At 66.1% G+C, this 226,429-nt stretch carries 220 protein-coding genes, 3 tRNA genes and 2 pseudogenes (2 of these 225 cut by a window edge); 105 read left to right on the top strand and 120 right to left on the bottom strand.

The window, feature by feature from the left end:
- The 3 genes from ASG75_RS02210 to ASG75_RS02200 all read right to left on the bottom strand — a co-directional run.
- On the bottom strand, positions 1–401 hold the 5' portion of the coding sequence (locus tag ASG75_RS02210) for a GNAT family N-acetyltransferase (RefSeq protein ID WP_056385306.1). Its footprint begins 277 nt before the window's first position; only the first 401 of its 678 coding nucleotides appear in the window; it begins with the start codon at positions 399–401; the stop codon falls past the left edge of the window.
- A gap of 226 nt (positions 402–627) precedes the next feature.
- Entirely contained in the window at positions 628–2,124 is a 1,497-nt protein-coding gene (locus ASG75_RS02205) for an amidohydrolase family protein (RefSeq protein WP_056385304.1), read from the bottom strand.
- Between the two features lie 81 nt (positions 2,125–2,205).
- Positions 2,206–3,312, bottom strand: a complete 1,107-nt coding sequence (locus ASG75_RS02200; protein WP_235580132.1) for a hypothetical protein — start codon at positions 3,310–3,312, stop codon at positions 2,206–2,208.
- Positions 3,313–3,801: 489 nt separating this feature from the next.
- On the opposite strand from ASG75_RS02200, the gene ASG75_RS02195 reads away from it, so the two are divergent.
- On the top strand, positions 3,802–4,626 hold the full coding sequence (locus ASG75_RS02195; protein WP_056385299.1) for an NAD-dependent protein deacetylase: 825 nt from the start codon (positions 3,802–3,804) through the stop codon (positions 4,624–4,626).
- Positions 4,627–4,634: 8 nt separating this feature from the next.
- Here ASG75_RS02195 and ASG75_RS02190 read toward each other — a convergent pair whose 3' ends face one another.
- On the bottom strand, positions 4,635–5,114 hold the full coding sequence (locus ASG75_RS02190) for a nuclear transport factor 2 family protein (RefSeq protein WP_056385297.1): 480 nt from the start codon (positions 5,112–5,114) through the stop codon (positions 4,635–4,637).
- A 314-nt stretch (positions 5,115–5,428) separates the two neighbouring features.
- Between ASG75_RS02190 and ASG75_RS02185 the strand changes: the two genes are divergently transcribed.
- Together ASG75_RS02185 and ASG75_RS02180 are read left to right on the top strand one after the other, a co-directional pair.
- Positions 5,429–7,237 carry a DUF885 domain-containing protein gene (locus ASG75_RS02185; protein WP_056385295.1) on the top strand — a complete coding sequence of 603 codons (1,809 nt, stop codon included), beginning with the start codon at positions 5,429–5,431 and terminating at the stop codon, positions 7,235–7,237.
- A gap of 118 nt (positions 7,238–7,355) precedes the next feature.
- Entirely contained in the window at positions 7,356–7,802 is a 447-nt protein-coding gene (locus tag ASG75_RS02180; RefSeq protein WP_056385294.1) for an SRPBCC family protein, read from the top strand.
- Between the two features lie 6 nt (positions 7,803–7,808).
- Here the strand turns inward: ASG75_RS02180 and ASG75_RS02175 are convergent, their stop codons facing one another.
- The gene (locus tag ASG75_RS02175) at positions 7,809–8,264 is read right to left on the bottom strand and encodes a nuclear transport factor 2 family protein (RefSeq protein ID WP_157616877.1); all 456 of its coding nucleotides are present in this window, start codon (positions 8,262–8,264) and stop codon (positions 7,809–7,811) included.
- Positions 8,265–8,381: 117 nt separating this feature from the next.
- Here ASG75_RS02175 and ASG75_RS02170 point away from each other — a divergent pair, with 117 nt between their 5' ends.
- Together ASG75_RS02170 and ASG75_RS02165 are read left to right on the top strand one after the other, a co-directional pair.
- Entirely contained in the window at positions 8,382–8,837 is a 456-nt protein-coding gene (locus ASG75_RS02170; protein ID WP_056385292.1) for a GFA family protein, read from the top strand.
- Between the two features lie 193 nt (positions 8,838–9,030).
- Positions 9,031–9,876 carry a diguanylate cyclase gene (locus ASG75_RS02165; protein WP_056385290.1) on the top strand — a complete coding sequence of 282 codons (846 nt, stop codon included), beginning with the start codon at positions 9,031–9,033 and terminating at the stop codon, positions 9,874–9,876.
- A 231-nt stretch (positions 9,877–10,107) separates the two neighbouring features.
- Here ASG75_RS02165 and ASG75_RS02160 read toward each other — a convergent pair whose 3' ends face one another.
- Positions 10,108–13,020, bottom strand: a complete 2,913-nt coding sequence (locus ASG75_RS02160) for a two-component regulator propeller domain-containing protein (RefSeq protein ID WP_056385288.1) — start codon at positions 13,018–13,020, stop codon at positions 10,108–10,110.
- Positions 13,021–13,332: 312 nt separating this feature from the next.
- Here ASG75_RS02160 and ASG75_RS02155 point away from each other — a divergent pair, with 312 nt between their 5' ends.
- Positions 13,333–13,689: a DUF1428 domain-containing protein gene (locus ASG75_RS02155; RefSeq protein WP_056385285.1), complete on the top strand. Its 357-nt coding sequence runs from the start codon at positions 13,333–13,335 to the stop codon at positions 13,687–13,689.
- Between the two features lie 89 nt (positions 13,690–13,778).
- Here the strand turns inward: ASG75_RS02155 and ASG75_RS02150 are convergent, their stop codons facing one another.
- Positions 13,779–15,098: a diguanylate cyclase gene (locus ASG75_RS02150; RefSeq protein ID WP_082547471.1), complete on the bottom strand. Its 1,320-nt coding sequence runs from the start codon at positions 15,096–15,098 to the stop codon at positions 13,779–13,781.
- Between the two features lie 214 nt (positions 15,099–15,312).
- On the opposite strand from ASG75_RS02150, the gene ASG75_RS02145 reads away from it, so the two are divergent.
- Positions 15,313–15,792 (top strand): VOC family protein, encoded by a 480-nt coding sequence (locus tag ASG75_RS02145; RefSeq protein WP_056385281.1) that lies wholly within the window; start codon positions 15,313–15,315, stop codon positions 15,790–15,792.
- Between the two features lie 183 nt (positions 15,793–15,975).
- Entirely contained in the window at positions 15,976–16,632 is a 657-nt protein-coding gene (locus ASG75_RS02140) for a glutathione S-transferase family protein (protein ID WP_056385279.1), read from the top strand.
- A 139-nt stretch (positions 16,633–16,771) separates the two neighbouring features.
- Here the strand turns inward: ASG75_RS02140 and ASG75_RS02135 are convergent, their stop codons facing one another.
- The 5 genes from ASG75_RS02135 to ASG75_RS02115 form a co-directional block, all read right to left on the bottom strand.
- Entirely contained in the window at positions 16,772–17,179 is a 408-nt protein-coding gene (locus tag ASG75_RS02135; RefSeq protein WP_056385278.1) for a VOC family protein, read from the bottom strand.
- Positions 17,180–17,473: 294 nt separating this feature from the next.
- Positions 17,474–17,875, bottom strand: coding sequence for an NAD(+)--rifampin ADP-ribosyltransferase (gene arr / locus ASG75_RS02130; protein WP_082547470.1), 402 nt, complete (start codon positions 17,873–17,875; stop codon positions 17,474–17,476).
- 181 nt (positions 17,876–18,056) lie between these two features.
- The gene (locus ASG75_RS02125) at positions 18,057–18,608 is read right to left on the bottom strand and encodes a YdeI/OmpD-associated family protein (protein WP_056386952.1); all 552 of its coding nucleotides are present in this window, start codon (positions 18,606–18,608) and stop codon (positions 18,057–18,059) included.
- A gap of 246 nt (positions 18,609–18,854) precedes the next feature.
- A complete protein-coding gene (locus tag ASG75_RS02120) occupies positions 18,855–20,381 on the bottom strand; it encodes a hypothetical protein (protein ID WP_157616876.1) in 1,527 nt (508 codons plus the stop codon).
- A 701-nt stretch (positions 20,382–21,082) separates the two neighbouring features.
- A complete protein-coding gene (locus tag ASG75_RS02115) occupies positions 21,083–21,565 on the bottom strand; it encodes a hypothetical protein (RefSeq protein ID WP_056385272.1) in 483 nt (160 codons plus the stop codon).
- 1,401 nt (positions 21,566–22,966) lie between these two features.
- Between ASG75_RS02115 and ASG75_RS15845 the strand changes: the two genes are divergently transcribed.
- Positions 22,967–24,085 carry a DUF4062 domain-containing protein gene (locus ASG75_RS15845; protein ID WP_082547469.1) on the top strand — a complete coding sequence of 373 codons (1,119 nt, stop codon included), beginning with the start codon at positions 22,967–22,969 and terminating at the stop codon, positions 24,083–24,085.
- 29 nt (positions 24,086–24,114) lie between these two features.
- Positions 24,115–24,630 (top strand): hypothetical protein, encoded by a 516-nt coding sequence (locus tag ASG75_RS16160; protein ID WP_157616875.1) that lies wholly within the window; start codon positions 24,115–24,117, stop codon positions 24,628–24,630.
- Positions 24,631–24,796: 166 nt separating this feature from the next.
- Here the strand turns inward: ASG75_RS16160 and ASG75_RS16155 are convergent, their stop codons facing one another.
- The 4 genes from ASG75_RS16155 to hutU all read right to left on the bottom strand — a co-directional run bounded on the left by ASG75_RS16155 (position 24,797) and on the right by hutU (position 28,716).
- Complete coding sequence (locus tag ASG75_RS16155) at positions 24,797–25,468, bottom strand: hypothetical protein (protein WP_157616874.1); 672 nt, start codon at positions 25,466–25,468, stop codon at positions 24,797–24,799.
- The gene (locus ASG75_RS16150; protein WP_157616873.1) at positions 25,468–25,881 is read right to left on the bottom strand and encodes a hypothetical protein; all 414 of its coding nucleotides are present in this window, start codon (positions 25,879–25,881) and stop codon (positions 25,468–25,470) included. Before ASG75_RS16150 ends, ASG75_RS16155 begins: the two co-directional genes overlap by 1 nt.
- Positions 25,882–25,883: 2 nt before the next feature.
- Positions 25,884–26,915, bottom strand: coding sequence for a hypothetical protein (locus tag ASG75_RS16145; RefSeq protein ID WP_157616872.1), 1,032 nt, complete (start codon positions 26,913–26,915; stop codon positions 25,884–25,886).
- A gap of 130 nt (positions 26,916–27,045) precedes the next feature.
- A complete protein-coding gene (gene hutU / locus ASG75_RS02110; RefSeq protein WP_056385270.1) occupies positions 27,046–28,716 on the bottom strand; it encodes a urocanate hydratase in 1,671 nt (556 codons plus the stop codon).
- 211 nt (positions 28,717–28,927) lie between these two features.
- Between hutU and ASG75_RS02105 the strand changes: the two genes are divergently transcribed.
- The 6 genes from ASG75_RS02105 (at position 28,928) to ASG75_RS02080 (ending at position 34,102) form a co-directional block, all read left to right on the top strand.
- Positions 28,928–30,004, top strand: a complete 1,077-nt coding sequence (locus tag ASG75_RS02105) for a catalase family peroxidase (RefSeq protein WP_056385269.1) — start codon at positions 28,928–28,930, stop codon at positions 30,002–30,004.
- Positions 30,001–30,537: a cytochrome b/b6 domain-containing protein gene (locus ASG75_RS02100; protein WP_056385266.1), complete on the top strand. Its 537-nt coding sequence runs from the start codon at positions 30,001–30,003 to the stop codon at positions 30,535–30,537. The genes ASG75_RS02105 and ASG75_RS02100 overlap by 4 nt, the downstream gene beginning before the upstream one ends.
- Before the next feature lie 68 nt (positions 30,538–30,605).
- Entirely contained in the window at positions 30,606–31,154 is a 549-nt protein-coding gene (locus tag ASG75_RS02095) for a nuclear transport factor 2 family protein (protein WP_056386950.1), read from the top strand.
- Entirely contained in the window at positions 31,108–31,887 is a 780-nt protein-coding gene (locus tag ASG75_RS02090) for a hypothetical protein (RefSeq protein ID WP_235580131.1), read from the top strand. The genes ASG75_RS02095 and ASG75_RS02090 overlap by 47 nt, the downstream gene beginning before the upstream one ends.
- A gap of 203 nt (positions 31,888–32,090) precedes the next feature.
- A complete protein-coding gene (locus tag ASG75_RS02085; protein ID WP_056385262.1) occupies positions 32,091–33,596 on the top strand; it encodes an AlkA N-terminal domain-containing protein in 1,506 nt (501 codons plus the stop codon).
- Complete coding sequence (locus ASG75_RS02080) at positions 33,593–34,102, top strand: methylated-DNA--[protein]-cysteine S-methyltransferase (protein WP_056386948.1); 510 nt, start codon at positions 33,593–33,595, stop codon at positions 34,100–34,102. Before ASG75_RS02085 ends, ASG75_RS02080 begins: the two co-directional genes overlap by 4 nt.
- An 87-nt stretch (positions 34,103–34,189) precedes the next feature.
- Here ASG75_RS02080 and ASG75_RS02075 read toward each other — a convergent pair whose 3' ends face one another.
- Entirely contained in the window at positions 34,190–34,606 is a 417-nt protein-coding gene (locus ASG75_RS02075) for a hypothetical protein (RefSeq protein ID WP_056385260.1), read from the bottom strand.
- A gap of 52 nt (positions 34,607–34,658) precedes the next feature.
- Here ASG75_RS02075 and ASG75_RS02070 point away from each other — a divergent pair, with 52 nt between their 5' ends.
- Positions 34,659–35,942: an ectonucleotide pyrophosphatase/phosphodiesterase gene (locus ASG75_RS02070; protein WP_056385258.1), complete on the top strand. Its 1,284-nt coding sequence runs from the start codon at positions 34,659–34,661 to the stop codon at positions 35,940–35,942.
- Positions 35,943–36,029: 87 nt separating this feature from the next.
- Here the strand turns inward: ASG75_RS02070 and ASG75_RS02065 are convergent, their stop codons facing one another.
- The 5 genes from ASG75_RS02065 to ASG75_RS02045 form a co-directional block, all read right to left on the bottom strand.
- Positions 36,030–37,277 (bottom strand): MFS transporter, encoded by a 1,248-nt coding sequence (locus tag ASG75_RS02065; protein WP_056385255.1) that lies wholly within the window; start codon positions 37,275–37,277, stop codon positions 36,030–36,032.
- Between the two features lie 80 nt (positions 37,278–37,357).
- A complete protein-coding gene (locus ASG75_RS02060; RefSeq protein WP_056385253.1) occupies positions 37,358–37,843 on the bottom strand; it encodes a hypothetical protein in 486 nt (161 codons plus the stop codon).
- Between the two features lie 80 nt (positions 37,844–37,923).
- Positions 37,924–38,925 carry a multidrug resistance efflux transporter family protein gene (locus tag ASG75_RS02055; protein WP_056385251.1) on the bottom strand — a complete coding sequence of 334 codons (1,002 nt, stop codon included), beginning with the start codon at positions 38,923–38,925 and terminating at the stop codon, positions 37,924–37,926.
- Positions 38,926–39,063: 138 nt separating this feature from the next.
- A complete protein-coding gene (locus tag ASG75_RS02050; RefSeq protein WP_056385250.1) occupies positions 39,064–39,468 on the bottom strand; it encodes a DoxX family protein in 405 nt (134 codons plus the stop codon).
- Positions 39,469–39,580: 112 nt separating this feature from the next.
- Positions 39,581–40,951, bottom strand: coding sequence for a formimidoylglutamate deiminase (locus ASG75_RS02045; RefSeq protein WP_056385248.1), 1,371 nt, complete (start codon positions 40,949–40,951; stop codon positions 39,581–39,583).
- Between the two features lie 92 nt (positions 40,952–41,043).
- Here ASG75_RS02045 and ASG75_RS02040 point away from each other — a divergent pair, with 92 nt between their 5' ends.
- Together ASG75_RS02040 and hutI are read left to right on the top strand one after the other, a co-directional pair.
- On the top strand, positions 41,044–42,603 hold the full coding sequence (locus ASG75_RS02040) for a bifunctional GNAT family N-acetyltransferase/carbon-nitrogen hydrolase family protein (protein ID WP_056385246.1): 1,560 nt from the start codon (positions 41,044–41,046) through the stop codon (positions 42,601–42,603).
- A 104-nt stretch (positions 42,604–42,707) separates the two neighbouring features.
- Positions 42,708–43,970, top strand: coding sequence for an imidazolonepropionase (hutI, locus tag ASG75_RS02035; RefSeq protein WP_056385244.1), 1,263 nt, complete (start codon positions 42,708–42,710; stop codon positions 43,968–43,970).
- Here hutI and lpxK read toward each other — a convergent pair.
- The 14 genes from lpxK to ASG75_RS15840 form a co-directional block, all read right to left on the bottom strand.
- Positions 43,907–44,908, bottom strand: a complete 1,002-nt coding sequence (gene lpxK, locus ASG75_RS02030; protein ID WP_056385242.1) for a tetraacyldisaccharide 4'-kinase — start codon at positions 44,906–44,908, stop codon at positions 43,907–43,909. The genes hutI and lpxK overlap by 64 nt on opposite strands.
- Positions 44,909–44,917: 9 nt before the next feature.
- On the bottom strand, positions 44,918–46,702 hold the full coding sequence (gene msbA / locus ASG75_RS02025) for a lipid A export permease/ATP-binding protein MsbA (protein WP_056385240.1): 1,785 nt from the start codon (positions 46,700–46,702) through the stop codon (positions 44,918–44,920).
- Positions 46,699–47,130 carry a biopolymer transporter ExbD gene (locus ASG75_RS02020; protein WP_056385238.1) on the bottom strand — a complete coding sequence of 144 codons (432 nt, stop codon included), beginning with the start codon at positions 47,128–47,130 and terminating at the stop codon, positions 46,699–46,701. Before ASG75_RS02020 ends, msbA begins: the two co-directional genes overlap by 4 nt.
- A 9-nt stretch (positions 47,131–47,139) precedes the next feature.
- Complete coding sequence (locus ASG75_RS02015) at positions 47,140–47,835, bottom strand: MotA/TolQ/ExbB proton channel family protein (protein WP_056385237.1); 696 nt, start codon at positions 47,833–47,835, stop codon at positions 47,140–47,142.
- A gap of 56 nt (positions 47,836–47,891) precedes the next feature.
- Positions 47,892–50,192, bottom strand: coding sequence for a DNA internalization-related competence protein ComEC/Rec2 (locus tag ASG75_RS02010; protein WP_056385235.1), 2,301 nt, complete (start codon positions 50,190–50,192; stop codon positions 47,892–47,894).
- Positions 50,193–50,391: 199 nt separating this feature from the next.
- Entirely contained in the window at positions 50,392–51,090 is a 699-nt protein-coding gene (gene lolD / locus ASG75_RS02005; protein ID WP_056385234.1) for a lipoprotein-releasing ABC transporter ATP-binding protein LolD, read from the bottom strand.
- 7 nt (positions 51,091–51,097) lie between these two features.
- Positions 51,098–52,339 carry a lipoprotein-releasing ABC transporter permease subunit gene (locus ASG75_RS02000; protein ID WP_056385232.1) on the bottom strand — a complete coding sequence of 414 codons (1,242 nt, stop codon included), beginning with the start codon at positions 52,337–52,339 and terminating at the stop codon, positions 51,098–51,100.
- 98 nt (positions 52,340–52,437) lie between these two features.
- Positions 52,438–52,875 carry a protein YgfX gene (locus ASG75_RS01995; RefSeq protein ID WP_056385230.1) on the bottom strand — a complete coding sequence of 146 codons (438 nt, stop codon included), beginning with the start codon at positions 52,873–52,875 and terminating at the stop codon, positions 52,438–52,440.
- Complete coding sequence (locus ASG75_RS01990; protein ID WP_056385228.1) at positions 52,847–53,095, bottom strand: succinate dehydrogenase assembly factor 2; 249 nt, start codon at positions 53,093–53,095, stop codon at positions 52,847–52,849. Before ASG75_RS01990 ends, ASG75_RS01995 begins: the two co-directional genes overlap by 29 nt.
- A 199-nt stretch (positions 53,096–53,294) precedes the next feature.
- Positions 53,295–54,077, bottom strand: coding sequence for a succinate dehydrogenase iron-sulfur subunit (locus ASG75_RS01985; protein WP_056385226.1), 783 nt, complete (start codon positions 54,075–54,077; stop codon positions 53,295–53,297).
- 96 nt (positions 54,078–54,173) lie between these two features.
- Positions 54,174–55,961: a succinate dehydrogenase flavoprotein subunit gene (gene sdhA / locus ASG75_RS01980; protein WP_056385224.1), complete on the bottom strand. Its 1,788-nt coding sequence runs from the start codon at positions 55,959–55,961 to the stop codon at positions 54,174–54,176.
- 24 nt (positions 55,962–55,985) lie between these two features.
- Entirely contained in the window at positions 55,986–56,390 is a 405-nt protein-coding gene (gene sdhD / locus ASG75_RS01975) for a succinate dehydrogenase, hydrophobic membrane anchor protein (protein ID WP_056385222.1), read from the bottom strand.
- Complete coding sequence (gene sdhC, locus ASG75_RS01970) at positions 56,387–56,782, bottom strand: succinate dehydrogenase, cytochrome b556 subunit (protein ID WP_056385220.1); 396 nt, start codon at positions 56,780–56,782, stop codon at positions 56,387–56,389. The genes sdhD and sdhC overlap by 4 nt, the downstream gene beginning before the upstream one ends.
- 88 nt (positions 56,783–56,870) lie before the next feature.
- A complete protein-coding gene (locus ASG75_RS15840; RefSeq protein WP_082547511.1) occupies positions 56,871–57,038 on the bottom strand; it encodes a DUF1674 domain-containing protein in 168 nt (55 codons plus the stop codon).
- A gap of 130 nt (positions 57,039–57,168) precedes the next feature.
- On the opposite strand from ASG75_RS15840, the gene ASG75_RS01965 reads away from it, so the two are divergent.
- Complete coding sequence (locus ASG75_RS01965) at positions 57,169–57,972, top strand: folate-binding protein YgfZ (RefSeq protein ID WP_056385218.1); 804 nt, start codon at positions 57,169–57,171, stop codon at positions 57,970–57,972.
- Between the two features lie 476 nt (positions 57,973–58,448).
- A complete protein-coding gene (locus ASG75_RS01960; RefSeq protein ID WP_056385216.1) occupies positions 58,449–58,883 on the top strand; it encodes a cell wall hydrolase in 435 nt (144 codons plus the stop codon).
- A gap of 75 nt (positions 58,884–58,958) precedes the next feature.
- On the opposite strand, the gene ASG75_RS01955 is transcribed toward ASG75_RS01960, so the two are convergent.
- On the bottom strand, positions 58,959–59,462 hold the full coding sequence (locus ASG75_RS01955) for a glycine zipper 2TM domain-containing protein (protein WP_056385213.1): 504 nt from the start codon (positions 59,460–59,462) through the stop codon (positions 58,959–58,961).
- Positions 59,463–59,490: 28 nt separating this feature from the next.
- Positions 59,491–60,078 (bottom strand): glycine zipper 2TM domain-containing protein, encoded by a 588-nt coding sequence (locus tag ASG75_RS01950; RefSeq protein ID WP_056385212.1) that lies wholly within the window; start codon positions 60,076–60,078, stop codon positions 59,491–59,493.
- A gap of 174 nt (positions 60,079–60,252) precedes the next feature.
- Between ASG75_RS01950 and ASG75_RS01945 the strand changes: the two genes are divergently transcribed.
- The 10 genes from ASG75_RS01945 (at position 60,253) to ASG75_RS01900 (ending at position 71,441) form a co-directional block, all read left to right on the top strand.
- The gene (locus tag ASG75_RS01945) at positions 60,253–61,020 is read left to right on the top strand and encodes a TatD family hydrolase (protein WP_056386946.1); all 768 of its coding nucleotides are present in this window, start codon (positions 60,253–60,255) and stop codon (positions 61,018–61,020) included.
- Positions 61,021–61,097: 77 nt separating this feature from the next.
- The gene (locus ASG75_RS01940) at positions 61,098–61,622 is read left to right on the top strand and encodes a MarR family transcriptional regulator (protein WP_056385210.1); all 525 of its coding nucleotides are present in this window, start codon (positions 61,098–61,100) and stop codon (positions 61,620–61,622) included.
- 11 nt (positions 61,623–61,633) lie between these two features.
- A complete protein-coding gene (locus ASG75_RS01935; protein ID WP_056386944.1) occupies positions 61,634–63,115 on the top strand; it encodes an efflux transporter outer membrane subunit in 1,482 nt (493 codons plus the stop codon).
- Positions 63,102–64,310, top strand: coding sequence for an efflux RND transporter periplasmic adaptor subunit (locus ASG75_RS01930; protein WP_056385208.1), 1,209 nt, complete (start codon positions 63,102–63,104; stop codon positions 64,308–64,310). Before ASG75_RS01935 ends, ASG75_RS01930 begins: the two co-directional genes overlap by 14 nt.
- Positions 64,311–64,321: 11 nt before the next feature.
- On the top strand, positions 64,322–65,884 hold the full coding sequence (locus ASG75_RS01925; protein ID WP_056385206.1) for a DHA2 family efflux MFS transporter permease subunit: 1,563 nt from the start codon (positions 64,322–64,324) through the stop codon (positions 65,882–65,884).
- Positions 65,885–66,234: 350 nt separating this feature from the next.
- A complete protein-coding gene (phaR, locus tag ASG75_RS01920) occupies positions 66,235–66,732 on the top strand; it encodes a polyhydroxyalkanoate synthesis repressor PhaR (protein ID WP_056385205.1) in 498 nt (165 codons plus the stop codon).
- Between the two features lie 114 nt (positions 66,733–66,846).
- A complete protein-coding gene (gene phbB / locus ASG75_RS01915; RefSeq protein WP_056385203.1) occupies positions 66,847–67,608 on the top strand; it encodes an acetoacetyl-CoA reductase in 762 nt (253 codons plus the stop codon).
- A gap of 213 nt (positions 67,609–67,821) precedes the next feature.
- Positions 67,822–69,372 (top strand): M4 family metallopeptidase, encoded by a 1,551-nt coding sequence (locus ASG75_RS01910; protein WP_056385201.1) that lies wholly within the window; start codon positions 67,822–67,824, stop codon positions 69,370–69,372.
- A gap of 214 nt (positions 69,373–69,586) precedes the next feature.
- Positions 69,587–71,041, top strand: a complete 1,455-nt coding sequence (locus ASG75_RS01905; RefSeq protein ID WP_056385199.1) for an NAD(P)/FAD-dependent oxidoreductase — start codon at positions 69,587–69,589, stop codon at positions 71,039–71,041.
- Positions 71,034–71,441 (top strand): DUF3293 domain-containing protein, encoded by a 408-nt coding sequence (locus ASG75_RS01900; RefSeq protein WP_056385197.1) that lies wholly within the window; start codon positions 71,034–71,036, stop codon positions 71,439–71,441. The genes ASG75_RS01905 and ASG75_RS01900 overlap by 8 nt, the downstream gene beginning before the upstream one ends.
- A gap of 117 nt (positions 71,442–71,558) precedes the next feature.
- Here the strand turns inward: ASG75_RS01900 and gspF are convergent, their stop codons facing one another.
- The 12 genes from gspF to gspG form a co-directional block, all read right to left on the bottom strand.
- The gene (gspF, locus tag ASG75_RS01895) at positions 71,559–72,764 is read right to left on the bottom strand and encodes a type II secretion system inner membrane protein GspF (RefSeq protein WP_056385195.1); all 1,206 of its coding nucleotides are present in this window, start codon (positions 72,762–72,764) and stop codon (positions 71,559–71,561) included.
- A gap of 4 nt (positions 72,765–72,768) precedes the next feature.
- Positions 72,769–74,244 (bottom strand): type II secretion system ATPase GspE, encoded by a 1,476-nt coding sequence (gene gspE / locus ASG75_RS01890; RefSeq protein ID WP_056385193.1) that lies wholly within the window; start codon positions 74,242–74,244, stop codon positions 72,769–72,771.
- Positions 74,245–74,251: 7 nt separating this feature from the next.
- The gene (gspD, locus tag ASG75_RS01885; RefSeq protein WP_056385191.1) at positions 74,252–76,342 is read right to left on the bottom strand and encodes a type II secretion system secretin GspD; all 2,091 of its coding nucleotides are present in this window, start codon (positions 76,340–76,342) and stop codon (positions 74,252–74,254) included.
- Between the two features lie 34 nt (positions 76,343–76,376).
- Positions 76,377–76,847: a type II secretion system protein N gene (locus tag ASG75_RS01880; protein ID WP_056385189.1), complete on the bottom strand. Its 471-nt coding sequence runs from the start codon at positions 76,845–76,847 to the stop codon at positions 76,377–76,379.
- Between the two features lie 70 nt (positions 76,848–76,917).
- A complete protein-coding gene (locus tag ASG75_RS01875; protein ID WP_082547467.1) occupies positions 76,918–77,727 on the bottom strand; it encodes a type II secretion system protein N in 810 nt (269 codons plus the stop codon).
- Entirely contained in the window at positions 77,724–78,212 is a 489-nt protein-coding gene (gene gspM / locus ASG75_RS01870) for a type II secretion system protein GspM (protein WP_056385185.1), read from the bottom strand. Before gspM ends, ASG75_RS01875 begins: the two co-directional genes overlap by 4 nt.
- Entirely contained in the window at positions 78,209–79,420 is a 1,212-nt protein-coding gene (gene gspL / locus ASG75_RS01865) for a type II secretion system protein GspL (protein WP_056385183.1), read from the bottom strand. The genes gspM and gspL overlap by 4 nt, the downstream gene beginning before the upstream one ends.
- Positions 79,417–80,337 (bottom strand): type II secretion system minor pseudopilin GspK, encoded by a 921-nt coding sequence (gene gspK, locus ASG75_RS01860; protein WP_056385181.1) that lies wholly within the window; start codon positions 80,335–80,337, stop codon positions 79,417–79,419. Before gspK ends, gspL begins: the two co-directional genes overlap by 4 nt.
- Entirely contained in the window at positions 80,334–80,933 is a 600-nt protein-coding gene (gene gspJ, locus ASG75_RS01855; protein ID WP_056385179.1) for a type II secretion system minor pseudopilin GspJ, read from the bottom strand. Before gspJ ends, gspK begins: the two co-directional genes overlap by 4 nt.
- A complete protein-coding gene (gene gspI, locus ASG75_RS01850; protein ID WP_056385177.1) occupies positions 80,930–81,325 on the bottom strand; it encodes a type II secretion system minor pseudopilin GspI in 396 nt (131 codons plus the stop codon). Before gspI ends, gspJ begins: the two co-directional genes overlap by 4 nt.
- The gene (locus ASG75_RS01845) at positions 81,303–81,824 is read right to left on the bottom strand and encodes a GspH/FimT family pseudopilin (protein ID WP_056385176.1); all 522 of its coding nucleotides are present in this window, start codon (positions 81,822–81,824) and stop codon (positions 81,303–81,305) included. Before ASG75_RS01845 ends, gspI begins: the two co-directional genes overlap by 23 nt.
- 15 nt (positions 81,825–81,839) lie before the next feature.
- Positions 81,840–82,274 carry a type II secretion system major pseudopilin GspG gene (gspG, locus tag ASG75_RS01840; RefSeq protein ID WP_157616870.1) on the bottom strand — a complete coding sequence of 145 codons (435 nt, stop codon included), beginning with the start codon at positions 82,272–82,274 and terminating at the stop codon, positions 81,840–81,842.
- Between the two features lie 512 nt (positions 82,275–82,786).
- Here gspG and ASG75_RS01835 point away from each other — a divergent pair.
- Positions 82,787–84,382 (top strand): Ig-like domain-containing protein, encoded by a 1,596-nt coding sequence (locus tag ASG75_RS01835; protein ID WP_200935574.1) that lies wholly within the window; start codon positions 82,787–82,789, stop codon positions 84,380–84,382.
- A 164-nt stretch (positions 84,383–84,546) separates the two neighbouring features.
- Here ASG75_RS01835 and ASG75_RS01830 read toward each other — a convergent pair whose 3' ends face one another.
- Positions 84,547–85,350, bottom strand: coding sequence for an RNA polymerase sigma factor (locus ASG75_RS01830; RefSeq protein ID WP_082547465.1), 804 nt, complete (start codon positions 85,348–85,350; stop codon positions 84,547–84,549).
- 227 nt (positions 85,351–85,577) lie between these two features.
- Between ASG75_RS01830 and ccmA the strand changes: the two genes are divergently transcribed.
- The 12 genes from ccmA to ASG75_RS01770 all read left to right on the top strand — a co-directional run bounded on the left by ccmA (position 85,578) and on the right by ASG75_RS01770 (position 94,531).
- Entirely contained in the window at positions 85,578–86,213 is a 636-nt protein-coding gene (gene ccmA / locus ASG75_RS01825; protein WP_056385174.1) for a cytochrome c biogenesis heme-transporting ATPase CcmA, read from the top strand.
- 150 nt (positions 86,214–86,363) lie between these two features.
- Complete coding sequence (gene ccmB / locus ASG75_RS01820) at positions 86,364–87,050, top strand: heme exporter protein CcmB (protein ID WP_056385173.1); 687 nt, start codon at positions 86,364–86,366, stop codon at positions 87,048–87,050.
- Between the two features lie 6 nt (positions 87,051–87,056).
- Positions 87,057–87,815: a heme ABC transporter permease gene (locus tag ASG75_RS01815; RefSeq protein ID WP_056385171.1), complete on the top strand. Its 759-nt coding sequence runs from the start codon at positions 87,057–87,059 to the stop codon at positions 87,813–87,815.
- A complete protein-coding gene (ccmD, locus tag ASG75_RS01810) occupies positions 87,812–88,051 on the top strand; it encodes a heme exporter protein CcmD (protein WP_056385168.1) in 240 nt (79 codons plus the stop codon). The genes ASG75_RS01815 and ccmD overlap by 4 nt, the downstream gene beginning before the upstream one ends.
- A gap of 24 nt (positions 88,052–88,075) precedes the next feature.
- Complete coding sequence (gene ccmE, locus ASG75_RS01805) at positions 88,076–88,558, top strand: cytochrome c maturation protein CcmE (RefSeq protein ID WP_200935619.1); 483 nt, start codon at positions 88,076–88,078, stop codon at positions 88,556–88,558.
- Positions 88,559–88,655: 97 nt separating this feature from the next.
- On the top strand, positions 88,656–90,641 hold the full coding sequence (locus tag ASG75_RS01800) for a heme lyase CcmF/NrfE family subunit (RefSeq protein WP_056385164.1): 1,986 nt from the start codon (positions 88,656–88,658) through the stop codon (positions 90,639–90,641).
- Complete coding sequence (locus ASG75_RS01795) at positions 90,638–91,180, top strand: DsbE family thiol:disulfide interchange protein (RefSeq protein ID WP_056385162.1); 543 nt, start codon at positions 90,638–90,640, stop codon at positions 91,178–91,180. The genes ASG75_RS01800 and ASG75_RS01795 overlap by 4 nt, the downstream gene beginning before the upstream one ends.
- The gene (locus ASG75_RS01790; RefSeq protein WP_327213304.1) at positions 91,180–91,626 is read left to right on the top strand and encodes a cytochrome c-type biogenesis protein; all 447 of its coding nucleotides are present in this window, start codon (positions 91,180–91,182) and stop codon (positions 91,624–91,626) included. The genes ASG75_RS01795 and ASG75_RS01790 overlap by 1 nt, the downstream gene beginning before the upstream one ends.
- Entirely contained in the window at positions 91,623–92,675 is a 1,053-nt protein-coding gene (locus tag ASG75_RS01785) for a tetratricopeptide repeat protein (protein WP_056385160.1), read from the top strand. The genes ASG75_RS01790 and ASG75_RS01785 overlap by 4 nt, the downstream gene beginning before the upstream one ends.
- Before the next feature lie 2 nt (positions 92,676–92,677).
- The gene (locus ASG75_RS01780; protein WP_056385158.1) at positions 92,678–93,787 is read left to right on the top strand and encodes a homoserine O-acetyltransferase; all 1,110 of its coding nucleotides are present in this window, start codon (positions 92,678–92,680) and stop codon (positions 93,785–93,787) included.
- Positions 93,788–93,836: 49 nt separating this feature from the next.
- Complete coding sequence (locus tag ASG75_RS01775; RefSeq protein ID WP_056385156.1) at positions 93,837–94,418, top strand: cysteine dioxygenase family protein; 582 nt, start codon at positions 93,837–93,839, stop codon at positions 94,416–94,418.
- A 27-nt stretch (positions 94,419–94,445) separates the two neighbouring features.
- Positions 94,446–94,531: transfer RNA gene (locus ASG75_RS01770), tRNA-Leu, on the top strand.
- Positions 94,532–94,575: 44 nt separating this feature from the next.
- On the opposite strand, the gene ASG75_RS01765 is transcribed toward ASG75_RS01770, so the two are convergent.
- A complete protein-coding gene (locus tag ASG75_RS01765; protein ID WP_056385153.1) occupies positions 94,576–96,513 on the bottom strand; it encodes a formylglycine-generating enzyme family protein in 1,938 nt (645 codons plus the stop codon).
- 100 nt (positions 96,514–96,613) lie between these two features.
- On the opposite strand from ASG75_RS01765, the gene rnd reads away from it, so the two are divergent.
- The 5 genes from rnd (at position 96,614) to ASG75_RS01745 (ending at position 98,771) form a co-directional block, all read left to right on the top strand.
- Positions 96,614–97,729 (top strand): ribonuclease D, encoded by a 1,116-nt coding sequence (gene rnd, locus ASG75_RS01760; RefSeq protein WP_056385151.1) that lies wholly within the window; start codon positions 96,614–96,616, stop codon positions 97,727–97,729.
- Positions 97,730–97,789: 60 nt separating this feature from the next.
- A tRNA-Ala gene (locus ASG75_RS01755) sits at positions 97,790–97,865 on the top strand.
- A gap of 8 nt (positions 97,866–97,873) precedes the next feature.
- Entirely contained in the window at positions 97,874–98,077 is a 204-nt protein-coding gene (locus ASG75_RS16135; RefSeq protein ID WP_157616868.1) for a hypothetical protein, read from the top strand.
- A 114-nt stretch (positions 98,078–98,191) separates the two neighbouring features.
- Positions 98,192–98,470 carry a type II toxin-antitoxin system RelE/ParE family toxin gene (locus ASG75_RS01750; RefSeq protein WP_056385150.1) on the top strand — a complete coding sequence of 93 codons (279 nt, stop codon included), beginning with the start codon at positions 98,192–98,194 and terminating at the stop codon, positions 98,468–98,470.
- 10 nt (positions 98,471–98,480) lie between these two features.
- Positions 98,481–98,771: a HigA family addiction module antitoxin gene (locus ASG75_RS01745; protein WP_056385148.1), complete on the top strand. Its 291-nt coding sequence runs from the start codon at positions 98,481–98,483 to the stop codon at positions 98,769–98,771.
- A 1,248-nt stretch (positions 98,772–100,019) separates the two neighbouring features.
- On the opposite strand, the gene ppk1 is transcribed toward ASG75_RS01745, so the two are convergent.
- Complete coding sequence (gene ppk1, locus ASG75_RS01735; RefSeq protein WP_056385144.1) at positions 100,020–102,185, bottom strand: polyphosphate kinase 1; 2,166 nt, start codon at positions 102,183–102,185, stop codon at positions 100,020–100,022.
- A gap of 245 nt (positions 102,186–102,430) precedes the next feature.
- Between ppk1 and ASG75_RS01730 the strand changes: the two genes are divergently transcribed.
- Entirely contained in the window at positions 102,431–103,675 is a 1,245-nt protein-coding gene (locus tag ASG75_RS01730; protein WP_082547464.1) for an MFS transporter, read from the top strand.
- A 25-nt stretch (positions 103,676–103,700) separates the two neighbouring features.
- Here ASG75_RS01730 and murB read toward each other — a convergent pair whose 3' ends face one another.
- From murB to ASG75_RS01700, 6 genes are all read right to left on the bottom strand, one after another.
- On the bottom strand, positions 103,701–104,735 hold the full coding sequence (gene murB / locus ASG75_RS01725) for a UDP-N-acetylmuramate dehydrogenase (protein ID WP_056385142.1): 1,035 nt from the start codon (positions 104,733–104,735) through the stop codon (positions 103,701–103,703).
- Positions 104,736–104,766: 31 nt separating this feature from the next.
- Positions 104,767–105,804: a quinone-dependent dihydroorotate dehydrogenase gene (locus ASG75_RS01720; protein ID WP_056385140.1), complete on the bottom strand. Its 1,038-nt coding sequence runs from the start codon at positions 105,802–105,804 to the stop codon at positions 104,767–104,769.
- A 3-nt stretch (positions 105,805–105,807) separates the two neighbouring features.
- A complete protein-coding gene (locus tag ASG75_RS01715) occupies positions 105,808–106,587 on the bottom strand; it encodes a class I SAM-dependent methyltransferase (RefSeq protein WP_056385138.1) in 780 nt (259 codons plus the stop codon).
- A complete protein-coding gene (locus ASG75_RS01710) occupies positions 106,580–107,335 on the bottom strand; it encodes an SDR family oxidoreductase (RefSeq protein WP_235580130.1) in 756 nt (251 codons plus the stop codon). The genes ASG75_RS01715 and ASG75_RS01710 overlap by 8 nt, the downstream gene beginning before the upstream one ends.
- An 8-nt stretch (positions 107,336–107,343) precedes the next feature.
- A complete protein-coding gene (locus tag ASG75_RS01705) occupies positions 107,344–107,646 on the bottom strand; it encodes a DUF4190 domain-containing protein (protein ID WP_056385134.1) in 303 nt (100 codons plus the stop codon).
- Positions 107,647–107,734: 88 nt separating this feature from the next.
- Entirely contained in the window at positions 107,735–109,270 is a 1,536-nt protein-coding gene (locus ASG75_RS01700; RefSeq protein WP_056385132.1) for an aldehyde dehydrogenase family protein, read from the bottom strand.
- Positions 109,271–109,558: 288 nt separating this feature from the next.
- Here ASG75_RS01700 and ASG75_RS01695 point away from each other — a divergent pair.
- A tRNA-Arg gene (locus ASG75_RS01695) sits at positions 109,559–109,635 on the top strand.
- Between the two features lie 47 nt (positions 109,636–109,682).
- On the opposite strand, the gene ASG75_RS01690 is transcribed toward ASG75_RS01695, so the two are convergent.
- Together ASG75_RS01690 and ASG75_RS01685 are read right to left on the bottom strand one after the other, a co-directional pair.
- On the bottom strand, positions 109,683–111,242 hold the full coding sequence (locus ASG75_RS01690) for a YdiU family protein (RefSeq protein WP_056385131.1): 1,560 nt from the start codon (positions 111,240–111,242) through the stop codon (positions 109,683–109,685).
- Positions 111,243–111,334: 92 nt separating this feature from the next.
- Positions 111,335–112,096 (bottom strand): transglycosylase SLT domain-containing protein, encoded by a 762-nt coding sequence (locus ASG75_RS01685; protein ID WP_235580129.1) that lies wholly within the window; start codon positions 112,094–112,096, stop codon positions 111,335–111,337.
- A 791-nt stretch (positions 112,097–112,887) separates the two neighbouring features.
- On the opposite strand from ASG75_RS01685, the gene ASG75_RS01680 reads away from it, so the two are divergent.
- Positions 112,888–113,478, top strand: a complete 591-nt coding sequence (locus ASG75_RS01680; protein ID WP_056385129.1) for a DUF1415 domain-containing protein — start codon at positions 112,888–112,890, stop codon at positions 113,476–113,478.
- 58 nt (positions 113,479–113,536) lie between these two features.
- A complete protein-coding gene (locus tag ASG75_RS01675) occupies positions 113,537–113,869 on the top strand; it encodes a YkgJ family cysteine cluster protein (RefSeq protein ID WP_056385127.1) in 333 nt (110 codons plus the stop codon).
- Positions 113,870–113,908: 39 nt separating this feature from the next.
- On the opposite strand, the gene ASG75_RS01670 is transcribed toward ASG75_RS01675, so the two are convergent.
- The 5 genes from ASG75_RS01670 to ASG75_RS01650 all read right to left on the bottom strand — a co-directional run bounded on the left by ASG75_RS01670 (position 113,909) and on the right by ASG75_RS01650 (position 119,221).
- Entirely contained in the window at positions 113,909–114,610 is a 702-nt protein-coding gene (locus ASG75_RS01670) for a pseudouridine synthase (protein WP_056385125.1), read from the bottom strand.
- A complete protein-coding gene (locus ASG75_RS01665; RefSeq protein ID WP_056385123.1) occupies positions 114,607–115,677 on the bottom strand; it encodes a class I SAM-dependent methyltransferase in 1,071 nt (356 codons plus the stop codon). The genes ASG75_RS01670 and ASG75_RS01665 overlap by 4 nt, the downstream gene beginning before the upstream one ends.
- Positions 115,678–115,747: 70 nt before the next feature.
- Positions 115,748–116,089, bottom strand: coding sequence for a carboxymuconolactone decarboxylase family protein (locus ASG75_RS01660; RefSeq protein ID WP_056385121.1), 342 nt, complete (start codon positions 116,087–116,089; stop codon positions 115,748–115,750).
- A 151-nt stretch (positions 116,090–116,240) separates the two neighbouring features.
- Complete coding sequence (locus ASG75_RS01655; protein ID WP_056385119.1) at positions 116,241–118,244, bottom strand: oligopeptide transporter, OPT family; 2,004 nt, start codon at positions 118,242–118,244, stop codon at positions 116,241–116,243.
- Positions 118,245–118,333: 89 nt separating this feature from the next.
- Positions 118,334–119,221, bottom strand: a complete 888-nt coding sequence (locus ASG75_RS01650) for an RluA family pseudouridine synthase (protein WP_056385117.1) — start codon at positions 119,219–119,221, stop codon at positions 118,334–118,336.
- A 104-nt stretch (positions 119,222–119,325) separates the two neighbouring features.
- Here ASG75_RS01650 and ASG75_RS01645 point away from each other — a divergent pair, with 104 nt between their 5' ends.
- Together ASG75_RS01645 and ASG75_RS01640 are read left to right on the top strand one after the other, a co-directional pair.
- Positions 119,326–119,883: a YaeQ family protein gene (locus ASG75_RS01645; RefSeq protein WP_056385114.1), complete on the top strand. Its 558-nt coding sequence runs from the start codon at positions 119,326–119,328 to the stop codon at positions 119,881–119,883.
- A gap of 77 nt (positions 119,884–119,960) precedes the next feature.
- On the top strand, positions 119,961–120,395 hold the full coding sequence (locus ASG75_RS01640; protein ID WP_056385112.1) for an FKBP-type peptidyl-prolyl cis-trans isomerase: 435 nt from the start codon (positions 119,961–119,963) through the stop codon (positions 120,393–120,395).
- Between the two features lie 47 nt (positions 120,396–120,442).
- Here ASG75_RS01640 and ASG75_RS01635 read toward each other — a convergent pair whose 3' ends face one another.
- Both ASG75_RS01635 and ASG75_RS01630 read right to left on the bottom strand, forming a co-directional pair.
- Positions 120,443–121,300, bottom strand: a complete 858-nt coding sequence (locus ASG75_RS01635; RefSeq protein WP_056385110.1) for a PA4780 family RIO1-like protein kinase — start codon at positions 121,298–121,300, stop codon at positions 120,443–120,445.
- A gap of 84 nt (positions 121,301–121,384) precedes the next feature.
- A complete protein-coding gene (locus ASG75_RS01630) occupies positions 121,385–122,383 on the bottom strand; it encodes an LLM class flavin-dependent oxidoreductase (RefSeq protein ID WP_056385108.1) in 999 nt (332 codons plus the stop codon).
- Positions 122,384–122,486: 103 nt separating this feature from the next.
- Here ASG75_RS01630 and ASG75_RS01625 point away from each other — a divergent pair, with 103 nt between their 5' ends.
- Together ASG75_RS01625 and ASG75_RS01620 are read left to right on the top strand one after the other, a co-directional pair.
- Positions 122,487–123,209 carry a S4 domain-containing protein gene (locus tag ASG75_RS01625; protein ID WP_056385106.1) on the top strand — a complete coding sequence of 241 codons (723 nt, stop codon included), beginning with the start codon at positions 122,487–122,489 and terminating at the stop codon, positions 123,207–123,209.
- A 473-nt stretch (positions 123,210–123,682) separates the two neighbouring features.
- Complete coding sequence (locus ASG75_RS01620; protein ID WP_235580128.1) at positions 123,683–124,636, top strand: HDOD domain-containing protein; 954 nt, start codon at positions 123,683–123,685, stop codon at positions 124,634–124,636.
- Between the two features lie 21 nt (positions 124,637–124,657).
- On the opposite strand, the gene ASG75_RS01615 is transcribed toward ASG75_RS01620, so the two are convergent.
- The 4 genes from ASG75_RS01615 to ASG75_RS01600 form a co-directional block, all read right to left on the bottom strand.
- Positions 124,658–125,371: an ion channel gene (locus tag ASG75_RS01615; protein ID WP_056385102.1), complete on the bottom strand. Its 714-nt coding sequence runs from the start codon at positions 125,369–125,371 to the stop codon at positions 124,658–124,660.
- Positions 125,372–125,435: 64 nt separating this feature from the next.
- Positions 125,436–125,906, bottom strand: a complete 471-nt coding sequence (locus ASG75_RS01610; protein ID WP_056385100.1) for a GNAT family N-acetyltransferase — start codon at positions 125,904–125,906, stop codon at positions 125,436–125,438.
- Between the two features lie 160 nt (positions 125,907–126,066).
- Positions 126,067–126,255, bottom strand: coding sequence for an oxidoreductase-like domain-containing protein (locus ASG75_RS01605; RefSeq protein WP_235580127.1), 189 nt, complete (start codon positions 126,253–126,255; stop codon positions 126,067–126,069).
- Positions 126,256–126,383: 128 nt separating this feature from the next.
- Entirely contained in the window at positions 126,384–127,157 is a 774-nt protein-coding gene (locus tag ASG75_RS01600; RefSeq protein WP_056385096.1) for a class I SAM-dependent methyltransferase, read from the bottom strand.
- A 234-nt stretch (positions 127,158–127,391) separates the two neighbouring features.
- Between ASG75_RS01600 and ASG75_RS01595 the strand changes: the two genes are divergently transcribed.
- The 4 genes from ASG75_RS01595 to ASG75_RS01580 all read left to right on the top strand — a co-directional run bounded on the left by ASG75_RS01595 (position 127,392) and on the right by ASG75_RS01580 (position 136,187).
- The gene (locus ASG75_RS01595) at positions 127,392–128,813 is read left to right on the top strand and encodes a hypothetical protein (RefSeq protein ID WP_056385095.1); all 1,422 of its coding nucleotides are present in this window, start codon (positions 127,392–127,394) and stop codon (positions 128,811–128,813) included.
- Positions 128,814–128,818: 5 nt separating this feature from the next.
- A complete protein-coding gene (locus tag ASG75_RS01590) occupies positions 128,819–131,122 on the top strand; it encodes a transferrin receptor-like dimerization domain-containing protein (RefSeq protein ID WP_056385093.1) in 2,304 nt (767 codons plus the stop codon).
- A gap of 155 nt (positions 131,123–131,277) precedes the next feature.
- Positions 131,278–133,245 carry a S9 family peptidase gene (locus tag ASG75_RS01585; protein ID WP_056385092.1) on the top strand — a complete coding sequence of 656 codons (1,968 nt, stop codon included), beginning with the start codon at positions 131,278–131,280 and terminating at the stop codon, positions 133,243–133,245.
- 182 nt (positions 133,246–133,427) lie between these two features.
- On the top strand, positions 133,428–136,187 hold the full coding sequence (locus ASG75_RS01580) for a M14 family zinc carboxypeptidase (RefSeq protein ID WP_056385089.1): 2,760 nt from the start codon (positions 133,428–133,430) through the stop codon (positions 136,185–136,187).
- Positions 136,188–136,209: 22 nt separating this feature from the next.
- Here the strand turns inward: ASG75_RS01580 and ASG75_RS01575 are convergent, their stop codons facing one another.
- The 7 genes from ASG75_RS01575 to ASG75_RS01545 form a co-directional block, all read right to left on the bottom strand.
- Positions 136,210–137,880, bottom strand: a complete 1,671-nt coding sequence (locus tag ASG75_RS01575) for a M28 family metallopeptidase (protein WP_235580126.1) — start codon at positions 137,878–137,880, stop codon at positions 136,210–136,212.
- A gap of 205 nt (positions 137,881–138,085) precedes the next feature.
- On the bottom strand, positions 138,086–139,831 hold the full coding sequence (locus ASG75_RS01570) for a GGDEF domain-containing protein (protein ID WP_082547462.1): 1,746 nt from the start codon (positions 139,829–139,831) through the stop codon (positions 138,086–138,088).
- A 35-nt stretch (positions 139,832–139,866) separates the two neighbouring features.
- On the bottom strand, positions 139,867–140,208 hold the full coding sequence (locus ASG75_RS01565; protein ID WP_235580125.1) for a hypothetical protein: 342 nt from the start codon (positions 140,206–140,208) through the stop codon (positions 139,867–139,869).
- Between the two features lie 22 nt (positions 140,209–140,230).
- On the bottom strand, positions 140,231–140,497 hold the full coding sequence (locus ASG75_RS01560; protein ID WP_056385086.1) for a hypothetical protein: 267 nt from the start codon (positions 140,495–140,497) through the stop codon (positions 140,231–140,233).
- 145 nt (positions 140,498–140,642) lie between these two features.
- A complete protein-coding gene (locus ASG75_RS01555) occupies positions 140,643–141,464 on the bottom strand; it encodes an SAM-dependent methyltransferase (protein WP_200935573.1) in 822 nt (273 codons plus the stop codon).
- Positions 141,465–141,529: 65 nt separating this feature from the next.
- Positions 141,530–142,306 (bottom strand): slipin family protein, encoded by a 777-nt coding sequence (locus tag ASG75_RS01550; RefSeq protein ID WP_082547510.1) that lies wholly within the window; start codon positions 142,304–142,306, stop codon positions 141,530–141,532.
- A gap of 37 nt (positions 142,307–142,343) precedes the next feature.
- The gene (locus ASG75_RS01545; protein ID WP_056385081.1) at positions 142,344–143,735 is read right to left on the bottom strand and encodes a nodulation protein NfeD; all 1,392 of its coding nucleotides are present in this window, start codon (positions 143,733–143,735) and stop codon (positions 142,344–142,346) included.
- A gap of 154 nt (positions 143,736–143,889) precedes the next feature.
- Here ASG75_RS01545 and ASG75_RS01540 point away from each other — a divergent pair, with 154 nt between their 5' ends.
- Complete coding sequence (locus tag ASG75_RS01540; RefSeq protein WP_056385079.1) at positions 143,890–144,345, top strand: cupin domain-containing protein; 456 nt, start codon at positions 143,890–143,892, stop codon at positions 144,343–144,345.
- A 7-nt stretch (positions 144,346–144,352) separates the two neighbouring features.
- Here the strand turns inward: ASG75_RS01540 and ASG75_RS15835 are convergent, their stop codons facing one another.
- The 3 genes from ASG75_RS15835 to ASG75_RS01525 form a co-directional block, all read right to left on the bottom strand.
- The gene (locus ASG75_RS15835) at positions 144,353–144,760 is read right to left on the bottom strand and encodes a hypothetical protein (RefSeq protein ID WP_082547461.1); all 408 of its coding nucleotides are present in this window, start codon (positions 144,758–144,760) and stop codon (positions 144,353–144,355) included.
- A 237-nt stretch (positions 144,761–144,997) separates the two neighbouring features.
- Positions 144,998–145,612 (bottom strand): RNA 2',3'-cyclic phosphodiesterase, encoded by a 615-nt coding sequence (gene thpR / locus ASG75_RS01530; protein WP_082547460.1) that lies wholly within the window; start codon positions 145,610–145,612, stop codon positions 144,998–145,000.
- A 30-nt stretch (positions 145,613–145,642) separates the two neighbouring features.
- A complete protein-coding gene (locus tag ASG75_RS01525) occupies positions 145,643–146,488 on the bottom strand; it encodes a DUF3014 domain-containing protein (RefSeq protein WP_056385075.1) in 846 nt (281 codons plus the stop codon).
- Between the two features lie 222 nt (positions 146,489–146,710).
- Between ASG75_RS01525 and ASG75_RS01520 the strand changes: the two genes are divergently transcribed.
- Both ASG75_RS01520 and ASG75_RS01515 read left to right on the top strand, forming a co-directional pair.
- Positions 146,711–147,400, top strand: coding sequence for a methyltransferase (locus ASG75_RS01520; RefSeq protein WP_056385073.1), 690 nt, complete (start codon positions 146,711–146,713; stop codon positions 147,398–147,400).
- Positions 147,401–147,551: 151 nt separating this feature from the next.
- A complete protein-coding gene (locus tag ASG75_RS01515; RefSeq protein ID WP_056385071.1) occupies positions 147,552–148,049 on the top strand; it encodes a hypothetical protein in 498 nt (165 codons plus the stop codon).
- A 14-nt stretch (positions 148,050–148,063) separates the two neighbouring features.
- On the opposite strand, the gene ASG75_RS01510 is transcribed toward ASG75_RS01515, so the two are convergent.
- A complete protein-coding gene (locus tag ASG75_RS01510) occupies positions 148,064–148,825 on the bottom strand; it encodes an ABC transporter permease (RefSeq protein WP_056385069.1) in 762 nt (253 codons plus the stop codon).
- Complete coding sequence (locus tag ASG75_RS01505) at positions 148,822–149,748, bottom strand: ABC transporter ATP-binding protein (protein ID WP_056385068.1); 927 nt, start codon at positions 149,746–149,748, stop codon at positions 148,822–148,824. The genes ASG75_RS01510 and ASG75_RS01505 overlap by 4 nt, the downstream gene beginning before the upstream one ends.
- Before the next feature lie 155 nt (positions 149,749–149,903).
- On the opposite strand from ASG75_RS01505, the gene ASG75_RS01500 reads away from it, so the two are divergent.
- Positions 149,904–151,544, top strand: coding sequence for a Na+/H+ antiporter (locus ASG75_RS01500; protein ID WP_056385066.1), 1,641 nt, complete (start codon positions 149,904–149,906; stop codon positions 151,542–151,544).
- Positions 151,545–151,653: 109 nt separating this feature from the next.
- Here the strand turns inward: ASG75_RS01500 and ASG75_RS01495 are convergent, their stop codons facing one another.
- Entirely contained in the window at positions 151,654–154,563 is a 2,910-nt protein-coding gene (locus ASG75_RS01495) for a TonB-dependent receptor (RefSeq protein WP_162253085.1), read from the bottom strand.
- 561 nt (positions 154,564–155,124) lie between these two features.
- Between ASG75_RS01495 and ASG75_RS16735 the strand changes: the two genes are divergently transcribed.
- Together ASG75_RS16735 and ASG75_RS01490 are read left to right on the top strand one after the other, a co-directional pair.
- Positions 155,125–155,253 carry a hypothetical protein gene (locus tag ASG75_RS16735; RefSeq protein ID WP_268793525.1) on the top strand — a complete coding sequence of 43 codons (129 nt, stop codon included), beginning with the start codon at positions 155,125–155,127 and terminating at the stop codon, positions 155,251–155,253.
- Positions 155,254–155,269: 16 nt separating this feature from the next.
- Positions 155,270–155,809 (top strand): lipocalin family protein, encoded by a 540-nt coding sequence (locus ASG75_RS01490; RefSeq protein WP_056385062.1) that lies wholly within the window; start codon positions 155,270–155,272, stop codon positions 155,807–155,809.
- 43 nt (positions 155,810–155,852) lie between these two features.
- On the opposite strand, the gene ASG75_RS01485 is transcribed toward ASG75_RS01490, so the two are convergent.
- The 4 genes from ASG75_RS01485 to ASG75_RS01470 form a co-directional block, all read right to left on the bottom strand.
- A complete protein-coding gene (locus tag ASG75_RS01485; RefSeq protein ID WP_082547458.1) occupies positions 155,853–156,815 on the bottom strand; it encodes an asparaginase in 963 nt (320 codons plus the stop codon).
- Positions 156,816–156,960: 145 nt separating this feature from the next.
- Positions 156,961–157,455, bottom strand: coding sequence for a hypothetical protein (locus ASG75_RS01480; protein WP_056385060.1), 495 nt, complete (start codon positions 157,453–157,455; stop codon positions 156,961–156,963).
- 37 nt (positions 157,456–157,492) lie between these two features.
- A complete protein-coding gene (locus ASG75_RS01475) occupies positions 157,493–158,251 on the bottom strand; it encodes a hypothetical protein (protein ID WP_157616867.1) in 759 nt (252 codons plus the stop codon).
- A 201-nt stretch (positions 158,252–158,452) separates the two neighbouring features.
- Positions 158,453–158,929 (bottom strand): hypothetical protein, encoded by a 477-nt coding sequence (locus tag ASG75_RS01470; protein WP_056385058.1) that lies wholly within the window; start codon positions 158,927–158,929, stop codon positions 158,453–158,455.
- A 255-nt stretch (positions 158,930–159,184) separates the two neighbouring features.
- On the opposite strand from ASG75_RS01470, the gene ASG75_RS01465 reads away from it, so the two are divergent.
- The 3 genes from ASG75_RS01465 to ASG75_RS01455 all read left to right on the top strand — a co-directional run bounded on the left by ASG75_RS01465 (position 159,185) and on the right by ASG75_RS01455 (position 162,977).
- Entirely contained in the window at positions 159,185–160,567 is a 1,383-nt protein-coding gene (locus ASG75_RS01465) for a diguanylate cyclase (RefSeq protein WP_056385055.1), read from the top strand.
- A gap of 152 nt (positions 160,568–160,719) precedes the next feature.
- Positions 160,720–161,487, top strand: a complete 768-nt coding sequence (locus ASG75_RS01460; RefSeq protein WP_056386926.1) for an ATP-binding cassette domain-containing protein — start codon at positions 160,720–160,722, stop codon at positions 161,485–161,487.
- Positions 161,484–162,977, top strand: a complete 1,494-nt coding sequence (locus ASG75_RS01455) for a glycine betaine ABC transporter substrate-binding protein (protein ID WP_200935572.1) — start codon at positions 161,484–161,486, stop codon at positions 162,975–162,977. The genes ASG75_RS01460 and ASG75_RS01455 overlap by 4 nt, the downstream gene beginning before the upstream one ends.
- A 12-nt stretch (positions 162,978–162,989) precedes the next feature.
- On the opposite strand, the gene ASG75_RS01450 is transcribed toward ASG75_RS01455, so the two are convergent.
- Positions 162,990–163,334 carry a zinc ribbon domain-containing protein YjdM gene (locus tag ASG75_RS01450; protein WP_056385052.1) on the bottom strand — a complete coding sequence of 115 codons (345 nt, stop codon included), beginning with the start codon at positions 163,332–163,334 and terminating at the stop codon, positions 162,990–162,992.
- A gap of 118 nt (positions 163,335–163,452) precedes the next feature.
- Between ASG75_RS01450 and ASG75_RS01445 the strand changes: the two genes are divergently transcribed.
- From ASG75_RS01445 to ASG75_RS01435, 3 genes are all read left to right on the top strand, one after another.
- Positions 163,453–163,815, top strand: coding sequence for a VOC family protein (locus ASG75_RS01445; RefSeq protein WP_157616866.1), 363 nt, complete (start codon positions 163,453–163,455; stop codon positions 163,813–163,815).
- Between the two features lie 47 nt (positions 163,816–163,862).
- Positions 163,863–164,405 (top strand): sulfur transferase domain-containing protein, encoded by a 543-nt coding sequence (locus tag ASG75_RS01440; protein ID WP_056385048.1) that lies wholly within the window; start codon positions 163,863–163,865, stop codon positions 164,403–164,405.
- Between the two features lie 117 nt (positions 164,406–164,522).
- Complete coding sequence (locus ASG75_RS01435; protein ID WP_056385046.1) at positions 164,523–165,410, top strand: DMT family transporter; 888 nt, start codon at positions 164,523–164,525, stop codon at positions 165,408–165,410.
- A gap of 19 nt (positions 165,411–165,429) precedes the next feature.
- On the opposite strand, the gene ASG75_RS01430 is transcribed toward ASG75_RS01435, so the two are convergent.
- Complete coding sequence (locus tag ASG75_RS01430) at positions 165,430–166,101, bottom strand: 2'-5' RNA ligase family protein (protein ID WP_056385044.1); 672 nt, start codon at positions 166,099–166,101, stop codon at positions 165,430–165,432.
- Positions 166,102–166,179: 78 nt separating this feature from the next.
- Between ASG75_RS01430 and ASG75_RS16125 the strand changes: the two genes are divergently transcribed.
- Positions 166,180–166,323: a hypothetical protein gene (locus ASG75_RS16125; protein WP_157616865.1), complete on the top strand. Its 144-nt coding sequence runs from the start codon at positions 166,180–166,182 to the stop codon at positions 166,321–166,323.
- A 3-nt stretch (positions 166,324–166,326) separates the two neighbouring features.
- On the opposite strand, the gene ASG75_RS01425 is transcribed toward ASG75_RS16125, so the two are convergent.
- Positions 166,327–166,593 carry a DksA/TraR family C4-type zinc finger protein gene (locus ASG75_RS01425; protein ID WP_056385042.1) on the bottom strand — a complete coding sequence of 89 codons (267 nt, stop codon included), beginning with the start codon at positions 166,591–166,593 and terminating at the stop codon, positions 166,327–166,329.
- Positions 166,594–166,758: 165 nt separating this feature from the next.
- On the opposite strand from ASG75_RS01425, the gene ASG75_RS01420 reads away from it, so the two are divergent.
- The 6 genes from ASG75_RS01420 (at position 166,759) to ASG75_RS01395 (ending at position 172,336) form a co-directional block, all read left to right on the top strand.
- Entirely contained in the window at positions 166,759–168,528 is a 1,770-nt protein-coding gene (locus ASG75_RS01420) for an acyl-CoA dehydrogenase family protein (RefSeq protein ID WP_082547456.1), read from the top strand.
- Between the two features lie 24 nt (positions 168,529–168,552).
- Entirely contained in the window at positions 168,553–168,969 is a 417-nt protein-coding gene (locus tag ASG75_RS01415) for an OsmC family protein (protein WP_056385040.1), read from the top strand.
- Positions 168,970–169,142: 173 nt separating this feature from the next.
- Positions 169,143–169,691 carry a cytochrome oxidase gene (locus ASG75_RS01410; RefSeq protein ID WP_056386921.1) on the top strand — a complete coding sequence of 183 codons (549 nt, stop codon included), beginning with the start codon at positions 169,143–169,145 and terminating at the stop codon, positions 169,689–169,691.
- A complete protein-coding gene (locus tag ASG75_RS01405; RefSeq protein WP_056385038.1) occupies positions 169,688–171,175 on the top strand; it encodes a cbb3-type cytochrome c oxidase subunit I in 1,488 nt (495 codons plus the stop codon). The genes ASG75_RS01410 and ASG75_RS01405 overlap by 4 nt, the downstream gene beginning before the upstream one ends.
- Positions 171,147–171,764: an SCO family protein gene (locus ASG75_RS01400; protein ID WP_056385036.1), complete on the top strand. Its 618-nt coding sequence runs from the start codon at positions 171,147–171,149 to the stop codon at positions 171,762–171,764. Before ASG75_RS01405 ends, ASG75_RS01400 begins: the two co-directional genes overlap by 29 nt.
- Positions 171,761–172,336 (top strand): hypothetical protein, encoded by a 576-nt coding sequence (locus ASG75_RS01395; protein WP_056385034.1) that lies wholly within the window; start codon positions 171,761–171,763, stop codon positions 172,334–172,336. Before ASG75_RS01400 ends, ASG75_RS01395 begins: the two co-directional genes overlap by 4 nt.
- Here the strand turns inward: ASG75_RS01395 and ubiM are convergent.
- Both ubiM and ASG75_RS01385 read right to left on the bottom strand, forming a co-directional pair.
- A complete protein-coding gene (gene ubiM / locus ASG75_RS01390) occupies positions 172,323–173,543 on the bottom strand; it encodes a 5-demethoxyubiquinol-8 5-hydroxylase UbiM (RefSeq protein WP_056385032.1) in 1,221 nt (406 codons plus the stop codon). The genes ASG75_RS01395 and ubiM overlap by 14 nt on opposite strands.
- Positions 173,544–173,642: 99 nt before the next feature.
- Positions 173,643–173,882: a hypothetical protein gene (locus ASG75_RS01385; protein WP_056385030.1), complete on the bottom strand. Its 240-nt coding sequence runs from the start codon at positions 173,880–173,882 to the stop codon at positions 173,643–173,645.
- Between the two features lie 183 nt (positions 173,883–174,065).
- Between ASG75_RS01385 and ASG75_RS01380 the strand changes: the two genes are divergently transcribed.
- Positions 174,066–174,725, top strand: coding sequence for a glutathione S-transferase family protein (locus ASG75_RS01380; protein WP_056385028.1), 660 nt, complete (start codon positions 174,066–174,068; stop codon positions 174,723–174,725).
- Between the two features lie 160 nt (positions 174,726–174,885).
- Here ASG75_RS01380 and cycA read toward each other — a convergent pair whose 3' ends face one another.
- From cycA to ASG75_RS01360, 4 genes are all read right to left on the bottom strand, one after another.
- Positions 174,886–176,283, bottom strand: coding sequence for a D-serine/D-alanine/glycine transporter (cycA, locus tag ASG75_RS01375; protein ID WP_056385026.1), 1,398 nt, complete (start codon positions 176,281–176,283; stop codon positions 174,886–174,888).
- An 88-nt stretch (positions 176,284–176,371) separates the two neighbouring features.
- Entirely contained in the window at positions 176,372–177,271 is a 900-nt protein-coding gene (locus ASG75_RS01370) for a cytochrome c (protein ID WP_056385024.1), read from the bottom strand.
- Between the two features lie 212 nt (positions 177,272–177,483).
- Positions 177,484–177,873: a VOC family protein gene (locus tag ASG75_RS01365; RefSeq protein WP_056386920.1), complete on the bottom strand. Its 390-nt coding sequence runs from the start codon at positions 177,871–177,873 to the stop codon at positions 177,484–177,486.
- Positions 177,874–177,938: 65 nt separating this feature from the next.
- Positions 177,939–179,093, bottom strand: a complete 1,155-nt coding sequence (locus tag ASG75_RS01360; protein ID WP_056386918.1) for a GGDEF domain-containing protein — start codon at positions 179,091–179,093, stop codon at positions 177,939–177,941.
- Between the two features lie 187 nt (positions 179,094–179,280).
- On the opposite strand from ASG75_RS01360, the gene ASG75_RS01355 reads away from it, so the two are divergent.
- From ASG75_RS01355 to ASG75_RS01340, 4 genes are all read left to right on the top strand, one after another.
- A complete protein-coding gene (locus ASG75_RS01355) occupies positions 179,281–179,679 on the top strand; it encodes a DUF3224 domain-containing protein (protein ID WP_056385022.1) in 399 nt (132 codons plus the stop codon).
- Positions 179,680–179,719: 40 nt separating this feature from the next.
- A complete protein-coding gene (locus tag ASG75_RS01350) occupies positions 179,720–180,964 on the top strand; it encodes an MFS transporter (protein WP_056385020.1) in 1,245 nt (414 codons plus the stop codon).
- 114 nt (positions 180,965–181,078) lie between these two features.
- Positions 181,079–181,471, top strand: coding sequence for a VOC family protein (locus ASG75_RS01345; RefSeq protein WP_056385018.1), 393 nt, complete (start codon positions 181,079–181,081; stop codon positions 181,469–181,471).
- A gap of 133 nt (positions 181,472–181,604) precedes the next feature.
- Positions 181,605–182,315 carry a DUF899 family protein gene (locus ASG75_RS01340; protein WP_056385016.1) on the top strand — a complete coding sequence of 237 codons (711 nt, stop codon included), beginning with the start codon at positions 181,605–181,607 and terminating at the stop codon, positions 182,313–182,315.
- A 177-nt stretch (positions 182,316–182,492) separates the two neighbouring features.
- Here ASG75_RS01340 and ASG75_RS01335 read toward each other — a convergent pair whose 3' ends face one another.
- Together ASG75_RS01335 and ASG75_RS01330 are read right to left on the bottom strand one after the other, a co-directional pair.
- The gene (locus tag ASG75_RS01335) at positions 182,493–183,059 is read right to left on the bottom strand and encodes a redoxin family protein (protein WP_056385014.1); all 567 of its coding nucleotides are present in this window, start codon (positions 183,057–183,059) and stop codon (positions 182,493–182,495) included.
- Positions 183,059–183,655, bottom strand: coding sequence for a protoglobin domain-containing protein (locus ASG75_RS01330; RefSeq protein WP_056385012.1), 597 nt, complete (start codon positions 183,653–183,655; stop codon positions 183,059–183,061). Before ASG75_RS01330 ends, ASG75_RS01335 begins: the two co-directional genes overlap by 1 nt.
- A 118-nt stretch (positions 183,656–183,773) precedes the next feature.
- On the opposite strand from ASG75_RS01330, the gene ASG75_RS01325 reads away from it, so the two are divergent.
- Positions 183,774–184,187 carry a winged helix-turn-helix transcriptional regulator gene (locus ASG75_RS01325; RefSeq protein ID WP_056385010.1) on the top strand — a complete coding sequence of 138 codons (414 nt, stop codon included), beginning with the start codon at positions 183,774–183,776 and terminating at the stop codon, positions 184,185–184,187.
- A gap of 34 nt (positions 184,188–184,221) precedes the next feature.
- On the opposite strand, the gene ASG75_RS01320 is transcribed toward ASG75_RS01325, so the two are convergent.
- The 6 genes from ASG75_RS01320 to ASG75_RS01295 all read right to left on the bottom strand — a co-directional run bounded on the left by ASG75_RS01320 (position 184,222) and on the right by ASG75_RS01295 (position 189,438).
- The gene (locus ASG75_RS01320; RefSeq protein WP_056385008.1) at positions 184,222–185,472 is read right to left on the bottom strand and encodes a DUF6596 domain-containing protein; all 1,251 of its coding nucleotides are present in this window, start codon (positions 185,470–185,472) and stop codon (positions 184,222–184,224) included.
- Position 185,473: 1 nt separating this feature from the next.
- A complete protein-coding gene (locus tag ASG75_RS01315; protein ID WP_056385006.1) occupies positions 185,474–185,821 on the bottom strand; it encodes a YciI family protein in 348 nt (115 codons plus the stop codon).
- 110 nt (positions 185,822–185,931) lie between these two features.
- On the bottom strand, positions 185,932–187,302 hold the full coding sequence (locus ASG75_RS01310) for an FAD-containing oxidoreductase (RefSeq protein WP_056385005.1): 1,371 nt from the start codon (positions 187,300–187,302) through the stop codon (positions 185,932–185,934).
- Positions 187,303–187,512: 210 nt separating this feature from the next.
- Positions 187,513–187,998, bottom strand: a complete 486-nt coding sequence (locus ASG75_RS01305; RefSeq protein WP_082547455.1) for a YciI family protein — start codon at positions 187,996–187,998, stop codon at positions 187,513–187,515.
- Between the two features lie 90 nt (positions 187,999–188,088).
- Entirely contained in the window at positions 188,089–188,751 is a 663-nt protein-coding gene (locus ASG75_RS01300; RefSeq protein WP_056386916.1) for a glutathione S-transferase family protein, read from the bottom strand.
- Between the two features lie 117 nt (positions 188,752–188,868).
- Positions 188,869–189,438 (bottom strand): NADPH-dependent FMN reductase, encoded by a 570-nt coding sequence (locus ASG75_RS01295; protein ID WP_056385001.1) that lies wholly within the window; start codon positions 189,436–189,438, stop codon positions 188,869–188,871.
- 181 nt (positions 189,439–189,619) lie between these two features.
- Between ASG75_RS01295 and ASG75_RS01290 the strand changes: the two genes are divergently transcribed.
- From ASG75_RS01290 to ASG75_RS01280, 3 genes are all read left to right on the top strand, one after another.
- A complete protein-coding gene (locus tag ASG75_RS01290; RefSeq protein WP_056384999.1) occupies positions 189,620–192,919 on the top strand; it encodes an amidohydrolase family protein in 3,300 nt (1,099 codons plus the stop codon).
- 379 nt (positions 192,920–193,298) lie between these two features.
- Positions 193,299–193,556: a hypothetical protein gene (locus ASG75_RS01285; RefSeq protein WP_056384997.1), complete on the top strand. Its 258-nt coding sequence runs from the start codon at positions 193,299–193,301 to the stop codon at positions 193,554–193,556.
- Between the two features lie 86 nt (positions 193,557–193,642).
- Positions 193,643–194,485, top strand: a complete 843-nt coding sequence (locus tag ASG75_RS01280) for an MnmC family methyltransferase (RefSeq protein ID WP_056384994.1) — start codon at positions 193,643–193,645, stop codon at positions 194,483–194,485.
- A gap of 101 nt (positions 194,486–194,586) precedes the next feature.
- Here the strand turns inward: ASG75_RS01280 and ASG75_RS01275 are convergent, their stop codons facing one another.
- Complete coding sequence (locus ASG75_RS01275; protein ID WP_056384993.1) at positions 194,587–196,443, bottom strand: hypothetical protein; 1,857 nt, start codon at positions 196,441–196,443, stop codon at positions 194,587–194,589.
- Between the two features lie 345 nt (positions 196,444–196,788).
- Here ASG75_RS01275 and ASG75_RS01270 point away from each other — a divergent pair, with 345 nt between their 5' ends.
- Genes ASG75_RS01270 through ASG75_RS01260 form a run of 3 tightly spaced genes read left to right on the top strand, consistent with a single transcriptional unit; the run spans position 196,789 to position 199,799 of the window.
- A complete protein-coding gene (locus ASG75_RS01270) occupies positions 196,789–197,640 on the top strand; it encodes an SAM-dependent methyltransferase (RefSeq protein WP_082547454.1) in 852 nt (283 codons plus the stop codon).
- Positions 197,641–197,697: 57 nt separating this feature from the next.
- Positions 197,698–198,006, top strand: coding sequence for a hypothetical protein (locus tag ASG75_RS15830; protein WP_082547453.1), 309 nt, complete (start codon positions 197,698–197,700; stop codon positions 198,004–198,006).
- 11 nt (positions 198,007–198,017) lie between these two features.
- Positions 198,018–199,799, top strand: a complete 1,782-nt coding sequence (locus tag ASG75_RS01260) for a GGDEF domain-containing protein (RefSeq protein WP_056384987.1) — start codon at positions 198,018–198,020, stop codon at positions 199,797–199,799.
- Between the two features lie 180 nt (positions 199,800–199,979).
- Here ASG75_RS01260 and ASG75_RS01255 read toward each other — a convergent pair whose 3' ends face one another.
- The gene (locus ASG75_RS01255; RefSeq protein ID WP_056384985.1) at positions 199,980–200,366 is read right to left on the bottom strand and encodes a hypothetical protein; all 387 of its coding nucleotides are present in this window, start codon (positions 200,364–200,366) and stop codon (positions 199,980–199,982) included.
- A gap of 226 nt (positions 200,367–200,592) precedes the next feature.
- Here ASG75_RS01255 and ASG75_RS01250 point away from each other — a divergent pair, with 226 nt between their 5' ends.
- On the top strand, positions 200,593–201,138 hold the full coding sequence (locus ASG75_RS01250; protein ID WP_056384982.1) for a peroxiredoxin: 546 nt from the start codon (positions 200,593–200,595) through the stop codon (positions 201,136–201,138).
- Positions 201,139–201,226: 88 nt separating this feature from the next.
- Here ASG75_RS01250 and ASG75_RS01245 read toward each other — a convergent pair whose 3' ends face one another.
- Complete coding sequence (locus ASG75_RS01245) at positions 201,227–202,771, bottom strand: M20/M25/M40 family metallo-hydrolase (RefSeq protein ID WP_235580124.1); 1,545 nt, start codon at positions 202,769–202,771, stop codon at positions 201,227–201,229.
- Between the two features lie 558 nt (positions 202,772–203,329).
- Between ASG75_RS01245 and ASG75_RS01240 the strand changes: the two are divergent.
- The 4 genes and pseudogenes from ASG75_RS01240 to ASG75_RS01225 all read left to right on the top strand — a co-directional run.
- A pseudogene (locus tag ASG75_RS01240) lies at positions 203,330–203,698 on the top strand (polymer-forming cytoskeletal protein); the annotation flags it as partial.
- Positions 203,695–204,057: a hypothetical protein gene (locus ASG75_RS01235; RefSeq protein WP_056384978.1), complete on the top strand. Its 363-nt coding sequence runs from the start codon at positions 203,695–203,697 to the stop codon at positions 204,055–204,057. The pseudogene ASG75_RS01240 and the gene ASG75_RS01235, both read left to right, overlap by 4 nt.
- A 123-nt stretch (positions 204,058–204,180) precedes the next feature.
- A complete protein-coding gene (locus tag ASG75_RS01230; RefSeq protein WP_056384976.1) occupies positions 204,181–204,528 on the top strand; it encodes a RidA family protein in 348 nt (115 codons plus the stop codon).
- A 256-nt stretch (positions 204,529–204,784) separates the two neighbouring features.
- Positions 204,785–205,525, top strand: a complete 741-nt coding sequence (locus ASG75_RS01225; RefSeq protein ID WP_056384973.1) for a DUF899 domain-containing protein — start codon at positions 204,785–204,787, stop codon at positions 205,523–205,525.
- A 91-nt stretch (positions 205,526–205,616) separates the two neighbouring features.
- Here the strand turns inward: ASG75_RS01225 and bglX are convergent, their stop codons facing one another.
- Positions 205,617–208,016 (bottom strand): beta-glucosidase BglX, encoded by a 2,400-nt coding sequence (gene bglX / locus ASG75_RS01220; protein ID WP_056384971.1) that lies wholly within the window; start codon positions 208,014–208,016, stop codon positions 205,617–205,619.
- A gap of 389 nt (positions 208,017–208,405) precedes the next feature.
- Here bglX and ASG75_RS01215 point away from each other — a divergent pair, with 389 nt between their 5' ends.
- From ASG75_RS01215 to ASG75_RS01195, 4 genes are all read left to right on the top strand, one after another.
- Complete coding sequence (locus ASG75_RS01215) at positions 208,406–208,603, top strand: hypothetical protein (protein WP_056384969.1); 198 nt, start codon at positions 208,406–208,408, stop codon at positions 208,601–208,603.
- Between the two features lie 183 nt (positions 208,604–208,786).
- The gene (locus ASG75_RS01210) at positions 208,787–210,730 is read left to right on the top strand and encodes a CocE/NonD family hydrolase (protein WP_056384967.1); all 1,944 of its coding nucleotides are present in this window, start codon (positions 208,787–208,789) and stop codon (positions 210,728–210,730) included.
- 307 nt (positions 210,731–211,037) lie between these two features.
- Positions 211,038–211,838, top strand: coding sequence for a M90 family metallopeptidase (locus ASG75_RS01205; protein WP_235580123.1), 801 nt, complete (start codon positions 211,038–211,040; stop codon positions 211,836–211,838).
- A 686-nt stretch (positions 211,839–212,524) separates the two neighbouring features.
- A complete protein-coding gene (locus tag ASG75_RS01195; RefSeq protein ID WP_157616863.1) occupies positions 212,525–213,091 on the top strand; it encodes a cytochrome C in 567 nt (188 codons plus the stop codon).
- Positions 213,092–213,247: 156 nt separating this feature from the next.
- Here ASG75_RS01195 and ASG75_RS01190 read toward each other — a convergent pair whose 3' ends face one another.
- The 3 genes from ASG75_RS01190 to ASG75_RS01175 form a co-directional block, all read right to left on the bottom strand.
- A complete protein-coding gene (locus ASG75_RS01190; protein WP_056384961.1) occupies positions 213,248–213,613 on the bottom strand; it encodes a DUF6164 family protein in 366 nt (121 codons plus the stop codon).
- 92 nt (positions 213,614–213,705) lie between these two features.
- Positions 213,706–214,820 (bottom strand): IS3 family transposase gene (locus ASG75_RS15820; RefSeq protein ID WP_200935570.1). Its coding sequence is split into 2 segments (ribosomal slippage): positions 213,706–214,568 and positions 214,568–214,820, totalling 1,116 coding nucleotides; the frame shifts between segments, so codons are not numbered across the junction.
- Positions 214,821–214,902: 82 nt separating this feature from the next.
- On the bottom strand, positions 214,903–215,127 hold the full coding sequence (locus tag ASG75_RS01175) for a hypothetical protein (RefSeq protein WP_056384957.1): 225 nt from the start codon (positions 215,125–215,127) through the stop codon (positions 214,903–214,905).
- Between the two features lie 132 nt (positions 215,128–215,259).
- Here ASG75_RS01175 and ASG75_RS15815 point away from each other — a divergent pair, with 132 nt between their 5' ends.
- Positions 215,260–215,577, top strand: coding sequence for a transposase (locus tag ASG75_RS15815; RefSeq protein WP_200935634.1), 318 nt, complete (start codon positions 215,260–215,262; stop codon positions 215,575–215,577).
- 377 nt (positions 215,578–215,954) lie between these two features.
- Here ASG75_RS15815 and ASG75_RS15805 read toward each other — a convergent pair whose 3' ends face one another.
- From ASG75_RS15805 to ASG75_RS01135, 7 genes and pseudogenes are all read right to left on the bottom strand, one after another.
- Positions 215,955–218,441, bottom strand: coding sequence for an SIR2 family protein (locus ASG75_RS15805; protein WP_082547451.1), 2,487 nt, complete (start codon positions 218,439–218,441; stop codon positions 215,955–215,957).
- 41 nt (positions 218,442–218,482) lie between these two features.
- Positions 218,483–218,862: pseudogene (locus ASG75_RS01160) on the bottom strand (methylmalonyl-CoA mutase family protein); the annotation flags it as partial.
- A 32-nt stretch (positions 218,863–218,894) separates the two neighbouring features.
- Positions 218,895–219,092 carry a hypothetical protein gene (locus tag ASG75_RS01155; protein WP_056384951.1) on the bottom strand — a complete coding sequence of 66 codons (198 nt, stop codon included), beginning with the start codon at positions 219,090–219,092 and terminating at the stop codon, positions 218,895–218,897.
- Entirely contained in the window at positions 219,055–219,594 is a 540-nt protein-coding gene (locus tag ASG75_RS01150) for a nucleotidyltransferase family protein (protein ID WP_056384948.1), read from the bottom strand. The genes ASG75_RS01155 and ASG75_RS01150 overlap by 38 nt, the downstream gene beginning before the upstream one ends.
- 3 nt (positions 219,595–219,597) lie before the next feature.
- A complete protein-coding gene (locus tag ASG75_RS01145) occupies positions 219,598–223,113 on the bottom strand; it encodes a methylmalonyl-CoA mutase family protein (RefSeq protein ID WP_056384946.1) in 3,516 nt (1,171 codons plus the stop codon).
- A gap of 167 nt (positions 223,114–223,280) precedes the next feature.
- Positions 223,281–224,183, bottom strand: a complete 903-nt coding sequence (locus tag ASG75_RS01140) for an alpha/beta fold hydrolase (protein WP_056384944.1) — start codon at positions 224,181–224,183, stop codon at positions 223,281–223,283.
- Between the two features lie 10 nt (positions 224,184–224,193).
- Positions 224,194–224,796 (bottom strand): TetR/AcrR family transcriptional regulator, encoded by a 603-nt coding sequence (locus ASG75_RS01135; protein WP_056384943.1) that lies wholly within the window; start codon positions 224,794–224,796, stop codon positions 224,194–224,196.
- 106 nt (positions 224,797–224,902) lie between these two features.
- On the opposite strand from ASG75_RS01135, the gene ASG75_RS01130 reads away from it, so the two are divergent.
- The 3 genes from ASG75_RS01130 to ASG75_RS01120 all read left to right on the top strand — a co-directional run.
- Entirely contained in the window at positions 224,903–225,700 is a 798-nt protein-coding gene (locus ASG75_RS01130) for a M48 family metallopeptidase (protein ID WP_056384941.1), read from the top strand.
- Between the two features lie 114 nt (positions 225,701–225,814).
- Complete coding sequence (locus ASG75_RS01125; RefSeq protein ID WP_056384939.1) at positions 225,815–226,150, top strand: YXWGXW repeat-containing protein; 336 nt, start codon at positions 225,815–225,817, stop codon at positions 226,148–226,150.
- Positions 226,151–226,355: 205 nt separating this feature from the next.
- Positions 226,356–226,429 carry the 5' portion of a Glu/Leu/Phe/Val dehydrogenase dimerization domain-containing protein gene (locus tag ASG75_RS01120; protein WP_056384937.1) on the top strand. 1,030 nt of this gene lie beyond the right edge of the window, so 74 of the gene's 1,104 nt are visible here — the first part of the coding sequence; its start codon is at positions 226,356–226,358; its stop codon lies beyond the right edge, outside the window.

Genomic DNA, 226,429 nt, shown 5'->3' with positions numbered 1-226,429 from the left:
AAATAGCGGCCCAGCTCCATCGTGCGCGGGCGGAAGTAATGCGGATACACCAGTGCGGTCAGCGCGAGCACGTCGGCGCGATGCGCCTCGCTCAGCTCGATCACCGCCGGCCCGTCGACCACCGCGATCGGCGCGGGGCAGATCATCTGCGCCAACGGCGCAAACGCGTCGAGCACCCAGCCGCGCGGCAGCGCGGGCGCCACGCCGAGCAGGTAGACCGATTCACCCGGGTCGACCAGCGCCGCAATCGCAGCGGCCACATCGGCCTGCGCGCTCGCCACGCCCAGGAACGGCGCGAATTGCGCCGGATAACGCGCCGCCTCGCCGCGACACAGCGCAATCGCGCGGTGGCGGCTGCGCAACGAGGACCAGAAAGGATTGTCGAGTTCAGGTGCCATCATCGTGCCAGCTCTGTTTCATGCGTCGGATCAAGAGGGCCTGGTTGTTTACGCCCACGAACGTGCGCGGCGTACAGACACCCTGGCGATCGTCCGGGCAAGTGCCGAAAAACTCAAGCGGGTCGCTGGACTGCTTCGGAAACGACGACCCGCGCCGTTGTCGGCATCCGCGCACGACGCGGGCTTCATCGCGATGCGACACTCGGCGCGCGGCAAGGTGAAGCCGGCGCTAGCGCAAGCCCACCGTACCATTCGCCGCCTTGGCCAGCTTGGCCGGGTCGTAGCCCACGCCGTCCTTGAACACCAGCTCGACGTTTTCGATGTCCTTGATGTTCTGCGCGGGGTTGCCGGCGATCAGCACCAGGTCGGCGGCCTTGCCCGCCTCGATCGAGCCGATGCGCTTGTCTTCGCCCATGAAGCGGGCGCCGTTGAGGGTGGCGATCTGGATCGCCTGCAGCGGGGTGAAGCCGGCTTCCACCAGCAGCTCCACTTCGCGCTGGTCGCCGTAGCCGGCGATCACGCCGCCATAGCCGGTGGGGTCCAGGCCAGCCAGCAAGGTGCCGCCCTGCTGCACGAAGGCGTGCTCGAAATCCTGCTCCAGCTTGAACACCTTCACCCATGGCGAGTTTGGCGTCTTGGCGACACGCTCGCGGGTCGCCAGGTATTCCACCCGGGTTTCCGGCAGCATCGCGTCCAGCACACGCTGGTCCATCGGCGCGCGGCCGGGCACGAACGTTTCGAACACCGGCAGGGTCGAGGTGACCGCCACGTGCTTCGACACCAGGGTCTTGATCAGTTGCTGGATGCGCGGATCGTCGACGCTCATCGTCGCCAGGTGAGCCAGCGCGAGCTTGGTATCCGGGCAGATGTCCGGCTGCTTGCCGGCGGTGAACTCGGTGTCCACCGGCAGCCCGTGCTCCAGGTCGTCGATGCCGAGCTCGGCCGCTTCGGTGAAACCGATCGCGCACAGGTGGCCGGTCACCTTGATCTGCTTCGCATGCGCTGCGGCGATCGCCGCGGAGAGTTCGGTGCGGGTGATGTGCATGTACGCCTTGAACGAGGTGGCACCCTCGCTGATCCAGTAGTTGACCGTATCGGTGGCGTCGGCCGCATCCACCAGTTCGTGCATTTGCGGCGTGAAGCTGCCCTTGCCTTCCAGATACGGCCCGGTCGTGTGCATCTTCGGTCCGGGGATCTTGCCGGCGTCGATCGCCTTCTTCAGCTCAAGGTCGGTGTACGGCTCGGTGCTGCCGGTGGTACGGATGCTGGTGACGCCGCCGGCCAGGTACAGCTTGGGAAAGCTCGACGCCTGCTCGGGATAGATCGCCTCCTTCGCTTCCGGGTTCACCTTCGGCGCCGGATAGAACATGTGGTCGTGCATGCCCACCAGGCCCGGGATCAGCGTATGCCCGCTGCCGTCGATCACGGCCGCGTCCTTCGGCAGCTTCACGTGCCTGCCGACCGCCGCAATGAGGCCGTCGCGCAGCAGCACCGTCTGGTTTTCCCGCGCCGGCGTGCCGTTGCCGTCGATCACCCGCACATGGGTGATCGCCAACAACGGTTGCGCATACTTCACGAACCGCTGCGTCTGCGCCGACAGCTGCGGCGCCTGGGCCCAGGCGGATGACGCCGCGCATAAGCCGGCCAGCGCGACGGCCAGCAGGATGTTCCGACAGGCGCCGGGCGACGACCACGCAGCCGCGAGACGATGAGTTTGTACAGGCATGCTTGGATTCCCCGTAGCGAGGCAGGCGCGTGCCTGCCAATTGGTCAAAACCACTTCGGATGTCTCTGACACCTTTGCCTTTCAGCGCCCCACATGTGGCAGAGGCATCGTCACCCTCGGCGAAGACTTCTTCTCCGAGGCATCGTCGTCGGACACCGCGAGGGAAATCATATGACCATCTTCGAGATATTTGATCTCGCGTGAGTCATCCTGAAACACGGTATGCGGTTGATCCGCCAGGTCGGCAGGTACTTGACCAGCCAGATCCAGCTGAAGCATATGGGCAATCTCGATGCCGCTGGCACGCATCGCGGCCTTCAATGCCTCGCCATGCCCGGCCGACCATGTCTCACACAGTCGGTGCGCACGGGTATCCGGATCCCAAGTCGCCTCTCCCGCCTGTTTGAGCCGCAGCCGATGTTCCCTTTGCTCGCTGACGACCTTCTGCCGCATGCGCCCCGCTTCGGGATCATGCTTGTTGAATGCTGCGTTCGCCTTCTCAATTTCATCGTCGATATGCAACGCCGCGTAGCGGCTATTTTCCTGCGCCACCATATGCTCGCTGTCTGCCGCAGTCTTCGCCGGCACGCTGAATCGCGGCGACTGATACACCAGCATATTGCGATAGAGCGGCTTGTTGTCCTTGCTGCCAGGAACAAAGATCGACACCGTGGCAATCACCTGCAATGCCGAAAAATCCGGGGTCATGGCATAACTGGTTTCGAGTACAGCGCGCTGGCCGCTGCCGGACTGCTCCGCCCATGCGGCATCAGCCAACGTGTAGCTGCCGAACAACGCCGGCTGCTGCCCCAAACCTTGTCGCAGCGATTCGCTCAACACACCCTTCGCATCGAACCCCTCCAGGACAGTGCGCAACGGTTGCACATGTTGTTCGGCGAAACGTCGTGCCTCGGCTCGAATCTCGGCATTGACGATCGCCATGCCCAACGCACCGCCCGCTGCTCCTACCACGATAGGTATCGATGGGTTGGGGATAAAACTGACGTTGGCATAAGTGAAAGTATCCTCTGCCGCCAGTTTGTCCTGATTGATCACCTGAATAATCGGCAATGGCTTGAGCGCCTGCAACTGAGTCGCGCTCGGGCGCACTATCTTCGTCTGTTGAGCACAGCCGCACAGCCCCATCACCGCAGCCGCAACGACTGCATATCTGACAGATCGATTCACGTTTTTCCCCTGTGTTATTTCGACAACCCGCATCGAACGAGGTACACGACATCAATGCGAACCGTTGAGAACTCTAGCGTTTGACAAGAATGGTGAAAAGCCAGCGATACGCCAACCGGGCCTCTCATGGCCATCGCGGACGATGGCCTGAACCCGAGTCAGAGTGCAGTTTAGGAAAAGTCGACCCTGACCCGAATGGCACTTAACTTAAGCGCAAAGCTCCAATTTCCGTCATTCCCGCGAAAGCGGGAATCCAGTGACCAGGCTGCCAGAGGCGCTGGATCCCCGCTTTTGCGGGGATGACGAGCTTAAGTAAGTGCCATTCGACCCTGACCCCAGTTTTGCCCTTGACAAGGCAGGGCACCGGCCCGCCAATCGGTCAAAATTACTCCAGCGGCATCCCTTTGGGTGAAGATGCCACCCACCAACCGCTTATCTGTCTGTTTTCATGCACCCTGTTTTCCAGCCGCCGCGAACCCACTCCCGCCGATGACTCCGCTGCAGCAATTCATCGAGGCCCATCCGCGCCTGTTCGTGTTGACCGGCGCGGGCTGCAGCACCGACTCGGGCATTCCCGACTATCGCGACCGCGACGGCCATTGGAAGCGCCCGCCGCCGGTGAACTACGCCGCCTTCATGCACGAGCCGGCCACGCGCCAGCGCTACTGGGCGCGCAGCATGGTCGGCTGGCGGCGCTTCGGCAGTGCGCTGCCAAACACCACGCATCACGCGCTGGCCGAACTGGAGCAGCGCGGACAGGTCGAGCTGCTGGTGACGCAGAACGTGGATCGCCTGCACCAGCATGCAGGCAGCGAGCGGGTGCTCGACCTGCATGGCCGCCTCGACGAGGTGCGCTGCATGAGCTGCGACTGGCGGCTCGCCCGCCGCGCGTTCCAGCGGATGCTGGTCGAGCGCAACCCGGCCTGGGCGCAGCTCGACGCCACCGATGCGCCGGACGGCGACGCCGACCTGGAAGGCCACGACTTCGCCCGCTTCGACGTGCCGCCCTGCCTGCACTGCGGCGGCATCGTGAAGCCTGATGTGGTGTTCTTCGGCGAAGCCGTACCGCGCGAGCGCGTGGAAGCCGCCACGCGCGCCTGGCAGGCCGCCGACGCGGTGCTGGTGGTCGGCTCCTCGCTGATGGTGTATTCCGGCTACCGCTTCGTCGACGCCGCCGCGCGCGCCGGCAAGCCGGTGGCCGCGGTAACGCTGGGCCGCACCCGCGCCGACGCGCTGCTCACCTTGAAGGTCGACGCACCTTGCCACGAGGCGCTGGCCTTCCTGCGCGAACAACCACGACGGGTCATGAACTGACGAAGCAGTCAGCTGGTGTGATCCAGGATGATCTTCCAGCCGTCGGCGGTCTTTTCCCACAGTAGCGAGAACACGCCGTCGTCCCGAGCGGCTTCGCCGTGGGCGGTGCGATCGAGATGGAAGCGGCCGGTCACGGCGGCGTAGCGCACTTCGCCGTGGGCGTCGGGCAGCAGGCGCACGTCCAGCTCGGTGTACGTGAGCCGACCCATCTGCTCCTTCGTGGCGTAGTGCTTGCGGTAGCTTTCGAGGATCGTGCGGTAACCCTTGCGCACGCTGGCACCCACGAACGTGGTGTCGGGCGCATCCTTGTAGCTGCGCATGAACTCCACGACATCGCTGCGGTTCCACGCGGCCGCCTGCTGATCCATCACCTGGCGAATGGCGGCGGCGTCGTTGCCGGCGGTTGCCGCGTGGCTGGAAGCGGCACTGCCCAGGCCGACCATCGCCAGAAGAATCCCGAATCCGAGAAGAAAGTAGCTTGCCTTCATGCCGTGCTCCGTTGCGCTGCGTGGGCGCCAAGTATCGCCCCGAACGCAGCGTCGGGTGTTGGCACGCGGCCCACTTCCGGCGCCTGCTGGACACGCGGTCACCGATCCAGTGACTTCCCGGCCGGCTGCGCATGTTGCCACTTCCGGAAGAGCGACCATGACGCCTGGCGCGACCATCGCGACAACAGTGATCACAAGGCGCGGAGTCGACGGCGACCCACGACCCCACCCGACCTGCATCACGGGTGTGAGACGGGTTGCGCGTGTCCGCCGCGACGCTTACCCTCGGCGGACCTTGCCATGGAACCGCCTGCATGCGCTCGATCCATATCGTCACCCTGTGCGCCGTGGTAACCGCCGCGCTCGCCGCCGGCTGCAACCGGGAAACCCCCAGCGTACCCACGACAAGCGCACCTGCCGCCAGCGTGGCGGTGGTCAACGACAACGCCAGGTTGGAGGCCGCCGTCGACGACTTCATCGACGGCATGTTCCAGCGCTACCCCACCTTTGCCGCCAACGCCGGCAAGCACGAGTTCGATGGCAAGCTGCCCGACTACAGTCCGGCCGGCCTGAAGGCGGATGCCGACTGGCTGCATGCGGAACGCGCCAGGTTCGCCGCGTTCGGTGACGACAAGCTCGATGAGGGCGGCCGCTTCCACCGCGACTACGTGCTCGCGGTGATCGACGGCCAACTGTTCTGGCTCGAAGACTCCGGCTTCCCGTACAGCAACCCGGCCTTCTATACCGGCGACCTGTCGCCCAGCATGTACCTGACGCGTCCCTACGCGCCGCTGCCGGAACGCATGGCAGCCTTCGTCACTTATCAGGAAGCGCTGCCCAAGGCGATCGCCCAGATAAAAGCGAACTTCAAACTGCCGCTGCCGGAGTCGTACATCACGCTGGGCGTGAACAGCTTCGGCGGCTACGCCAGCTTCTTCAAGAGCGACGTCCCGGCGATCTTCGCCGAGGTCAAGGACGACGCCCTGCAAGCGCGTTTCAAGGCGTCCAATGCTGCCGCGATCAAGGCCACGCAAGACCTCGCCGACTGGTTGAAGGCGCAGAAGCCCCACGCCACCCACGACTACGCGCTCGGAGCCGAGAAGTTCTCCAGAATGCTGCACGCCACCGAACTGGTCGACCTGCCGCTGGACCGGCTCAAGGCCATCGGCGAGTCGGACCTGCAGCGCAACCTCGATGCGCTCCAGGCCGCCTGCGACAAGTTCGCGCCCGGCAAGTCGCTGAGCGCGTGCGTCGCCAGGGAGAGTGCGGACAAGCCGGTCGGCGGCGCCGTGGAAGGCGCACGCACGCAGCTCACCGGCCTGCGTCAGTTCATCGTCGACAAGGACCTGGTGACCATCCCCGGCCCCGAGCAGGCCAAGGTCGAAGAAGCGCCGCCGTTCAACCGCTGGAACTTCGCCTATATCGAGATTCCCGGCCCGTACGAAAAGAACCTGCCGTCGGTGTATTACATCGCCCCGCCGGATCCGACCTGGAGCAAGGCCGACCAGCAGGCCTACATCCCGGGCAAGGCCGATCTGTTGTTCACGTCTTCGCACGAGGTGTGGCCCGGGCACTTCCTGCAGTTCCTGCACGCCAATCGCGCGCACTGGAAGTTCGGTCAGTTGTTTGTCGGCTACGCCTTCTCCGAAGGCTGGGCGCACTACGCCGAGGAAATGATGTTCGACGCCGGCCTGGACGGCGCCACGCCGGAAGCCCACATCGGTCAGCTCACCAACGCCCTGCTGCGCGACGTGCGCTATCTCTCCGCCATCGGCCTGCACACCGGCGGCATGACCGTCGCCCAGTCCGAGCAGATGTTCCGCGACAAGGCCTTCCAGGATCCGGGTAACGCCCGCCAGCAGGCCGCCCGTGGTACCTACGATCCGGCCTATCTGAATTACACCTTGGGCAAGTTGATGATCATGCAGTTGCGCCAGGACTGGATCGCCGCACACCCGGGTCCGAACGCGCTGAAGGCGTTCCACGATCAGTTCCTCAGCTACGGCGGCCCACCGATCCCGCTGGTGCGTGCGCAGATGCTGGGTGGCAAGCCGGAGGCCAGACTGTGGGTGGCGCCGACGGCCGCTGCAGCGAAGACGGAGCCCGCCGCAGCATCCGAGTAAGGCGCCCGGTCGAAAAAGCGAGGTCCATTTGGCCTTTATGGCGTTCGATTGATGCTGCTCAATTTCCGCCCTGCCGCCTGCCCCTCAGGACGAGAACTCATCCTCAACGGGAACCGCCATGACCACCAACACCCTCCGCCTTCATCGCGTGCTGCGCGCCCCGCCCGAGCGGGTCTACCGCGCCTTTCTCGACGCCGACGCCATCGCCAAGTGGCTGCCGCCGAACGGCTTCACCTGCAAGGTGCACCAGCTCGACGCGCGGGTCGGCGGCAACTACCGGATGACGTTCACCAATTTCTCCACCGGCAACGGCCATAGCTTCGGCGGCACGTACCGGGAGCTCGTGCCGGGCGAGCGCATCAAGTACAACGACCGCTTCGAGGACCCCAACCTGCCCGGCGAGATGACCACCACCATCACCTTCCGTGCCGTGTCCTGCGGCACCGACATGCAGGTGGTGCAGGAGGGCTTGCCCGAGGTGATCCCGGTGGAGCAGTGCTACGTGGGCTGGCAGGAATCGCTGGTGCTGCTCGGCAAGCTGGTGGAAGCGGAAATCCCGGACTGAGCGGCGCTACGGCAACCGGCTGGCGTGACTTGCCGCCAGCAGCCACTTGCCGTCGCGGCGGACCCACGTGTCCGTGTAGCGGAAATTGGCGGCGAACGGTTCGCCGCCGGCGCGGCCGCGGATGCTGGTGATGCCGACAATCAGCGCGGCGTCGCCGTACAGGCGCACCTGCTGGTCGTGGTTGCGGAACTCCTCGTAGAACGGCTCCCGCGCGGCGACCTCGGCAAGGTTCTGCTTGAGGTTCGTCACGTTGCCGTGCGAATCGACCAGCGTGAAATCCACCGTCAGCGCGCGGCGCAAGGCATCCGCGTGGCCGGCTTCGAAGGCCTGGCAGACGTCGGCCTCGGCCTGCAACAGTTCGCGGGTAGCCTGGTCCGGCGCGACCGCGCCTGCAGTGGTCGCCATTCCGATCAGCACCGCCAGCAGCCAGCGTCTTCCGGTTTTTCTTTCCAGTCGTGGCATGGTCGTAAATACTCCTCATGGCCAATGGCGCAAAGCAGAAGGAAGAAAGGGGACGTAAGCCGGTTGCCCCGATAAAGTGTCTCTCGCACCCATCTTAACGTCACGAGGAACCCGCCCATGCCCTACCCACGACAGCTACCTGCCACCGGCACGTGCCGCTGCGGCCGCGTGCGTTTGCGCGTCACCAAGCCGGCCATGCTCACCATGGCATGCCACTGCCATGGCTGCCAGAAGATGACCGGCAGCGCGTTTTCGCTGTCGCTGGCAATGCCGGCCGACGGCGTCGAGGTACTCGAGGGCGAACTGGTCCGCGGCGGCCTGCAGAGCGAGCACACCCACCTGTATTGCGCGTTCTGCAAGTCGTGGGTGATGACCCGCCCGGCGGGCATCGACTGGCTGGTCAACCTGCGCGCTTCCGTGCTCGATCCGCATGCGGACTTCGTGCCGTTCATCGAGACCTGTACCGACGCCAGGCTCTCCTGGGTGTCGACCTCGGCGAAGCACAGCTTTGCCGGCTTTCCGGCAATGGAGGAGTACCAGCCATTGGTCGAGGCATTCGCGGCCGAGGCCTGACGAATACCAAGTCCGAGCCGATCCCTGCACGCTCAGCCGGAAATCCGGGCGGCTGCAAACGGCTCTGACCCGGCTGTTTTTTCCCGGAGACCGGCGACGCATGGCTTTCGCCTTCGTTGGATCCCTCAAGCGCTACCATGTCGGAAACAACATCTGCACAACACCGATCGGGTGCCATGAACCCCGCCATTGCATGATCCCGAAGCTGCCGCCCCCCGCCGACGTGCTCGACCTGATGCCCGACGCAGTCTGCGTCGTCGACGCCGAGGGTCGCTTCCTGTACGTCAATGCAAGCTTCGAGCGCATCTTCGGTTACGCCCCCGACGAGGTGCTCGGCCGGCGGATATTCGACCTGGTCCACCCCGACGACCGCGCGGCAACCCTGCAGCAGGCCGAACAGGTGATGGAGGGCACGCTGCAGCGCCACTTCCGCAACCGCTACATCCACAAGGACGGCCACAGCGTGGACATCCAGTGGTCGGCCCGCTGGCTGCCCGACTACGGCGTGCGCATCGGGGTGGCCCACGAGGTGACCGAACTGCGTCGTGCCGAACGCGAGCTCGAACACCGCGCCAGCCACGATCCGTTGACCGGATTGCCCAACCGCCACCGGTTGCAGCGCGAACTGCAATACGCCATCGCGCACTCGACGCAGACCGGCGACGGCCTGGCCGTGCTCTACCTGGACCTCGACGGCTTCAAGGGGGCCAACGACCGGGGCGGGCACGACGCCGGCGACCGCCTGCTGCGCGAGGTCGCGCAGCGCCTGCAGCAGGGTCTTCGGCAAGGCGACCTGGTGGCCCGTGTCGGTGGCGACGAGTTCGTCGCGCTGCTGCCCGGCTGCCGCGATGCCGAGGCCGCCCGGGCCGTCGCCGACGGCCTGCGCACCTGCCTGAGCCCGCCCTTTACGTTGCCCGACGGTTTGTTCCGGCTGGATGCCAGCGTCGGGATCGCCTGTTTCCCGACAGACGCGAGTGACCCGGCCGACCTGCTGGCGCACGCCGACCGCGCGATGTATGCGGCCAAGCGCCAGCGCTAGGGACGCCAACCCGACGCGGGACATCGCCGCGGGCGCCTGACCTGCGCCATTGCAGGGCTGATCCATCCTGCCTGGCCGAAGCGCCCGCATCGCGCGCCGACGGGTAACGAACGCCACGCATGGCGAGTGCCGGGCAAATGAAAATTGTCCACGGCACCTTTCCGATGCGTCGTTCGGAACCCGGCGCACCAGGCGCCGGAAAAGCGCCCTACCCCTTCCTGGCCGGCGCTCTCATCCCGCGACCTCGGCACCGCCGCCAATGCGGTCGCGCCCGGCGGCCTTGGCGCGATACAGCGCCTCGTCCGCGCAGCGAAGCAGTTGTTCGGGCGAGTCCGTGGCGGCAGGCACGACGGTGGCGATGCCGATGCTGATGGTCACGCGCGGCGCGGTGCCGGAGCTGCGATGTTCGATCGCCAGCGCGCGCACGGCCTCGAGCATGCGCTGCGCGACCGCGGCAGCCTCACCGGCGTCGCACCGGGTGAGCAGCACCGCGAACTCCTCGCCGCCGTAGCGTGCGGCGAGATCCGCTGCATTCGAGCGCAGCACTTTCGTCAATGCGCCGGCGACCGCGGTCAACGCGACATCGCCGGCGAGATGGCCATAGGTATCGTTGTAGGCCTTGAACGCATCGACGTCGCACATCAGGACGGCGAGCGGTGCGCCGCTCGCGACATGCTCGTCCAGGGCCTCACGCAGCCGCTGGTCGAACGCGCCGCGATTCGCGATGCGGGTGAGGCCGTCGAGCGCGGCGATGCGCTTCAATTCGGCATTTGCGTCGCGCAGCGCCTCGGTGTGCTGCGCGACCTGGCGCGTCAGCTCGCGTTCGCGCTCGTGCAGGCGCCACACGCGCAGCCGGTAGACCGCGGCGAGCAGGCCCACGACGATCATCGCGACGAGGGTGCGAAACCACCAGGTGGCGTACCAGCTCGGCACGATCGTGAAGGCCACGCTCGCACCGTCGGTGTTCCACACGCCGTCGTTGTTGCTGGCGATGGCGCGGAACACGTAGTCGCCGGGCGGAAGGTTGGTGTAATAGGCGGCGCGGCTGGCGCCGGCGTCGATCCAGCCACGGTCGAAGCCGTCGATGCGGTAGCGGTATTTCACCGCGGCAGGCGCCACGTAACTCATCGCGGCATAGTGCAATTCGATGCGTTCCACGCCGGGACCGATACGGCCGACGTGATCCGGATCGACGCTCTGCCCATCCACGAGCACGCGCTCGATCGCGACCGGCGGAGGCATCCGGTTCACGCGCTCGTGCTTCGGGTCGACGACGACCACGCCGTTGGCCGTGCCGAACCACATCCGCCCGTCGCGGGTGCGCCACGCCGGCGTCTGCGAGGCGCCGTTGGCCTGCTGCGACAGCATGCCGTCGTTCTTGCCGTACCAGCGGGGCTGGATTTTCGCTGCCGCGCCGCGGTCGAGCGCATCGATGTCGGCCCACGCGAATCGCGCGATGCCGCGGTTCGAGCTCACCCAGAAGTGGCCATCGCCGTCGTCGAGCATGGCGAACACCGCGTCGCCATAGAAGTCCGCCCGCTGGGTGAAGGCCTCCACCGACGAGCCGCGGACACGCATCAGGCCCAGGCTGGTGCCGAGCCACAGGTCGCCGCCGGGTTCGGGATGGAAGGCGAACACGCTCATGCCCGGCAGGCCGTCGGTGCCGCAGCGGTCGACCACCCCGCCCTGCAGGCAGCGCAAGCCGCTGCGCTCGCCGATCCACAAACGCCCGGCCGGATCCTCGTACAGCGCGCGCGTGTCGTCGCCATGCGTGCCCTGGACCACGCTGACCTTGTCGCCACTGATCTTCGCCACGCCTTGCAACGTGCCCACCCACATGCCGCCATCGCGGCTGGGCGCAAACGCAAACACGATCGTGCCGGGCAGGCCGTCGCCGATGCCGAAATTGCGCACCGTGCCATCGGGCGCGATCCGGCTCACCCCTTCGGTCGACGCCACCCACAGGTTGCCGGCGGCATCGGACTGGATCGCACGCAGCAGCAGGCTCGGCAGCTTCGCGTTGATCGCCGTCGCCGGCACCAGCTTCAGGTCCTCGTAACGCGCGAGGCCCGAGCCGTCGGTGCCGACCCAGAGCGTGCCCGCGCGATCCTGGTACACGGCGCGCACCGCGTTGGAATCCATCTTTCCGGTGACGGTGACGAGCTTCGAGTCGCTGAAGCGATGCACGCCGCTCGACGTCGTCCCCATCCACAGGTTGCCTTCGCGATCCTCGAACATCGACCGCACGGTCTCGCCGGCCATGCCGCTGAGCGTGTCGTCGCAATCGAAGCGTGCGGCCGTCAGGCGGCAGATGCCCATGCCGAGCGGCGCGAACCACATGCTGCCGTCGCGGTCGCCGAACAGCGAATAGATGCGCTTCCCGTCCAGCGCGGCCGCGCGCGGGTCGCGCTCGAAACGCCCGTCGCGATAGCGCACCGGCCCGGCCTGCGTGCCGGCCCATACCGCGCCGTCGTGGTCGATCGCCAGGCTGTAGACGGCGTTGGTCGGCAGGCCGCGCCGGGTGTCGAACGTCTCGACCCGGCCGTCATGCCAGTGCACGACGCCGACGCCGTCGGCGGCGATCCATACCCCGCCCACCGCATCGGCCACGATCCCGCGATAGAACCCGCGTGGCGGAAACCCGTGTTCCTCGTCGAGCAGGCGGATGCCCTTCGCATCCATCCGCGCGACGCCGGCGTTGGTGGTCAGCCAAAGCACGCCGCCGCGGTCCTGCACGATGCCGAACACGCTCTTGATGTTCGCGGGCAGCGCCACCTGCTCCAGTTCGCGCCCGCGGCTGCGGTAGAGCCCGCCGTTCAGCGTGCCGACCCACAGCGTGCCATCGCGATCGACATGCACCGCGGTGATCGCCGTGCTTTTCAGCACCGGCGCCACGCGCGGGTCGATGTTGTCGAACTCCGCCCCGCTGTAGTGGACCAGCCCGCCGTACGTCGCCAGCCAGATCGAGCCATCCCGGCGCTGCGCGATGGACAGCACCGTGCCTTGCGGCAGCTGGTTCTCGTACCAGACGTGGGTCAGCTGCCCGATCGCACGATCGGGGTCGAGCGCGCGCGCCGGCGCAAACGCCAGCAGGCCGCACATCACAAGCACCAGCGAACACCAGCCCCCGACCCGACGATTCATGCGCAATCCAACCGCTCCCCCTGCGACCCGGCTCTCCGGCACGGTGTCATCCGGCACCATGCCCCAGCTGTCGGCCCGGAAGACCGATGCGCAAACTATCGCATATCCCGGTGAAACCGGCGGGATTCCGCCCCATCCGCGCGCCGTGGAACCAGGCCATGAAAGCCTGCAGGGTCGGTTCATCAAATCAGACGGATGCAACGGGGGCTCGACCCAGTGGATTCGCCCGGCCCATGTCGATCACGTCCGTTCTCGTTCGTCGCCTAGGTGAGGGGCGCCGTACCGGCCTCCCCGGCCACCCAGGAGACAGCCATGTCCTACATCGATGGTTTCGTGATCGCCGTGCCCAACGCCAAGCGCAAGCAATTCATTGCGCACGCCAACACCTTCGACGCCATTTTCATGGAGCTCGGCGCCACCCGCGTGGTGGAGTGCTGGGGCGACGACGTGCCCGACGGCAAGCTCACCGACTTCCGCCGCGCCGTGCAGGCCAAGGATGGGGAGTCCGTGGTGTTCTCGTGGATCGAATGGCCCGACAAGGCCACCCGCGATGCCGGCATGGAGAAATTCATGAAGGATCCCCGCATGGCGGCCGCCAGCGACATGCCGTTCGACGGCAAGCGCATGATCTTCGGCGGCTTCGCGCCGGTGGTCAGCCTGCCGGCGTAACCAGGAAGCGAACGGAGGTCGGCCGAACCCCGGTTTCTGCGGATCAGGCAGCGCGGGGTTTCCCGTCTGGCTTGAGACACAGCGGGTTTTCAGCGGCCTCCGTCGCGCCCGCCCGCGCTCTCCGCAGCGTCCGTCGTGCGGCGATGCTTCTTCTGCGCGTAGAGCCTGGCATCGGCCGCCTCCAGCAATGACGCGGCCTGGCCACCATCCGCCGGCGCGGTGGCGACGCCGATGGTTATCTCGGGGTACGCCGCTTCGCGGGCAGCGCCTTCGCGCACGACCTCGCTGATGCGACCCGCGATGTCCAGCGCACTGGCATGGCTCGTGTTCGGCAGCACGGCAATGAATTCATCGCCACCGTGCCGTCCCAGGTGATCGTTTTCACGCAACACGCCACGCATGATGCCGGCGACCCAGGTCAGGGCGCGATCGCCCATGCTGTGTCCGTAGTGGTCGTTGATGAACTTGAAGCGATCCAGATCCATCGCCAGCACGCTCAGGGGTTGCTGCCGAAGCCGGTGGAGATCCAGTTCGGCGTCCAGGCGGGACAGGATGCCTCGACGGTTGAGCACGCCGGTGAGCGGGTCCTTGATCGCTTCAGCCTGCAGGTGGGTCTGCGTGGCCTCCCAGTTGGCAGCCATTCGGTTGAAGCACTCGGCCAGCACCGCCAGCTCGTCCCGCCCCTCGACGTTCACGCGCACACTTGCCTGGCCTTCCTCGATGCCTCGGGCGGCATGCGTCAACGCCTGCAACGGCCGAAGCAGGGAGCGCAGGAAGATCACCACCAGCAATCCGGCCGCGGTCAGGGTGATCAGCCAGCTCCACATCAGCCAGTGCAACTGGCTCTTGCGCTGGGCGGCAGCGTTCTCATAACGCGCCTTGAGCACGCCGGACAGACTCGCGCGCGCACTTGAAATATCCCGGATGGCACGCTCCAGCTCCGCGCGCGTATTCAAGCTGGCCACTGCCCCGCTCATATGCTGGGCATGCACCTGCTCGACCAGGCGACGAACCGAGGGACGCGCCTGCACCCAGGCATTTTGCGCATCGTGCAGGACATCCTCCGGCACGTCCTTGCTGTCCATGCCGAGCTGGATGCTGGAAAAGCTGTTGTCGATATTCTGGGTCAGCGCGGCAAAATCCGGTACCGCGTCGTTCGACTCGGCCAGCAGCTCATCCACCAGCGCCTGCTGAAGGTAGTACTCCAGCGTGCCCAGCGGGAGCAGCCCGTGCACCGACTCCTCGACGGAATCGCGAAAGGCCATCTCCTGTTCGTTCAGGACCACCATGCTCACTGCACTGAGCACGGCAAGCGGCAGCAGAAGCAGCGCGATGATCGCCGTCATCCGCTGCCGCACCGAAAGTCTGCGCAACAGCGCTTCAGGTTTTTTCCCCATCACAGCCGCCATGCTCCCGTTTCACACCATGCAAGCTGCCGCACCCGACACCTTTTGCAATACATGCGCAATCGTACAGGCAACCGGAATTCACGGCGGTGAACAAAGGGGCCAGAGTGAGATGGCCAAGGTTTGACGGGCAGCTTTCCCCGTGTCGATCTGCGCGCCCGCCGTTCGTCGCAGAGAATGAAGGGCATCCTCGCCGCCCTGAATCAGGAGAACTCCCATGGTCAGCAAGAACACGATTTGCCTTTGGTATGACGGCACCGCGCTGGATGCCGCGACGTTCTACGCCAAGACGTTCCCGGATAGCGCCGTGGGCGCCGTCCATCGTGCACCGGGCGACTACCCCGCCGGCAAGCAGGGCGACGTGCTGATGGTGGAGTTCACGGTCATGGGCATCCCCTGCGTAGGCATGAATGGCGGCCCCGGGACCCCGCACACCCATGCGTTCTCGTTCCAGGTGGCCACCGACGACCAGGCCGAAACCGACCGCCTGTGGAACGCGATCATCGGCCACGGCGGCCAGGCCAGCGAGTGCGGCTGGTGCAAGGACAAGTGGGGCCTGTCGTGGCAGATCACCCCGCGCGCCCTGATGGCCGCGGTCACCGACCCGGATCCCGCCGTCGCCAAGCGCGCGTTCGAAGCGATGATGACGATGACGAAGATCGACATCGCCGCGATCGAGGCCGCCCGGCGTGGTTGACGTTTGCGACTGCCAGCCACTGTGGGGCACTCGAAAAACTCCAGCAGCCGTCATTCCCGCCTTCGCGGGAATGACGAGCAAAGAACGGAATTCGAGGTCTCGTAGCCAAGCAAGGGCCAGAGTCGCTTACTCGAAATTGGACCCTGAGTCCTGCAGCCCCCAATTTTTTCCTGGAGCCTTCCCATGATCCCCACCATCACCGCCTTTGAAAATTCGCCCGATCGCGGCCAGGGACTCGCGCGCGACATGCGCGTTCGCTGGGCGCTCGAAGAAGTAGGCCAGCCTTACGAGGTTCGCCTGGTGTCGTTCAGCGCGATGAAGGAACCCGCGCATCGGGCGCTGCATCCCTTCGGGCAGATCCCTACCTATGAGGAAGGCGACCTCGCCCTGTTCGAGTCGGGCGCCATCGTGTTCCACATCGCGGAGCGCCATGCAGGCCTGCTGCCGAAAGATACCAATGCCCGGGCGCGCGCGATCACATGGATGTTTGCCGCGCTCAACACGGTGGAGGCGCCGATCCTCGATCTCCAGACCGCCAAGTTCCTGGAGGGCGACAAGCCCTGGTCCGGGGAGCGCCTGCCGCTCGTGAAGGATCGCATCCGCAAGCGGCTGGGCGAACTTTCCCACCGCCTCGGCGATGCCGACTGGCTCGATGGCGCATTCAGCGCGGGCGACCTCATGATGGTGCACGCGCTGCTCCGGCTGAAGCCATCGGGCCTGCTGGACGAATACCCGAGCCTCGCCGCCTATGTCGCCCGCGGCGAAGCGCGACCTGCGTTCAAGCGCGCCTTCGCCGCTCAATTGGCGGTGTTCACCGGCAAGGTGCCAACTGCGGGCTGAAACCCCACGCCAATTCGCCCCGATCAGAAATCCGACTTGGCGAAACGCACGACGCCCTGGTTGTGGCCCGGCGGATCGAGCGTGCTCAGGTCGAGCTCGATCGGCGTGCCGACCCGCCGCGACGTCGTGCGACGAGCAGCTAACCGGCGGGCATGGCGGCCATGTCCATCCACAGCGGCCCCCAGATGTGTCCATCCGGATCGGTAAGGTCGCGGGCATACATGAAGTCCAGTTCCTGCACGGGATTGACGTCCGCGGTGCCGCCGTTGGCCGCAGCCGCCTCGATCATGGCATCGACGGCCTCACGGCTGTCCAGCGCGAGCGCGAGCGAGACCTCGCTTGAGGTCGGCGGCGGAATGGGGCGGTCGGTGAACGTGCGCCACTTGTCGTGCGTAAGCAACATCACATAGATCGCCTCGCTCCACACCATGCAGGCGGCGGTGTCGTCGCTGAACTGCGGGTTCTTCTGGAAACCCAGGGCCTGGTAGAAAGCCACTGACGCCGGAAGGTTGGCGACGGGCAGGTTGACGAAAATCATGCGGGGCATGGCGGCTATCCTTTTCGGGGGTTGGTGCTCATGCGACGAGCGGCCGGGCCGGAAATCGACAATTCCAGGAATGGGAAAAGAATGGTGTCAGGGACGAATGGCACTTACTTAAGCTCGTCATCCCAGCGAAAGCGGGGATCCAGCGCCTCTGGCAGTCTGAAGTCACTGGATTCCCGCTTTCGCGGGAATGACGGAAACCGGAGCTTTGCGCTTAAGTAAGTGCCATTCGTGTCAGGGACAATTTGACGACTCCAGCTGCCGCCCAAAAATTGTCCCTGACATGAACCTTTTCGCTCAGTCCTCGATGGCCTCGACGCCTTGCCGCCTGAGCTCTTCGATGCGATCGCGCATCTGCTTGAGCCGCTCGGGCGAATGCCCCTGCCAGTGCGTCACCTCGCCGACGACGCGGAAGGGATGCCTGGAGCGATAGGACCGGGTGATGTTGCCGGGGAATTTCTTGTCCGTCAGGTTGGGGTCGTCTTCGATGGGCCCGGTGGGCTCCACGATGTAGATCCGCCCTCGCCCTGCCGCCACGGCCAGCTCGGCGCCCCAGGTGGCGGCGTCCAGTGTCGCGGTCAGGTAAACGAACAACGCCTGCTTGCGCTTGCCGAAGTTGGAGGCATGACCAGGCACGATCAGGTCACCCACTTTCAGGTCGGCCTTGGTGCCGTGGTAGTACGTCTGCGTATCCGTCATTGCGTCATTCCGGTGTCCTGCCATGGCGGCAGGCCGGCGATGCTGCATCCCGCACCGGGCCTTGCCGCAAGCCCCCCTGTGCTTTATAAATTGATGGTGGGAAGCGCAAGGCGCTTCCTTTTTTATTTTTGGCCGTCCAAAAATTCGCGGCGGCTGCCAGGTGAACTTGCCCCTGTTTGCCCTACTCCGCCGCTTCGGGCGCGCCCATGCTGCCCTTGCTGTACATCCCGGAGCGATCGAAACAGCAGGCATTGCGCTTGCCGCACGCGAGCTTGTCGCAAGCAGTGGCGATGCGCTTGCCGCGCGTCTCGGCCTTCTTGCCGGAGGTGATCCAGTGAATCCAGTCGCGTCGCGCCAACGGCGTGATGTCGGCCCATGTCGCCTTGGCGTCCGCGTTGGACGCCAGTGCCTTGCGCAGATCGGCGGGCACCTTGGGTTCGGGCTCCTTTCCCACCGGCGCGATCTCCAGCGCGACGCTATCGCCCACGGCGACGCCGGCGGCCTCGCGCAAGGCCTTGTCGATCTTGAGCCAGTGACTGCCCTGGCCGTCCGGCTCCAGCGTGGCCTGGAAAGGCTGGTCTTCAAAGCTGCCCTCGACGGTGACCATGCTCCGCGTCGGCAGCTTCGCGCTCGCGACCACGGGCAGCACTACGAAGGTCCACGCCGCGCCCTTGGGCGTCGCGGGGCGCGACAGCTTCGCCTTGAACTTGATCACCGCGATGGGTTTGGCCATGGCGGAACGGTAGCACCGGTCGTCGTGATCCGTGTTCGCGAGCAAAGGGGGCGTGGCAAATTAAATTTCGTCAGTCACCTGCCGGCTCGGTCAAGTCGCCCGACTTTAATTGGCCGCGCCCCCTTTATTTCGGCAATCCCTAGCACGTTATGGAATTGTCCCTGACACCTTTTCACGGAGGCTGGGAGCAGAGTCGACTCCTCAAGGACAAAAAAGTGTCTCCGCCGCCTGTTTTTTGTCAGGCGCTCAATAGGCCGGCGCGATGATGTCGAAACGCTCGACCCGACCGACCTTCGCCAGAGTGGCCTGGACGTCGGGACGTGAGGTCACGGCGTTCCAGCGCTGGTCCATCGTCTTCATGGTCGGTGTCTGTTCGCTGTGGGCATAGTGCTGCATCTCGACCAATGCACCGCTACGCCAGTCTGGGGCCTGCAAGCGCTGGATCAGTAGCGCTGCAGCTGCATCGAGATCGCCGTGCTTCAGCAGGGCGCGCTGCCATGTGGCGATGTCATCGGTACGGTGTTCCTGCAGATAAGCCATGTGCCTGGCAATGGAGCCGGCGTCGTTCTTCTCGATGGCGATCTGCAACCTGACGTATTCCAGCTGCATGTGGCCGTTCGGCGACATCTCCCCCGGCTCGACGATGGCGGCAGCAGCCTTGTCGGGCTGGTCCAGATCGGTAAACAAGCCTGCGAGGTTGATCGACTGGCTGACGTTCAAACCGCCATTCTCGGGACGTCTCGCGGCACGCGTCATTTCCCGCACGGCATCGTCCCAGCGGCCCTCGTGCGCGAGCGCGAGCGAACGCTGGTTCAATACCCAGTTGTAGGCTTCGCTGAAGTCGGTATAGGTCTTTTCGCCGTCGCCGCGTTCGGCATGTGCCACGGCTGCGTCACTGATCGAAAGGACCTCGGCATTCCGTCCCTTCTCGATCAGCAGATCCTGCAGACGCTGCACGGACCTGAGCTGGTCGGGATGAGCCTTGACCTGCGCCCGCGCCGTCTGGATCTGCGCTTCGAGCAGGTGGTCAACATCAAAAGCCTGCGGCTGGCCACGGGTAATCGGGTCGAAGCGCTTGTCGATGCGCATGCTCAAGGCCACGTGGGCGTTGCGGATGCGCTGGGCGACCGTGGCGGCGTGCTTGCCTTCGTTGTGCTCGATCTGCAGCAGTGCCAAGTCGCGCCAAAGGATATCGTAGTCGCTGTATCCGGCCTGCCAGTTCGCATCGAACAGTGCTTTGAGCATGGCGCGGTCGACATCGTCTTCATGCGCGACGCGCAGCGCAAAGTGGATCTGTGCTATGCCCTGCGGGCGCACGTTATCCAGCTGGTCCGGCCATTGCTTTGCGATGGCCTCCACGCAACGCCCGGCATCAGGGTTGTCGCTGGTATACAACGCGGCGAACAGCCGGACCGTCCATGCGGCGCCGGTGGCCTGGTCGAAGCCGGTGGCCCTGATCGCAAGCCGATGCGCCTTGGCGTACTGCTTGTCCTGGAGCGCGATGACAGCCGCCACGTACAACGTCTGAAAGCGCAGCTCGGCCGGCAACTGGTCGAAGCTCGGGGCGGCGATGACCTTATCCAGCTCGGGCGCGGCCTTTTTGTTGTCGCCGTTGCCCACATCGGAGAAGGCCTGCTTGAGTTGAAGCGTCGCCTCGCTGACCTCGGCGGACGGTTGCGCGCGCCCCACCCCGGCCGGCGCGATCGACGCGCCCGCCATTCCAGCACCCAGCAGCAACCCCAACGCCACAGCAATCGTGATCGTCCTGTTCATTTTGTCTCCCCTGTAGTGTCGGACGCGGTGCTTACGCCACGCGTTTACCTCCGATGCTATAGCGTCCATGCGATAGGTAGCAAAAGCCACCCTGGGTCAGTTTGAAAGGGGGTGAACAAAGGGGCCGGGAACCCGGAAGAATGGTGTCGAAGAATGGTGCCAGGGACAATTTGACGACTCCCGTTGGCGCCCCGAAATTGTCCCTGACACCTTTTCGTGCATGGGGAGAAGGCCCGGCAGGTCGAGCAAGAACCCCGGCGGTTCGGGCAAATAGCTCGGCGGGCCGAGTTCAGGTGCCCGACGGGTCGGGAAAAAAGCTCGAACGGCCGAGCAAATAGCTCGGCGGCCCGGGAAAAAGGCTCGGCGGGTCGAGCAAATAGCCCGGCGTGCCGGGTTCGGGTACTCGGCGCGCCGGGCAAAAAGCTCGGGAGCCCGAGTAAATAGCTCGGCGGGTGGAGAAAAAAGCCCGGGCGGCCGAGCAAATAGCTCCGCGGGCCGGGAAAAAAGCCCGGACGGTCGAGCAAAAAGCCCGGCGGGCCGGGCGAGTGGGCTGGGCGGCGGGGCGGGAAGACTGGCCGGCGTGCCGATCCGGCGCTCGCGGGCGGTGGGTGGCGCGGCGCGGGCACAAAAAGGCCCGGTGCGTGAGGCGGCTCGCCTCAGGCACCGGGCCGCGTGGTCACCCTGTTACGTGTGGAGCTGGATCATCCGAGCGTGGCGGGCGCCGGCTCGGGCGTGGCGTGTGCCGCACGGCGGGCGAAGCGGGCGCCGAGGTCGCGGCGCAGGTCTTCCAGGCCCTGGTTCTGGCCGCTGACCCGCAGCAGGCCGTAACCCTCCAGCGCGAAGCTCATCAGGTCGCTGCCCAGCGCGGTCGAGGTATCCTCGGCGCGTTCGCTGAGCCGGGTCAGGCGCAGCAGGAAGCTGCCGATCTGGTCGAACGCGACCAGATCCGCCGCCGCCTCGGCCACGTCGAGGCTGGGCGGCACCACCTGCGGGTTCTGCTGCAGCAGCTTCAGCGTCTGCCGGCAGAACACTTCCGACTTGTCGCCCATCTTGGTCAGCGACCGGCGCTGCGCCGGCTGCAGGGCAATCAGCCCGCCGAGGTTCTGTTCCAGCGTGGCCAGCGCGCCTTCGACGGCGGTGAGTTGCTCGGCCGTCAAGGCCAGCGAAATCAGGTTCTGTGACATCACGATCTCCGTATCGGTTGGTTAGGCCGCCTGCGTTCCGCGCAAGCTCCGTTGCGTGGACAGGCGGCCGATAGCGCCCGCGACACCCTGCGGCGCATTGCCGGGAGTGGGGGCGCCGGAACGATGCCAGAGGTGGTAGCCGGTGGCTGTCGGTGTGAGGAAGGTTGTGGTGTAGAGGTTGGCTGACGTGGAGCCGCACGACGAAATCGGGTCAGAATGCTTCAACCTCAAAGTAGTGCACTCTGACCTTGTATTCGGAAATCTATCGAGATACCAAATCGACCCACTGACCCGCCTCATCGACAACGCTTAGCGCCCAGCTATTGATTACACCGCCACTCGGCGTCGCCAATTGACCCCTCTCCCAAGAGTCAACGGAAACGAGGTGCTTGTAGTGCTGTGGGTCCATATCAGGCCATTGAACTGCGATGCACGCGCCCAGGTCTGAGTCAAAAACCAATTGCCCCATTTGGTGATCGCTATATTCTTCGGGCGGGCTTGCTCCTTGGATGCGGAGCCGGACAGTATCGGGTGATATTCCGAGATGGAGCACTCTCTTCCTATTGTGCGCGGGAAACCTTGCCAAGGTGAAAGCATCAGACCCCATGAGATTTAGCCAGCAGCAATATGCTTCGTCACTGACGAGGTAAACCGCGAGCTGGAACTGACCACCCGACTTTTGAAAGAAGAATTGGCCGGGTTTGAGCGTGGAAAGCTCGACGACCTTCGTTGAGGCGATATGTATGGGTAGCATGTAGCACTTCTCCGATTGATTCCCAATTTACCCGTACGCTATCGCGCAGCGTTACTTGCCGAATGATTCTTTCCACAACCTAAGCACTTCCGATAGATGCCCCAGCGGCCCTCACGCTCTGCACCAAGCATGCACGTGCACACGAAACATGCCGACGCCCTGCCCTGCATCCAGCGCCACATGCGGTAGCCCTGGACTGCTGCGACTGCACCCATGAGCAGCAGCCCCGCACCCCAAACAAGGAACGGAAGACCTGACCCAAAAGCTTGCCCGAACATCGGCAGCGAGCCTAACCTCGCGAAGAGCCAGGCAATCAAGCCCGCAACGGCGAGAACGGCCAGGCACGGCGAGAAAAGCCTAATGCACATTCGATCGACGTAGGACACGTTAGCTCCTTGTGGTGGCGATTGAGCCAATCATCCAGACGGGGAGTCTCACGGACTGAGATAGCGCATGGGGCAGAGTGGACACTCAAAGCTTTGACACCAAGAAAATGTACTCACCCCTTGTTTTGCCCGCGCCGGACAGAAGATCCCCACGCCCGACGGGCGCCCTTTACCACTGGACGTGGAATGGCAGGGCTATGAACATATACTCAGACGATATTGAAAGATGAGCATCAAGCCTCAGGTCATGCCGGATATGAAATGAAGATATTTATAAGCTCAGTAATTTCAGGATATGAAGCCGAACGAGCGGCCGCCGAAAAAGCAATCAGGTTGCTTGGCCACGAGCCGGTGCTGGCGGAAAACTTCCCGGCCAGCCCGCTGACGCCCCAGGCGGCTTGCTTGGGCGCACTGCGAACTGCAGACCTTGTCGTCTTGATAGTGGGCAGCCGTTACGGCTACCCGCAGGCAGCTGGGTTGTCGGCAACGCACGAAGAATATCGGGCAGCGCGAGGGACAAAGAATACCGTCGTGCTGATCCAGCAAGGCGTGGACCGTGAGCCGCTCCAAGCAGCCTTTCTCGAAGAGGTGCAAGCGTGGGAAGCCGGCCACATGACGAAAAATTTCACGTCGCCAGCGGAACTGCAGGAGGTTCTCATAGGAGCTCTACATCAATGGGACATGGCCAATGCCGTGGCACCATTGGACCCTACGGAACTTCTCGCACGTGCTCTAGGCAATCTTTCGCAAGCGGGCTCCAATCGTAGCAGTGCGATTTTGGAAGTTTCCGTGGCCGGAGGGCCAGCCCAATCACTCCTGCGTCCATCGGAGATGGAAGATACGGAGCTTCACAGGTCGTGGCGCTTAGGCGCACTAGATGGCCCGCAAGCACTCTTCGATCCGGCGGTGGGAACAGCGGCCGTAATGGATGGCGACACGCTTCGAATCATCCATGGCGATCGCTACGGAAGTAGCGAGTGGGTGTCGCTCACCGGTTTCGGTGATGTCGTAGTGTCGCAAAAACTGGAACGGCCTAATCGCCGCAGCATGATCATTGCGCTCGTCGAAGAAGATGTAACCGCTGCAGTAGTCAGAGCGCTGAAATTCGCGGCTTGGACACTTGAAAAGATCGACCCGTCGTCATGCCTGACACATATCGCTATCGCGGCACAAATCGTAGGCGGGGACTATCTCGGCTGGCGCACGCGGGCGGAAGATGATGCCAATCCAACAAGTGGAAACATGGGAATGGGCTCCAACAGCACCACCACTCATGTCCATCTCAGCCCTGCGCATCGGGTTAGGGCAGCACTTCGCACGGACCTATCGCGGATCTCCGAGGATTTGACCGTTTTGCTTCGCCGGCAGCGGGGGCAGTAGAAGGCTCTCGTTGCTTGACCATCCTCTAGATGCCGGAGAAATTCGTGATAAAAATTCCCGCACAAGCATTTGGTGAGCTGCGTCCCAAGGATCTCCCACTAGGAAGTATTCTGCAGTTCCGGGAAAGCTGGTCAATGCTCGTTGGATATGAAGAGGGTCAACAAGACCTGCTCATGCTCACGGGCGAACGCGCAGGGCAGCTAATCAAACTACCTAATGGCATGCGCAAATGTCCCTCTATCATCGCGCCGTTTACCTGGTTTCCATCCATCGACGAAGGAACTACACCCGTCCTCGTCGATCATCGCAGCACCACGCTAGCACTCACTGAAGGTGGGCTCGTAATCATTGGATGCGATCTAGAAGGTTATGATCCCGACTATCGTGCTTTCCGGATGGATGGATTGTGTGACCGAGAACATGACGCCCAAGGATCTGGACGTCGATTTGTTCAATGGACCGCGGAGCTCGCGCACAAAGATCGGCCTTTCAGTTCTCTTGGCCAACTGTTTAGGATCGAGGGACCCAAAGTTGCAAACATATGATCTGCATGCTTCCCAACCTAGTCCGCGAGCCAATGAACCTCGCGATCATGCACGTTTTGCTGTGACGAACCTTTCCCAACGGTCAGCCGAGGCAGTCGGCTTTCGTCGTCAGAAACGGGATCGGGTTGAGGTGGCTTCTTTGTGTTGATCATCTTCAGGCTCTAAGTCACCCAGCCTTGGCCTGTATTTTGGCGGCGGCCAACGCATGGCGGGACAACTTAACAGACTCATCAGGCGCATGAAAAAGCGGAACAGCGAAGTGCTTAATGTGCAAAGGCAGACCACTCGAATGGCACGTTTCCTGCGAAGTGAACATTAAATCGACCTGCGCACTTGCAGCTGATGCAGGACGGTCTACCGTCAGTGCAGCTTTCCATTCTTCAAGCAAGCCATCAGCTGTACCCTTGTAGCAATACAACAACATTCCACCACGGTTATGCTCTCGCAGGCCTGTGGAATAACGATTTGTCAGCTGTAAATAGCCACCCCACACCACTGCGACACCCTTAAATATTTTCGCTTCCCCAATCCAAATATAATCGGCATGGCTAATGACAACGTCACAATTTCCATTGACCGTAGCACTCTTAGCCTGCAACCCCATACCACTCAAGGAAATCGTTACAAATTCGGTCAACGCATCTTCACTAAGCCCCGCCAACCGGTTCCTTCTCGTAGCCATATTTCCGATGGTGAATCTAATGGCTCCTTCTACTTGCTCCGCCCACTCTTGGTAAGGCACTTTGTGAAACTTCCACATAAATGTGCTAAACCGCATTTGATCGGCGACTGAACCAGCATTAGCGAATCTCTGAATATCTGCCAAAGTAACGTCCATTACGACACAAGATCCTTAGATGGTGAGAAATAAGGAACAAGCGCCTCTGAAAAACCTTCAACCTCGCGACCAGTTTGCGGGTCCACCAATACACCCGACATCATTGCCGAGCGCACATCTTCATCACCAATCTGGACTCCCGGAGAATCGGGATCAGAAGGATCAAAGTACATAAAGTGCATTTCAAGGAGCCTTGCATCTTCCCGTCCAACAAGGAGTTGGACACACATATTAAGTACGTCGTCTGTTGGTGACTTTTTAGTCCACCTTGAAAACGTTTGGTAGGTCCATAAGCCAAGGCGTTTGCTAACTATTCTTGAAGCAACTTCATCAATGATGGTGGCACAGACATCTCTTGCATCCTTATCGGCAAGTTCTCGAGTAACGTCTCGAATGTGCTCGATTGAGGTCATAACTAAACGTGAGCCAAAATCTTATCAAGTACAAAATTTAGATCGTCTGTATCGTAGCAATTGCGAACTATTGCATGATCCAGCGTGGCATTGGCTGCGTGAAGGAAGGAGGCTTGACCAGGCAGAAGCAACTCTGGATCAGTTACTTCGTCATCGAGATCCTTCCGCTTTCTTTTCCAGCGCATAGCCAGTTTAAAAAAGGATAAATCATCACCAGCCGCCGCCGCACCAGCTTTGTCGTAGATATCATCTCGGAGGCATTTAGTCCCAGAACGACCCTTGTGGTGCTTCACAGAATCCTCATTGTTCGTGAAACCATAGTCAACAGCACGTCCACCTGGGGCGTTGTAAATACCATCTATTGCCTTCCACAGATTTAGTGGATTCGGAATTCTATGCAGTTGCTTTTGCAACTCTCCTTTAAGCGCCTCTTGTGAAATGGTAGAAAATCCCTTAGGGGCCGTCAGCGGAAAATCAGTACAAACACAAGCTACACCCATAGATTTCGGCAGCCAAATCGCCTCATACGTTTGGACCAAAGTTTGACGGATACCAAATAATTTTTCGTATTCGGAAGCTCCCGACTTCAGTTGCGACTTGGGAACATCAACACGCTCTAAGTATGCCCGCGCACCTGTGTAGATGGCCGCCATTCCGTTTTGAAATACTTCGTAGCCAACCGAATTAAGTGTACCCAGAGCATTCTTAAGTATCTGATTGCCTGCTATGCCGGGAAATGCGTCGGTCAATGCATTTGACTTAGCGCGCTTAGACTGCATCCAGCTTTCTAAGGCTGCACGCTCGGATGATTTAATTTTAAAGACCCTTACGTATTTCTCGCCAGCCACCAAATGTTCAACCAATGACGACCTGAGGCGGAGCTCTCTAGCTGGATCATTTTTTTCTCCGAGGGCACCTATTATTGTTTTTTCGTACCCTTGCTTTATGTCAAAGCCAGCGCGCAGCAACAATGGGCGACCAACCGCCAACCATGGTGCACGAGCCTCTACTCCGCGAAGTAATTTCTTAAGCATGCTCCCACCTGTTTAAGCACAAATATTCCATATGTTATGGGAGTAGACACCTTAGCGGACGTAAGCACAATGTTGACGGGAGTGTGAACCTGCTCTCGTAAACTCGTATCAGAAATGGTGCACATGAGCATCAAATCATCGGCAACTTCAACCCCTGCTCCCTCGCACACTCCACCGCAATCTCATACCCCGCATCCGCATGCCGCATGACGCCAGTCCCCGGATCATTCCACAGCACCCGCGCGATCCGCTTGTCCGCCTCGGTCGTGCCGTCGCAGACGATCACGATGCCGCTGTGCTGCGAATACCCCATCCCCACCCCACCCCCATGATGCAACGAAACCCACGTCGCGCCACCGGCCACATTCAACATCGCATTGAGCAGCGGCCAGTCGGACACCGCATCGCTACCATCCTTCATCGCTTCGGTTTCGCGGTTCGGTGAAGCAACGCTGCCGGAGTCGAGGTGATCGCGCCCGATCACCACCGGCGCCTTCAACTCCCCATTGCGCACCATCTCGTTGAACGCCAGCCCCAGCTTGTCGCGCAACCCCAGCCCCACCCAACAGATCCGCGCCGGCAAACCCTGGAAGCTGATGCGCTCCTTGGCCATGTCGAGCCAGTGGTGCAGGTGGGCGTCGTCGGGGATCAGCTCCTTCACTTTCTGGTCGGTCTTGTAGATGTCTTCCGGGTCGCCGGACAGTGCGACCCAGCGGAACGGGCCGATGCCGCGGCAGAACAGCGGGCGCACGTAGGCGGGCACGAAGCCGGGGAACGCGAACGCGTTTTCGCAGCCGACGTCCTGCGCCATCTGGCGGATGTTGTTGCCGTAGTCGAAGGTGGGGATGCCTTGCGCGTGGAACGCGAGCATCGCTTCCACGTGGGTTTTCATCGACAGCTTGGCGGCGCGCGCGGTGCCGACCGGGTCGGCCTTGCGGCGCTCGAACCACTGTTCCAGCGTCCAGCCCTGCGGCAGGTAGCCGTTGACCGGATCGTGCGCGCTGGTCTGGTCGGTGACGGCGTCGGGGCGCACGCCGCGGCGCACGAGTTCCGGCAGCACGTCGGCGGCGTTGCCGAGCAGCGCGATGGATTTCGCTTCGCCGGCTTTCGTGTATTTCTCGATGCGCGCCAGCGCGTCGTCGAGGTTGCTGGCCTGCTCGTCGACGTAGCGGGTCTTCAGGCGGAAGTCGATGCGGCTCTGCTGGCATTCGATGTTGAGGCTGCACATGCCGGCCAGCGAGGCGGCCAGCGGCTGCGCGGCGCCCATGCCGCCGAGGCCGGCGGTGAGCAGCCACTTGCCTTTGAGGTTGCCGCCGTAGTGCTGGCGGCCCATCTCGACGAAGGTTTCGTAGGTGCCCTGGATGATGCCCTGCGAGCCGATGTAGATCCACGAGCCGGCGGTCATCTGGCCGTACATCATCAGGCCCTTCTTATCAAGCTCGTTGAAGTGCTCCCAGGTGGCCCAGTGCGGCACCAGGTTGGAGTTCGCAATCAGCACGCGCGGCGCGTCGACATGCGTGCGGAACACGCCGACCGGCTTGCCGGACTGCACCAGCAGGGTCTCGTCGTCGTTCAGTTCGCGCAGCGCAAGCAGGATCGCGTCGAAGCACTCCCAGTTGCGCGCCGCCCGCCCGATGCCGCCGTACACCACCAGCTCGGCCGGGTTCTCCGCCACGTCCGGATCGAGGTTGTTCTGCAGCATGCGGAACGGCGCCTCGCTGAGCCAGCTCTTGCAGGAAAGCTCGCTGCCGCGCGGCGCGCGGATGGTGCGGGTGGTGTCGATGCGGGTGGGTGCGGTCATCACGAAGGGCTCCGGTGAGTCAGACCGCCGAGTATAGGTCAGCCGGCACCGCACTCGAATGCGGGCGCACGGAGCCACACCCAGGCATCGAACCAAACCGGCACGCCACATGTAACGAAGTGCCGCCGCGCAGCGAAGACCTGACTGGCAAGGCACGAAACCTGGTGCCGTGGACCCCATCACACGTGGCCCGAGCGGCCAGGAGTCGAGCATGTACGATCCCGTTCCACCGGATTCACCCGCACGCCGGATCGGCGCGTGGGCGCTGATCGCCGCCGCGGTCGGTGTTGCCGCGGTTGCCTTCGGCTATGTCGGCGGCTGGCTGGCGCCGCAGCGGCTCACCCCGGACAAGTTGATCGACCAGTTCCAGGACAACGCCGGTACGTTCGCCGGCTACCGCCGCAATCACGCGAAAGGCGTCTGCGTGACGGGTTATTTCGACAGCAACGGCCGGGCCCAGGCGTACTCCACGGCGCAGGTGTTCGCGCCCGGGCGCACGCCGGTGGTCGGCCGCTTCGCGATCCCCGGCAGCAACCCGTACGCGCCGGACTCCAGCGTGCCGATCCGCAGCATGGCGTTGCGCTTCGCACTGGCGAACGGACAGCAGTGGCGCACCGGCATGAACAGCATGCCGGTGTTCCCGGTCGCGACGCCGCAGGCGTTCTTCGCGCAACTGCAAGCGCAGCGGCCGGACCCGGCCACCGGCAAGCCGGACCCGACGAAGCTGGCCGCGTTCTTCGCCGCGCATCCGGAAACGGCCGCGTTCCGCGCTTGGGCGAAGACGGCGAAACCGTCCGCCAGCTTCGCGACCGAAAGCTACTGGAGCCTCAACGCGTTCGTGTTCGTCGACGCGAGCGGCAAGCGTCAGCCGGTGCGCTGGCGCATGACGCCGGAAGCGACTGACGGCGATGCCGGCAGCACCGGCGGCGCGGACTATCTGGCGGCGGATCTGGCCGAACGCCTGACGCAGGGACCGCTGCGCTGGCACTTGCAGGTGACGCTCGCGAACCCGGGCGACCCGACGAACGACGCGACGAAGACATGGCCGGACGACCGCCGCACGATCGACGCCGGCACGCTGGTGCTGGAACGTACCGAACCGCAGGACAGCGGCCCCTGCCGCGACATCAACTACGACCCGCTGATATTGCCGGCTGGCATCGCCGCGTCCGACGACCCGCTGCTGCCCGCGCGCTCGGCCGCGTATGCGGACTCGTACCTGCGCCGCACCAGCGAGGAAGCCCACCTGCCCGGCAGCGCCGCGCCTTCGGCGGAGACGAAACGATGAAGGCCGCCACGAACACGTTCACGCTCGCCGCGCGCGTGCTGCACTGGCTGATGGCCGCCATGATCCTGGCGATGCTGTTCATCGGCGTCGGCATGGTCGCGTCCGTCTCCGCACGACACGAATGGCTGCTCGCGATCCACAAGCCGCTCGGCATCGCGATCCTGATTCTGGCGGTGGTACGGCTGGCGGTGCGCCTGCGCCATCCGCCACCGCCGTTGCCGGCGGACCTGCCCGTGCTGCAGAAACTGGCGGCACTGGCGTCGCACTGGCTGCTGTATTTCCTGATGCTGGCGATGCCGTTGATCGGCTGGGCGATGCTGTCGGCCGGCGGCTATCCGGTGATGCTCGGCGCGTCGCTGCGACTGCCGCCGATCTTCCCGACCAGCCCGGTCGCGTTCGCGGTGCTGCGCCACCTGCATACCGGGTTCGCGATGCTGCTGTTCCTGACGTTCCTGGCGCACATGGGCGCGGCGCTGTACCACGGCCTGATCCGCCGCGACGGCGTGTTGTCGAGCATGACCGGGCGGCGTTGATCCGGCACTGGCAACCCGACGGCGTCCGCGGGATGCTGCGGCACCGCGCCACGAACGAGGAGAACGCCATGTCACGCCGAACCGGGTTGCTGCTGTTGCCGTTATGGATCGCCTGCGCGCCCGCCGCGTTCGCGGCCACGCCGCCGCCCGCCGCGGACAAGGCCGCGTGCGAGGTCTGGCAGCGCGAGTTGTCGTTCGCGCAGAGCGTGCAGCGGCATGACGCGGCGGCCTTCGCCGAGCACGTCATGGCGGACGCGATCTTCGACGCGAACACGCCGCAGCCGACGCGCGGACTGGCCGCGGTGCGGCAGCACTGGGCTGCGTTCATCGCGGGCAAGACGCAGCGGGTGGACTGGTACCCGCAGCAGGTCGTGGCGTCGGGCGACGGCACGCTCGCGTATTCCAGCGGCGCGTACCTGTTCGAGAATCCGGCGCCGGGTGCGAAGCCGCGTTACGTGACCGGCCGGTTCGCGACGGTGTGGCGCCGCGCCGGCGACGGCGCCTGGCGCGTCGCGTTCGACGGCGGCGACGCCGGCAAACCGGCGAGCGATGCGGATGTCGCCGCATTCCATGCCGGCCGCCAGCCCGATTGCCCGGCCGCCGCAAGCACGAACTGATCCACGCCGGCCGGCCGCCCTGGCCGGCGCGCATGCCTCCCGACAGCCGCCGCCCGACCGGTCATCGCGCCGATTGACCGCGCCACGGCGGCGGCACAAACTTCCCGCGGGGAGACCGGAACGACCGTCACGTCACCGTGAGGAGGTTGTCATGCAAACCACAGGCCGAAAACAACAGGAATGGAGAAACCGGGCCATCGTCGCCGCTGTCCTGCTCGCCGTCGGCGGCGGAGCACTGGCGGCGGGGCATCCCGCATCGAGCGATGCACAGATGATCGCGAGCGCGATGCGCGCGGCACCGGCACGCATCGCGAAGGACGCGACGATCGTGGCGATGGGCGCGGATGGCACGATGCGTACGTTGCGCAAAGGCACGAACGCATTCACCTGCATGCCGGACAACCCGGAGACACCGGGGCCGGACCCGATGTGCATGGACCAGAACGCGATGGAGTGGATCAACGCGTACATGACGAAAAAAACGCCACCGCCCGGCAAGCTCGGCATGATGTACATGTTGGCCGGCGGCACGGACGCGAGCAACACGGACCCGTACGCGCAAAAGCCGGACAGCGGCAATCACTGGATCAAGACCGGGCCGCATTTCATGATCGTCGGCGCGGACCCGGCGTTCTATGCGAACTACCCGAAAAGCGCGGATCCGGATACGGCCGTCCCGTACGTGATGTGGGCCGACACGCCGTACGAGCATCTGATGGCGCCGATCAAGTGAGGCACCGAAGCAAAGCATGCGCGATGCTTGCGTGGATCGATCACGCGAACTGATGTCCTGGCCGGTTGAACGTACCGCCCCGACCGGCCCGTTTGCGTGTTGTTGCCGCACCGCGGACAACGATCCCGGAACGATGCCCAGCCTGCACCATTGATGTCCGAAAACGGCGAGTCAGGCCGCTGCGACGGTGCTAGCCTGCACCCATGAACGAACTGCCCACCCTGCCCGCCCCGCATGTCTGCGAACAGGCTCGACTCAGCCGCGACGCGCGCTTCGACGGGCTGTTCTTCACCGCGGTGAGCAGCACCGGCATCTACTGCCGGCCGGTATGCCCGGCGCCGACGCCGAAGCGCGAGAACGTGCGTTACTACGCGAATGCGGCCGCCGCGGAGGCAGCCGGATTCCGGCCGTGCCTGCGTTGCCGACCGGAGCTGGCACCGGGCAACGAGCAGTGGCAGCGCGGCGATCATGTCGTGGCGCGCGCCCTGAAGCTGATCGAGGCCGGCGCGCTGGCGGAGCAATCGCTGGACGAACTGGCGACGCGCGTCGGCATCGGCGCGCGGCAACTGCGTCGGCTGTTCGTCGAGCGCATCGGCGCGCCGCCGATCAGCGTGCACACGACGCGTCGGTTGCTGTTCGCAAAACAACTGCTGACGGAGACTGCGCTGCCGGTGACGGAAGTCGCGCTGGCGTCCGGCTTCCGCAGCCTGCGCCGGTTCAACGCGGCGTTTGCGCAGGCGAACCGCATCCCGCCGCGCGAACTGCGCCGGCACCCGCGCGCGGCGGCCGGTGCGGCGCTGGTGCTGCGGCTTGGTTATCGGCCACCGTACGCGTTCGACGCGCTGCTCGCGTTCCTGCGCACGCGCGCACTGCCCGGCGTGGAACAGGTCGACACGCACAGCTACGCGCGCGTGTTCGGCCCGGCAAATGCGCCGGGCTGGTTGCGCCTGAGTGCGTGGCCGGGCGGCGCGCATGCGTTGCAGCTGCAACTGCATTGCCCGCAACCGACGCAGCTGCTGGGCGTGGTGACGACGCTGCGGCGGATGTTCGACCTGGACGCGAACCCGCAGGCGATCGCGGACACGTTCCGCCACGACGCCGTGCTCGGCCCGCTGGTCGCGCGCCACCCCGGCCTGCGCCTGCCCGGCGGCTGGGACGGTTTCGAGATCGCGGTGCGCGCGATCCTTGGCCAACAGATCAGCGTCGCGGCGGCGCGCACGCTGGCGACACGCATCGTGCAGCGCTGGGGCGAGCCGCTGCCGGCGGCGCTGCTGCCCGGACTGGAGCGGTTGTTCCCGACGCCGGCCGCGCTGGCGCAGGCGGACCTGCGCGAGATCGGCCTGACCACGACGCGCGCCGCGACGATCAGCACCATGGCGCAGGCACTGCTGGACGGCCGCGTGGATTTCAGCGCGGAGCAATCACTGGACACGTTCGTGGCGCGCTGGGTCGCGCTGCCCGGCATCGGCGCATGGACGGCGCATTACATCGCGATGCGCGCGTTGAGCGACCCGGACGCGTTCCCGGCGGCGGACCTGATCCTGCGCCGTGAGGCAACGCCGGACGCCGTGCCGCTCAGCACGAAAGCGCTGACCGAACGCGCGAACGCGTGGCGTCCGTGGCGCGCGTACGCCGTCATCCATCTGTGGCGCGGCGCATCGAAAGCGCCGTCGCCGACACGCCGGAAAAAAGCGGAGGCGATCGCATGACGAACCCCGACACCATTTACTACGACGAGATGGACAGCCCGGTCGGCACGCTGCGCCTGGTCGCGGACGGCCGCGGCCTGCGCGAGATCTGGTTCGAGCGCGAGCGCCATCCGAAGCAGGCTTACCCAGGCTGGGTCCGCGCCACCGCGCCGCTGAAGTTCGCGCGCGTGCAGCTGGAGGAATACTTCGCCGGCGAACGCCAGCACTTCGAGCTGCCGCTGCATCCCGTCGGCACGCCGTTCCAGTTGGAGGTATGGCACGAGCTGGGGCGCATCCCGTACGGCGTCACCATCAGCTACGGCGAACTGGCCCGGCGCATCGACAAGCCGCTGGCGGTGCGCGCGGTCGGCGCCGCTAACGGGCGCAACCCGCTGCCGATCGTGGTGCCGTGCCATCGGGTGATCGGCGCGAACGGCAGCCTCACCGGTTTCGGCGGCGGCCTGCCGACGAAGCGCTACCTGCTGAACCTGGAAGAACGCATCGCACGCGGCGACTTGTTCGGCTGAGGCGCGGCTCTCGCCGCTGCTGCAGGACGGGCACTGCCCGCCCGACGAAGGCGATGCGGAGTTTCCACCCGCCGCCGAGGCGATCGATCAGCCGCCGCTCTGCTCCGGCGCCGGCGGCGCCGGCGGTATCACCCGCGGCAGGTTTGCCGCATCGCGCTCGCGGTCGAGCAGATCCTGCTGGCGGGCCCGATCGCGATCGCGCTGTGCCTGGTCGGCTTGGTCGAGTTGCCGCTGGGCGCGGGCGTCATTCGCCGCCGGGCGCTTCGCGTTGTCCGATACGCTTTGACGCAGTTGCTGCTGCAGTTGGCTCTTTTGTAATTCGTCGCGCACCTGCTGCTGCTGCGCGTCCTGCTGGAACCGCACGCTCGGCGGTACCGGCCGGATCACCGGCTGCGCTCCGGACTGTTGCCAGGCGCAGGCGGCACCCAGCGGAGCGATCGCCAGCACGCCGGCCAACAGCGTGCGTAACAGCGGGGAGTGCCAGGCAGGGCGTGTAATGGTCATGACGGTGCGCGATCATGCGGGGATGGCTTGAATACATCGTAAGGTCTCCTGCATGAAAATCCTGTTTCGCGTGCTGCTCTGCACACTGGCAGCATTCAGCTTCGGCTGCGCCACGCAGCGCCCGGCCACACCCGCAACCGCCGTCGCGGCGCCGGTCGGCAAACCCGTTCCCCTGCTGCTGATCTCGATCGACGGCTACCGTCACGACTACATGCAGCGCGGGCTCAGCCCGACCCTGGCGATGCTGGCGCAAGGCGGCGTACAAGCCGCGTCGATGCAGCCGGCATTCCCGTCGCTGACGTTCCCGAACCACTACAGCATCGTCACCGGCCTCACCCCGGACCATCACGGCGTGGTCAACAACACGATGTTCGACCCGCAGCTGGGCAAGTTCTCGCTGAGCAGCCGCAACGCGGTCGGCGACGGCCGCTGGTGGGCCGAGGGCACGCCGCTCTGGGAGACCGCCGACCAGCATGGCCTGCGCACCGCCACGATGTTCTGGCCCGGCTCGGAGGCGGACATCCACGGCCACCGGCCGGATTACTGGAAGTCGTTCGACGGCAGCGTGACACCCGGGCAACGGGTCGACCAGGTGCTGGCCTGGCTGGATCTGCCGGCGGCCGAACGGCCCACCTTCCTCACCCTGTACTTCGACGCGGTCGATCATGCCGGCCATGTCCACGGCCCGGACTCGCCGCAAGTGGACGACGCGCTGCGCGAGACCGACGCGGCGCTGGCGCAGCTGGTCGACGGGCTGAAACAGCGCGGCCTGTTCGACCGGATCAACCTGATCGTGCTGTCCGACCACGGCATGGCCAGCGTGCCGGAACCGAACAGCGTGATGATCGACAAGGTGATTCCGCTCGATCGGGTGCACATGGTCAGCATGGGCATCCTGGCCGGCTTCAACCCGAAATCGGACAGCGCCGAGGCTCATGCCGATTTCGCGCAGGTCGAACAGACCCTGGAGCAGCCGCAGCCGCACATGCAGTGCTGGGACAAGACCCGCGTGCCGGCGCGCCTGGCTTATGGCCGGAACCCGCGCGTGCCGCAGCTGCTGTGCCTGGCGAACGTGCACTGGCGCATCACCACCAGCGACCACGCGGCGAAGCGCAAGGGCCGGCTGAACGTGGGCGAACACGGCTTCGACAATGCCGAGCCGTTGATGCAGGCGATCTTCGTGGCGCACGGCCCGGCGTTCCGCGTCGGCGCGAAGGTGCCGGCGTTCCCGAACGTGGACGTCTACCCGCTGATGACCCACCTGCTCGGCATCCCCGCCGCCGCGAACGACGGCGACTACGATGCGGTGAAGGGCATGCTGAAAGCCGGGATTTGAGATTCGGGATTAGGGATTCGGGAGAGCGGCATCTCGCGATGCTTCGGCTTTTCCTAATCCCTAATCCCGAATCCCCAATCCCGGCCCCTACGGCATCGCGCCCCGGCTCATCGGCGCCGGCGGCGTCGCCACGTTGACCAGCGGCGGCAAGCGGAACAGCCGTAGCGCGATCAGCAGGCCGGCCAGCACCAGCACGCCGACGAACAGCGCCACGCCGTTCCAGCCGTGCGACGCGTAGAACAACCCGCCGCTGGCGCCGGCGATGCTGGAACCCATGTAGTAGCAGAACAGGTACACCGAGGCGGCCTGCGCCTTCGCTGCGCCGGCCCGCCGCCCGACCCAGCTGCTGACGATGGAGTGGCCGCCGAAGAAGCCGAACGTCACCGCCACGATGCCCAGCATCACCAGCAACAACGGCGCGGTCATGGTCAGCGCCACACCGGCCAGCATCAGCGCGAACGCCGTCCACAACACCTTGCGCCGCCCGAGCTTGCCGGCCAGGTGGCCCATCCACGCCGAGCTGAACGTGCCGACCAGGTAGATGCCGAAGATCAGTCCGACCGCCGCCTGGCTCAGGTTGTACGGCGGCGCCAGCAACCGGTAGCCGAGGTAGTTGTAGACGGTGACGAACGCACCGAGCAGCAGGAAGCCTTCGACGAACAGCCACGGCAGGCCGCGGTCATGGAACATGCCGTTGAAGCGCCCCAGCAGCGTGCGCCAGCGCAACGGCTGCGCCACGAAATACCGCGACGGCGGCAGCGCGCGCCAGAAGATCAGCGCAGCCAGCACGCCGATCACGCCGACCACCGCCACGCCGATGCGCCAGCCGAAGAAGTCGGCCAGCACGCCGGTGATCAATCGTCCGCCCATGCCGCCGACCGCGCTGCCGCTGATGTACAGGCCCATGCCCAGGCCGATCGACTCGACGTGCATTTCCTCGCTGAGGTACGTCATCGCCACCGCCGGCAACCCGCTCAAGGTCAGCCCCAGCAACGTGCGCACCAGCAGCAGCGCGGTCCAGTCCGGCATCACGGCAGTCACCAGCACCAGCACGGCCGACGACAGCAGCGACACCACCATCACCGACTTGCGCCCCCACGCATCCGACAGTGCGCCGGCAAACAGCATCGCGAACGCCAGCACGCCGGTGGTCAGCGACAGCGACAGCGCCGCGCCCGCCTCGCTCACGCCGTAGTGCCGGCTGAACTCCGGCATCAGCGGCTGCACGCAGTACAACAAGCCGAAGGTGGCAAAGCCGGCCGCAAACAACGCCAGGTTGGTGCGCCGGAACGCGGGCGTGCCGTGGTGGATGGGCCCGTCTTCGGAATCGGTCATCGGCTCGCGTTTCAACTCAAGGGGCGAAGCTCACCCGTCCACGCCGAGTGTAGCTCGCGTCGAAACCGCGATCTGCCCGCTCAGAGCCTGCCCCGGACTTGATCCGGGGGCGAACGAGGCCCGGTACCGCGGGCGAAGAACGACACGATCAGGCCGAACAGCAACATCGCCAGCACGTTCTCGACGAGGGAGAGCGCGGTGAAATGCGGTTTCGCCGCCGCGGACAGCGGCACCACCACGTACTCCATCACCACGAACACCACCACGCCATAAAGCAGGCCGGCCGTGACCCAGCGCTGGCTCAGCCACGACATCCGCCCGGCGGCGAACACGAAGATCGCCGCGATCAGCAGCGACATCGCCCACTGCAGCCCCAACCCCAGCGCCGCGACCGGCAAGCCGCCCTGGAACGCGGCCCGACCGAGCAGGCCGCTGGCGATCGCACGCAGGATGATCAGCGGATCGAGCCAGTTGATCAGTGCGGCGGCAAGAACGTCGAGCGAGCCGGCGATAAAGCCGCCGTAAAAGACGGCAACCCATGGCGTGGTACGGACAGTTGTCGGCATGGGCCTCTCCGCGGGCCATTCGGAACGCTTCGAGATACGCCGCTGCAAGCGTGCCTGCATGTGCCAACAGTCATGCGTCTTCAGGCGCTGCGGTCGCCGCGCAGCGCGCGCACTTCCTCGTCATGCCCGGCCGCACCGCGCCCGCTGACCCAGCCGAACAATGCGATGCCGACGACGATCGCCAGCGCGCCGAACAGGGCGTAGCCATGCGGCCACGCCTCGCCGAGAAACAGCACGCCGAGCAGCGTGGCGAACAGCAGCTCCGCCGCCTGCATCGCCTCCACCGCGGCCAGTGCGGTCGGCTCGCTGCGCACCATGTCGGTGGCGCGGAAGAACAGGATGGTGGCGATGGTGCCCGAGGACAGCGCCACGCCACCGGCCAGCAGTGCCTCGCGCCACGTCGGCGGACCGATCGTGAACCACGCGACCACAGCGAACAGCAGCCACAGCGGCCAGCTGCACAGCGTCATGCCGAACACCCGCTGCACCGCGTTGAGCTGGCTGCCGCCCGGCTTCGCTTGAGCGCGCTCCAGGTGCAGCAGCAGCTTGCGGTTGCCCAGCGGATAGGCAAACGCGGACAGCACCACCGCGCCGATCGCCAGCCAGTCGCCGGCATGCAACTTGCCCTGCGCATGACCCCATTGCAGCGCGAACACGCCAGCCACGATCAGCGCGCCGAGCGCCAGCGTGCGCCACGCCAATCGGCGCCGTTCGTCGCGATAGATCAGCGGCGCCAGCAGCGGCCCGGCCAGCACGGTGGTCTGGAAACTGCCCGCGATCAGCCACGACGGCCCGCTGCTGGCCGCCCAGGTCAGCGGCACACCGAACAGCACGAAACCCACGCTGCTCCACAGCAGCCACGGCCGGGCATGCCGGCGCAGTTCACGCGGCAACTCGCCAAATCCGCCCTGCAACGGCAGCACCACGGCGAGCATCGGCAAGGTCAGCAGGTAACGCAGGATCACCGCCCACGCCCAATGCCCGCCGCCCACGACGAGGCTGCGGTTGAGCACGTAGGTGAGCGTGAAGAACAGCGCCGAGATCAGCGCCAGTCCTACCGCGGCCAGAGCGTTCGAGCGCATCGCGACCCATCAGCGAAAGAGCCGAGTGTGGCAAATCGCGGCGCGCTTGCGAAGCGGGCAACGGTTCGACGATCCTGCAGCGCCAGCCATCATTGGCTGGCGCTGCGGGCGTTCAAGCGAATCTGACGGGGAGTCCGCTCAGTTCCAGCGGCCGTGACTGCCGCCCAGGCTGTAGCGGCCGGCGCCGAGCAGCATGATTACCAGCGCGGTGCCGAGGAACATGCCCTGCAGTTCCAGCGCCCAGCCGCCGGTGTCGTTGAGCGTGGCGAACTGGCCCAGATGCACCAGCCCGATCGCCACCAGCATGTTGATCACGATGATCAGCGCACCCACCCGCGTCCAGTAACCGAGCAGCAGCAGGAGCGGTGCCACCACTTCGCCCACATACACCCCGTAGGCCAGGAACGACGGCAGGCCCGCCGCCGTCACCACGCTGACGATATAGCCCGGCCCGTGGATCAGCTTGGACACGCCATGGAACAGGATCAACACACCCAGCACGACGCGAAGCACCAGCTTGCCCAGATCGGTGGAACCTTGCATGGGAACTCTCCTGGCAGGGGTCGAGGAATATCGCCGGAAACGGCGGCATGCACTGCCAGCGCAATCTAGCCCAATCGCACGTGTGCGGACATAGGCCCGATTCCGGGGCCGATCAGCTACCGGCCAACCGCGCCACCACGTCGCGATAGCGCGCCGCGATGCGCTCTTCGTCGCGATGACGGAAGCCGCGCACCTGCCAGCGACCGCCGACCATCACGTCACGCACCAGCGGCGTGTTGCCGGCGAACAGGAAGCTGTCCAGCACCGAGCGCGCATCGCGCGCGGCGAGCAGCGGGGAGGACTCGTCCAGCACGATCAGGTCGGCCCGTGCGCCATCGCGCAGCTCGCCGACCGGCTGCCCCGATGCCTGGGCACCGCCGCGCAACGCGGCGCGCCACAGCGTCTCGCCCACGCTGTCGCCCTCATGCCGTGCGGCGATGTTGCGGTGACGGGTCGAAAGGCGCTGGCCATATTCCAGCCAGCGCAGTTCTTCCACCGGCGAGATCGAGATGTGCGAGTCCGAGCCGATGCCGAGCGTGCCGCCGGCGTCCTGGTACGCGGCCAGCGAAAATAGGCCATCACCGAGATTCGCCTCGGTGGTGGGACACAGCCCGGCTACGGCACCGCTGCACGCAAGCTGCAGGGTTTCCGCCTCGGTCAGATGGGTCGCATGCACCAGGCACCAGCGCGCGTCGACGGCGGCGTGATCGAACAGCCATTCCACCGGCCGCGCGCCGCGGGTGGCCAGGCAGTCCTGCACTTCGCCGATCTGTTCGGCGATGTGGATGTGGATCGGGCCGGTGCCCGCAAGTTGGCTGCCCAGCACCTCGCGCAGTGCCGGCTCCGGCACCGCACGCAGAGAATGCAGGGCGATGCCGACGCAGACCTCGTCGCTCTCCTGCCGACGCAGCGTTTCCAGCAAGCGCAGGTAGGCGTCGACGGCATGGCCGAAGCGACGCTGGCGCGCGCTGAGCGCACGGCCGTCGAAACCGCCGCTGATGTACAGCACCGGCAGCAGGGTCAGGCCGATGCCGGCCTCGCGCGCCGCCTCGACGAGCGCCAGCGACATCGCTTCCGGCGGCGCATACGGCGTACCGTCCGGCTGATGGTGCAGATAGTGGAATTCGCAGACATGGGTGTAGCCGGCCTTGAGCATTTCGACGTAGAGCTGGGCGGCGATCGCCTGCAGCTCGTCCGGGCCGATCGTGGCGGCGAACGCATACATCGTCTCGCGCCAGCTCCAGAAACTGTCGTCGGCCCTACCCTTGCGCTCGGCCAACCCGGCCATCGCGCGCTGGAATGCATGCGAATGCAGGTTCGGCATGCCGGGCAGCACCCAGCTGCCAATCATCTCGCCGTCGCGATCGACCGGCTCGCGCAAGCGGCCGTCGGCGCCCACGGCAAACGCTGCGTCGGCATGCCAACCATCGGCGCGCCATAGCTGGCCTGCCCGAAATTGCCGAACGGCGGCGTGGATGCTCATGCAGGCGACTCCCGTGGACGATGCCACGCAGTGTAACGGGTGGATGAAAGCACCTTCACCCTGGCGTGTTTCGCGCTATGCATAATGGCGAAATGGCCAAGAAAACCCTCGAAAACGCCCCGAAGCTGCTGCTGCGACAGGCAGTCCTGAGCGATGTGCCCCAGCTTGCTACCCTCACCGCCCGGATCTACTCGGAGGAATGGGGCCACTCGACGGAGATGCTGCGTTCGCAGCAGACGCACTTCCCGGAAGGCCAGTTCGTGGTCGAGTTTGAAGGCGTGATCGTGGGCTATTGCGCCACGTTCCGCATCGACGAGGCCACCGCGCTGGCGCCGCATACCTGGATGCAGATCACCGGCGGCGGCATGGGCTCGCGGCACAAGCCGGACGGCAACTGGCTGTATGGCATGGAAGTGGTGGTGCATCCGGACTACCGCGGCATGCGCATCGGCCAGCGCCTGTACCAGGCGCGCAAGCGGCTGTGCATGGACCTGAAGCTGCGCGGCATCGTGTTCGGCGGACGCATGCCCGGCTTGGCGAAGAACCTCGCGCGCTACGGCAGCCCCGAGGCCTACGTGCAGGCCGTGGTGGAAGGCAAGCGGCGCGACCTCACGCTGAGCTTCCAGCTGTCGAACGATTTCGAGGTGATCAGCGTCCTGCGCGCCTACGTGCCGTCCGATCACGAGTCGCTTGGCTATGCAGTACATCTGGTCTGGCGCAACCCGCAATTGCTCGACCAGCCGGACATCCCGCCGATCACCTCGGCGCGACTGCTGCCCGATTCGGTGCGCGTGGCTTCGGTGCAATACCAGCAGCGCCGGATCACCTCGTTCGAGGAATTCGCCACCCAGGTCGAATACTTCACCGACATCGCCGCCGACTACAGCGCCGATTTCGTCACCTTCCCCGAGCTGATCACGCTGCAACTGCTGTCGATCGAGAACACCGAGCTGTCGCCGGTGGAGTCGATCCGCAAGCTCAGCCACTACACGCCGCAGGTGAAGGAACTGTTCAGCCGTCTGGCCGTCCATTACAACATCAACATCATCGCCGGCACGCACCCCACCGAGCAGGCCAATGGCGACATCCACAACGTCTGCTACGTGTGCCTGCGCGACGGCTCGATCCACGAGCGCGAGAAGCTGCACCCGACGCCGAGCGAGCGCAATGTGTGGAACATCAGCGGCGGCGACAGCGCAGCCACCGTGCTCACCGACTGCGGCCCGATCGGGGTGATGATCTGCTACGACGCGGAATTTCCCGAAGTGGCGCGGCATCTGGTCGATCAGGGCGCGCTGATCCTGTTCGTGCCGTTCTGCACCGACGTGCGCGAGGGCTACCTGCGCGTGCGCTACTGCGCGCAGGCGCGGGCGATCGAGAACCAGTGCTACGTGGTGCTCTCGGGCAACGTGGGCAACCTGCCGGGCGTCAACAACTTCGACATCCAGTACGGCCAGAGCTGCATCCTCACCCCGAGCGACTTCGGCTTCGCCCGCGACGGCGTCGCGGCCGACTCGACCCCGAACATCGAGACCGTGCTGTTCGCCGACCTGCGCCTGGAAAGCCTGGCCCGCGCGCGCAACGCCGGCGCGGTGCAGAATCTCAAGGACCGTCGCTTCGACCTGTACGAGACGCGCTGGCGGCCGCGCTGACGGGTTCCCCATGCGGGATCGCGGGGTCTGCGATAATCGCGCCATTCCGCGCCCGCCACGTCCGCGGATGAAACCCTGCCCAGCATGACGGAGTTGCCGCACCGATGACCGAACCACGCTGGGACCGCCTGCTGCTGAACGCCACCCTGGCCACGTTTGCCGGCGAGGAGCCCTACGGCCTGATCGGGCACGGCGCGATCGCGCTGCATCACGGCCGCATCGCCTGGGTCGGCCGACAGGATGAGCTGCCGGATGCTCCGGCCACGCTCGCCGCCACGGTGGAATCGCTGGACGGCGCGCTGGTCACGCCGGGGCTGATCGACTGCCACACCCATCTGGTGTTCGGCGGCGACCGCGCCCACGAATTCGAGCTGCGCCTCAATGGCGCCAGCTACGAGGAGATCGCCCGCGCCGGCGGCGGGATCGCCTCCAGCGTCAACGCCACCCGCGCCGCCAGCGAGGAGCAGTTGTTCGCGCAATCGCTGCCGCGTGCCCGGGCGCTGCTGGCCGACGGCGTGACCACGCTGGAGATCAAGTCCGGCTACGGACTGGATCTGGACAGCGAACGCCGCATGCTGCGGGTGGCGCGACGGCTCGGCCGCGAGCTGGGCATCAGCGTGCGCACCAGCTTCCTCGGCCTGCATGCGCTGCCGCCGGAATACAAGGATCGGCGCGACGACTACGTGGCGCTGGTCTGCGACGACATGCTGCCCGCGCTCGCCGCCGAAAAACTCGTCGATGCGGTCGATGCGTTCTGCGAAGGCATTGGCTTCAGCCGCGAGGAAACCCGCCGCGTATTCGAGCGCGCCAAGCAGCTCGGCCTGCCGGTGAAGCTGCACGCCGAACAGCTGTCCGATCTCGGCGGCGCCGCGCTGGTCGCCGAGTACGGCGGCCTTTCCGCCGATCACCTGGAACACCTCGGCGAATCCGGCGTCGCGGCGATGGCCGCCGCCGGCACTGTCGCGGTGTTGCTGCCCGGTGCGTTCTACGCGCTGCGCGAGACGCAGCTGCCGCCGGTCGCGGCGCTGCGCGCACACCGCATGCCGATCGCCATCGCCACCGACTGCAACCCCGGCACCTCGCCGCTGCTGTCGCTGCGACTGGCCGCCGGGATGGCCTGCACCTTGTTCCGGCTGACACCTGAGGAAGCGCTGCGTGGGGTTACCGTGAATGCCGCACGCGCACTCGGCCTCGACGATCGCGGCACGCTGGCGATCGGCCAGCGCGCCGATCTGGTGGTGTGGAACGCAAGCCAGCCAGCCGAGTTGTGCTACTGGATCGGTGGTGGCCTTGCTCGCACGGTCTACGTGGCGGGCGAACTCGCTTCCCGGCGCAGGCCTACCAGGCGCTCGCCCAGCGCCTCGTAAAACGCTTGCGGCAGGTCCGCCTGCACCGGCACCCGCCACCATTGCGGCCGCGCGAAACGCCGGCATTTGACGGCGTCCTTGTCGGTCATCAGCAGCGGCAGGCCATCCGCGAAATCCAGGTCCGCCGGAACGAAACCGTGATGGTCGGCGAAGGCGTGCTCGATCACCTCAATGCCGGCGGCACGCAGGCTGTCGAAAAAGCGTTGCGGGTTTCCGATCGCCGCCACCGCATGGACACGCTGGCCGCTGAAGCTGGTCAGTGCCTGCGTGCGGCCGTCGTCCAGTGCGATCGCGTCGCCACCGCGCAGTTGCATCGGGTATTCGCCGGCCTCGGCCACGCCGCCGTTGCAGACGCGCAGGTCGACGCGCTGCAGCCGGCTCAACGGTTCGCGCAACGGCCCGGCCGGCAGCAGCCGGCGGTTGCCGAAGCGGCGCACGCCGTCGATCACGCAGATCTCCACGTCGCGTGCCAGGCGGTAATGCTGCAGGCCGTCGTCGGCGATTAGCACGTCGCAGCCGGCGTCCAGCAGCAGTTGCGCCGCCGCCGGACGGTCGCGCCCCACCGCTACCGGCACGCCGCTGGCGTGGATCAGGCAGGGCTCGTCGCCGACCTGTATCGGATCCGGCGCGTCGCCGAGCAACGTCGGCTCGCGCTGGCGGCCGCCGTAACCGCGGCTGACCACGCCGGGCCGATAGCCGCGTGCACGCAAGGCGGCGGCGGCGGCGATCGTCAACGGCGTCTTGCCGGTGCCGCCAACGCTGAGGTTGCCGATCACCACGACCGGCGCCGGCAGGCGCACGCTGCGCAGCCAGCCGATCCGATAAAGCAGGCCGCGTAGCCGGACCACGCCGCCGTACAACGCCGCCAGCGGCCACGCCCACCACGGTGCCCGGCCGTTGCCGTACCAGGCTGATTCGAGCGTGTCGATCAGCGCCATGGTCGATCCTCAGTCGCTGCCGGAACCGACGGCGTGGTCGTGGAACTGCATCCGGTGCAGCGCGGCGTACTGCCCGCCCAGCGCGATCAGTTCCGCGTGCGTGCCACGCTCGATGATGCGGCCCTGGTCCATCACCGCGATCTGCTCGGCACCCTCGACGGTGGACAGGCGATGCGCGATCACCAGGGTGGTGCGGTCGCGCATCAGGCGCTGCAAGGCCTGCTGGATCAGCTGCTCGGATTCGGTGTCGAGCGCGCTGGTCGCCTCGTCCAGCACCAGGATCGGCGCATTCTTCAAGATCGCGCGGGCGATCGCGATGCGTTGGCGCTGGCCGCCGGAAAGCGTGTTGCCGCTCTGCCCGATCGGCGTGTGGATGCCTTGCGGCAGGCGCGCGATGAACTCCATCGCATTCGCCGCCTCGGCCGCGGCCATGATGTCCGCTTCGCTGGCGCCGGCCAGTTCGCCGTAGGCGATGTTGTTGGCCACGGTGTCGTCGAACAGCACCACGCTTTGCCCGACCCAGGCGATCTGCCGGCGCAGCGAAGCCAGCGTGTAGTCTTCGTAATTCTCGCCGTCCAGCACGATGCGCCCGGCGCTGGGCGCATAGAAGCGCGGCAGTAGGCTGACCAGGCTGCTCTTGCCGCTGCCGGAACGGCCGACCAGGGCGGTCACCGTGCCGGGGGCGCAGTGCAGGTCCACGCCGCGCAAGGCCTCGAAATCGCCGCGCGGATAGGTCAAGCGCACGTTCTCGAAACGGATGTCGCCGCGCGTCCGCGAAATTTCCCGGTGACCCGTGTCGGTCTCCGGCGGCATGTCCATGACCTCGAACAGATCCTCCGCGGCGGATACGCCGCGCTGGATGTTCGCCTGCACGTTCGCAAGCCGCTTCAGCGACGGCATCAGCGCGCCCATCGCGGTCAGCACGGTGACGAACACGCCCGGCGAAATGTTGGCGATCACGTCCGGCCGTGTCGCCAGGAACACCAGCACGGCCAGGGCAAGCGCAGCCACGGTCTGGATCGACGTGCTGGCGCTCGCGTTGGTGGCGGCGATCTTCAGGTTGAGCCGACGGGCGCGATGGGTCACCTCGCTGAAACGCGAGGCCTCGTGCTGCTGGCCGCCATAGATGCGCACTTCGCGATGCGCATTGACCGATTCGTCCACCGCGCCGGTGATCGAGCCCATCATGTTCTGGATGCGCCGGCTGATCAGCCGGTAACGCCGGCTCACCATGGTGGCGATCAACCCGATCGCCGGCACCATCACCAGCAGCGCCAGCGAAAGATAGGCGCTGTTGCTCAACATGACATACAGCATGCCGATCACGGTGACGCCTTCGGTCACCGCGATCTTCACCGCGTCGGTGGACGCCGAGGCCACTTGTTCGCTGGTGTAGGTGACACGGGAAATCTGCTGGCCCGACGGCTCGTTGCCGAAGAATGCCGCCGGCAATCGCAGGTAGGCGGCGAAGACATCGGACTGGATCGACTGCACGACGTTGCGGCCGATATAGGAAATGCCGTAGCTGCTGACGAAGGTGCCGACGCCGCGTACGGCGAAGATCCCCATGATCCAGATCGGCATCCAGAAGATCAGGTAGGCATCCTTCTTCGCGAACAGGTCGTCGATCATCGGCTTCAGCTTCTGGGTGAAGGCCGCGAGCGCGCCGCCGTCCAGAACCATGCCGATCAGCGCAATCAGGCCCACCAGCCAGTAGCGCTTCGTATACCCCAGCAACCGCTTGTAGACGCGCCAGGTTTGCGCGTCCCATACCGCGGTTTTCTTGCCGCTCATTTATCTGCGCCCGGCTTGCTCGGCGTGGTGGCGATCGACAGCCGGGTGAAGCCGAGCTGGCCCAGCGCGTCCATCGCGGTGACCACGTTCTGGTTTGGTGTCATCGCGTCGGCGCGGATCGTCACCGGGCGCTCGCGGTTGTCGCCCGCATTGCGCGCGATGGTCTGCTTCAGCGCCTCGATGCCCTCGCCCATCACCTCGTCGCTGCCGACATAAAAACGGCCGTCGTGGTCGATCATGATGGTCAGCGCCGGGGCGTTCATGTCGCGATCCTGCGTGCTCGCCTGCGGCAGGGTCACCTGCAGGCGCGAGTGCTGGATGAACGTGCTGGTCAGCACGAAGAACATCAGCAGGGTCAGCAGCACGTCGATCAACGGGATCACGTTGATCTCGAAGTCGTCGCCGCGGCGGTCGTTGCTGATACGCATCGGTGCGCCTCAGCTCGCGCTCGGCGTCGGCGCGCGGCGCGGCCGTACGGGTGCCGCCGCGGCAGGAGTCAGGGTCAGGTCGTCGAGCAAGGCGGTTGCCTGCTTCTCCATCTCCACGCAGTAGCCGGCCACGCGCGAGCGGAAGTAGCGGTGCAGCACATACGCCGGGATGGCCACGGTCAGGCCTGCCGCGGTGCAGATCAGCGCCTCGCCGATGCCGCCGGCCATTCTGGCCGGATCGCCGATGCCGCCGGCCATCACTTCCATGAACATGCGGATCAGGCCGATCACGGTGCCGAACAGGCCCAGCAGCGGGCCGATCAGCGCGATCGTGCCCAGCGTGTTGAGGTAGCGTTCCATCCGGTGGATGACGTGCCGACCGGTGTCCTCGATGCGTTCCTTGATCAGCTCGCGCGGCTGCCGGCGCACGGCCAGCGCGGCGGCCAGCAGCTCGCCCAGCGGCGAACCGCTGGCCAGCGTGTCGAGATGCTTCGGGTCGAGCTGGCCGGAACGCGCCCACTGGCGCACTTCGTCGCCCAGGCCCGGTGGCAGCACCGACTTGCGGCGCAAAGTCCAGCAACGCTCCAGCACGATCGCCAAAGCCACCGCCGAACAGATCAGGATCGGCGCCAGCGCCCAACCGCCAGCCAACAGAATTTCCAGCACTTTTCGACCCCAACGCGCGACCTGACAGGAAGCGCGCATGATAGCAGTCTCGTCCCGCTGTACTGCGGCATGCGTGGCATTCCCCGCCTGACCCGTCACTCGCGCCAGTAGCGCGCCTGCCGCTGGCGCCAGCCCGGTTCGCGCCGCGGCGGCGCGTCGGCGGGAAAATTCAGCGCGATCGCGCCCTGCCTGGCCGTATCGAACACCGGCACGTGGGCAGCGGCGTAACGCGCCAGCACCTCCGGCTTCGGGTGGCCGAAGCGGTTGCGCCAGCCTGCCGACACCACGGCCAGCGGCGGTCGCACCGCGGCGATGAAGGCGGCGCCGGACGAGGTCTTGCTGCCGTGGTGCGGCACCAGCATCACCGGCGGTGGCCCGGGGCCGAGTGCCGCCGCCACCGGCGGCTCCATCTTCGAACTGATGTCGCCGGTCAGCAGCAGGCGCCCGCCACGGCCCTCGACCAGCAGCACGCAGGAACTGTCGTTGTCGCGGTCGCCCGCGCCGCGGATCGGATTCAGCACGCGAAAGCGCACGCCATCCCACTGCCATGCCTGCCCGGCCACGCATTGCTGCATCGGCACGCGCATCCGCGACGGCTCGCCGGCATAGCGTTGCGCGTCAGGGAAGGCGTCGGCGACCACCTCAGCGCCGCCGGCATGGTCGTTGTCGCCATGGCTGATCATCAGCATGTCCAGCCGGCTGATGCCCAGCGCGTGGATCGACGGCAACACCACCGCCTCGCCCAGGTCGAAGCCGGACGGGTAACGCGCGCCGGCGTCATAGACCAGCACGTGGTCGCGGGTGCGCAGCAGCACCGACAAGCCCTGCCCCACGTCCAGCACCCACACTTGGAAGGCGCCCTCCGCCGGCCGCGGCAACGGCGGCCACAGCAGCGGCAGGAACAGCAGCAGGCCGAACCCGCGCAACGGCACGCCGCGCGGCAGGAACAGCCACAGCGCGCCGAGCACGGCCAGCAGCAGCGCGTACGGCTGCATCGCGGGCAGATACCAGTGCGCGCCGGGCCACCTCGCCATCTGTTCCAGCAGCCACCATTGCGCATGCGCGATCCACGCGGCCAGCCACAACACCGGCGCGGCCAGCGGCGGGCACAGGCCCAGCAGCAGCATGCCGAGCAAGGCGCACGGCACGATCACGAAGCTGACCACGGGCACCGCGATCAGGTTCGACAACGCGCCCACCAGCGAAGCCTGGCCGAAGAACCACAAGGTCAGCGGCAACAACGCCACCGTCATCACCAGCTGCCCGGCCGACAGCTCGTGCAGGAACGCGCGCAGGCCGCGGCCGCGCGACTGCAGGCACAGCATCAGGAACGCCACGCCGACGAACGACAGCCAGAAACCTGCCGCCAGCACCGCCAGCGGATCGACCAGCAGGATCGCGATCATCGCCAGCGCCAGCGATTGCGCGCCGCTGCTGCCGCGACGGCTGCAGCGCGCCAACGCCACCACCGCGATCATCAGCAGGGTGCGCACCGTGGGCAGGCCGAAGCCGGCCAGCGCGCTGTACATTGCGGCCACCAGCAACGCCGCCGCGGCCTGCGCCTGCGGCCGCGGCCACCACAGGCCCAATCGCGGCCACAACGCGTAGACCAGCAGCGCCAGCCACACGCCGAATACCGCCGCCACGCCGACGTGGAAGCCGGAAATCGCGATCAGGTGCGACACGCCGTTCGCGCGCGCCACCGCCCAGTCCTGCTGTTGCAGCCCGCGCGTGTCGCCGACCGTGAACGCCTGCAGCAAGGCCGCATCATGCCGATCGCGCACCCGCGCCGCGATGCCGCGGGCCACCGCGTCGCGCACCCCGTCGACACACCAGCGCGCGCCGGCCAGCGGCGCGTTGTCGGGATCGTCGCGTACGTAGCCGGTGGCGACGATGCCGCGCTCCAGCGCCGAACGCTCGCTGTCGGCACCACCGGGATCGAGCAGCCCGCGCGGTCGCTTCAGGCGTAACGACAGGCGCCAGCGCGAACACGGCCGCAGCGGCGGCGCGCCGTCGTACCAGGACACCGTGACGCGACCGCGCAGCGCAACCGGCTGGCCGTCCAGCGTCGCCTGCTGCACCTGCAGCGTGAAGCGGCTGGCATCCGGGTGCGCCAGCGGCAGGTCGGCGATCGTGCCGACGACCACGAAATCGCGCCCTTCCAACGCGCGCGGCAACCGCGCGTCCATCGCCACGCCACCGCGCCATGCCGCCCACACGATGCCGAACAGCAGCCAGGCCAGCCAGCGCCAGCGCGGGCAACGCCAGGCCAGCCACGCAGCCGCCAGCAGCAACAGGGCCAGGCTCCAATGCGGCGGCAACTGCGGCAACCACTGCACCAGCAGCACGCCGGCCAGCAAGGCCGACGCCGCCGTGATCGCCCCCAGTCGCGCCATGTCGCGTGCCCCGTTCCATCCTGGAAGTCCGAGCCTAGCGTGGTAGCGGCAGCGACGAAGATGAAAAACGTGTAGGCGCGCGCCGGGGAGTGCGGGATCGGTCCCCTCCCCTGTGTAGCAGGGGAGGGCTAGGGAGGGGTCGCTCTTGACCTTTCCCGCAAGCTCGCACTATCTCCCCGTCTGCAGAGAGGGCAGAGCGTCAGGCCTTCGGGCTTTCCTGCAGCACGCCGTTGTGCAGCACCAGGGTTCGGTCCATCTTCGCCGCCAGGTGCGGGTCGTGGGTGACCAGCACGAAGCTGGTGCCGATCTCGCGGTTGAGTTCCAGCATCAGCGCGTAGACCTGCGCGGCATTGCCCTCGTCGAGGTTGCCGGTGGGCTCGTCGCCGAGCACGCAGGCCGGCTTGGTCACCAGCGCGCGCGCCACCGCGCAGCGCTGGCGCTCGCCGCCGGACAGCTCGGACGGCTTGTGATGCGTGCGCCCGCCCAGGCCGACCCGTTCCAGCAAGGCCCCCGCCTGGCGTTCCGCCTCGGCGATCGCGGTGCCGCGGATCAGCAGTGGCATGCACACGTTCTCCAGCGCGGTGAACTCGGGCAGCAGGTGGTGGAACTGGTAGATGAAACCGAGCGAGCGGTTGCGCACGCGGCCGCGCTCGGCGTCGGACAGCTTCGACAGCACGCGGCCATCCACTTCCACCTCGCCGGCGGTCAACGTGTCGAGCCCGCCGATGATGTGCAGCAAGGTGCTCTTGCCCGAGCCGGAAGCACCGACGATCGCCATCGTCTCGCCGCGCTTCAGGGTGAAGTCGACGTCGCCCAGCACTTCGGTGCGCAAGCCGCCTTCGTCATAGGTCTTGGCGACGTGGCTGGCGCGCAGCACGTTTTCGGTCGTGGAATTCATGACGGCCTTATTCATAGCGCAGCGCCTGCGCCGGCTGCGTGCGCGAAGCGCGCCACGCGGGGTAGAGGGTGGCCAGCAGCGAGAACGCGAAGGTCAGCAGCGCGGTCCAGCCCACGTCGTGCCAGTCCAGTCGGCTCGGCACCTCGCTGATGTAGTAGACGTCCGGCGACAGGAAGGTGACGTGGAAGGTGTGCTCGATCCACTTGATGATGCCTGGCAGCTTCCACGACAGCAGCGAGCCGAAGCCCACGCCGAACCCGATCCCCACGAAACCCACCAGCACGCCCTGCACCATGAACATGCCCATGATGCTGCGCGGCGTGGCGCCGAGCGTGCGCAGGATCGCGATGTCGGCCTGCTTGTCGGTGACCAGCATCATCAGCATCGAGATCAGGTTGATCACCGCCACCAGGATGATCAGCGACAGGATGATGAACATCACCATCTTCTCCATCGACAGCGCGGCGAACAGGTTCGCGTTGGTGTCCATCCAGGTCTGCACCCGGTAGACCTGGCCGAGCTGATCGGCCAGTTCGGTGGCGACCGGGCGCGCGTTGAACAGGTCGTCCAGGCGCAGGCGGATGCCGGTGGGGCCGCTCAAGTCGTTGAGTTTCTCGGCGTCGCTCATGTTGACCAGGGCCAGGCCGGAGTCGAACTGCTCCATGCCCAGCTCGAACGTGCCCACCACGTGGAAGCTGCGCATCCGCGGCACGCTGCCCATCGGCGACGCGCGCAGCTGCTGCACTGCCATGGTGACCCGGTCGCCGACCGTGACGCCGAGCGTCATCGCCAGCTCGCGGCCCAGCACGATGTTCCAGCTGCCCGGGGTCAGTTCGCTGAGCTTGCCCTCGAGCATGTGCTTGTCGATGTCGACGACCTTCGGTTCCTGCGTCGGCTCGACGCCGCGCACCAGCGCGCCGCTGGAGCGCCGCGCCAGCAGCATCGCCTCGCTCTCCACGTACGGCGCGGCGCCCAGCACGTGCGGGTTGGCCTCGGCGATCTGCAATGCACGCGGCCAGTCCTGCACGCTCTCGCCGATGCCGGACACGGTGGCGTGCGAAATCGCGCCGAGGATGCGCGAACGCATCTGGTAGTCGAAGCCGTTCATCACCGACATCACCGTGATCAGCGCGACCACGCTGATCGCGATGCACACGATCGACACGGTGGAGATGAACGAGATGAACTGGTTGCGTCGCTTGGCGCGGGTGTAGCGCAGGCCGATAAAGAGTTCGAGCGGTCGAAACATGGGCGGGTCGCTTGTCGAGAGTCGCAGGGCAGGCCGCCCGGTCGTCCATTATCAGGTATTCGGTCAGACCGCGCTGCGTTGGCGAAGTTGCCGGCCGATCACAGGCGCGGCACGGCTTCGCCCGGCTGGATCGTGGCCAGGCGCATGCGCAGGCGTCGGCGGATGTCCGCATCGCTGTTGTCCGGCGCCAGCAGCAGCATCTGCACGCCACGCTCCGCCGTCCGCAGACGCAGCAGCACGAACGCGCCAAGCACCCGGAACGAGGCCAGCGTGGCCGGCACGTCCTCGTGGTCGGCCAGGCGCAACGTCCAGGCATCGTCGGCACTCCAGCCGGCCGCCGCGATCGGGTTTGTGGCCACGCGGCGAAGCGCATGCCAGGTCGCCAGCGACACGGTTATCACGAGCAGCAGCTTCAGCCACGCAGCCAGCGCACTCAGCATCACGGCAAGCACCGCCAGGGCGGCGACCACGATCAATGTTCGCCGCAACAACCGCGACGGCCGGTACTCAAAGCCGATGGCGGGCGCGGATGTCATCGATGATCGCCTGCCAGTCCGTTCGCTCCGGGCGCGCGTGGCCCATCACCCAGTCCCACAGGTCCGGGTCCTGCACGTCGAGCAGTTCGTCGAACGCCTGTTGCTGCGCTTCGTCCGCGTCGGCAAAGCGCTCGTCCAGCCAGCCGCCGAACAAGGCGTCCAGTTCGCGGGTGCCGCGGCGAGTGCGCCAGCGCAGGCGCTTGATGCGGGCTTCATCCATAGATCAAATCGCGCGAAGCGCCTCCATGGCCTCCTCTCCCCGCCGGGGAGAGGATTGAGGTGAGGGGACACTCTTGCGCAAGGCCATCATCAAAAAAACCTCTTCGATCAACTTCCGCGCGAGCACCGGCCCCTCACCCTGCCCTCTCCCCGATGGGGAGAGGGGATACTGTGTCGCCGCCGCGCGGCGACAGCTGCCTTTATGCCGAACGCCGCTCCACCATCAGCTTCTTGATCTCGGCAATCGCCTTGGCCGGATTGAGACCCTTCGGGCAGGTGCGCGTGCAGTTCATGATGGTGTGGCAGCGGTACAGCTTGAACGGATCTTCCAGGTCGTCCAGACGCTCGCCGGTGGCTTCGTCGCGGCTGTCCACGATCCAGCGGTAGGCCTGCAGCAGGATCGCCGGGCCGAGGTACTTGTCGCCGTTCCACCAGTAGCTGGGACAGCTGGTCGAGCAACACGCGCACAGGATGCACTCGTACAGGCCGTCGAGCTTCTTGCGTTCCTCCGGCGACTGCAGGCGTTCTCGATCCGGCGCCGCGCTCTCGGTGCGGATCCACGGCTTGATCGAGGCGAACTGCGCGTAGAAGTGGGTCAGGTCGGGAATCAGGTCCTTCACCACCGGCATGTGCGGCAGCGGGTAGATCTTCACGTCGCCGCTGGCGACGCTGTCGATCGCGCAGATGCAGGCCAGCGTGTTGGTGCCGTCGATGTTCATCGCGCACGAGCCGCAGATGCCTTCGCGGCAGGAACGGCGCAGGGTCAGCGTGGGATCGATCTCGTTCTTGATCTTCAGCAGCGCGTCCAGAACCATCGGACCGCACGCGGCCAGGTCGACCTCGTAGGTGTCGATGCGCGGGTTCTGTCCGTCATCCGGCGACCAACGATAGATGCGGAAGGTGCGCGGCTTCTTCGCATCCTTGGCCGGATAGTGCTTGCCCGGCTGGATCTTTGAATTCTTCGGTAGCGAAAACTCTGCCATGTGCTGAACCCTTCGACTTTCTGCAGGAGGGCTTGCGCCCCGACCGTACAACCAATGATGTTCCTGCCACGCTGCGGCCACCGCCGCAGCCGTGGGTCAGTAGACGCGCTTCGCCGGCGGCACGGCTTTGACCTCATCGGTCATCGGATTCATGTGCACCGGGCGGAAATCGAAGCGCGACTTGCCTGCCGCGTCGATCCACACCAAGGTGTGCTTCATCCAGTTCGCGTCATCGCGCTCGGGGAAGTCCTCGCGCGCATGCGCACCGCGGCTCTCCGGGCGCTGCTCGGCCGCATGCATGGTGGCCACCGCCTGCGCCAGCAGATTGGACAGCTCCAGCGTTTCGACCAGGTCGGAGTTCCACACCAGCGAGCGGTCGCTGACCTTGACGTCCTTGAACATGTCAAACACTTCGGAAATCTTCTGCCGGCCTTCGGCCAGCGTCTCGCCGGTGCGGAACACCGCCGCGTCCTTCTGCATCGTGCGCTGCATCTCGGCACGGATCTTCGCCGTCGGCGTGCTGCCGTTGGCGTTGCGCAGCGCGTCGAAACGCGCCAGCGACTTGTCCAGCACGTTCGTCGGCAGATCCTTGTGCGCCGCGCCCGGTTCGATCAGCTCGGCGCAGCGATGCGCCACGGCACGGCCAAACACCACCAGGTCGAGCAGCGAGTTCGAGCCCAAACGGTTGCCGCCGTGCACCGACACGCAGGCCGCTTCGCCGATCGCGAACAGGCCCGGCACGAGCGCGTCGACGTCGTCGCCGCGCTTCTGCACCACTTCGCCGTGATAGTTGGTCGGGATGCCGCCCATGTTGTAGTGCACGGTGGGAATGACCGGGATCGGCTCCTTGGTCACGTCGACGCCGGCGAAGATGCGCGCCGACTCGGCGATGCCCGGCAGCCGCTCGTGGATGACCTCGGGGCCGAGGTGCATCAGGTTGAGATAGATGTGGTCCTTGTGCTCGCCGACGCCGCGGCCTTCGCGGATCTCGATCGTCATCGCGCGGCTGACCACGTCGCGCGAAGCCAGGTCTTTCGCGCTGGGCGCGTAGCGCTCCATGAAGCGCTCGCCGGCGGAGTTGGTGAGGTAGCCGCCTTCGCCGCGCACCCCTTCGGTGATCAGGCAGCCGGCGCCGTAGATGCCGGTGGGATGGAACTGCACGAACTCCATGTCCTGCAGCGCCAGGCCTGCGCGCAGCACCATGCCGCCGCCGTCGCCGGTACAGGTGTGCGCCGAGGTGGCGCTGAAGTAGGCGCGGCCGTAACCGCCGGTCGCCAGTACCACGGCCTGGCCGCGGAAGAAGTGCAACGTACCCTCGTTCATGTCCAGCGCCAGCACGCCGCGGCAAACGCCGGCTTCGTCGAAGATCAGGTCGATCGCGAAGTATTCGATGAAGAACGTGGCGTCATGCGCCAGCGCCTGCTGGTACAGCGTGTGCAAAATCGCGTGGCCGGTGCGGTCGGCCGCGGCGCAAGTGCGCTGCGCGGTGCCCTTGCCGTAATGCGTGGTCATGCCGCCGAACGGACGCTGGTAGATCTTGCCCTCGTCGGTGCGCGAGAACGGCACGCCGTAGTGTTCCAGCTCGATCACCGCTTCCGGCGCGTGCTTGCACATGTACTCGATCGCGTCCTGGTCGCCGAGCCAGTCGCCGCCCTTGACGGTGTCGTAGAAGTGGAAGCGCCAGTCGTCTTCGCCCATGTTGCCGAGCGCGGCGGAAATGCCGCCCTGCGCCGCCACCGTATGCGAGCGAGTGGGAAAGACCTTGGTGATGCACGCGGCCTTGAGGCCCTTCTCGGCCAGGCCGAACGTGGCACGCAGGCCGGCGCCGCCGGCGCCCACCACGATCACGTCATACAGATGTTGCTGAACCTTGTAGCTTTCCATGAAATCCCGGCCTCGCGTCTTGTCTTATGGGGTCAGCGCAATGCGCAGCACGGCAAGCACGCCAGCCAGCGCGCCCAGCACCGCGAGGAACTTGATCGCCACCATCAGCGCGACTTCCTTCCAGCGGGTATGCACGTAGTCCTCGATCACCACCTGCAGGCCAAGCACGGCATGCCAGAACATGGTGAGCACGAACACGATCAGCAGCAGCGCGTTCCACGGCTTCGCCACGGCGGCGCGCGCGGTGGCGTAGTCGGCGTGCAGCAGGCACAGCACGGTGACCACGAACCAGACGCCCAGCAGCACCAGTGCCGCCGCGGTCACCCGCTGGGTCCACCAGTGACCCACGCCGGACTGCGACGAGCCCAGGCCGCGGGCGATCTTCAGCGGGTTGCGGCGGTCTTTCACGACAGCATCCTTGGCGCTCATGCCGCACCTCCGGCCATCCATACATAAGCCCACACCAGCACCGTAAGCACGATGCTGCCGGCGACCGACAGCCAGCTGGAACGGATGAACTGGGGAATTTCGTAACCGAGGCCGGCATCCTGCACCAGGTGCCGGATGCCGTTGCACAGGTGATAGAACAGCGACCAGCTCCAGCCGAGCAGCAGGATCAGCCCGACCGGACTGCCGATGACGCCCTTGAAGTGATTGAAGCTCTCCTCACCGGCCGCCAGATGCAGCAGGCCGCAGACCACCAGCAAGGTGCCGACAGCCAGCGCGATGCCGGTGGCACGGTGCGTGATGGAGGTCATCATCTGCACCTGCTTCTTGTAGATCTGCAGATGCGGGGAGAGCGGTCGTTGCGTATCTGCCATGGCGGCTATCCTGTGTGGAATCGCTGATGTCCATGCCGCACCTTCCCCTGCCCTGATACGAAACGGCGGCAAGCGCCGTTACGGTCGTTCAGAAGTCGATACAGCGCCCGTTCTTTTCCCAATCACCATAACGCGTGGGATCGGGGGCCGGCCGCTCCCCTGGCTCCTTGTCCGCCGCCGGGCCGACAGGCACGGCGGTTGTTCCCGTCGAAACGGAAGCAGGTGTGGACTCGGCGGGAGATAAGGTATCGGACATGGTTTTTGTAAGCCGACAAAGGTTAATACTTGCGGCAGTGCAGTACAACCATACGCCATGCTCCAGCGAAGCCGCGACTGCCGCATCGCACTTGTGCCCGACGCCCCCTGCCCCCAACTCTGGCTGACTCATGCCGACATACCATCCTGCCGAAACCCTGTTGATCGAAGGCCCCGACGCGACGACTTTCGCGCATGCGCAGTTCAGCAGCGCAGTCACCTCGCTCGCCACCGGCCAGTGGCAATTCAGTGCCTGGCTCGATCCGCAAGGGCGCGTGCGCGCATTGTTCCAGCTGGCCCGACTCGCCGACGATCGCTACCTGCTGCTGCTGCGCGGTGGCGTCGCCGCCGCGATGGCCGATGCGCTGCGGCGTTTCGTGTTCCGCTCGAAAGTCAGCGTGACGACACTGCCGCCGCGCATTCTCGCGACCGGCCCGGCACTGCCGCTGCACACGGTCGCCGACGATGGCGAAAGCGTATCGCTCGGCTGCGACACGCACAGTCTTCGCATCATCGCCTCCGGCACGGGCGACGACGCATGGCGTTTGCCGCAGCTGCGTGCGGGCTGGCCGTGGCTGCCGACGCAACTGCTGAATGAACTGTTGCCACCGGCACTGTCGCTGCAACGCCTGCACGCGGCCGCCATCGACAAGGGCTGCTACCCCGGCCAGGAAATCGTCGCGCGACTGCATTTTCGCGGTGGGCACAAGCGGCATCTGCATCGCGTCACTTTGTCGCAAGCAGCAAGTGCCGGCGACACGTTACGCCGCGATGGCCGCGACGTCGGTTGCGTACTCGATGTCATCGCCACGCACGACGGCATCGAGGCACTCGTCGTGTTGAACGACGACGTTGCGACGCAAGACGGCGCCGCACCTGCGCATCCACTCGATGACAACCGCGTGATGAAACTCATCGCGTCATGGCCGGCATGAGTGGTGCTTGTTGCAGTGAAAATATTTCGTGATGGTATTTGTCAACGAATCGTGAGCGTCAGTTAAACTTCGGCACCTCGGCACTTGCCAGCGGCAGATTCCGCCACTAGGCTCCGCCGATCGAATATCGCGGCATCCGAAACACGGGGTGCCGATGTACGCGACGAACCGGATGAATCCGAATCGGCGCGACCCGGCGGCAACAACGCCGGATGGAACACCGCCTCGCAGCCAACGAGTGCGCAGTAGTCGAAGGCAACACGGCCGACGCGGCCGCACAACGCCCGACAACAACCCAATCCCCCGATCGGCCTGAACCGCCGTTCGACTCGCCACAATCCCGTGGCAAAGCGTCTTGGCCACAAGTTTCGGCCACGGCGATTGATCCAGGTGGAACGGCCTGCCCGCCCGTCCACCGCAACGGCGCACGAAGCTGCAATACCGCTTTGCGCGTACAGCACGTTGGAGGCAGAACCATGAAACTTTCCATGCTGTTGTGGCTGACGACACTGATGCCCCAGCCCGTTGCCGACCAGGCCTGCCTGGCCACTACCGTCTACCTCGAGGCGCGCAGCGAATCGACCAATGGCCAGCTTGCCGTGGCGGAGGTGGCGTTGCGCCGCCGCGACCGCGGGCGCTGGGGCGACACCGTGTGCAAGGTGGTGACCTCGCCTCACCAGTTCGCCACGACGACCACGTCCGGCTCGTTCGAGATCACCAACCTGGAAGCCTTCAACAAGGCGTGGCAGGTGGCCGGCATGTCGATCCAGAACTGGCAACTGCCGGTGGCGCAGCGCCGCATGCTGGTGCCGCGCGCCGACCATTTCGCCACGACCGCGATCTCGCCGGCATGGTCGCGCAACCGCCCCAGCGTGACGATCGGCGAACATGCGTTCTACGCGGTGAACTGATCCACGCATCAACGATGAAACAAAAAAGGCCCTCTTTCGAGGGCCTTTCCTTTCTGGACGTCCAGACGTCTTTAATCAGCGCGCGTAGACATGGTCGCCACGCACTTCGACGTAGTCGCCGTTGCGCACGCCGGGGTTCTCGCGTTGGGTCACCGTGGCGTACTGGCCATTGTCCAGCCGCACCACGACGCGCCATGCAGCTTCGCTGCCGCTGTTGCGCTTGCCGACCTGGTTGCCGACGACGCCGCCGGCCACCGCACCGGCCACGGTGGCAGCCTTGCGGCCATCACCCTTGCCGACCTGGTTGCCGAGCACGCCGCCGGCCACCGCGCCGATGATCGCACCCAGCGTGCCGCCATTGCCGCCGCCGTCGGTGTAGACCTGCTGCACCTCCTGCACCACGCCGCAGGCCTGGCAACGCACGTTGCGGTCGCCGTACCCGTAGCCACTGTTCTGCTGTCCCTGGTAGCCGCGGTTGTAATTGCCGTTGTTGCCGTACGGTGCGGTGGCGCAGCCGGCGAGAGCCAAGCCGGCAGTCATCGCGGCGGCCAGGGCGAACTTGCTGGTCAGTGCATTCATGAGGTCACTTCCTTTTTCGGGGGTCGTTTCAGTGAGCGTCGGACACCGCCGTCACGCCTTCCTGTACCTGTACCCGGTCGCCCGGATCGTGGTCCATGCGCACCGTGCGGGTGACGCCGTTGTATTCATAGCGCACGTCGTAGCCGACGATCTTGGTGCTGGTGTTGTTGACGGTTTCGCACTTGCGCTCCACCGACGAGGTCACCTGGGCATGCTGGCGGCTGGCCTGGATGCGGTTGCCGGCATAACCACCGCCGACCGCACCGGCCACCGTGGCCAGCGTCTTGCCCTTGCCGCCACCGACCTGGTTGCCGACGAGGCCACCGACCACCGCACCGATCGCGGTACCGGCGATGCGGTGCTCGTCCTTGGGCGGCGCGGTCTGCGTGACCGTCTCGTCGTGGCAGACCTGCTTCGGGTTGTTCACCGTCGAGCGCACCGGGTCGACGCTGACCACCTTGGCGTACTTGACTCCGGCGTCCGCACTCGCGCTGGCGCCCGCATCGGCGGAAGCGCTGGAAATACCCGCGTCCGCATTGCGGTTGCAGGCCGAGAGGCCGGTCGCGAGTGCCGCCGCGATCGCGATATTGAGTACATTGACTGTCAACCTGTTCATCACAACCCTCTCCTCTGTTTGGTTTGGCGGCGTTGCCGGGCGCCCGATGCGCCTGCGCAATAACCTGCGTAGCCATTGAACCGTTGTCCAACTGAATCGCAGCTAGCTCACGCTCGTTACATTATCTTCACGTAGAAGTCGCGGAACTCTCTGCCAGTGCACGAAAAACGAATCATGCCTCAGCTCGTCGACAGCCACGTCCATCTCGATGACGACGCCTTCGCCGACGATCGCGATGCGGTCATCGAGCGCGCCCGTCAGGCTGGAGTCGGCACGATGGTCGTTCCTGCCGTCGATGCCGGAAGTTGGCCGAAAATTCGCGACCTCTGCGCCCGTCATGCCGGCCTGCATCCCGCCTACGGCTTGCACCCGATGTTCCTGCCTCACCATGCGCCGGAACATGTCGACGCGCTGTCTTTCTGGCTGAACGAAAACCCTCCGGTGGCGGTCGGCGAGATCGGCCTGGACTTCCACGTGGACGGCCTCGATCGTGAACTGCAACGGCACTATTTCCTGCGCCAGCTGCAACTGGCGCGTGAGCACGACCTGCCGGTGATCGTGCATGCCCGCGGCGCGCTGGAGGAAGTCACGCTGACCCTGCGCCGCAGCGGCAATCCACGCGGCGTGGTGCACAGCTTTTCCGGCAGCGAGCAGCAGGCGCAGCAACTGTGGGATCTGGGTTTTCATCTGGGCATCGGCGGCCCGGTGACCTACGAGCGCGCACAGCGCCTGCGCCGGATCGTGGCGCACATGCCGATCGAGTTTCTGCTGCTGGAAAGCGACGCCCCGGACCAGCCCGGCGCCGCCCACCGCGGCGAACGCAACGAGCCGGCCCATGTCGCCGAAGTGCTGCGCTGTATCGCGGCACTGCGCGACGAGTCAGAGGCCGACCTGGCCGCCGCCACCAGCGCCAACGCCCGCCGCCTGTTCCGGCTCGACTGACCATGCCATCCGTCACTTGCACCTGACGATCCAGGTTTGCTATTTTTTAATTCACCAGTGAAATATGAACCAGTGAAATGGCACGCCTGACAAACTGCATCACGATGATGGACGAGGGTGTCGGCCGGGTCAGCCAGATCATCCCGCAAATGCCCGCGCTGGAAGCACGGCTGTGCCGGCTGATGCTGATGCTGGGCGACGACATCGAGGAAGAGCTCGAGTTCAAGCTGAAGCCGCACAAGCTCAACCACAGCGAATTCCTGACCCTGATGATCCTGTACAGCCGTCCGGACGGCAGCTCCACGCCGGGCGAGCTGTGCGAGTACGCCACCCAGGGCGCCACCAACATGACGCGCATCGCCAATGCGCTGGTCAAGCGTGGGCTGATCACCCGCGGCGCCAGCGAGGAGGATCGCCGCCGCGTGCTGATCCGCATCACCCCGGCCGGGCGGCGCTTCGTGCAGAAGATGCTGCCGCCGATGTTTCCCCGCGTCGCCACCATGTTCGCCGGCTTCAGCGACACCGACAAACGCCATCTCGACCGCCTGCTGCGCAAGCTGGCCGGCAACCTCGATCAGCTGGGCGAAAACCGCCGCTCATGAAGGAACTCCCGATGAAGCATGCCCCGCTCCGCGGTCGCACGGCGCTGGCCGCCGCGATCCTGCTGACGCTGGCCGGCTGCGCCGCCGCACCGGCCCGACTCGGCGCCCCCGCGCTGCGCGACGACGTGCCGCTGGCCGGCCTGCAGGCACCCGTCCGCGCCGGCTGGCCGGCCGCCCAGTGGTGGCGCCAGTACGACGACCCGCAACTGGATGGGCTGATGGATCGCGCCATGCAGCAGTCGCCGGACCTGGCGCTGGCGCAAAGCCGCGTGCAGAACGCCGAACAGTCGGCGAAGCTGGCCGCCGCGCAACTCGGGCTGTCGGTCAATGGCAGCGCGCAAGTGTCGCGCCAGCGGATGAGCGACCATGGACTCATCCCCAGCCAGTTCCTCGGCTTCAGCTGGTACAACCAGGCCGACCTTGGCGTGCAGCTGCAGTACGACTTCGACTGGTGGGGCAAGAAGCGCGCGACGATGGAAGCCGCGCTGGACCAGGCCCGCGCCGCCGAGGCACAGCGCAGCGCCGCCGCGCTGGCGATCCAGTACGCCGTCGCCGACACCTACTTCGGCTGGCAGGCCGACCAAGCGCGGTTGCAGCTGGCCGACCAGTTGCTGGCCACGCAACAGCAGTTCACCCATATCGCCGAGCTGCGCGTGCGGCAAGGTGTGGACCTGCCCGACGAGGCGCAGAAAGCCCAGGCCCAGCTCGCCGCGGTGCGCGAGATGCACGTGGCGCTCGACGGCTCGGCGAAGATCCGCCGCGCCGCGCTGGCCTCGCTGCTCGGCGTCGCGCCGGCCGAGCTGCCCGAGCTTCAGGTGCGGCCGCTGCCGGCGATCGAGCGCGGCGTACCGGCGAACGGCGGGCTGGACCTGATCGCGCGCCGCCCCGACATCGCCGCCAGCCGCTGGCAGGTCGAGGCGGCGCTGAAGCAGACCGACGCCGCACGCGCCGAGTTCTTCCCCGACATCAGCCTCACCGCCCTCGCCGGCCTGTCCAGCATCGACATGGGCAAGCTGCTCACCGCCGGCAGCCGCACGTTCGCGCTGACCCCGGCGCTGCACCTGCCGATCTTCAACGGCGGCGCGCTCGAGGCGAACTACGGCGTGAGCAAGGCCCAGCTCGACGCGGCCGTGGCGCAGTACAACAGTACCGTGCTGACCGCGGCGCGCGAAGTGGCGACGCAAGCCTTGAGTGCCGAGCAGGTCGCCGCCCGCCAGCGCGAGCAGCAGGCCCAGCTCGACGCCGACCAGCGGCTGCTGGCGAATGCGCAGGCGCGGGCCCGCCAAGGCGTGCGCGATCTGCGCGAAAGCCTGGCCGCGCAAGCCGCCTTGCTGCAGCAGCGCGACGCCGCGACCCAGCTGCAGGCACAGGCCCTGAGTACCGACCTGACCCTGATCAAGGCGCTCGGCGGCGGCTACCGCGCCGCCGACGAAGCCACCACTTCATCTTCCTCTTCTGTTACCGCCGGAGCCGCCGACCATGAGCGCCACTGAATCCGCCAAGTCCTCCGTCGACAGCAACGACAGCGGCCTGGCCGCGAAGAACCCGGCCAAGCGTCGGCGTGCGCTGCTGATCGTGGCCGGCATCTTCGTCCTGGCCGGATTGTTGTGGTTCCTGCTGTGGTTCTTCGTGCTGTCGACCCGCGTGAAGACCGACAACGCTTACGTCGGCGGCAACCAGGTGGCGATCTCGGCGCAGGTGCCGGGCACCGTGGTGGCGATCCTCGCCGACGACACGCAGCACGTCGAAGCCGGCCAGGTGCTGGTGAAACTGGACAGCACCGACGCCGACACGCGCCTGGCACAGGCGCGCAGCGCGCTGGCCCAGGCCGTGCGCGGCGTGCGCCAGCAGACCAGCTCGGCGACCAGCGCCGACGCCCAGGTCGTCGCGGCCCGGCTCGACCTGAAAAAAGCCGAGGCCGACCTGCAGCGCCGCCTGCCGCTAATCGCCGCCCAGGCCGAATCGCCGGAGATCGTGCAGCATCTGCGCGACGGCGTGGAGCAGGCGCGCGCTGCGGTGAACGCCGCCGAGGCGCAGGCCGCCGCCGCGCACGCCGCGATCGAAGGCACCGACGTGGCGCAGAACCCGGTGGTGATGCAGGCCCGCGCGAATTTTCGCGCCGCCTGGGTCGCCGCCCAGCGCAACGCGATCTACGCGCCGGTATCCGGCTACGTGGCCGAGCGCAGCGTGCAACTGGGCAACAGCGTGCAGCCGGGCCAGCGGCTGATGACCGTGGTGCCGCTGCACGACCTGTGGATCGACGCGAATTTCAAGGAAAGCCAGCTGCGCCACATCCGCATCGGCCAGCCGGCAAGCGTGGTGTCCGACCTGTACGGCGGCGACGTGGAGTACCACGGCAAGGTGATCGGCCTGGGCGCCGGCACCGGCAGCGTGTTCTCGCTGCTGCCGGCGCAGAACGCCACTGGCAACTGGATCAAGGTGGTGCAGCGCGTGCCCGTGCGCATCGCGCTGGACAACAGGGAACTGGACAAGCACCCGCTGCGCATCGGCCTGTCCACCGACGTCACCGTCGACATCCGCCATGACCAGGGCAGCGTGCTGCCCGACACGTCGACGCCGCAGCCGGTGGCGCAGACCGACGTCTACGACCAGATGGCCAGCAAGGCCGACGCGGAAGCCGAGCGGATCATCCGCGCCAACCTGCCCCACGTCACCGCCGCGAACTGAGCCGGACCACCATGGCCGCCACGCCGAACGACGCCGCACCCGACGCCACGCTGAAGCCGCTGCACGGCGCCCCGCTGGCGTTGCTCACCATCGCCGTCGCGTTCAGCACCTTCATGGAGGTGCTGGACATGACGATCGTCAACGTCGCGGTGCCACACATCGCCGGCAGCCTCGGCGTGAGCCCCAGCGAAGGCACCTGGACGATCAGTTCGTACGCGCTGGCCAGCGCGATCATGCAGCCACTGACCGGCTGGCTGGCGCGCCGTTTCGGCGAGGTGAAGACCTTCGTCGGTTCGGTGCTGATGTTCGTGATCTTTTCGATGCTGTGCGGCCTGGCCACCAGCATGCCGATGCTGGTGATCGGTCGCCTGCTGCAGGGCGCCGGCTCCGGCCCGATGGTGGCGTTGTCGCTGACCTTGCTGCTGTCGAACTATCCGAAGGAGAAACAGGGCATCGCGCTGGCGCTGTGGGCGATGACCGTGGTGGTGGCGCCGATCTTCGGGCCGATCCTGGGCGGCTGGCTGACCGACAATTTCTCGTGGCCGTGGATCTTCTACATCAACCTGCCGGTCGGGCTGGCAGCGGCGGTGGTCACCTGGGGCCTGCTGCGCAAGCGCGAGACGAAGACCTTCAAGGCGCCGATCGACATGGTCGGCCTGGCCCTGCTGGTGATCGGCGTGGGCGCGCTGCAGTTCATGCTGGACAACGGCAACGACCACGACTGGTTCTCCTCGCCGATGATCCTCACCCTCGGCCTCATCGCGCTGGTCTGCCTCACCTTCCTGATCGTGTGGGAACTGCACGCGAAGCATCCGGTGGTCGACCTGTCGCTGTTCAAGCAGCGCAACTTCACCGTCGGCGTGGTCAGCCTGTCGCTGGGCATGTTCGCGTTCTTCGGCATCAACGTGGTGTTCCCGCTGTGGCTGCAGATCACCCTGGGCTACACCGCCACCTGGGCCGGCCTGGCCACCGCGCCGGTCGGCGTGCTGGCGTTCCTGATCGCGCCGATCCTGGGCAAGAACATGCACAAGCTGGACTTGCGCGCGGTGGTGACGTTCGCGTTCCTGGTCTTCGCCGGCACCGCGTACTGGTTTTCCACCTTCGACAGCTCCGCCTCGTTCTCCACCCTGGTGGTGCCGCGCTTCGTGATGGGTCTGGCGATCCCGTGTTTCTTCATTCCATTGAACCAGGTCTACTTGTCCGGCCTGCCGGTGGATCAGATCGCCAGCGCCTCGGGCCTGTCCAACTTCTGCCGCACGATCGGCTCGAGCGTATCCACCGCGATCATGGTGACCATGTGGCAGCACCGCGGCGAATCCCACCACGCCACGCTGACCGAATACGTCAGCCCCGGCCATCCGGCGACTACCGAGTTCATCGGCCAGTTGTCGCATGGCGGGCTGTCGCACACGCAAAGCCTGGGCCTGATCGACCAGTTGCTGACGCGCGAGGCGCTGACCCTGGCGGTGAACGACGTGTTCTGGGCTTGCGCGATTCTGTTCGTGCTGCTGATTCCGGTGCTGTGGTTCGCCAAGCCGCCGTTCGGCAGCGCGGGCGGCGCGGTCGGTCACTAAGAGCCTGCTCATGATCTTCAAGTACCCCGCGCCGGGAGCTGTTTGCGCGCAGGACAAGGAAGAACGAAGGAGTGGACATCCGTCCACGACTGAGTGATGACGCCGGCATGCGGGCAAACAGACCCGGCCCTTCGGGTTGCCATCGAGTGGCCGCCATGCGGCAGCGCGCGGCTTGGCCTGCCAGTCAGGCAGGCGCTGCGCCACGCACTACCACCTGGCGGCCACTCGATGACAACGCGGGGTACTTGAAGATCATGAGCAGGCTCTTAAATTGCTGCAGCCGCCGGCTGCAGCATGAACACCCGGGCCACGACTGGTGCGGCGCAATATCTTCTGCTAGCGTTCGCCGCATGGCACAAACAAAACGCACCATCAAGAAGTACCCGAACCGGCGTCTCTACGACACGGAGATCTCCAGCTACATCACGCTGGAAGAGGTTCGCCAGCTGGTCCTGGATAACGAGGACTTCGAAGTCCGCGACGCCAAGAGCGGCGAGGATCTGACCCGTTCGGTCCTGCTGCAGATCATCTCCGAGCACGAAGACAAGGGGCAGCCGATGCTGTCGCCGCAGTTGCTCAGCCAGATCATCCGCTTCTACGGCGATTCGCTGCAGGGCTTCATGGGACCCTACCTGGAGCGCAGCCTGCAGGTGTTCCTGGACCAGCAGACGCAGTTCCGCAGCCAGCTCAACAGCCTGATGGGGCAAACCCCCTGGAACACACTGAACGACCTGACCGAACGCAACATGGCCGCGTTCCAGGCCATGCAGCGCGGGCTGATCGACACCGCCGCCCAGGTGATCCCGACCCCGGGCGCCGGCAGTCGCGGCGGCAAGAAATCCGGCTGATTCCAGCCCGGCCGACGGCGCGCATCGACGCACCGTCCGTCTGTTTCCCGATCCGATCGCTGCAGCACAGCACGTGCTGCCTTGCGGCATGATCAAGCCATTGGATACACAGCCATGAGCCATTCCGCCCTACCCAAGCGCGTCGCCCTGGTCACCGGCGGCATCGGCGGCCTCGGCACGGAAATCTGCCGCCAGCTGGCCCGGGCCGGCCGCCGGGTGATCGCCCTGGACCTCGCTTCGCGGGAGGAGCGCGTGGCCGCATTCCACGCCGAAACCGCCGATTTCGGCGATACCATCGCGTTCGAGCCGGTCGATGTCAGCGACTTCGACAGCTGCCAGCAGCTGGTCGCGCGCATCGAGCAGCAGCACGGCAGCGTCGACGTCCTGGTCAACGCCGCCGGCATCACCCGCGACGCCAGCCTGCGCAAGATGACGCCGCAGCAATGGCACGAGCTGATGCGGGTGAACCTGGATGGCGTGTTCAACATGTGCCGCAACGTGGTCGAAGGCATGACCGCGCGCGGCTTCGGCCGCATCGTCAACATCAGCTCGGTCAACGGCCAGACCGGCCAGTTCGGGCAGACCAACTATTCCGCCGCCAAGGCCGGCGTGCACGCCTTCGGCATGGCGTTGGCGCGCGAGACCGCGCGCAAGGGCGTCACCGTCAACACCGTGTCGCCCGGTTACTGCGACACCCCGATGGTCGCCGCCGTCTCCGCCGACATCCGCGCCCAGATCGTCGCCGACATTCCGATCGGCCGGCTCGGTTCGCCCGCCGACATCGCCCGCGCGGTGGTCTTCCTCAGCGCCGACGATGGCGGCTACATCACGGGCGCCAACCTGCCGGTGAATGGCGGCTACTTCATGAGCTTCTGAGCCGGGCACGGCTTGGCCCCCGGAGCACTTCCGGGTAGCGCCGATATACGAAATATGGTCATTGACCAGGACTGGGGCGAGGCGTAGTTTCCTGCGATCCGGTCGCCGATCTGTCCTGGGGGGGACTTCCCGCGACCGGGCCGCAAGACGTACCACCACCGGGGAAACCGGCCTGGGACGTCTTTCCAGTCACACTAGGGAGGGGAAACACTGATGATGCACAAACCACTTGTCGTTGCGCTGTTGGGCGCTATCGGCCTGGCCGCCATGTCCGATGCCGGTGCCGCCACGCACACGCGCGTTCAGGCCCAATCCATGGGCAAGATCGCGCCCGCAGCCCTCGCCAGCCGCATCGGTCTGGATGCCGATGCCTCGTTGTCGCCGCGCCTGCAGGCACGTACCGCCCACGGAACCCTCAAAACCCGTGAGCAACAGACTTTCCGCGGCGTGCCCGTATACGGCCGCAGTGTCGCGGTGGAACGCGACGGCAGCGGCAACGTACTCGGCGTCAGCGGCGAGATCTCGCGCGGGATCGGCCACGACATCAGCTCGGTCGCCCCCGCCATCAGCGGCGCCCGCGCGACCGCCCTCCTGCGCGCGCACGCCGGCCTTCTACCGCTCGGCATCGGCGTCAACGGCATCCAGGACAGCGACATCCAGAGCGCGAAGAGCGAGCTGTACGTCTACGCCGAAGGCAACCGCGCGCGTCTCGCCTACGTCACGTCGTTCTTCGTCGATCGTAACGGCGCGCCGACGCGCCCGATGGCAATCATCGACGCCAACACCGGGGAAGTGATCCAGTCCTGGGAAGGCCTCACCACCAAGGGCAAGCCGGGTGGTGGTGGCGGCGGCACCGGCACTCCCGCCCTCGCCACCGGCGCCGGCGGCAACCTGAAGACCGGCCAGTACTTCTACGGCACCGACTATGCGGCGCTCGCCGTCACCCAGTCCGGCTCTACCTGCACCATGCAGAATCCGGACGTGGCGACCAACAACATGGCCGGCAGCACGCGCCGCGGCACGCTGTGGAGCTTCATCTGCCCGAACAGCAGCGGCGATGCCGCAAACGGCGCGTATTCGCCGATCAACGACGCGCACCACTTCGGCAGCGTCGTGCACGACATGTACAACAGCTGGCTCGGCGCGCCGCCGCTGAGCTTCTCGCTGGTGATGAACGTGCACTACGGCCGCAACTACGAGAACGCGTTCTGGAACGGCTCGTCGATGAACTTCGGTGACGGCGCCAGCTACTTCTATCCGCTGACTTCGCTGGACGTCACCAGCCACGAGATCAGCCACGGCTTCACCGAACAGAACTCCAACCTGCAGTATTCCGGCCAGTCCGGCGGCATGAACGAGGCGTTCTCGGACATGGCCGGCGAAGCCGCCGAATACTTCGACCGCGGCCACAACGACTGGCTGGTGGGTGCGGAGATCATCAAGAACGGCACCGCGCTGCGCTGGATGTGCACGCCGACGCTGGACGGCGGCTCGATCGACAACGCGGCGAACTACACCAGTTCGCTGGACGTGCATTACTCCAGCGGCGTCTACAACAAGGCGTTCTGCACGCTGGCGAAGTCGTCGAACTGGAATACGAAGAAGGCCTTCGAGGTCTTCGCGCACGCCAACGCGATGTACTGGACGGCGACCTCCACGTTCAACGCCGGCGCCTGCGGCGTGGAATCCGCGGCAGACGACTACGGCTACTCGCGCAGCGACGTGGTGGCGGCGTTCAACGCCGTCGGCGTGACCTGCCAGTAAGCAACAAGGAAGTACGTGGAAAAGAAGGGCCGGCCCGCCAGGGTCGGCCCTTCTCGTTGCTGCCGAGAAAACCGCGGCATCCACACCGGATTCGCCGGCATCGGACACCAACCACCCACCCGGCAGCGCTCTTGCGGCACGAAATGGATCGCCCGGGATTGCAGTCCCGCTTCGCTTGCGGAACAGTGAGCAGATTCCCCTCACGGACCGCAGCATGGCGCAGCAACCCATCACCCTCATTGGCGGCGGTCTGGTCGGCGCGTTGCTGGCGCAACAGCTGGCGCGACGCGGCTTCGCGGTCGAGGTTTTCGAGAAACGGCCTGATCCGCGGCTGGCCGGCTTTCTGGGCCGCTCCAGCGCATCCTGCGCCCGCGGCACTCGTCCATCCATGGACAGCGGTGGCCGCTCGATCAACCTGGCGCTGGCCGAACGCGGGCTGCAGGCGCTGCGCACGGCCGGCCTGGCCGACGACGTGCTGCAGCGCGCGGTGATGATGCGCGGACGCATGGTGCACGACCGCGACGGCAACAGCGGCCTGCAGCGCTACGGCGTGGACGACAGCGAGGTGATCTGGTCGGTCTCGCGCGGCGCGCTGAACATGCTGCTGCTGGATGCGGCCGAGGCGGTCGGCGTGCGCTTTCATTTCGGCCAGTCGCTGGTCGGCGCCGACTTCGGGCGGCAGCGCATCCGGCTCGCCGACGAGGCTGGCGTGGAGCGCGAACTGGATGTCGGCCTGCTGGTCGGCGCGGACGGCGCCGGCTCCGCGGTGCGCGCGGCAATGAACGAGCATGCGCCGTTGGGCGAGCGGATCGAGTCGCTCGGCCACGGCTACAAGGAACTGGAAATTCCGCCGGCCAGCCAGTTGCCGGCCGCGGTGCTGCAGCTCAGCGGCGGCCGCGACCAGTTCGCGCTGGAGCCGCACGCGCTGCACATCTGGCCGCGCGGCGGCTACATGTGCATCGCACTGCCGAATACCGAAGGCAGCTTCACCGTCACGCTGTTCCTGCCGGCGCAGGGCGCCGCGCCGAGTTTCGCCACCCTGCCCGATGCCACGGCCGCGGCTGCATTCTTCCGCGAACAGTTCCCGGGCCTGCCGCCGCTGATCCCGCGCTTCGACGAGGATTTCGACAGCCATCCGGTCGGCACGCTGTCCACGCTGTACCTCGACCGCTGGCATCTGGGCGGCCGCGCGCTGCTGCTGGGCGACGCCGCGCACGCGATCGTGCCGTTCCACGGCCAGGGCATGAATTGCGGCTTCGAGGACACCGTGGTGCTGGCGAACCTGCTGGCCGAGGCGCCGGACGACAGCGCCGACGTGTTCGCCGAATTCCAGCGCGTGCGCCAGCCGAACGCCGACGCGATCGCCGCGATGGCGCTGGAAAACTACGTCGAGATGCGCGACTCGGTGGTCGACCCGCACTACCTGGCCAAGCGCGAACTGGGTGCACTGCTGGCGCAGCGCTTGCCCAGCCACTACATGGCGCGTTATCGCCTGGTGACCTTCACCCATGTGCCCTACGCCTACGCACTGGAACGCGGGCGCGCGCAGGACGCCTTGCTGGAACGGCTGCTGGGCGGGGTAAACCAGGTGGCCGATGTCGACCCTGATGCCGCGGTGCAACTGTTCCAGTCCAGCCTGCCGCCCCTGCCGGAGCTTCGCCATGGATGAATTGCTGCGTGAAGCCTTCCGGGCCACGGCTTACCACGTCAACCTGGACACGCTGACCTGGGCCACGATCCGCATCGACCTGCCGCTGCCCGCCGAACTCATGGCTGCAGTCGGAGCCCGGCCCTGGGCCTTCATCACCGCCTGGAATCCACAGGCACGCCGTCGCGCGGCGGCAGACAACATCGCCGCTCAACAGGCGTTGCTGGCCGCGCTGCAAGACCTGCCTGACGTCAGCGTTTACCCGGCCATTGGCGTCGGCAGCAGCGGCTGGATCGAACCGAGCCTGTTCGTGATCGGAGCCGACACCGCCGTGATGGACCCGCTGGCCAAGCTTCACCGCCAACTGGCGTACGTGCACGGCCACGCCGATAGGGCCGCGCATCTGCGCGAACTCGAATAGCCCGACCGACGGCCGCACGCCGCAGGCACAAGCGCCGCCGGCACGGCGAAAACAGGCGATGACGAACATCAAGTGCCTGCTCAAGGCGCGGCCCCCGCGTTGCCGCCTGCGGGCGTCTCACCGCACCAACTGGTTGATCTCCATGATGGGCAGCAGGATGGCCAGGACAATGACCAGCACCACGCCGCCCATCACCAGAATCATGACCGGCTCAAGCAGGGTCAGCAGAACCGCCAGGCGTCGTTCGAGGGTCTGCGTTTCGAGCTGGGCCGCGCGTTCGAGCATGTGTTCGAGCTTGCCGCTGGATTCCCCGCTGCCCACCAGGTGCAGCATGAGTGGCGGGAAGATGTGCGTCGCACTCAGCGCGTGCGCCAGGCCTTCGCCTTCGCGCACGCGTTCGATAGCGGCCTTGATGCCATCGTGCATCACCATGTTGGACATGGCGCGGGCACTGTAGTCGAGTGCCGCCAGCAGTGGCACGCCACCACCGACGAGAATCGCCAGGGTGCTGGCAAAGCGCGAGGTGTTCAGCCCGCGGATGGCCGGTCCAAGCCCGGGCAGGCGCAGCAGGAAAGCATGCCAGCGGCGGCGATGGCGATCGCGCCGCAGCGCGACGCGCGCGCCCAGCGCGGCACAGACGCCGACGCCGGCAAGCCATGGCCCCGCCCCGCGCAGGAAGTCGGAAACGGCGATCAATCCACGGGTGAGCAGCGGCAGACTCTGCCGCGATTGCTGGAAAACCTGCACGATCTGCGGCACCACATAGACCAGCAACCCGGTCACCACGCAGATGGCCACGAACGTGACCAGCGCCGGGTACAGCAGCGCGAGGCTGGTTTTCTGATGGAGCGCCTGGCGGGCGTCCAGATAGTCGGCCAGATGCTGCAACACCTTGGGCAAGGCGCCGGACTCTTCGCCACCGCGTACCAGCGCCCGGTAGTAGTCGGGGAAATGCCGGCCGTAGATGCCAAGTGCCGCCGCCAGCGAAAGACCGCCGGTGACCTCGGCCTTGACGCCTCCAAGCACTTCCCGCGTCTTCATCGCCGAGACCTCCTCGATCAAGGCGGTCAACGCGTGTTCCATGGTCAACCCCGACGCAAGCAAGGTGGCCAGCTGGCGGGTCAGCAGGCTCAGCTCGGCGGCGGGGATGCCGCGCGACCACATCGGCGTGGCACGCTCCCGGTTGCGAACGCGGTCGACCTGCTCGGGATACAGGCCCTGGCTGCGCAGTTGGGTGCGGGCATGACGCGGGGAATCGGCCTGCACCACGCCGGACCTGGAGTGTCCGACGCTGTCGAGAGCCTGGTAGCGGAACGCCTCCATCGCGTCATCGTGCGCGCGTGACGCGCAGCACTTCCTCCACGCTTACCGTGCCTTCGGCGGCGAGCCGCATGCCGTCGTCACGCAGCGAACCCATGCCGCACGCGCTGGCGTGTTCGCGCAGCGTCTGCTCGTCGGCCCGATCGTGGACGAGCCGGCGCAACGCGTCATCGACGGTGAGCAACTCGTAGATACCCGTCCGACCTTTGTAGCCGGAGCGGTTGCACGCGAGGCAGCCACTCGGCGCGTGGAACTGGCCGGACGGGGACGCCAGGCCGAGGAAACGCAGCTGCGCGGCATCGGGTTCCAGTGGCTGCCGGCACTCCAGACAGAGTTTGCGCACCAGACGCTGGGCACCGATGCCAATCAGGCTGGAGGCCAGCAAAAAGGGTTCGACGCCCATGTCGACCAGACGGGTGACCGCGCTCACCGCATCGTTCGTGTGCAGCGTGGTGATGACCAGGTGGCCGGTGAGGCTGGCCTGGATGGCAATCTCGGCGCTCTCCAGGTCGCGTATCTCGCCAATCATGATCACATCCGGATCCTGGCGCAGAATGGTGCGCAAGGCGCGCGCGAAACTCATGTCGATGCGACTGTTGGTTTGCGTCTGGTTGATGCCGTCGAGGTCGTACTCGATCGGGTCCTCGACCGTCATGATGTTCAGCGCCTTCGGGTCCAGGCGCGACAGCGCGGCGTACAAGGTCGTGGTCTTGCCCGACCCGGTCGGGCCCGTCATCAGGATGATGCCGTGCGGTTCGTGGATCAGCGCATCCATTCGCGACAGCGTGCCGCCATCCATGCCCAACCGCGACAGGTCCAGCCGCCCCGCCTGCTTGTCCAGCAGACGCAGCACGACGCGTTCGCCGTGCCCGGTCGGGATCGTCGATACGCGCACGTCGATGGGCTTTCCGGCGGCACGCAGCGCGATGCGGCCATCCTGCGGCAGGCGTTTCTCGGCGATGTCCAGCTGCGCCATGATTTTTATGCGCGACACGATGGCCGTGTGCAGCGCACGTGCCGGTTCGATCAGGTCGCGCAGCGTGCCGTCGATGCGCAGGCGCACCACCGAGCGCGACTCGAACGGCTCGATATGGATATCCGAGGCGCCCTCGCGCAGCGCCTGGGTCAGCAGCGCGTTGATCAGGCGGATCAACGGCGCGTCGTTCTGGCTGTCCAGCAGATCCTCGACCCGAGGAATGTCCTGCAGCAACCGGGACAGATCCAGATCTTGCGCCAGGTCGTCCGCCAGGGCGGCAGCGCCTTCGCCTGCGCCGTTGTACAAGGCGGAGATGCGCTCGTCGAATTCGCCGGCACTGACGCGCTGCGCGCGAACGGGCATGCCCAGCGCACGCCGCAACTCGGCCAATGCTCCGGCCGACGCGCCGTACCGAACGACAGCTTCGGCGACGCCGTCGCCAAGCCCGGTAACGGCCACGCCGTTGGCCTTGACGAAGGCGTACGACACGGGTGGTTTCGTCAGCATGTCGTACTCATTGCGGATTGTCCGCAGCGGCTGGCGGGGTTGGCAGCAGCGGCAGCGGGTCGTTGCGGTGCACCGCGCCACGTACCGGCTCGGCGCGCAGTTGTTCGCCGCGGATGTAGCTGTAGCGCTCGTTGGTCAACGCATTGGCATCCTGCGAATCACGCAGGATGGTCGGGCGCAGGAACACCATCAGATTGGTCTTGGTGCGCGAATGGTTGTTGTAGCGGAACAAGCCGCCCAGCACCGGGATGCTGCCCAGCACGGGCACCCTGGATTCGCCGCCATTGACCGAGTCCTGGATCAGGCCGCCAAGCACGATGATCTGCCCGTCGTCGACGAGGACGGTCGACTCGATCGACCGCGTGTTGGTGATGACGCCGGCGGGATTGGCAGTGTCGACCACGCTCGACACTTCCTGGTAGATCTGCAGACGCACGACGCCGCCTTCCGATATCTGCGGGCGGATCTTCAGCGTCAGCCCCACATCCTTCCGCTCGATGGTCTGGAACGGCGACGGCGTGGTCGCTGCGCCCGAAACCGCGTACTGGCCGGTGATGAACGGGACGTTCTGGCCGACCACGATCTTCGCCTCCTCGTTGTCCAGGGTAAGCAGGGTCGGCGTGGACAGGATATTCGCGTTGTTGTCCGTCTGCAGCGCGCGCGCGAGCAGACCAAGGTTCAGGATCTGCACGCCACCGACGGTCACCGTTCCGCGCAGCGTGCCGATATTCAGCCCGGGACCGACGCTGGCCGGGTTCTGCGCAATGCCGATGATGTTCTGGCCGGCGCCGCCGAAATTGGTGCCGCCGAAAACCTGCGTGCCGGACTTCCCGATGCCGCCGAGGTCCTGCCACTGGATGCCGAACTCGCCGGCCTTGCCCGCGGTAAGTTCGACGATCAGTGCCTCGACGTAGACCTGCAGGCGGCGCGCATCGAGTTTTTCCACCACCGCACGCAGGTTGTTGTAGATCGCGTCGGGCGCCGTGATGATGATCGAATTGGTGGCGGCATCCGCCTGGATGATGCCCGGGGCGGCGGCAGACGGCGACGCGGCATCCGCCATCGCCGGCGCGCCATTGCCGCCGGCCGATGCCTGCAGGCCGCGGGTGGAAGTCGTACCAGCACCCTCGTTCAACGATGCCGCATCCTCTGTCGTGGCCGAGCCGGACGCCTGCGTGGGCGCAGCCGCGGTGCCCGAGTAGATGCCACGCAGAGTTTCGGCCAGCTTGGTCGCCTCGGCGTTCTTCAGATAGACCACGTGGACGTTGCCGGCAGCGCTGGTCGGCGAGTCGAGCATGGCGGCGAATTTCCGGATCTGCGCAAGCCGCGCCGGATCTGCCGCGCGCACCAGCAGGCTGTTGGAGCGGGCATCGGCGATCACCGCTATGCGCTGCGTGGGATCCGCTCCCTGCAGCGTCTGCACGGATTGCGGCGCCGACGCGAACAGGTTGTTGATGGTCCGCGCCGCATCCAGCGCGGACGCATGCCGCAGGACGATCATCGCCGCGCCGGCGTCCTCCGGCTGATCGATCGCCGCGATGATGCCCGCCAGCCGTTCGAGATTGCTGGCGTAGTCGGTGACGATCAACGTGTTGCTGCTTTGCAGCGCCGTGATGGTGTTGTTGGGCGCCACCAGCGGACGCAGCGTGGGCACGAGTTGCACCGCCGACTGATGGGTCAGGGTGAATACGCGCGTCTGCATGCCGTCGCTGGCCGCCGGTCGACCGGTCACGACATTGCGGTGCAGCTTGGCGTCCGCCTCCGGCAGGATCTTGACGAGCCCGTGGTCTTCGACGGCGGTGAACCCCTGCAGGCGCAGCGCTGACAGGAAGACGTCATACACGGCGTCGCGCGGCACCGGCTGGGCCGAGATGATGTTGACGGTGCCCTTGACGCGCGGATCGATCACGAAATTCTTGCCGGTGATTTCTGCCATCGCCTTCACCACGCCCTCGATGTCCGCATCGACGAAATTGAGCGTGACGGTCTTGGACGACGCCGAACTTTCCGGCGGCGGCGCGGCGGCTCGCGACACCGGGGCGCCCGCGCCGAGCAGGACCACGGCCATGGCGGCGAGCTGCAACCAATGGTGTTTCATGCTTGTGTGCACGGGAGGAATGGCCAGTGGCGTTTCATCGGACGGAAGTACTCGTGGTCGTGGCGGGAGCCTGGACGGGACGCGGCCAGACCAGGGTTTCGCGCGATCCGTTGCGCTGCAGGATCACTTGTTGCGGTAGAACCTTTTCAAGACGGATGCCCGGCGCGAGATATCCGCCGGCACGCACGAGCTGGGTCTCCTTCGCGTCGAGCTGCAGCAGCGCGTAACCGGACCCTTCCGGCATGGCAGCCATGACACCCAGCAGCTTGACCGCCAGCCCGGTCGGCACATCGGCGCGTGCGCCGCCCGGCGGCTGGCCAAACAGGTTGCCCGCGGCGGCGAGGCTGGCGGAAGGCTCGAAAGTCTGCATGGCCGCTGGCAGCGGCGATGGTGCCCACCACGCCCAAGTCCAGTACGCCAGCACGAAGCCAAGCAACGACAGCGCGCCGGCTTTCGACACGACGGCGATCGCCCTTTGCGCGAAATTCGATCGGCCGGATGACATGTCTGTATTCGCTCTCATTGCACGGATGGGATGGCCGCGGGAAGAATCGGGTTCCCGTACAGGGAAATCCTCACGGCGCGTCGGATCGTGGAGCAGCGTTTCCACCGCCGAGCGGCGAGTTGAATTGCAGTGCGAAATCGCCATCGCCGCGCTCGACGGCAATCAGGCGCAGCAGCGGTGCCAGTTGTGGACGGTGCTGGGCATCGACCCGCGCGGTGGCGGAAAACGTCAGGGGTCCGCTGCCACGCCATGACCCGCCGCCGTCCAGGCGGAGTGGGCCGCTGCGGGTTCGCAGCGTCGCCTGCAAATATCCGGCAGCGTCGTCAAGACGAAGCTCGTAGGTGCCGAGCGGCGCGATCGGAGTCAGGGCGGAGCCGGCGTCCTTCCACGTCACCACGGCATCGGCCGAAACCTTGTCCCCGGCGCTGGAGAACTTCGCGACATGAAAGACCAGATCGCCACGCGGGCCGAGCGGCGCGATCCGCGGAACAGCCATGCCGAGCGCGCTGGCCGGCAGGGAGAAATCGGCGTTGGACATCTCGATTCCGCTCGCCGAGATGCGCACCGGGAAACGCCCGGTGGCGTGGTCGACGGCGACCTCGAAGTCGAGACGCCCACGCCACAGCGCGCGAGGCTGCAGCGTCCAGGACAGATCCTTGCCGACGCCACCCTGCCCGTTCTTGTCGCGCACTTCGAGCCGCCCGTTGCCGGACCGCAGCGTGCCGTGCGCCTGTGCGAGACGCAGCGTCCCACCGGTGGCGTGCCGCAGGCCGCCATCGAGGAGCGTGGCCGGCGCCAGCACCACGAGAAACAGCACATAGGCCGCCAGCGTCACGCCGACGCCAGCGGCGATGCTTCGCCATGTCGGACGGCGCATCATCGACCAGGCCGTTCGAGAGTCGCCGTCACACTCACCTGACCGGGCGTGGACTGGGATTCGATCCGTACCGCGGCAAAGCGCAGGTGCTGCGCTCGCAGGGTGTCCGCCCAGGCCAGCCAATCGGTGAACACCACACTGCCGAATACCAACTTCACGTGAGATGCGTCCATCGACTCCATGCTCACCAGCGACCGGGCCAGTCCGCTGGAGTCCACCTGGCGTTGCACCAGCTGGCGCAAATCCGTCGTCGATGGCGTCGATGCCGGCATGGCGCGCAGACGCATGATCTCGTCCGCCTGCACGCCCTGGCGAATGGCCTGCGCCTGCAGTTGGGCAACGGCAGGCAGCAGCTGCCGGCGCGCCTGTGTCGTTGCCTGCAACAGCCACCCGTAAAGCGCGATGCCAAGACCGAGCGCGACGAACGCAATTACCCGGCGCTCCTGCGAGGATCGCGACGCCCACAGCCGATTCCATGCCTGCTTCATGGCGATCTCAACGTCAGCGTGACCGTGCCGTGACCGGCGCGAGGCGCCGCTTGCGGCACCTGGACGTCAAACCCCGCCTGAATCAGGCGGACCTCGACCCGGCGCACGAGTGTGTCCCCCGGTGCGCTCAATTCCAGCGTCATGCGCCCGTCCTCGTACGACAGCGCATGCAGCTGCGCGGTCGGTACGTCAGCCAGTGCGGCAACCACCCTACCGAGCATGACCTGGAAATCCCCGGCGTCCGGCTGGTTGGCGGCGTGCCGTGCCTTGGCCAGTTGCCGGCGCGTCTGCAACACCGGGTCCGCGACAGCGACGGCATCGGGGAACGCCGACCGAAAGCGCACTTCCATCTGCTGGCGAAGTTGATGCTGCTCGCTTGCCAGTCGCATGCGGTCGACCAGCAACGCCGCCGAGTGCAACACCAGCGCCGCAAGCAGAATCCAGCCAATCTGCCGCCAGCGCATGAGCGCGGCTGCGGATGGACGCCAGTGCTCGCGTTCCTGATCGATCCGAACCGCGGGCTTTGCCGGCGCCGTGCGCCAGTCCAGTTGCGGCGCGAGCCGTATGCCGACGCCGAGATTTCGCTGCCACGCCTCGACGTCCGGCTGCGCCGCAGGCGTCGCCGCATGGAGCGCAATCGAAGTGGGGACCGCATCGTGCGCGCGCGCGCCCTCAAGCAGCAGTTGCAGGGCCAGTGGCGGTGTCTGCCGATCGCCGCAATCGGTGGCGCCACCTTCAAACTCGCCGGTGCGCACATAACCTTCCTGCCCGTTCCAGGCGAGACTCCACTCTCCGCTTTGCACCGGCAGCATCAGCGTTTCGCAATACACGGCGTCGACGTGGACGCCGACGGCGCCCAGCGCGGCGCGCCAGCTTTGCAGTCGCTGCCGGCTCATCACGGCGAGCACCTCGTCGCCATCGACCTGGCCGAGCCTGCTCACCTGGTTGGCGTCCGGATCGGATGCCAGCATTTCCTCGGCCGCGTAGGCAAGCAGAGCTGCGGATCTGCGCCCGCGTGTCGCCGGCAATCGCGCTCGTGCAATCAGCACCTGGCTGGCGGCGAGCACCAGCTCGACTTGCGCGGCGCCCTGCGGCAGTTGCGCCAGCGCGCCATCCCCCGGGTGCACACCGGCGCTGTCGTCGAACAGCACCCACTCGCACGACGCGGGCACGGCCGACAGCGGACAGAAAATACGCAGCAGGCTCATCGGACTTTACGCCAGACAACATCGGGCCAGCGCGTCGGATTCGTCCGCGCCAGCAGCATCTGGCCGCGGGCCCGCGCCTTGCCGTAAGTCACCCGCAACGTGACCAGGAAATAGTCGCTGCCGACGCGGATGTCATGCCCGGGTACCGTGGCATCGTTGCCGAGCTGGCTCAGAAAGTCGGCGTTGTTGCGGTAGAAAACGCCGTTCCGGCGAGCGACCAGCGCCCGCGCCGAATCCAGATCCAGACCATCGACCACGGCGGCAAGGACTTCGGCAGGTGCCGTGTTCACGTTGAGCGCGGTGGTTGCCGGAAGCGCCGTGACAAACGGCTTGAGCTGCGCGCGCACGCCGGCGTCGAAGCCGCGCACCATGGCCAGTTCGTCCAGGTCGACCAACGGCCTGTTGGCCGTGAGATAGGGGTGGCCGAGCGCGCGGTAGTACGCGTCCTCCGCCCCGCCAGCCGGCTGCGCCGTGCCGTCGGCGTCGATCCAGTCGGCGAGCGTGTCAGCCAGTTCCGCAGGCAAGCCGAGAATGGACAGCAAACGTTGGAAACGCGTGTACTGCGTCACGTCGAGCTTGCCGTTCCGGACCATGTTGTTGAGATTGAACAGGCCCTGCTGATCCTCGATACGGCCGGCAAGTTCGCCGTTCTCGAACGGTATCGGTGGCAGCCGCAGGGCCCACGGCTCCCCGTCATGGTCGAGGTCCCCGCTGGTGCGGCGGTCGTCGAACAGCATCGCGCGCGTCCAGTCGCCTCCCGCCACGACCAGTTCCTCCGCCTGGACATGATCAGTGACCAGTCCAGCCTGACGCGACCACGTACTCAAGGCCACCAGCATGGTTGTGGCGGCCACCGCGGCCACGGCCATGATCGCCATCGCCATCAGCAAGGCCGCACCACGTTGCCGGCCCTTCATGAGCGCAGCGCGAATACGCGCACCACGGTTTCGCCGGAATCGAACTCGACTTGCAGGCGCACGGCCAGTGGCAGCGCCGGATCCGTCGACGCCGTCGGCCATGCGTTGTTCCAGGTCAGCGCCGGGCCGAGATATTGCAAGCTCAGGCGGGCGACGCCACCGAGCACCACGTACCGGGCCGGCGCTGCATCGGCAGCGACGTCGAGCGCGGGCCAGATCCACAATTCGATTTGATGCGCGCCGTTCACCCCATAACCGACGCGGCGCGGCGTGTCGACGCCGTCGCTCCCGGCAAAACGGGTGAATTCCAGCAGCGGCGCCCGCACCGCATTGCCCCGACCGAGCCACGCGGGCAAGGTACCGGCATCGTTTCGCACCGGGCGCGGCGCGGCGAGTTGCACGTCGCGCTCGAAGCGTGTGAAAAACGCCCCCGCCTGCCGCCACCGCGTGGATTCCGCCTGGATGTGGTCGCGCGATGCCATGACCACACCGAGCCCGCGATAGGCCATCAACGTGAGCAGCGAAAGCACGAGCAGCGCCGACAGCAGCTCGATCAAGGTGAAGCCACGGGCGCCACGAAGCCGGCCGACGTTCATCGGCGACTCTCCGAGGGATTCACGACAAAACCCACGGAATGCGCCAGGAAGTGCGATGCCTGCGCCGGCTCGAATACGAAGATGTCGACGCGCCGGAAGGCCGCGTTCGGCGTCGACGACACTTCTTCGCGCCAGCCGAGTTCAAGATTGCCCTGGCGCTGGGCGCCCGTGAGCACGCCGACCGGCAACCAGTCGCCGCGCGCGTGATGCTCCGCCAGGCGATCGGCAGCGACCCAGCCGGCAAACATGCGCGCTTGCAGCTCGCCGACATGGTGGGTGCCTTGCGTGGCCACGCGCAGCGCGGCCAGCAGCGACACCGCGACGATCGTCATGGCGACGAGAACCTCGACCAGGGTAAATCCCGGCGAGTTATTGTGCTGCCATGTCGCCATAGGTCTTTCCTTGTCCCGGCGCGATCCGCAAGTCGCCCACCGGAGAGCCGGCGACGCCGTAGCCGTCGGCGCCGAATGTCATATCCATCGAGAAAGCGGACATCGAACCGTCGGATGGAAACTCCAGGCGCAGAATCGCCTGTGGCGCGGCAGCTTCGTTGCGCAGCTGCGATATCACCACGCCGTGCGGAAGGCTGCGCGCACGCAACACGTCGTCATCGCGGATCTCCGACCACATGTCGTCACCGCCCTGCCGCCAGAATTTGTAGCCGTGACCGTCGGACGTCCAGACAATGGCGGTGCCGGACATCCGCGCTTCCTGGGCAGCAAGCTCCAGCAGTTGCGCAAGCCGCTCGGCTTCGACACGCAATACGTCGCGGTTGCCGGGTTGCAGCTTGGCGCCGATGGTTCCCACCAGGATGCCCATGATCAGCACCACAACCAGCATCTCGACCAACGAGAAGCCGCGCTTGTGGCAGCGAGTGGTGGCATGAAGCATCTGCGCTCGCTTCCCTCACAACGTCCATGACCCAATGTCGGCGTCGTTGCCTTCTCCACCCGGCGCGCCGTCGGCACCGAGACCGTAGACATCGATTTCCCCGTGCACGCCGGGATTCAAGTACGCGTACGGATGCCCCCAGGGGTCCTTGGGCAGGCGCCCGACATATCCCTCGGGTTTCCAGTTCGGCGGGATCGGGGCGGAATCCGGCCTGGTCACCAGCGCCTGCAGGCCCTGCTCGGTCGTCGGATAGCGCTGGTTGTCCAGGCGGTACAGCTGCAGCGCCTGCATCAAGCTGGCCACGTCCTGCCGCGAGGCGGTTACTCGCGCCTCGTCCGGTCGGCTCATCACCTTGGGCACGACCAGCGCGGCCAGAATGCCGAGGATGACCACGACCACCATCAGTTCGAGCAGGGTGAAGCCGCGTTGGGAAGGAACATGGGTTGGCACGGTGGCGTCACCTCGGTCATGCAGGAAAGCTGCGAATCGGCCCTGGCTGCGTTCTGCACGCACGCAACCACAGGGAGAAACATCTCGACGCGAACGCGCCTCGATCGGCCAGTGCAGACGAATCGTCTCGACGATGCCCCGGACCCACCATTGAGATGCATGCCGTTGCCTGCAGGTTCCGCGCAGAGCACACACACCCGTGGACATGTCGCACAAGCGGCTCGTCCGTCGTGCCGACTTCTCGTCGACTACTGCATCAGTGGGAACCTTCCGTGTGCCGCTGCGTCGGTTAGTGAACGGAGGCAGGTGCGCTGCGTGCAGTTGGAAGCAAGGCAGGCTTCGCGCGACGGCAAGTGATATCGCGCTGGTGTTCGCCCGCACACCGGGAAGGTTCCAAGAGTGAAAGCTCATGCCGACTGGCAGGGGAAACTGCGGCTGCAAATAACAGGTACACGGGTGTTTCGTTTTGACTGATCGCACCGAATGAAGAGGGAATACCAATGAGCAGATTCATGCATAAAAAATGGTTGCCAAGTGCCCTGACTGTCGCACTTGGCGTCGGCCTGGCCGGTTGCGGTGGCTCCAACCACAACGGCCAATCCTCCCCACCGCCCACGACCCCGACGGCCCCTGCTCCGAACGTGGTCACCGTCACGCCTGCCAATGGAGCCACCGGCGTACTGAACACCGCCGAGGTCAGCGCCACTTTCGACCAGTCGATGGATACGGCAACGCTGAAGAACGCCAACTTCAGCGTGAACTGCCCGGCCGGGGCGGAGCCGTTTGGTTCGGTCATCTACGACGCGGCCTCGAAGAAAGCCACCTTCGTGCGCACCGCCGAGACGCCGACCAACCTCCCGCAGTCCGAGGTGGCCGAGCCCATGGCGGCGAACGTCACCTGCACGGTGACCATCACCACCGCTGTCAAGGACACCACTGGCGCTGCGCTGGCGAAAGACTTCGTGTGGACGTTCTCGACCGTGGCGGATACGGCGTTCCTGGATCAGGGCAAGCAGATTTTCCGTTTCGACACGTTCGGCGATGAAACGACATGGACTGACACGCTGCACATGAACGATGTCATCGCAGCCGCCGTTGACCCGACCACGGCACTGGCCGTCGGTCTGAAGGTCGACTCCGAAGCGCTTCCGGCTTCGGTCGTTGCAGGCATCCAGGACGGCAGCATCAGCCTGACCAGTCCCGACACCACGCTGGCCCTGATCGGCCTCGATGCGGTGGTCGGCATCAAGGGCACCGTGGAAAACATCAACGGCAAGAGCACACTGACGCGTGTCGGCATCACCTGTGCGTTGTGCCACTCCACCGTGGACAATTCATTCGCACCGGGCATCGGCAAACGCCTCGACGGATGGCCGAATCGCGATCTGAATCCGGGCGCGATCATCGCCTTGTCGCCGGCATTGACGGCGGCGCAAAAGGCCGTCTACAACTCGTGGGGCCCGGGCCTTTACGACCCGCGCTACAACATCGATGGCGTGAATGGTCCGCAGGTGATCTCGCCGGCGTATGGCCTGCAGAACATTCACAAGATCATCGCCACCGGCGATGGCGACGACCTGGCGTACTGGAACCGCTATGTCGGCGTGACCCAGATGGGCGGGCACGGCAACTTCACCGACAGTCGCGTCGGCAGCGGCATCAACATCACCAATGGCACCGACGATCTGGTGACGGCGAAATTGCCTGCGCTGCAGGCCTATCAGCTGTCCATCGCCGCACCGCCCGCGCCGGCCGGAAGCTTCGACACTGCGGCCGCGACTCGCGGCAAGGCCCTTTTCGAGGGCAAGGCCGGATGCTCCACCTGTCACAGCGGCCCGGAGTTCACTGACGCCAACGAGCGTCTGCACGACCCGAGCGAAGTGGCAAGCGAGCCCGAGGCTCCGGGCGTGCCGAGCTACGCATCGCGTACGGCCACCAAGATGTATCGCACGGCTCCGCTCAAGGGCGTGTGGCAGCACCCGCCGTATTTCCACAACGGCTCGGCGGCCACCCTCGTCGACGTGGTGAACAAGTACAACGCCAAGAAGTCGCTTGGCTTGACCAGCGCCGAAGTCGCCGACGTGGCGCAGTATGTGAAGTCACTGTAAGAGCTGTCGCAAGGCTGTGTGCTGCAAACGCAAGGCAACGGCGACCCGACACGGTCGCCGTTGCCTTGTGCAGCAGGAATGCCGGATTGCGAATGCGGACTTCAAACGCGCAGTCGTGGCCGTGCCCGACCGGACCATCGACGACTGGTCTCGTGTATCGGCGTTCAACCGCTGAACGTATGACCGCCCGACTCCGATTGCCCCGCGCCCGCCGTGTCCGAAGCACTCCTGCCGACTGGCAAGCCACGCGCAAGGTCGACGCTTTCGCCAACGGCTTCGGCCGTGAGCCAGGCCATCAGGACGGTCGTCAGCGCCGCGCAGCGCGCACCCAGGAACGGAAAAGTGTCAGCCAGCACGTCGCCAAGCGTCTTGTCCAGCGACTTGCGCAGCAGGCGACGTGCACGGTGCAACCGGGTTTTCACCGTCTGCGGCTTGATGGTCAATCGCGCCGCGGTTTCCTCCACGCTGCACTCCTCGATCTCGCGCAGCACGAAAACCATGCGATAGGAATCCGGCAATTTCTCGATGGCGCGCTTGAGCAGGCGGCGGATCTGGGCGCGGGCAGCGAGCGACGCGGGATCGGCACCAGCGGAGCCAGGCCGCGAGCGACCATCCCAATACGGGTCCACCGCGGACGGGGTAATCTGCTCAAGGCCCACCATGAGATGTCGCTTGCGCAACCGGCTGCGAGCCTCGTTGAGCAGGATGCTGATCAACCAGGTGCGCAACGGCGCATCGCCGCGGAACGTACCAAACTGGTGATAGGCCCGCATGAATGCCTCTTGCACGACATCCTCGGCCTCCGTGTCGTCGTTGACCACGCCACGAGCGATCCGGTACAGGTGCTGCCCGAAGCGCTGCATGACGTACCGGAATGCCGCGCGGTCACCGCCCCTCACCACGGCAACCAGCGCATCGTCGTCCAGCTTCGCGTAGTCGAGCGGTACCGTTTTCGCGCTCGGTGGCATGGGCCCTTGCATACCTCGTTGGATGCAAATGCCGCCCCGTGGGTTCCGGGATCGCCGGCCCCTTGTTGCCGGCTCATCGGCATCGGTCCGGCCCGTTTGTCACGACTCACGCCTCGGCCCGCCGGATGCCGGTTCAATCGCGAACGGGAACGCGCTTGCGCTGCGTGCCGGGCAGCGGCAGCGTGCCACATAGACAAGCCCCACTCGCATTGCGGACAATCAGAGCAATGACCGTCTCGATTCCCCATACGCCGTTGCTGGAAGCGCGTTCCGTGAGCTTCTTTCGTCGCGACGAAGCCGTATTTGCGCCACTGGATTTTGACGTGCACCCCGGCCAACTGACCTTGGTGGAGGGCGACAACGGCAGCGGCAAGACGACGCTGCTGCGCGTGCTGGCCGGCCTGTTGCACGTCGGGGCCGGTGAACTCCGTTGGCGGGGCGCGCCGCTTCGACGCAGCGAATGCGCGGGCGAGATCCTGTTTCTCGGCCACCAGTTGGGGCTCAAGGCCGATCTCAGTCCGCACGAGAACCTCCGCATCGCCGTCGGGCTGCATGGTCAGCGCGCCGGAACGAGTATCGGATCCGCACTGATCGAGGTCGGTTTGAGCGGGTATGAAAGCGAACCCACTCGACGCCTGTCTGCCGGACAGAAGAAGCGCGCCGCGCTGGCCCGGCTGCTGCTGCTGCCGGCAACGCTGTGGCTACTCGACGAACCGTATGCCAACCTGGATCGCGCCGGTATTGCGCTGGTCAACCACGTCTTGAAATGGCACACCGACTCCGGTGGTGCCGCGCTGGTCAGCAGCCACGGCACCACCAACTTCGCGGGCGACACGGTACGGCGGATTCATCTGCATGAATGACTGGCTGTCATGCGCGTTCGCGCGCGCGCTCAAGCGAGGTCGGGCAATCATTCATCCATGCCCGGAACACGGCATGCACGGGTTCGGCACTTGCACGAACGCCTTCCGTCACGCCATCCGCGCGACGCAAGAAAACGGCGGGGAACCGTAATGGGCCGCCCGCGTCTTATCCCTGCTTGCGGAGCCATGCTGCGCCGTGATCTGACGGTTGCATGGAGGCGTCGCAGCGACATCGCCATGCCGGTGCTTTATGCGCTGATCGTGACCATGCTGTTTCCGTTTGCGCTCGGTCCGGAAGACACGCTGCTGCAACGCATTGCCGGCGGCATCGTGCTGGTAACCCTATTGCTGGCGATGTTGTTGACGCTGGACGCCATGTTCTCCAGCGATATCGAGGATGGCTCATTGGAACAGTTGGTGTTGTCGCCGCAACCGCTGGAGCTCCTGCTGGGAATGAAGATCCTCGCCCACTGGATCACCACGGCGCTGCCGCTGATCGTGATCACCCCCTTGCTGGCGGCGATGCTGCACCTGCCGACCGCGGTCATTCCGGTGCTGCTGCTGGCGCTGCTGCTGGCCACGCCGCTGATCAGCCTGTTCGGCGCGGTGCTGGTCGCGCTGACGGCCGGCACCCGTCGCTCTGGTATGCTGCTCGCTTTGATGTTGCTGCCTTTGTGCGTACCCGCAGTGATCTTTGCCGCCGGCGCCGTGGCAGCCGCCCAGCAGGGATTGCCGTGGCTCGCGCCGATCAGCTGGCTCGCTGCCGCACTGGTGCTGGCTGTGGTATTGGCGCCATTGGCCTGTGCCGCCGCCCTTCGAATTGCCCTGGACGCCTGACGACCCATGTCTAACTGGATCCCGCTCTGGTTGCACAAGCTCGGCTCGCCGCCGACGTTCTACCGCTTCGCCGGCACGCTGCAGCCATGGGCGACGACGCTGGCGTTGCTGCTCGGCGCGATCGCGCTGTACGGCGGGCTGGTGCTGGCGCCGGCCGACTATCAGCAAGGCGATGCCTACCGCATCATCTACATCCATGTGCCCAGCGCCGAGATGAGCATGTTCATCTACGCGGTGATGGGCGTGGCCTCGTTCATCGCGCTGGTGTGGCGGATCAAGCTGGCCGAGGTGGTGGCGATGGAATCGGCGCCGATCGGTGCCGCGTTCACCTTCATCACCCTGGTCACCGGTTCGCTGTGGGGCAAGCCGATGTGGGGCACCTGGTGGACCTGGGACGCGCGGCTCACCTCCGAACTGGTGCTGCTGTTCCTGTTCCTCGGCGTGATCGGGCTGTACCACGCGTTCGAGGATCGCCGCCAGGGCGCGCGCGCCGCGGCGTTCCTGGCGATCATCGGCATCATCAACGTGCCGATCGTGCACTTCTCGGTGAACTGGTGGAACACCTTGCACCAGGGCAGCACGGTCAACGTGCTCGGCCAGTCCAAGATGTCGTGGGACATGCTGTGGCCGCTGCTGACCATGATGCTGGCGACCAAGTTCTATTACGCCGCCAGCCTGTTCCGCCGCGTGCGCACCGACCTGCTGGCGCTGGAAGGCGGCAAGGACTGGGTGCGCAAGATCGCCGAAGACGAGGCCGACCGATGAGCGCCCTGCAGCACTTCCTTGCCGTGAGCGGCGATGCCGCCGCTTTCTTCAAGATGGGCGGTTATGCGGCTTATGTATGGCCGGCCTACGCGGTGTTCTTCGTCGTGCTGATCGCCGACACCATCGCACCACGGCTGCGTCGCCGCCGCGTGCTGATTGAACTTCGTGCCCGGCTGGCACGTCAGAATGCCCGCCAGGAACGCGCCCGAACCACTTCCACTTCACCATCCCCCTGACCGGGGCGGCTTTCGACCATGCCCATGAATCCCACCCGCAAACGCCGACTCACCATCGTGCTGTCGATCCTCGCCGCGGCGGCCGTCGCCGCGGTGCTGGTCGTGCTGGCGCTGCAGAACAACATGAACTACCTGCTCACCCCGAGTCAGGTGCAGTCGGGCGAAGCGGCCAGCTACAACACGTTCCGGCTCGGCGGCATGGTCAAGGCCGGTTCGATCCAGCGCTCCAGCGACTCGCTCAAGGTCACCTTCACCGTAGTCGACGCCGGCGGCGCGATGCCGGTGGAGTACACCGGCATCCTGCCCGACCTGTTCCGCGACAACCAGTCGGTGATCGCCACCGGCCACATGGACGGCGCCCGCTTCGTCGCCACCGAAGTGCTGGCCAAGCATGACGAGACCTACATGCCGAAGGAGCTGAAGGACGCCATGGCGAAGGCGCACGAAGGCAAGCAGGTCGAAGAAGCCGGGAGTGGGGAATCGGGAATGGGGAGTCGCAAGCCATGAACACCCATCGCTCTTCCCGCGCGCGTGACTACTCCCAAGTCGCGGTCAACCGCTCTTCCGATTCCCGATTCCCGATTCCCCACTCCCGGCCCCAATCATGACCCCCGAACTCGGCCAACTCGCGTTGATTCTCGCCATGCTGCTGGCGTTGGCGCAGAGCGTCCTGCCGCTGGTCGGCGCGTGGCGCGGCAATCGTGCACTGATGGCGGTGGCGCGCCCGGCGGCGGCCGGTCAGGCGGTGTTCGTCGCCATGGCATTCGGCATCCTCGCGTGGGCGTTCCTGCGTTTCGACTTCTCGGTGCAGTACGTGGCCGACAACTCGAACCTGGCGCTGCCGTGGTACTACCGCATCGCCGCGGTGTGGGGCGCGCACGAGGGTTCGTTGCTGCTGTGGATCCTGATCCTCAACGTGTGGACGGTGGCGCTGGCCGCGTTCAGCCAGAAGCTGCCCGAGGTGTTCGCCTCGCGCGTGATCGCGGTGATGGGCCTGATCGCGGTGGGCTTCCTCGCCTTCATCATCTTCACTTCCAACCCGTTCGGGCGGCTACTGCCGATGCCCGGCGACGGCGCGGATCTGAACCCGGTGCTGCAGGACCCGGGCATGACCTTCCACCCGCCGATGCTGTACATGGGCTACGTGGGTTTCTCGGTGGCGTTCGCGTTCTCGATCGCCGCCCTGCTCGGCGGTGAGTTGGAGCAGGCCTGGGTGCGCTGGGCGCGGCCGTGGACGAACGTCGCCTGGGCTTTCCTCACCTGCGGCATCGTCGCCGGCAGCTGGTGGGCCTATGCCGAGCTGGGCTGGGGCGGCTGGTGGTTCTGGGATCCGGTGGAGAACGCCAGCTTCATGCCGTGGCTGGTCGGCGTGGCGCTGATCCACGCGCAGGCGGTGACCGAGAAGCGCGGTTCGCTGCGCGCGTGGACGATCCTGCTGTCGATCTTCGCGTTCTCGCTGAGCCTGCTCGGCACCTTCCTGGTGCGCTCGGGCGTGCTTACCTCGGTGCATGCGTTCGCCTCCGATCCGCGCCGCGGCGTATTCATCCTGGCTTTCCTCACCATCGTGGTCGGCGGCTCGCTGCTGCTGTATGCGCTCAGGGCGCCCAAGGTGCTCGGCGGCAAGCCGTTCAAGGTGGTGTCGCGCGAAACCGCGCTGCTGATCAGCAACCTGATGTTCGCGGTGGCCGCGGCGATGGTGCTGCTGGGCACGCTGTTCCCGCTGATCGGCGACGCGCTGAACCTGGGCCGGATCTCGGTCGGCCCGCCCTACTTCGGCTTCCTGTTCCCGCTGCTGATGCTGCCGGTGGTGCTGTTGCTGCCATTCGGCCCGTTCCTGCGCTGGGGCAAGGGCGAGTCACTGGTGCTCAAACAGGTGCTGATGCGCGCGGGTATCGTCGCGGCAGCCTGTGCGATCGTGGCGGCGTTTTTCGTCGATGGCCAACTCAAGGCGATTGCCGGCGTAGGCGCGCTGGTCTGGCTCACCGTCGGCGTGCTGCTGTACGCGCTCAAGCGCTGGCGCGAAATGCCGCGCGGCCGCCGTTACCCGGCCGAGATGGCCGGCATGCTGCTGGCGCACCTGGGCGTGGGCGTGTTCGTGGCCGGCGTGCTGCTGTCCGAGTCGCTCAGCGTGACCCGCGACGTGCGCATGGCGCCGGGCGAGACCCAGCACATCGGCAACTACGACTTCCGCTTCGACGGCGTGCACCACACGACGGGGCCGAACTGGACCGCCGACCAAGGCGTGGTCACGGTCACCCGCAACGGTAATGAGACTACCGTGATGCACCCGCAGAAGCGCACCTACCCGCGCGGCCAGGTGCAGACCGAATCCGCGGTGGACGCCGGCATCACCCGCGACCTCTACGTGGCGCTGGGCGAGCCGATGGACGCGAACGACATCGAGGGCGCTTGGGCACTGCGGCTGTACTACAAGCCGTTCATCCGCTGGATCTGGGCCGGCGGCCTGCTGATGATGCTGGGCGGCCTGGTCTGCGCCACCGACAAGCGCTTCCGCATCAAACGCAGCGCCAGGGCCGAGGCCGGCGCCGAAGCGGCCGACGGCCTGCAGATACAGGAAACGCGCGCATGAGTCGTCTGCTTCCGTTCATCGGCTTCATGCTGCTGGTGGGACTGTTCGGCTTCGGCATCTGGTGGAACACCCAGCACGACCAGAACGCGATCCCGTCGCCGCTGCTGGACAAGCCGGCGCCCGCGTTCAACCTGCCCAAGCTGTACGAGCCGACCCAGATGGTCAGCAAGGCCGACCTGCTGGGCCAGCCCTACCTGCTCAACGTGTTCGCCAGCTGGTGCATCGAATGCGGCGTGGAGCACCCGGTGCTGACCGTCGAAGGCCCGACCTTGGGCGTGCAGCTGGTCGGCTACAACTACAAGGATGCGCCGGACGACGCCAAGGGCTGGCTGGCGAAACACGGCAACCCGTACGACCTGCTGATCGCCGACGAGCCGGGCCACACCGCGATCGACTTCGGCGTCTACGGCGCACCGGAAAGCTTCCTGATCGATGCGAAGGGCGTGATCCGCTACAAGCACATCGGCCCGTTGACGCCCGACGTGATGGCGAAGGAACTGAAACCGGCGATCGCGGCGATGCTGAAGGAGGCGCCGTGATGCGGCGGCTCCTGCACATGCTGTTCGCGGCCTTGCTCACGTTTGCCGGTGTTGCGCACGCACAGGCGATCGAACCGATGCCGTTCAAGGACCACGCCCAGGAGCTGCGCTTCCAGCAGCTCACCCACCAGTTGCGCTGCCCGATGTGCCAGAACGAGACGCTGGCCGATTCCAACGCGCCGATCGCCCGCGACCTGCGCAACCAGATTTTCCAGATGATGCAGCAAGGCAAGAGCGACGAGGAGATCAAGCAGTATCTGGTCGCGCGCTATTCCAGGTTCGTGCTGTACGACCCGCCGCTGACGCCGGGTACCTGGCTGCTGTGGTTCGGCCCGCTGCTGATCCTGCTCGGCGGCGCCGGCGTGGTGCTGGTGGCGATCCGCAAACGCAGCCGCATCGGCAGTACCGCCACTGAAGTACCGACCGACAACGGGGACGACTGGTGAAGACCGCTTTTTTCATTGCCGCCGCCGCGATGGTCGCTGTGGCGCTGGCCGTGCTGTTGCTGCCGCTGGTGCGCCAGGGCCGCAAGTCCGGCCGCTCGCGCGGCGTATTCGCCGTGACTCTGCTGATCGCGCTCGTGCTGCCGCTGGGCACCGGCGCGCTGTACCTGCTGGTGGGTACGCCGGCCGCGTTGAACGGGGTGACCGCCGCGGCCGCCGCGCCGATCAGCATGCAGCAGGCGCTCACCGAGTTGCGCACGCACCTGCAACAGCAACCGGACGACCTGCAGGGCTGGATGCTGCTGGCCCAGACCAGCAGCATGCTGCGTCAGCCGGCCGAGGCGCGCGATGCGTTCGACCACGCGCTGAAGCTCGCCCCGAACAATGCCGAAGCGATGATCGGCTGGGCCGAGAACGACTCGATGACGCGCAGCGACCACCGCATCGAAGGCCGCGCGCTGGAGCTGCTCAAGCGCGCCGTGCAATTGCATCCGGACAGCCAGCGCGGCCTGTGGCTGCTCGGCATCAGCAACTTCCAGCGCGGCGAGTATCGCGAGGCCGCCGCCACCTGGCGCCTGCTGCAGCCGCAGTTGGAGCCGGGCTCGAACGTGGCCAAGGCGGTCGCCGAACAGATCGCCGTGGCCGACGCCCGTGCCGGCGGCGCACCCGCCGGTGCGTCGAGCAGTAGCGCCGCTACCACTCCGCAAGGCGCTGCGTTGCAAGTGCAGGTAGCGCTGGCGCCCGCACTCAAGGACAAGCTCGCCCCCGGCGATGCCTTGTTCGTCTACGCCCGCGCAGAGAACGGGCCGCCGATGCCGCTGGCGGTAGCCAAGCTCGACCCTGCCCAGCTGCCGACCACCGTCACACTGACCGATGCGATGGCGATGACGCCGGCGTTCAAGCTGTCCTCGGTCGAGCGCGTCTTCGTCGGCGCGCGGATCAGCCACAGCGGCCAGCCGGTTGCCCAGCCCGGCGACCTGGAAGGCGACGCCGGCGTGGTCGCAGTGGACAGCAAGACGCCGGTCAAGATCAGTATCGACAAGGTGCATTGACCATGGGCGACGCGCGCCGCTATTTTGCCCTGCCCTCGCCGTTCGCGATGAAGCGCGGCGGCGAATTGCTCGGCGCGCACGTCGCGTACGAAACCTGGGGCACGTTGAACGCGGCGCGCGACAACGCCGTGCTGGTGCTCACCGGCCTGTCGCCCAGTGCGCACATGACCTCCTGCGCGGAAGATCCCACGCCGGGCTGGTGGGAAGGCATGGCCGGCCCCGGCAAGGCGATCGACACCACGCGCTGGTTCGTGATCTGCGTGAACTCGCTGGGCAGCGACAAGGGCTCGACCTGCCCCGCCTCGATCGACCCGGCCAGCGGCGAGCCGTACCGGCTGGCGTTTCCCGAGCTGGCGCTGGAAGACGTCGCCAATGCCGCGCACGGCGTCGCCGGCAGCCTCGGCATCGGCCAGCTGGCCTGCCTGATCGGCTGCTCGATGGGCGGCATGAGCGCGCTGGCCTACATGCTGCTGCACCCGCACAGCGTGCGCGCGCACATCAGCGTGGACACCGCGCCGCAGGCGCAGCCGTTCGCCATCGCGATCCGCTCGCTGCAGCGCGAGGCGATCCGGCTCGACCCGCACTGGAACGAAGGCCGCTACGACGACGCCAACTACCCCGACATCGGCATGAGCATCGCGCGCAAGCTCGGCGTGATCACCTATCGCTCGGCGATGGAATGGAACGGCCGCTTCGCGCGGATCCGGCTCGACCCCGAGCAGCGCGAGGACGAGCCGTTCGGCCGCGAGTTCCAGGTCGAGTCCTACCTGGAAGGCCACGCCCAGCGCTTCGTGCGCCATTTCGACCCGAACAGCTACCTGTACCTGTCGCGCGCCAGCGACTGGTTCGACATCGCCGAATACGGCCACGGCAGCGTGCTGGAAGGGCTCAAGCGCATCCGCATCGAGCAGGCGATGGTGATCGGCGTCAGCACCGACATCCTGTTCCCGCTGCAGCAGCAGGAACAGATCGCCGAAGGCCTGCAGGCGGCCGGCGCCCGGGTGGAATTCGTGGCACTGGACTCGCCGCAAGGCCACGACGCGTTCCTGGTCGACATCGACAACTACAGCCGCGCGATCGGCGGCTTCCTGAACAGGCTGGCGGCTGCATGAAGGCCGCACTGCTAAGATAAGCCGCATCACGCATCACACCGAGATCATCATGCTTACCCTGGATTTCCCCGGCAGCCGCACCCTGATCGACGCGATCGACGCCGCCGTGACCAAGCCGACTACCCACGAGCTCACCGACAGCCTGCGCAACAGCCTGTGCAGGCTGATCCGCGAGAATGCGGTGACCCTGCCCGACTGCGTGTTCGAAGCGAACGCCGAACACTACGCCCGCCGCGAGCTGTACCGCAGCGAGGAACACGGCTACTGCGTGGTGGCGATGACCTGGGGGCCGGGCCAGGGCACGCCGATCCACGACCACGACGGCATGTGGTGCGTCGAGGGCGTATGGAACGGCGCGCTGGAGATCGTGCAGTACGAACTGCTGGAACACGACGCGCAGCGCTACTGCTTCCAGCCGGTCGGCTCGATCCAGGCCGGCGCTGGTTCAGCCGGCAGCCTGATCCCGCCGCACGAATACCACAGCATCCGCAACCCCAGCGACAGCGCGGTCACCGTCAGCCTGCACATCTATTCCGGCCCGATGCTCCGCTGCGCCGTGTTCCAGCCGCTGCCGGAAGACCGCTGGTACGGTCGCGACGTGCGCCAGCTGGGACTCGACCGCGTGCACTGAACCCGGCATAATTCCCCGCTCACACATGCCGGTGTGGCGGAATGGTAGACGCGGCGGACTCAAAATCCGCTTGTGGTGACACAGTGGAGGTTCGAGTCCTCTCACCGGTACCAACGCAAGGAAAAACCCCGCCTCGCGCGGGGTTTTTCATGTCCGCCTACAGCTCGCGCACCACGCGGAAGCCCACGCGGCCGCTGCGCAGGTCGCCGTCGGCGCCTTGGCGGTAGGCCGAGTCCACCTGGTCCGGCGAGCTGCCCCACGAGCCGCCGCGCACCACGTGGGAACGGCAGCCCGGGTTGATCCAGGCGCTGCCGTCGTTTGGCGCACGGACGTAGTTGTCGTGCCAACAATCCTGCACCCACTCGGACACGTTGCCGTTGATGTCGTACAACCCGAATGGGTTGGCGGCGAAGCTCATCGCCGGCGCCGGCCCCCAGTAACCGTCGCGGTAATTGCGGAAGGCATGGCTCCAGCGCCGGCCGCTGCGCGAGCGGTCGCCGGAGCCGGTCAGGTTCTCCACCTGGCGAGTGGGCATGTCGTCGCCCCACCAATAGCGGCCGCTGGTGCCGCCGCGCAGCGCGTACTCGAACTCGGCCTCGCTGGGCAGCCGATAGGTCTTGCCGGTGCGCTGGCCGAGCCAGTCGGCATACGCCTTGGCGTCGTTCCACGAAACGTTCACCACCGGCAGCCGGTCGTCGGCCTTGCGACCGGCGTAATCATCCTGCCAGGTGGCATCCGGATCGTCGTGCAGCGCGCCGCTGCGTTCGTCGTACACGCTGGCGCCGCCCAGCTTGACCGAGTCGGGCACGTAGCCGCTGGCGCGCACGAATTCGCGGAACTCCGCTACCGTCACCGCCGTACGTGCCATCGCAAAACCCTTGCTGACGGTGATCGTATGCTGCGGCTGCGCGGCGTCGATGCGATCCTCGTCGGCGGCGGATGCGCCCATCTGGAAACTGCCGGTGGGAATCACCACCATGGCCGGCGCCTTGCCCGGCAAATCGACGTAGCGGTCGATGAACACCTGACCAGGCTTGTAGCTGGCGTACAGGCGCGCATTGGTCAGCTGTTCGTCGAACGCCGCCAGCGCCGCCAGACTCGGGTCGATCGCCCGCACCTGCGCCGCCAGCTTCGTCGCCAGCCCGACATTGCCGGCATCCAGCGCCGAGTGCGCCTGCGCCAGCACGCCGTTCGCGCGCTGCTCGCGGATGTCGTCGACGCGCTTGTGCACGTCGATCATCTGTTGCGAACCGGGACGGATCGCCTGCGCCTTGGCCAGCTCCCGGTCCGCGCCGGCAAAATCGTTCTGCGCCACCGCCGCCAGCGCGCGGTCGAGCACCGCCCGCTGCACCTGGAAGATGCCCTGCTCGGCCACCGCATTCTGCGGGTCCAGCGTCTGCACCTCGCGGTACAGGTCCAGCGCACTGCCGCCGGCGGGCTGGTCGGCCCTGCCCTGCTGCAGCAGGGCGGCCGCCTTCGCCAGCATCGGCCGCACCTTCTCCAGGACCTTCAGGCTCGCCTCCAGCTGGGTCACTTCCGCCTCGGCATTCGGCAGCGTGCGCAACGCGCCGAGCAGGTCCTGCGCCGCGTCGACGTCGCCCACCGCGATGTCCTGGTCGATCTCCGCCACTAGCCGCGCGCGCACGTCGAACAGGCCCTGCACCGCGCGACGGCTGTCCGGCTTGTCCTTCAGCGCCTGCTGGAACAACGCGGCGGCGCTGTTTCCGTCGCCGACCAGCTGGCCGGCATGCAGCGCACTGGTCGCCCGGTCCAGCAGCGCCTGCACCTCGGGCGGGTCCGCGCTCAGCTGCTCGGGCAGATTCGCGTTCTTGCTGTTGCGCGCGACGATCACCGCCGTCGGTGCCAGCGTCAGCGGTGGTCCGGCGTTGAGTTCGTTGATCGCCGACACCCGCTCCGGCTGCAGGCCGCTGCCCGGCGTGGCGGCACCCAGCGACATCGAGCGGCGCGGTGCCTGGGTCGGGTCGACATGAAACAGCCGCGGAAAGAAGTGATACGTCAGCGCGAACCCCAGCACGATCACCCCGAGCGCCCCACCGAGAGTGCGCTGACGGCGCAGGGTTGCGTTGTTCGGCATAGATGGGCGTCCTTGGTGCGGCCTGTTATCGTGCGCTGCTCACCATAGGCACAAACCGCCGGCAGGGCAATCCGCGCCCGGCGTCTTTCAAGGAGTACCGATGTCACTGCCCGAAACCGCTGCCGCCGACTGGATCGACCGTCCCGACGCACTGCAGGCATGGCTGGCCACGATACCCGCCGACGCCGCCGTCGGCCTGGATACCGAGTTCATGCGTCGCAACACGTTCTATCCGCAACTGGCGCTGCTGCAGCTGGGCTGGAACGGGCGCTACGCCTTGATCGACCCGCTCGCGTTCGACATCGGCGCGGCGCTGCAGCCGCTGCTCGGCGCCGGCCCGGCGGTCACCATCATGCACAGCGCCAGCGAGGACCTGGAAACCCTCGCGCCGCTGCTGCCGGGTGGTCCGCACCAACTGTTCGACACCCAGATCGCCGCCGCCTTCGCCGGCATGGGCCTGGGCATGAGCTACCGCGCACTGGTCGCCGAGCTGACCGGGGTGGACCTGGACAAGGGCGAGACCCGCTCGGACTGGCTGCAACGCCCGCTCACCGACTCGCAACGCAGCTACGCCGCGCTGGACGTCGTATACCTGAAAACCATCCATGAGCAGCTGGCCGAGCGCCTGCAGCAGCGCGACCGCAGTGCCTGGCATGCCGAGGACTGCGCGCGCCTGAAGCAGCGCGCCAGCCACCGCGACGGCGACCCGCAGCCGCAACGCGCACTGCGCGCCGCCGCCGACTGGCAGGCGGCGCAACAGGCCCTGCTGCGCCGCCTGCTGCAGTGGCGCGACCGCAGCGCGCGCCGCCTCGACGTGCCGCGCCCGTGGCTGCTCGACGACACCCTGGCGCTGAGCCTGGCGCAGCAGCCGCCGGCCAGTCTCGGCGATCTCGAACAACGCAGCCGCGGCCAGCGCGCGCTGCGCGCCGCCCAACGCAGCGAACTGTTCGAATTGCTGGCCCCCGCGGTCAGCACCGAGGAAATCGCCGCCACCGCGCGCATCCCCGGCCACCCGCAGGGCCAGGCAAAGAAAGCCCTCGGCGACATGAAACAGCTGATCGACGCCCTCGCCGGCGAGCTCGACCTGCCGCCCGGCCTGCTGTGCCCGCGCAAGGTGCTGGAGGAATACGTGGTCACCACCGAATGGCCCGATTTCCTCGACGGCTGGCGCCGCGAGGTGCTGCACGACCGCCTGGCCAACCTGCTGCCCGGCTGAGCCTCATGCATCGGCTCTTGGCGAACCCCCACGCACGCTGCTAATATTCGCGGCTTCCGTGGGGCGGTAGCTCAGCTGGGAGAGCGCCACGTTCGCATCGTGGAGGTCGTGGGTTCGATCCCCATCCGCTCCACCACGGATTTCATGATCGACAAGAAGCCGGCCTTGCGCCGGCTTTTTCGTGTGCGTTCGCCAAGCAGCGTGGAAGAAACATGTCGCTATCACCGGCTGGGGAAACGCCGGGTTATTCGTGGCGTCAGCTGGCGCATGGCGAGCAGCAAGGTGCACGCGGCCCGCAACCATGCTCAACATGCCGGAGCGCCGCAGACTGATGCAGTCCTGGGCTGACTACCTTGGTGCCCTACTCGGCGACACCGATTTGCTGCCGATCAAGCGCAAAGCTGGATAAACCGTCCATCACCTCCACTTGCACCCGATAGCGTGTAACGTTACGCTATACACATGATCCGATCCTTCCGGCACAAGGGCGTTGAAACCTTCTTTCGCACCGGCAAGGCGGCGGGCATACAGGCCAGGCACGGCAAGCGCCTCCGGCTGCAACTGGGCCGATTGAACACGGCCAGCGGCCCACAAGACATGAACGCGCCCGGCTGGCGGCTGCACCCGCTGAAAGGCAAGCTTGTCGACCACTGGGCCGTCTGGGTGGACAGTCACTGGCGGTTGACCTTCGCCTTCGAGAACGGCGATGCCGTGCTGATCGATTACCAGGACTATCACTGAGGACAACACCATGACCGCCATGCACAACCCCCCGCACCCCGGTGAAGTGCTACGCGAGTGGCTGGACGGCATCACCGTCACCGATGCCGCCGCACGGCTGGGGGTGACCCGGGTCGCGCTGTCGCGCGTACTGAACGGCGCGGCCGGCATTAGTCCCGACATGGATCTGCGCCTGTCCAAGGCGCTGAACACCACGCCGGGAAGCTGGTACGCCATGCAGAGCAACTACGACATGTGGCAGGCACAGCGGCGTTTCCGCGCCAAGGTGCAGCCCATCACGCCGGCCGCCACGGCCGGTTGATCGCGAGAGTTCAAGCGGCCGGCGACGTGTTTAGGCTACGTCGCCAGCCTTCCACAACTGAAACCATATCGCCCAGAGAGCTGACGCCAGGGTCAGAACTCTTAGTCGCCGCGGCTTCAACCCGCTTTGCGAGGCGCGTGATGGCGATAGCACAAGAGACGCACAGGGCTTCAAAGCGCAATTTACCCTCCGCACAGGTTGCGCTTGAGCTTGTTCCGCTCGTACGACTGGCTGGCCGATGAGCCGCCGCCCTGACCCACTCTGGCGCCAGCGCGCACCTGATCGCATAGCGCGTCACGACTCAGCTGCTGTTGCTGAACTGGCTTGTCGACGGGCATAAACCCGGTGCCACGCACTGGCGTTCCGTCCATCAAGTGTCCGTCAATGTCCACGAAGTTCGAGGTGCTGTACGTGGCTGGGCACGGGGTCTTCTGGATCCATGTGCGCCGGCTGGCAGTGCATTGGTAACCCGTGGGCGCCGATGGGCTCCGCTGCGAGTTGACGTACGCGTCGCCAGCAGGCGGCGCCTGGTACACCTCGCGCTGCTGCACTGGCTGTTGCGCACCATCCGGTGGCGGCTGTGTGCCGGGCCGAGCCAGCGCAGCGTCGTAGGTGTTGTGCTGCAACTCAGCCGCCGGTGTAGGGCACGGCGTGTTCTGGTAACTGTTGACCCCGTTCGCACCCTTGCAAACGTAGATGTCGCCAGCATGCACCCCGCCTGACACGGCGAGGAAAGCCACGACCCAGGCCCAATGAATCACTCGCATGTAAATCTCCGCCTTGCAGACGTCCCTAGCGTCTTTGCCAGAGAGTAGCCGCAAACGATCGTTACGGACGACTTGCGAACGTTCATTGAATCCTGGCGGCCTGGCTAAAGGCGCCCTGTCAAACCCGAACAATTCCCAATATTCACCAACGCTTCCACAGGGAGTTTCAGGACCAGTACGCGCACGCGCGCGAGGAATACCCGGGTCGGATATCGGTTCGCGTGTGTCAAAACAGAACATGCACGCGCATCCGCGCCTGAGGCCGGCCCTTGGCCAAGTTGCATGGCCTCATCTGCGATGGCCATCGAAACACGGTGAGGGGCAACTAGGGGGTACCTCGAAGCGAACGAGCAGAAGAACGGCCGTGTGAAGCCACCTTCCGTCTAAGTTCGATAGTCATCCGCCCACGGATTTTACGATTGACGGGAAGCCGGCCTTGCGCCGGCTTTTTCGTGCGTACAGAAAGCCGCGATTACCTCACTCAGTGCGCGCTGCCAGCCCCCGTCCCGCACAGCTTTTCCATCAGCTCAGCCTGTACATCGTGGACGGCCTCGTTGTCGGCGGGTGCCGGATGCAGATATTCGCCATCCGCTTGCAGCAACGATGCGCCGACGTTGTCGTCGAGGTACCGCTGCAGGGTGTTGCGTACGCGGTGCTGCAGCTTCTTGCCCTCGATCGGGAACGCGGTTTCGACGCGACGATCCAGGTTGCGTTCCATCAGGTCGGCGCTGGACAGGTACAGCTGCGGCTCGCCGTCGTTGGCGAACCAGTAGGCGCGGCTGTGTTCGAGGAAGCGGCCGATGATCGAACGCACGCGGATGTTTTCGGAGACGCCTGCCACGCCCGGACGCAGGCAGCAGATGCCGCGCACGATCAGGTCCACCTGCACGCCGGCGATGCTGGCCTTGTACAGCGCGCGGATGATTTTCGGCTCGGTCAGCGCGTTGACCTTGAAGATGACCTGCGCCGGCTTGCCGGCGGCGGCGTGCACGGTTTCCTGCGCGATCAGTTCCAGCAAGGTCTTCTTCAGCGTGAACGGTGCATGCAGCAGCTTCTTCATGTGCAGCACCTTGCCCATGCCGGTGAGCTGGCTGAACAGCTTGTGCACGTCCTCGCACAACGCCTCGTCGGAGGTGAGCAGGCTGTAGTCGGTGTACAGGCGGGCGTTGCCGGTGTGGTAGTTGCCGGTGCCGAGATGGGCGTAGCGCACCAGCTCGCTGCCCTCGCGGCGCTGGATCAGCACCAGCTTGGCGTGCGTCTTGATGCCGACCACGCCGTAGATCACCATCGCGCCGGCCTGCTGCAGGCGCGAGGCCAGCGTGAGGTTGGATTCCTCGTCGAAGCGCGCGCGCAGCTCGACCACCGCAGTCACTTCCTTACCGGCGCGGGCGGCGTCGACCAGCGCGTCGACAATCTCCGAATTCGCGTTGGTGCGGTACAACGTCTGCTTGATCGCCAGCACCTGCGGGTCCTTCGCCGCCTGGCGCAGCAGGTCAACCACCGGCGCGAACGACTCGTACGGGTGCAGCAACAGCACGTCCTGCTTGCCGATCACCTCGAACAGGCCCTCGGCGTGCTGCAACGCTTTCGGCAGCACCGGCGTGAACGGCAGGTATTGCAGTTGCGGATAACTCACGTTGTTGGCGATGCGGAACAGCCGCGCCAGGTTCACCGGACCGTTCACTTCATACAATTCCGATTCGGTGAGGCCGAACTGCTTGAGCAGGTGATCGGTCAGATCCTTCGGGCAGTTGTCGGCCACCTCCAGCCGTACCGCGTCGCCGAAGCGGCGCGAATACAGCTCGCCGCGCAACGCCAGCGCCAGGTCCTCGACGTCCTCCGGATCGAGCGTGAGGTCGGCGTTGCGGGTCAGCCGGAACTGGTAGCAGCCAAGCACCTGCATGCCGGGGAACAGTTCCTCCGCATGGGCGTGGATGATCGAGGACAGCAGCACGTAGTTGTCGCCGCCCTCGCAGATTTCCAGCGGCATGCGGATCAGCCGCGGCAGCACGCGCGGCGCCGGCACGATCGCCAGGCCGGAGTCGCGGCCGAACGCATCCACGCCATCCAGCCGCACGATGAAGTTCAGGCTCTTGTTGACCAGCAGCGGGAACGGATGCGTCGGGTCGAGCCCGATTGGGGTGACCAGCGGCGCCACTTCCTCACGGAAATAACGGCGCACCCACAGCTTCTGCTTGTGCGTCCACTGCGTGCGCCGCACGATGCGGATGCCCTGCGTGGCCAGCTCCGGCAGGATGCGCTCGTTGAGGATCGCGTATTGCCGTGCGATCTGCCGGTGCGCGATCTCGCTGATCTCGGCCAGCGCACGTTTGGGCGGGATGCCGTCCGGGCCGATCATTTCGTGGTCCAGTGCAATCTGGCCCTTCAGCCCGGCCACCCGGATCTCGAAGAACTCGTCCATGTTCGCGGAGAAGATCAGCAGGAACTTCAGCCGCTCCAGCAGCGGCGTGCGTTCGTCCAGCGCCTGGTCCAGCACGCGGATGTTGAATTGCAGTTGCGACAGCTCGCGATGGATGTACAGCCGGCTGTCGCCGAGGTCCGGCCCGGGCGTCGACAGCGCGGCATCGTTGGCGGCGGGCGCGGCAGGGTCGGTCGGCAAGGTTTCGCGAATCAGGCGGCTGTTCATCGGTACACCGGGTCCGGCAAAGGTGAATGCAGCGTTCCTGCATGGTAGCCCGCCGCGGACAAGGCGGGGCGGGCACGGCGCCCGCAGGTCAGGCCGCACTCAGCCTGCGGCATTTTCCTGACCGCAGGATGACAGTTGCACCCGCGGCCGAACGACCGGCACATGCAGGCCGACGACCGTTTGCCCTATGGTTGACGCTTCCCGTCGGTCCTGTCGCCGAACCCGCCCTGTCAATCGAACGCCCCATGCAGACCTGCGTCGAAAGCGCCCCGCTGTCCCCTGCCGCCATTCCGTCGCCGATCGACACACCCCCCACGGAACGCACCCAGTTCGCGGTGCTCGGCGGGATCAGCTTCGCGCACATGCTCAACGACATGATCCAGTCGCTGATCCTGGCGATCTATCCGATCCTGAAACACGATTTTCATCTCAGCTTTGCCCAGGTCGGCCTGATCACGCTGACCTATCAGCTCACCGCCTCGCTGCTGCAGCCGCTGGTCGGCACGGTCACCGACCGCCGGCCGATGCCGTACTCGCTGCCGGTCGGCATGGGCTTCACCCTGTGCGGCCTGCTGCTGCTCGCCATCGCACCGAGTTTCCCGGTACTGCTGCTGGCTGCCGCGCTGGTCGGCACCGGCTCGTCGGTGTTCCACCCGGAATCCTCTCGGGTGGCGCGGATGGCATCCGGCGGGCGGCACGGCCTGGCGCAGTCGCTGTTCCAGGTCGGCGGCAACACCGGCTCGTCGCTGGGGCCGTTGCTGGCCGCATGGATCATCGTGCCGCACGGGCGCGGCAGCGTGGCGTGGTTTTCGCTCGCCGCGTTGCTGGCGATCGTGGTGCTGCTGCAGGTGGGACGCTGGTACAGCCATCACCACATCACCCGCGGCAAGTCCGCAGCACGGCATCTCGCGGTGGTGGCGCTGTCGCGCAAGCAGATCATCGGTGCGCTGGCGATCCTCGGCCTGCTGATCTTCTCCAAGTATTTCTACCTGGCCAGCCTCAGCAGCTATTACACCTTCTACCTGATCCACAAATTCGGCGTGTCGGTGCAGAGCGCGCAGGTGCACCTGTTCGTGTTTCTGTTCGCGGTGGCCGCCGGCTCGCTGATCGGCGGCCCGGTTGGCGACCGGATCGGACGCAAATGGGTGATCTGGGTGTCGATCCTCGGCGTGGCGCCGTTCACCCTGCTGCTGCCGCACGCGAACCTGATGTGGACCGGCGCGCTGACGGTGATCATCGGCCTGGTGCTGGCCTCGGCGTTCTCGGCGATCCTGGTCTACGCGCAGGAGCTGATCCCCGGCCGCGTCGGCATGATCTCGGGCCTGTTCTTCGGCTTTGCGTTCGGCATGGGCGGCATCGGCGCCGCCGTGCTCGGCGGACTGGCCGACGTGCACGGGATCGAATACGTCTACCGGCTGTGCGCGTACCTGCCGCTGATGGGGCTGATCACGGTGTTCCTGCCGAACCTGGAACGCCCGATTCGCGCATGACGCTCCGTCAAGGCGGGTACTGCCTCTACGCGGCTTGCGAACCGATCACGACCGGCTCCGGCTCCAGCCGCACGCCGAATTTCGTCTCGACCTCTGCAATCACGCGCTGCGCCAGCGCCCACAACTGCGGCCCGGTGGCCTTGCCGTGGTTGACCAGCACCAGCGCATGCCGGTTGGAGATGCCGGCGTCGCCTTCGCGCACACCCTTGAGACCGGCGGCCTCGATCATCCACGCGGCGGACATTTTGCAGCGGCCGTCGGGCTGCGGCCAGGCAGCGAGGTCGGGATGCTCGCGCTTGAGCGCATCAGCCAGCGCCGCCTCGACGATCGGGTTCTTGAAGAAGCTGCCGGCGTTGCCGATCACCGCCGGGTCGGGCAGCTTGCGCGTACGCAGATGCACCACCGCCTCGGCGACGTGGAACGGCGCGGGTTTGTCCACGCCCATGCGCGCCAGTTCCTCGGCGATGCCGGCGTAGTCGGTGCGCAGCGGGCGGCTGCGCGGCAGCACAAAGCGCACGGCGGTGACGATGTAGCGGCCCGGCTCGTGCTTGAACAGCGAGTCGCGGTAGGCGAATGCGCAGGTGGCGTGGTCCAGCGTCACCACGCGGCGTTCGCGCGTATCCCACGCCTCGACGCTCTCGACGAACTCGGCGACCTCGCAGCCGTAGGCGCCGATGTTCTGGATCGGTGCGGCGCCGACGGTGCCGGGAATCAGGATCAGGTTTTCCAGGCCGGCGTAGCCCTGGCCCAGGGTCCAGCGCACGAAGTCGTCCCAGCGTTCGCCGGCGGCCACCGCGATGCGCGCGCTGGCGCCGTCGCTTTCCACCTGCACGCCGCGGGTGGCCATCGCCAGCACGGTGCCGTCGAAGTCGCCGGTGAACAGCAGGTTGCTGCCCTCGCCCAGCACCAGCAGGCGATCGCCGCGCAGCGCAGGGAAGTCGAGCAGTTCAGGCAGCTTGCTGGCGTCGCGGATCTCGGCCAGCAGTTTCGCCCGCGCGTCGACGCGCAGCGTGTTGCGCGTGGCCAGCGAGGCGTTTTCGGTGAGCGTGTAACCGCCCATATCCACGCGCTCCGCAGGCAGATGAGTACGTTCAGACGGCATCGGCATCCTCGCGCTGGCGGCGGATTTCATTCACGCACTCGGCGACCAGCTGCGGCCCGCGATAGATCAGGCCCGAGTAGAGCTGCACCAGCGAGGCACCCATCTCCATCTTCTCGGCGGCATCGCTGCCGTCGAGAATGCCGCCCACGCCGATCAGCGGAATGCGGCCCTGCAGGCGCCGGTGCATGCCGGCCAGCACCGCGGTGGAGTGGTCGAACAGCGGTTTGCCGGACAACCCGCCCACTTCGCTGCCGTGCGGGTCGTCGGCCACCGCCGCATGGTCGATCGTGGTGTTGCTGCAGATCACCCCGTCGATGCCGGTATGCAGCAGCACCTCGGCGATCGAATCCAGTTCCGCCTCGCCCAGATCCGGCGCGATCTTCAGCAGCATCGGCTTGCGCCGACCGTGCTGCGAGCCGAGCCGCTCCTGCGCCTCGCGCAATACCGAGATGAAGCGGCGCAGCGTGGCTTCTTCCTGCAGGTCGCGCAGGCCCTTGGTGTTCGGCGAGGAAATGTTCACCGTGACGTAGCTGGCATGCTCGTACACGCGGGTCAGGCAGAGCAGGTAGTCGCTGACTGCCTTCTCGTTCGGCGTGTCCTTGTTCTTGCCGATGTTGATGCCGAGCACGCCGTGGTAGCTGGACTGCCGCACGTTGCGCACCAGCGCGTCGACGCCGGCGTTGTTGAAACCCATGCGGTTGATGATCGCCTCGTGCCGCGGCAGCCGGAACAGGCGCGGCCGCTCGTTGCCCGGCTGCGGCTTCGGCGTCACCGTGCCCACTTCGATGAAGCCGAAACCCAGCGCATCGAGCGCGTCCAGGTGTTCGGCATTCTTGTCCAGGCCGGCAGCGAGCCCGACTGGGTTCGGGAAGGTGATGCCGAACACCTTCGTCGGCAGGTCCGCCGGCGGCTTGGCGATCCACTGCGAAAAACCGCTGCGCTGGGCCACGCCCAGCGCATACAGGGTGGCGCGATGCGCGGTCTCGGCATCGAGCTTGAACAGCAGCGGGCGCAGGATGTCGTACATGGATCAGGCCAGGTGGCCCGCGAAAATGCGGGTGTCGTAATCGAAGCTTACCGTGCCGTTTTCGGCACTGCTGTCGAACAGTTCGCGCAGCGCGCGCAGCATCGGTTCGTGTTGGGGATGGCCTGCCTTCGGCGCATACGAGGACGACATCAGGCGTCCGCGCAAGGCCTCGAAATCCAGCTGCTGCGCGTGTTCGAAACGGGCTGCGCCGCGGAAGCCGGCACCGAACCAGGCGCGCATGTGCGCGTCGTCGGCGTAGCGTTCGGCCACGCTGGCGTAGTCGGTGCCGTAGGCCAGCAGCAGCGCCTCGTAGCCTTCCAGAAAACGGGTGCCGGCGAGCCGACGCGAGTTCCACCAGATCGCCGCCAGCCCGCGCGGGCGCAGGATGCGCGCGAACTCGCGCCGCGCCGCATCCTCGTCGAACCAGTGGAACGCCTGCGCCACGGTGACCAGGTCCACGCTGGCGTCGGGCAAGCCGGTGGCGCCGGCGCCGCCGTCGACCGCATCGAAGCCCGCGTACGCCTGCAGCCAGTGTTCGGCGGCGGCGCGCATCGGCGCATTCGGTTCCACCGCAGTCACCCGATAGCCGGCGTCGAGAAATAGCTTGGCGGAAATGCCGGTGCCCGCACCTACGTCCGCCACCCGCCAGCCGCTGTCCACGCCCTGCTCGCGCTGCAGCCAGTCCAGCAACGCTGCCGGATAGTCCGGCCGGTAGCGCACGTAGTCGTCAACGCGATCGCCGAAGCGCGCGGTGGACTGCAGGGAAGCATTCTCGTCAGCCATGGAGCATCTGTCCGCCATCGACGACCAGGGTGTGACCGGTGATCCAGCCCGCCCACGACGAGGCCAGGAACAGCGCGGCGTGGGCGATCTCCTCCGGCTTGCCGAAGCGGCCGAACGGGATCTTCGCCAGGGTGGCGCGGTAGAGCTCCGGCTGTTCCAGCTTGCGACGCTCCCACAGGCCATCGACAAACGCGATCGAACCCGGTGCGATCGCGTTGACGCGGATGCGGTGTTCCGCCAGCGCCAGCGCCTGCGAGGTGGTGTACTGGCTCAGCGCCGCCTTCACCGCCGCATACGCCGCGCCGTTCGCGCGCGGACGGAACGCGGCGATCGAACTGGTGTGCAGGATGCATCCGTGCGACGAGGCCTTGAGGTGCGGCAACGCCGCGCGCGACGCGCGCACCGCCGCCATCAGGTCCACGTTGAAACCGGCGCTCCACGCCTCGTCGCCGTCGTCGAAACCGTAGCCGCTGGCGTTGTTGACCAGCACGTCGATACCGCCGAGCGCGGTGGCCGCCTCCGCCACATAGGCCTCGATGGCGCGGGCATCGGCCAGGTCGCAGCTCTGCGCATGCGCCAACACGCCGTGGGCGGCCAGCGCCTGGCGGGTTTCCTCCAGCGCCGCGACGCCACGGGCGCAGATCGACACCGCCGCGCCGGCTTCGGCGAAGCCCAGCGCGATGCTGCGACCGATGCCGCGGCTGCCGCCGGCAACGACGACGCGATACCCGGTGAAGTCAAAAGGCATGCGGGGCATCAATGCCAGTTCGAGAAGGCGAAACCGAAGATCAGTGCAGCGATGAGCACGAACACCACCAGCACGCCCAGCAGCAGTTGCACGTAGCCGAGCACCAGCCCGGCCACAGCCATGCCGTCGCCCTCGGTGCGGGCATCGGGTGGACTGCGGCGGATCTCGCTACGCGCCAGGTGGCCGCAGATGATCGCCACGATCGCGCCCACGAACGGCAGCACGCACCAGGCCAGGATGCCGAAGACCAGGCTCACCACGGCCAGCGAACTGGTGCTGGTGCCCGGACGGTAGGACGGTTGATAGCTCATCGGATCGCTCACTCCTGTCGAGGTGGTGGATCAGCGCCGTCATGCATTGCCGTCGGCTGCGGGCGGCGAACCGCCCGCAGCCGGTTCATCAGAAGCCGAACTTGATGCCCTGGGCCAGCGGCAACGCGTCCGAGTAGTTGATGGTATTGGTCTGGCGGCGCATGTACACCTTCCATGCATCCGAACCGGACTCGCGGCCGCCGCCGGTTTCCTTCTCGCCGCCGAACGCGCCGCCGATCTCCGCACCGGACGTGCCGATGTTGATGTTGGCGATGCCGCAGTCGGAACCCGCCGCCGACAGGAACTGCTCGGCCGCCTTCAGGTTGGTGGTGAAGATCGACGAGGACAGGCCCTGCGGCACGTCGTTCTGCAGCGCGATCGCCTCGTCCAGCGTCTTGAACGGCATCACGTAGAGAATCGGTGCGAACGTCTCGGTCTGCACCACTTCGTCGGCGTTCTTCAGCCCGGTGACGATGGTCGGCAGCACGAAGTTGCCCTTGCGATCGGTCAACGCCTTGCCGCCGGTGGCAACGGTGCCGCCGGCCGCCTTGGCCTTGGCGATCGCGGCAAGATAGCCCTGCACCGCTTCCTGGCTGTTCAGCGGGCCCATCAGCGTGGTGGCCAGGGTGGGGTCGCCGATCTTGCCCTCGACCTGCTTGTACGCCTTGACCAGGGTGTCGACCACGCTGTCGTGGATCGACTCGTGCACGAACACGCGGCGGGTGGTGGTGCAGCGCTGGCCGGCAGTGCCGACCGCGCCGAACACGATGCCGGGGATCGCCAGCGCAAGGTCGGCCGTCTCGTCCACGATGATCGCGTTGTTGCCGCCCAGTTCCAGCAGCGAACGGCCCATGCGCTGGGCGACGCGCTCGCCGACCATGCGGCCGACCTTGGTCGAGCCGGTGAAGCTGATCAGCGCGACGCGCTTGTCGTCGACGAAGGCCTGCGCCAGGTCGCTACCGGCGTCGTTGAACAGGAAGAACAGGTCGGGGAAGCCGCCGGCCTTCAGCGCGTCGTTGCAGATGCGGATGGTGGCAATTGCCGACAGCGGGGTCTTCGGCGACGGCTTCCAGATGCAGATGTCGCCGGCGATGGTGGCCAGCATGGCATTCCATGCCCACACCGCAACCGGGAAGTTGAACGCGCTGATGATGCCGACCAGGCCGAGCGGATGGTACTGGTCGTACATGCGGTGGCCCGGGCGCTCCGAGTGCATGGTGTAGCCGTACAGCATGCGGCTCTGGCCCACCGCGAAGTCGGCGATGTCGATCATCTCCTGCACTTCGCCGTCGCCCTCGGGCTTGATCTTGCCCATCTCCAGCGCGACCAGCGAACCCAGCGCGTCCTTGTGCTTGCGCAGCGCTTCACCGCACAGGCGCACCGCTTCGCCACGTGCCGGCGCGGGCGTGGTGCGCCACACCTTGAACGCAGCCTGCGCGCGCTGGACGATCACTTCGTAATCGGCGGCGCTGGACGCATGCACGGTGCCAAGCACCTCGCCGGTGGCCGGGTTCACCGGCTGCAGCGCGCCGGCGTCGGCGGTCTTCGACCACTCGCCCTGGCCGAGATAGCTGCCGGACTGCTCGCCATCGAGGCCAAGCGCGCTGAGGATTGCATGGGACATGGATGTCTCCTGGACGTGCGGCGCCTGCGAGGCACCGTGAAGGGAATGTGGCAATTGCCCATTCTAGCAGGGGCGGGTAAGTGACTCCCTCCCCTGCAACGCAGGGTCGGGTCGGAGTGGGGCGCTTTTGATCTTGATTTCCGGCAACCCTGCGCCCCCCCCTCACCTGAAGGACTCCCTTCGGTCGCCAGCCTCCCCCTGCGACCGAAGGAAGTCCCTTGAGGGGCAAGCAGGGGGAGGAGCAACAAAATCGCACCGCCGCGTGATCCATGCGAAAATCCCGCCGCTGCCCTCGTAGCTCAGTTGGATAGAGCGGTCCCCTCCTAAGGGACAGGTCGGACGTTCGAATCGTCTCGAGGGCACCAGTTCCTTAACGCGAAGGCCGGCCATGCCGGCCTTCGCTGTTTCCGATTCAGGAACTGCACGACAGCATCGAGCAACCGGCCTTGTGCCGCGCCCAGTCCGGACGCTTCTGCGCGAACGCCTCGCGGCCGGGTTGGTCGTCGTAGGGGTGGCACAGCACCTCGAGCAGCTCGGCGATACCGCTGGGGTCACCCTGCTCGGCGCGGTCGATCGCCTGCTGCGCCAGGTAGTTGCGCAGCACGTAGCGCGGGTTCGCCAGGCGCATCCGCTCGCGGCGCTGGGCCGGCGACAGCGGATCATCGGCCAGCCGCGCCGCGTAACGGGCCAACCAGGCGTCGAGCGCCGGCTCGGCTTCATGCCGCTTCGCCTCGTCGTAAAACGCCTCGCTGAACGGCGCCAGCGTGGGCGTCTGCACGTCCACATCGGCCAGTGCGCGAAACCACAGCGTCATGTCGATCTCGGCCTGTTGCATCAGCGATTGCAGCGACTGCATCAGCGCCACGTCGTCGTCGCGGCATTCGGCCAGGCCCAGCTTGGCGGCAATGTTGGCGCGGTCGGCGGCGGCATACGCGGCGGCGTAATGCTGCAACCCGGCCTCCAGCGGCCCGACGCCGTCGAACAGCGGCGCCAGCGCACCGGCCAGGCAGCTGAGATTCCACCACGCCACGTTCGGCTGCTGACCAAAACGGTAGCGACGGCGCTGCGCGTCGGTGGTGTTCGGCGTCCACTCCGGATCGTAGTTGTCGACCCAGCCGTACGGGCCGTAGTCGATGGTGAGGCCGAGGATCGACATGTTGTCGGTGTTCATCACCCCGTGCACGAAACCCACGCGCATCCAGTGCGCCATCATCGCGGCGGTGCGCTCGCACACCTGGGTGAACCACGCCGCATACAGCGCCTCGCCCTGCCCGTCGAGTTCCGGGAAATCCCGGCGGATGGTGAACTCGACCAGCTGGCGCAGCAGTGCGATGTCGCCGCGCGAAGTGGGCAATTCGAAGTTGCCGAAGCGGATGAACGACGGCGCCACGCGGCACACGATCGCGCCCGGTTCCGGCGCGGCGTGGCCGTCGTAGAACATGTCGCGCAGCACCGCCTCGCCGGTGCCGACCAGGCTCAGCGCGCGCGTGGTCGGCACGCCCAGGTGGTGCATCGCCTCGCTGCACAGGAACTCGCGCACCGAGGAACGCAGCACCGCGCGGCCGTCCGCGCCGCGCGAATACGGCGTCAGCCCGGCGCCCTTGAGCTGCAGCTCCCAGCGTTCGCCGGCGGCGTTGATGACTTCGCCCAGCGAAATTGCGCGGCCATCGCCGAGCTGCCCTGCCCAGTTGCCGAACTGGTGCCCGCCGTAGTTCGCCGCGTACGGCTGCATGCCGTCGAGCAGGGCGTTGCCGCCGAACAGTTGGGCAAACTCGGGCGTGGCGACGTCCGCTGCGCTGAAACCCAAGGTCGCCGCCATCTCGGCCGAATGCGCCAGCAGCCGCGGCGCCGCCACCGGCGTGGGATCGACCCGCGAGTACAGCGCGCCGTCGACCTGACGCAGCCGCGCGCCCTGCTCCGGATCACCAGGCAGCTCGCGCACGAACGTATTGTCGAAACGAAGATCGAACATCAAACTGCCTCGCGGGACTGCAGCCTATATCCGGGCGCCACCGGCGCGATGCAAGGCCGGGGCACGGCGTGCGGCGCGCTTTCTGCGAGCGGCTAGCGCGCCACGGCCTGTCCGCGGCGCGCCGGACGATGGATCGCCTTCAGCCGCTGGTAGACGGTCAGCACGGCGGTGCCGTAATCCCTGGCCAGGGTCGGCGTGTGGCTGTGGTAATAGCCCACGCCGAGCACCCGGTCGCGGGTCTGGCGCATGCCGTCGCGCAGGATTTTCGCGGCCACGGCGATGTTGGTGCGCGGATTCAGCAGGGTCAGCGGATCGCGCACCGCGTCGCGGTGCATCGGGTAGTAGACCTGCATGATGCCGACATCCTGCACGGCCGAACCGAACTGGCTCGCCGCCGCCATCGCCAGCTGCACGTCGTGCCGCTCGCCGCGCACCAGGTGGTCGTCGACGCGGAACAGCCACGGCGTGGGCGCGACCTTGCCATCCGGGTACAACGCCTTCGATTCCACCAAAGCGACGCTGTACAGCAGCAGTGGATCGACACCGGAGGCCTTGCCGATCTGCGACCACAGGCTCTGCCGGGAAGTGATGTCCAGGTCGGGCTCCTCGATCGGCATCATCAGGTCCATCGTGCTGACGTCGGACAACAGCTTGCGACCGGTTTCGGCCGGCTCGGCGCGGGCTGCCGACGCAACGGTTGGCGCGCTTGCCGCAGCCAACACCCGCGCAGGCCTGGCCGGCAAGGACGGTGCATGCGCGGCAGATGCCGGCGTGGCAGCCAATGCCCTGACCGGCGTTGACCCCACGTCGGGGTGCGGCATGCCGATACGCAGCAACACCAGGGCAGCGCCCACGAGGGCGCCGATGGCGACGCCTGCCGCAAGCCTGTGCCGAGACGCCCTCGCCCATCCCGGCCACGACGGCATGCGTGCCCGCACCCACGGCGCGATGCAGGCGTCGACGAGTCGGCGCAAACTGACGGCTGCGGTCACGTGCCATCCATCCAGCGGCCATGCGGGAGGCAGCAGCCAGCGTTCCGCTACCGGCCGCAGCGCGCTCGGGGGCAGCCGGTTGGGCACGACCGTCCGCGAGCGGACCCATCGAGCTGGTGCCGGCATCACAACAGGCGGGGCGATGGAACGGTGGCGGGCCGACGGGTCTCCGGATTTCCAGCGCGCCGGCGCCATCAGATACACGCGGCCCGGTTCCCGAGTGGCGCCGCGTACCGTCACAGGGTCCGTGGCCGAGTGCCTGTCCGAGCCTGCTGCCTTGCCCGCTTTGGCAGGGGCCGGTTCCCGCGCCGACACATCGCACGTATCGCCGGACGCGACCATGCAACCACCGACTTCGGAGTACCCGCGGCTCTCGCCATGCAAGGCATCTGCAGTCGTTGGGGTCAAACCGTCCACAAGGGAATCCTGTTCAAGGGCACGGCTACCGCCAATCCGATGAGGTCTGGTCGAGGCGGCAAGCTCCCCGTGTCGAGGGTCGCCATTAAATCAGGTTTGCGAGGCCGGTTCCCGCATCCGGCACCTGAACGTTCCCGCGCGCCCCGACGCAAGCCCGCAAGGCATCGGCACGGCACGCGCAAACCGGTGCACCGGCCAGCCGTTATAGTCGGCTACCGCACCCTCGCGAAAACCGCATGAACCCGACGTCCGCCAACCACCTCAACGCCGACGCGCTGCCCGAGGACGCGCCCTACCTCGCCGCCACCACGCGCTGGCTGGAGCGCGCGGTGATCGGGCTGAACCTGTGCCCGTTCGCCCGCGCGCCGCACGTGCAAGGCAAGCTGCGCCTGCGGGTAAGCCATGCGCGCGATACCGACGCGCTGCTCGACGACCTCTGCGGCGAGCTGCAGTCGCTCAACGCGTTGACGCCGGACGAATGCGAGACCGGCCTGCTGATCCACCCGTTCGTGCTCGGCGACTTCCTCGACTACAACGACTTCCTCGACGTGGCCGACGCCGCCGTGCAGACGCTGGGTCTGGAAGGCGAATGGCAGGTAGCCAGCTTCCATCCCCGCTACCAGTTCGCCGACAGCGCGCCGGACGACGTCGAGAACCTCAGCAACCGCTCGCCGTATCCCACGCTGCACCTGCTGCGCGAATCCAGCATCGAGCGCGCGATGGAGACAATGAGCGACACCGACAGCATCTACCGGCGCAATATCGAGACCCTGCAACGGCTGGGCCCCGATGGCTGGCAGGCGCTGTGGCGCGACAGCGACGACTGAACGCATCCGCCCGACGCGGAGTTCACATTCGCGCGGGACGAAGCTGTCATGCTGGGGAGTGAATACCCTCCCCGACCCCTACGCCGAAAGCGTCGACCCCAGCGTGCAATGCACGACCTGCGAAGCCGTGTGCTGCCGCCTCACCGTGGTCCTGATGCCCGAAGACCATGTGCCCGCGTGGCTGGTCGCCCGCGACGAATACGGCATGGAAACCCTGGCCAAGGGCGAGGACGGCTGGTGCGCCGCGGTCAACCCGAACACCTTCGGCTGCACCATCTACGAAGACCGCCCCACCATCTGCCGCAAGTTCGCGATGGGCAGCCCGAGCTGCCGCGACGAGCGGCACAAGTGGTTCGGCGCCACGATTCCCACTGCGGTGCACGTGCTCTAGTTGCGCTCGTGACTGAGGCTTCGTAGGACGAGCACCGCCCTACGACGCGAAGATTTCCGCGACCTCAGCGGCATCGAGTGTGCGCCATTCGCCCAGCGGCAACCCGCCCAGCGCGAGTGCGCCGATCGAGATCCGCTGCAGCGTCTCGACGTGGTTGCCAGTGGCGGCGAACATGCGGCGCACCTGGTGGTAACGGCCCTCGGTGACGCTGAGGCGGGCATGCCGCGGACCCAGCACTTCAAGCACGGCCGGCGCCAGCGGCTCGGTTTCCGATTCCAGCAGCAGGCTGCCGCTGGCGAACAGCTCGCCTTCGTCGCCGCGCAGGTCCTGCGCCAGGGTGGCCTCGTAGACCTTGGTCACCTGCACCTTCGGCGAGATGATCCGGTGCAGCAGCGCGCCGTCGTCGGTGAACAGCAGCAGGCCGGAGGTGTCGCGGTCGAGCCGGCCCACGCTGGACAAGGCCGGCGAGCGCACGTTGTAGCGCGGCGGCAACAGGTCGTAGACCACGCGGCCCGGGTCCTTGCGCGAGCAGGTGACGCCAAGCGGCTTGTTCATCATCAGGGTCAGCCCGGGCGGCGGATCGAGCGGCTCGTCGTCGACGCGGATGCTCTCGTACGGCACCACGTCGTCGGCGTACAGCACCTCGCCGTCCGCATCGGTGATGCGCCCGGCGCGGAACAACTGGGTCACGTCCTTGCGGCTGCCGTAGCCCAGGTTCGCAATCAGCTTGACCAATTTCATCCGCGCACCCCGACCGCCTCGATCACCTTGAATCCTTCCCGCACGACCCGCGTGCGCACTTCATGAAAACGCGAGGCCAGCACGGCCTCATACGGCAGGTGCCGGTTCGCCACGATCAGCAGCCGGCCATCCGGCAGCAGCGCCTCGGCCGCGCTGACGATGAACGCACGGCCCAGTTCCGGCAGGTCGGCGCGCCCCTGATGGAACGGCGGGTTGCTGACGATGGCATCGTAGCGCTGCGCCAGGCCGCGGGTAACGTCATGCCAGTGCACCGCCACTGCCACGTCGCGCCCGCCTTCGCGCTGCGCCCGCGCCAGGTTGAGCCGCGCCGGCTCCAGCGCGCGCGCTTCGGCCTCGTACAGGTCGAGCGCGTCGACCCGCGGGCAGCGCGCGACGACCTGCGTGGATAGATAACCGTAGCCGGCGCCGAGATCGGCCACGCGGCCGTGCAGGTCCGCCGGCAGGTGTTCCGCCAGCAGCGCCGAGGCGCGGTCGATGCGGTCCCAGGCGAACAGGCCGGGGCGGCTGACGTAGCCATCGACGATCGTGCGCGGCTCGTCCAGCGCCAGCCATTCGACCAGCAGGTGCTGGTCGACGTCGGTCGGCTGCGGCGTGCTCCAGAACGCACGGCACTTGTGCTTGGACAGGTGCTGCACGGGGCCGGAAAGTTTCGCCAGGTCGGCCTCGCCCGACTTCGCGCCTTCGGCATTCGGCATCGCGGCCAGCAGCGTGCCGCCCGGCGCCAGGTGCTGCAGCGCGCGGGCGAACAGGGCGCGCGCCTCGTCGCGCTGGCGCGGCGGCAGCAACAACACCAGCGGAAATTTTTCATCGGCCGCCGGCTCGCTCACGCGCAGGCCGTTGCGGCCCAGCTCGTCGGCGAATGGCAGGAAACCCTGCTCGCACAACCAGCCGGGCTGCGCCATCTCGCGCAGTCGCATCCCGGCTCGAGCGCGCAGGAACAGCGCTCGGCCATCCACGGGCAGACGCAACTCGCCCGATTCGAACGGCACGAACAGGGCCGCCAGCGCCGCATCCGGCGCGGCCGCGAAAAATCCGCCAGCAGTCACGTCATCCCTTCCACCTTGAAACGGTGGCGGCATTGTACGTGGCCGCCGGCAGAATCCGTGCCGCGCGGACTCAACCGCCGCCGTGCTGGCTCACCGCGTCCATCGCGCGGGCGGAAAACACCAGCGCCGCACCGGCGTTCATCGCCACGGCCACGCCCAGCGCCTCGGCGATTTCCTCGCGGGTCGCGCCATGCTTCAACGCCTCGCCCACGTGCACCGTGATGCAGCCGTCGCAGCGGGTGGTGACCGCCACCGCCAGCGAGATCAGCTCGCGGGTCTTCGCGTCCAGGTGGCCGGTCTTCTGGCCGGCATCGCTCAAGGTCTGGTACCCCTTCAACGTATCCGGGCTGAGCTTGCCGATCTCGCCAATCCGGCCCAGCAGTTCCTTGCGGTATTGCAGCCAATCCAGCATGGGAATCTCCTCGCGGTGGTGGCGGCCGGGCGACGCGCCCGACCGTGGCGGGGATGCTGCGCCACCGGATGTAAAATCCGCATGCGGGGGTTTCCCGGCGGCAGGACCAGGCGGCGGAACCCTCGCAACCTGCCCCAGGAACCTCACCTGGTTACGCCGTGGCCGATGTCCGCCCCAGCCTGGCTACCCAGCGGTACAGCGCCACATTGACCGCGACGAAGGCGATGCCGCCGATCCAGATCGCCGCCGTGCCGAAGCCATCGCCGACCAGCGCCAGCGGCGCGCCCTTGCCGGAGAACACCACGATCGCCGCGATGATCACGCCGATGATGCTTTCGCCCACGATCATGCCGGAGGCCAGCAGCACGCCCAATTGCTTTGTCGCTTCGGGTTTCGCGCCACGCTCGGCGCGCTTGTCGAAATACCAGCCGACGACGGCGCCGACCACGATCATCAGCGTGGTCGAGGTGGGCAGGTAGATGCCCAGGCCCACCGCCAGCGGCGGCAGCGCGGCCGCTTTGGTGGTGCGGCCAAGGACGGCGTCCAGCACGATCAGCGCCACGCCGATCGCGCCGCCCAGAATGATCAGGCTCCAGTCGATATTGCCCTGGATCACGCCCTGAGCCAGCGCCGAGATCAGCCCCGCCTGCGGTGCGGCCAATGCACGCGCCGGATCGACTCCGGGCATGCCGGCGAAACCGTACGCCTCGTTCAGCAGGTCCAGCACCGGCGGGATCACCGCCGCGCCCACCAGCACGCCGACCACCAGCGCCACCTGCTGCTTCCACGGCGTGGCGTCGACCAGTTGGCCGGTCTTCAGATCCTGCAGGTTGTTGTTGGCGATGGTCGCCACCGCGAACACCACCGAGGTGGCGAACAGCGCGAACGCCACCAGCCCCTTGCCGGCATCGCCGGCGAGCTCCGACTTCACGCCCGCCACCAGCAGCAACAGCGCCGCGATGATCACCACCAGGATGCCCACGCCGGACAGCGGACTGTTGGACGAGCCGATCAGGCCCGCCATATAGCCGCATACCGCGGAAACCAGGAAGCCCATGATCACCACGAAGACCAGGCCGCCGATCACCAGCAGCCACAGGTGCGAACCCAGCCCGGTGACGATGCTGAAATCGCCCAGCAGCCAGCCGATCGGCAGCAGGCAGAGCAGGCTGATCAGGCCGACGATGCCGATCGGCATGTCGTGCTCGGTGCGCGGCAGCGTGTCGCCCTGCCCGGCCTTGCGCGCCCGCGACGACGCCATCGCCGAGGAAAGCCCGCTGATCACCGGCTTGACCAGTTTGGCCAGTGTCCAGATCGCCGCCACGCCGATCGTGCCGGCGCCGATGAAGCGCACCTTGCTGCCCCAGGCCGCCTGCGCCACGTCCGCGGCGGCGCCGGTGGCTGCCGCCAGCAGGGTGTAATGCGGCACCGCCCAGCCCCAGGCGATCAACGCGCCGAGCAGCATCGCCAGACCGACCCACAGGCCGACCAGGTGGCCCACCGCCAACAGTGCGAACGACAGGCTGAAGTCATAGCCGCTGGCCCCGCCGCGGTCGCCGAAGTGGAAATATTGCGCCACGCTGCCGGCAAACACCTTGGTAGCGACCACCACCGCGAACACCGCCGAGACGATGGTGCCGGCGGCAACGGCCAGCAGGCCCGACTTGCTGCTCTCCTCCGACGCCGCGCCCGCGTCGTCGCCGCCGCCCACTTTCAGCACTTCGGCGCAGGCCACGCCTTCCGGGTACGGCAGGTCGGAATCGGTCACCAGCGCGCGGCGCAATGGGATCGTGTACATCACGCCCAGGATGCCGCCGGTGGCGCAGATGCCGAACGTCACCCAGAACGGAAAACCGGTCCACCAGCCGACCATCACCAGGCCGGGCAACACGAAGATGATCGCCGACAGCGTGCCGGCCGACGAGGCCACCGTCTGCACGATGTTGTTTTCCTGCATCGTGGAGTTCTTGAACCCGCGCAGGATCGCCATCGAGATCACTGCCGCCGGAATCGAGGTGGCGAAGGTCAGGCCAGCCTTGAGGCCGAAGAACACGTTCGCCGCGGTGAACACCAGGGTGATCACGATGCCGATGATCAGGCCGCGTACGGTCAACTCGGTGCGCGGCGTCGCGCTGGACAACGGTTTTGCAGTCACGAATGGCTCTCCCCCGGATGGATGCTGCGGTGGAAGATAGCGTGGAATCGCTGCCGGTGGTTATCCCCTGGCCGAACGGCGCTGTCGCGTCACAACGCCAGCCGGCTCTCGAAACGCCGCGGCTCGCCGGACAGCGGATCGACGAAGGCCAGGCCGCGCGCCAGCAGCTTCAAGGGTTGCCTATGGTCGTCGGCGGACTTGTCGGCCAGCGCCGGATACAGCGTGTCGCCCACGATCGGCGCACCCAGCGCGGCCATGTGTACGCGCAACTGGTGCTTGCGGCCGCTGACCGGGAACAGGGCGTAGCGCCATGTACCCTCGCCGCGCTCGATCAGCTCGATCCGCGTCTCGCTGTTCGGCTCGCCGTCGACCTCGCGCATGCGGAAGAACGGTTCGCCCGCCACGATGCGCGAGCGCCTCGACAGCGGGAACACCAGCGATGGCAAGGCCGGCGCCAGCGCCTCGTAACGCTTGTCGATCCGCCGTTCGCGAAACAGCGCCTGGTACGCCGCGCGACTGGCCGGGTTCGCCGAGAACAGCACCAGCCCGGCGGTGGCGCGATCGATCCGGTGCAGCGGCACCAGCTCGGGATTGTCCAGCCGATGCATCAATCGCCGCAGCAGAGTCTGCTCGACGAAGCCGCCGGCCGGGGTTACCGGCAGGAAATGCGGTTTGTCCGCCACCACCAGGTGCGCGTCCGCATGCAGCACGGTTTCGACGAACGGAATCGGCCGCTCGTCCACCACCTCGCGGTAATAGTGGATGCGTATGCCTGCGCGGTACGGCGTCTGCGGCGTGATCGCGATGCCCTGCCCGTCCAGCACGCGCCCGCGCGCGATGCGGTCCAACCATTGCGCGCGATCGATCGCGCTGAACTGCGCGCACAGCCCGTCGAGCACGGTGGCCCAGGCACCCGGCGGCAGGTGCACGGTGCTGGCACGCGGATCGCGGCTGAACGATGAAGCGGCTCGGTTCATGGCACGGCCAGTGTAAGGCGTCCGGCGCAGCCGCCCTTCTTCACCAAGGCAAGGGCGCGGCACGTGCGCGTAGAATGGCCGGCTTGTTGTCTCAAGGCACCCCCATGGCACTCAACTCCACCATCTACAAGGTCGAACTGCAGGTCAGCGACATGGACCGGCATTACTACGCCACTCATGCACTGACCCTGGCGCGGCATCCGTCCGAGACCGAGGAACGGCTGATGGTGCGCCTGCTCGCGTTCGCGCTGTACGCAGAAGACCGGCTGGAGTTCGGCAAGGGCATCAGCGACGAGGACGAACCGGCGCTATGGCGCAAGGCGTATACCGACGAGATCGAGCTGTGGATCGAAGTCGGCCAGCCCGACGAGACGCGCATCCGCAAGGCCTGCGGCCGTTCGCGCCAGGTGGTGGTGATCAGCTACGGCGGCAACGCGGCGGAGATCTGGTGGAACAAGGTCGGTGCCGCACTCAGCCGCAACAAGAACCTCACCGTACTGGACATCCCTGCGCACACCGTGGCCGAACTGGTCGCACTGCTGCAGCGTGGCATGCGCCTGCAGGCACTGGTCCAGGATGGCCAGCTGCAGCTGATGAACGAGGCCGATGCGGTTGCCGTCGACCCGCTCAAGCGCATGGTCGCGGCCGAACTGGTGAGCTGACGACTTCGCGTCGGCCGTCTCGCCGCGGTTTCCCGCATAATCTCCGCCCGATCCCATCCATCTTCCCGGAGTCACCCATGCGCTGGTTGCTGCCCCTGCTTGCTGTCTTCGCCCTCGCCGCCTGCAGCACCCCGCCCGCGGCACACGCCAGCGGCAAGGTGGACAAGCTCACCATCATCGACACGAAAGTGGGCACCGGTGCCGAAGCGAAGGCCGGCATGGACGTGCTGGTGCACTACACCGGCTGGCTTTACGACGAAAACGCGAAAGACAAGCACGGCGCCAAGTTCGACAGCTCGCTCGACCATGGCGCGCCGTTCAACTTCACGCTCGGCGCCGGCCGGGTGATCGACGGCTGGGACCAGGGCGTGGCCGGCATGCGCGTGGGCGGCAAGCGCACCCTGCTGATTCCCGCCGAGCTCGGTTACGGCGCCCGCGGCGCCGGCGGCGACATCCCGCCGAACGCCTCGCTGGTGTTCGACGTGGAGCTGATCGACGTCAGCACGCCCTGAGGTTCCGCACGGCTGGCCGTGCCCGCCCTGCGCTTCCTCGTCAGGCTTCAGTCCTCCTGCGCCGCCGCCTCGCGCCCCTGCTGGCGGATGATCGCTTCTTCCCGCGCGTCGATGATCGACTGCATCACGCTGTCGACGTCGGCGATGCTTTCGTCGAACTCGAAATGGCCAGTGAGTTCGCTGTCCGGGTGCAGTTCGCCCAGCTCGTACAGCGCCCACATCTCCTCGCCGTAGTGGGTGTCCAGCAGCTCCGGCGCGAAGCGCGACAGGCTGATCGTGATGTTGCCCACGTCGCGGCGCAGCATGGTGCGCGCCGCGTTGTTGCCGGAGGCGCTGACCGCTTGCGGCAGGTCGATGATCACCGGGCCATCCGGCCCGACCAGCACGTTGTATTCGGACAGGTCGCCGTGAATCAGCCCCACGCACAGCATGCGTGCGACCTGCTGCATCAGGAAGCGGTGGTAGTCGCGCGCCGTGTCCGCCGACAGTTCCACCTCGCCCAGTCGCGGCGCCGAATGGCCGTCCGCATCGATGACCAGCTCCATCACCAGCACGCCGTTGAAGTAGCCGTAGGGCTTCGGCACGCGTACGCCGGCGGCGGTGAGCTGGTACAGCGCGTCGACCTCGGCGTTCTTCCAGGCGGCCTCGGCCTCCTTGCGGCCGAACTTCGTAGCCTTGCCCATCGCGCGCGCCTGCCGGCTGCCGCGCACCTTGCGGCCTTCCTGGTATTGCACGCGCGCCTGGAAGCTGCGTTGCGCCATGTCCTTGTAGACCTTGGCGCAGCGAACGTCCTCGCCCGAACGCACGATGTAGACGGACGCTTCCTTGCCGCTCTTCAGCGGTCGCAACACCTGATCGATCACGCCTTCGTCGATCAGGTCCTGCAGGCCCTTGGGGGTTTTCATGCGTGGGGGAGCTTCAAGGTTTCGTGAGATAACGCCCATTATGGCCGATCGGCGACCTGGCCCGGGCTTTCGCGGCCACGACGTTTAGTTCGCAGTCGACAGCCGATCGCGCACCGCTGCCGCGATCTCGAACGAATGCCGCCGCGCGGCGTGCTCGAACACGTTGGCGGTGAGCAGCAACTCGTCCGGCCGATGCCGGGCGATGAACGCCGCGATGCCGTCCTTCACCGTGCCAACAGCGCCGACCACGGCGCAGGCCAGCGCCCGCTCCACCATCAGCTTCTCCGGCGGCGCCCAGTACGACTCGATGTCGTCGATCGGCGGCGGGATCAGCCCGGGCCGGCCGCGGCGCAGATTGATGAAACTCTGCTGCTGGGTAGTGAACAGGCGCCGCGCCTCGGCATCGCTGTCGGCCGCGACCACGTTCAGGCCGAGCATTGCGTACGGCTGCTGCAGCCGTGCCGACGGGCGAAAATCGCGCCGGTACAGCGCCAACGCCTCGTCCATCGCGTCCGGCGCGAAGTGCGAGGCGAACGCAAACGGGAGGCCGAGCTGCGCCGACAGCTTCGCGCTGAACAGGCTGGAACCGAGCAGCCACACCGGCACCTCGATGCCGGCGCCAGGCACGGCGCGCACTGGCTGGCCGGCCTTGGCCGGTTCGAAGTAGCCGAGCAGTTCCAGTACGTCATGCGGGAACGCGTCGGCGCTGTCGAAGTAGCGGCGCAACGCCTTCGCAGTGGGCTGGTCGGTGCCGGGCGCGCGGCCCAGGCCCAGGTCGATCCGCCCCGGATACAACGAGGCCAGCGTGCCGAACGCCTCGGCCACCTGCAGCGGCGCGTGGTTCGGCAGCATGATGCCGCCGGCGCCGACGCGGATGGTCGAGGTGCCGCCGGCCACGTGACCGATCAGCACCGCCGTCGCCGCGCTGGCGATGCCGGGCATGTTGTGATGCTCGGCCAGCCAGTAGCGCCGGTAGCCCAGCCGCTCGGCCAGCCGGGCCAGGTCCAGCGTGTTGCGGAACGCCTGGCCGGCATCGCTGCCTTCGGTGACTGGCGCCAGGTCGAGGACGGAAAACGGGATCATGTTGGGCCCTCGCCAAGTGGATGGCCACGATGTGGGGGCTGCCGCGCGGATTGCCACCAGCGCCTGCGCCTACAATGGCCCACCCTTATCCCACGGCATCCCGATGACCGAACCCGTCCGCCTCGCCAAACGTGTCGTCGCGCTGGCCCAGTGCTCGCGACGCGAGGCCGAGCAATACATCGAGGGCGGCTGGGTGCGGGTGGGCGGCGTCGTGGTGGAGGAGCCGCAGTTCATGGTCGATGCCCAGCACGTCGAGCTCGACCCACAGGCCAAGCTGGCGCCTGCCGAACCGGCCACCTTGGTGCTGCACAAGCCGGCCGGCTACGACGCCGGCAACGGCCCGAACCCGGCCAGCGCACTGGTCACCCCGCAAACGCGCTGGCCCGACGACGGCTCCGGCGTGCGGCCGTTGAGGCGGCATATGCAGCGGCTCACCACGCCGTTGGCGCTGCCGACCCAGGCCAGCGGCCTGCTGATCTTCACCCAGGACTGGCGCGTCACCCGCAAACTCACCGAGGACATCGAGCGGATCGAACAGGAGTTCGTGGTCGAGGTCAGCGGTGCATTGATCCCGAACGGACTGGCCCTGCTCAATCACGGCCTGCGCTTCAACAACTACGCGATGCCGCCGATCAAGGTCAGCTGGCAGAGCGAACAGCGCCTGCGCTTCGCGTTCAAGGTATTGCAGCCGACCCAGATCGAGCCGATGTGCAACGCGGTCGGCCTGAAGGTGCTGGCGATGAAATGCCTGCGGGTGGGCCGCATCCCGCTGGCGAAACTGCCGCCGGGGCAATGGCGCTATCTCGCCCCGCACGAACGCATCTGAACCCGCCGCCAGCTGCCACCTCGCTCCCTTGCCAAATAGCCACCGGAACGGCTTAGACTCACCCATGTGTCACGTGTCGCAAATCTACCCACACCGGAGAACAGCATGAGCAAGGGCATGGATTCAAAGAAGAGCGAGAAGAAAAAACCGGCCAAGACCATGAAGGAAAAGAAGGCCGCCAAGCAGGAAAAGAAAAAGAACAAGTAGGCCAAGCTCTTTACGCATCGCGGCACGGAGGCAGTCCCGGATCACGGCTGGTTGCCCGGCGATGCTGCCGGCAGACAAGCGCCGGCTGCCTCCTCCCTCTTCGCTAAACTTTCCCCGCCCGGTGCCGATAGTTCGAGACGGGTCGCCCGGGAACCGGCGCGCCGGGACGAGGGGCACGGAATATGGGGAATATGTGGCGGCGCATTTTTCGCAGCCGGAAGCCAACGGTGTCAGCGAACCGCGCGCAGCCAATCGCCCCGACGTCGGTGCGCTCCCCTCCGATCGCGCCTGTCGTTCCATCGGCACTGCCGCTGGCGGAAATCGGGGATCGGTTCCATCGCTTCGTACTCAGTGTTCCCGACAGCGACGCCGATGGACTCAGCGCTTTCGAGCTTGCCACGCTCAAGCGGCTGGAACTGCTCAGCACCCGCTTCGACATGCGCAGCCTGCCCCGCCTGCCGACGGTGTTGCCGCAACTGCTGCGCGCCCTGAAGAACGACAACGCCGGCGGCGGCGAGCTGGCCCGGCTGATCGGCCGCGACCCCCTGATGGTCGGCGAGATCATGCGGGTCACCGGCAGCGTGCATTACCGCGCGGCGCAGCCGATCACCAGCCTGCAGCAGGCGGTGGTGCTGCTGGGCCAGGATGGTTTGCGCCGGGTCCTTACCCAGCACGTGATGAAACCCATCCTGCAAGCCAATACGGGCACGCTGGGCCACGCCGCCGGCGAACGTCTGTGGAATCATGCCGAACGTTGCGCCCATGCCTGCGCCTGGCTCGGCAGGAACAACGGTTGCGATGCGTTCGAGGCCTATCTGGCCGGGATCGTCTGCCATACCGGCAACGGCGCCGTGGTACGCCTGCTGGATCAGCTGAAACCCGCCGATGACACCGTGCCGCCATCGCCGGGCTTTCTCGCCAGTTGTTCCAGGCTCGCCGCGCGGCTTTCGTTGCAGGTTGCGCAGCACTGGGAACTGCCACAGCGCGTGCTCGATGCGATGACGGAATGCCAGGCCCCGGCAACGCCGGCGGCCTCGCCGTTGGGCAACGCGCTTTCCGTGGCCGACCTGCTGGCGATGGCCCAGTTGCTGATCGAACACGAACGGCTCACCGACAACCCGGACCTCAGCCAAAGCTGGCCCGGTGTCTTTGCGCCGCCCCTGATCGCGCGTTGCCAGCAGGATCTCCGGCGCAGCTTTCCCGTATCGAAAAGCGCCTGAGGGGCCGCAGATCCCGCCCGGCTATTCGCCGCGACGCAGCAGGGTCAAGCCGATCAACCGCGACACCACCAACGCGACGTACATCACCCCCACGAACATCTCCAGGCTGGCCACGGCACGGGCATGCACGGTGATCGGAATGACGTCGCCGATGCCGGTGCTGGACAGCAGCGCGAAGCTGAGGAACAGCAGCTCGGTCCAGCTGCGCGCCTCATGCGGGTTGACCGCGGCGGAGAAGCAGCCTGGCTGCAAGGTCTGGCACAGCACGAATACATAGGTAAACGCCCAGACCAGCAGGGTGAACGTAGCGCCAGCGGCAAACAGTTCGTCGGTGGTGGCGCGGCGGTCCGCCAGCATGTAGCTGATCAGGCACCCCGCCGCGTAGAAATAGAACATCGCCTCCAGCGCCGCCCACCACGGCCGCAATGCCGGCATGTCCATGGTCAGGTCGAGCACGTTGAACAGCACGGCCGGCAGCGCGATGCAGGCGCTGATCCAGGCGCGCCCGCGCGTGCGCCGCACCATCGAGATCGCCAGGCCCAGCACCAGCACACCGAACGCGCCGAACAGCGCCCGCGCCGGGCGCGTGTGTTCGATGAACGGATACAACAGCAGGCCGACCAACTGCACCAGCAGCAGGATCGCCGAAGGATGCCGGATGATCCGCACCAGCCAGCGCAGATGGGCGAAGCGGATCAGCTTGCCCGTGGCCGTGGTTTCATCGCTTCCGCCCATGTGTCCATCCTCCCGTCGATCGTTGCAGTGCAGGAATCCGCCAGGCATCCCTTCGCAGTTTTCATCATGGCAGATCGAGGTGCATCGGCTGAACGACCAGGCCGGTACTGCTGACCGTCAGCGGCCCGCTGGGCAAAAAACCGAAGTGCAGGTACACCGGCACCGCCATCGCCGAGGCATTCAGGGTGAATCGGCGTGTACCGGCGCGGCGCACTGCATCGCGCATGGCGCGCTGCCACAGCCGGCGCGCGATGCCATCGCCGTGCATGCGAGTCGTGACGAAGAACTGGAACAGGTGAGAGTTCTCGCGCATCGCCGCCACCCCGACCAGGCGCCCATCGTCCTGCCACGCCAGGTGGAAACGCTGGCCGGCCAGGATCTTCTTGCGGATCACCCGCGCGCTCATGCCAAGCAACAGCGGCGGCGCCGCACTCGCCGGCTGCTCCGGCAGAATCCAGCGCCGCGTTACCCGGCGCGCCAACACGCCGATCGCGATCGCGTCCTGCGGGCCGGCGAGGCGATAGTGGATGCGCATGGCTCATTCCTGCGTGGGAACATCAAGTTGCCGCCGGTGGCCGCCGGCACCGCCGGCAAGTTCGGATGCGTCGACGGCGGTCACCCGGAACCGTCGCCGAAGGCGGTACTGACTTCACGGGTCACGGCGATCCACATGGCTCCTCCACGGCCGGCGCAACTCAGGGATGACGGGCGCGCCACGCGGCCAGCGCGGCTTCGTAACGCTCAAGCGCTTCCTCGTAGACGTCATACACGCAACGCACGCAACCCTCGCCGCAGCAATCGGCGGCATCCGGCTCGGTCGGTCGCACCGGCGGCGGGTCGTCCGGATCAGGCGCGGACAAAGCAGCGGGGTCAACGGGATTCACGGCATTCCTCGGCATCGTGAGCCAGACGCGGGTCTGGCTGCATGGATAAACCGATGGTGCCGCCAACCGCCGTCGCAGCTCAAGCGGGCCGCGCGACACATGCGCGCGGCCCGCCAGGATGCGGGCGGTTATTTCGCCGGCTTGCGGAAACGGTAGATGAACTGGTCGGTGTGGCCGCGTATCGACTTGTCGAACACCTTGAGGTCGTGTGCATCGGCCGGGTTGCGCAGCGCGTCGCTCTCGCCGTCGAACACGAAACCGGCCGCCTCCACTTCCTGCTTCACCACCGCCGGGTCGATGCGGTGCAAGGTATCGGTGTCGGCGAGGCCGGAGCCGGCCGGGGCTGCGTGGTCGATGACCACGAACAGGCCGCCCGGCTTGAGCGCGTCAAAGACCTGCTTGTCGAAGCCGGCCATGTCCACCGGACCCATGAACGGGTCATGGTAATCGTGGTAGTTCTGCGCGGTGAACACCAGGTCGACCGGTTCCGGCGCGCTCAACAGCGCCGCCGGCTGCTGCAACAGACTGACGTTGGCGTAATGCGGCGTGGCGGCCAGCTTCTGCCATTCCGCCAGGCTCTTGCTGGAGTACTTCGCCATCTCGCCCGGCCAGACCGTGTAGACGTGTCCGTGCGGACCGACGACGGCGCTGAACACGCGCGTCCAGTAGCCGCTACCCGGCACCAGCTCCAGCACTTTCTGGCCCGGTTTCACTTCGGCGAACATCATCACCGCGTCGATCTTGCGGCGGGCATCCTCGGAACGATCGGCGTGGCGGGCCGGATCATTGACCGCTTTCTGCACCGCGGCGGAAACCGCCGTTTCGTGCGAGTTCGCAGCCTGAGCCAAGGCTGCGGCAGGAAGGGCGACAGCAAGCAACACAGCAAGAACAGTGGGACGCATGGTCGTACTCCTCAGTGAGCAAGGGTCCCCGGATTGTGCTCCCGAATCGCGGCGATGGCCCTGTGCCGCTTGGCACGGGGCACCGCCACGGTTCATGCTGCATGCTCGACCGCGGCCATGCCCCACCCAGTGGCTGGTCCAACTGCACACGTCCCGGCGTGCTGCCACGCGACAGCCTGCGCGTGCCCGTAAAACAGGCAGACGACCTCCCGAACACCGTATCAGGAGAACCCGATGCCAAGCCGCACTTCCCTCCCCGTACTCGGCCTTGCGCTTGGACTGTTCCTGCCCGGCCTGCCGGGCCATGCGCAGTCGGCCTCGCAATGGCAGGCGGAACAGATCGCCGCATCGCAGAAGTCCGAGCAGATCATGCGCGAGGCCAACAAGCACAAGAGCCTGCTGGCCCAGTACCAGGTGATGCGCTATCCGTACGCCACCACCCCTGACCCCGCCTTCCACGTCATCTTTGGCCAGTACCTGAGCTGGTACCAAACCTTCATCGGCGACTATCCGGATGCCGCGGTCAGCTTCTCGATCAAGCAGCCGGCGCTGCCGGACGACCGGGCCTCGCCGCTGGACAACCCCGACTACCGCGCCAGGCCGGCGCTGGAAGCAATTCCCGAGCTGGCCAGGAACTACCGTGCGGTGTTCTTCAACGAGGCACACAACATACCGCTCACCCGTACACTGACCGTGCAACTGCTGGGCAAGCTGCGCGCGGAAGGTTTCAACTATTTCGCCGCCGAGACGCTTTACCAGACCGATACCGGACTGCAGGCGCGCGGTTACCCGGTCCCCGACAGCGGCTTCTATACCGAGGAACCGATCTACGCCGAGATGGTGCGCACCGCCCTGAAGCTGGGCTTCAAGGTAATCGCCTACGAAGCGCTCTCCGATGCCAGCGGCGATGCCCGCGAAGCCGAGCAGGCCCGCAACCTCTACCGCCAGGTATTCAAGAACGATCCGAAGGCGCGACTGGTGGTCGACGCCGGTTACGCGCACATCCAGGAATCGGGCGTCTATCTGGGCGGTTCCACGATGGCCGAGCATCTGCACAAGCTCAGCGGCATCGACCCGCTCACGGTGGAGCAAACCATGTTGTACCCCCATCCGTCGGCCAGCAACGACCACCCCGACTACGCCGCGGTGATGGGGAAACTGCAGCCCAAGGCACCGATCGTGTTCGTGGACAGGAAGGGCAGACCGTGGTCGCTGCGCCCGGGCTATGACGTCAGCGTGTTCTTCCCGCCACAGGCGCTCAAATACGGCCGCCCCACCTGGCTCGATCTCGGTGGCAGCCGCAGGCCGTACTTCGTCCGTGGCGAACGCTGCAACCATACCTATCCATGCATGGTCGAAGCGCGTTATGCCGACGAGGGCAGCAATGCGATTCCCGCCGATCGCCTGGTACTCGACCCGATCCCGTTGAACGCCGTCACCAGCGACCGCATCAGCAACGGGCTGATCGAACCCCACAGCGTGCTCTACCTGCGCCCCGGCAAGTACAAGCTGACCTACACGGATGCGGATGCGCGCCAACTCTTCGCCCAGGATGTCACCATCCGGGACAGGGATGCGGCCCGGCCATCCGACCTCGCCGATCCGCCTCAGCCGGCGCAGCCGGCAGAATCCGCCACCACAACTCAGGGGGAATGACCCATATGACCCGATACGCGATACGGCCTTTGCTGGCCTCGACCTGCCTGCTGGCGACCTTCGCCGTCGCCGCCGCGAACGCACCCGGTCACGCCGATGACGGCCCCATGTTCGGCTTCAGCACCGCCGCAGCGACGACCCAACAAGACCTCGAACGGCGCTTCGACGCCCAGCTCGACCCCGCCGAACTGCGCAGCTGGCTCAAGCAGATGTCGTCGCAGCCCAACCAGGTCGGCTCGCCGCACGACCGGGCGAACGCCGAATTCATGTTGGCAAAATTCCGCGAATGGGGCTGGGATGCGCACATCGAGACTTTCAACGTGCTCTACCCCACGCCAAAGAAGGTGGCGCTGGAACTGCTGGGGCCGAAACCCTACACCGCCGTGCTGAAGGAGCCGGCGATTCCCGGCGATGCCACCTCGACCGCAACGGGTGCGCTGCCGCCCTACAACGTCTACGGCGCCGATGGCGACGTCAGCGCGTCGCTGGTCTACGCCAACTACGGCATGCCGGACGACTACAAGGAGCTGGCCCGGCGCGGCATCGACGTGCGCGGCAAGATCGTGCTCACCCGCTACGGCGGCGGCTGGCGCGGCCTGAAGCCCAAGCTCGCGCAGGAACACGGCGCGGTCGGTTGCCTGATCTACTCCGATCCGCATGACGACGGCTACGCCAAGGGCGACGTCTATCCGCAAGGCGGCTGGCGTCCGGCGCAGGGTGTGCAGCGCGGTTCGGTGGCCGACATGCAGGTCTATCCCGGCGATCCGTTGACCCCCGGCGTGGGCTCCACGTCAGATGCCCAGCGGCTGGCGATCAAGGACGCGAAAACCATCCTGAAGATCCCCGTGCTGCCGATCTCCTACGCCGACGCCACCCCGCTGCTGCAGGCGTTGACCGGCCCGGTGGCGCCGGCCGGCTGGCGCGGCGCACTGCCGTTGACCTACCACGTCGGCCCGAGCACGGCGAACGTGCACATGACCGTGCAATCGGACTGGGGCCAGCAACCGGTCTACGACGTGATCGCCACGATCAAGGGCTCGACCGAGCCGGATCAGTGGATCGTGCGCGGCAACCATCATGACGGCTGGGTGTTCGGTGCCTGGGACCCGCTGGCCGGCAACATCGCGCTGATGGCCGAAGCCAAGGCCATCGGCGGCCTGCTCAAGCAGGGCTGGCGACCGCAGCGCACCCTGGTTTACGCCAGTTGGGACGGCGAGGAGCCGGGCCTGCTCGGTTCCACCGAATGGGCCGAGACGCATGCTGCCGAACTGCAGCAGAAGGCCGTGCTGTACATCAATTCCGACACCAACGGCCGCGGCTTCCTCGGCGCCGGCGGCAGTCACTCGCTGCAGCACCTGGTCAACCAGGTGGCTGCGGGCGTGACCGATCCGGAAACCCATGTCAGCGTGCGCGAACGCCTGCGTGCGCACATGCTGGTGGCCGGCAGCCACAAGGACGCCAAGGCGGAGGTCAAGACGATCGCCGAGCTGGCGGCGGCTGGCGGCGACCTGCCGATCGGGGCGCTGGGCTCGGGCTCGGATTACAGCGCGTTTTTGGAGCATCTCGGCATCGCCTCGCTGGATCTCGGCTTCGGTGGCGAGGACGACAATGACGGCATCTACCACTCGCGCTACGACTCGTTCGACCATTACGCGCGCTTCGGCGACCCAAGCTTCGAATACGGCGTGGCGCTGGCCAAGGTCGCCGGCCATGTCGTGCTGCGCACGGCCAACGCCAACGTGCTGCCGCTGCGATTCGGCGACTTCAGCCGCACGCTCGATCGCTACGTCGGCGAACTGCACAAGCTGGTGGACAGCACCCGCAAGGCCACCGCACAGCAGCACAAACTGCTGGACAGCCACGCGTTCGCGCTCGATGCCGACCCGACCCGGCCGGTCGCCCCGCCAGCGCGCGACTCCGACATGCCGACGATCGACCTTGCCCCGCTCGACCGGGCCGCGAAACAGCTCGCACAAAGCGCCAAGGCCTACCAGGCCGCCTACGACAAGCGCGCCGCCGCCGGCTTCGACCTGGCCGCCGCACAGCGGCAGCAACTGAACCGCTTGATCGGCAGCATGGAGCAGCGCCTCACCGACCCGTCCGGCCTGCCCGGCCGTGCCTGGTTCAAGCACATGATCTACGCCCCCGGCATGCTCACCGGCTACGAAGTGAAGACCGTGCCCGGCGTGCGCGAGGCGCTGGAGTCGCGTCGATGGAACGAAGCCGATCATTACGCCGTGGACACCGCGAAGGTGCTTGACGGCTACCGTGCGCAGCTCGACCAACTGACCGCGCTACTGAAGCGGTAATCGCAAGCTGCTGCGTCACGCTCGATCAGGGGGCGGCCCGTGCTCCGCGCCCCCTGACCGCCTGATTGCCCCCGACCCTGCCGATCGCTATAAATGGCACCGGGGATGCGGCTGCGCGCAAGATGCAGCCGCGAAATCGCGACAGGGGAATTCAGATGATGAACGTGCGGCGCTGGATCGTTGCGGCCCTGCTCTTGCCGCTTGCCGCTGTGTTGCATGCCCAGCCGGTCTCGTTCGCCGAGCTGGCGCGACATGCCCAGTACGAGAACGTCAAGATTTCCCCGGACGGGCAGTATCTCGCCGCCACCGCCGTGGTGAAGGGGCAGACCGTGCTGGCCCTGATCCACCTGTCCGACATGAAGGGCAAGCTGGTTCGCCCGCGCGAGGAAAACGATGTCACCGATTTCTGGTGGGCGTCGTCCACGCGGGTGCTGTACTCGGTAGGCATCCGCATCGGCGGTTACGATGCGCCGCTGGCGACCGGCGAACTGTTCGCGGTCAGTGCCGACGGCAACGGCGTCAACATGCTTTACGGCTACCGCCGGCCCGGCATGAGTACCGGCTCGCACATCCAGCGTGCCGCAGCGGAGTACGGCAGCGCCCAGTTCATCGCCGCGATTCCGGACGATCCCAACCATGTGCTGGTGGCGATCAGCTCGTGGTCGGGAGACGGTAACGAGCTGAACCTGCCGACCGCCTACCGCATGGATGTGCGCAACGGCAACAAGAACCGGCTCATCGTCGCGCCTTTGCGCGGCGCGCAATTCGTCGCCGACCACCAGGGCAGGATCCGTTTCGCCGTGGGCTCGGACAACGACGGCAACGCCAAGGTCTACCTGCATTCGCTCGACGGCGACGGCTGGCAGCTGTTGCCGAAGGAAAGCAGGGACCGCTCGACCCCGATCGGGTTCGACCGCGACGACACGGCGGCCTACTTCACCTGCCCCGCGCCTGGTGCTTTCGGCATCTGCCGATGGGACCCGGCGAATCAGTCCCGGACGCTCGTGTGGAGCAACCCCACCGTCGAACCGGACAGCCTGCTGCAAGGCCTGGCTGACGACAGCATCCTCGGCGTGGGTTTCATGGACGGCCGTACCGGCGCCGCGCTGTTCGACAGCCAGTCGACCGACGCGCAGGTCCTGCTGGCACTGATGAAGCAGTTCCCCGGCGAGAGCGTGCGCTTTGTCTCGGGCACGCGCGACGGCAGCCAGAGCGTGGTGCTGGTGGAAGCCGACGTCGACCCGGGAACGTTCCTGCTGTACGACGCGAAAACGCGCAAGCTCACGCCCCTGCTCGCACGCATGTCGTGGATCAAGCCGGAACACATGGCGTTCAAGCAACCGTTCGATTTCGACGCGCGCGACGGCATGAAATTGCACGGTTACCTGAGCTTCCCGCCCGGCCAGGAAAACGCGAAACATCTGCCGATGGTGGTGCTGGTTCATGGCGGGCCGTTCGGCATACGCGACCGCTGGGAATACGACACTTTCGTGCAGCCCCTGGCGACTCGCGGCTATGCCGTGCTGCAGGTGAACTATCGCGGTTCCGGCGGCTACGGTTACGACTACGAGCATGCCGGCTGGCGCCAGTGGGGCGGCAGGATGCAGGACGATGTCACCGACGCCACCCGCTGGGCGATCGCACACGGCATCGCCGATCCGCAGCGCATCTGCATCTACGGCGCCAGCTACGGTGGCTACGCGGCGCTCGAGGGGGCGGTGAAAGAGCCCGACTTGTACAAGTGCGCGATCGGTTACGTGGGCGTCTACGACCTGCCGTTGATGTACCGCCGCGGCGACATTCCGCAGTCCAGCTTCGGTGAGGAATATCTCAAGCGGCAACTGGGCGACGACATGGCCGTGCTGGCCCGGAACTCGCCGATCAACCAGCTGGAGGCTCTCAAGGCCCACGTGATGCTGGTCGTCGGCGGCAAGGACGAGCGTGTGCCGCCGGTCCAGGGGCTCCACCTGCACCAGGCGCTGACGGACCGGCACATCGCGCACGAATGGTTGTTCAAGCCAGATGAAATGCACGGGTTCTACGATGAGGCGCACAACACCGAGCTGTATACCCAACTGGTGCAGTTCCTTGGCACGAACATCGGCCCCGGCGTGACGAAATAACAGCGCCACGCGTCGGGTGACGACTGCTCGATCATGCCCCTGCCCGCAAAGCGGCAAGGGCATGATGAGAAGGTCCATGCCGCATGCCCGCGCGCGCTCCACCCGACCGATGGGCTACACGCTTCCGTCATGTTCTGGCAGAGTGCAGTGAACTGTCGTCTGCCGCCCCTGGGGAATCCATCATGCGTGTATCCGTTCGGCTCTCACTGGCCACCTTGCTGGCGCTTGGCGCGGCCGGCACCACGGCACTGGCCGCTACGGGCGATGCGGCGATCACCGCATCGCCGTATGCCCGCGATACGGCCCAGCCGATCGACCAGGCGTATACGGCGCAGATCCTGAAGTTCACCACCGATCCCTCGTTCAACTCGCCGCTGACCGACTACCTGCCCGCCTCCGCCAGCGTGCCCACGCCGGAGAAGGTGCTCGGCCACATCGCCGGCGCACCGGATTACCTACCGCACGTGGCCGACGTCCACCGCTACTTTCGCGCACTGGCCGCCGCCAGCCCGCGGGTGAAGGTGTTCACCATCGGCAAGAGCGAGGAAGGTCGCGAGATGATCGCGGTGGCGATTGCCGACGAAAGCCTGCTGGCCGACCTCGACGCGAACAAGGCGCGCCTGGCCAAGCTGGCCGACCCGCGCCGCATCGGCATGGACGACGCCACCGCCGACCAGCTGATCGCGCAGTCCACGCCGGTCTACTACATCACCGGCGCCATCCACTCCACCGAGACCGGCTCGCCCACCGCGCTGATGGAACTGGCCTACCGACTGGCGGTGGACGAGGCACCGTACATCCAGCACATCCGCTCGCACGTGATCACCCTGATCACCCCGGTGGTCGAGGTCGACGGCCGCGACCGCATGGCCGACCTGTACAACTGGCACTTGGCGCATCCCGGCCAGAATTACCCGCGGCTGCTGTACTGGGGCCACTACGTGGCGCACGACAACAACCGCGACGCGATGGGCATGTCGTTGAACCTCACCCGCAACGTGGCCGACACCTTCGTCGGCTGGCACGCGCAGGTGCTGCACGACCTGCACGAATCGGTGCCGTTCCTGTACGACAACACCGTGGGTGACGGCCCGTACAACGCGTGGATCGACCCGATCCTCACCGGTGAGTGGCAGCAACTGGGCTGGGACAACGTGCAGCAGATGACCAAGCTGGGCATGCCCGGCGTGTTCACCCACGGCGACTTCGACACTTGGAGCCCGGGCTACCTGATGTTCATCGCCGCCATGCACAACGGCATCAGCCGCCTGTACGAAACCTTCGGCAACGCCGGCGCCGACACCGTGCAGCGCATCCTCGACCCCGAGGAATACCAGCGCACCTGGTACCGCCCGAACCCGCCGCTGCCGACCGTCAAGTGGTCGCAGCGCAACAACAACAATTACCAGCAGACCGGCCTGCTCACCGCGCTGGCCTACTTCTCCGGCAACGGCCAGCAGTTCCTGAAGAACTTCTACCTGAAGAGCAAGCGCTCGATCGAAAAGCCGCAGCAGGCCGGCCCGGCTGCGTACGTGTTCCCGGCCGACGACAAGCGCCCCGGTTCGCGCGCCCAGCTGTTGCGGATTCTGCAACTGCAGCACGCGGAGATCAGCCGCACCAGCACGCCGGTCACGGTAGCGCTGCCGAAACAGGACGATGACAAGAAGAAGGCCAAGACGCAGACCTTCCCCGCCGGCAGCTACGTCGTGCGCATGGACCAGCCGTATTCGCGCATCGTCGACACTCTGCTCGACCGCCAGTACTGGTCGCCGAAGGACCCGCAGCAGCACCCCTACGACGACACCGGCTGGTCGATGGGCGACCTGTTCGACGTGCAGGTGGTGCGGGTGACCGACACCGCGATCCTCAAGGCGCCGATGAGCCTGCTCGATGGGCCGATCGCCGTGCCGCAAGGCCTGGCCGCGGTCGACATGCCGCAGGCGAAACTGCCGCGCATTGCGCTGATGCACACCTGGCTGAGCACCCAGACCGAAGGCTGGTGGCGCATGGCGCTGGACAAGCTGCAGGTGCCGTACGACTACATCAGCACCCAGGACGTGGCGAGGGCCGGCGACCTGCGCGCGAAGTACGACGTGATCCTGTTCGGCCCGATCGGCGACGCCAGCGCCAAGCAGATCATCGACGGCCAGCCGATGTGGGGTAACCCGCTGCCGTGGAAGACCACCGCATTGACGCCGAACCTGGGCCATATCGACTCCACCGACGATATCCGCCCCGGCCTGGGCGAGAGCGGCGTCGCCAACCTCAAGCGGTTCGTGCAGGCCGGCGGCCTGCTGGTCACCGCCGAGGACACCGCGAAGTTCGCCATCGATGTCGGCCTGGCGCCGGGCGTGTTCGTCACGAAAACCGACAAGCTGAAAGTCGTCGGCAGCGTGCTGCAGGCGAAGTTCACCGACCGCAGCAGCCCGATCGCCGCCGGCTACAGCCGCGACGAACTGGCGCTGTACAGCGCGGCCGGCCAGTCGTTCAAGGTATCCAACCTGGTCACCGGCGACCGTGGCCTGCCGACCGCGAAGGACTTCCAGCGCCCGACCGGACGCGGCGGCCCGCACGACACGGACACCCCCGAAGGCCGCGCCTCGATCGCTCCGGCCGCCCTGCCCGACGTCAAGCCATGGCAGCCGCTGCCGCTGAACATCGAGCAGATGCGCAACAACCCGTGGGTGATCCCCGCCGACCAGCGTCCGCGGGTGATCCTGCGCTACGTCGACGCGAAGAACCTCTTGATCTCCGGCCTGCTCGACGGCGGCGACGAGATGGCCGAACGCGCCGCCGTGGTCGACGCCCGCTACGGCAAGGGCCACGTGCTGCTGTTCGCCAGCAACCCGATCTGGCGCGGCGAAACCATCGGCAGCTATCCGCTGGTGCTCAACGCCATCGTGAACTTCGACAAGCTGGATACGCCGCCGGCGAAGCCCTGAAGCCGGCGACGAACTTACCCGGTTATTTCGTCGGTGGCGCGGCCCGCTCCACCGACGGCTTCATCATGGCATCGCGCGCGGCCTTGAACGGGTTGCCGGCGTACCACTGCGGCCACACTCCCGCATGGCTGAGGTGCTGGCCAAGTTCGTACAGCGCCTGGGTATCCTCAAGGATGCCCTGCAGGTTCCAGTGCGGGTCGAACACGTCGTTCGTCGTGTGGTAGCGGTGCGCCGTATAGTCGTCGGCCGCCTTCTGGCCGGCGCCCCTGCCGCCATCGAGCAGGTCGAGACCCGAACTGGCCAGCATCGCCGGCACGCCGGCCCTGGCGAAGTTGAAATGATCGGAGCGGAAGTAGAAGCCGTTCTCCGGCGTGGCCTCCGGCGAGATCACTCGACCCTGCTTGCGCAACACGCCGGCAAGCATGTCCTCCAGCTCGGACTGGCCCTTGCCGATCACCGTCATGTCGCGTGCAGGGCCGATGACCGGCAACGCGTCGACGGCGATGTCGGCCACCGTGCGGTCCAGCGGAAACACCGGCTTCGCCGCGTAGTATTGCGAGCCGAGCAGGCCTGATTCCTCCAGCGTCGGCATGAAGAACAGCACGCTGCGCTCGGGCGGCCGCGCCTGGTTCGCGAACGCACCGGCGATCTCCAGCAACATGCTCAGGCCGGTGCCGTTGTCGATCGCGCCGGCATAGACCTGGTGGCCCTTGCGGGTCGGGTCGGTGCCCAGGTGATCCCAGTGCGCGGTGTAGACCACCACCTCGTCGGGCTTGTCGCTGCCCTCGACCATCGCCACCACGTTCTTCGATTCGATGTGGCCGATCTTGTTGTGCAGGGCAATCGAAGCCGTCGCATGCAACGGCACCGGCTCGAAGCCCGGCTTCGCTGCAGCCCGTTCGAGCTCGGCGAAATCGAGGCCGGCCGCGGCGAACAGCCGGGTGGCTGCGTCGCGCGTCAGCCAGCCGGCCACCGGCAACCGCGGCGATGGATCGACACTGCCCGGCAGGCTCAGCTGCGGCCCGACCGAACCGTTCTGCAGCACGCTCCACGGATAGCCGGCCGCGGCGTCGCTGGTATGCACGATGAAGCAGGCGGCGGCGCCCTGCAGCGCGGCCTCCGCATACTTGTACGGCCAGCGGCCGTACCAGGTCATCGCACGGCCGTTGAACAGCTTCGGGTCGCGGGTGGCGAAGCCGGGGTCGTTGACCAGCACGATCACCGTCTTGCCCTTCACGTCGACACCCCGGTAGTCGTTCCAGTGCCAGGCGGGCGCGTCCGCGCCGTAACCGAGGAACACCACCGGCGAGTCCTTCAGCGCGACCTCGGGTTTCGCCTGCAGGGTCTGCGCCACCATGTCGGTGCGGTACGCCAGCTTCAGCGGCTTGCCACGGGCAGTGACATCCAGGGTAACGTCGGTATTCAACAGCAAGGTGGAATCGGCCGGCACGGTCTGGTACCACGAGCCGTGGTTGCCCGGCTGCAAACCCATCCGCTTGAACTCCGCCACCAGGAAATCGGTGGTGCGCTGCGCGCCGATCGTGCCGGGTTTGCGCCCGCCGAACGCGTCGGAACTGAGCGCCTTGTCGAAGCGCGCGAAATCGGCGGCGTTGATCGACGGCGCCCGCGCCATGTCCGGTTCGGCCGCTGCCGCCTGCAGCGGCAACATGGCCAGGCCAAGGGCGGCCAGCAAGACAGAATTCCTCACGCGCATCGGAACGCTCCCACCAGTGGAATCGACCACCTTTGTAGCGCGCGCCTACCCGGCTGTCCATGCGACAGGCCTCGCCCGCTATCGCCGGATGCGGCCGCAAACGTGCAAACGCAGCCACCGTCCTGGCACCGGAATGTTGTCGCCCGTTGTGAGGGCGACAGGTCACCACGCGCCCACACGACACTCAGTTACGCATGCCGACGCCAAAAAGGCTGACCCGGTTGCGCCCCTCGTGCTTGGCCTGGTACAGGGCGCGATCGGCATCGATCATCAGCTGCCGCAACTCATAATCGGAGTCGGCCGCGTTGGCCACGCCGAAGCTGGCCGAGATCGGGATGCCGGGCGCATCCTTGACACTCGAAACGGCGGCGATCGCCGCGCGCATCTGCTCGACCCGCACCAGTACGTTGCCTAGCGTGCACTCGGGCAACAACATGCCGAACTCCTCCCCGCCGAGACGGCCGAACACGTCGGTGGAGCGCAGGTGCGCCTGGCAGGCATCGACCGCGCGCCTAAGCACCCGGTCGCCCACCGCATGCCCATGGGTGTCGTTGACCGCCTTGAAGTGATCCAGGTCGATCAGCACCAGGCAAACATCGCGCGCCGATTTGCGGCAATAACGCAACTGCCGCTCGGCCTCGTTGACGAAGTGCTGCCGGTTGAAGATGCCGGTGAGGCCGTCGCGCCGCGCCAGTTTCATGAAACGCAGCTGCGAACGCTTGACGCGGTAGGCCCAAAAACCGATGAAAGCCAGTACGGTGAGCAACAACAGTATGTACAAGCGACCCGTTTCGGAAGCCTTTTTGTCGAGATTTCGCTGGAGCTGCAGGATCTGGTTCTGCTTGCCCAAGGTATCAACCTGAAGCTTCTTGGCCAGCAGTTGCTGTTGCACAGTCTGATATGCCAACGCCCTGGCATTCACCGCGTTCAAATAGCCTTTGTTGGTATCCATGTACTGCTCGTGATAAGCAAGCGCAGCCTCCATGCGCCCTTGTTGCTTCTCGGTCAGATACAAGACTTGATAGGCGATACTCAGCGGCTCGGCAAATCTGTTGCTTTTGCTTTGGTCGACTACTGCCAGTGCATACTGCCGCGCCAGTGCTGGACGGTTGGTTTTCCTATACGCCTCGGCCAACGACGCGTCGAACTGAGAGATCAGCATCTGATACTTGGTATGTTGGACATCGGCGTAGTTGCTCTTCAATATTTGGAGAGCAATGTCAGTACGACCTCGCTGCAGAGCCAAGCTCGCTTCATAAAACCTGATTCCATTGGCATAAACCAGGTCGCCTACCTTGGTGCAGATATCGATGCCCTTCTGGAATTTGCGATCGATGCCCTCCAGTTTATCGCTCTTGTACAACGCCGCGAGCTCCGCGTGGCCAGCAATACAACTGTATTCACTAATTTCCGGAGTCTCTCTGAACAGCTGATCGGCGTACGTAAATGCCAGATCATATTGCCCGGCCTCTTCGTACAAATAGGCCGCAATGACAAGCGCCTGCTTGCGCGCGTCGGGATCGGTAATCTTTGGCAACTCGGCAAGCAACAAACTTTGCCGTTGAAACGCCTCTTCGTACCGTGATCGCTCCGCCAGCGTGTTGACGAGCAGTACTCCCGCCCTGAAATGAAGGGTCAAGTCCGCGGAATGATTCAGAAGACCCTTGAGAAGGGAATCCGACAACTTGTAGTCACCTCGGTACGCTGCCCCCCAAGCCTGCAGGTAACGAAGATAGTCCAGCTGATCGGGTGGCAAGCGCACGCTGTCATTACCCAAAACATCGAGTATTTCGAGGAACTGCCCCTGATCCGACAACTTGATGCTGTCCGCTTGCTTGAGCAATGACATGGGATCACTGGCAGACGCGGGTATGGCCGCAATGGCCATACCCGCGAATGACAACCCAAGCAGGATCCATCCCAGGATCATTCCCCGACGCTGCGTGCCGGACGTGAACACTGAACTTAGTTCGCGAGATCTGACACCGAACGTTCCTCGCCATCATCAGGGGGAGGGGTTTCTTCAGAATCATCCTCTTCCTGCTCTTCCCCCGGCGCCAAGAAACCGCAGACAGGCGTAACCCCCATCAGGGCCCCCAGTTTTGCTCGGTCCCCGCCACAAATCGCCCTCTGCAGCATCGGGTCAAGGCCAGCCAGCATCGGCGCAAAATCGAGTGAGCCCTTTGTTGCGCAACTCAACTGCGCGTCCTGCCCCATCTTTTCGAGAAACTCAATGACATTGGACATGCGAACCCCCTGATTGCTGACGTAATCAGCGTCCATGGCAATGCGGACCTCTTTCGCCATGCGTCAGCGAATCCGACTCGCCTCAGGCACGCCGCTCTTCGTAATGTTCATCTTCGTCGTTGATCCCAGGAACCAGCAAGCACCGCACCTGCGCAGGAACCAGCAAGCAGCATACATTCTGTGCCCCTACCAGCGCTGTCAATCGTTGCTGATCCCTGGCCAGCACAGCTTGCTTGATATCCTGATCCAGCTGGCTATTGACCAGCATGTGCTGCATTTCCCCGTTGGAAGCGTAGCGCAGATTGGCGTCCTGCCCGACGGTTTCCAGGAAATCGATGATATTGGACATGGCGTTCTCTCCTCGAGTGTACGGTTGGTTGAAATACGCGGACCGCTCAGCCACCGGGACGAGATAAGCCCGCCCAATTACCGGCAACTGCAAGCCTGCGCCAAACCATCCTAGGGACGCCGCCAACACCAACTTGTCTACCTGCTCACAGAATATCCACCTGGGCTGTGGCCTCGGCCCGATCCAGTTCGGCCAGCCGCGCGCGGAGCTCCGCATTCGGCCGCAGCGGACCTGCAGGAGGCACGACCACCGTATCCTCCATCTCGACCTTCGCCTGCGGCAGGTCGCGCAGCTTCACCCGCTCGATGCGCGCCTGCTGGATCGGCAAGGTGGCGCCGCGGTAGATGGTGATCTCGTGGTCGAGCGGGTAGTCGCGCGCCAGCACGTCGACCAGCACCTGCTTGTACGCGGGGCCCGTCGAGAAGCGGGCCAGCGACTGGTCGCCCACCAGGCCTACCTGCCACAACACCAGGTAGGCGGTCGGGTCGATCCGGCGCTGGTAGAACAGCAGCTGGCTGGCCTCGAAGTGCTGGCAGCCGTAGCGGCCCGGGTCGATGCCGAGGTCCGCGTAGAGGCAATCCTCGGCGGAAATGCCCGGCTCCATGTGCGCGGGGTAGCCCTCGCTGCGAGCGACCTCGATCGACTTGTGCGGTGCCCAGGCGAACACGCCAGGATGGCCGTAGAACACCCCGCACACCCGCTTGCCCGCGCGCACCTCGGTGAGGATGGCCTCGACCATCTCGCGGTAGGTCTGCATGCGCGACTTGCCCTCGTGGTAGTACGGCTGCAGGCTGCGCACGTCCGGGTGCATCTTGTTCAACCACAGCTCGACGATGCCGTCGGAGAGCCCGGCGAACACCACGTCCGCCTGTTCGATGTGGCTGCGCGCCAGCGGACCGAGGTGCGAGCCCAGGGTCATGCCGAGGCCCACGCAGACCAGGCTTCCGGGTGAACGTGCTGCATCCATGGTGATCGCTCGTCTTGGCAGGAGGTGAGCGGCATTATTCACCCGCTTGGAACGGCTGCGCCAGTTCAGCGGTTCGAGGCCGGATCGGACTTTGCCGGGAACGCCTCCATCAGCGGCCGGATCAGGTCCAGCGGCAGCGGAAACACGATGGTCGAAGACTTGCCGTTGTTGGACATGTCGGCCAGCGTCTGCAGGTAGCGCAGTTGCAAGGCCTGCGGCTGCTGCGACAGCATCGCGGCGGCGTCGCGCAGTTTCTCGGCGGCCTGCATCTCGCCTTCGGCGTGGATCACCTTGGCGCGGCGTTCGCGCTCGGCTTCGGCCTGGCGGGCGATCGCGCGCACCATGGTTTCGTTGAGGTCGACGTCCTTGATCTCCACGTTGGCGACCTTGATGCCCCACGGGTCGGTGGCCTCGTCGAGGATGGTCTGCAAGGTGTGGTTGATCGAATCGCGTTGCGACAGGATCTCGTCCAGCTCGTGCTGGCCGAGCACCGAGCGCAGCCGCGTCTGCGCCAGCTGGCTGGTGGCCTGCAGGAAGTTCTCCACCTGCAGCACGGATTTGTCCGGCTCCACCACGCGGAAATAGACCACCGCATTCACGCGCACCGAGACGTTGTCGCGCGAGATCACGTCCTGCGGCGGCACGTCCATCACCGTCACGCGCAAGTCGACGCGGATCATCCGCTGCACGAACGGCACCAGCAGCACCAGCCCGGGGCCCTTGGTCCCGGTGTAACGGCCCAGGGTCAGGATCACCCCGCGCTGGTACTCCGGCAGGATCTTCACCGCGGAGAACAGCAGCAGCACGCCAAGAATTACCAGTACACCGACGAATCCGAACATGATCATCTCCTGCCTTTCATGAAATTGCCGCGCCGGTTCATGCCGGCTCGACCCGCAACAGCAACCCCTGCCGCGACACCACGCGCACCCGCGCACCAGCCGGCAATGCGGTATCGCAACGCACGCGCCAGCGCTCGCCGCGCACCATCATCCAGGCCTCGCCGCCGGCGCTCACCGGCTCCAGCAGTTCGCCAGTGTCCATCTGCATCGCCGCATCGCCGGTGACCGGATGGGCGCGGCGCGAACGGAACACCAGCCACACGATCAAGGCCAGCAACGCCGCCGCACACACGGCAATGCCGGCGATCACGCCCAGATTGACGCCATAACCGGGCACCCCAGTATTCATCAGCATCACCGAGCCCACCACGAACGACACCAGTCCGCCGGCGCCGAACGCACCCACGCTGGGATTGACCGCCTCGGCCACCAGCAAGCCGACACCCAGCGCCATCAAGGCCAGCCCGGCGTAGTTCACCGGCAGCAGTTGCAGCGCGTACAGGCCGACCAGCAGGCAGATGCCGCCGGCGATGCCCGGCAACATGGCGCCGGGATGCATGGCTTCCAGCAGCAAGCCGAAGATGCCGGCCAGCAGCAACAGATAAGCGATGGTGGGGTTGGTGACGATCGCCAGGAAACGCGTGCGCGCACCGGGCGCATATTCGCGCACGGACGCGCCCTTGAGCTGCAGCGTGATGTCGCGGTCGCCGATCTGCACCTTGCGCCCGTCCGCCTTCGCCAGCAGGTCGGCCACGTCCGCCGCCACGAAGTCGATCACATGCTGCTGCGCGGCCTCGCTGGCGGTCAGCGTGGCCGCGCCGCGCACCGCCTGTTCGGCCCACTGCGCGTTGCGCCCGCGCAATTGCGCCAGCGAGCGGATGTAGGCGATCGCATCGTTCATGGCCTTGTGCGACTCGGCATCGTCGCCGGCGGCTGGCTCGTCCTTGGCGGCTGTACCCGCTACTGCCGGCTGGTCGCTGGCCTTGGGCAGCGACACCGGCCGGGCGCCCCCCAGTTGCACCGGCGTCGCCGCGCCCAGGTGGGTGGCCGGCGCCATCGCCGCGATCTGCCCGGCATACAGGATGTACGTTCCGGCCGACGCCGCCCGTGCACCGCCCGGAGCGACATACACCAGCACCGGCACCTCGCAGGACAGCATGCTGGCGATGATCTGCCGCATCGAGTCGGCCAGCCCGCCGGGCGTGTCCAGCCGCAGCACGATCGCCACCGCGCCATCGGCCACCGCACGCTTCGAGGCGTCGTCGAAGTACTCCGCGGCGGCCGGGCCGATCGGGCCATCCAGCGTGATCTGCGCCACCATGCCATGGGTCGACGTGCGGCCGGCAGCCACTGGCTCGACGGCAAACGCCACCTGCATCGGCAATGTGCAAAGAACCGTCACCCAGACCAGCCACAGCCAACGCCTCATCTCACCGACCTCCGCATGACATCAGCGACGATGCCGCCACTGTAACCCCGTCGGCGTTCAAAAACCGATCGCCGACGGGTCAGCGCAGCCAAGGTCTGGCCGATGCACAATGATTCATCGAAAGCGGCCCACCCACCGCTGCGAGGAACAAGCCATGCCGAAAGTCGATGTCGACAAGGTCCCAAAACGCTCGGGCTCGGACTACCCGGCACCTTACGCGGAACCCGTCAGCGGGCGCATCCGGCAGGCGCTGGGCCATGCCTGTGGCCTGACCGATTTCGGCGTCAACCTGGTGTACCTGCCGCCGGGCGCGTGGTCGAGCCAGCGCCACTGGCACAGCCAGGAGGAGGAATTCGTCTACGTGCTGGCCGGCGAACTGACCCTGGTCACCGAAGCCGGCGAGCAATTGCTGCGCGCCGGCGATGGCGCGGCATTTCCGAAAAACGTGCCCGATGGCCACCACATGATCAACCGCGGCAAAGAAACAGCCGTCTATCTCGACATCGGCACCCGCTGCGACGACGACACCTGCCATTACTCAGACATCGACCTGCACCTGGAGCCAGGCGTCGATCACTATTCGCACAAGGACGGCACGCCCTACCGCTGATACGCCTTCATTGTCCCCCGGACGTCTTCGGAGGATTAACTGCCGGCGATTCACCAGCGTAATCCCGCCGCGGATCTCCAGCATAGGGTGAGATCTGGCACTTTACCTGGGTGTGTATGTCGTCACGGCACGCCTTGGAGCCGAGCGTACCCAGATAGCTCACGTACTCTCCCTGCGAGAGCCGATGATCGTGATTCGCATCATATTGATCGAAATGCGCCCGCAGTTCAGGCAGATCCTTCGGAACCTCGGAGCGACTGATGGCCCCGTCGCCGTTCTTGTCGACATTCGCGAAATAAAGCGGCGAATTGGCAGGGTTCCCCGCGGCGGCATCCTGTGCTGAAACAGGTGAGGACAACGAGGCACCACCCACCGCCAAAGTCATGCAAAACGTCGCAAAACCGAACTTCTTCATGGTTCACTCCATCGAGTCAAATGACAACACAGACATCATCCCGACTTGTGCTAGCCCGCATGCCTATCGTGTGGCGAACGACTCATAGGCAGCACCATCACCGGCCCCTTCAACGGCTGACGGCCAACCCAGCATACCCCACGGCAAGTGAGACACAACACAGAACTTCGTGGCTATCGGGCGACCGAAACCCACTCGGGCGATATCTTCGCCACCGTTGACACGCCTGCGAACGGTTCAACTGTTCTGCAGCGACCACTCCGCCAGCACCTGATAGTCCTGCTGGCCGACCACGCTGTGGACCACCGCAAGGCGTTCGACCCGCCATGCCACCGGTTCGATCGGCGTGACGTCCAGCAGCGCAGCCTGGCTGTAGGCGACCGTGACATGCGGCGTGAAGCTGCGTGCGACGTGGCGGCCCTGCCCGGCCAGCACGAGCGCACGGCGCAAGTCCTGCCATAGCTGTTGCAGCGGCTCGGGCACGCTCGAACTGCGCAGGATGCACGGCGGTTGTCGGCCATGGAAGCTGGCCGCCTCGTGCAGCACCCATTCGAACAGCGCCATGCGCAACCCGCCCGCGGCAGCCATCGCCGCATCGACCACGTCCTGCCGCAGCAGCGCGTGGTCGCCGAGAAAATGCAGCGTGGCGTGATAGCGCATCGGGTTCACCCAGCGCGCACGCAGCTTCGGATGACCGGCCTTGAGTGCCTGCGCCGCCTGCGCCAACCGCGCACGCGTCGCGGCGTCCGGCAGCAGCGCGAAGAACAACCGGTGCACTTCGGCAGGCCGGGCATCGGCGGCTCCGAGCAGGTCGAGCTGAGGCTGGCCGGAAGGCGTGGGTCGAATGGCCATCGTTGCAAATCGCAAGCTGGGCGCGCGCGTCTACCCGGCCGTGCCCGCCGGCGCCGGATGCAGGTCCTGCCCGGTCAACTGCGTGCGGATCGCGCGCAGCTTGGCCTTGATCTTCGCCTCGTTGGCAAGCCCCACGCGCAGCAGCAGCTTCTGCCCGGTCGAGCGCGATTCCAGCGCGGGATCGGCGTAGACGTAGAACGCCTTCGAACGCACCAGGGCCGGCGGCTGGGCCGGTTCCGGCGCGGCCAGCAGGTCGTCGATCGCCACGATCAGGCGGTCGTTGAAATAGCCCTTCGGGTAGCCCAGTTGCCGGTACGCCTGCTGGAACAGCGGATAGGCGTGCACGTACCAGGCCACCAGCGCCTGCGGATCGACGGCATCGACGATCTGCATGTACGGCGCATAGCGGGCAACGTTCCGCTCGCCGGCCACCGTGATGCCGTTGGCTTCATCGACGATGAACGCGCCCTTCGGCACGCGCGCCGGCAGCGTGAACGTGGCCAACCCATCATGACGCGGCAACGCATCGATGGTCGCCACGATGCGCGCGACGACCTGCTGGCGCACCAGCAGCGAGGACAGGTCGTTGCCGCCGGCCAGCGCAGCGAGTGCAGCGATCGTGCTGGCGTCGCTGTCGTCCAGTGCCGGCAACGCGCTGGTCGAGGCCGTCGCCGGCCCGGCCTGCGCCTGTTCGATCGGGTGCTGGATCGGCGTACTGGCGGCGCTCGTGGCGGCCGATGCGGAGGCAGCCGGCGCGGCGGTCGGTGGTGCGCCGGCATGCATCGCCTTGCGTGCCAGGTACACGCCCGCCACCACGATGGCCAACACCACCACCACCGCCCCGATCCAGCTACCTGTCGATGCCTGTCTGCTCACGATCTCTCCCGTTCCGCCGTCGAATGCCTGTGTTGGACTTGCCCACGCCCGATTCGTTCATCCCGCCCGACCGAGTCGGCCTGGCAACACCCTACCGACATTGCAGGTAAGCTGGCCATGCTTCCGTTTCTCCCAGCGTCTCGCGGCGAGTGCCGCTACGCTCCCTGCCCACGTTTCATCCCGCTTGCCGATGGTCGGGACGATACCTTACGGGAGGTGCCCATGCCGGGCTATACCACTCGCGAACTCGTGGTCCGCCTTGGCGGCCACGACTACCGCATCCGGGCGCTGAGCGACCTGCAGCAATTTGCCGACCCGCACCAGCTGGCCAACCGCATCGGCATCTCGTCGGCGCTGTGGAGCCTGTTCGGGCAGGTATGGCCGGCCGGTCGGGTACTGGCCGAGGCGATGGCTACCCACGACATCGTCGGCAAGCGCATCCTGGAACTCGGTTGCGGGCTGGGCCTGTCCAGCCTGGTACTGCAACAGCGCCGTGCCGACATCACCGCCAGCGACCATCACCCGCTGGCCGAATCGTTCCTGAGCCACAACGCCACGCTGAACCGGCTGGCGACCATCGTCTATCGCGACCTGCGCTGGGAAGTGCCCGACGTCACGCTGGGGCGCTTCGACCTGATCATTGGCAGCGACATCCTTTACGAAAGCGGCCACGCGGACCTGCTCGCGGCGATGGTCTCGCGTCATGCGCTGCCCGACGCCGAGGTGCTGGTCACCGATCCGGGCCGCGGCAACAGCGCGCCGTTCACCCGCGCACTGGTCGGCCAGGGTTTCGCCGTCACCGAACTGCGCAGCCGTTTCGACGCGGCCGACGTCGCGCCGTTCCGCGGTCGCCTGCTCAGCTACCGGCGTGGCGCCGTGATGGCGAACGGCACGCCGATGCGAACCCATTGAGCCGTTTTTGATAACAACCGCGTCACGCGCCCGCAACGCGGTTGCGACAAGGATGGACACTGCTCGCCCGCCTTGCCCGCGCGGTACGCACGAGCTCCCGAGAACGCCGTCCGCGCGAGTGATATCACGCCGGAACACGGAGGGAGACCTCATGAAAACCCGATGCGTATTCAGCACACCCGATCTGGTCGCGGCACGCGCCGCGATGGCCGCGGCACGCGCGGCCGGCATCGACGACGGCGACATCTCGCTGGTCGCCCGCGAGGACATCGAGCTGGAAAAGATCCCCGATCATTTGATGCAGGGGCGCAATGATTTCTATCCCGCCGCCGTGCGTGGCGGCGTCTGCGGCGGCGGCACCGGCCTGCTGCTCGGACTCATCGCGGTCGCCGTGCCGCCGTTGGGTGTGACGCTGGCCGGCGCCGCGGCGATGACCATCGCCGGCGCCGCGTTCGGCACCTGCATCGGCGAGATGGTCGGCTTCGAGGTGCCGGACGTGGTCAGTCGCAAGTTCAAGGACGAGATCGCAGCCGGTCGCATCCTGGTAGTGATCGACGCCAGCAAGGACAAGCTCGGCGTGGCCGAACCCGCGGTCGCACGCACCGGCGCCACGCCGCTGCCGTTCCACGCGCATACCGCGCTGACCTGACCGCCAGGAGCCTGCTACGCCTTCAGCCGGTAGCCGCTGCGGAAGATCCACCACACTGCGGCGAGGCAGATCGCGAGAAACACCAGGGTCATGCCCACGCTGACGCCCACGCCAACGTCGGCGACGCCGTAGAAACTCCAGCGGAAGCCGCTGATCAAGTACACCACCGGATTGAACAGGGTGACCTTCTGCCAGAACGGCGGCAGCATGTGGATCGAATAGAAACTGCCGCCAAGGAACGTCAGCGGCGTCACCACCAGCAGCGGCACCAGCTGCAGCTTCTCGAAGTTGTCCGCCCAGATGCCGATGATGAAGCCGAACAGGCTGAAGGTCAGCGCAGTGAGCAGCAGGAACGTCAGCATCCACAGCGGGTGCTCGATCTGGAACGGCACGAACAGCCGCGCGGTGACCAGGATGATCAGACCCAGGATGATCGACTTGCTCGCCGCCGCGCCCACGTAGCCGGCGACGATCTCGAACGGCGACACCGGCGCCGACAGGATCTCGTAGATCGTGCCCACGAACTTCGGGAAGTAGATGCCGAACGAGGCATTGGAAATGCTCTGCGTCAGCAGCGACAGCATGATCAGCCCCGGCACGATGAAGGCGCCGTAGCTGACCCCGTCGATCCCTTTCATGTGCGAACCGATCGCCGCACCGAACACCACGAAGTACAGCGAGGTGGAAATCACCGGCGAAACGATGCTTTGCAGCAGGGTGCGCCAGGTGCGCGCCATCTCGAACAGATAGATGGCGCGTATCGCGTAAATATTCATGCGCGTTCCCTCACCAGGCTGACGAAGATGTCTTCCAGCGAACTCTGGCTGGTCTTGAGGTCCTTGAAGTCGATGCCCGCCTCGCCGAGCCGGCGCAGCAGCACGTCGATGCCGGTGCGCTCGCCCTGCGCGTCGAAGGTATAGACCAGTTCGTTGCCGTCGGCCGACAGCTCCAGCGGATCATCGGCCAGCGCGGCGGGAATGCTCGCCAGCGGGTTCTGCAGGTGCAGGGTCAGCTGCTTGCGGCCGAGCTTGTTCATCAGCTCGGCCTTGTCCTCGACCAGGATCAGTTCCCCCTTGTGAATCACCCCGATGCGGTCGGCCATTTCCTCGGCTTCCTCGATGTAATGGGTGGTCAGGATGATGGTGACGCCGGTGGCGCGCAGCGCACGCACCATCGCCCACATGTCGCGGCGCAGTTCCACGTCGACGCCGGCGGTGGGCTCGTCCAGGAACAGGATCTGCGGCTCGTGCGACAGCGCCTTGGCGATCATCACGCGCCGTTTCATGCCGCCGGACAAGGTCATCAGCCGGCTGTCCTTCTTGTCCCACAGCGAGAGGTCCTTCAGCACCTTCTCGATATGCACCGGGTTCGCCGGCTTGCCGAACAGGCCGCGGCTGAAACTGACCGTGTTCCACACCGTCTCGAATGCGTCGGTGGTCAGTTCCTGCGGCACCAGGCCGATCTTCGCGCGGGCCGCGCGGTAGTCGCGCACCACGTCGTGGCCGTCGGCCAGCACCGTGCCCCCGCTGGGATTGACGATGCCGCAGACGATGCTGATCAGGGTGGTCTTGCCGGCGCCGTTGGGGCCCAGCAGGGCGAAGATCTCGCCTCGGCGGATCTCCAGATCGATCTTCTTCAGCGCCTGGAATCCGGAGGCATAGGTTTTGCTGAGCTGACTGACGGCGATGATCGGCTGCACGCGATTTCCTCGGGACGGGGCGGCGGCGGGAAGCGCCGATGGTATGCCCATCCGCGCCGGCGCAGCCAGCCCGACGCCATCATTCTTGCCGCGATCTTTCCTCGACGACGCGACCGTTGTCTTGCTAAGGTCAAAAGCTCGCCGCCGGAACGCGCATGAATTCGATCGAAGTAGCGTTGGCCATGCTGCTGGCCGTGGTCGGCAGCGGCTACCTGGTGCGCATGCTGCCGTTCTCGCTGCCGCTGCCGCTGGTGCAGATCGGGTTGGGTGCGGTGATCGCCGGCGTGTTCAAGCAGGGCGTGGCGCTCGACCCGGACATCTTCTTCCTGTTGTTCCTGCCGCCGCTGCTGTTCCTCGACGGCTGGTGCATCCCCAAGGACGGGCTGATGCGCGACAGGGGCGCGATCCTGGCGCTCGCACTGGGGCTGGTGGTGTTCACCGTGGTCGGCGCGGGCTTCCTGATCCACTGGATGATCCCGGCGATGCCGCTGGCGATGGCGTTCGCGCTGGCCGCGATCGTGTCGCCGACCGACCCGGTAGCGGTGTCGTCGATCACCGCGCGCGTGCCGATCCCGAAACGGCTGATGCACATCCTCGAAGGCGAGTCGCTGCTCAACGACGCGACGGGCCTGGTCTGCTTCCGCTTCGCGGTGGCGGCGGCGGTGACCGGCGGCTTCTCGCTGCTGTCGGCATCGTTGACCTTTCTGTGGGTGGCGCTGGCCGGGCTCGGCGTCGGCGTGCTGTTCACCGTGGCGGTGAGCTACGCGCAGCGCTGGTTGTCGCGGCATTTCGGCCAGGAGGCCGGCTCGCCGATCCTGATCAGCCTGCTGATCCCGTTCGGCGCGTACCTGCTGGCCGAGCAGGTGCATGCCTCCGGCATCCTCGCCGCGGTCGCGGCGGGCATCACCATGAGCTACGTCGAACTCAGCGGCCGCCTGCTGGCGACCACGCGGGTGCAGCGTACGGCGGTGTGGAACACCGTGCAGTTCGCCTTGAACGGCATGATGTTCGTGCTGCTGGGCGAACAGCTGCCCGCCAGCCTGCAAGACGCGATGGCATCGGTGGCACAGAGCGGCCATCGCAACCCATGGTGGCTGCTGGTGTACGCGCTGGCGATCAACATCGGCCTGGCGCTGCTGCGCCTTGCCTGGGTCTGGATCTCGCTGCGCCTGAACGTGCTGAAGGCGCACCAACGCGGCGATCCGGTGAGCAAGCTGCACTGGCGACTGCTGCTGGCCACCTCGCTGGCCGGCGTGCGCGGCGCGATCACCCTGGCCGGCGTGATGACGCTGCCGCTGCTGCTGCCGGACGGCACGCCCTTCCCCGCGCGCGAGCTGGCGATCTTCCTCGCTACGGCGGTGATTCTGCTGTCGCTGCTGGCCGCCAGCATCGGCCTGCCGCCGTTGCTGAAAGGCCTGGAATTGCCGCCGGAACCGGCGGTCCACCAGGAAGAAAACCTGGCCCGCCGCACGGCCGCCATCGCGGCGATCGCCGCCGTCGAGAGGACCCAGCACGAACTGCTGGAAAAGGCCCCGGCCAGCGATGTCGATACCTACACCAGCGCGGCCACCCGGGTGATCGCGCTGTACCAGCACTGGCTGGACGAAGACGACTCCAGCGAAGAGGAGGCACGACACCTGCGCAAGGCCGACGTGGCCGAACGCGAACTACGTCTGGCCGCGCTGCAGGGCCAGCGCGAGGCGATCTTCGAACTGGCGCGCCACCACCACGTCTCCGACGAGGTTTCGCGCCGGCTGGTGCGCGAGATCGATCTGCAGGAAGCGCGCTACCGCTAACCGGATCGGAGCCATCCTGCCGTATTCACGGCATCCGGAAAAAGGAAAGCCGCCGGTTACCCGGCGGCTTTCGAAACGACTGCGTCAGGTTGCCCCGACGCTTCTCGAGTTACAGCGAGAAGTCGTAGGTGACGCCGAACTGCACGTAGCGCGGGGTCTGGAACGCCAGCGGACGCTGGTAATCGTTCGCGGGATCCTCGCCGCCATCGACCTGCGACAGCGTCTTCTGGCTGTTGAACAAGTTGAACACGGTCACCGAGAACGCCAGGTTCTGGCCCGCGCCTGCCCACAACGGACGGTACTGCGCGTTCAGATCGGCCTTGAACGTCCACGGCAGGCGACCGCGCGAACCGCGGGGCGCCGGCTCGTAGTTGCATTCGAAGTACGAAGCGCCGTACTGGATCGCATCCACCCGATCGAAGCCGATGCAGTTCTTCGGACGGCCCGAGGCAATCGCCACATTGGCGCCGAGCAACCACTCCTTGTTGAGCTGGAAGAAGCCATAGGTCTTCAGCTGATGGGTGCGGTCGTTCGGCAGCGGGCCGTTGGCGTACTGCATGATTTCCGGTGCATCCCAGTCCTGCGTCACCGACGGATCGAGCTGGCCGATGTCCGACTTCAGCTGGCCTTCGGAGTTGCCGTAGCTGCGCGAGAAGGTGTACTCCATGCGGGCAAACCAGCGCTCGTCGAAGTGATGCTCCAGGTACAGATCCAGCGAGTAGTACTTGCGCTTCAGTGGCGGGAAGGCGACGCCGGCCGGCGTGGTGAAATCTTCCATGGTCAGCTTGAACGGCACCAGGTTACCCTGCCCGTCCACGTCCACCAGGAACGTGTTCGGCACGCCCGGGTTGAACAGGTAGCAACCGGGGATGCTGGCGTTGGTGATGTCGATGTTGTTGCGCGCAGCGTATTTCTCGAACGGACGCGAATCGCAGAAGTCGTCGATCGAGCTCTTCAGCTTGCGCATGGTCGCCTTGGCACCGAAGCTCCAATCGTTGTTGATCGCCTTGTCGAAGCCCAGGATGTACTCGTCCTGGTAGTACGCCTTGATGTCCTGCGCCGCGACGGTCCGGGGATTGAGGTCCGTGCCATCCTCGCCGTTGAGATAGATCTTGCTGCCAAAAGGCACCAGGTTGAGCGGCTCGCCGTTCGGACCGACGCCGTTGTAGGTGTAGTACTGGCTGGAATACAGCGACGCCGATGCGCCACGGATCGCCACATTGGACGGAATCGCCAGATGGTAGCGACCTGCATTCGCGTACACCTTGAAGGTGGAGTCGCCAAACACGTCCCAAGTTGCACCCAAGCGCGGGGCCAACTGGTGACGCTGTTTGACGTAGACGTCGCCGGCACCGTTGATGTTCTTGAACTGCTCGTTACGCAGGCCAAGGTAGGCCATCCAGCGATCGCTGATTTGCCAGCGGTCTTCGATGAATTGTGCCTCCTGTTCCACCTTGACGGAGGCGCCGGTGATGAAGGTGCGGTTCTCCACGTAATACTGGGTTCCGGCAGGCACCGAGGCGTCCGGGCGCCCGGGGAAAAGACCATCTGCGCGGACACTCCGATAGCGCCAGCGGTAGCCTCCTTCGTACTGGTTGCCGCTGGTCGACTCCAGCGTCTGGGTGTCCAGACCGGCACGCAGATCGTGCGAACCCAACTGGTATTCCACGTCCAGGCGCCAGCCATGAGTCTTGTCGTTGGCCCCCGGACCAAGCACCGTGCCACCGACCAGACCGCAGCCGACGATCGGGTTGGTGATGCCGCTACGGGAGTCGGTGATCCACGGGCAATTCGGGTTGGTCGCGTAAGCGAGCGTGCGCCGATGCGTGGTCTTGCTGGTGCCGTACAACGCGTTGACGGTAAGGTTGTCGGTGAGATAGCCGGTGTACTTGCCGACATAGACACTGCCGCCTGGCGCGGAACCAGCCAGCGACGCGGCGTTCTTCAGCGTGTCCGTACCGATCAGGTCGCCACGCGACTGATTCGCATAGCTGTACTTGTACACCGTGCGGTCGGTATCGGTCTGATCCGACAACCCGGTGAACTGCAGGATGTGACTGTCAGTGATGTTCCAGTCGATCTTGGCCAGCCATTTCTTGGCCTTGGACACCTCATCGGTCGATTGCGGCGTGAGGATGGAACCGGTCGACTTCCCGCTGGTGCGGGTGAAGTCGGCCGCTGCATACAGGAACAACTTGTCCTTGACCAGCGGGCCGCTGACATAGCCGGTGTACTGCATCACCGTGTTCTCGTTGTCTCCGCGATTCTGGTAAAGCTGTCCATCCTTGCGGTAGACACTCTTCGGTGTGGAGCGCAGCGCATCCGGCGTGGCGTGCAGGCCGACACCCGCCTTCCAGGTATTGCCGCCGCTCTTGGTGACCACGTTGATCACGCCACCGGTGGAGCGCCCGTACTCCGCACCGTAACCGCCGGTGTAGATCTGCTGCTGATCGATGGCGTCGTATGGCAGGCTGGTGAAGCCGAGGCCGGTCAACGCGTTGGTCACTGCGTAACCGTTGATGTAGTACTGGTTCTCCGACGCCGACGCACCACCGAAGGAGGCGACGTTGCCATAACGCGAATCACCCTGGACCGTACCCGGGGCCAGCAGCGCGGCAGCGGTAACGTCACGCGCCAGCGGCAGCTTGGCCAGTTGTTCGGACGTGAGCACGGTGCGCGAGTCGACCGACGATACGTCGATGGCCGGCAACGCCGATCCCACTACCGTAATGCCTTCCAGTGTCTTCGCGCTGCCTTCACTGGCGGCTGCGTCGAACGACACATCGGTACCCGAACCCACGCGAACCTGCACGTTCTCGCGGCTCCCCACCACCTGGCCATCACGCTTCAGGGTGACGGTGTAGGTACCCACGGGCAGCGATGTCGCGCGGTAGCGACCGTTGGCTTCCACCGTGATGTCACGGCTCTGCCCGGTGTTCACGTTTTGCAGATGGACTGTTGCACCAGGAACATCCCCGGCATTGCCGAAAATGACACCCGAAGCGTTCGATTGCGCCATGGCGACTCCGCCAAGGCTCAGACTCAAAGCTACCGCCAGCGCCGTTTGACGCCACAATTTGGCACGGCCATAACGATCGACAACGCTCATATTTCCCAACTCCCCAGTGAAATGAAGCTATTGATGCGTGGCTGGGCAAGCCACAACAAGTAAGCGTCGAAAGAAATCTCGAAATTCTGACTCTTTCGGCGACAGTTCGAATCGCAATTTCGAACGCCTTGCGAATATACGCCACTTCGTCACATCCGGATAACATTTTTTAAACTTTAAAGAAATTATTTATAAATCATATATTTAAGTGCTATTTTTAATAAATGCAACTCACATCAGGACGCTCGTTAGAACATGCGAAACGGCCAGCCGAGCAACGCCTCCATGCCTGAAACGCAAGTTCAAACGCGATCCAGTCACGATGAAACTGCTCCAACGACCGGACTGATCGATCGTCACGGCGAACTCATCCGGGCGACTGGACCGCCGGGGTCGGAATCGGGGATAAATGCAACCGACTCTCGTTCTCCGGTACTTCCCGCATGGCATTGACGCAACCCATCGCCAGGCATGACCGCCCGACTGGATCGCCACCGGCGGCTGATGCAAGCCTTCCGGCTGCCCGCGCAGTCAGGTTTCGCTGCCGACCGGCGTTTCGTGGTCGGCGGCGGCATGATCATGAAGATGCACCATGCATAATCGATGGAGCCGAACCATGCGCATGTTCCGCCGGCTGCTGATCATCGCGGCCATGGCCATCACCTGGCCTGCTGCAGCCACCACCTTGCCGAACCAGCCGGTGCCATCGCTCGATCTCCACCGCTATGCCGGCCAGTGGCATGAGATCGCGCGCCTGCCGATGTACTTCGAGCGCAAGTGTCTGGACGCCGTCATCGCCACCTACACGCCGAACCCCGACGGCACCGTCCAGGTCCACAACACCTGCCGTACCAGCAAGGGCCCGATGTCCGTCGAGGGAGTGGCGCGGATGAAGGACAACCAGCCTGCCGCGCTCGAAGTGCGCTTCGCGCCCGCGTGGCTGACCTGGCTGCCGGTGGCATGGGCCGACTACTGGGTGATCGAGGTGGACGCCGACTATCGCTGGGCCGTGATCGGCAGCCCCGGGCGCAAGCATCTGTGGATACTCTCGCGCCAGCCCACGATGGATCGCGCGCTGTTCCAGACCCTCAAGGAACACTCGCGCCAGCGCGGCTACCAGGTCGACCAGCTGATCATGACCGCGCCGCTGGAGTGATCGCCAGGGCGCGCGACGAAAATCTCCGAACGAACCCGGCGCCTCAGTCGACCGGAAAGATCGCTGCGGGCGCCAGTCCGAGCCCCAGGCCCACGATCAGGCGCAAGCGTGCCTTGAGCGGCTGCAGATTGCCCACCGGCAGCAGGCCCTGCGCAATCAGGTCGCTCTCCGCGCCCGCGCCGCGATAGGTGGAGGTCAGCACCGGCCCGGCGGCGCAGCGGCTGGCGAGCACCACCGGCATGCGCCGGGCCAGCGTTCCCAGCACCTTCGCCGCCGCAGGCGGTACATGGCCACCGCCCATGCCGGCGATCACCAGACCGTCGGCGTAACGGCCCGCCGCCTCGGCAAGACGGCCATCGTCGCCGCTGGCCATGGTCAGCAACTCGACCCGATGCGACAGTTCACGCGGCCGGCCCAGGATGGTGCTCGCCGGCGTACCCCACAGACGCACCCGACCCTCGCCGACGACGCCGACCGGACCCGCACCGGGACTGGCGAATGCCGCAGGGCGGCTGGTGTGCACCTTGGTCACCCAGCGCGCTGCGTGGATCTCGTCGCCGAACACCAGCAACGGCCCCAACGCGGCGGCCTCGGCCTGCGCGGCCACCGCGATCGCCGCCGCCAGATTGGCCGGGCCGTCCGAGCCGGCGACCACGTTCGGACGCATCGCACCAGTCAGCACCACCGGCAACCGCGCGCCGCACATTAGCGCGAACAGGTAGGCGGTTTCCTCCAGCGTGTCGGTGCCCTGGCTGATCACCACGCCGTCCGGTGGCTGCGCGCCGGCGGCAAGCGCCTCGACGCGCTCCACCAGTTGCAGCACGTCGGCCAGCGACATCGCGCGGCTCGGCACAGTAAGCGCGTCGGTCGCGCTGACTTCGATGCCCGCCGGCAACGCCACTCCGGCCAGCAGTTCGGCGGCACGGCCCATCGGGCGAAAGCGGCCAACTTCGTCGGCGCGGCCGGCGATCGTTCCCCCGCACGCAATCAGCATCACTCGGCGCATGTCCAACCCTGTCAGTCCATGCCGGGAATACGCCACAATGCGGCGTCCGGCTTGCAGAAGCGGCCACAGGTAACGCGATCCGCCGGCCTTGTCAAAGGCAACGGGCAAGAAGCCTGCCCGGCGAAGCTTTCGCGGGGAATACCGGCTACCTCGGGTTGCCCAGCGGGCTTGGTGCGCAGCCCGCTTTCTGCACGGTGTAGCTGACTCCGGCGATACGCCAGCCGTCGGTGCCGCGCACCAGGCTGAAGCTGTCGATGCCGCAGTGGGACAGTTTGCCGTCGAGATGGAAATCGTACGGCGCCCACACCTGGGCAAGGTTGCCCTGCACGGTCACCTGCGCGTCCCAGATGCGCTCGCGGAACGCTTCCTTGTGCTTGCCCAGCGTATCCAGGTAGCCGGTGTCGGGCTCGATCTTCACCGCGCCATCGGGCAGCACCACCACGAAACTCGCACCGGGCAGGATCAGCCGGCGCGAGGCGTCCACGTCATGCTTCGCCATCGCCGCGAACAACGCATCCACCGCGCCGAGCGCTTCACGCTGGGGTGCGCTGTAGCTGTCTTTCGCCTGCACGTTGCCGCCGGCCAGCACGGAGAGTGCGGCAGCGCCCAGCGCCGCAAGGGTGGTCGTTCGAAGGTTCATTCAAGGGCCTCATGGTGGTTTTCGGCGGTTGTCGCCATCACGTCATCGGCACGTCGGCCGGGCCGGCGCGCGGCGCCGGTTGCGCGGCCGGCGCTCGCAGCAACGCTGCCGTATCGAGCAACTGCACGCCGGTCGCCTGGGCCAGGTGTCCGCGCAGCCAGTAGCCATGTTCGGCGCCCACGATCACCACGATGCGCTTGCCCGGGTTCTCTTTCGCCGCCTGCAGGATGACGCCGAGGAACTGGCGGTTCCAGCGTTCCCAGCCGATGCGCTCGCCGTCGCCGACCATGGCCTGCTGCAGCTCATGCTTGGCGCGCAGCACCGAATCGGTCACCGCGTCGTTGACCCGCGCCGGCGATGTCCAGTACGTCTGCAGGCCGATATAGGCGCCATCGCTGTAACGCGAGAACGCCTCGGCCTGTTCCGGTGCCCGCACGCTGAAATCGTGGCCGGCCTGGATGTACGGCTTGAGGATGTCGCTGTAGGTGGGCTCGGCCGGCTCCATCGCATACACGCGATAGTGATGACGATCGATCAGCGGATAGACGACATCGGGATATTCCTGTTTGGTCGCTTCCGCCAAGCGCAGCTTCAGATCGTCCGGCTGCAGTTCGACGCACAGCACATCGGGCTGCAACTGCTCGATGGCACGGCCAAGTGCCTCGAACGAATAAGCCGGTGTGGTCGCATGCAGTTGATGCAGCGTGGCGAGCACGGCCACCTGGGCCGGCGGGATCTTCGCCGCCGCCAATGCCGGCAACGCCATGGCCAGGGCCAGCAGGACCCGCCTGAGCATCACTTGCCCCTCGTCCGATACATACGACGCCACCATAAGCCATGCGGCACGATCCGGCCCGTGCCGGAAGCCATCCATGAAAAATGGCTTGCGATACCGCTTCTGCACCGCCGGATCGAAGCGGCGAGGCAAATCCGCCCGGCGGCAAAATGACGGCGGCCAGCCACGGCCGCCGCTTTCCCGGGCTCGCCCGGGTTGTCGTCAGAACAACAGCAGCAGCAACGGCACGACGATCCCGGCGCCGAGGATGACGCCGAACAGCGCCGGTTTGCGGCTGTAGCGCCAGGCCATGTACAGCCCGCTCAGCACCGAGACGAACAGGCCCAGGGCCACCAGCGCGAAGAACGCCTTCATCGGCAGCAGGTTCTTTTTCGCCGGCGCGCCAACGCCCGAAGGCGCCCGTGTTTCCGCACCCGCCTGCGCCGGCGGCGCGCCGGCAGTCGCTTGCGGCGGCGGCCGGCGCCGCGGCGGCAGCACCGTGGTCTGCTTCTTGTGGAACTGCGCCGCGCTGGCCAGCCATGCCGGCGGTGCGTAGCTGCTGCCGCGCGTGCTCTCGTGCAGGCTGAAAGCCTGCAGGCCACCGGTGATCGCGAAGAACAGCAGCATCGGCGCGGTGAACACGCCCAGGTAGAGATGGACCGTGCGGGTGGTCCGGAGGAAGCGGTGGGTCAGCGACATGGAATTCGGGTGCGGCAAGGAAGGCCGTGGCACTGTAACCGCGCCGCCTGGCTGCGCCAACGCCAGCGGCGCCCATGCCCTGCCTGTCCATGCCAGACGGACGGCCGGATGCCGCGCAGCGAAAGGTTGCCGCATGCCCGCGGCGAGGACCGGCATGGCGCCGTGAGGGTGCGCGTAGACCTTCTCTGCGCAGAATCAGGATAGGCTGCGAAACCAGCGCTACCGCCACGGCACTACCACCTTGCGTGGGCACGAATGAACCAACCGCTTTCCCCGATCGAATCCGGCACGGGCCTCCCGTTCGGCAATGTGATGGATCTGCTGCTCGACGCGATCTGCGTGGTGGATGCCCGGGGCCGCTACGTTTTCGTCAGTGCCGCCTTTGAGCGCATCTTCGGCTACACGCCGGAAGAGGTCATCGGTCGGCCGATGATCGAGCTGGTCCACCCCGACGACCGCGAACGCACCCTGCAGGCAGCAAACGAGATCATGGCCGGCCAGCCCAAGCCGCACTTCCAGAACCGCTATGTGCGCAAGGACGGCCGGGTCATCCACATCATGTGGTCGGCGCGCTGGTCGGAGGCGGACCAGGTGCGGATCGCGGTGGCACGCGACGTCACCGAACTCAAGCGCGCCGAGTTGATGCAGGTGGCGCTGCACGCCATTTCCGAGGCGGCGCATTCGGCGGAGGACCTGCTGGCGCTGTTCCGGCATATCCACCGGATCGTCGGCAAGCTGCTGCCGGCCAATAATTTCTTCGTGGCCTTGTACGACGCAAAGAAGGACGAGCTGAGCTTCCCCTACTTCGTCGACGAGTACGACCCGCCGCCCCCGACGCAAAGCCTGGACTCCGGCACGCTCACCAGCGAGGTGATCCGCAGCGGGCAGGCGCTGCTGCTGACGCCGGACACCCAGGTGGAACTGCCGCCGCGGGTGCGCCCGATCGTCGGCCGGGACTCGCTGGAATGGCTCGGCGTGCCGCTCAGCGGACAGCAGGGCGTGATCGGCGCGCTGGTGGTGCAGAGCTACTCCGGCGAAGTGCGCTACAACGAGCAGGACAAGGCGCTGCTGCAGTTCGTCTCCACCCAGATCGCCGCGGCGATCGAGCGCAAGAAGAGCGAAACCCGGCTGCAGTACCTCGCCCAGCACGACCAGCTCACCGACCTGCCCAACCGCGAGCTGTTCCACGACCGCCTGCGCACCGCATTGACCAAAGCCCGGCGCGATGAACAGCAACTGGCCGTGCTGTATCTCGACCTGGACCGGTTCAAGCCGGTCAACGACAGTCACGGCCACGACATCGGCGACCTGCTGCTGCGCGAAGTGGCCGCGCGCATCAGCCAGTGCGTGCGCGAGTCCGATACAGTCGGCCGCATCGGCGGCGACGAATTCGTGGTGCTGCTCGACGGCATCAGCCTGCCCGAACATGCCGCCGCGGTTGCCGCGAAGATCCACGCTGCCTTCGAGCAGCCGTTCGAACTGGCCGGCCGCCTGCTGCAGGTATCGGCAAGCATCGGCATCGCCATCTACCCCGACCACGGCGAGGACGACAAGCAACTGCTGCGGCAGGCCGACGACGCCATGTACGGCGCAAAACGGCAAGGCGGCAACCGTGCGCTGACGAGCGGGACAGCGTAGCGGTACGGCGCAGTCGCCGCATGCTCGTCATTGGCGCATGAATCCGCTCTGCTGCTAGGCTCACGCGTGGCTCGCGGCGGCGGCCACGCACCGCTCTCTGCCCGCGCCGCGTCCCTCCCATCGAGATGAAGACCGACTTGCCACGACATGCCATGCCCACGGCTGAGTTCTCCGGCGGCATCGCCTTTGCGCTGGAACAGGCCGGCAAGCGCTACGGCAAGGTGCGCGCGCTCGAACAGGTCAGCCTGACGTTCGCCGCCGGCACCACCACCGCGCTGATCGGCAGCAGCGGCTCGGGCAAGTCCACCGTGCTGCGCCTGCTGCTTGGACTGGAGTGGCCGGACCACGGCCACGTCGAAGTCGACGGCCAGCCGCTGCAGCGCAGCGACGTGCTGCCGCTGCGCCGGCGCGTCGGCTACGTGATCCAGGAGGGCGGCCTGTTTCCGCATCTCACCGCGCTGGGCAACCTGGCCCTGTTGCCGCGCCACCTCGGCTGGAACCGCGAGCGGATCCGCCAGCGCGCGGAACAACTCGCCGCGCTGACCCATCTGCCGGTTGGCGTGCTGGAGCGTTACCCGGCCGAGCTGTCCGGTGGCCAGCGCCAGCGCGTGGCGCTGATGCGCGCGCTGATGGCCGACCCCGACGCGCTGCTGCTGGACGAACCGCTGGGCGCGCTCGACCCGGTGGTGCGGCACGAACTGCAGGACGAGCTGAAGCAGATCTTCGACCAGCTCGGCAAGACCGTGATCGTGGTCACCCACGACCTGGCCGAAGCGGCCTGGTTCGCCGAACGGCTGGTGTTGCTGCGCCAGGGCGCCGTGCTGCAGGACGGGACTTTCCGCGACCTGCGCGACCGCCCCGCCGACGCGTTCGTCAGCCGCTTCGTCGCGGCGCAGCGACGCTTGCCGGAGGCCTTGTGATGCGCTGTACGCTGCCTGCGCTGATCCTGCTGCTGGGCGCATGTCTGCTGCCCGCGCCGGCACAGGCCGCGCCGGTGCGCATCGGCTCCAAGCAGTTCACCGAGTCGGTGATTCTCGGTGAACTGGCGCTGGCCGGCGCACGCGAGGCCGGCGTCGCCGCGGTGCATCGGCGCGAGCTGGGCGGCACCAGCATCCTGTGGCGCGCCCTGCTCGAAGGCGAGATCGACGCCTATCCCGAATACACCGGCACGCTCACCCAGGAACTGTTGAAAGGCATGCCGGCGGATGCGGACATCGCCACCTTGCGCGCGCGGCTCCAGCCGCTCGGCATCGGCATTACCGACTCGCTCGGCTTCAGCGACACCTATGCGATCGGCATGCGCGACGACGTCGCCGCGCGGCTGGGCATCAAGGACATTTCCGACCTGCTGCAGCATCCCGAGCTGCGCTTCGGCTTCTCCAACGAGTTCATGGATCGCGGCGACGGCTGGCCCGGCCTGCGCCGGCGCTACGGCCTGCCGCAGACGAACGTGAGCGGCCTCGACCACACGCTGTCGTATCGCGCGGTGGCCAGCGGCGCGGTCGATGCGATCGACCTGTACAGCACGGATGCGGAAATTCCCTACTACCACCTGCGCACGCTGCGCGACGACCGCCGTTACTTTCCGCGCTACGAGGCGGTTTACCTCTATCGCTTGGTGCTGGACCGGAGCGCACCCGCCTTTGTCGGCGTGCTGCACAAGCTCACCGGCAGCATCGACGAGGAGGCGATGCGCGCGATGAACGCGCGGGTGAAACTGCGCGGCATCAAGGAAAACGTGGTGGCCGCCGATTTCCTCGGCATCCACGCGGATGGCCACGACGGCGGGCTATGGCCGCACCTGCTCCAGCGCAGCGCCGAACACGTCAAGCTGGTGGCGATCTCGCTGGGACTGGCCATGCTGCTGGCGATCCCGCTGGGCATCCTGGCGGCCCGGCTGCGACGGCTGGGCCAGTGGGTGATCGGCCTGACCGGCGTGCTGCAGACGGTGCCGTCGCTGGCGATGTTCGTGTTCATGATCCCGCTGCTCGGCATCGGCACCTGGCCGGCGATCGCCGCGCTGTTCCTGTACAGCCTGCTGCCGATCGTGCGCAACACGCACGCCGGCCTGGTCGGCATCGCGCCGGAATTGCGTGAGTCCGCCGCCGCGCTGGGCCTGCCGCCCGGCGTGCGGCTGCGTCGGGTGGAATTGCCGCTGGCGATGCGCTCGATCCTGGCCGGCATCAAGACCGCGGCGGTGATCAACGTGGGCACCGCCACGCTGGCGGCACTGATCGGCGCCGGCGGTTACGGCCAGCCGATCCTCACCGGCATCCGGCTGGACGACGTGGGCCTGATCCTGCAGGGTGCGATCCCGGCCGCCGTGCTGGCGCTGCTGGTGCAGGGCCTGTTCGAGCTCATCGAGCGTTGGCTGACGCCGCGCGGGCTGCGGCTCGAAGCGCGCCAGTAGATCCGCGCCGGCTCACGCCTTCTTCAGGAAACAGACCTTCAGCACCAGCCCCTTGATCTTGTCCGAACTGCCTTCGATGTGCTCGTCGTCGCCGTCGACCAGGCGGATGTTGCGGATCACCGTGCCCTGCTTCAGCGGGATCGACGAACCCTTCACCTTCAGGTCCTTGATCACCGTCACCGTGTCGCCGCTGTTGAGCACGTTGCCGTTGACGTCGCGCACCACCAGCGCGGCATCGGCCGCATGCGCACCCGCCGCGATCGGCCACTCGTGGCCGCAGTCGGCGCAGACGTAGTTGTCGCCGTCGGGGTAGGTGTTTTCCATCGCGCACAGCGGGCAGGCGGGGATATCGGACATCGCTCGATCCTGGTCGTTCAATCAAGAGGACCGGCGATTATACCGGCGCGGTGCGTGCCTTCACGCGGCCGACATCGGCATGGCGTTAAATCTGTGCGCACCGCCACGGAGACTTGCCATGCCCGCCCGCCAGGTTCTCGCCACGGTTGCCGTGAGCGACTTCGCTGCCTCCAGCGCCTGGTACGCCCGCCTGTTCGGGCGCGTTCCCGACAACGGCCCGAACGCCTCCTGCGCCGAATGGCAGATCGCCCGGTGCACGCGGATCCAGGTGCTGCCCAGGAACGAACTGGCCGACGCCGGTCCGCGTACCGGTGCGTCGCTGGGCATCATCGTGGACGACCTCGACGAGATCCTGCTCGGCCTGCAGGGACGGCAGATCGACGCGCCGCCGCCACAACTGGCGACCCACTACGTGCGCTTCGCCCCGATATGCGATCCGGACGGCAACCTGGTCACCTTCGTCGAGTCGGCGACCACTTGAGCCACCACCCGGCTATCCTGAGCGTTTCTCGCCAGAAGGCACTCCTGATGCACCGTCTACTGCTGCTGTGGCTGGCACTCGCCCTGTCCGTTTCCGTTTCCGTCGCCGCTGCCGCGCCGGAGGAAGCCGCGATGACCGGACTCTCCCATGTCGCGTTCCCGGCGCCGCACCGCGTGGCCTCCGGGCGATTGCAGGCGGGCGACATCGCCACGCTGAAGCGTGCCGGCATCCGGCAGGTGATCGACCTCAGCCTGGACAGCGAGACGCCCGGTTTCGACGAAGCCGTCGCCGTGCGCGCGGCCGGCATCGGCTACCACAACCTGCCGATCCGCGGCGCCGGCGACCTGACCCGCGCCAGGGTCGCGCAGTTCGACCGGCTGCTGCGCGACGCCGGCGATCAACCGACCCTGGTGCACTGCGCCAGCAGCAACCGGGTGGGCGCGATGATCGCCTTGCGCGCCGCGCTGATCGACGACCGTTCGACTGAGGCGGCACTCGCCGAGGGTCGCCGCTGGGGCCTGAAGAGCCTGGAACCGGCCGTGCGCGAACGGCTGCAGGCGTGGTCAACCAGCCCGGAACCTCGGATGTAGGAGCGCACCGACAGGTCCTGCGTGGCGCGTTGGGCTACCATGCGCGACTCCCCGAGACACGCAGGCACGGTCCTGAACCCCAACGCCGCATCAACGCGATCCGCCTCGCCGCTACCCTTGCGTGCCGTGCTGCTGATGCTGGGCAGCGCCAGTTTCTTTGCCTTGATGGCGGTGTCGATCCGGTTCGCCTCGGCCCAGCTGCATCCGTTCCAGATCACCTTCTTCCGCAGCAGCTTCGGCACGCTGTTCGCGCTGCCGCTGCTGTATGTGCACGGCTGGCAGTTGCTGCACACGCCGCGTCTCGGCTTCTACGTGATGCGTTGCGTACTCGGCATGGGCGGCATGCTGGCCGGCTTCTGGGCGATCGTGAACCTGCCGCTGGCCGAGGCGGTGGCGCTATCGTATTCCTCGCCGCTGTTCGTCACGATCGGCGCGGTGCTGTTCCTCGGCGAAATCGTGCGCATGCGCCGCTGGAGCGCGGTGGTCGCCGGCTTCATCGGCGTGCTGGTGATCGTGCGACCCGGCAGCGACGCGTTCACCGCCGGCAGCCTGATCGCCCTGCTGGCGGCCGGGTTGACCGGCGCGGTGACGATCAGCATCAAGTCGCTGACCGGCAGCGAACCGGCCGACCGCATCGTGCTGCTGACCACCCTGCTGTGGGTACCGCTGTCGCTGCCCGCCGCACTGCCCGTATGGCAATGGCCGCACGCGAATATCTGGCCGTGGCTGGTGCTGTCCGGCGCGCTCGGCACCGGCGGGCATTACTGCTGGACGCGCGCATTGCGCATGGCTGACGCCTCGCTGCTGGCGCCCTTCAGCTACCTGCAGCTGCTGATCGTGGCCGTGCTGGCCTGGTGGATCTTCGGCGAAGGCGTGGATCGCTACACCGTGGCCGGCGCGGCCATCATCATCGGCGCCAGCCTGTACATCGCCCACCGCGAACACAGCCTGGCACGCCAGCGGCGCCGGCAGGTGCCGGCGGCGAACGCCGAACCGTCGATCTGACGGCGGCGGTCCGCGCGGATCACTCCTCGTCGGGCAGGTCCGGCAGATCCGCCAGGCTGGCCATCTCCGCCAGCATGTCGACCGGCTCGGGCTCGGGTGGCGCCGCCAGCGGCCAACGGCCGATCACCGCGTACCTGGACTGGCCGAAGAAACTGCGGATCAGCACGAATTCGGACACCCGCCAGTGGATCGCTGCGATGGATTCCTCGATCGCATCGACCGCATGGCCGTGCAGCATGGTGACGTGCGGCAGGAAGCTGGAGACGCCGCTGACCTGCAGGCCCACGCGAACCTGCGCCGCGGCAATCGCCTTGCGAAGATTCAACGCCGCTTCGGTGGTGGCGCCGTCCGCGCACAGCACGAACGGAAACTGCCCGTCCCTGGCGCTGAAGCGCATCGCCGAATCCAGGGTAGCCATGAAGCCCTGCGCACGCACCTCGCCGGCCGCGGCCAGCAACGCGCTCTCCAGCGGCTGCCGCAACCGTTCGGGCCGGCCCATCGGGCACAGCGTCAGGTGCAGGCTGTCGACACCGACCGGCGATCCGCCGACCCGGTGCGACTTGCGAAAACGCTCGCCCACGCCGGCGATCGCGGCGCGCGCCGGATCATCCGGCAGCAACGCAAAAAAATAGTTGATGCCGGCGGCAAGCTCGGATGGGTTCGATGAGGTGGAAATGAGCTGTGCCTCCAAGCAATCGCGCCAGTGACCGGTTGCCTGCCGCCTCGCGATGCCCGAGCCGGCCCGGCCGATAAAGTCCGAGCTTGCCGCTTGTCGACGGGGCACACAAGTACTCGCCCCCGCACACTCGCGCTGTCGACCGACCCCGATCCCGAAAAGGTGCGGCAGGTCACTGCGGCGCTGATGCCGATGAAGAAGATCGGCGTGAAGACGCTGCAGCGGGCGGCCGGGTGACCGCTAGCGCAGCTGGCTGTCCTTGCTGCCGCGGCGGTTGTAGAGGCCGCTGCTGCGCTGCTCCGCGTCCTGCGCTTCCTGGCAGGCCACGCACAGGCGCACGCCGGGCACGGCCTGGCGCCGTGCCGCGGGAATCGGCGCGTCGCATTCCTCGCAGTGCGTCAGGCCCGGGCCTTTGCGCAACTGCTGGCGTGCGCGCTGCACCGCATCGTCGACCGTGGCGTCGATCTGGTCCTGCACGGCGCCATCGCCTGCCCAACCGGTTGCCATGGCATACCTCCGCCAATACCGTTCAACTCTAGCGTACGCGCAAGCATAGCCGAGCGGACTGAACCGTGCGCCACGGCATCCCGCAGGCTGCGTCGATTCGCGGCATGGCCGGTCACGGCGGAAGTGCCAGAATGCGTTATTCATCTTCGCCCAGGAGAACGCGTCGTGAGTACCGCCCCGTCCGTCACATCCGACAACACCGCCCTGCGCAGCGACGACAGCGTCGCCAAGCAGCTGTTCCTGGGCAACATCCTGGAAGAGAACCTGTTCCCGTACCCTGAAATTCGCGCGCGCGACAAGGAAATGCTGGGCGCGATGACCGACGCGATCGACCAGTTCCTCGCCGACAAGACCGCCGAGCTGAAGCAGTACGACCGCGATGCCGAACAACCCGCCGAGTTCATCCAGGCGCTGCGCGACATGGGCCTGTTCGGCCTGATCATCCCCGAACAATTCGGCGGACTGGAACTGTCCAACGGCGCCTACGCCCGCGTGCTGGGCCAGACCAGCAGCCACGACAGCTCGGTCTCGCTGACCATCGGCGCGCACAGCTCGATCGGCATGAAGGGCGTGCTGCTGTTCGGCACCGACGCGCAGAAACAGCGCTACCTGCCGAAACTGGCCAGCGGCGAGATGATCGCCGCGTTCTGCCTCACCGAATCCGGCGCCGGCTCCGACGCCGCCTCGATCCGCACCAAGGCCACGCGTAACGACGACGGCAGCTGGACGCTGAGCGGCGAGAAGATCTGGATCACCAACGGCGGCATCGCGGACTTCTACACCGTGTTCGCGCGCACCGACACGGCCGAGGGCAAGATCACTGCGTTCCTCGTCGAGGCGGCGTGGCCCGGCGTCAGCCACGGTCCGCACGAGGACAAGATGGGCATCCGCGCATCAAGCACCACCACAGTCGCGTTCGCCGACGTGCGGGTGCCGCCGGAGAATGTGCTGGGCCCGGTCGGGAAGGGCTTCAAGGTGGCCATGAGCATCTTGAACAGCGGCCGCACCGGCCTCGGCGGCGGCGCGGTCGGCGGCATGCGCTCGCTGATCCGCCTGGCCAGCGCGCAGGCGAAGGAGCGTAAGCAGTTCGGCCAGCCGATCGCCGAGTTCGGCCTGGTGCGCGAGAAGATCGCGCAGATGACAGTGGATTGCTTCGCCGCCGAAAGCGCGGTGTGGATGGTCGCGCACCTGATCGACGGCGGCGGCAGCGACTACTCGGTCGAGGCGGCGATGAGCAAGGTGTTCGCCAGCGAGGCGGTGCAGCGCGCATCATACGAGGCGCTGCAGATCGCCGCCGGCAATGGCTTCATGCGCGACTTCCCGTACGAGCAGATCACCCGCGACACGCGCATCCTGTCGATCTTCGAAGGCACCAACGAGATCCTGCACCTGTACATCGCGCTGTCCGGCCTGAAAGGCGTGGGCGCGGGATTGAGCGAGCTGAAGGCCGCCGTGGGCGACATCTTCAACGACCCGATCAAGGGCTTCGGCGTGCTCGGCACGTACACCGGCCGGCGCATGCGCGAGGCCACCGGCTACGGCATCGACCGCATCGCGCACGAGCTGTCGCCGCGGCTGCGCAAGGTCGCCGCCACCTACGAGAAGTACACGGTGGAACTGTCCAAATCCTCCGACGCGCTGCTGCGCCGCTACGGCAAGAAAGCCACCGAGCAGCAGCACGCGCAGAAGCGCCTGGCCGACATCGCGATCGACCTGTTCGTGGGCCTGTGCGTGCTGTCGCGCGCCGACAGCCTGGCGAAGCAATCACACGCCGCTGCCGACGAGGCGATCGGCATCGCCGAGATTTTCGCGAAGCAGGCGCGCCGGCGCATGGCGCGCAACGTGCGCGCACTGGAGCGCAACGAGGACGCGGCGATCGAACAACTGGCCGGTGCGGTGCTGGCACACGACGGCTACATGTGGGACGTGATCTGAAACCAACCGAAGGAGAAACCTGCCATGAGTACCCCCAGCGTCCGCGCCAGTACCGGCACCGTGCCGTACACGGTCGATTTCACCGACGACCAGGGCAACACCTGGCGCGCCGACGAACCGGTCGAGGAAGGCGGCGCCAACACCGGCCCGGCGCCGCACCGGCTGCTGCTGTCCGCGCTGGGCGCGTGCACCGCGATCACCCTGCAGATGTACGCGGCGCGCAAGCAGTGGCCGCTGCAGCACGTCGACGTGGAACTGCAGTTCAACCCCGCGGGCACGCCCGCGTCGGGCAACGACATCACCCGCGTGATCACCCTGCAGGGCGAGCTGAGCGACGAGCAGCGCGAACGCCTGCTGCAGATCGCCAACAAATGCCCGATCCACAAGGTGCTGACCGGCGAGGTGCGCATCGACTCGCGACTGGGCGGCGATTCGCCGTAACGCACTGACGCCGCGTCACGGCCACGCCATGGCCGTCTGGATGGCTGTTCCGAAGCGGGCTACGGGCCGGAATCACGGCCTCCCGCCAGCCCCATGCTTCGCCCGACCTTGACACCATCGCCAAGGTGGGCGTAGATGGCGCGCACTTGGCGCTTTCCGGGGAGGGAATGACCATGATTTTCCAGAACGTGATCTGGGTAGTCACGCTGACGGGGATGGGGCTGGTGGCACTGGGCTTCATCTATGCGATCACGCAGGCCGGCAGGCCGGCTGATGCGGCCGAGGCCGCACAGGCCAACCGAAGTTCCAACACCTTGCGCCGCAGCCTGTTCCTGGCGCTGCTGCTGCTGAGCATCGGGGTCACCTGGGCCAGCCTTCGTCACTTTCCCATCCCGTTGCAGCATGAGCCATTGCAGGCGGCGCAAGTGGTCGATGTGGTCGGCCATCAATGGACCTGGGATGTCAGCCAGACGCATTTGACGGCGGGCGAACCGGTGGAATTCCGGGTGACCGCCAGCGACGTCAACCACGGCTTCGCGATCTACGCCCCGGACGGCCGCATCGTCATCCAGACCCAGGCAATGCCCGGCTTCACCAACAAGATCCTGTACACGTTCCACACACCAGGCACCTACAAGATCATGTGCCTTGAATACTGTGGCGTCGCACACCACGGGATGACGGCCGAACTTGACGTTGCTGCCCCGGGGGACAAGTCATGAGCTCGCTCGAACTCTACCCGCAGGACGAAAGGCTGCCGCGCGGCGAACACGTGGCGTTCAACCTGTATATGGTCACCGCCTTGCTGCTGTTCGTGCTGATGATGCTGCTCGGCCTGACCATGCGCACGACCCAGGCCGAGTGGGCGCCGGTGCAGGCCGCCATGTTCTACAAGATCATGACCATGCACGGGGCCGGCATGGTCGGCACCCTGAGCCTGGCCAGCACCGCGGTCATGTGGTTCTTCCTGCGCAAGTACGTGTCGTTGCACCTGTGGGCATTCGTGAGCAACTACGTGCTGTTCATGCTGGGCGCGCTGTGCATCATCTGGGCGGTGTTCGTCGGCAACTTCGCCAGCGCGTGGACCTTCCTCTACCCGCTGCCGGTGCACTCGATGGGCCTGTGGAGCAACGGCGCAGCCGCCGTATTCATGATCGGCTACCTGCTGATCGGCGTGGGCATGCTGCTGTTCTACCTGGACGCCGCCGCGGCGATCATCCGGCGCTTCGGCAACCTCAGCCGCGGGCTGGGGCTGCAGTGGCTGTTCCGCGGCACGATCGATCCGAACCACCCGAAGGCGGTCGTTGCCAGCACCATGGTGATCATCGCCAACACGCTCGGCATCCTGGCCGGTGCGGTGGTGCTGGTGATGTGCCTGATCAACGCCTACGACCCCGAGGTCGCGCTCAATGCGCTGGTGGTGAAGAACCTGATCTACTGGTTCGGCCACATGTTCATCAACGCCACGATCTACATGGGCGTGATCGCGGTCTACGAACTGCTGCCGCGCTACACCGGCAAGCCTTATGGAATCTCGCGGCCGTTCCTGTGGTCGTGGGCGGTGAGCACGGTGTTCGTGATCATCGTGTTCCCGCACCACCTGCTGATGGATTACGCCGAGCCGCGCTGGATGCTGGTGATGGGCCAGATCATTTCCTATGCGGCCGGCTTCCCGGTGTTCCTGGTGACCGCGTACGGCGTGCTGACCAACATCCACCGCTCCGGCCTGCGCTGGAAGATGCCCTCGATGCTGGCCGTGCTGGCGCTGTTCGGCTGGGCCGCGGGCATCGTGCCGGCGATCATCGACGGCACCATCAGCGTCAACCGGGTGATGCACAACACCCAATGGGTGCCGGGGCATTTCCACTTCTACCTGCTGCTCGGCGTGCTGCCGATGATCCTCACCCTGCTCTACCACGTGGTCGGCAGCCGCGCACGGGCACCGGCGAACAGTCGCGCGGACCGGCTCGGCCTCACCCTGTACGTCGTGGGCGGCATCTGCTTCAGCATGGTGTTCCTCTACGCCGGCCACATGAGCGTGGCGCGGCGCTTCGCGGCACACCTGCCGGAGTGGGTGCCGTACGACCGGGCCGGTTCGATCGCCGCGATGGTGCTGATCCTCGGCATGCTGCTGTTCGCCACCCGCCTCATCGTCGGCCTGCTGAAGGCGCCGGCCGATGTCGATCCTGCGCACCGCACTGGCTAGCTGCCTGCTGCTCGTACTCGGTGGCGCCGTGCTGACGGCCGCCACCGACAATTTCCATGCCTTCACCACCGAAACCGCGCGCCGCCTGGCGGTGCAGCGGCACCCGCCGACGGTGCCGGCGGTGCCGCTGGAAACCCAGTCCGGCGCACAGCTCAACCTGGCCGACCTGCGCGGCAAGTGGCTGCTGGTCGACTTCGTCTACACCCGCTGCATCAGCTGGTGCCTGGTGCAAGGCGGCGAATTCGCGCAGTTGCAGGACCGGCTCGCCGAACCGCTGGCACAAGGCCGGCTGCTGCTGCTCAGCATCAGCTTCGATCCCGCGCACGACACGCCGGCGGAACTGGCCGCGTACCAGCAGCGATTCCACAACCGTGGCGCCGGCTGGGTGGCGGCCCGGCCACTGCGCGCAGGCGACCTGCAGGCGTTGCTGCATACCTTCGGTGTTACCGTGGTTCCCGACACGTTTGGCGGCTACGTGCACAACACCGCCATCGCGGTCGTCGATCCACGGGGCCGGCTGGTGCAGATCCTCGACATGGGCAACCCCGAGGCCGCTGCCAAGGTTGTGCTGCGGAACCTCCAGCCATGACCGCCACGGTGTGGCGCCACGCCCCGCCCGTCGCCGCGCTGCTGTTCGTGGCCTTGCTGCTGCCGCCGTCGCGACGCCTGCTGGAAAGCAGCATGACCTTGCAGATGCTGGTGCAGCTTCCGCTGCTGATCGGCGTGGGCTACCTGCTGCGCGAAGCCGTGCCGGCACCGCTCGCGGCGGTCATCGCACGCTGGAACCAGCACGGCATCAGCGGCCTGGTGCTGGCCAGCCTGGCCGGCATGTTCTGGATGTTGCCGCGCTCGCTCGACGCGGCGGTGAGCCTGCCGTGGATGGCGTTCGCCAAGTTCGCCAGCGCGCCGTTGCTGATCGGCCTGCCGCTGGGCTTGAGCTGGCCGCACATGGGTTTCGTCGTCAGGGGCGTGTTCCTGCTCGAACTGATCGCCACGTTCTTCCGCCTGGGCTGGCTGTACCTGGTCTCGCCGCTGCGCCTGTGCAACAACTACCTGCTCGACGACCAGCAACGCGCGGGCGAAGCCATGCTGGTGATCGGCGGCGTGATCCTGGCCGGCATCCTGGCCAAACTGCTGTGGGGCCGCTTCAACTCGACCTGAAGGGCAGTCGCCGCAACGGCGCCGGGACACCGCCGCGGTCGGCAGTGAGGCCGGACATCACCAGTCGCTTGAACGGCCCCAGCCGCGCACCGGCGCCCAATGCCAGCTTGCGTAACACCCGCGCCGGACGACGGTCGTCGGTGTACAGCCCGGCCAGCATCTGCGTGGCCAGGTACAGCGGCCGCGTGGCCAGGCGGTGCTGGCGTTCGTAGCGTTGCAACGGCGCCTGACTCCAGAAAGATTGCCCCGCGTCCACCGCCGCGCGCAGCTCGCGCGCCAGCGTGGCCTGCCCGAGCAGGCCGAAATTGAAGCCGTGCGCGGTGACCGGATGCATGCCCACCGCGGCATCGCCGATCAGCGCGAAGCGTTCGGCCACGAAACGCTTCGCGTATACGCCCACCAGCGGATAGACACAACGCGGGCCGGCCACATGCATCGCGCCAAGGCGTTGCTGGAAACGTTCGGCCATCGCCGCTTCAAGCGCCGCATCGTCCAGCGCCAGCAAGGCCTGCATCGCCTGCGGGTGCAGGGTCAGCACCACCGAGGACGTATGCGGGTCGTGCAGCGGCAGCAGCGCCAAGGTCTGGCCGACGCCGAACCACTCCCACGCCACCTGCTCGTGCGGCACCTCGTGTTGCATGCGCAGCACCAGCATGGTCTTGCCGAAGTCGTGCATGCCGGCGGCGATGCCCATCGCGCGGCGCGTTTCGGAGAAACGGCTGTCCGCCGCCACCACCAGTTGCGCGCGCAGCGCGTCGCCATTGCCGAGGTCGACTTCGGCGCCATCGGCGCCGGTGCGTATCGAGCTGACCCGCGCGCCGGTGATGCGTTCGACCTCGGGCAGGCTCATCACTTCGGCATACGCGGCGCGGCGGATCGCATGGTTCGACAACAGCCAGCCCAGTTGCGGCTTGCCCGCCTCGTCGTGGCGGAACATCAGGCCGTCGCGGTCGTCGCCGTCGAGCACCATCGCGTCGCGCAGGGTGCCGATCTCCTCCGCGCGCAGGCGCGCCCACAGGCCCAGCTCGCGCATCAACCGCTGCGAGTGGTGGGTGATCGCGATCTCGCGCCCGTCATCCACCGGCTCCACCAGCGCCGCCTCGTCCTGCCGCTCCACCAGCGCTATGCGCAGGCCGCTACCGGCCAGCGACCGCGCAAAACACAGCCCGGCCGGACCGGCCCCGATGATCACGATATCGAACGACATGCGCCGCACTCCCAAAGGATGACTGCAGCAAACTACGGGCAGGCACGGTCGCCGGCGCTGACCTTGATCAAGAAACGGGTTACTGATCCGGACAACGTGCTACCCGCCGCAACCGCCGCAGCAGATCGACGGCAGCTGCACTACCTGCTCCGGCGCCACCGGCCAGCCGAGCTGCCGCAACACCTCGACCAGGTCCGCCGCCGTCGCTGAGGCGGATACGCGCAGCACCAGGCCGCTCATGTCGAGATCGACCACCGCGGTGGGATCGACGTCGAACAAGGCGTCCTGCACCACGCCGGGATTGGGGGACGCGCCGGTCAAGGCGATATGGAATTCCATCGGACTATCCGTTTCATGGACACCGCCATGGTGTCGCCGGAACCGATGTTCGGCAGTGCCGGCCTGCATCGCCTTGACCCCGGTCAAGTGCGCCTGCGGCAGATTGCCCCCGGTCGCGGCGGGTGTCGATTCCGTACCGGCTCATTCGTCGCAAGTACAGACTCCCCGCAAGGACGATCCGCGATGCCCCTCAAGCTCTACGCCCACCCGTTCTCCTCCTACTGCCAGAAGGTGCTGATCGCGCTGTACGAGAACGGCATCCCGTTCGAGTGGCGCCTGCTCACGCCGGACGACGCCACCACCAACGACGAGTTCACCGCGCTGTGGCCGATCAGGCGCATGCCGCTGCTGCGCGACGGCGAGCGCACGGTGGTCGAGTCGAGCATCATCATCGAGTACCTCGACCGGCATCATCCCGGCCCGGTGCGGCCGATTCCCGCCGATGCCGACACCGCGCTGGAGGTGCGCATGATGGATCGCTTCTTCGACACTTACGTACACACGCCGCTGCAGAAGATCGTGCTCGACCGCCTGCGCGCCGAAGCCGACCGCGACAGTTTCGGCGTGGCCGAGGCGCGCACGATGCTGGACACCGCCTACGCCTGGCTCGACCGGCAGATGGCCGGACGCCAGTGGGCCGCCGGCGACGCGTTCAGCCTCGCCGACTGCGCCGCCGCACCGGCCCTGTTCTACGCCGACTGGACGCACCCGATCCCGACATCACGCGCCAACGTCACGGCCTACCGGCAACGCCTGCTCGCGCGCCCCTCGTTCGCGCGCGCCGTCGACGAAGCGCGGCCGTACCGTTCGTACTTCCCGCTCGGCGCACCCGACCGCGACTGAGCGAACCCGAAGGAGACCGCCACGAACCACCCGCCCATCGTCACCCGCGAACGATGGCAGGCCGCGCGCCGCGCCCTGTTCATCGTCCGTGGCAGCACGGCAGCGCGAATTTTGCAGGGCGGACACGGTCCGCCGCTCCTGGCCGTGGTGTATGGAATGATCACTCGGCGGGCAGTACCGCAGCCCGCCGTGCCCGGCGTCCCTTCCACGCGTAGCCGATGCCCAGCAGCACGAACCACACCGGGCTGGCGATCAGCGCTTCGCGGGTGTCCGGCTGCAGGCTCAGCAGCACCAGCACGAACACGAAGAACGCCAGGCAGGCGTAGCACATCGCCACGCCGCCGGGCATCTTGTAGATGGACGCCTCATGCAACTGCGGGCGCTTGCGCCGGTAGGCGATGTAGGCAAACAGGATCAGCGACCACACGAACATGAAGAGCACCGCGGACAGCGTGGTGATCAGGGTGAACGCGGTGATCAGGTCGGGGATCAGGTAGATCATCGCCGCGCCCAGCAGCAGGCAGAAGCAGGAGAACAGCAGGCCCAGCGACGGCACCGCCGCCCGCGACAGCCGCGCGAACGTCTTCGGCGCGTGCTGCTCCTCGGCCAGGCCGTACAACATGCGGCTGGTGGAGAAGATGCCGCTGTTGGCCGAAGACGTGGCCGAGGTCAACACCACGAAGTTGATCAGGCTGGCCGCGGCCGGGATGCCGGCCAGCACGAACAGTTCCACGAACGGGCTCTTGCCGGCTTCCACCATGCGCCACGGCGTCACCATCATGATTGCGACCAGGGCCAGCACGTAGAAGATGATGATGCGGATCGGAATCGAGTTGATCGCCTTGGGCAGGTTGCGCTTCGGGTCGGCCGTCTCGGCGGCGGTGGTGCCGACCAGCTCGATGCCGACGAAGGCGAACACCGCGATCTGGAAGCCGGCGAAGAAGCCGCTCATCCCCTGCGGAAAGAACCCGCCGTCATTCCACAAGTTGGCCACGGAAGCCTTGTGTCCGGTCGGCGATGTGAAGCCCCAGGCGACCAGGGCAAAGCCGGTGGCGATCAGCGCGCAGATCGCGATGATCTTGATCAGCGCGAACCAGAACTCCATCTCGCCGAACAGCTTCACCGTCACCAGGTTCAGGCTGAGCAGCAGCAGCACGCACAGCACCGCCGGAATCCACGGCGCCAGCCCGGGAAACCAGAACTGCGCGTACGCGGCGATCGCGATCACGTCGGCGATCGCAGTGATGATCCAGCAGAACCAGTAAGTCCAGCCGCAGAAGAAACCGGCCCAGGGCCCGAGCAGGTCGGTGGAGAAGTCGATGAAGGATTTGTACTCGAGGTTGGACAGCAGCAGCTCGCCCATCGCCCGCATCACGAAGAACAGCATCACGCCGATGATCAGGTAGACCAGCAGGATCGACGGCCCGGCCAGGCTGATCGTCTTGCCCGAGCCCATGAACAGGCCGGTGCCGATCGCGCCGCCGATGGCGATCAGCTGCAGGTGCCGGTTGGAAAGGCTGCGCCTCAGATGGTCCGGGTGTTCCAGCGATGCGGTCATGCGGCGCGCCTTTGCGATGGGAAGGCGCCAACATACAGAAAAGCGCCCGCCGCATCCACGCAGCGCGACGCTTTCCGTCAATGCCTCGCTAGCCCTGCCCGCGCGGCTTCGCCGGCAAGCTGTGGAAATAGGCGTACAGGGCGCCGACCTCCTCGTCGGTGAGGAAGCGGGTCACCCGCACCGGCATGTAGTCGGTCTTCAGGACTCGGCCACCCGGCGCCATGCCGTCGCGCAGCGCCTTCTTCAGGTCGGCCTCGCTCCAGTTCGCCAGGCCGCTCGGGTCTGGCGTGAGGTTGGCGGCGTCGGGCCAGTCCGGCGGCGTGCCGGGGATATGTCCACCGGAGAAACCCTTGCCGTGGCAGCCGGCGCAGGCGCTGGCGAGGTAGGCGCCGTAGGCGGCGGTGGGACCGGCCACGGGCGGCTCGCTCCGCTGCACGGCATGGTCGACGATCTCCGCCGGCAGCAGCGGCACCTTGCCGGCCACGAACAGCACGCGCCCGAGCGGACCAACCCGGTTCGCCGGCGGCGTGCGCTCGACCGCCGGCACGCTGTGCAGATAGGCCAGCAGGTCGCCCAGGTCCTGGTCACCGAGGTGGCTGAACTCCTGCGCCGGCATGAACAGCAGTGGGCGCCCGTCCGGCGCCACGCCGTGGCGGATCGCGCGCACCCGATCCACGTCGGTGAGCTTGCCGCCCGCCCCGCCGGGTGTGAGGTTGCTGCCCGACAGGCGGGCGAACAGCGGATCGTCGATGAAGGTGGCGCCGCCCAGATCGGCGCCATGGCAGTCCTTGCAGCCGCGGATCGCGGCCAGGTGACTGCCCCGTTCGACCGCAGCCGCATCGGCAGGCACCGCCGGCACCGGCGGGTCGATCCGGTACACCTTGGCCATGCGCCGCTCGCTCAGTACATAAGCCGAAAGCAGCACTACCACCAGCAGAACCAGCACACCGGCCGCCAAGCGGCCGAGCCACTTCCATGCCTTGCGCATAAAGCCCCCTCCCCCATTCCGCGACGCGGAAGCGCGCAGGCTAACGCGATGTCAGGCGCCGCGCCATCGGAATCTTGAGTGGGCGTCCGGCGCCAGCCGACGGCACTGTTCTTCGTATCCGGTAACCCCGTTGTTGCCTTCCATACAGGCCTGCGCTGAAGTCAGGCAGCACGCGGAACGCTCGTGGCGTTGACGGGAAGTCGCTTATGGGATCAGGCGGCAGAGAGCGCACTGATCGTGACGTAATACCCGTCCGGATCCCGGAGCGAGAACTCCCTGGTCCCCGTGTTCGGGTTCACCTGGGGCTCCTCTTCGAGCCGGGCGACGAGGGCGCGTGCCCTCGACAACGCCATGTCGAAATCATCAATACGGAAAAACAGGAGGAGACCGTTGCCAGGCTGCGCGCGATCAGGGCTCGTCAAGGAGGGATGCTCGTGGGCGCCCCACGCGTGAAGGCAGAGCAAGACCGTTCCGTCCGGGTCGAGGATCTGCCCGAAATAATCGTGAGCGGGAGCCGTCTCCGGCAAGCCAAGCAGCGACTGGTACCACCTGAAGCTGCCAGCTACATCGTCCACTCCGATGATCGTCCATGTGCGTCTCATGAAGGTCCTCCTGCAACGGAAAATACGGGTGCAACGGAGGACGAAAACGCCCTTGTCCGGCTCCTCTACGCCCCCTGATTCCACGCCACCTGATTGCGCCCCAGGTGCTTGGCACGATACAGCGCGACATCGGCGGCGCTGATCAGGTGCTCGAAATTCGCGTCGGTGGCGGTGGCTCCGCCTACGCTGGTGGTGATGTTGATGGTGCGGCCGCCGAACACTGCCGGCTCCGCCGCCACGGCGGCGCGCATGCGTTCGGCCAGGACGCCGGCTTGCGCGGGCTCGATCGCGGGCAATAGCAGCACGAACTCCTCGCCGCCGTAGCGCGCGAACAAGGTGTCGCGGGGCAGGCCCATGCCGCGGATCACCTCGACGAAATGGCTGAGCACCGCGTCGCCCGCGGCATGGCCCCAGCTGTCGTTGATCGACTTGAAATGGTCCAGGTCGAACATCAGCACGCTGCAGGCCTGCCTGCGTGCGCGACAGGCATCGACCAGGCGGGCGCCCGCCTCGATCAGCGCGCTGCGGTTGAGCAGGCCGGTAAGTCCGTCGGTGCGCGCCAGCCGGCGCAGGTCCAGGGTCAGCCGCTCAGCCAGCATCAGGGTGAACCCGGTGCTCAGCAGGAACGAGGACAGGATGCCGAACAGGTAATTCCAGGTGGTAAGCAGCTCGTCGAGCCGCGAGTGCGCGAGCAGCTGCGGAAACAGCACGACCACCGAACGCAGCAGGTAGAAGACCGCGTCGATGATGAAAATCAGCGCGGTAAAACTGCAGGTGTTGCGCATGTCCCGCGGCGAGCGCCACAGCAGCACCCAGACCATCCACACGTCCCAGACCACGCTGTACGCGCCGAACATCAGTGCCGATACCGTCTGCGACGGCGGCGACAGGTAGACGTGGAGCTGATTGGCGACGAACAACGCGACGACCGCCATGGGCCAGCGCCAGCGCAGCGGATAGCGCAGGTGGATGGCGATGCCCATCAGCATCAGCGCGTTGGCCAGCGCGATCAGGCCGCCGCCCACGACCGTCGAAAGCAGGCTGCCGTTTTCGTTGAGGCCTTGCGCGAGCGCGGCGGCAGTCACCACCCAGAACGCACTGGCCCAGATGCGCAACGCCGGCAGGCCGCGCAGCACCAGCCCGAGCAAGGTGAAGCTTATCGAGATGGCGATGCCGATGGCCGCGCCGATGACACCGAGCGTAAAAAGGTCGAAGTGCATGCCCATTCCCGTAGGCAGACCCGAAAGCCAGAATCAGCGTGCCGCTTCTGTCATGTGCGCACGCGGACCATCGGACTGATACTGCCCGCAAAGTAACACGGCTGAACGCCGCCGCCAGCCGGATGCGGACCCGGCCAACCTCAGCCCGCTCGCCGCGCCCGCACCAACCTCCACGGAGCCCGCCATCATGCATGCCACCGGCCATTTCGACGTCAAGGTCACTCCACAGACTCCCGACAATCCCCAGGCCCGGGCTTCCGGCCTCGCACGGCTGTCGCTGGACAAGCAGTTCCACGGCGACCTGGACGCGACGAGCCAGGGCGAGATGCTGGCTGCGGGCGACGGCACGACATCCGGCGCCTACGTGGCGCTGGAGAAAGTCACCGGCAAGCTGCACGGCCGCAGCGGCACGTTCGTGCTGGTGCACCGCGCCTTGATGGTCGACGGTACGCCGCAGGAGTGGACCGTCGTGGTGGTGCCCGGTTCCGGCACCGGCGAACTGGCCGGCCTCGCCGGCACGATGACGATCACCATTGCCGGCGGCAAGCACAGCTACGATCTCGGCTACGCCCTGCCCGCGCGCTGAGCGGCCTGACCTGCCCCATGACATCCCCGGAAGCGCCGCCATGAGCCAGCACACGGAAGGATCCAGCAGCGCCGCGGCGCGGGCGCCTTCGGTGCTGCGGCGGATTCCGGCAGGCATCTGGGCGCTCGGCCTGGTCTCGATGCTGATGGACATCTCCTCGGAGATGATCCACGCGCTGCTGCCGGTGTACCTGGTCAGCGTGCTCGGCGCCTCGGCTCTCGCCGTCGGCCTGATCGAGGGCATCGCCGAATCCACCGCCGCGATCACCAAGGTGTTTTCCGGCGCGCTGTCCGATTGGCTGGGCCGGCGCAAGCTGCTGGTGGCGATCGGCTACGGGCTGGCGGCGTTCACCAAACCGATCTTTCCGCTGGCGAGCACGCTTGGGTGGGTGGTCACGGCGCGCTTCGTGGACCGCATCGGCAAGGGCATCCGCGGCGCGCCGCGCGATGCGCTGATCGCCGACCTGGCACCGGCCGAACTGCGCGGCGCCTCGTTCGGCCTGCGCCAGTCGCTCGACACCACGGGCGCGTTCCTCGGCCCGGCGCTGGCGATCGTGCTGATGTGGCTGACCGCCGACAACATCCCGCTGGTGTTCTGGGTTGCGGTGCTGCCGGCCTTCGCCGCATTCGCGCTGGTGCTGTTCGGCGTGCACGACGCGCCCGGCGACAGGGAAATGAAGCGGGCGCGCGCGCCGTTGTCGCGCGCCGAGCTGGCGCGTCTGCCGCGCCTGTACTGGGGCGTGGTGGCGATCGCCGCGGTGTTCACCCTGGCCCGTTTCAGCGAAGCGTTCCTGGTGCTGCGCGCACAGGAACTCGGGCTGGCGCTGGCGCTGATCCCGCTGGTGCTGGTGGTGATGAACGTGGTGTATTCGCTGTCGTCCTACCCGATCGGCGTGCTGGCCGACCGCTACGATCGCGGCACGCTGCTGGGGCTGGGCGTGGTGGTGCTGGTGCTGTCGGATCTGGCACTGGCCTTCGTCGGCGGGTTGGCCGGGCTGGCGCTGGGCGTGGCGCTGTGGGGCCTGCACATGGGCATGACCCAGGGTCTGCTTGCCGCGATGGTCGCCGACACCGCGCCGGCCAACCTGCGCGGCACCGCGTACGGCATGTTCAACCTGGTGAGCGGGTTGGCCCTGCTGGCGGCCAGCGTGGTGGCCGGCGGCTTGTGGGATGCGTTCGGCTCGCGCGCCACCTTCCTCGCCGGCGCGGGCTTCGCGATCGTGGCGCTGCTCGCGCTGATCCCCGTCGCACAGCGGGTGCGCAAGAACCGGACTGCGCAGCGCTGACGCCGTGTCGTCGCGCTTGCCGCTGCAACGATTCGCCGCTGCAAGCGAACCATCTGCTCCCCGTATCGGTCGCGGTTATCCTCGACCCGATCGGCGCTGCCACCCGGAGAAGCCATGTCCAACACCATCCAGATCACGCCCTTCATGCACGTCACCGACCTGGACGAAGCACTGCGCTTCTTCAATGGCGTCCTCGGCTTCCGCACCTTGCTGCGCGCGCCCGGCTACGCCTACATCGAGCGCGAAACGGCCGGCCTGCGCATCATGGAGAGCAAGGGCGAGTACGCGGTGCCACCGGGCAACCGTCGCTTCGCCTACTACGTGGACGTGCGCGACGTCGATGCGCTGTATGCCGAATTGAAACCGCAGCTCGACAGCTTGCCGCCCGCCGACGTGCACGGCCCCGCCGACAAACCCTACGGCCAGCGCGAGCTGCTGGTGCTCGTCCCGGATGGCAACCTGCTGGCATTCGGGCAAGCCATCGGGAGCGTCGTCGAGAAACCCTGACGCCGTACGCCGGGCCTCGTTCAAGCTGCTGCCCTTGCCCGGCCGGGTCTTCGTGTGGGTGTCGATTTCCTGCGGCGCTGTTCGTCGCCAGGGAAAGATCCCTGCCCACGCAAAGCCCCACCGGAGACCAGCCATGACGCACATCCCTGCCCTCGTGCCCGCCACCGAACTGGCCGGGCGCAACCGCATGCGCTTTCCCAGCGAAAGCGACGACTACCGCCGCGCGCGCACCGCCCTGCTCGCCGAGGAGATCGAGTTGCGCCGGCACATCGAGCGCGTCGCCGAACAGCGCCGCGCGCTGCCGCCCGGCGGCGAGGTGAGCGGCGACTACCGCTTCCAGGGCGAACGCGGGCCGCTCGATTTCGCCGGCCTGTTCGGCGGCAAGCAAACCCTGGTCGTCTACAGCTACATGTTCGGCCCGCAGCGCGCGCGGCCCTGCCCGATGTGCACCTCGCTGCTGAGCGCATGGGACGGCGAGGCGCGCGACGTCGACCAGCGCGTGGCGCTGGCCGTGGTCGCGCGTTCGCCGATCGAACGCCTGGTCGCGTTCAAGAACGAACGCGGTTGGCACGACCTCAAACTGTATTCGGACATCGACAGTGCCTACAGCCGCGACTACTTCGCCATCGACACTGACGGCGGCGACGGCGACCAGGCCGCACTCAACGTGTTCACCCGCCGCGACGGCACGATCCGCCATTTCTGGAGCGGCGAGATGGGCTTCGAGAGCGCCGACCCCGGCCAGGACCCGCGCGGCGCACCCGACCTGATGCCGCTGTGGACCATCCTCGACATGACGCCCGAGGGGCGCGGCACGGACTGGTATCCGAAACTCGAGTACTGAGCGCAAGGGGATGGAGGCCCGATCGCCTCCATCCCGCAGCAGCGGTGCGCGGGCTCACGGCTTGGGCGCGCCCTCGGCCGTCGGCCGCAGCCCCGCGGTACCCAGCAGCACGCCGGCCGCGGTCATCTCTGCGACCGGATCGACACGGCCCGCCCGCAGCGACGCACCCATGCGCTTCTACGAAAGCCGATCCCGCGTCGCCGCCCCGGCACCCACCTCGCAGCGGCCATCGGTGCAATGCCCCGCCGCGTCCGTCGCGTCCAGGCGTTGCTGCTCCATCTCCGCCAGCAAGCTGCCGATTTCCGCGCCGAGCAGCAGGTCGTCGTGCACGCCGAACACCTGGCGGCGCAGGCGCCCCTGCGCGTCGATCAGGATCGTGGTCGGCGTGCCCTGCATGGCGTACGCGCGCATGGTGCGGGGGATCGGATCGCCGGCCGGGCCGGGCGCGTCGATGCCGACGGGAAACGGTACGCGGTACTCGTACAGGAACGCGCGCAGCGACTCCGCCCCCATCGCCGCGTGATGCTCGAACACCGTGTGCAAGCCGACCACGGCCAGCGGCGCGCCCTCGAACAGCTTCGCCACGCGTTGCGCCTGCGGGATGCCGTGCGCCACGCAGCCCGGGCAGAGCATCTGGAAGGCGTGCAGCAACACCACCCGCCCGCGGAAGCCCCCGAGGCTCAGCGGCTCGGGGGTATTCAGCCAGGCGCTGGTGCGCCACTCAGGGGCCGGTTCCGGCGCCATCAGAAATCTCCGTCCCTGATGTACGGGTAGGTCCACAGCGTCATCTGCAGCAGGCACGACTTCAGCCACGCGGCGTACATTTTCTCCACCTCCCCGGCGGCGTGCCCCTTGCTGGCGAGGAACGGCCTGAGCGTGAAGGTCACCGGGTAGATCAGCGGAAACAGGTCGCGGAAAGGCACGACGGCGGTCGAGGTAGCGCCATCGGTGCGGTTCTTCTTCGCGTGATGGTGGCGCAGGCCGATCTCGTGCTGGTAGTCGAGCCAGCGCTGGTCGTATTCGGCGGCGGCCGTGTCGAGGATCCACTGGCCGAAGCGCTTGCGCACGGCGCCGAGATAATTGCCCAGCGGCTTGCCGTCGACCCGGCCGGAGAAGGACGCCAGCAGGTGCGGCTGCGAGCCGACGAAGCCGTACCAGACGTCGAGGATCGCCTCGACCTGATCCGCCACGATGCCGCGCGAAAGGCGCAGATACTTGACGTCCTCGTCGTCGAACAGGATGCTCCTCTTCATCAACTCGAAGTCACCGGGCGTCACCGGAGAACGCGCGATCGCACTGGTGCCGAAGGTGTATCCGGGAATGGCATGGGTTTCTTTCATAGCCTGGCTCCTCTGATTGCGCCGGGTTCGGGGCGCAGGCTTGCGCTCCGTGGCCACGGACTCTAGCGACGGCACCGGCGCGCGTCAGGAAGGCACTTTTCGGTAAGGTGGTTACGACATGGGCGAACACGAATTTGCAGCCAGCAGGCGGCCGGACACGGCGAACGCCGCTCCTGCGCCCGTTCCCGTCGCCTCGATGGTCGAAAGCATCGTCGGCTGCAAATGGTCGATCCGGCTGCTGCAGCTCTGCGCGGAAGGAAACCATCGCCCCAGCGCGCTGCTGCGCGCCTGCACGGGGCTCTCCGCCAAGGTGATGAACGAGCGCCTGCGCAAGATGACCCGCTTCGGCATCATGCACCGCACCGTGCACGGCGAGAAACCGCCGGTCGAGGTGGAATACCGACTGACGCCGTTCGGCCGCCGCTTCATGGGCATACTCGAAGAGGTGCAGCGGCTGCAGCAGGCGGTCGAGTGCGGCGCGATCGGGGAAACCGGCGAGGCCGCGGCAAAGACGCAGCGGGGAAACGCCTGACCTCCCGTCGGGCTCCCTTCGCAGCGCACCCGGCTCAGTGCGGCAACGCGGCTTGGCGATCCTGCAGGAAACGGCGCACGGCCGGGTCGCCGGCAAGACCGATCGCGACGTCGAAGGCGTGCCGCGCGTCGCGGTAGGCGTGCGTCCTGGCCAGCAACGCCGCCCGTGCCGCCCAGTAAGGCTGGTAATCGACGAGCCGGCCATCGGCGGCGAGCGCGTCCATGATCTCGAGCGCAGCCTCCGGACCCTTCAGCTCCGCGATGGCCAGCGCGCGGTTGAGCGCGACCACCGGCGAGCCGCAGAGCGCCAGCAACGCGTCGTAGATCTGCACCTCCGGCGTCCAGTCGGTGCGGCCGCTGCGGCAACGCTCGACATGTGCCGACTGCAGCGCGGCTTCGAGCTGGTAGCGGCCGATGCGACCCAGCCTGCTGGCGCGCAACAGCAGGGCCTCGGCTTCGTCGATCATCGCCGCATCCCACAGCGCGACATCCTGCGCGGCCAGCGGCACGTAGTCGCCTTTCGCCGTGCGGCGCGCGCAACGGCGTGCTTCCGCATGCAGCATGCAGGCCAGCAGGCCCAGCGCCTCCGGCTCCTGCGGCAGCAACTCGGCGACCAGCCTGGCGAGGAACAACGCCTCCGCAGTGAGGTCGCGACGAATCGCGTCGGTGCCGCCGGGATCGCTCCAGCCTTCCGCGAAGGCGGCGTAGATGGCTTCCAGCACGCCGTCCAGCCGCCCGGCCAGTTCGTCGCGCGCCGGCACGACAAAGGGAATGCCGGCCTGCCGGATCTTCTGCTTCGCCCGCCCCAGCCGCTTGCCCATGGCCACCGGTGAGGCGAGGAAGGCCGCGGCGATGGCCTTCGCATCCAGCCCGAGTACTGCCTGCAGCATCAACGGCGCGCGGATGCCGGCATCGATGGCCGGATGCGCACAGGCAAACAGCAGCGCGAGGCGCCGATCCGGGATCGCCGCGTCATCCCCTTCCGCCGACGCGCTCTCGCCGATCTCCGCCAGAACCTGCAACTGCACGGCCGCCGCCTCGCCGTTGCGATGCTGCCGAAACCTGTCGATCCCCTTGCGTCTGGCAACGGTCAGCAGCCAGGCCTCCGGATTCGCGGGGCAGCCGTTGCGCGGCCAGTCCGCCAGGGCCGCGGCAAACGCTTCGGACAAGGCATCCTCGGCCGCGGCCATGTCGCGCATGGCAGCGGCCAGGAAGGCGACAAGCTTGCCGTAGCTGCGGCGGGCCACCGCATCCGCCGCACGACGCGCCTGCGCGGTGCGATCCAACCTACATGCTCCAGACCGGCCGCACTTCGACAATGCCGTGACTCGCGGCCGGGCAGCGCGCCGCCCAGGCTAGCGCGGCGTCCAGATCGGCCACGTCGATGAGGTAGTAGCCGGCCAGTTGCTCCTTGGAGTCCGCATAGGGGCCGTCCAGCACCTGCGACTTGTTGTTCGCCACGCGCACGGTGGTCGCGGTCGCGCTGCCTTGCAGGCGGTTCGACCCGACCAGCGCGCCCGCCGTCTTCAACGCCTGCGTATAGGCCCCGTAAGCCGCAACGCCCTGCTCCTGTTCGGCCGGCGACATGCGCGACCAGCCGCCTTCCTCCGCATACAGCATCAGTAGATATTGCATCGTGATTCTCCGTTCCGGGTGATCGGCGGGCAGCATGCTCCGCCATGCCTATGACGCGCGAGGCCCCGCGATTTGGACAAGGCGATCCTGCCAGGCAACGGCAATGGGCCCTACCCGCCCGCTGCCTGCGCTTCCGCGATCAGCGTGGGGATCAGTTCCGATACGGTCGGGTGGATCGGCACCGTGTGCTGCAGCTGGGTGGCGGTGGCGCCCACGCTCATCATGTCGATGATGCCGTGGATCGCCTCGTCGCCATCGCTGCCGAGGATCGCGGCGCCGAGGATCGCCTTCGTTTCGGCATCGACGATCACCTTCATGAAGCCCTGCGTCTCGTCCTTCTCCACCGCGCGGCCGACCCGGCTCATCGGCCGCTTGCCGACCAGGAACGGACGCCCGCGCTCGCGCGCCTGCGCCTCGCTGATGCCGACGCGGCCCAGCGGCGGGTCGATGTACAGCGCGTAGCCGCTGACGCGCTCGCTGAGCCGGCGATGCTCGCCATCGAGCAGGTTCGCCGCAACCATCTCGAAGTCGTTGTACGCGGTATGCGTGAACGCGCCGCGGCCGTTGCAGTCGCCCAGCGCCCAGATGCCGGGCACGTTCGTGCGCAGCTCATCGTCGACGCTGATGTAGCCGCGCGCATCCGTCGCCACGCCGGCCTTCTCGAGGCCGAGGTCGCCGGTGTTCGGCACGCGTCCCACCGCCACCAGCACGTGGCTGCAGGCGAGCCGCTCGCCGTCGACCGTCACCGCGAGCGTTTCGCCTTCGCCCGCGAACGCGAGATCGGCGACACCGGTGCGAACGTCGATGCCTTCGCCTTCCAGGATCCCGCGCACCGCCGTCGACACGTCCTCGTCCTCGCGCCCGATCAGGTGCGGGCCTTTTTCCACCACGGTGACGCGGGCGCCGAAGCGGCGGTACATCTGCGCATATTCCAGCCCGATGTAGCTGCCGCCCACGATCAGCAGATGCGCCGGCACGCGGTCCAGGCCCAGGATCGAGGTGTTGGTGAGGTACGGGATGTCGTGCAGGCCGGGCAGGTCCGGCACCGCCGCGCGGCCGCCGACATTCAAGAAGATCTGCGGCGCGCTGAGCCGTTCGTCGCCCACGCGCAGGGTTTGCGCATCCTCGAACCGCGCATGACCTTCGATCACCGTGCAGCCGTCCATGCCATCCAGCCACGCGCGCACGCCGTGGCGCGCGTTGGCGATGACGGTGTCGGCACGCGACTTCACCCTGGCCATGTCGATGCCCACCGCGCCCGCCAGCACCACGCCGAAATCGGCCGCGCGACGGGCCATGTGCGCGGCGCGTGCACTGGCGACCAAGGTCTTGGTCGGCATGCAGCCGGTGTTGACGCAGGTGCCGCCGAACAGCTTGCGCTCGACCAGCGCTACCGACTGGCCGGCCCGGGTCAGCCGGTTCGCCAGCGGCGGGCCGGCCTGGCCCGCGCCGACGATGATCGCGTCGAACCGGCGGCTCATGACGCGGCCACCGCGAGCGGCAACGTGCTGGCGATCGACAATGCAAACGGATAGAAGGTCATGCCGTTACTCCCCGCATGGATGGGTCACGCAATGTCCATGGTGCCACCACAGCGCATCACGGCCGCGCGAATTTCCGCAGGCCGGCATGGACCCGCGGGCGCTGCAGGCGGCGTGCGGCAACGTCGAGGTGCGCAACGAACGGGGTATTCAGTTCGCCGGCGGCGTCAGTGCCTTGTGGATCTCCGGGATCATCATCGCGGCCGCGGAGCCGTACCACGGGTGGTACTCGGCGACCATCTCGCCGTTGACGATGACCGGATCGGTGACGGTCAGGCGCCGGGCTTCTTCGAGATCGTCCACGGCCAGCAGGAACAGCCCGCGCCAGCCGTCGGGATCTTTCGAAAACGGTCCGGCCATGACCAGCTTGCCCGCGGCGGCCAGACGTTCGATGTTGGCGAAGTGTCCGGCGAACATCGCCTTGCGCCGATCCCCTTCGGGTACCTTCGTCGGTCCCGTCTTCAGGATCACCAGTACATAACTGCGCATCCCGTGCGCGTCGGCGCCAAGGCGTTGCGCCAGCGCGCGATCGTAGGCAGTCGGCGCAGATCCGCTCTGCGCCACCGCCTGCGCGGCCACGTTAAAACCGAGACCCCACAGACACAGCGCAAGCAAGGCAGGCGAAGCGAGCTTCATGGCAGACTCCTGTGCGGGGAAACCCAGGGCCAGAGTACAGGTTTCCCACCACGAGGAAATCCACTGCACGCATCACGATGGCCAAGGCGATCAACGACCGCCATCACCTTGCCCGTCGCAACCGGGCGGCACGTCAAACCGGTAAGCCGTGTTTCCTGCCGAAGCCCGCTTCCCGAACTCCCGGGCGAAAGCCGTGAGGCGGCCATAAGGCGCGAGAGGGATAGTCGGGCGGAAGGCCAGATGCTCGATGAGGCAGAACAGCGACGCCTCCAGCATGCTGAGGTCGCGGGGCGGCAACGCGTCGACGACGGGCTGCACTCTTTCATCAAGCCACTCCAGGGCGTTGCGCAACCCGGCAGCGGCCTTGACGAAGTAGACGCTGTCCGCCGGAAGTTTGGCGATCTGCGTACCGAAGCCGAGCTGCACCTGCGCCTGCATGGCATGCCAGACGAGTTCCTGCGCATTGCGCGCCCGCACATCGCATGCATCCTCGGGCCAGACGATCCGCCGACGCTCCGGCGCGGACTCCGCCAGCACGCGGCAGATGTTTTCGGCGCCGAATACGCTCGCATCGCCCTGCGTGAGCACGGGCAACTTGAGCGCGGGATTCCCCGCATAGTCACGCGGATCCAGCGACGCTAGGTCGTAGACCGGAACGAACTCGCAGGCCACGCCAAGCTCTTCCGCAAACACGCGCACCAGGCGGGTGAAATGCGAACTGCTGCGGCCGGTGATCCGCAGTGTCGGATTCATGCCGACCATGTCACCTTCACGAGACAAGGCACCACCTCATGCGCAAGCGGGCAAACGGAAGCCGGCAGGTTACTCCTTCAAACCCTGGCCAGCTCACTCCTTCCCTTGACCGCCGCTTTACGAATTCCTTGTCGAGTTGCCTTGCGCGAAGGCGACGAAGCCCTCCACGAACTTGCGCAGCAGGTCGCTGGTACGCGCATCGACGATGGCGCCCTCGGCATCGAACACGCTGCCCGCGCGCGACACCATCAGGCGACCGCCGGTCCACAGCTCTGCGCCGACGGTACGCAGCACCGGCAGCCAGGCGTTCTGCGACAGGATCGTGCCGAAGCCGCCGGGCGACGCGCCCATCAGCGCCACCGGCTTGCCGGCGAACACGCGCGGAATGTCGGCCGGCGGTCGCGTCAGCCAGTCCAGCGCATTCTTGGTCACGCCGGGAATGCTGTTGTTGTATTCGGGCGTCGCGATCAGCAGGCCGTCGGCCGCCGCGATCGCGTCCTTGAGCGCCGTGACCTCGGCCGGAATGCCGTGCGCGGCTTCATCGTCGCCGTTGTACAGCGGAAACGCGGCAATCGACATGATCTCCAGCCGACTGCCGGCCGGCATCGTCGCGCCCGCGGCACGCAACAGCGCGGCATTGAACGAACCCTTGCGCAGGCTGCCGGAAAACCCCACGAGAACGGCCATGTCCCACCTCCGATACGGTCCCGACGAGAGGAGCGGCAAGAATAACGCGGACGCAAGGAGATGGAGGCAATCCGATGCGCCCGCGGGGAAGAACACGGCTCCGCCGCGTGCGGGACTTTCGGCCCGGTTGCGGCCGGTGCGCTTCCTCTACCATCGGAGGATTACCGATCCGGAGTTTCTCATGTCACTGCTTCGCCTCGCGATTCTCGCCACCCTCTCGCTCGCACCCGCAGCGGCGCTCGCCGCCGACGAAAAGGACGGCAAGACGTCCAAATGGGACGTCAACGCCGCGCATGGCCCGACCAAGACGGTCAAGTTCACCACCGACGAAGGTACCTGGATCGACCTCGACGTCAGTCCGGATGGCCGCAGCATCGTGTTCGCCCTGCTCGGCGACCTGTACCTGATGCCGATCGAGGGCGGCAGCGCGAAGCGGATCAGCTCGGGTCCGGCCTGGGACGTGCAGCCGCGGTTTTCGCCGGACGGCAAGGAAATCGCGTTCACCTCGGACCGCGGTGGCGGCAACAACCTCTGGCGCATGCCGGTGAGCGGCGGCAACGCGAGTGCGGTCAGCAAGGAGGATTTCCGCCTGATGAACAACCCGGCGTGGACGCCGGATGGCCAGTACCTCATCGGCCGCAAGCATTTCACCGGCGAGCGCTCGCTCGGCGCCGGCGAGTTGTGGATGTATCACAAGAGCGGCGGCGCCGGCCTGCAGCTGACCAAGCAGAAGAACGACCAGCAGGACCTGGGCGAACCCGCGGTGAGCCCGGATGGCCGCTACGTGTATTACTCCGAGGACGTCAGCGCCGGGCCGTACTTCCAGTACAACAAGAACCCGCACGACGTGATCTACGCGATCAAGCGGCTCGACCGCCGGACCGGCGAAACCGAAACCATCGTGGCGACGCCCGGCGGCGCGGTGCGGCCGCAGCCGTCGCCGGACGGAAAGTCGCTGGCCTTCGTCAAGCGCGTGCGCGAGAAGAGCGTGCTGCACCTGGTCGACCTCGACACCGGCGACGTGCGCCCGCTGTGGGACGGCCTCTCGCACGACATGCAGGAAGCCTGGGCGATCTTCGGCCCTTACGCGAACTTCGCCTGGACGCCGGATTCGCAGAACCTGGTGATCTGGGCACAGGGCAAGCTGTGGCGCGTCGATGCCGACAAGGGCACGCACACGCCGATCCCGTTCAGCGCCGCGGTCGAACAGACCGTGGCGCAACCGCTGCGCTTCGAACAGAAACTCGACCAGGGCAGCTTCGCGCCGAAGATGATCCGCGATGTCACCACCAGCCCGGACGGCAAGACGCTGGTGTTCCACGCGGTCGGCCACCTGTGGACCAAGGCGCTGCCGGATGGCATGCCGCAGCGTCTGGCCGCTGAAAACGGCCAGTTCGAATACCAGCCCGCGTTCAGTCCGGACGGTCGCAAGCTGCTGTACACGACCTGGTCCGACGCGGCGCAGGGCGCGATCGTCGAGCGCGACCTCGCCAGCGGCCAGGCCCGCACGCTGACCAACAAGCCCGGCTTCTATTACGCGCCGACGTATTCGCGCGACGGTAGCCAGATCGCCTACGCGAAAACCGCCGGCGGCTCGATCAGCGGCAACCTCAATGCCGGCGAAGCCGGCATCTACCTGATGCCGACGAACGGCGTCATGGCGAAGCGGATCGCGAAATCCGGCAGCAACCCGCAGTTCGCTGCCGACGGCCAGCGCGTGTACTTCCTCACCGGCAACGGTCTCAAGAAAAAGCTGCAAAGCGTGGGCATCCACGGCGAGGAACTGCGTGACGTGTTCGACCTGAAGTACGTCGATGCGGTCAGCCTCAGCCCGGACGGCCAGTGGGTCGCATTCACCGAACTGTTCAACGCCTACGTGGCGCCGCTGCCGCAGACCGGCACCGCGATCGAGCTGTCGAAGGACACCAAGGCGATCCCGCTGACCCAGGTCAGCAAGGACGTCGGCTCCTACCTGCACTGGTCGGCCGACGCGAAGGCGCTGCACTGGATGGTCGGGCGCAACTACCACTCACGCGATCTCAAGGACGCGTTCGCCTTCCTGCCCGGCGCACCGAAACAACTGCCCAAGCCCGGCAGCGAACGTGGCATCGACGTCGGCCTGAGCCTGCCGATGGATCGCCCGACGGACACCTTCGCGTTCACCGGCGCGCGCCTGATCACCATGAAGAACGCGCAGTCCGGCGAGCAGGAAGTGATCGAGAACGGCACCTTGATCGTCGAGGGCGACAGCATCCGCGCGCTCGGCGCGACGGGCAGCGTGGCGATTCCGGCCAACGCGACAGTCATCGACGTCACCGGCAAGACCATCGTGCCGGGCTATGTCGACGCGCATGCGCACGCCAGCCACTTCTTCACCGGCGTGGTGCCGCAGGCGAACTGGGCCTATTACGCCAACCTCGCGTTCGGCGTCACCACCATGCACGACCCGTCGGCTACCACCGAAACCGTGTTCTCGCAGGCCGAACTGCTCAAGACCGGCGACCTGGTCGGCCCGCGCGTGTTCTCCACCGGCACGATCCTGTACGGTGCCGACGGCGACTTCAAGGCGGTGATCAATTCGCTCGACGACGCCCGCGCCCACCTGCGCCGGATGCAGGCGAACGGCGCGTTCAGCGTGAAGAGCTACAACCAGCCGCGCCGCGAGCAGCACCAGCAGATCAACCAGGCCGCGCGCGAGCTGGGCATGCTGGTGGTCGAGGAAGGCGGTTCCACGCTCAACCACAACCTGCCGATGATCCTCGACGGCGTCACCAGCATCGAGCACAACCTGCCGGTCGCGCCGCTGTACGCCGACGTGATCAACCTGTGGAAGCAGACCGACGTGCGCAACACGCCGACCCTGGTGGTGAACTACGGCGGCCTGTCCGGCGAGAACTACTGGTATGCGCGCGACAACGTGTGGGAAGACAAGAAGCTCAACCGCTTCTTCCCACGCGAAACGCTCGACGCCCGTTCGATCCGCCGCGACACCGCGCCGGAGTGGGACTACTACTACAAGGAAGTCGGCGCCGCCGCGAAGAAACTGCGCGACGTCGGAGTGAAAATCCAGACCGGCGGCCACGGCCAACTGCAGGGCCTGTCCGAGAACTGGGAAATCTGGATGCTCGCGCAAAGCGGCTTCAGTAACTGGGAGGCCCTGCGCGCGGCCACCTACGACGGCGCCGACCTGCTCGGCCTGGCCCGCTACCTCGGCTCGCTGGAACCGGGCAAGCGCGCCGACTTCGTCGTACTCAACAGCAACCCGCTGGAGAACATTCGCGCCACCGCCGATACCCGCTACGTTGCCGTCAACGGCCGCGTGTTCGACATCGACGCCGACATGGCCGAAGTCGCCGGCAAGAGCCGCCCCGCCCCCGAGTTCTACTGGCAGCGTCACCGCGACGGCCGCAGCTTCGGCACCGAGTTCGGGCCCACCGCGCAATGCCACTGCCCGAAATCCGGCACGCTGCACCGGCATTGAGGCCTCGGCCCCTCTTCCGGAGATGCTGGGGGAGGGGCCAACTCGGCAGTCGCATGCAACACCTCGGCACGGTCGGCCACGCCGGCCACCGCGTCCATGCACCACACCCCGCCGTGGTGCTCCGCTTCCGTTTCAAAATTCTGCTTTTTGCCGCATTTTGCCTCACATAACATCATTTTCATGGATGTTTGCGTACGATGCGCGGACTTTCCTCTGCCCCACAGCCCCATATCCGGGAGCTTTACCGCGCACCTCAGCCGCGCCGCAGAGAGAAGTCCGATCGAGGCGACGGGTGTCGAGCACGCTTCGCCGCACGCCAAGCCGCCGGCGCAGGCCCACGCGCCCGCCACCGCGGAGCCACCAGCAAAAAGGAGAAACCATGTCCCGCAAGTCCACCCCGACCGTCAGCAAGCACAGCACCACGTCGCGCCTGTTCGGTCCCGGCAAGGGCAAGAGTCTGAGCCGAAGCATGACCAGCGAAACCATCGCCGACGACATCGCAGCGTTCAAGAAACACGGCGGCCGCATCGAGGTCCTGGGCAACACCCCGTTCCGCACGCGCACCCAGACCACCGCATTCCGCTCCAAGGACAATCTCCAGGCCGCCACCTCCGACAAGGCCTCCGCGCGGGGCTGACCCCCGCGCACGCACGCCAGTGGGTTACGATGCCGCCCCTCGCCGCGGTCGCGGCAAGCTACCGCTGTCCCAGGAGATTGCCCGCCGTGCCGCATTATTCCGGCCCCCTGCTCACGCGTCCGATCGCGGAGGCGTTGCTCGCCGCGCGCGATGCCGGCGCGGGCGAATGGACCGGCTCGCTGGACTTGGGCGTCTCGAGCGGCAACGTTCTGTTGCAGGCGGGTGCCTGGCAGTGGCGGGACCAGCGCTACCCGTACCCGTCCACGCTGAAGGACCGCACGATTTACCACTGGGACGGCGACGGGTTCGCGCCGGTGTCGCGCTATGCCGGCTCGCTGATCAAGCTGGTGCCCACCGAATGGGGCGCGCCCACGTTCGAGATCGACGGCATCAAGATGCTGCCCACTTCGAAGGAATCGCCGGTCACGGATGCGCGCCGCAAGGTGACGCTGGTCGAGCCGCACGGCAAAGTGGTGCTGGATACCTGCGGCGGCCTGGGCTACTTCGCGGCATGCTGCCTGGAAGCTGGCGTGGCGCACCTCCACTCGTTCGAGAAGAACGCGGACGTGCTGTGGTTGCGCACGCTCAACCCGTGGTCGCCGGACCCGGATGCGCCGACAAGCGGCGGCCGCCTGCAACTCACCCATGCCGACGTGTCGCAGGCGATCGCGCAACTCGCCGACGCCTCGGTGGACGCGCTGCTGCACGACCCGCCGCGCTTCGGCATCGCCGGCGAGCTGTACTCGCAGACGTTCTACGACCAGCTGGCGCGCGTGCTGCGCCGCGGCGGCCGCCTGTTCCACTACACCGGCAGCCCGAACAAGCTCACCAGCGGCCGCGACGTGCCGCGCGAGGTGGTGAAACGGCTGGAGAAGGCGGGCTTCAAGGCGCAGTTGGCGCTGGACGGCGTACTGGCGACACGGCGCTGAAAGGACCGATCGGAAAGTAGCTCCGGCCGATCCGGTTCAAGACAAAAACGGGCGCGATGACACTACCCATCACGCCCGTCATTTGGTGCCTTGCCGAAACCTCAGAGCCCGATGGCCGAGATCCGGGTCGCCCAGTTGCCAAGCGCAGCGCGCGTACCGCCGCACTGGAACAACGGAGCAGTCAGGTATTCGGTCAGGGTGCATGTGTGCGCGATGTACTCCGACGCGGTCCAGATCGTGTTGCCGTCGGCCGCCGCCGCACCGTAGTCGCCCCAGCGCGGACGATCACCAGCGAGGTAGGGGATGCCGGTAAAGCCGTCCCACGGACCCGCACCCGCCGCGGCGATATGGACATCACCGGCACCCAGTTTCGCATCCAGGCTGGCGTAGCCGGCGCTCGGATGGTCGTTGGGGCCAACCACGGTGAACGCGATGACGCCACGTCCGCTTTGCGTGACGGCCGCCGCGCCGTAGGTCAGATTCGCATCGGGCAAGGCCAGCGTGCCGTTGGCGGAGACGCCGCCGGACTTCGGCACGATGACGAAGTAGTTGATGCCCGAACCATGGCTGCCATTGGCCAGCAGCACGTCGGTATCCAACGTACCCCAGAGTTTGCCGTTGGCGTAGCTCACCTGCTGCATGCGCGAGTCGTTCACCGCCATGGGCCGTGGGGTCGGGTAGACGATATTCGGGTAGCCGAGATACGTCGGCGCGCAACCGGCCAGGGCAAAGCAATCGCGCAAGGGCGCACTGCCCGGCTTCTGCTGGGCCAGGCTGCTCGGCACGGCATAGGTCTGCACGGTCAGCGGCGAGACGCCCAGCACCAGGGTCGTGGGCGCGCTGTCGATGGCCTGCGTGTTCGTCACCGACCACAGCCAGATCGTGTTCGACGTGCCCGAGTCGTAGAACACCGCGTCCGAACTGAGCAGGTATTCGGTTCCGCCCAACGTGTCGACATACTGCCCGCCGGACGAGATGGCCGGCCACACCGTGAACGCGGGCGCCGGAACGCTCGGATCGCCGCCATTGAACAGCACCACATTCGGCGAGGCGGCGCCCGACGCCAGCGCCTGCTTGGAGATGGCGTAGATCTGCGCACCGTAGAAGCCGGGGCCGAACAGCGAGAACTCGTTGGTGGTCAGGAAGATCGCATGGGCGTCAGCGCCGATGTGGGGATAGTCGCCCAGGCAGAATCCACCCGTACAGCCGTGATCCGGCGTGCCCTGCGTGCCGTTGTTCTGCACCGGCAGGCGGTAGATGTTCCAGGCGCCGGTGGGGTTGGCGGTCTGGCTGACCGCGATGTCCAGGTGATTGGTTCCGGCCAGGGACGACGTCGTGCCGATGCGATCGAGCGTCAACACGACCTGGAACCAGCGCTGCGTGCCTGCATCGTAGTAGCAGGACGGGTCGGTGATGCTGGGTCCATACGCGCCGGTGGCGCGATTGATCGCCGCGGGGTAGCCATAGAACGTGTTGAGATCGACCGGGCCGACGAGTTCGTTGCCGGCGCTGTCGTAGATCGCCAGGACGTCGTTGACGCTTTCCATGACGAATCCGTTGCCGGCGCACAACCCTTGATCGGGCGGCTCCACCGAGAACTGGTTGCCACCATTGGCGTAACGCTGGTCGTGGAAATTGAGGCCATCGAAGCCGCCCAGCAACTGGGGGTTCGACTTGGCACGCCGGGCATTTCCCATCCGGTTGCTGCCGGCGTGTCCGTGGGCGATGCTGCGATTCACTACGGGCTCCTCGCCGAGTTCATCACCATCGCCCGAATCGGCATCCCCGGCGGTCATCGCCGGATCCTGTTCCAGGGTGGTCAGCGGCGCGCCCCCAACCGGCGTGGTCGTCGGCACCGTGGTGCCGCCTTTTTGCAGCCTGAGCGTCGTTGGCGAGGCGCCCAGGGCGCACGTAGCGAACGCCATAGCCGCTGCTGCGATGAGCAGTCGAATCTTCATATCATCGGTCTCCTGTGCGTTTGATAGGTGACCGCGTCCCCTGAAGACGCTGGCACCGGTTGCACCGATGAGCGCCCACGCAAGTACGCATATTGACATATGCGCCCGAGTACGATACGCGCATGTGGGGAGGGCCGCCATAGGTCCACAGGACCGTGGTTCGCCCACCCGAAAGAACCCCGGTTTCCGCCAGATCCTGCCGGGCACAGCCCATGGTCGGAGCTACGCCACCAGACTCCGACGGGCCGTTGCACGCGGAGCACGGGAGGTTCCGGGCCACGGTGGGAAAGACCTTGGCACACCCCGCGCCGCCGGAAGACGATCGCGCCGGCGCACTCCAGCACCATGAAATTGCCCTACTATCGCGCAGTGAGCACACCGACTCTTTCGCCATCGAACCACGCACGACGCGGCAGTCTGGCGTGCGTCGGTTTGGGCATGACTCTGGGCTCCCATCTCACGCCCCTGGCACGCAGCCATATCGAACAGGCGGACGTGGTGTTCGCGGCGCTCTCCGATGGCATCGTGGAGCTGTGGCTGCAGCGCATGCATTCTGACGTGCGCAGCCTCCAGCCCTACTACGCGGAGGGCAAGTCGAGGATGGTCACGTACCGGCAGTGGGTCGACCTGATGATGACCGAGGTGCGTGCCGGCAAGAACGTTTGCGGCGTGTTCTACGGCCACCCCGGCATCTTCGCCTGGTCGCCGCACAAGGCCATCGAGGTGGCCCGCGCGGAAGGCTTCAAGGCGCACATGGAACCGGGCATTTCCGCCGAGGACTGCCTCTACGCCGACCTGGGCATCGACCCGGGCCGCTTCGGCTGCCAGCACTTTGAGGCCAGCCAGCTGCTTTTCTACGAACGGCGGATTGATCCGGCCGGCTATCTGGTGCTGTGGCAAGTCGGACTGGTGGGTGATCTGTCCCTGAAACGCTTTTCCACCGGGCCGGCCTACCGGCAGGCACTGGTGGACGTGCTGAGCGCGGACTATCCGCTCGACCACGAGGTGATCATCTATCGCGGCGCCACCTTGCCGATCCAGAAACCGCGGATCCGCCGCATGGCGCTGCGCGACTTGCCCGGCGCCGAATTGACCGCCGAGGAGACGGTCGTGCTACCGCCCGGCGCGCCCTTGAAGCAGAATCCAGCCATGCGTGAACGGCTGGCGGCACTGGACAAGGAAGCTTCCATCGCTTGACACACTGCGGCGATCCGCAGTGCTCGCAAAACGGATACGTGGGAACAGGGGGAAAACATGTCGGACACGATCGAACTTCTAGAAGCCATCGGCCGGAACGCCACGCTGCGCCACGCATCTGTCGACGAGCTAGCGTCCATTCTCGAACAGGCGAAGGCGTCCGAGGCCCTCAAGTCTGCCGTCGCGGCGGGCGACAGCTCGCTTCTGTCCGAAGAATTCGGACACCAGCCGAATCGGGTACCGCAGATCACCAATGCGCCTGGACATGAGGAGGACGAGCCGGACCATGACGGCGACGACAAGCCGCATCGTCCGCCCGATCCCGGTCACAGCCCGCCGCACAAACGTACGCCGCACAAACAATAACCTCTCGCACCGTGCTCATCGGTCAGCAGGGAAGACGACTGGGGACCGCTTTGGCGGGCCTGCTTTTGTGCGCACTGATGCAGGCAAACCACGCCACCGATACTCCCAGGATCACCGACGCAAGCGCATTCCTCGACCAGACTGAGGATCTGCGCATCAAGGACCACCGGCAGTTCGCCGAACGGCTGGCGCAGATCCATCGCGAGTCGCCCGTACTCACCACGGCCGAGCAATGGCACCTGCGTTATCTCGATGCGCTTGAGTTTTCGATGGGTGGCAAATTCGCCGCCGCGGAAAAACCGCTGCACGATGTGATCGATCATTCAGGCGATCCGACGCTTGCCACCAAGGCATCGGCGCTGCTCATGAACAACCTGGCGGTCGGTCATCGCTACGAAGACGCCTTCAAGTTGGCCCAACAGCTCGCGATCGACCTACCCCGGATCCAGGACAAGGCGGTCCGCCTCCAGGTTCTCAGCTATCTGTCCCAGACGTTGAACCTGGCCGGACAGACGGATCTGGCGATCAAGTACGCCCATATGATGGAGGACACCGTTCCTTCAGATACGACCTCGTGCTACTCGCGTTCCAAGCTGGTTGCCGCGCTCTATAACGCCAAGCGGCTCACATCCTCGAGCCCGGAGCTGAAGCAGGTCATCGATACGTGCGAAGCGGCTCGACAGCCCATCATGACAACAACTGGGCAGCTCATCCTTAGCACGCTCTTCCTGGAAGAACACCAGCCCGCCAAAGCGTTGTCGCTGCTCGACCGGATAGCGCCGAGCATCCGGGTCAACCATTACTACCCGCACACGCTGTCCGCGCAGGTGCAGCGAGCTCAGGCGTATGAGCAACTTGGTAAAGATGAAGACGCCCGAAAGGCGGCGCTCGACGCCGTGGCGATGGCCAGCCCGGACGACATCAACGACTACCTTATGGATGCCTACGGGGTGCTCTACCGGGTCGCGAAGCGCCACGGCAACGCAGCTTCCGCACTCGCCTACTACGAACACTATGTCGCCCAGAACAAGGGCTCGCTCGATGATGCCGCGGCACAGGCATTGGCCTATCAAACGGTGCAGCAGAAGGTCCTGACCCGCAAGCTGGAAACCGAAGAGCTCGGCAAGCAGAACAGCGTCCTCAAGCTGCAGCAGGCGCTGGACACCAAGGCCGCGGAGAACAGCCGGCTCTACATCACGCTGTTGATCATCTTGCTGGCAGCCATCGCACTCTGGCTGTTCCGCACCATGCGCTCGCAGAGGCGTTTCAAGCACATGGCCAACCGCGACGGACTTACCGGCATCTACAACCACCAGCACTTCATCAATGAGGCCGATCGCGTCTTGCGCCTGCTGGAGAAGAAGCTCGGCCATGCCTGCCTGATATCCATCGACCTGGACCACTTCAAGCAGGTCAACGATACCCACGGCCACGCCATGGGCGATACCGTGCTGCGGCGTACCGTCGCCATTTGCCAACAACAATTGCGCTCAACCGATTTGTTTGGCCGTCTGGGCGGCGAGGAATTCGGCATCCTGCTGCACGACTGCTCCCGCGACCAGGGGCTGGATATCGCCGATCGCATCCGGGTTGCCATCGGAACAACGACGATCGAAAAAGACGGGAGTGGCGTGTCGATTTCCGCCAGCGTCGGCCTGGCCTTCACCGGCACTTCCGGCTACGAGCTGCAGCGGCTTTGCACGGCAGCGGATACGGCGCTTTATCGCGCCAAGCGCGGCGGGCGCAATCGCGTCATCGCCGACACCGAGAACGGCAGCCTGGTCGAAGCCTGAAATTTCAGGTGTCGGAACCAGAGGCGATTTGCGAAAAAGCGCACTCTGGGCTGACCCTTCGCACAGCATCGAACGGACTGGGCTGACTCGCCCGGAACTCCGCCCGCCTGTTGCGCGACACTCCCACCGCATCAGACTCCGGCCGTCCCTGGAGCCATTTTCGTGCCTGCTGCCGCGCCGTCAGCCGATGCGCAACTTGTTCAGGAACAGGCCCTGTTCGCGATCTCCGGCGCGGGAACCCTCGCGTCCTTCGACCAGCCAGCCCCACACGGTGCGCGTGCCGTCCGCATGCTGGCTATCCACGCGTACGTGGTCGCCTTGCGGAACCGGAAACCGGGTCACCACCACCATGGTTTGCTCATCCATCCAGATCAGCTGCGCGGGCTTGCTGACGACGGAATTGGACGTCCATCCGGAGCTGATGTGGATCTGCACTTCCTGCGGCGGATGGTCGCTGCGGTTGTCGAGCCGCCAGCCGTCGACTTTCTGCAGCAGCGCATCCAGGTCCGGATCACTCCAGTCGACCGTGCCGACCGAGACGCTCGAGCGTGACTTGTCGTGGCCCATGTGGCTGACCTCCCGCCGGATAGATGCGAATGGACATGCAAGCGCGTTCCCCGGCGCCAACATACCAGAACTCCCGCCCGGCGGCTGAACCCGGAAAAAGGAGCCATGGCCATGACTCCTCCTGCCGGTCCAGCGGGAATCAACACGGACTCCCGGGCCATGGCGGCACCTGTCCGGGCACTTCTGGCGTATAAATCGACTGGCCTATCAGTCAGAGGAATCCCCCATGAACGCCTTGTTGAAACTCGCAGCCCTCACCCTCGTCGGCACCGCTACCCTCGCACTGCCGGCATTTGCAGCGCTGAAGGAAGGCACCCAGGCGCCCGACTTTTCCGCGCCGGCCTATCTCGCCGGCCAGCCCTTCACGTTCAAGCTTGCCGACGCCCTGAAGAAGGGTCCCGTGGTGGTGTACTTCTTCCCTGCCGCGCACACCTCGGGCTGCAATCTGGAGGCGCACCTGTTCTCGGAGGCCATCGACCAGTTCAAGGCGCAGCACGCCACCGTGATCGGCGTCACCGCCGGCAATATCACGGAGCTGGCGGCTTTCTCGAAGGAAACCGAGCACTGCGGCGGCAAGTTCCCGGTCGCCGCCGACGACGGCGCGAAGATTGCCAAGGCGTATGACGCGCTGCTGTTGATGCGGCCCGGCTGGTCGGACCGCACCTCGTATGTGATCGCCCCGTCGGGGAAGATCGTGCACGTCTATTCGAACCTGAACCCGAAGCAGCACGTGCAGGAGACGCTGGGCGCGGTAAAGGCGCTCGCGAAATAAGACGAGCCCGCGTTGCCCACGACGCCTTTTCCGAAATGACGACGGGCCGGCAAGACCGGCCCGTCAGTGCAACCAGCCCTGTTGGGAATCAGCCTTCCAGCAGCGGCTTGCGCGGCAGTTTTTCCTCGCGCATGGCGGCGTGATAGACGAAGGACGCGACGATGGCTGCCGCCTGCTTCAGGTCTTCCGGCTCGGCATGGTCCCAGGTGTCCAGGTGGCTGTGATGGACGTTGCTGAAGTAGTCCAGGCGATCCTGGATAAACTGGAACCCCGGCAGACCAGCGCGATCGAACGCGATGTGGTCGGTGCTGCCGGTGTTGCGGGTGACCACGGTGGTGGCGCCGACGTCGTGGAACGGCTCCAGCCAGGCCTTGAAGATCGGCATCACTGCCAGGTTTTCCTGGGCGTAGATGCCGCGGAAGCGGCCCGAGCCGTTGTCCATGTTGAAGTAGGCCGAGAAGCGGTCGTAGTCGCGCGTCTTCTGCAGCGCACCGGTCGGTTCGCGCAGCGACGCCGGCAACGCCTTCTGCTTGGGATCGGTCGGCTCCGGATACGCGGCGAAGTGCTTGGACACGTACGCCTGCGAACCGATCAGGCCCTGCTCCTCACCGCTCCACAGCGCCACGCGGATGGTGCGTCTGGGCTTGGCGCCCACTGCCTTGAGGATGCGCATGGCTTCCATCATCACCGCCACGCCGGCGGCGTTGTCGGCCGCGCCGGTACCGGTGTGCCAGGAATCCATGTGCGCGCCCAGCATGACGATCTCGCCGGCCTTGCTGCCGCTGCCCGGGATCTCGGCCACGGTGTTGTAGCCGGGCTGGTTGGCCTCGTCGGTGAAGCGTGCTTTCACGTTCACCCGCAGCTTCACCGCCTGCTTGCGCTCGATCGCGCGCGCCAGCTGGTTGTAGTGCTCGGCCGCCATCGCCAGCTCCGGCACGCCAACGGATTCACCGGCCTTGCGCGAGCCACCGCCGCCGACGCGGATGATGCCGTTGTCCCAGCCGCTGATGCTGAGGGTGGCCAGCACGCCTTCGGCGACGAAGAATTCGTTGGCGGCGCGAGTCAACTCCTGGCGCTCGGTGTAGGTCTTGATCCGCTTGGCGCGATCCTTGTCGGCATCCTTGGGCACGGCAAACGCCTGCAGTTCGGCCAGGCCGGCCTCGTCGTGGCGGTGCGAATCCGCTTCGACGCCGCGCTTGTATTCGCGCGCTTCGTTCAACAACAGGATCTTGCCCGCCAGCTTGCCCTTGTATTTCTCAAGGTCGGCGAGCTTCTTGATCGTGACCGCCATCACCTCGCCCTCGACCGGGCCGTTGGTGCCGGGCGTCCACGCCTTGGGCAGCGCATGCAGCGGCAGCGTGCGCGGGCTGAGCATTTCCACGCTGGCGTCGCTGAACTCCCAGCCGCGGCCGAAGTCGTCGAAGGCCTCGTCGTGAACGTTGGCCAGGCCCCAGTCGTTGAACTTCCCGCGGGTCCAGGCATTGGCCTGCGCCATCTGCGGCGAATTGGTCAGACGCGGACCAATGTTCTCGGTCAGGTGGCTGAAAGTCGCCATCACCTGCGAACGATGAAACGCCTCCTGGCGGATGCGGCTGACCATGTCCAGGTCCACCGGCTCCTGCGCCACGGCCATCCCGCTGACTCCCAGACACATCATCACCAACATGCAACGCTTGATCACAGCTTTCCCCTGGTACGGTTGGACGCAAGAACTTTCGAATCTAGCGCCCTGCCTCTCCGCGCTCATGGGCCTTTAGTCATGCTGCCTGCCGTGGGCCCAAGAAATGGTCACCGCTGCTTTGGCCGGACAAGGAGGATTGAAACGTTCCCTCCACCCCGTCTGATCCGGGATTTTTACCCACGCCTCATGCATCGTCCCGCGCGTAACGGAGTGCTCAAGCCCGCAGCCAATGGCTAACAGGACGTGAACGTGACCCCGTTTTTGCACGGGTAAGTGAACCTAACCCCGTTTTGGGCACCATTTGGGGGGTACGGTTGACCCTCCGTCCGACTGAACCGGAGTCCCGCCATGGCCCTGTGGAAAGAATCCGTCAAGATCCCCGCCACTGAAACGCCCGAAGCCACGGACCTGGCACGCCCCAGCATTCAAGAGACCAAGCCCGAGGCGCAAACGCCGGTGCAGCCCGCACTCCGTCCCACACCCACGCCCACGCCGGGCAAGCCCAAGACCGAATCGCTGATCGCGCCTGATATCACCATCGAGGGCAAGATCGAAGGTGAGGGCCACGTGCGCATAGCCGGCAACTTCAAGGGCGATGTCAACGTGCGCGGCGACCTCACCATCGAGCCTGGTGCCAGGGTGACCGGCAGCGTGCGCGCCGAGAAGGTCACCATCGCGGGCGAACTGACCGGCAACATCGAATCCGCGGCGCACGTGGAATTGCAGCAAAGTGGCGCGCTGACCGGCGACCTGAAGGCAGGATCGCTCAGCGTGGCAGCCGGTTCGCGCATGCGCGGCCAGGCCGAGTTCGGCTGGGACGATGCCAAGGACAGCAACAGCGCGCACAAGACCAGTGGGCACAACGGCACAATTTCGTGACCACCACACATCCCGGCACGGCCGGAGCGACGCGCATCTGCCCGCACTGCCGGGAGACCATCCTGGAAAGTGCGGGGGTATGTCCCGCCTGCCGCCACAAGTTGCGCTTCAGTGAGCCAGCCAGCGCGAGCGCAGCGCCAGCATCCGTACCACTGCGCGTGGAAGGCAGCTTTCGCAACCCCGTCGGCAGCGGCGCATGGGAATACTCGATGGTGCTGACCATCCGCAACGAACGCGGCGAGGAGATCGCGCGCAAGCTGGTTGGCGTCGGCGCCATGCTGCCGGACGAACAACGCACTTTCACGCTGAGCGTCGAGATGAATCCCGCCAGCGCCGGCGGCAAGCGCACATGGCATTGATGCGCACATCGCGCTCTTGAGCTGCACGCGAGGGGCCAGAGGTATTCAACCCGCAAGGAAAGTGCCTCAGCCCCCTTTGTTTCTGGTAACAATGACGGTGATATTCCTACAGGAAACCACCCCATGATCCAGCGTTTCGATAGCGGCCCCCGCATGTCCGAAATGACCATCCACAACGGCGTGGCGTATCTCGCCGGGCAGGTAGCCGAGGACACCAGCGTCGATATCGTCGGTCAGACTGAGCAGGTACTCCATGCCATCGATGACCTGTTGAAGCTGGCCATGACCGACAAGACCAACATCCTGCGCGCGGAAATCTTCCTGGCCGACATGGCCGACTTCGCCGGCATGAACGAAGCCTGGGATCAGTGGGTACCCCAGGGCGCCACGCCAGCGCGTGCCACGGTGCAGGCGAAGCTGGCCAGACCGAACTGGAAAATCGAGATCGTGGTCACCGCTGCGGTGCCGTGATCGCGCGGCATTCCAACAATCGACCCGCCGAAAACCAGGGTCCGAAAAAGCCGGGCCACCTCAACCTGATCCCTTTGATCTTGCAGTCGCCTCGGAGCTTTCACCGGCCGCGCGCGTGAATCCCGCCACACTTGTCACTCCCGCCGTTCGACATCCGGCGGTAAAACTGGTCCATCACCCACAGCGAGCGATCGGCAGTGGCGGTGGCGCATTCCGGCCCGAACCCACGAGAGATCGCTCTCATCCGGAGGCTGCGATGACCACGAACAAATCACCCGGAAACGGCCGCAAAGAAGGACGGCGCGCCATGAACACGCCGCCGGTTGTACCGCCGCAGGAGTGGGAGGCCGCGCGCGCGCAGCTTCTGGTCAGGGAGAAAGCCATGACCCGCGCCCGCGACGCGCTGGCCGCCGAGCGACGGCGGATGCCGTGGATGGCGGTGGAAAAGTCATACGTGTTCGACGGCCCCGAAGGCAAGACGAGTCTGCTCGATCTTTTCGCGGGCCGCCGTCAGCTGATCGTCTACCGTGCCTTCTTCGAGCCGGGTGTGCATGGCTGGCCGGAGCATGCCTGCATCGGCTGTTCCCTGGGAGCGGATCAGGTTTCCCATCTCGCTCACTTGAACGCACGCGACACGACGCTCGTGTATGCCTCGCGTGCACCACAGGCCGACATCGCGCGCCTGAAGGCGCGGATGGGTTGGGAAAAAATCCCGTGGTACACGATCACCGACAGCTTCGACGCCGACTTCGGCGTGGACGAGTGGCATGGCCACAACGCGTTCATCCGCGACGGCGACCGCGTGTTCCGCACCTACTTCATCAACGGCCGCGGCGACGAGGCGATGGGCACCGTCTGGAGCTACCTCGACATGACGGCGCTCGGGCGCCAGGAGTCGTGGGAGGACTCGCCGGAGGGCTATCCCCAGACCCGGCCGTACAAGTGGTGGAACTGGCACGAGCTTTACGTCCCCGGCGCCGCGATCGACCCGGAATAGGACAAGGTGTCGGAAGCCGGAGAGGCCGCGTTTCGGGAAAAACACGACGACTGATCGGGGCGGAACCGCCGGCCTGGCAACGGGCGGCCATCTATCGCGTGACGTCGAACTCCGCCTGCTGCGTCGCCTGCGAGCTGCCGCCGACCCACACCGTGTAGTGCGTGGGCTCCACGATCTGGCGGCTGCGCACGTCGTAGAAGGACAGCTCCGGGAAACCCAGCTCGAAGCGCAGTTGCCGTGACTCGCCCGGCGCCAGCGTGACGCGCTGGAAGCCCTTCAGGCTGCGCACCGGCTGCTCGACACTGGCACCGAGGTTGCGCACGTAAAGCTGGGCCACCTCGGTGGCTTCGCGTTTGCCGGTATTGGTCAGCGTGGCGGTCACGGTCAGCAGCGACCTCGCATCCGGCCGGTTGGCCCCGGCCAGCGGCAGCGCGCGGCGCGAAACGCGCACGTCGGAGTAGGCAAAGCTGCTGTAGCTCAGGCCGTAACCGAACGGGAACAGCGCATCGTTCGGCACGTCGATGTAGCGCGAGATGAAGCGGGTGTCGCCGGCAGGTGGCCTGGACAGGTCGGCTGCGCCCGGCGGACGGCCGGTCGGGAACTGGTTGTAATAGAGCGGCTCCTGCCCCACCGCGCGCGGAAAGCTCATCGGCAGCTTGCCGCTGGGCGCCACGTCGCCGAACAACACGTTCGCCAGCGCGTTGCCCGCTTCGGTACCCGGGAACCACACGGCCATGATCGCCGGCACGTGCCGGGCTGCCCAGTCCAGCACCAGCGGGCGGCCGGAGAACACCAGCAGCACCACCGGCTTGCCGGTGGCCGCCACCTGCTCCAGCAGTTGCTGCTGCTTGCCCGGCAGGTCGAGGTGGGCGCGCGAGCCGGCTTCGCCGCTCATCGCCGACGATTCGCCGAGCGCCATCACCACCACGTCAGCTTGGCGGGCCGCCTGCAGCGCGGCGTCGAAGCCCGCGGCCGAATCGCTGTCGATGTCGGTGCCTTGCGCGAACAGCAAGTGGCCGCCGCGCTGCTGCATGCGCCGCTCCAGCGCCTGGCGCAGGGTCACCACATCGGGTGTCCGGGCTCCGCCGCCCCAGGCGCCCTGCATCTCGTTGGAGGCATCCGCCAGCGGGCCGATGAGCGCCACCGACTTCACGCCCTCGCCCAGTGGCAGCACCGCCTTGCCGTCGACCGGCGCGTTGCGCAGCAGCACGAAGGACTCCTCGGCGGCGCGGCGCACCAGCGGGCGATGACCAGGCACCGCGTGCGTCACCTCGGCGCCTTGCGCGTAAGGATGCTCGAACAGTCCCAGCGCGAACTTCACGCGCAGCACGCGGCGCACCGCTTCGTCCACGGTGGCCATCGACAGCCTATGTTCGTCGAGGAGCTTCGGAATCTGCGTGTCGTAGAAGTGGGACATCATGTCCACCTCGACGCCGGCCTTCAGCGCCTTTTCGGTGGCGGCGGCCGCATCGAGCGCGATGCCGTGGTTGATCAGTTCCATCACCGCGGTGTAGTCGCTCACCACGAAGCCGTCGAAGCCCCATTCCTTGCGCAGGATCTCGTCCATCAGATACGGGCTGGCCGTGGCCGGCACGCCGTTGAGCGCGTTGAACGAACTCATCATCGTCGCGGCGCCCGCCTCGACCGCAGCCTTGTACGGCGGCAGGTAGACCTGGCGCAGGCGGATGTCGGACATGTCGGTGGTGTTGTACTCGCGCCCGGCCTCGGCCGCGCCGTAGGCAGCGAAGTGCTTGACCGAGGCGGCGACACTGTCCGGCTTCGACAGATCGCTCCCCTGGTAGCCGCGCACGTAGGCGCGCGCCATCGCCGAACCCAGGTACGGGTCCTCCCCCGCGCCTTCGGTGGAACGGCCCCAGCGCGCGTCGCGCGAGATGTCCACCATCGGCGAATAGAACCACTTCACGCCCGCGGTGGTGGCCTCCGTCGCGGACATGTGGGAGACGTCCTCGACCAACCTGGTATCCCACGACGCGGCCAGGCCAAGCGGTACCGGGTAGATCGTGCGGTAACCGTGGATCACGTCGGCGCCGAACAAAATCGGGATGTGCAGGCGGCTGTGCATCGCCGCTTCCTGGAAGGCGCGCGTCTTCTCGGCGCCGACGACGTTCAGCATCGAGCCCAGCCGCCCTTCGCGCGCCAACTGCATGGCGTCCACCCGGGTCTTCGTTTCCGGATTGGCGGCCAGCGCCTGGTCGCCGTCGGCGGTGGTCGCGCTGAAACCCTGGTCGTTGTACTGCACCAGCTGGCCGATCTTCTCGTCCAGGGTCATCTGCTTGAGCAGCGCCTCGACGCGCCGCGCAATTTGCGGCGAAGCCAGCTGCGCGTTGGGCAGGACGGTCGCGCTTGGCGAACGCAGCCGCGGCTCCTGGCCTGGCGAGGCGCCGGCTGTCGAAGCCGCAGCAACCGATGCGACAGCAGCGGAAAGCAACAGCACAGCGGGATACAACGAGAACATGGCGGGTCGTTTCATGGAGGCCTGGGCAAGCACGGGGATGATCAAGGTTTAAACGCGCCGCGCGAAGAAAGCAACAACGAACCTTGGGCGGCCCGCAGGCCTGGGCTGATTCAAGAGTGCTGTTTCAAAAGGTGCCGGGGTGAATCGGCAGCCGTCAGTCCGTGCGGCTCCGGCTCGTGTCGGCGGCCACCGCGCGGCGTTTCACGTGGTCGACGAAGGCGTGCAGCTTGGGCAGCATCTGCCGCCGGCTGGGGTAGTAGAGAAACATGCCAGGCGCCGTCGGCGCGTACGGCTCTCCACCTCGACCTCGGGATACGCCTCGCAGAAGGAGGCGATCAACGGCTCCAGCAGCACCGACACCACCACGCGCGGCACCGACAGCCGCAGCAGGCCGGTCGGCCGCTGTGGTCGACCTCGTCGGCGACTACTACCACGGCGTCACGCTCAATCTTTCCGCGCTGTCGGGCGAACTGGGCGCCGCCTACGCCATCCCGATCCTCTACGTGCCCTTGCTGATGATCACGCATGGCGCCGCGTTCCACCTGATGGCGCGCCACCGACACAGCGCTTCCCGGCTCGTCACAGGCGAGGCGGCGTCATAGACCGAGCGCCGGGTGGAAAGCCGGGCCCGTCGCCCCTGTCAGGAAAATGCGCTCTTGGCTTTCCCCTTTTCGGGCACCCTTCCTCGCATCCGGATTGCAAAATCCTTGTGACCGCTCTCATAGTTGCGGTGTGCAACCGCGGTAGATTGCGGACGCGACCATCATCACGAGGACCTTCTGGCCATGAAGAAAAGCACTCTGGGCGCGGCGCTCGTTTCGCTTGCCTGTTTCCTGTCAGCCGCTGCGTTCACGATGCCTCCGATGGGCCAGACGTCGGCGAAGGTTACGCCCGACATGATCCAGACCGGGTCCGACATCCCCGCCGACTGGAAACAGCCGCAAGACAACTTCGACTACATCAAGCGCGACGTGATGATCCCGATGCGCGACGGCGTGAAGCTGCACACCGTGATCCTGATCCCGAAGAATGCGCGCGAGCTGCCGATGCTGCTCGAGCGCACGCCTTACGAAGCCAGCGGCATGATGCCCGGCAACAGCCCACACATGGCCGACGCAGTGTGGTCGGGCGACAAGGACTGGGCCGACGGCAGCTACATCCTCGTCTGGCAGGACGTGCGCGGCAAATACGGATCGGAAGGCAACTACATCATGACGCGCCCGCCGATGGGGCCGCTCAACCCGACCACCACCGACGACACCACCGACGCCTGGGACACGATCGACTGGCTGGTGAAGAACACGAAGGAATCGAACGGCAAGGTCGGCATGATCGGCTCGTCCTACGACGGCTGGACAGTCGCCATGGCTCTGCTCCACCCGCACCCCGCGCTGAAGGTCGCGGCGCCGGAAAGTCCGATGATCGACGGCTGGATGGGTGACGACTGGTACCACTACGGCGCCTTGCGCCAGGTGAACCTCGACTACTTCAGCGGCCAGATGAGCAAGAAGGGCGAAGGCAAGAACATTCCGCGCGAAAGCTACGACGACTACACCAATTTCCTCGACGCGGGCTCGGCCGGCGCCTATGCCGAGGCCAACGGCTTCAAGCAGCTGCCCTGGTGGAACCGCTTTTCCACCCACCCGGCCTACGACGCCTTCTGGCAGCTGCAGGCGCTCGACAAGCTGCTCGTCGCACATCCGTCCAGCGTGCCCACGATGTGGCTGCAAGGCCTGTGGGACCAGGAGGACATCTATGGCGCCGTGCATGCCTGGGAAGCGCTCAAGAAAGCGGGACACGGCGCCAACAACCATCTCGTGATCGGCCCGTGGTGGCACAGCCAGATCAACCGCGACGGCTGGAACATGGGACCGCTCAAGTGGCCGGGCAACACTACCGCCCAGTTTCGCCAACAGGTGATGATCCCCTGGTTCAACCACTACCTGCGTGGCACGCCGCAGTCCAAGACGCTGCCCGAGGCGATGATCTACAACCCGGTCGAGCAGCACTGGGACAGCTTCGCGAACTGGAAGCCGGCCAGCGAGCAGTCGCTCACCCCGCTCTACCTGCAGGCGGACATGGGCCTCGGCTTCGAGCAGCCCACCGATGGCAGCGACAGCTACGTCTCCGACCCGGCCAAGCCGGTGCCCTACCTGCCGCGCCCGATCCCGCAGAAGAACGACCGCTGGCGCACCTGGCTGGTGTACGACCAGCGCTTCGTGGCGGACCGACCCGACGTGCTCACCTACGCCACGCCGGTGCTGACCACGACCGTGACGGTCCAGGGCGCGCCGATCGCCGACATCTTCGCCAGCACCACCGGCACCGACGGCGATTTCGTGGTCAAGCTGATCGACCTCTACCCCGGCACCGATCCGACCGATCCGGCCATGGGCGGCTACCAGCTGCCGGTCTCGCTCGACATCTTCCGCGGGCGCTACCGCAAGAGCTTCTCCGACCCGTCGCCGATTCCGGCGAACCAGGTGCAGGAATACAAGTTCCGCCTGCCGACAGTGAACTACGAGTTCAAGCCCGGCCACCGCATCATGGTGCAGATCCAGTCCAGCCTGTTCCCACTCTACGACCGCAACCCGCAGAGCTACGTGCCCAACATCCTGTTCGCCAAGCCGTCCGACTACCGCAAGGCGACCGTGACGATCGAGCATGGGCCCAATGGACACAGCGCCGTGCTACTGCCGGTGGTGGCGGGCTCAACCCGCAGCGGCTGACCCGGGCATGCACGCCATTCTGTGCCGTTGAGTGACAACGACGAAAACGGTGCAGGCATCTACCGGGAAGCCAAGCGTATCGCAGCGAAGGCGATGCGCAGCGGGCGTATTACATCGAAGAGAAGGATGCAGCCAACCCGGTGTTGCTGGTCGCCAACCAACCTGTCTACAAGAAGAAATCCCGGCATCCCTCCAGCCGCTTCAACCGGACTTTCCTGTACAACCTCATGCGCAATACATAAACCGGGACGAACGGAGGCGGAACTGATCAGGTTGAGATGGCCCCGTTCGCTTGAGAAAGTGCGCTTTGGCCCTGATTCTCTTGACCTGCGCCTTCCTCCAGCATGTGGCCGTGTTCGACAAAATCAGAAACTGGCGTCTACGACGCATCCTCACTCGGCGCCCCATCGCCGAATCGCTCTGGCGGGACGCGCTGCAGCGCTGTACTGCAGCGCGTCGGCTGGGCGCTACCGACCAGGCCACGCTGCGCATGCTGGCGACGCTGTTCCTGGAGAGCAAGTCGCTGGAGCCGACCCAGGGCTTGCATCTGGACGACGCCGACCGTGTCTTGCTCGCGGCGCATGCCTGCCTACCCATCCTGAAACTGGGCATGGACTGGTACGACGGTTGGCACAGCGTCATCGTGTATCCGGACGCGTTCATTCCACGTCGCCAACAAACGGACTCATCGGGGGTGGTTCACCAGACCCACACCGTGATGGCCGGTGAGGCATGGGGGCGTGGCCCGGTGATCCTGTCGTGGGCGGATGTACTGAGTGGCGGAAAGAAACCGGGCCACAACGTGGTCGTCCACGAAATGGCCCACAAGCTCGACATGCTCAACGGCGACGCCAACGGCTTCCCGCCCTTGCACCGGCGCATGGATCGCCGCGCGTGGTCACAGGTCTTCTCGAGCGCGTGGGACCGCCTGCAGGAAGAGCAACGCAACGGAGCCGAGTTGCCGATCGACCCGTATGCCCTTGAAAGCCCGGCCGAGTTCTTTGCGGTGGCCAGCGAGCAATTTTTCGAAACGCCGGCAGCATTGCGGGAGCATCTACCCGACGTCTATCGGCAGCTCGAGCAGTTTTACCGGCAGCATCCGTTCTGAGCGCTCGGTGTTCAAGAATGAGCCTCGCAATCCCAAAGGCGCCGCAGGTAATTAACTCGATTTAATTCCCCCCGTCCCCTTATGGGCACCCCAAAGCTGGGATCCAGCGACTCCAAGCCCTTGAAACGCAACGGCACTGGATTCCAGCTTTCGCTGGAATGACGTCTCGCAGAAGGTTTTTCGAGATTCCTTATGCCGGTGCACCAACGGCTGGCCACGGACCTCGTCGACGAGCAGCTCCCGCTGGTCTGCCCGATCCTGCTCGGCCGCGGCAAGGGCCTGTTCGACGAGCACGCGCAGGCAGCGGCATTCCGGCTCGAATCATCGGGGGCCACGTCCACCGGCGCTGGTCAATCGCTACGTCCGCGAGGGCATGGTGCGGACGGAGTCGTTGGAGCAGGGTTGACGGGCGGCCACGGCGGCGACGGCAAAGCGCACGCTGACCCGGGTTTTCCCGGAAATTGTCACCGGCAGCTTCTCATTGCCGTCACCGGGCGCTTACGCGCCAAGGTCCAGAATAACGCCGCCGCCCCTCGATCTACATCGCTGCCGCCCGACCCATCGCGGCGGTCAGCCGTAGATTTGCCTGACGTGATCACGCGAAGGCTTTCCTGTCCTCGTCCAGAAGACGGAAGCCCGAAGCGGAGAACGCGTCGTTTGCTTCCATCTAGTCGAGGAGAGGAAAGATGAAATGTCTAGCCCGTAGTGCGGGGTTTACCAAGTTCATGCTGCTTGGTGTCGCGTTCGTCACCATCCCGGTCGCGGCCTTGCATGCCCAAGACAATGAGAGCAGGGTCAGGCAGGGTTTCGCGTTGAACCCGGTGCCGCTCAATCTCAACGGCAAGAATCCTGCACTGGTTGGCCTCGGGAGCTACATCGTCAACTCGGGGGGCTGCAACGATTGCCATACCAATCCGGCGTTTGCCGCTGGCGGCAATCCCTATCTCGGTCAGCCTGAGCAGATCAACACGGCCGAATTCATGGCGGGTGGCCGTTTGTTTCCGCCATCCCCATTCAAGTCACCCAATCTCACGCCCGACGCAACCGGCAAGCCGGCAGGCCTGACCCTTGATCAATTCATCACGACGTTGCGCACGGGACACAACCCGCTCGACCCGCCAGGGGCACTGCTGCAGATCATGCCGTGGCCCGCGTTCGGGACGAAAACCGATCTCGACCTCCGTGCGATCTATGAATACTTGAGCGCGATTCCACCGCTGCCTGACAACCCGCATCCCAGTCCCAATCCGTAAAGTGGGATTCAGGCAAACCCCGAAACGGGCGGGCGGCCGAGCGGCTAAAACAGGGGTCAGAGTCGACTTTCAAGAAAGTGCGCTCTGACTTCTGTTTCGCCTGGTCCCGGTTCCCCGGGCCATCTCACTCCGTCACCTTTGTTCCTGCTTGCGGCCCTATCCGCGCAACAGGAAGAACGGAAGCGTCACCAGGCCCAACGCGAAGAGGATGCCCAACACGCTCATCACGACGCGCGCCGGCTCTGCACGAAGCAACGTGAAGAACGTCTCTGCGGTACCTGCGAGCTTGGCAGCGGCGTATTCGGCACGGACACGGGCCGCGCGCTGCTGCTGGTAGTCGTCCATCGCGCGCCTGGCGTCCGCGAAGGCCGCGTCTTCAGTGACCCAGATCCCCCCTGCCGAGATACCCCACAGACTGGGCCTGGTTTCGTAGAACGCGATCTGCTGCGCGTCGAGCATCGCGCGCACATCGTTGGCCTCATCGTCGGGCACGTCACGCAGGTTCATGAGCAGCTTGGACATGACGCCATGATAGCCGCCCCTGAGCCCTCCGACCGCGTTGTGTCCGCACGGAATCAGGTGAACCTGATCTGGTTCTTCCGAAAGCTCCCCCGTCAAGCAGACACTTCAAAAGTAGAACTTCCGGCGAACGTGTTGCGGTACTCGGCGGGCGTCATGCCGTTGAGCGCGTCGTGTGGTCGTTCCTCGTTGTAGTCGATCATCCACCAATGCGCGGCCTCGCGGACATCCTCAAGGCAGACGAACAGGTGCTGATCGAGAACCTCTTCGCGAAAGGTGCGGTTGAAGCGTTCGATGAAGGCGTTCTGGTTCGGCTTGCCCGGCTGGATGTACTGGAGAGCGACGCCGTTGGCCTTGGCCCATTGGGTGAACACCTCACCGAGGAACTCCGGGCCGTTGTCCGACCGAACTACCTTCGGCAGGCCATGGTCGCGCTTGAGTTGCTCGAACACGCGCACCAGGCGGCTTGAGTTGATGGATGTATCCACCTCGATGTGAAGGGCTTCGCGGTTGAAGTCGTCGACCATGTTGAAGGTTCGAAAGCGCCGACCGCAGGCGAGCGCATCGCTCATGAAGTCGACCGACCACACCGTGTCTGGCAGCTTGGGTACGTACAGCGCCACCCGTTCACGCTTGGGCAGGCGCCGCTTCGCGGCCCGTCGCAGGTTCAGTCGCATGGCCTTGTACACCCGATAGATGCGTTTGGGGTTCCAGTCCGGTCGCTTCTTGCGCAGCTGGTCGCAGCACTTCCAGAAGCCGCGACTGGGCCGAGCCTCGACCAGCTTGGCTAGCGCGGCGATCAACTCCGCATCGCGCACCGTCCAGTCCAGCGGCGGCGCGTACCACGCCGCCCGCGACAGCCCCAGGTAGTCACAGGACCGGCTCAGCGGCCGCGCATGCACTTCGGTCAGGAAGCGCACGGCCTCACGTTTCTGGGCCGGCCCTACAATTTTTTTGCGATCAGGTCCTTCAGCGCCGCATTGTCCAGCGCCAACTCGGCGTACATGCGCTTGAGCTTGGCGTTCTCCGACTCCAGATCCTTGACCCGCCGTAGCTCCGACGCCTCCAGCCCTCCGTACTTGCTCTTCCACTGGTAGTAGGTTGGGACGCTGATGCCTGCCTGACGGCAGATGTCCTTCACAGGAACGCCGGCATCGGCCTGCTTGAGAATCGAGATGATCTGGGTCTCGGTGAATCGTGACTTCTTCATGGAACCTCCTGGCTGGGGAAACATGCCAGAAAGTTCTACTTATGGGGTGTCTGTCAGACGGGGGAGCTTATGCTTCGGCCGATCAAAGCTCAGGTACGTCCCCCGACTCGAACAGCACTCGCGGCGTGCCGTACTCTCCACTCTCTTCGTCCACGTCCATGCTGTACGCGACGACGCCGGCATGCTTGCCGGCCAGCAGCCCCGCCCTGCGCGCGGCCTCATCGGCCGTCTTGAACTGCAGGACCTGGCCTGGTTTCAAGCCATTCTTCACGCGGTCGAAGGGCTGCACTACGTGGATCGTTTCCATACTTGCTCCTGGGTTGAGGCAAGTATGACGGGTTGATATATCAGCACGCCAAAGGTCAGAGTCGCCTTTCTTGAGAAAGCTCACTCTGGGTCCAGTTTCGATTTAACTTCCTCCGTCCCGGTTTCCGCGCGGATGACGGACAATCCGACTGCTTACCCTTGGTCGAGCTGCGCCAGCCACTGCGGCCTTCGCCAAGAGGCCATTCTCTCGCCGCATCCGGAATACACCACGCTCGCCGCCACACCGGAAGCGCGCGCCGCAGCCTACCGTCAGCTGTTACACGAAACCCTATCCGACGACGACCTGAAAGCCATCCGAACCTACCTTCAACAACAACGCGTCTTGGGTCGCGATGACTTCCGCGCAATGGTCGAAGCCAAGACCCAACGCTTCGCCGGCATCAGGCCCGCGCATCGCCCGCCCCACCCAAATTCAAACGACTGTAAGTGAACCTGACCCCGTTTAGTTCGCCTGCACACTCAGCAACAGCGTGCGTGGGGCAGCCAACGTTTCCAGCAACAAATCGAAGCCCTGGCCCAGCGGGCGGTCGGCGTCAGACCCCGCGGGAGGCCACCAAAATCAGCCCAGACCGGTATTAAATGAACCCGACCTCTTATTTGCCTAGAGCTGGTTGCGGCGTATGCCCAGATCGATGGCCACCTCCGATGCCGGGCGCTCACCCAAATCGAGGAGGCGTACCGCCTCGCGCTTGAACTCCGCCGTGAATCGTTGCCACCTGACCATCTGACACCTCCCGGGGGACTGTCCCCGTTCAAAGGTGTCCGTCAAACCCGGGCCAGCTCACTCCGTCCCGGTTTCGTTTTTTACTATCTCCCAAAGTGCCTAAAGTAATCGCTGACCGCACCCATAGCGTAATTATCTTCCTTAAAGTGCTGCATGGCATAACTCACATGGCGCTTTACCTTGTTCTCAGCATCTAGATTGGAGGAATCCGCTTGCAGAATTCGGGAAAGGAAAGCAATCAGAGTAGAAACAGGATATGCATCTCGGCTACCACGCTTTAGCGCCTCTACTTCCAATGCCTCAACCCCCTCTTCGTAAAGCTTCCTATCCGCACATCCATCCAACAAATACTTCTCCAAAAGCGTAGTTCCAAGCGAATGTCGCGTCTGGAATGAATCGTAAATACCGAGACCAGTTCTGAAGCAGTCAATCGCTTCATCCAAGCGTTCGGTCTTTCGATAGAACCGGCCGAATTGGAGCCAAAAAATTCCATCGTTACCAAACAAGCCCTGTGCGTGGTGATAGACAGCCTCAACATCGCGCCCGCTAGACTCTAAGGCAAAGTAGCTGCCGTACATAAATTCGAAGGATATAAGCTCTTTATATATCCTGTACGACAGCGGATGATGTTTAATATCTGCGACGGTAAACTGCCTGGAAAGAAATGTAAGTACACCCACCAACAGGTCCACAGATCCGTGACCTGCGATGCACTGCCCAAAGTAATAGGTGGCGATGACGCGATGCCGACATCTAACCTGTAACGTCTTCCGGGAATAGAGCAAGATCCCCGCGAGGTCATTGGCAAGGTAAGCATTAATATCTTCCACCGAACAATCAAGCATGCCTGCAAGATAGCTTATGGGCAACGGAAGACTTAGGGAATCCAGAATCGCGGCAATATCCAATACATAGCTTGCTTTCCGGCTTTTTACTGAAAAATACTCATCATATACTTTGGCTTCAAAATTCTGATGAGTGGTGATAGAAAAAAGCGCCGATAACAGGTCTCCACCGTAACCGCGTTCCTTATCGATAATGCGAGCAGCCTGCTTTTCGAGTGGGAGGTCAGAAAACCCCTCAAATCGAAGTCCACTCTCCCCCATCTTCCTTGCCAACGCACCTGCATCATCAATTGATAACTCACCCATCTCGAAGGGCGGAATGGACACCCCGCCCTTAAGTTGCTGATAATTCTGTCTATAATCACTAGTCCTATCCTCTAGGACAAACAGACAGAATGGATTTGGCTTGCCACTAAATTTATTTGTGACATGACTAATTGCGTAAAAAAACTCCGAAGCCGAATAGAAGATTAAAATGCTTTTTTCCGAGAACCTCGAGATAACGCTTACAAGAAGATCGGGATCGATACCTGCTGCGTCATTAAATTCGTACATACACCGGTATGTCGACACGAGTTCGGCCATGGCGGAACGGATGGCCGTGGTCTTACCTGAGCCACTCGGGCCGATCACGTTGAGAGATCCAACGCCGACCGCTTGAGCCTGCATTAAAGCTGCTACCCGGCCGGTCAGATCGTGCGCACGCAGCGTCGCTGCATGCGCATTGTGCACAATATAGAACCAGTCTGGATGGGCACCAGTTATGAAGTGTCGCAAGATGCCTGTTTGACCTTTGGCATCTTCCATCTCCACAAGAACCGGCGAAAAAGAGCTGCGGAACCAGACCAAAGCTTTCTGATCGGTAGAAGCCTTTTTTATTGCCGGATTTGTTTCCATTACTAGATCAGCTACAGTTTTTGGCGGTTGCGCCGCAAACAGAACAGCGAATAGTTCCTCAGCGGTAGCGTCGATTACGTGGAAGCCAGCGGCACGGTAGTTTTCTGCCTTTATTTCATCTGGACTAGGCATCACAAGCCAATTTTCTGGCTGTGTATCCTTGCTTGGATATGCGCTCTCCCTTTGAGCTATGTATGCATCAAAATCGCTTTCATCCAGTTGATTACCGACTACAACCAAGCCACCAGCCATCAATCGAGCGGCTAGTTCCCGATGCCAATCGAGAATTTTCGTTGCGGCAACCCCATATTCGATATCGGAAAAAATGAATCCGTCTTTAAGTCTGCTACAAGTCCCATGAATCGTCACCACTGGAACAGTACCAATCGTATCGCTCAATAGGCCCGGATCGGTGTAGTTAAAGAAGGTGTATTCGGCGCTAGCCTTTCCCACTCTTCGCGCCTGTTCGTAGGCAACGTCAAGCACATTGTCTATGTTGGTGGTGTAAATACGATTCCACACGTAATAGAAGATCGCCTCTTGCCAGTGCGGCACGGACTCGACGGTAAAAACAGAGGCAAGGAATTTATCAAATTCAGGCAGCTCACGGCGCCCAAAGGTGTAGGCATCTTTTAAGGCCGTTTTCGGCCCTGGTTTTTTGCCACATGCGTCGAGAATTAGGTCCCGCAGACCTTGTGAATTCGGCAAACGCCCAGATTTTGTGCAATTTGCTAAAGAAAAGCCAGCCCCTAAAAGCAGGGAGAGCTCCCCTCTCCCAAGAAGGCTTGCGAGTTGCCCGCGAATCAGCGCCAGATCATCGACGTTCATGTTGTCCCCTACGATCGTTTACATAAGGTTATGATGAGCAACTACATATTCCGCCGATACTCCCCCCAACTTCGTAGAGAGCATGACTAATCTGCCCCAACGAGTTGTACTTCACCGCCTCCACCAACTGCTCAAACACATTCCGCCGCTCCCGCGCCGTCGTCTGTAGCACCTTCAAGCTGTCCGCAGCCAGCGCATTCCGCGCCTCCCCATACCGCTTCACATTCGCAATCTGTACCCCCTTCTCCTCCTCCGTCGACCGGATCAACTCGATCTCGGTAGCAATCTCCCCGCCGTGATCCTTCGGCAGGAACGTATTGACGCCGATCAGCGGCAGCGAGCCGTCGTGCTTCTTGTGCTCGTAGTACATCGACTCTTCCTGGATCTTGCCGCGCTGGTACATGGTGTCCATCGCGCCGAGATCACTAGGCGCAGATGACTGTTGCTGCCGAATCAAAGTCGAAATGCCCCGTTACGCTGAATCTCAACCGCCGGCCACACTGGACACAACACCTCCACCGCCTCCATCAACTCCACCCAGTCCGATAGATCGCCCCTGCCCGCCTGCACGACATCCAGCACGTCGCTGCCGATCAACGGCTCGCGGACACCGTCATGCTTTGTCGTTGGCGATTTCGGCGAGTAATTCATCCAGCATCTCCTGGCGGTCGAACAGCGCGAAGTACCCCTGCACTTCCTGCATGTTGAGCCGGCCACGCTGCGCGCGCAACAGCCCACGGATGTCGTCGAGGTCGCGCGTGCGGGATGGGTTGTTGACCAGCGCCTGCAGCTTGAACCCGATCAGGCCTTCGGCGCTGATGACGCGCAGCGACCCCATGGCCGTGGAACGTTCCTCGGCGTCGGCGAGCAGGCGTCGTGCCGTCGGGCGATGCGCATACAGCAGATCCAAGCCCTCGTCCTCGCGCAGGTAGTTGGCTGCGTCCTCGCTGCGATGGACGCAGCGGTAGCCGAGCGCCAGCAGGATCTCGTGCAGCCGATCCGCGTCGTCCGCGTCGGCGAGAAAATCCACATCGCGCGTGGCGCGCACCACCTGGTGCGCGGCCAACGCCAATCCCCCGATCAACGCAGGCGTGGTCTTGCAGCCAGTAAAGGCGGCAACAGCCTGCTTGATCTGCTCGACCAGGCGGGACATGGCTTACATATTGCGGCGGTATTCGCCGCCGACGTCATACAACGCGTGCGAAATCTGCCCCAGCGAGTTGTACTTCACCGCCTCGATCAACTGCTCGAACACGTTGCGCCGGTCGCGCGCCGTTACCTGCAACACCTTGAGGCTGTCTGAGGCCAGCGCATTGCGTGCCTCGCCGTAGCGCTTCACGTTGGCGATCTGCTGGCCCTTCTCTTCTTCGGTCGAGCGGATCAACTCGATCTCGGTAGCGATCTCCCCGCCATGATCCTTCGGCAGGAACGTATTGACCCCGATCAGCGGCAGCGAGCCGTCGTGCTTCTTGTGCTCGTAGTACATCGACTCTTCCTGGATCTTGCCGCGCTGGTACATAGTGTCCATCGCGCCGAGCACGCCGCCGCGCTCGCTGATCGCCTCGAACTCCTTGTAGACGGCTTCTTCCACCAGGTCGGTGAGGGTGTCGACGACGTAGCTGCCCTGCCACGGGTTCTCGTTGAAGTTGAGGCCGAGTTCCTTGTTGATGATCATCTGTATCGCCACCGCGCGGCGCACGCTTTCTTCGGTGGGCGTGGTGATCGCTTCGTCGTAGGCGTTGGTGTGCAGGGAGTTGCAGTTGTCGAACAGGGCGTACATCGCCTGCAGCGTGGTGCGGATGTCGTTGAACTGGATTTCCTGCGCGTGCAGCGAGCGGCCGGAGGTCTGGATGTGGTACTTCATCATCTGGCTGCGGGCGCTGGCGCCGTAGCGCTCGCGCATGGCGCGGGCCCAGATGCGGCGGGCGACGCGGCCGATGACGGTGTATTCCGGGTCCATGCCGTTGGAGAAGAAGAAGCTGAGATTCGGCGCGAAGTCGTCCACCTTCATGCCGCGGGCGAGGTAGTACTCGACGATGGTGAAGCCGTTGCTGAGCGTGAAGGCGAGCTGGCTGATCGGGTTCGCACCGGCTTCGGCGATGTGGTAACCGCTGATCGACACCGAGTAGAAGTTGCGCACCTTGTGGTCGACGAAGTACTGCTGGATGTCGCCCATCATACGCAGCGCGAATTCGGTCGAGAAGATGCAGGTGTTCTGCGCCTGGTCTTCCTTGAGGATGTCGGCCTGCACGGTGCCGCGCACCTTGGTGAGCGTGTCGGCCTTGATGCGGGCGTAGGTTTCCGCGTCGACCAGTTCGTCGCCGCAGACGCCGAGCAGGCCCAGGCCCAAGCCGTCGTTACCCTTGGGCAGGTCGCCGTGGTATTGCGGGCGCGAGCTGTTCTTGTAGAGCTTGTCGATGGTTTGCTGCGCGGCAGCCCAGCGCTGGCCGTCTTCCTTGAGGTATTTCTCGACGTTCTGGTCGATGGCGGTGTTCATGAACATCGCCAGGATCATCGGCGCGGGGCCGTTGATGGTCATGGAGACGGAGGTGCTGGGCGCGCTGAGGTCGAAGCCGGAGTACAGCTTCTTCATGTCGTCCAGGGTGGCGATGTTGACGCCGGAGTTGCCGATCTTGCCGTAGATGTCCGGGCGCGGCGCGGGGTCTTCGCCGTACAGGGTGACCGAGTCGAACGCGGTGGACAGGCGCGTGGCGGCGCCGCCCTGGCTCAGATAATGGAAGCGGCGGTTGGTGCGCTCGGGCGTGCCTTCGCCTGCGAACATGCGGGTGGGATCTTCCCCGCTGCGGCGGTACGGGTAGACGCCGCCGGTGTACGGGTAGTGGCCCGGCAGGTTCTCGCGGCCGAGGAAGCTGACGAGTTCGCCCCAGTCTTTCGATTTGGGCGGGGAGACTTTCGGAATTTTCTGGTGGCTCAGCGAGTCGCGGTAGTTGTCGACGCGGATGACTTTGTCGCGCACCTTGTATTCGTTGACGTCGGCGGTGACCGACTCGTACAGCGCCGGCCATTCGCGCAACTGATGGATGGCTTCGTGGCTGAGTTCCTTGAGCGCGGCGTTGTAGCGCTGGCGCAGAAGGAGGATGGAGCGGTCGACGTGGTGCGGCGCTTCGACTGCGCCCTGCGGGCTACGCTCAGCGTGATCGGATGGAGATGCGTGCAAGTCTGCGCTGCTGTACAGATCGAGCGGGCGCGGCAGCCTGCTATCGCCCAGCTCCTTCAGCGCCTCGTAGTAATGCTGCGCCTTGCTGGCGAATTCGGCCTGATGCGCGATGCCGCTGTTGATGGCACGGCCCTGCTCGGCGATCTCGGCGAGGTAGCGCACGCGGGCGCCGGGAATCAGCACGGTGGCGCGCGGTTCTTTCAGGGTGGTGTCGAGCTGGGGCGACCATTTCTCCACCGGCAGCGCGAGCTTCTCGCGCATCAGCCGGCACAGGTTGGTGAACATCCAGGTGACGCCCGGGTCGTTGAACTGGCTGGCGATAGTCGGGTAGACCGGCACGTCCGCATCTTTCACGGTGAACGCGGTGTGGTTGCGCTTCCACTGCTTGCGCACGTCGCGCAGCGCGTCTTCGGCACCGCGCTTGTCGAACTTGTTCAGCACGACCAGGTCGGCGAAGTCGATCATGTCGATCTTCTCCAGCTGGCTGGCGGCACCGTAGTCGCTGGTCATCACGTAGACCGGGAAGTCGACCAGGTCGACGATTTCCGAATCGCTCTGGCCGATGCCGGCGGTCTCGACGATCACCAGGTCATACGGCTGGCTCTTCAGGAAGTCGATGCAGTCGTGCAGCACGATGCTGGTGGCCGCGTGCTGGCGGCGGGTGGCCATTGAGCGCATGTACACGCGCTTGGAGCGCAACGAATTCATGCGGATGCGGTCGCCCAGCAACGCGCCACCCGAACGGCGACGCGTCGGATCGACGGCGAGCACGGCGATGCGCATGTCGGGGAACGCATGCAGGAAGCGCAGCAGCAATTCGTCCACCACCGACGACTTGCCGGCGCCGCCGGTGCCGGTGAGGCCAAGCACCGGGGTGTGCTTGCCGGCCAGCTTCCACTGCTTGCGATGGTGTTCGAGCTCGCTGCCGTCGAGCTTGCCCAGCTCGATCGCCGAGAGCATGTGGCCGATCGAGATTTCGTCGTCGATGTCGACCTTGGGCAGCGCGCGGTCTTCGGCTTCCGCGCGCTTGGCCGCCGCGCTGCCGGCGCGCTGCATCACGTCCTCGATCATCTCGACCAGGCCGAGTTTCATGCCGTCGTTCGGGTGGTAGATGCGCTCGACGCCGTAGGCCTGCAGCTCGCGGATCTCTTCCGGCGTGATGGTGCCGCCGCCGCCGCCGAACACGCGCACGTGGCCGGCGCCGCGCTCGCGCAGCATGTCGACCATGTATTTGAAGTACTCGACGTGGCCGCCCTGGTAGGACGACAGCGCGATCGCGTCGGCATCTTCCTGCAGCGCGGCGCGCACCACGTCCTCGACCGAACGGTTGTGGCCGAGGTGGATCACCTCCGCACCCTGCGACTGGATGATTCGCCGCATGATGTTGATCGCCGCGTCGTGGCCATCGAACAGGCTGGCCGCGGTGACGAAACGCAGTGGGGTGGTTTCCGTCTGCGGGGCGCTGGCGGGGACGTGCTTGGCGGGGGAACTCATGGCAACTCCGGACATCGTGCTTGAACTTGCCGATTCTAGTGGATCGACAGGGAGCGCGGAGTTTTGGGCTACCACGCCGTCATCCCGGCGAAGGCCGGAAGTGCGATCCCGGCCTTCGCCGGGATGACGGTGTTATTTCCCCTGAAATTCCGGGGGAGAAGGAAAACCTACATGCAGAGCGCGAGGTCCGGGCTGCCGATCACGCGCGTGCCCACCTGTTCGCCGCGCACGAAAGCCAGCGCTGCCTCGATCACTTCGGGGGCGTCGAGCACGCGGCGGTGGCCCAGGCCCTGCGTGGTGTACAGTCGCGCGCCGGGCCAGTACTGGGCGTAACGCTCGCCTTCGGCCCACGGCACGTCCGCGTCGTCGAGGTCGTGCACGATCAACGCGGGCTGGCCGAGCATGGGCAGCTTGCGTTCCACCCGCAGCTCGTCGATGTGCACGCCGGTACGCCGGTGCAGCCATGCGTAGAACGGCTCGCGCAGGTAGCCACCCAGGCGCACGAAGCGGAAGAAGCGACCGGCCGCCGCCTTCATGTCGGCGGCGGGCGCCACCAGGATCAGCCGATCGGCATGCCAGCTTTCGTCCTGCGCGAAGGTGACGGCGGCACCGCCGAGCGAGTGGCCGATCGCCAGCGCGGCGTTGCCGTAACGCTCGCCGATCGCGCGGATCGTCGTGATGAATTCCGGCAACGTGCACAGCTTGCCGGTGCTGTGGCCGTGGCCGGGCTGGTCGAAGGTGACCACGGCGAAACCCTGCGCACGCAACTGCGCCACCCACGGCAGGAAGCGCAGGCCGAAGCTGGACCAGCCGTGCGCCAGCAGCGCGTAGGGCTGGGTGGCGGGGTCGCCCCAGACGTAGGTGGCGATGGTTTCGCCGTTGACGTGCAATTCGCCGCGCTGCATGTCCGCGTCGCCCTGCGCCGCCTGCGCGCGGCTGCGGCTGCTGGCGAACGGGGTGGCGAACAGGCGCGCGGCGCGGTTCACCGTACGCTTCGGTGCGATGCGGCCGCCCAGCACGAAGCCGGTACGCACGGTGGTGAGCTTGAGTCGGTCGATGACGGTGGGCATGGGTTTCGCCTCAGGTTTGCCAGCTGCGCCACAGGCGCTCGAAAGCCGCCTTGGTACAGCGGCCGGCTTCGTCGAATCCGAACAGCCCGGCGTCGTGATGCAGGCCGAGCATCAGGGCGTAGATCTCGAAGGCAAGCAGGGCGACGTCGGTGTCGCTGCGCAGGTGGCCCAGTTCGACCGCCTGTGCGATCGCCTTCTGCAACTCGTCGCGCCAGCCGGCCTGCTGCCGCACCACGCCGTCGTGCAGCGCGCCTTCGCGGCCGTCGTACTCGCTGACGGCGGACAGCAGCACGCAGCCGCTCTGGTGCTCGCGGCTCCATTCGAACCAGTTCGCCACGATCGCACGCAGCCGCGGCAGGCCGTGCGGCTGCTTCAGCGCCGGCAGCAGCACCTGGGTCACGAAGCGCTGGCGGCCGGTGTCGAGCACCGCCAGTTGCAGGTCTTCACGCGAACCGAAGTGGGCGAACACGCCGCTCTTGGACATGCCCACGTCGCTGGCCAGGCTGCCGATCGACAGGCCTTCCAGCCCGTCGCGGCGGGCCAGCGCGTAGGCGTGGTCGAGGATGGTGTCGCGGGTGGCCGCACGCTTGCCGGGGTGGGTGGCGATCGTCATGGTTGTAAAAATAGCACGACCGTTCGTTCTATATCAAGCGACAGTCACGCGGCCTCGGCAGACCTTGTAGGTATGCTTCGCCGCTGCAAGCCAAGGAGGATCCCACATGAAAATCCGCAACCTGAGCATTCCGCTGATCACCGCCCTGCTGGCCGCCTGCGTCACCTCGCCGACCGGCCGCTCGCAGCTGATGATGGTGTCGGACAGCCAGATGAGCCAGATGGGCCTGAGCGCGTTCAACGACATGCGCAAGCAGGGCAAGTTCGTGGACGCGCCGCGCGAGCGCGCCTACGCCACCTGCGTGTCCAACGCGCTGATCGCGGTGCTGCCGCCGCCGTGGAACACCCAGCAGTGGGAGGTACAGATCATCGGCGACGACACCGCCAACGCGTTCGCCCTGCCCGGCGGCCGGATCGGCGTGAACCGCGGCATGTTCAAGCTGGCCGATAACCAGGACCAGCTGGCGGTGGTGCTCGGCCACGAGCTGTCGCACGTGGTGTCGCGGCACGGCGCGGAGCGCGTGTCCGACAACATGGCGGCGCAGGCGGCGGTGGCTGCCGGCACGATCTACGCCGGCACGCGCGGCAGCGATGCCGGCAACGCCGCGGCGCTGCTCGGCGTGGGCGCGCAGGTGGGCATCCTGCTGCCGTTCTCGCGCACCCAGGAAAGCGAGGCCGACACGCTGGGCCAGCGCTACATGGCCCAGGCCGGTTTCGATCCGCGCGCGGCGGCGACGCTGTGGGACAAGATGGGCGCGCAGGGCGGCAGCAAGCCGCCGGCCTTCCTGTCCACCCATCCGTCGTCCGGCAACCGTGCGCAGGCGCTGAACAAGCAGGCACAGCAACTGCTGCCGGTGTACCAGCAGGCGCGCGCCAGCGGCCACGCGCCGAACTGCCGGATGTAAACGGGCCTGGATGTAATCGCTGGCTGAACGAGGGGCGGCACGCCGTCAACTGCGCGCGCCGCCCCTCGTTTTCCGTCCTGCCTGCCGCGGTTCGCGGCGCTGACGGAGAACACGATGACCCGCATACCTCTCAAGCTGGCCCTGCTGGCCGGACTCGGCCTGACGTTCGCCGGCGCCATGTATACGCCGCCCGCCGCCGCGCGCACCCAGGTGGCGGTCGGCATCAACATCGGCGTGGCCCCGCCGCCGCCCCGTTTCGAGCGGCTGCCGCCGGCGCGGCGCGGTTACGCATGGGCGCCGGGCTACTGGCGCTGGGACGGTTATGCCCATCGCCACGTGTGGGTCGGCGGCACTCGGGTCAGGGTGCATCCGGGCCGTCACTACCGCCCGGCACGCTGGGTGCAGCATGGTCGCCAGTGGCGCTTCCAGCCGGGTTACTGGGGTCGCTGAACACTCCATACGCCCCTGGCTTGTTGCGTCGCGTCACCACCGGCGGGGGCGACGTATTAAACTTGTCGCTTTGATTCATCGCCCCGGCTCCGGTCGGGGCGATGAGTTTCCAGCGTTTTCACACCCCCTGGCAGGGTCCCACCCGCTCCCCGCCGCCCATCTGTAGATGCCCATCGGCACCGTAAATCATGGAGTCACCGTTCCAATGATCTTTGAAACCATCGCCAACACGGGTCACGAAGAAGTCGTCTTCTGCCACAACAAGGACGCCGGCCTGAA

The sequence above is a fragment of the Rhodanobacter sp. Soil772 genome, from assembly GCF_001428385.1.
Taxonomy (GTDB): Bacteria; Pseudomonadota; Gammaproteobacteria; order Xanthomonadales; family Rhodanobacteraceae; genus Rhodanobacter.
This window is presented reverse-complemented; position numbering and strand designations above follow the sequence as displayed.

Bases quoted from the DNA above. Each gene is read 5' to 3' on its own strand.
- ASG75_RS01495 (WP_162253085.1), bottom strand. From the start codon at position 154,563: ATGGCGCAATCGAACGCTTCGGGTGTCATTTTCGGCAATGCCGGGGAT.
- ASG75_RS01940 (WP_056385210.1), top strand. From the start codon at position 61,098: ATGGCACGCCTGACAAACTGCATCACGATGATGGACGAGGGTGTCGGC.
- ASG75_RS02105 (WP_056385269.1), top strand. From the start codon at position 28,928: ATGTACGATCCCGTTCCACCGGATTCACCCGCACGCCGGATCGGCGCG.
- ASG75_RS15835 (WP_082547461.1), bottom strand. From the start codon at position 144,760: ATGAAGAAGTTCGGTTTTGCGACGTTTTGCATGACTTTGGCGGTGGGT.
- ASG75_RS01845 (WP_056385176.1), bottom strand. From the start codon at position 81,824: ATGCTTCATGCCACCACTCGCTGCCACAAGCGCGGCTTCTCGTTGGTC.
- ASG75_RS01245 (WP_235580124.1), bottom strand. From the start codon at position 202,771: ATGGCCGTGGCGCAGGAGCCGGTGGACCTGGACATGGTCAGCCGCATC.
- ASG75_RS01470 (WP_056385058.1), bottom strand. From the start codon at position 158,929: ATGTCGCTGACCCACCGCTTCCTCCGGACCACCCGCACGGTCCATCTC.
- ASG75_RS02070 (WP_056385258.1), top strand. From the start codon at position 34,659: ATGAAAATCCTGTTTCGCGTGCTGCTCTGCACACTGGCAGCATTCAGC.
- ASG75_RS02175 (WP_157616877.1), bottom strand. From the start codon at position 8,264: ATGCCACGACTGGAAAGAAAAACCGGAAGACGCTGGCTGCTGGCGGTG.
- sdhD (WP_056385222.1), bottom strand. From the start codon at position 56,390: ATGAGCGCCAAGGATGCTGTCGTGAAAGACCGCCGCAACCCGCTGAAG.
- ASG75_RS01365 (WP_056386920.1), bottom strand. From the start codon at position 177,873: ATGAGACGCACATGGACGATCATCGGAGTGGACGATGTAGCTGGCAGC.
- ASG75_RS01385 (WP_056385030.1), bottom strand. From the start codon at position 173,882: ATGGAATTCCATATCGCCTTGACCGGCGCGTCCCCCAATCCCGGCGTG.
- ASG75_RS02150 (WP_082547471.1), bottom strand. From the start codon at position 15,098: ATGGCGGCTGTGATGGGGAAAAAACCTGAAGCGCTGTTGCGCAGACTT.
- phaR (WP_056385205.1), top strand. From the start codon at position 66,235: ATGGCACAAACAAAACGCACCATCAAGAAGTACCCGAACCGGCGTCTC.
- ASG75_RS02020 (WP_056385238.1), bottom strand. From the start codon at position 47,130: ATGCGTATCAGCAACGACCGCCGCGGCGACGACTTCGAGATCAACGTG.
- ASG75_RS01255 (WP_056384985.1), bottom strand. From the start codon at position 200,366: ATGGGCCACGACAAGTCACGCTCGAGCGTCTCGGTCGGCACGGTCGAC.
- ASG75_RS02075 (WP_056385260.1), bottom strand. From the start codon at position 34,606: ATGACCATTACACGCCCTGCCTGGCACTCCCCGCTGTTACGCACGCTG.
- ASG75_RS15830 (WP_082547453.1), top strand. From the start codon at position 197,698: ATGTCGGACACGATCGAACTTCTAGAAGCCATCGGCCGGAACGCCACG.
- ASG75_RS01230 (WP_056384976.1), top strand. From the start codon at position 204,181: ATGATCCAGCGTTTCGATAGCGGCCCCCGCATGTCCGAAATGACCATC.
- ASG75_RS16160 (WP_157616875.1), top strand. From the start codon at position 24,115: ATGCCGGAGAAATTCGTGATAAAAATTCCCGCACAAGCATTTGGTGAG.
- ASG75_RS01715 (WP_056385138.1), bottom strand. From the start codon at position 106,587: ATGGCTGACGAGAATGCTTCCCTGCAGTCCACCGCGCGCTTCGGCGAT.
- ASG75_RS01680 (WP_056385129.1), top strand. From the start codon at position 112,888: ATGAACCCGACGTCCGCCAACCACCTCAACGCCGACGCGCTGCCCGAG.
- ASG75_RS01540 (WP_056385079.1), top strand. From the start codon at position 143,890: ATGCCGAAAGTCGATGTCGACAAGGTCCCAAAACGCTCGGGCTCGGAC.
- ASG75_RS01145 (WP_056384946.1), bottom strand. From the start codon at position 223,113: ATGAGTTCCCCCGCCAAGCACGTCCCCGCCAGCGCCCCGCAGACGGAA.
- gspM (WP_056385185.1), bottom strand. From the start codon at position 78,212: ATGAAGCAGGCATGGAATCGGCTGTGGGCGTCGCGATCCTCGCAGGAG.
- ccmE (WP_200935619.1), top strand. From the start codon at position 88,076: ATGAATCCCACCCGCAAACGCCGACTCACCATCGTGCTGTCGATCCTC.
- ASG75_RS01720 (WP_056385140.1), bottom strand. From the start codon at position 105,804: ATGTACGACATCCTGCGCCCGCTGCTGTTCAAGCTCGATGCCGAGACC.
- ASG75_RS02160 (WP_056385288.1), bottom strand. From the start codon at position 13,020: ATGAATCGTCGGGTCGGGGGCTGGTGTTCGCTGGTGCTTGTGATGTGC.
- ccmA (WP_056385174.1), top strand. From the start codon at position 85,578: ATGACCGTCTCGATTCCCCATACGCCGTTGCTGGAAGCGCGTTCCGTG.
- ppk1 (WP_056385144.1), bottom strand. From the start codon at position 102,185: ATGAACAGCCGCCTGATTCGCGAAACCTTGCCGACCGACCCTGCCGCG.
- ASG75_RS01965 (WP_056385218.1), top strand. From the start codon at position 57,169: ATGCCGACATACCATCCTGCCGAAACCCTGTTGATCGAAGGCCCCGAC.
- ASG75_RS01615 (WP_056385102.1), bottom strand. From the start codon at position 125,371: ATGGGCGGAAGCGATGAAACCACGGCCACGGGCAAGCTGATCCGCTTC.
- ASG75_RS01135 (WP_056384943.1), bottom strand. From the start codon at position 224,796: ATGACGATCGCCACCCACCCCGGCAAGCGTGCGGCCACCCGCGACACC.
- ASG75_RS01650 (WP_056385117.1), bottom strand. From the start codon at position 119,221: ATGAACCGAGCCGCTTCATCGTTCAGCCGCGATCCGCGTGCCAGCACC.
- ASG75_RS01285 (WP_056384997.1), top strand. From the start codon at position 193,299: ATGTCCCGCAAGTCCACCCCGACCGTCAGCAAGCACAGCACCACGTCG.
- ASG75_RS01325 (WP_056385010.1), top strand. From the start codon at position 183,774: ATGGGCGAACACGAATTTGCAGCCAGCAGGCGGCCGGACACGGCGAAC.
- ASG75_RS01125 (WP_056384939.1), top strand. From the start codon at position 225,815: ATGACCCGCATACCTCTCAAGCTGGCCCTGCTGGCCGGACTCGGCCTG.
- ASG75_RS01640 (WP_056385112.1), top strand. From the start codon at position 119,961: ATGCGCTGGTTGCTGCCCCTGCTTGCTGTCTTCGCCCTCGCCGCCTGC.
- ASG75_RS01995 (WP_056385230.1), bottom strand. From the start codon at position 52,875: ATGACATCCGCGCCCGCCATCGGCTTTGAGTACCGGCCGTCGCGGTTG.
- ASG75_RS01565 (WP_235580125.1), bottom strand. From the start codon at position 140,208: ATGGCGAAAGAGGTCCGCATTGCCATGGACGCTGATTACGTCAGCAAT.
- ASG75_RS01450 (WP_056385052.1), bottom strand. From the start codon at position 163,334: ATGTCCGATATCCCCGCCTGCCCGCTGTGCGCGATGGAAAACACCTAC.
- ASG75_RS01445 (WP_157616866.1), top strand. From the start codon at position 163,453: ATGCCCGCCCGCCAGGTTCTCGCCACGGTTGCCGTGAGCGACTTCGCT.
- ASG75_RS02100 (WP_056385266.1), top strand. From the start codon at position 30,001: ATGAAGGCCGCCACGAACACGTTCACGCTCGCCGCGCGCGTGCTGCAC.
- ASG75_RS01670 (WP_056385125.1), bottom strand. From the start codon at position 114,610: ATGAAATTGGTCAAGCTGATTGCGAACCTGGGCTACGGCAGCCGCAAG.
- ASG75_RS01355 (WP_056385022.1), top strand. From the start codon at position 179,281: ATGCATGCCACCGGCCATTTCGACGTCAAGGTCACTCCACAGACTCCC.
- ASG75_RS01190 (WP_056384961.1), bottom strand. From the start codon at position 213,613: ATGTCCAAGCTGCTCATGAACCTGCGTGACGTGCCCGACGATGAGGCC.
- ASG75_RS01610 (WP_056385100.1), bottom strand. From the start codon at position 125,906: ATGCGCATCCACTATCGCCTCGCCGGCCCGCAGGACGCGATCGCGATC.
- ASG75_RS01335 (WP_056385014.1), bottom strand. From the start codon at position 183,059: ATGGCGCCGGAACCGGCCCCTGAGTGGCGCACCAGCGCCTGGCTGAAT.
- ASG75_RS02165 (WP_056385290.1), top strand. From the start codon at position 9,031: ATGATCCCGAAGCTGCCGCCCCCCGCCGACGTGCTCGACCTGATGCCC.
- ASG75_RS02085 (WP_056385262.1), top strand. From the start codon at position 32,091: ATGAACGAACTGCCCACCCTGCCCGCCCCGCATGTCTGCGAACAGGCT.
- ASG75_RS01380 (WP_056385028.1), top strand. From the start codon at position 174,066: ATGCCCCTCAAGCTCTACGCCCACCCGTTCTCCTCCTACTGCCAGAAG.
- msbA (WP_056385240.1), bottom strand. From the start codon at position 46,702: ATGAGCGGCAAGAAAACCGCGGTATGGGACGCGCAAACCTGGCGCGTC.
- ASG75_RS01550 (WP_082547510.1), bottom strand. From the start codon at position 142,306: ATGTTCGGATTCGTCGGTGTACTGGTAATTCTTGGCGTGCTGCTGCTG.
- ASG75_RS01990 (WP_056385228.1), bottom strand. From the start codon at position 53,095: ATGGATGAAGCCCGCATCAAGCGCCTGCGCTGGCGCACTCGCCGCGGC.
- ASG75_RS01155 (WP_056384951.1), bottom strand. From the start codon at position 219,092: ATGAATTACTCGCCGAAATCGCCAACGACAAAGCATGACGGTGTCCGC.
- ASG75_RS01985 (WP_056385226.1), bottom strand. From the start codon at position 54,077: ATGGCAGAGTTTTCGCTACCGAAGAATTCAAAGATCCAGCCGGGCAAG.
- gspJ (WP_056385179.1), bottom strand. From the start codon at position 80,933: ATGAACGTCGGCCGGCTTCGTGGCGCCCGTGGCTTCACCTTGATCGAG.
- ASG75_RS01585 (WP_056385092.1), top strand. From the start codon at position 131,278: ATGATGAACGTGCGGCGCTGGATCGTTGCGGCCCTGCTCTTGCCGCTT.
- lolD (WP_056385234.1), bottom strand. From the start codon at position 51,090: ATGAATTCCACGACCGAAAACGTGCTGCGCGCCAGCCACGTCGCCAAG.
- ASG75_RS01660 (WP_056385121.1), bottom strand. From the start codon at position 116,089: ATGCTGGATTGGCTGCAATACCGCAAGGAACTGCTGGGCCGGATTGGC.
- ASG75_RS01790 (WP_327213304.1), top strand. From the start codon at position 91,180: ATGCGGCGGCTCCTGCACATGCTGTTCGCGGCCTTGCTCACGTTTGCC.
- ASG75_RS01360 (WP_056386918.1), bottom strand. From the start codon at position 179,093: ATGCACTTCGACCTTTTTACGCTCGGTGTCATCGGCGCGGCCATCGGC.
- ASG75_RS02205 (WP_056385304.1), bottom strand. From the start codon at position 2,124: ATGCCTGTACAAACTCATCGTCTCGCGGCTGCGTGGTCGTCGCCCGGC.
- ASG75_RS01295 (WP_056385001.1), bottom strand. From the start codon at position 189,438: ATGGCCGTTCTCGTGGGGTTTTCCGGCAGCCTGCGCAAGGGTTCGTTC.
- ASG75_RS01310 (WP_056385005.1), bottom strand. From the start codon at position 187,302: ATGAGCCGCCGGTTCGACGCGATCATCGTCGGCGCGGGCCAGGCCGGC.
- ASG75_RS02135 (WP_056385278.1), bottom strand. From the start codon at position 17,179: ATGCCCCGCATGATTTTCGTCAACCTGCCCGTCGCCAACCTTCCGGCG.
- sdhC (WP_056385220.1), bottom strand. From the start codon at position 56,782: ATGGCAGATACGCAACGACCGCTCTCCCCGCATCTGCAGATCTACAAG.
- gspE (WP_056385193.1), bottom strand. From the start codon at position 74,244: ATGCTGACGAAACCACCCGTGTCGTACGCCTTCGTCAAGGCCAACGGC.
- ASG75_RS02155 (WP_056385285.1), top strand. From the start codon at position 13,333: ATGTCCTACATCGATGGTTTCGTGATCGCCGTGCCCAACGCCAAGCGC.
- ASG75_RS01595 (WP_056385095.1), top strand. From the start codon at position 127,392: ATGCCAAGCCGCACTTCCCTCCCCGTACTCGGCCTTGCGCTTGGACTG.
- ASG75_RS02125 (WP_056386952.1), bottom strand. From the start codon at position 18,608: ATGGCCAAACCCATCGCGGTGATCAAGTTCAAGGCGAAGCTGTCGCGC.
- gspI (WP_056385177.1), bottom strand. From the start codon at position 81,325: ATGGCGACATGGCAGCACAATAACTCGCCGGGATTTACCCTGGTCGAG.
- ASG75_RS01775 (WP_056385156.1), top strand. From the start codon at position 93,837: ATGCTTACCCTGGATTTCCCCGGCAGCCGCACCCTGATCGACGCGATC.
- ASG75_RS01635 (WP_056385110.1), bottom strand. From the start codon at position 121,300: ATGAAAACCCCCAAGGGCCTGCAGGACCTGATCGACGAAGGCGTGATC.
- hutU (WP_056385270.1), bottom strand. From the start codon at position 28,716: ATGACCGCACCCACCCGCATCGACACCACCCGCACCATCCGCGCGCCG.
- ASG75_RS02055 (WP_056385251.1), bottom strand. From the start codon at position 38,925: ATGCGCTCGAACGCTCTGGCCGCGGTAGGACTGGCGCTGATCTCGGCG.
- ASG75_RS01570 (WP_082547462.1), bottom strand. From the start codon at position 139,831: ATGATCCTGGGATGGATCCTGCTTGGGTTGTCATTCGCGGGTATGGCC.
- ASG75_RS01415 (WP_056385040.1), top strand. From the start codon at position 168,553: ATGAGTACCCCCAGCGTCCGCGCCAGTACCGGCACCGTGCCGTACACG.
- ASG75_RS02180 (WP_056385294.1), top strand. From the start codon at position 7,356: ATGACCACCAACACCCTCCGCCTTCATCGCGTGCTGCGCGCCCCGCCC.
- ASG75_RS01345 (WP_056385018.1), top strand. From the start codon at position 181,079: ATGTCCAACACCATCCAGATCACGCCCTTCATGCACGTCACCGACCTG.
- ASG75_RS01955 (WP_056385213.1), bottom strand. From the start codon at position 59,462: ATGAATGCACTGACCAGCAAGTTCGCCCTGGCCGCCGCGATGACTGCC.
- ASG75_RS16145 (WP_157616872.1), bottom strand. From the start codon at position 26,915: ATGCTTAAGAAATTACTTCGCGGAGTAGAGGCTCGTGCACCATGGTTG.
- ASG75_RS01590 (WP_056385093.1), top strand. From the start codon at position 128,819: ATGACCCGATACGCGATACGGCCTTTGCTGGCCTCGACCTGCCTGCTG.
- sdhA (WP_056385224.1), bottom strand. From the start codon at position 55,961: ATGGAAAGCTACAAGGTTCAGCAACATCTGTATGACGTGATCGTGGTG.
- thpR (WP_082547460.1), bottom strand. From the start codon at position 145,612: ATGGCCATTCGACCCACGCCTTCCGGCCAGCCTCAGCTCGACCTGCTC.
- gspF (WP_056385195.1), bottom strand. From the start codon at position 72,764: ATGGAGGCGTTCCGCTACCAGGCTCTCGACAGCGTCGGACACTCCAGG.
- ASG75_RS01340 (WP_056385016.1), top strand. From the start codon at position 181,605: ATGACGCACATCCCTGCCCTCGTGCCCGCCACCGAACTGGCCGGGCGC.
- ASG75_RS02000 (WP_056385232.1), bottom strand. From the start codon at position 52,339: ATGTTTCGACCGCTCGAACTCTTTATCGGCCTGCGCTACACCCGCGCC.
- ASG75_RS16150 (WP_157616873.1), bottom strand. From the start codon at position 25,881: ATGACCTCAATCGAGCACATTCGAGACGTTACTCGAGAACTTGCCGAT.
- ASG75_RS01490 (WP_056385062.1), top strand. From the start codon at position 155,270: ATGCGCATGTTCCGCCGGCTGCTGATCATCGCGGCCATGGCCATCACC.
- ASG75_RS01515 (WP_056385071.1), top strand. From the start codon at position 147,552: ATGAAAACCCGATGCGTATTCAGCACACCCGATCTGGTCGCGGCACGC.
- ASG75_RS01315 (WP_056385006.1), bottom strand. From the start codon at position 185,821: ATGCAATATCTACTGATGCTGTATGCGGAGGAAGGCGGCTGGTCGCGC.
- ASG75_RS01225 (WP_056384973.1), top strand. From the start codon at position 204,785: ATGACCACGAACAAATCACCCGGAAACGGCCGCAAAGAAGGACGGCGC.
- ASG75_RS01480 (WP_056385060.1), bottom strand. From the start codon at position 157,455: ATGAACCTTCGAACGACCACCCTTGCGGCGCTGGGCGCTGCCGCACTC.
- ASG75_RS01580 (WP_056385089.1), top strand. From the start codon at position 133,428: ATGCGTGTATCCGTTCGGCTCTCACTGGCCACCTTGCTGGCGCTTGGC.
- ASG75_RS01925 (WP_056385206.1), top strand. From the start codon at position 64,322: ATGGCCGCCACGCCGAACGACGCCGCACCCGACGCCACGCTGAAGCCG.
- lpxK (WP_056385242.1), bottom strand. From the start codon at position 44,908: ATGGCGCTGATCGACACGCTCGAATCAGCCTGGTACGGCAACGGCCGG.
- ASG75_RS15845 (WP_082547469.1), top strand. From the start codon at position 22,967: ATGAAGATATTTATAAGCTCAGTAATTTCAGGATATGAAGCCGAACGA.
- ASG75_RS01545 (WP_056385081.1), bottom strand. From the start codon at position 143,735: ATGAGGCGTTGGCTGTGGCTGGTCTGGGTGACGGTTCTTTGCACATTG.
- ASG75_RS01395 (WP_056385034.1), top strand. From the start codon at position 171,761: ATGACCGCCACGGTGTGGCGCCACGCCCCGCCCGTCGCCGCGCTGCTG.
- ASG75_RS16735 (WP_268793525.1), top strand. From the start codon at position 155,125: ATGACCGCCCGACTGGATCGCCACCGGCGGCTGATGCAAGCCTTCCGG.
- murB (WP_056385142.1), bottom strand. From the start codon at position 104,735: ATGGGCGGTTACACGCTCACCGAAAACGCCTCGCTGGCCACGCGCAAC.
- ASG75_RS01485 (WP_082547458.1), bottom strand. From the start codon at position 156,815: ATGCGCCGAGTGATGCTGATTGCGTGCGGGGGAACGATCGCCGGCCGC.
- ASG75_RS01765 (WP_056385153.1), bottom strand. From the start codon at position 96,513: ATGCCGAACAACGCAACCCTGCGCCGTCAGCGCACTCTCGGTGGGGCG.
- ubiM (WP_056385032.1), bottom strand. From the start codon at position 173,543: ATGTCGTTCGATATCGTGATCATCGGGGCCGGTCCGGCCGGGCTGTGT.
- ASG75_RS02190 (WP_056385297.1), bottom strand. From the start codon at position 5,114: ATGAAGGCAAGCTACTTTCTTCTCGGATTCGGGATTCTTCTGGCGATG.
- ASG75_RS15805 (WP_082547451.1), bottom strand. From the start codon at position 218,441: ATGAACGTCGATGATCTGGCGCTGATTCGCGGGCAACTCGCAAGCCTT.
- ASG75_RS02090 (WP_235580131.1), top strand. From the start codon at position 31,108: ATGCCGGCCGCCAGCCCGATTGCCCGGCCGCCGCAAGCACGAACTGAT.
- ASG75_RS01555 (WP_200935573.1), bottom strand. From the start codon at position 141,464: ATGGATGCAGCACGTTCACCCGGAAGCCTGGTCTGCGTGGGCCTCGGC.
- ASG75_RS01690 (WP_056385131.1), bottom strand. From the start codon at position 111,242: ATGTTCGATCTTCGTTTCGACAATACGTTCGTGCGCGAGCTGCCTGGT.
- ASG75_RS01910 (WP_056385201.1), top strand. From the start codon at position 67,822: ATGATGCACAAACCACTTGTCGTTGCGCTGTTGGGCGCTATCGGCCTG.
- ASG75_RS02185 (WP_056385295.1), top strand. From the start codon at position 5,429: ATGCGCTCGATCCATATCGTCACCCTGTGCGCCGTGGTAACCGCCGCG.
- ASG75_RS01130 (WP_056384941.1), top strand. From the start codon at position 224,903: ATGAAAATCCGCAACCTGAGCATTCCGCTGATCACCGCCCTGCTGGCC.
- ASG75_RS02120 (WP_157616876.1), bottom strand. From the start codon at position 20,381: ATGAACAGGACGATCACGATTGCTGTGGCGTTGGGGTTGCTGCTGGGT.
- ASG75_RS01880 (WP_056385189.1), bottom strand. From the start codon at position 76,847: ATGTCATCCGGCCGATCGAATTTCGCGCAAAGGGCGATCGCCGTCGTG.
- ASG75_RS02095 (WP_056386950.1), top strand. From the start codon at position 30,606: ATGTCACGCCGAACCGGGTTGCTGCTGTTGCCGTTATGGATCGCCTGC.
- ASG75_RS01710 (WP_235580130.1), bottom strand. From the start codon at position 107,335: ATGCCTTTTGACTTCACCGGGTATCGCGTCGTCGTTGCCGGCGGCAGC.
- ASG75_RS02195 (WP_056385299.1), top strand. From the start codon at position 3,802: ATGACTCCGCTGCAGCAATTCATCGAGGCCCATCCGCGCCTGTTCGTG.
- ASG75_RS01835 (WP_200935574.1), top strand. From the start codon at position 82,787: ATGCATAAAAAATGGTTGCCAAGTGCCCTGACTGTCGCACTTGGCGTC.
- ASG75_RS01745 (WP_056385148.1), top strand. From the start codon at position 98,481: ATGACCGCCATGCACAACCCCCCGCACCCCGGTGAAGTGCTACGCGAG.
- ASG75_RS01750 (WP_056385150.1), top strand. From the start codon at position 98,192: ATGATCCGATCCTTCCGGCACAAGGGCGTTGAAACCTTCTTTCGCACC.
- ASG75_RS01795 (WP_056385162.1), top strand. From the start codon at position 90,638: ATGAGTCGTCTGCTTCCGTTCATCGGCTTCATGCTGCTGGTGGGACTG.
- ASG75_RS01425 (WP_056385042.1), bottom strand. From the start codon at position 166,593: ATGGCAACCGGTTGGGCAGGCGATGGCGCCGTGCAGGACCAGATCGAC.
- ASG75_RS01400 (WP_056385036.1), top strand. From the start codon at position 171,147: ATGTCGATCCTGCGCACCGCACTGGCTAGCTGCCTGCTGCTCGTACTC.
- ASG75_RS01275 (WP_056384993.1), bottom strand. From the start codon at position 196,443: ATGAAGATTCGACTGCTCATCGCAGCAGCGGCTATGGCGTTCGCTACG.
- ASG75_RS01905 (WP_056385199.1), top strand. From the start codon at position 69,587: ATGGCGCAGCAACCCATCACCCTCATTGGCGGCGGTCTGGTCGGCGCG.
- ASG75_RS01815 (WP_056385171.1), top strand. From the start codon at position 87,057: ATGTCTAACTGGATCCCGCTCTGGTTGCACAAGCTCGGCTCGCCGCCG.
- ASG75_RS01625 (WP_056385106.1), top strand. From the start codon at position 122,487: ATGACCGAACCCGTCCGCCTCGCCAAACGTGTCGTCGCGCTGGCCCAG.
- rnd (WP_056385151.1), top strand. From the start codon at position 96,614: ATGTCACTGCCCGAAACCGCTGCCGCCGACTGGATCGACCGTCCCGAC.
- ASG75_RS01875 (WP_082547467.1), bottom strand. From the start codon at position 77,727: ATGATGCGCCGTCCGACATGGCGAAGCATCGCCGCTGGCGTCGGCGTG.
- ASG75_RS01630 (WP_056385108.1), bottom strand. From the start codon at position 122,383: ATGATCCCGTTTTCCGTCCTCGACCTGGCGCCAGTCACCGAAGGCAGC.
- ASG75_RS01830 (WP_082547465.1), bottom strand. From the start codon at position 85,350: ATGCCACCGAGCGCGAAAACGGTACCGCTCGACTACGCGAAGCTGGAC.
- ASG75_RS15815 (WP_200935634.1), top strand. From the start codon at position 215,260: ATGACGGACAATCCGACTGCTTACCCTTGGTCGAGCTGCGCCAGCCAC.
- ccmB (WP_056385173.1), top strand. From the start codon at position 86,364: ATGGGCCGCCCGCGTCTTATCCCTGCTTGCGGAGCCATGCTGCGCCGT.
- ASG75_RS01520 (WP_056385073.1), top strand. From the start codon at position 146,711: ATGCCGGGCTATACCACTCGCGAACTCGTGGTCCGCCTTGGCGGCCAC.
- ASG75_RS01510 (WP_056385069.1), bottom strand. From the start codon at position 148,825: ATGAATATTTACGCGATACGCGCCATCTATCTGTTCGAGATGGCGCGC.
- ASG75_RS01600 (WP_056385096.1), bottom strand. From the start codon at position 127,157: ATGCGTCCCACTGTTCTTGCTGTGTTGCTTGCTGTCGCCCTTCCTGCC.
- ASG75_RS02065 (WP_056385255.1), bottom strand. From the start codon at position 37,277: ATGACCGATTCCGAAGACGGGCCCATCCACCACGGCACGCCCGCGTTC.
- ASG75_RS01500 (WP_056385066.1), top strand. From the start codon at position 149,904: ATGAATTCGATCGAAGTAGCGTTGGCCATGCTGCTGGCCGTGGTCGGC.
- ASG75_RS01330 (WP_056385012.1), bottom strand. From the start codon at position 183,655: ATGAAAGAAACCCATGCCATTCCCGGATACACCTTCGGCACCAGTGCG.
- ASG75_RS01465 (WP_056385055.1), top strand. From the start codon at position 159,185: ATGAACCAACCGCTTTCCCCGATCGAATCCGGCACGGGCCTCCCGTTC.
- ASG75_RS02140 (WP_056385279.1), top strand. From the start codon at position 15,976: ATGATCCCCACCATCACCGCCTTTGAAAATTCGCCCGATCGCGGCCAG.
- cycA (WP_056385026.1), bottom strand. From the start codon at position 176,283: ATGACCGCATCGCTGGAACACCCGGACCATCTGAGGCGCAGCCTTTCC.
- ASG75_RS01945 (WP_056386946.1), top strand. From the start codon at position 60,253: ATGCCTCAGCTCGTCGACAGCCACGTCCATCTCGATGACGACGCCTTC.
- ASG75_RS01270 (WP_082547454.1), top strand. From the start codon at position 196,789: ATGAAATTGCCCTACTATCGCGCAGTGAGCACACCGACTCTTTCGCCA.
- ASG75_RS01440 (WP_056385048.1), top strand. From the start codon at position 163,863: ATGCACCGTCTACTGCTGCTGTGGCTGGCACTCGCCCTGTCCGTTTCC.
- ASG75_RS01935 (WP_056386944.1), top strand. From the start codon at position 61,634: ATGAAGCATGCCCCGCTCCGCGGTCGCACGGCGCTGGCCGCCGCGATC.
- ASG75_RS01140 (WP_056384944.1), bottom strand. From the start codon at position 224,183: ATGCCCACCGTCATCGACCGACTCAAGCTCACCACCGTGCGTACCGGC.
- hutI (WP_056385244.1), top strand. From the start codon at position 42,708: ATGACCGAACCACGCTGGGACCGCCTGCTGCTGAACGCCACCCTGGCC.
- ASG75_RS02115 (WP_056385272.1), bottom strand. From the start codon at position 21,565: ATGTCACAGAACCTGATTTCGCTGGCCTTGACGGCCGAGCAACTCACC.
- phbB (WP_056385203.1), top strand. From the start codon at position 66,847: ATGAGCCATTCCGCCCTACCCAAGCGCGTCGCCCTGGTCACCGGCGGC.
- ASG75_RS01900 (WP_056385197.1), top strand. From the start codon at position 71,034: ATGGATGAATTGCTGCGTGAAGCCTTCCGGGCCACGGCTTACCACGTC.
- ASG75_RS01290 (WP_056384999.1), top strand. From the start codon at position 189,620: ATGTCACTGCTTCGCCTCGCGATTCTCGCCACCCTCTCGCTCGCACCC.
- ASG75_RS01370 (WP_056385024.1), bottom strand. From the start codon at position 177,271: ATGCGCAAGGCATGGAAGTGGCTCGGCCGCTTGGCGGCCGGTGTGCTG.
- gspK (WP_056385181.1), bottom strand. From the start codon at position 80,337: ATGAAGGGCCGGCAACGTGGTGCGGCCTTGCTGATGGCGATGGCGATC.
- ASG75_RS01475 (WP_157616867.1), bottom strand. From the start codon at position 158,251: ATGCTCAGGCGGGTCCTGCTGGCCCTGGCCATGGCGTTGCCGGCATTG.
- ASG75_RS01410 (WP_056386921.1), top strand. From the start codon at position 169,143: ATGATTTTCCAGAACGTGATCTGGGTAGTCACGCTGACGGGGATGGGG.
- ASG75_RS01210 (WP_056384967.1), top strand. From the start codon at position 208,787: ATGAAGAAAAGCACTCTGGGCGCGGCGCTCGTTTCGCTTGCCTGTTTC.
- ASG75_RS01700 (WP_056385132.1), bottom strand. From the start codon at position 109,270: ATGTCCCATGCAATCCTCAGCGCGCTTGGCCTCGATGGCGAGCAGTCC.
- gspD (WP_056385191.1), bottom strand. From the start codon at position 76,342: ATGAAACACCATTGGTTGCAGCTCGCCGCCATGGCCGTGGTCCTGCTC.
- ASG75_RS01960 (WP_056385216.1), top strand. From the start codon at position 58,449: ATGAAACTTTCCATGCTGTTGTGGCTGACGACACTGATGCCCCAGCCC.
- bglX (WP_056384971.1), bottom strand. From the start codon at position 208,016: ATGAAACGACCCGCCATGTTCTCGTTGTATCCCGCTGTGCTGTTGCTT.
- ASG75_RS01195 (WP_157616863.1), top strand. From the start codon at position 212,525: ATGAAATGTCTAGCCCGTAGTGCGGGGTTTACCAAGTTCATGCTGCTT.
- ASG75_RS01730 (WP_082547464.1), top strand. From the start codon at position 102,431: ATGCAGACCTGCGTCGAAAGCGCCCCGCTGTCCCCTGCCGCCATTCCG.
- ASG75_RS01705 (WP_056385134.1), bottom strand. From the start codon at position 107,646: ATGAGCTATCAACCGTCCTACCGTCCGGGCACCAGCACCAGTTCGCTG.
- ASG75_RS01300 (WP_056386916.1), bottom strand. From the start codon at position 188,751: ATGAATCCGACACTGCGGATCACCGGCCGCAGCAGTTCGCATTTCACC.
- ASG75_RS01560 (WP_056385086.1), bottom strand. From the start codon at position 140,497: ATGTCCAATATCATCGATTTCCTGGAAACCGTCGGGCAGGACGCCAAT.
- ccmD (WP_056385168.1), top strand. From the start codon at position 87,812: ATGAGCGCCCTGCAGCACTTCCTTGCCGTGAGCGGCGATGCCGCCGCT.
- ASG75_RS01175 (WP_056384957.1), bottom strand. From the start codon at position 215,127: ATGGAAACGATCCACGTAGTGCAGCCCTTCGACCGCGTGAAGAATGGC.
- ASG75_RS02060 (WP_056385253.1), bottom strand. From the start codon at position 37,843: ATGCCGACAACTGTCCGTACCACGCCATGGGTTGCCGTCTTTTACGGC.
- ASG75_RS02145 (WP_056385281.1), top strand. From the start codon at position 15,313: ATGGTCAGCAAGAACACGATTTGCCTTTGGTATGACGGCACCGCGCTG.
- ASG75_RS01305 (WP_082547455.1), bottom strand. From the start codon at position 187,998: ATGAAGCTCGCTTCGCCTGCCTTGCTTGCGCTGTGTCTGTGGGGTCTC.
- ASG75_RS02040 (WP_056385246.1), top strand. From the start codon at position 41,044: ATGGCCAAGAAAACCCTCGAAAACGCCCCGAAGCTGCTGCTGCGACAG.
- ASG75_RS01800 (WP_056385164.1), top strand. From the start codon at position 88,656: ATGACCCCCGAACTCGGCCAACTCGCGTTGATTCTCGCCATGCTGCTG.
- ASG75_RS01250 (WP_056384982.1), top strand. From the start codon at position 200,593: ATGAACGCCTTGTTGAAACTCGCAGCCCTCACCCTCGTCGGCACCGCT.
- ASG75_RS01780 (WP_056385158.1), top strand. From the start codon at position 92,678: ATGGGCGACGCGCGCCGCTATTTTGCCCTGCCCTCGCCGTTCGCGATG.
- ASG75_RS01460 (WP_056386926.1), top strand. From the start codon at position 160,720: ATGCCCACGGCTGAGTTCTCCGGCGGCATCGCCTTTGCGCTGGAACAG.
- gspL (WP_056385183.1), bottom strand. From the start codon at position 79,420: ATGAGCCTGCTGCGTATTTTCTGTCCGCTGTCGGCCGTGCCCGCGTCG.
- ASG75_RS01930 (WP_056385208.1), top strand. From the start codon at position 63,102: ATGAGCGCCACTGAATCCGCCAAGTCCTCCGTCGACAGCAACGACAGC.
- ASG75_RS01405 (WP_056385038.1), top strand. From the start codon at position 169,688: ATGAGCTCGCTCGAACTCTACCCGCAGGACGAAAGGCTGCCGCGCGGC.
- ASG75_RS16135 (WP_157616868.1), top strand. From the start codon at position 97,874: ATGATCGACAAGAAGCCGGCCTTGCGCCGGCTTTTTCGTGTGCGTTCG.
- arr (WP_082547470.1), bottom strand. From the start codon at position 17,875: ATGACGGATACGCAGACGTACTACCACGGCACCAAGGCCGACCTGAAA.
- ASG75_RS02050 (WP_056385250.1), bottom strand. From the start codon at position 39,468: ATGCAAGGTTCCACCGATCTGGGCAAGCTGGTGCTTCGCGTCGTGCTG.
- ASG75_RS02170 (WP_056385292.1), top strand. From the start codon at position 8,382: ATGCCCTACCCACGACAGCTACCTGCCACCGGCACGTGCCGCTGCGGC.
- ASG75_RS16155 (WP_157616874.1), bottom strand. From the start codon at position 25,468: ATGGACGTTACTTTGGCAGATATTCAGAGATTCGCTAATGCTGGTTCA.
- ASG75_RS01150 (WP_056384948.1), bottom strand. From the start codon at position 219,594: ATGTCCCGCCTGGTCGAGCAGATCAAGCAGGCTGTTGCCGCCTTTACT.
- ASG75_RS15840 (WP_082547511.1), bottom strand. From the start codon at position 57,038: ATGTCCGATACCTTATCTCCCGCCGAGTCCACACCTGCTTCCGTTTCG.
- ASG75_RS02080 (WP_056386948.1), top strand. From the start codon at position 33,593: ATGACGAACCCCGACACCATTTACTACGACGAGATGGACAGCCCGGTC.
- ASG75_RS01645 (WP_056385114.1), top strand. From the start codon at position 119,326: ATGGCACTCAACTCCACCATCTACAAGGTCGAACTGCAGGTCAGCGAC.
- ASG75_RS01950 (WP_056385212.1), bottom strand. From the start codon at position 60,078: ATGAACAGGTTGACAGTCAATGTACTCAATATCGCGATCGCGGCGGCA.
- ASG75_RS02045 (WP_056385248.1), bottom strand. From the start codon at position 40,951: ATGAGCATCCACGCCGCCGTTCGGCAATTTCGGGCAGGCCAGCTATGG.
- ASG75_RS02010 (WP_056385235.1), bottom strand. From the start codon at position 50,192: ATGGCGCGACTGGGGGCGATCACGGCGGCGTCGGCCTTGCTGGCCGGC.
- ASG75_RS02015 (WP_056385237.1), bottom strand. From the start codon at position 47,835: ATGCGCGCTTCCTGTCAGGTCGCGCGTTGGGGTCGAAAAGTGCTGGAA.
- ASG75_RS01350 (WP_056385020.1), top strand. From the start codon at position 179,720: ATGAGCCAGCACACGGAAGGATCCAGCAGCGCCGCGGCGCGGGCGCCT.